The following is a 228,731-nucleotide window of genomic DNA, read 5'->3' on the forward strand; positions in this document are numbered from 1 at the left end:
GAGCCAGATGATGAAGTGATGATTGATTATCAGATATAAAGCAAAATCCTGCTTAGAGCCTATTCCATTAGGACTATTTTGCTTGCCATTTCGAACCCTGGCAGTGCTCAGAATCCTCACGTACTACGTGTACGCTCCGGTTCTTCCGCGCTTGAGTCAGTAAAATCAGCCCGGGTAATTTGGAATTGATTAAGTAATAATGTTCTATGGAATAAGACAACAGTTGGTTTTATGGAAAAAACACACTCTGACTCGCCTGTCACAAAGTGCAAGATTATCGCGACAGGAATTGCCTTACCGTCAACGTGCGTCACCTCTGCCGAACTGGATAGCAGATTCGGCAAAGCGGTGGGTTATGTGGAAAAACGTTGTGGTATTGTTCATCGTTATCACGCCTCTTTGCACGACAGCCAGGCGGGACTGGCGGCACAGGCGCTACATCAGGCGCTAAAAGCGGGTAGCCTCGCCCCCTCTTCAATTGATTTGTTGATTTGCGCCTCTGCGGTAGCTGTACAGGCGTTACCGTGCAGCGCCATTCATATTCTGAAAGCCGCAGGCATGCCGTCCGGCGTGGCAGGCTTTGATATTAACAGTAGCTGCGTTAGCTTTATCTCGGCGCTGGAAGTGGCCGCTGGACTGCTGAACAGTGGCGCTTACCGACGTATCGCCATTGTTTCTGCCGATCTGGCGTCGCGCGGCATCGACTGGAATCACGAAGAATCTTCACTTATTTTCGGCGATGGCGCGGCATGTGCGATTGTCGAACGTGGCAACGGGCGCAGCGGTATTGTCGCCAGTCTGATTGAGATGTACCCCGATGGCAGCGAGTTATGTGAAATTCGCGCGGGTGGCACACGCTGTAATCCGCGTGCAGGTATGGCTGAAAACGATTTCTTGTTTCATATGCAGGGCTATTCCTTGTTTCGTTACGCCTCTTCGCTAATTGAAGACTATTTCGCCCGGCTGTTGCAAAAAAGCGGCCTGACGCTGGCAGATATTGCGACTGTAGTGCCGCATCAGGCGAGCCATCTTTCCCTTGAACATATGCGCAAACGTCTGCATGTCCCGGCCGCGACAATGGTAGATATTTATCGTCATTATGGTAACCAGGTTGCCGCTTCGATCCCAACGGCGCTGCATGAAGCCGTTAACAGCGGTCGGTTTACGCCTGGCAACCCGGTGATGCTGATAGGCACAGCAGCCGGTCTGACGCTGGCTGGTATGGTATTACTGCCATGAAAGTTCTGGTGACTGGCGCAACCAGCGGCCTCGGACGCAACGCGGCGCAATATTTGCTGGAAAACGGCCATCAGGTCGTGGCGACGGGACGTAATCAACGGGTGGGCGAACAACTGGCGCAGGCCGGCGCGCATTTTATCCCGCTGGATCTGACGCAAGCCCATCAAAATGACTGTATTCGGTTAATGACCGGCTGTGACGCGGTGTGGCACTGCGCCGCCAAATCCTCGCCCTGGGGCAAACAGGCGGAATTTTTCCTCGCCAATGTGCTGGCAACCCGCGTGTTGGCGCAGGCCGCCGGACGTGCCCAGATACCGCGCTTTATCCATATTTCGACCCCTGCCGTCTACTTTGATTTTCAGCATCATTACGTTCTGCCGGAAAGCTACCGTGCGCGCGCTTTTTCCAGCCATTACGCCAACAGCAAATTTCAGGCGGAGCAGGAAATTAGCGGCGCCGTCACCCGTTTCCCCGCCACCACTTTTGTGCTACTGCGACCTCGTGGTTTGTTTGGTCCGCACGATAACACCATCGTTCCACGCATATTGCAGCAACTGCAGCGCGGTGGTGGGGTGTTGCGTTTGCCGCGTGGCGGCGAGACGCTACTGGATTTAACCTTTGTTCTAAACGTGGTCCACGCGATGGAACTGGCGACACGTATACCGTCACTGCCTTCCGGCAGTGTGTATAACGTGACGAACCATCAGCCACAGCGACTGGTCGCTATGCTGGAGACGCTACTGCGTCAGCAACTGCAACTGAGTTATCGCGTTAAAGCGGTGCCCTGGCCGCTGCTGTCACTGGTTGCGCGCGGCATGGAACTGGCAGGGAAATGCCTCGACAGGGAACCTCCTGTCACCCGCTACAGTGCGGGAACCCTGAGTTTTGATATGACGTTGAGCGCGGAAAAAGCAATTAATGAGCTGGGATATCGACCCCGGTTTTCGATAGCGGAAGGGATCGCATTAACCGGTGAGTGGCTGAGGGAACATGGCAAAAATCAGCGAATTTGAAGTAGGTTACTGCACGCACATTGGCTGTATGGCGGTAAAAGGTGCTGGGTTTCGGGTGTGTAAATTTCCGGCGCGCGCCTGGCTGCTGGAAGTCGGCGATCGCTGCTGGTTATGGGATACAGGATATTCCTCATGGTTTGAACACTTCACCCGTTCTGGAATTTTCCGCGTCTACCGCCACCTTACACCGGTCTATTTCGACGAGAAACAATCGCTGGTGAATCAACTGGATGCGCACGGGCTGGCTGGCAAGGATATCGACGGCATTATTCTTTCGCATTTTCATGCCGATCATATTGCCGGACTGCGTGATTTCCCTGATGTTGCCTGTATCTGTTCCGGGGAAGGGTGGCAACATGTGCGCACACTGCGTGGGCTGGCGGCGTTACGCGAAGCGTTTATTCCGGGATTGATCCCCTCTGGTTTTGAATCCTCATTACGCTTTATTGAAAGCTTCGACACCCTGACGCTCCCCACCGCGTTGGCGCCGTTTGCACGGGGCTATTTGCTGCCCGACAGCGACGGGCAAATCATATTGGTCGATCTTCCCGGGCATGCGGCGGGCCATATCGGTGCGTTTGTGCTGACGGATGAGGGCTGGGTGTTACTGGCAGGCGATGCTGCGTGGGCCCCTGCTAACTATCAGGAATTGCGCGGTCCATCGCGTCTGGCCAATCTGGTATTGACCGATTCTGTCGCTTACTGGCGCACCCTTGAGAAAATGAACCAGTTGTGGCGAGCGGGTGATGTGGCGATTCGATTATGTCACGAGGGGGATTTGTGACCCCGCTGATGACGTTGTGGCGATACTTTCGTGTTCGCCAGCTACGCTTTACCGAACGCGAAAAACTGCATGCGTGGCAGGAAAAAAAACTGCGCATGTTTCGGCGTAAGGTGTTGAGCAACAGCCCGTGGTTCCGGCGCTGGGTTTCTCTGCCGTTTGAGCAATGGCCGCTGATGGATAAAGCGCTGATGATGACCCATTTTGATGAGATGAACACTGCGGGGTTGCGCCAACAGGAGCTGATGGCGTGCGCGCTGAGCAGCGAGCGCAGCCGTGATTTTAAGCCGAAGGTCGGCCGGTTCAGCGTTGGGTTGTCGTCGGGCAGTTCCGGCAGACGTGGGTTGTTTGTTGTCAGTCCACGGGAGCAACAAATTTGGGCGGCTGGCGTGCTGGCGAAAGCGCTGCCAGAGGGGCTGTTTGCCGGCGAGCGCGTCGCGCTATTTCTGCGGGCAGATAACCATCTCTATCATAGCGTCAACAACCGCTGGTTGAGCCTGGCATTCTACGATCTGTTTGCACCGTTTCGACAGCAGTTGCCGCGCCTTGAGCAGCAATCACCCACGCTGATTGTGGCTCCGGCTCAGGTGTTGCGCGCGTTGGCGCTGGCGGTGATGGCGGGGGAATTGTCGCTGAATGTTAAAAAGGTGATTTCAGTGGCGGAAGTGCTGGACGCGCAGGATCGCGCCCTGTTACAGCAGGTGTTTGGCGACGTAGGTGAAATCTATCAGGCCACTGAAGGTTTTCTTGCAGCAACCTGTCGCTGCGGCACGTTGCATCTGAATGAAGAGTTTCTTTATATCGAGCCAGAGTGGCTGGACGAGCGGCGTTTTGTACCGATTATTACCGATTTCACCCGCACCACTCAGCCGATTGTACGTTACCGGCTGGACGATGTGTTGGTCTCCAGCGACAAGCCCTGTGCTTGTGGCAGTGCGACGCGCGCGCTTGAACGGATTGAAGGGCGTCAAGATGACCAACTGTTACTGCCGGGCTGCGATGGCACTGCGCAGACAGTGTTTGCCGACCCCTGTAGCCGCGTGCTGGCGCAGATGTTGCCCTTGACGGCGGATTATCGGCTGATGCAAATCGCGGCTGGGGATCTCGAATTGATAGCAGACTGCAACCAAACGGTACTGGAACAGTGCCGGGTTGCGCTGGAACGGTTGTTTACCTGTCAGGGCATCGACACTTCACGTCTTGCCTGGTCGCTGGTGTCGCAAACGCCGCCGACGCAGTTTGACAGTAAACGTCGGCGAATTATTTGCCAGTGGAGAAGGGAATGACGTTAATTCTACTGTGTTCGCCCGGCTGCGGTGAGACGCGGTTGCCCACGACAGGAACATTAGGGTGAAAATTTTGCTGACCGGCGCATCGGGATTTATCGGCAGCGCGTTTTTGCGCCGCTTTGCTGACTGTGCCGATCTTGAACTTTGCGGCGTCGGAAGGCGGCCAGGGCAAGATTTTCCGCCGACGTTGCGCTATCACGCGCTGTCGCTGGAGAGGCTGGCGCAACTCAACTTTATACCTGATGTGGTCATCCACGCGGCGGGCAGAACGTCCCCCTGGGGAACGCCGCAGGAATATGAACGCGACAATGTAGAAACGACCCGGCAGGTGATCGACTTTTGCAATCAACATGGTTTTCCCCGCTTGATCTTGCTGTCGAGCGCTGCGGTTTACTATCGCTTTGCCCATCAATTCAACTTGCGTGAGAGCGAGGTCTCCGGGGCGAATTTTACCAGTGAATATGGCCGTAGTAAGTATCAGGCAGAAGCGTTGGTGAACGCCTATCGTGGCGAGAAAACGATTTTTCGCTCTTGCGCGGTGTTCGGCGCGGGCGACCGGTTACTGTTCCCACCGTTGCTGAACGCGGCGAGAAAAAGACAACTGGTCAGGTTGCGAAGCGACATCACGCCAGCGCAGGCCGAGATTATGCCAGTTGGAATGCTGTGTGATTATCTGCTGCGGGCGGCTCGCCATCCTCAACTAAGACGCTGCTATAACATTTCGGCGGGGCAACCCGTGGAGACGGCGGCATTTCTGGACGATGTGCTGCGGCAGTTGGGTCTGCCGTTGCCGGTGAAAACGGTGCATCCTGACACGGCGTTGCACGTCGCGGGTGCGCTGGAGTGGCTATGGCGTTGGTTTCCGCTGGCGGGTGAGCCGCCGATCACCCGTTTTGGTGTTGCGGTGTTTAGTTATTCTGCCACGCTGAATATCACGGCGATGTGCGAGGATTTTGGCGCGCCAAACGAGGATCTTCACCACTGCGTGCAGGATTTTTTACAACATTATCGGACGGTGAATGGATGCTGCTGATTGCTCTCCTCTGGCTGTTTATTCTGCTGTTTAAGCTCTTTTTTGCGCTCAAGATGTTGCGCGCTGCGCATCGCCATTGTGGCGGTGATCTGCATACGGTCATGGTCATGCAGCCCATCCTCAGCGGCGATCCTGCACTGGAAAGTGTACTGGCCTCGACGGTGGGGCAGTTGCGTGGTGCGGCATTTCTTTGGCTGATTGACGATGACGATGCGGAAGCTGCGCGGGTCACGCAGCGTTTGCAAGTACGCTATCCCCAGCAGCATATTACTGTTCTCTCCTTTCCTCAGGCGCCAGAGGGCGTTAATCCCAAGCTGTTTAAGCTGGAACAGGCGAGGGCGCAGGTAACGCGTGATGTGATTCTGGTGCTGGACGATGATGCAGTATTGAGCGCGGAGTCATTGTGCAACATGCTGGATGCGCTGACGGAGAGCACGCTGGTGACCGCGCTTCCCTGGTATCATGCGGCGGATAACCTGCCTTCCCGTTTGCTGGCGCAGTTTGTTAACGACAACTCAGCCCTGACCTATTTGCCGCTGTTACCGTTTTCGCCGCCACTGACGCTGAACGGTATGTGTTACGCCATTCACGGTAAAACGCTGGCGAGTGCTGGTGGTTTTGCGCCGGTGTTACGTCATCTGACGGACGATCTGGCGATGGCGACACTGTTAACTCGCCATGGCGTGCGTATTGTGCAGTCTGCTGCGGCGGTGCGCGTGCAGACCAGCGTTGCCGATGCTAAACGCTATTTCCGTCAAATGCATCGCTGGTTCCTGTTTGCCACACTACTGATGCATGAAAAAAGTGCGGCAATCAATCTGGCTATTTTTCTGTTGCAGGGGCTACACCCTCTGTTGCTGTGGACACTGGTGATTCTGGCCTTTGGCGGTGCGACCCAAACGGCTCTGCTACTGGGGGTATTAGCAATACGCCATCTGGCGCTACGTTACGTTCAGCGTGCGGTTGCGGCGGAGATCCCCTCGCATCCATTGTTGTCGTTGCTCTCTGAGTTACTTCAGCCTTTCCATTTGCTGAATGCGCTGGTGAATCGGACTATTTACTGGCGCTCGCGGCGCTACCGTGTTTTCAGCAATGATTGGTTTACGTCGCTATGATAAAGCCGGATTTGCAGATTGCCTTTATTACTGGCCGTAGCCGTGCGGATAACTGCTCGCTCAGTCCCGCACAGGCAACGTTTATACAGCAGGTCGTCGGCCACCATCAGCACGTGGATGTGAATTTTCCGTGGACCGCACATTCCGTGCCATGGCTGGCAACCGGCCTGCTGCGCGCCAGTGTCAACAATGCACGGGAATACCTTGGCGCACAGCACGTCAGCTTTGCCCTGCGCTACCGACAACAGGCGCTGGAGATGCTGGCGTCAGCAAGCCATACGTTGTTGCTTTCCGGCAGTTGCGGACTGGAACTGTTTAACCAACTGCACTTACCGCCAGAGTGGTTGGCGCGCGTCAGTGTTTTTGCTTTTGGACCGGTGGCGGGCCGCCGACCGGACTGCCATCACTTGCTGGTACAAGGCGATCAGGACTGGATTTCTCGTTGCTGGTTTCGCCAGGCAGACCAACGCATTGCCTGCAGCCATATGAATTATCTTGAACAGCCGCAACTGGCGGCGCTGTGTCGGCGGTTTATTGCTGATACAGGCAAGCAGGGAGCGTAGATGCAGCGTTTATTTGATCTGATCCCCGCGGGTGTCACCCGCATTGATTTGCTGGCACCGCCGTTTTCCGGTCATTTACATCCGGTGCTGGCGATAGGGCGGGCGCTGTCTGAACGCTATCAGGTGCGGATTATTAGCACGCACGGCGTGGCTACTTCTGTTGCGGCGGCGGGGCTGATGGGGCTGTCTTTGCATGGTGATTACGATACACCGCTGTTGGAAGTGGTGAATCCGAAATATGCGGTAGGCTCCCATCCGCTGCGGCTGTATCGGCAGTTTCGCCACGTGGTGGGGTTATTGAAAAATTTTGCCGATGAACTGGAACATCTGTGGCTGCGCGAAGGTACGCCGGATCTGGCGATAGCGGACTTTACACTGCCCATTGTCGGCGAAGTTTGTCGCAGGTTGGATATCCCCTGGTGGAGTAGTCTGCCGTCACCTTGTGTGCTGGAAACCTCCGATGGCGCTCCTGCGTATTGCGGCGGGTTAATGCCCGCGCAGAACGCGATTCAGCATGGGTGGCACGCTCTCCAGCGTAAAAAAGTGCGACTGTTCAAACTGGCCGTGTTCTGGCTATTTCGCGACGTTATTCGCCAGATCGGTATCACGCGCCTGTATCGGCAGGATGGCAGCGAAAGTGCTTACTCGCCGCTGCGTATACTGGCACTAAGCGAAGAAACATTCGAATTCCCGCGTCGCTGGCCCGCAGCGGTTAGTTTTATCGGCCCGGCACTCTACACGCCGCCATCGCAAGGTGTTGCACCGCCCTTTGAAGCAAATAAACACCATGTGCTGGTGACGCTCGGTACGCATCTGGACTGGCATAAAGATGCGGTAATGCAAGCCGTTATCGCGCTGGCAAGTACGTTGCCCGAGTGGGTTTTTCATTTCACTGATGGGCATCATTGTGCTGCGGAATCGCAGCGGCAGGACAATGTCTACCGTGTATCCTGGGTGAACTACGATGACTGGCTAACGCACTATGATGCGGTCATTCACCATGGTGGTGCAGGAATAATGTGGCATTGCTTGCAAAAGAATATTCCGGCGCTGGTGTATCCGGTGGACTATGACCAGTTTGATCATGCTGCGCGGTTGGCCTGGAGTGGGAAAGGGGTCTGGATTAAGGATGGATTAAAAGGACTGGAAAAGGCGAGACCGTTGTTAATGGCGTTGGTTGATGCGCGTGATTCAGAATCGCGACAATAAATTCAACGAAATTGGCCTGAATTACGATTGACTAAAGTGTGTGAACGTCTGCGATTATTAGCCCCTGATAAGGAATTTTATGCTGAACTGGATTTTTAAGGATAGTAAACTCACGCTACGGAAAATTTGCTTAGACAGCAAACTATCCACCTCTAAAAAAATACAAAAAATTGAGACGTACCTTGCTAATGGAGGGGATATCAATTTTATTGATCCCGATATTTCCCCTTGTAACGTCCTGGTTCCTCTCTCACGCAGTCCCGAGTCAGATATATCCCTGGTACAATACCTGTTCGATAAAGGGGCGAAAATTGAGTGCAATGGTTTTAGCGCCTTTCATTCAGCTATTGAGTTTAATAATACGGCGTTGGTGAAGCTTTACCTCACTTTAGGTGCCGATCTTTATTATCAAAATCGCTACAATAATTGTTGGCTTAATTACCTTTATCACCCCGAGCCACAGTATACCTACCAGGATTATCAACGCAGAGACATGATTGACCTTCTGCTTGACGCTCATTTAGACATCAATAAGCCTGTGAGTTTTTGGACCAATGGTGAACTTAATCTACCACTGGAAATATTATATTCTGAAAGAAGTAAAGACCTTTTTATACATATCATAAATAAAGATATTGCGCTGGATATCGAAGCGTCTGCGCTGATCGAAAATATTATTTTTGCGAGTGAGTTTTGGGGGCTTGAAACCTTTGCGCCGTTGGTGAAAAGGTTTCCTGACTTTAAAAAAGAACGCTACATTATGGCCAATGATAGCAGTTTTTGGGATGACGCCAATTTGTTGGAATTGTGCGTTTATGCCAACGCACAGGACTTCTGCGAATATTTACTCGACAATTTGCCACAACTGAAAGCCGATTCACGCGCCAAAAGTCTGGTCTATGCGGCACTGAAATCTAAGTTTGATTTGAGAATTGTCGAGAAACTGCTTAAGGTGACTGTCGATATCAATCGCATCTATAAGATGACGCCACCAGATTCTTACCAGGCACCGTTGATCAGTCAGTACCTAGACAATGAAAAATATACTGACCCCGATCAACGTGACTACATCTATCAGGCACTTGAGCTGTTACTTAAATATGGCGCTGACCCCAATAGTGAATTTGTCAATACAGGTGAATCCTATGAGATGTTGATTTGGTCAAATTTACGATTACTGGTCTTCCCCATGGTAAAAAATAGAACGTTTTTACCCCAGTTTCTCGATCTCTTTTTACAGTATGGTCTCGATATCAATAAGAAATTTGGTGCCGTGGAAGAACCGACCTTACTGACCATCACCCAGCGTGGTTCATGGAAAGAAGATCAAGAAACGATCATTCAGGTGATGGAGTATTTGCTCCCTAAGGGACTCGATTTAAACCTGACCAATATTTACGATACTAACTTTGTCTCAGCCGCGGCTATTTCTTGCCGCAGTCAACTCCTTGAATGGCTGATTAACCAAGGGGGCGATATTCATACCCATTGTGGTTTCGATAACTCGCCGATATTACATAAAGCGATTTCTACTTACTCTATAGACGCAATAACCGGCCCAATACGGCGTCAAACCGTTCAGTTGCTGTTACAACATGGCGCAAAACTCGAAGAGTTTTCAGTCGATGAACGATTTACACCGTTGATGTGCGCCTGTTACTACGGTGCCCAATCCTGTGTCGAACTGCTCCTGGAGCAAGGGGCAAACCCGCATGTGAAGAATGGTGAGGGTTTCACACCTGCCCTGTGCGCCGTCACCGGCGGTGTCTCAAATGAATTTCCCCGTTTTGAATCCACGGCTGTGCGGATCCTGAAGTTATTACAGCAGTATGGTGCTGACCTGGCCGTAGAGAATTGCCGTGGTAACAGTCCACTCGTGGCGGCAATCGAATTGGATCATAAAGAGATATTTGAAGCACTTCTCCAGATGGTGCCGTATAGCCAGGCCCAACGTGAACACGCGCTTGTCTTTGCAGAGCCGGAGAGCTATTTCCACCGTCGTCTACGCCAACATATCAACGGCGAAACGGCGCAAGAGGTTACGCCACTCCCAACTGAAGAAGAAAGCGAAGTAGTCGAACCAGCCTTACTCCATACCGAAGTTAAAGCTGGCGTCGGGGCAGGAGAACCACAACCGTTCGTAACAAAAACCGGACCAGAGGCCAGCAGTGCGGCATCGGATAAACTTCATCTTCCGACGATTATCGAACTTAAGGCCAAAGTGCAGAGCTTTTTTACACTGATCGCCCGTGATCCTGATGTCACGCCTGCGCAGTTAAACGGTATTGAAGAACAACTCGATCTGTTAATTGAAAAACTGGATACCTTCAGCTTTTTTCGCAATCAAGCGACCAAAGAGGAATTTGAAGAGAGTATTCAGGAATATCTTGATGAATCCGTCGAGCAGATCAACACCATTATTAATGATGATTATCCGGCGTTGACCGAGGCGTTGGTCGATGCCGTGTGGGTGATTTTGCAGTTCTACCGCGTTGATATCGAGATTGAAACCGCACTCAGAAAACGTTTCTGGTAACGTTTCATTTTCGAATAGAGCTATCTGGCTATGGCTGGGTCTGCTTGTTAAATCACGTGAGAGACTGCCGAAAAGCGGTCCGGCGATTGTGAGCACCGATCACAATCGCCGCATGGATCTCTTAGCACTGCTTTTTCTCTTTTCACTTTGCCGTCACTACGATACTTGAGATACCAGTGACGTGAGTCGGCCCGGTTTAATCAGAAGATACAGATCGTGAGAGTCAGAGATCTTAAAGGGGTTATCAGATGATTGAGACTGCGGATTTGGAATCAGTGAGAGACGCATGGGGGCATTCAATAATCGAACTAACCTGACCCCAGATTTGACCACTAATTTTTTTCCCGATGCGGAGGGTAAAATCAAAATGCATCGGGAAGAATTTTCACGCTAAGCTGTTGAACCAAAATCTCAAGGTTCAATTTATCCGCTGAATTAAATATTAGGAATTAAAATGAGTAATAATATTAGTGAAATTCTGAATAATTTAAAAAGCAAAATGACCAATTGGAATTATCCAATAGAAGAGCCTATCATAGACCAATACATAGAAAGTATAACTAAGCGAAAATCAAATTCTAGCTTAAGCCCAATACTTGAAAAGCTAGGTGATGAAGTTTGTCTATTATTCGTAAATCAGCCTGATTATGTTGCTTTCCTAGAAACAATGGATGGATTTGAATTTGATGGACTGATCTTGTTTAGCCTTTCCATACCAGAGCCATTAGTAAGAAACTTGTTTGTGATGAATGATTTTTACAGAGATAATGATGATTACATCAATCCTGATTTAAGTGAGCGATTAGTTATTGGGAATGACAGCATTTCTATATTTACCTACGATAGCAAAACAAATCTGTTTGAAATTAGAGATAATGTCGGTACTGAAAATGTCTTTGGATCATTTTCTAACTTTACAGATTTCTTATCAGAAATATTAGATACAGTAGCTTAAATTTCAGAGGGGCAATAGTGCCCCTTCTACTTATTAATTTTGCAGCTAAGGAGTCATTTTGTTAATCACAAAAAATGAACTAGATGAGTTCGGTACGTTAGCAGATCAATTCATCATAAACAGCGACCATGAGTCGTTAGCTGCACTCGTTGAGAGGTTTACTAAACACGATTTCGAATTTCCACATCCAATATACGAAGCACATTATCTATATTGTTTAGGTAACTGTTATTCCGAACTCTACAGATATCGCAGTACAGAATGGTACTCAGATGATTTAATGAATGCCATCATTTTTTATAGGAAAGCATTACATACAATTCCCAAAACCGATTGGAAAGGTCACGAGAAAAACATTGAAGCTTATAACAATCTTAGGTCAATGGTTGAAACTAATTTAGCTAGTTGCCTTTCCTCACAAGGGCGAGTATTATGCTGCATTCCACATTATGATAAAGCAATCTCAATAGATAATAATCCTGTGGCAATTTTAGCCAAAGCTGACAATGAGTTATTTCTTGGTCAGTCACTTTATGATAATGGCCATTCTGAATATCATTTTTTGATGGCTTATGAACTTATCAATAGGGGCATGGAAAAAATTAATGAATTATATCCTGATCAAAGAATACCCCTTGAAGAAGGTGGGCGCCTATTCAATTTTAAAAAATGGTTTGAAGGCACTTTTGAAATTTCATCTTTTGAATACTTCAAAGAATACAATGAATAATTCACATTAAGAAAGCATAAATAGTATTTAGAGTGGTGTGCTAAAAATAGACTTTTTCTTAATGATTTAAATGATGTCTGTGAGTATCCAATAGCTTACCAAGATGTTTTCTCATTGCCATCTTTTATTCAATCTCTAAATAGCTCTCTTACAATGCATGAAGAATTAGCTTATCACGGGAATTATGATGAGTTAAAAAACGATTACTGTTATGCCCGATATTTGTTTTTCTCTTCAAAAGATATACCAAATAAAACCTCCCACATGTACAATTCGACATTTCAACATGTCGATGATATGTCACACTCAATAAATAACTTGAAAGTGGCTCAATTGAAATCAGCATTCAGAGTTGTATATTAAATCTTCGATAAAGTCGCATATCTTATTAGCCGTTTCTTCGATTTAAATGATCTAAAGCATGACAAAAAAATCAGCATTGACAATTTATTTCGAGATTTCACAGGTAAAAATAATGGTGAATGGAAGCCACATAAAAAACTAAAAGATAGCGATAATCATTTTATACATGCCTTATTCTATATTTTGAAGGACATTCGTAAAGTTGGTAACTCAGATACTGTAACAAAGTGCTTAGACCCTAACGCCGTATCATTTGCAGATATTAGAAATGCTATGGAACATCGTTCATTAAAAATTGCAGATGATTTCGGTTACGAGCTTGCTGCATCCTATAATAGCTATCACAATGATGAGTTTAACAAACAACAGGAATTAGTACATGCCCTATTAAATGAAATCAATCAAATTGGATTACAACTTAAACAAGCTAAAAAAGATAACAACACTGAATTGTTAGATCAACTTCAGAATCAAATTGAGAAATTAAACACGCAACTCGAAAAAGTAAAATCGAATATTGATGAGAAAGAGAGATTATCCTCATACTCTCTTTCAATCCCAATAAGCCAGTTTGAATCTAGACTTATGCAACTCATTACGCTAGCACGGAATTCAATTATGTATTTATCTCTTGCAATACACTTTGAAGAGCGTAAACGCCCAAAAGACGGCCTTTATATGCCTAGATAAGTACCTTTAAAGCAGAATCTAGAATAGATTTATCAAGATTTACATTAATGAGGGGGATTATGGATTCCCCTTATCACCCTTCTATCACATCTCCTATTACAACTATTTTAACGGCTTTGTATGGCTTATATTATATCCCTAAGTTATTAGTGTGAAATGCCTGTTTTAATGACCTTACCCTGCATTAGTGGAACGCGACTAAGTGAGTAAACTCTTAATCAGAGGTGACTCATGACCTGATCCCTCATTCCATACACTTGCGCTACATATCGCCCACGCCCGTCACCATGTCCCAGATCCATCGCCACCATTGCCAGCGTCTCTTTCTTGCTGAATCCCTGAGCCAGATAATGATGTATCACATCCTGCGCCCACGCATAACGCAGCGAATGCGGAGAATATGCGCCAGTCAGGCCTATTCGTTTTGCCTGATTGTGCCAGTAGTCCATTGCGCTTTTCAGATCGGGCTTGTCGATCAGCCGGTAATTACGGCTTCTGCAACAGCTAACGCATTATCCAGCGCTTTTTTGACGGCACCAGCATCCAGAATCACCGTTTCGCGGGGCCGTCCGCCTTTGGTGCCGAAAACTACTGTCAGTCGCGTGTCGCCACGTTCAACGGCCTGTTTCCACGTTTTCAGTGACTGCACGCTTTGTACCGCTTCCTGTGAACGTAATCCCATCAGCCGCGCCAGCTCAAGAGTTGCCGCCAGCCCTGGATCTTTCATACGTGCAGTTTCCAGCGTATGACGATAATGCTCCTGCGTGATTGCCTGCCGCGTACCGCTGAGGGCTGCGCCAGAGAGCCCCAGAGATTTATTGGTCAGTCGCTCATGCTCTGCGATCTGCTTACGCCCGGCCTGTTGCAGCACCGCACGTAGCGAGGCCATTTCGTTTTGCAGCGTGCGTTTGCCGATCCCCTGCGCCAGCCTTTCATGGAATGTAGCTTTCAATGTGGCGAACCTTGATCTGTGCCACCCGCTGGATCTGGATGTTCAGCGCCCGTAAATGGTGGTCGAAACGTTGCACAATATGGATACGATCATTCACCGTCTTATGGCTGCCGCCACAGTGTTTTGCCAGCGCTTTCATTTCACCGCCTAATCTGCCCATACACTTCCCCCATGATTTGAGAACACAAACTTTCTCCGGCATCTGCTTTTTGGCTGCACCAGAACGATACCTTTACGCCGGAGTGGCTGTCTGTTGAGGTATAGGGAGTTTCAGCCTGTACGCGGTACGGACTGCCTGCCAGAGCAGGAATTCTCCGGGGCATCATGCCCCCCTCGGTATCGATCTTTTTCTCCTCTTTTTTGCTGACAGCGGCCCAAAAAGGACGTATCAGATTAGGGAATATGCGCAGAAGCCCTGAAAACAGTGGTACGGCGCGGTATGGTAGTTGTGCGTCACTTTGTCGCTTTGCGCGACGAAAGTGACGCACTGGTCGGGTCTAGTGCGCGAAAGATCGCGGATTCTGGTGCAGTTTTACGGTCACGCGGCAGCAAAGCCTTGCATGACAGGGAAAATGGAATGGAGTGTCAATATACCAATGAACTTACCCCGGACATTTCGGCAGGTAACGTCTTTAAGGACAGGAGAACAGACTAATGGGAGCGATGGGGTTTTACCTGCGGGTAAGGGATCCGACTACCTGCGGGGGAAAGATACTGACCGGGGATGAAACACTAAGTTGGTATGGTGTAGCGGGAGCACGGGAAGGTGACTCCGTGTCGTGCGGTCAGCATCCGGGAACATATAGAATTCTGGGTGGCACATCTGATACATGGGACGAAGGCAGAAGGCTCGCAGGAACGCTGGACAGTGTAAGTTCCTGTCCGTGTCGTGCACGGTTTATACAGACTATCCCGGATTGCTATATCAAGGATGATACGCCGGAAGAGCAGGCAGAAAAGGCGCGATTGCTTGCTCTTGCCACTCTGCGGGAAAAACAAGAACAGCAGGAGGCCGAGGAAAAACAACTGGTAGAAGAACGTGATCGTAATCGTGTGTTTGCCAAATCCTGCCTTCGGGGTGAAGGTTGTAATGATGCCGGGGAAGAGCAGGAACCTCATACTAATTTTGCGGCAATGGCATTTTATCAGGCAGTTCCACCTGCTGATCCAGCTTCCGATACTGATGTTCCCCAACATGCTCAGACCGCCAAGAAAAAGAAACCTGTAGACGATATACCGAAACCGAAAAAGCGAAGTGCCCTGTATAAATGGCTGAACGGTGATCACGAAGAAATCGAATATCAGCGGGCAACGGCTGCAGCTACAAGTGCTGCTAATGCTCAAATGGCTGTTGAAGGTGCCAGCGTTCTTGGGTTGGTAGGCGGAAATGCCATTACGTCAGGAACGTGGGCAGTAAAACTTGGTGAGATGGCTACAGGAATTGGAAGGATTGCTGCCAGTGGCCCCGGTGCCCCCATCGCAGCAGTCGTGTTGGGAATGATGCCCGGCAGGCTCAATGACGGTGAACAGGATTTTATTGACCGCATGAGACTTGAGCAAATGCGTGAAGCACCAAGCCGTGTGCGTTATACGTGGGAACAGGATGATAAAGGTAATCCTGTTCCTCATGGCTGGCATACGCCACCCGGTAAAGATATGGTGCGTGTGCGCAAAATGGAGTGGGACAGCAGCCGAAAAGCGTATACGTTCACCACAGAGGAAGATCCGCGTATCACCATCATCTGGACGCCCGACAGTTCAGGTGTCAATGTTCCTTCAAATACAGGCAACCAGAACCCGGTACGGATACCTAATCCGGTAGTTGTTGATCCGTTGCCGGAAGATACCAGTATTGAGGCTACAACCACTCCGGCCCCAGAAGAAAAGAATTTTGCGGATTATATTCTTATTCTGCCGTTGCCGAATATTCCACCGATTTATGTATACCTGAGCAAGCCACCTGTTGAGTTTTTAGAAGTTGATTTATATAGTAATCTCGAAGGGCGCTCTCGTGAAGGTAAATATCATGCTGATCATATACCGTCAAAGGCAGCAGTAAAAGAATATTATCGAAACTTAGATCCATTATTGGATAAAGATGATATTAATGATTTGGCAAATGAGGTCGCGGCAATTATTGTTCCAATAGATGCTCACCGAAAAATCAGCGAAACCTATGGACGTAGGAATAGTGAAACTCAGATTAAATTAGATGCTTCTAATTTGCGTGCAGCAGTGGACAGAAACCTTGATGCAATAAAACCAGCATTGAAAGAGCATGGTGCTACAGAAGCACAAATAGAAGCAGCAAGGATTAAAATGCATAAATTTAATTCATCAGTGGGATTATATAAATGACAATAAATATTGAGGCATTGATCCGTTGCTTAGGTCAAACGTATCACGAAATAGTTGCTCAGGACATTATACCGTACAAAACGAAACCTTCTGGGGAATATGGAGATCCTGACCTTAATCTTGATATGGTCAAAGAGGGAGTATTTCTTTCTTTCAAACGAGATGGAATAATTCTTCAGGAAATAACGTTACGAATTCAGCGGGATGGTATAAAAGGGTGGGTTTTCCCCAATGATTTACCTACGCCACTCAAAGCAGAAATGTCACGACAATGGGTGCATGATACCTTCGGGGAACCAGACAAAGCTGCTCCTCCACGTCAGGTAGCAAACAAATCCTTTGGATGGACTGAACGTTATGCCATAGAGGATTTTCATATGCCTATAGCAATGCAAGTCAGTTACGATCTGGACGAAATGGTAAAAAAAATAACTTTTCTCCCAACTTCAGCCCTTCGTTGGTAGATTTCATCTTTCTTCACAAAGCAGCACGATATGTCGGTAGTGCTGCTTCATTCCTTGTCCCTTCGAACATCCAGCAAAGGCTCGCCAACAGTGGCGTTCCATCGCTGACCACCACCATCAGTTAATGGATATAAAAGATCGATAATTTGTTATTGATAGTTTTAGGCGATTGTTGGTAAAAGGGAAATCGAACCAGCATTTTTACCATCAAAATGATATGGCTTCGAGTGGTTTTTAGTGAACGAGGGTGAACGACTGAAGAGGGATAACCAATTGATAGAAATGCAGAAAGCAGACGTTAGTGAACGTCTGCTTTCCTTAAATTGGCTCCTCTGACTGGACTCGAACCAGTGACATACGGATTAACAGTCCGCCGTTCTACCGACTGAACTACAGAGGAATCGTTGTGGAGGCTTATCTTAGCGGCGAAAAAATTTTTGTCAAACCCCATTTCCCTCAATCCGTTTCAATTGGTGCTTCTCTCGACGTTTTGTTGCATTTACAGACATTTTATACAGAAAAAACTTTGCAGCTTTTTTGATTCTCCCTCATCATTTGAAATGAGGTTTCAACTTTCTTCATTAAGGTCCACTTTGAACGTCTCCGCTGCCTTACGCCAGGCCGTTTCCCGCACGCCATGGTATGCCAAACGCAAGAGTTATAAAGTCCTCTTTTGGCGTGAAATCACCCCACTTGCCGTGCCCATTTTTCTGGAAAACACCTGTGTGCTCTTAATGGGGGTACTGAGTACTTTCCTGGTAAGCTGGTTGGGAAAAGAAGCAATGGCAGGTGTCGGTCTCGCCGACAGCTTCAATATGGTCATCATGGCGTTTTTTGCCGCTATCGATCTAGGTACTACGGTGGTGGTGGCCTTTAGTCTGGGAAAACGCGATCGCCGTCGGGCCCGGGCCGCGGCCAGGCAGTCTCTGGTGATCATGACAATTTTTGCCATCGTGCTGGCAGCGGTCATTCACTATTTTGGCGAACAGATCATTAATGTTGTTGCCGGAGAAGCAACACCAGAGGTCAAAGCACTCGCGCTAACGTATCTGGAATTGACAGTGCTTAGTTATCCTGCGGCAGCCATTGCGTTGATCGGCAGTGGGGCACTGCGTGGTGCCGGAAACACCAAGATACCGCTGCTGATTAACGGCGGTATGAACATACTGAATATCATCATCAGCAGTATCCTGATCTACGGTATTTTTTCCTGGCAAGGCTTGGGGTTCGAAGGCGCTGGACTCGGGCTGACAATTTCCCGTTACATCGGCGCGGTCGCTATTATCTGGGTATTGATGATTGGTTTTAATCCAGCACTGCGCATTCCCCTGAAGAGTTATTTTAAACCGTTGAATCTGGCCATTATCTGGGAAGTGATGGGTATCGGCATTCCTGCGAGTATTGAATCGGTGCTGTTTAACGGCGGTAAGTTGTTAACACAGATGTTTGTCTCAGGGATGGGGACCAGCGTTATTGCCGGTAACTTTATCGCTTTTTCTATTGCGGCTCTGATTAACCTGCCCGGTAATGCGCTGGGTTCTGCCTCCACCATCATCACCGGTCGACGTCTGGGAAATGGACAGATTGCCCAGGCCGAAATCCAGTTACGGCACGTATTCTGGTTATCCACAATCGGTTTAACCGCCATCGCCTGGCTTACGGCCCCTTTTGCTGGCGTGATGGCCTCGTTTTATACCCATGATCAGGATGTAAAAGAGGTCATAGTCATTCTGATTTGGCTCAATGCGGCATTTATGCCGATATGGGCGGCATCCTGGGTTCTTCCAGCAGGGTTTAAGGGCGCACGCGATGTGCGTTTCGCTATGTGGGTATCCATGCTGGGCATGTGGGGTTGTCGCGTGGTGGCAGGTTACATCCTCGGGATCGTACTAGGTTGGGGAGTCGTCGGCGTCTGGATGGGAATGTTCTTCGATTGGGCAGTCCGCGCTGCGCTGTTTTACTGGCGAATGATCACAGGCCGATGGTTATGGAAGTACCCGCGACCTGAACATGAAAAGTGTATAAAACAACCCGTTGCGCCTGAATAAGCGACGAAATGAAGAAAAATTCAGCAAACGATCGTTTTTTTTCATTCCGCCTTTGACAACACTGACGGGCATCGCTAATATTCGCCTCGTTCAAACGATTCCTCTGTAGTTCAGTCGGTAGAACGGCGGACTGTTAATCCGTATGTCACTGGTTCGAGTCCAGTCAGAGGAGCCAAATTTAAAAAGCCCGCTTAGGAAACTAAGCGGGCTTTTTGTTTTCTCTGTCCAGTGCATCCACCTGACGTGCAGGTGGAGCGTGATGTGTTCCGAATCAGAACTGATAGCTGGCTGTGAGGCTGACGTTACGCGGTTCACCATAGACGATAGAGCCGTCAATATTGGTGTCGTAGGTCTTATCGAACAGATTATTGAGATTGCCCTGCAGAGAGAAATTTTTCGTCACCTGGTAACGGGTGAATAAATCAACCAGTGCGTAGCTACCTTGTTCGGCGCGGAAAGTTCCGTACGGCGTCACGGTATCGCTGTAAACGCTATTTTGCCAGTTAACACCTCCGCCAACGGTCAGTTCCGGCATAGCTGGCAGACGATAGCGAGTGAATAGTTTCACCGTGGTGCGTGGCAGGTTTGGATTCACCGCATTGCCTTCGTTATCTTCGGCAACGTAACGCGTCGCGCCGAACGTCATCTGCCAGTTATCGGTGATCGCGCCGTTAACTTCGAATTCAACCCCTTTGCTGACCGTGCCGTTTGTCGACTTATAGGCCGTTTCGCCATTGCTGCCAGCGATTGGCGTACCGGTGGACTGCGCCAGATTATCCTGCTCGATACGGAACACCGCAAGAGTGGTGGTCAGGCGACTGTTCATCCAGTCTGACTTTAACCCTATCTCATAGTTGTTACCTGTGATCGGGGAGAGATATTTACCCGAACTGTCACGCTTGTTCTGTGGCTGGAAGATTGAGGTATAGCTGGCATACGTCGACCAGTTATCATCAATGTCATATACCAGCCCGGCATACGGCGTGGTGTGATTTTTTTCCATACTGTAGGTCAGGGTGTCGATACGCCAGTTGGTGTAGCGGGCACCGAGAATCAAATGCAACGGATCGGCCAGCGAAATACGCGTTGCGCCGTAGAGCGATTTCATGTGCGTGGTATCATCCTGGGCCAGCGACTGCGGACTCCAGTTGGTTTCCGAGAAATTACCATCGAAGGTATAGAAGCTGCCGATTTCGTTGGGGAAGACGTTCGCCCATGAGCTTTCGTAACGGTTATTTTGCTTACTGTAGCTGCCGCCCAGCATCAGATTATGCTGACGACCAAACAAGTCGTAGCCGCCGTCGGCGAAGAGATCGACGGCGTCCACCTTACGCTTGCCGCTGTTCCAGCCGGTTCCGCCCACGTAGTCATAACCCGGACCGTAGCTTCCATACGGGCCCACCAACGTGCCATCGGCTTTATTGACGTATGCATCGATATACATCATTTTGCTGTCGAATTTGACCTCGGAATGGGTGGCGTTCATCGTCGCCTGCCATGTATCGGCAAAACGCTGCTTGAGCGTGACAAAGACTTTATTGATGTCTTTGTCATTGTAAGCCCAGTCCGGGGCCGTGCTGTGCGAACGGTCATAGCTGTTTTTGCTGCCATCGGTATTCCAGCGCGGCAACCCGCCCCAGGTTGGGCTATTAATATCAATGCGCTGGTATTCGTAACCGGCAGACAGGCTGGTGGTGTCGCCAAGATCCGCATCAACAATCCCGGAGAAGAACATTTTTTCGTTGTTGTAGCGGTCAAGCCAGGAGTCATTATTCTGGTATCCGGCGACGATACGCCCGCGCACATTGCCATCCTCGGTCAACGGGCTCTGTAAATCCGTCACATAGCGCTGCTTATTCCAGCTGCCGTATTCTGCAGATACGTTACCGGTGAACTCGCGGCTGGTGGCGTGTTTGCGGATCATGTTAATGGAGGCAGAAGGGTTGCCTGTTCCAGTCATCAAACCATTCGCCCCGCGAACCACTTCCACACGCTCAAATAAGGCTGTGTCGGAAAGCGCATCGCCGAGGTTCCAGCGGGATTCAAAATAGGTCGGAATACCATCGACCATATAGTTGTCAATTTCAAAACCGCGGGAAAAGTAGCTGTTACGATCCGAATCCGCCTGGCTTTTGCTGATGCCGAGCGTATTGTCCATCACATCACCGAGAGTCTGTAGTTGCTGATCCTCCATACGCTGTTGGCTCACAATACTGACCGATTGCGGTATATCGCGCTGCGTCATCTGCATTTTGGTACCCGCCGTCGTCGACTTAACGCTGTAATCCTGCTTATCGCCGGATGTCGAGGTGGAGGTGGCTGAACCGTCAACGATCACCGTATCTTCGCTGGCAGCGAAGCCTGAGGCGGGAATAAAAGCCATGGCTATACTGACGGCCAGCAAGGAGGGCGTCACTGCAGATTGACGCTGAAAATCCCGGTTGTGTGTTGTGAAAGACATCAGAAAGTCCTTGATAATTATTAAAATTAAGTTCGAATCACCGTTGTGGGTGATGAACCCTTTTGTTGTTAACTATTAAATCTGTATTTGAATGCGAATGCGAAATATACGCATTCATATTCAATGTGTAAACAGATGCTACATAAATAAATGAAATGTCGTTTCAGTACTCTGCAGGAGTCATAGCGTGGGTAAATGGTTATAAGAACAGCGTTAAGAAGGTTTTTTGCTTGAAAAATCGAGGGTTAAAGTTGAAAGAGCGTGAGTAACTCGCTCATACTCTATACTCGCAGAGTTGCCCGGCGTAGCATGGCACAACGCATGGGCTCTTAATGAAAAAGGAAAACGTCGTGGCAGAAGAAACTATATTCAGCAAAATCATTCGTCGTGAAATTCCCTCAGACATCGTGTATCAGGATGAACTGGTCACCGCGTTTCGTGATATTTCACCTCAGGCACCAACGCATATCCTGATCATTCCTAACATCCTGATCCCAACCGTTAACGATGTGACGGCAGAGCATGAGCAGGCGCTGGGCCGAATGATTACGGTTGCCGCGAAAATTGCCGAGCAGGAAGGTATTGCCGAAGATGGATACCGTTTGATCATGAATACCAACCGCCACGGTGGGCAGGAGGTGTATCACATACATATGCATCTTCTGGGTGGTCGTGCGCTGGGCCCAATGCTTGCCCATAAAGGTCTATGATAATGACCAGAGGATGCATCGCACTCACTCTGGGCTTGCTGTTGCTGGCTGGCTGTCGTTCGCACCCTGAAATACCGGTGAGTGATGAACAGTCACTGGTGATGGAATCGACGATACTGGCCGCAGGCATAACAGCAGAACAACCTGTGTTAACCACGTCTGATATTCAGCCCTCGGCATCCTCACGACTCTATAACGAAAGACAAGAACCCGTCACCATTCATTATCGGTTTTACTGGTATGACGCCAGAGGGTTGGAAATGCACCCTCTGGAAGCGCCACGCAGCATTACCGTCCCGGCTCGCTCGTCGGTGACGCTGTATGGCAGCGCCAATTTTCTGGGGGCGCACAAGGTTAGACTTTATCTTTATTTGTAAGAGGTGAATCTTGATGATCAAAATGAATCGCTACGCATTGGTTGCCGCGCTGGCGATATTTCTCTCTGGCTGTGTGGCGCAACGTGAGCCTGCACCGGTAGATGAAGTAAAACCGGTACCGGAACAGCCTGCGCAGCCGCAACAGCCTGTGCCGGTAGTACCAACGGTGCCAACCATACCGCAACAGCCTGGTCCGATTGAGCATGAGGATCAAACGGCGCAGCCAGCCCCACGAGTACGTCATTATGACTGGAACGGTGCGATGCAGCCGATGGTGGGTAAAATGCTGCAGGCGGATGGTGTAAAAGCAGGGGGCGTTCTGCTGGTCGATAGTGTAAACAACCGTACCAACGGTTCTCTTAACGCGGGGGAAGCCACCGAGACGCTGCACAATGCGCTGGCGAATAACGGTAAATTTACCCTGGTTTCTGCGCAGCAGTTGGCTGTCGCCAAGCAGCAGTTGGGTTTGTCGCCGAACGATAGCCTGGGGACGCGTAGCAAAGCGATTGGTATAGCCCGTAATGTTGGCGCGCAGTATGTGCTGTATTCCAGCGCATCCGGCAATGTCAATTCACCTGCACTGCAAATGCAATTAATGCTGGTACAAACTGGCGAGATAATCTGGTCAGGTAAAGGTGCCGTTCAGCAACAATAAGCCACTGACGCGCGACGAGGTATTGTCGCGCTATTTCCCGCAGTATCGTCCCGTCGCAGCCGGTAAGCCTGGCTTGAGCGGCGGGAGCTGCGTCATTGAACATCATTCCCACCGCATTGTGCTGCGCCGTCATCACGATCCTGACGCGCCAGAGTCGCACTTTTTGCGTCAATATCATGCGCTAAAACGCCTGCCAGACAACCTTGTTCCTAAACCCCGTTTTTATACCCGAGGGTGGATGGCTGTAGACTATTTTCACGGTAAGGTAGATTCCGGATTACCGGAAGCCGACGAACTCGCGAGCTTACTGTATCATCTTCATCAACAACCCCGTCTGGGCTGGCGAATTAGCTTGTTACCGTTGCTGGAACAGTACTGGCAATGTTGTGACCCGGCGCGTCGAACGTCGCGGTGGTTACGTGTGCTAAAGCGGCTCAGAAAACGACGGGAACCTCGTCCCTTGCGTCTGGGGCCATTGCATATGGATGTCCACGGCGACAACATTGTGCGTACAGTGTCAGGCCTGCGTTTGATCGACTGGGAGTATGCGGGGGATGGGGATATCGCCCTGGAACTGGCTGCGGTTTGGGTCGCCGATGAGCTACAACATCGGCAGTTGATCAAGGCCTATGCCTGGTATGCCCATATTGATACAGACGATTTGTGGCGACAGGTCAGGCTGTGGCAACCCTGGATACTGATGCTGAAGGCGGGGTGGTTTGAGTATCGCTGGCAACAAACAGGCGATCGACAATTTATCAGGCTGGCCGATGAAACCTGGCGGCAGCTAATCATTAAAGGATAAGGAGAGCAGTGTGGGTCCAGTAATGTTGGATGTTGAAGGGTATGAGCTGGACGCGGAAGAGCGTGAGATTCTGGCGCACCCGCTGGTGGGTGGGTTGATCCTCTTTACCCGCAATTACCACGACCCGGAACAGTTGCGTGAATTAGTGCGTCAGATCCGTGCGGCGTCACGTAATCATCTGGTGGTGGCCGTGGATCAGGAAGGCGGACGCGTGCAGCGTTTTCGCGAAGGTTTTACCCGCCTGCCTGCGGCACAATCTTTTGCCGCACTGCACGGTCTGGAGGAGGGCGGAAAACTGGCTAAGGATGCCGGATGGTTAATGGCCAGCGAGATGATTGCGATGGACATTGACATCAGCTTTGCGCCCGTTTTGGATGTGGGTCACATCAGCGCCGCGATTGGCGAGCGCTCTTACCATGCCGATCCGGCAAAAGCGTTGGCTATGGCGACCTGTTTTATTGACGGTATGCATGCGGCCGGCATGAAAACAACCGGTAAGCACTTTCCTGGACATGGGGCGGTGACCGCGGATTCACACAAAGAAACCCCGACAGATCCACGATCCGAAGCCGAGATTCGCGCGAAAGATATGTCGGTGTTCCAGACGCTGATTACGGAAAATAAACTCGACGCTATTATGCCTGCGCATGTCATTTACAGCGAAGTGGATACGCGTCCGGCGAGTGGTTCACCGCACTGGCTGAAAACAGTACTGCGTCAGGAGCTTGGCTTTGACGGCGTAATTTTCTCTGACGATCTGTCGATGGAGGGTGCGGCAATCATGGGGAGTTACGCGGAACGTGGGCAGGCATCGCTGGATGCAGGTTGCGATATGATCCTGGTCTGCAATAATCGTAAGGGAGCGGTCAGTGTGTTAGATAATCTGTCGCCGATCAATGCAGAGCGTGTTACACGTTTGTATCATAAAGGTTCATTTTCGCGTCAGGAACTGATGGACTCGGATCGCTGGAAAACAATCAGCGCCCAGCTCAACCAGCTTCATGAACGCTGGCAGGAAGAGAAAGCAGGTCATTAACGCAAGTTTGCGAGGATGCGATGATTATCTATTTACACGGTTTTGACTCTAACAGTCCGGGCAACCACGAGAAAGTGCTGCAATTACAGTTTATTGACCCGGATGTCAGGCTGATTAGCTACAGTACACGGCATCCTAAACATGATATGCAGCATCTGCTAAAAGAAGTAGATAAAATGTTGCAGCTTAATGTCGACGACCGACCGCTGATTTGCGGTGTGGGTCTGGGGGGGTACTGGGCGGAACGGATTGGTTTCTTGTGTGATATTCGCCAGGTGGTGTTTAATCCTAACCTGTTTCCGTATGAGAACATGGAAGGGAAAATCGACAGGCCGGAAGAGTACGCTGACATCGCCACAAAATGCGTGACCAATTTCCGTGAAAAGAACCGCGATCGGTGTCTGGTCATTTTGTCACGCCATGATGAAGCGCTGAACAGTCAGCGATCTTCCGAAGAGCTGCATCACTATTATGAAATTGTCTGGGACGAAGAGCAGACCCATAAATTCAAAAATATCTCCCCGCATTTGCAGCGAATCAAAGCCTTTAAAACATTAGGTTAGTCACCTACTCGCGTTTAACAAAACCAGCCTGCGGGCTGGTTTTTTTATCTAAAAAGTTCAAGTTGTCTATCTTTTCAGCATCAAAACTTGATACACATCAAATTTGGTATGACCAATGCACCGTTCGTGTTATTCTCAGTCTCGAAGAACATTTTCATTATCGTAACGTGTTGTTAATTAAAGGCTATGCCTATAACTTTTAATTAACAATTGGTTGATAAAATTTAAGGGGGTCACGTTGACTATACCATTGAAAAGGATCGTGATTGTCGGCGGCGGTGCTGGCGGACTGGAAATGGCGACGCAGCTCGGTAAAAAACTGGGGCGCAAGAAGAAGGCCAAAATCACGCTGGTAGACAGAAATCACAGCCATCTGTGGAAACCTTTGCTGCATGAAGTAGCAACCGGATCGCTGGATGAAGGTGTTGATGCACTGAGCTATCTGGCGCATGCCCGTAACCACGGTTTTGAATTCCAACTGGGTTCGGTAATGGATATCGATCGCGAAGCGAAGACCATTACTATTGCTGAACTGCGCGATGAAAAAGGCGAATTGTTGGTTCCTGAGCGTAAAGTGGCGTATGACACGCTGGTGATGGCATTGGGCAGTACGTCTAATGATTTCAACACGCCGGGTGTTAAAGATCATTGTATTTTCCTCGATAACCCGCACCAGGCGCGCCGTTTCCACCAGGAAATGCTGAACCTGTTCCTGAAATATTCTGCGAATCTGGGCGTCAACGGCAAAGTGAATATCGCCATTGTCGGCGGTGGCGCAACGGGCGTGGAGCTTTCAGCCGAACTGCATAACGCAGTGAAACAGCTACACAGCTACGGCTACAAAGGGCTAACCAACGAAGCGTTGAATGTGACGCTGGTAGAAGCCGGTGAACGTATTCTGCCTGCGTTGCCGCCGCGTATTTCCAGCGCGGCCCATAATGAGCTGACCAAGCTGGGCGTGCGTGTGCTGACCCAGACGATGGTAACCAGCGCTGATGAAGGCGGTCTGCACACCAAAGACGGCGAGTATATTGAGGCCGATCTGATGGTCTGGGCGGCAGGTATCAAAGCGCCGGACTTTATGAAGGATATTGGCGGTCTGGAAACGAATCGCATTAACCAACTGGTGGTTGAACCAACCCTGCAAACTTCTCGCGACCCTGACGTGTACGCGATTGGTGACTGCGCGTCCTGCGCACGTCCGGAAGGTGGCTTTGTCCCACCGCGCGCTCAGGCTGCGCACCAGATGGCATCGTGCGCAATGAGTAACATTCTGGCGCAGATGAACGGCAAGCCGCTGAAGGTGTATCAGTATAAAGATCACGGCTCGCTGGTTTCGCTGTCCAATTTCTCTACCGTCGGTAGCCTGATGGGCAACCTGACGCGTGGTTCAATGATGGTGGAAGGGCGTATTGCGCGCTTCGTCTACATCTCGCTGTACCGTATGCACCAGATTGCGTTGCACGGTTATTTCAAAACCGGTCTGATGATGTTGGTTGGCAGTATCAACCGAGTGATTCGCCCGCGCCTGAAACTGCACTAATACGAGTGATGCCGGATGACGTTATTCATCCGGCTCCTTCCGTCAGAGTTATCTGAATCCTGCTGCTTTACCTCCTCGTTCCGCTATTTTCATCCGTAATCTGATTGGCATTCTTCATCTCCTGTTGCAAAGTTGTTGCTAATAGCAAAAAAGGAGGAAGTCCCGTGAATAAATCAATGTTGGCGGGTATAGGGATTGGCGTAGCTGCTGCGCTGGGTGTGGCAGCGGTGGCCAGTCTTAACGTGTTTGAGCGTGGCCCACAATATGCGCATGTTGTCTCTGCGACACCAATTAAAGAAACGGTAAAAACGCCGCGTCAGGAATGCCGCAACGTGACGGTCACGCACCGTAAACCGGTGCAGGATGAAAACCGTATCGCGGGCTCTGTGCTGGGTGCCGTTGCTGGCGGGGTTATCGGCCATCAGTTTGGTGGTGGACGTGGCAAAGATATCGCCACCGTAGCGGGTGCATTAGGTGGCGGTTATGCCGGTAACCAGATCCAGGGCTCGATGCAGGAAAACGATACCTACACCAGTACTCAGCAGCGTTGTAAAACGGTGTATGACAAAGCGGAAAAAATGCTGGGTTACGACGTCACGTACAAAATTGGCGATCAGCAGGGCAAAATCCGTATGGATAAAGACCCTGGCTCGCAAATCCCACTGGATAATAACGGCCAGTTGGTGCTGAATAACAAAGCGTAAAAAATAGTTTTATTCTGTACATCAATTAGCCCCCCATTCGCTCAGGCTGGGGGGCTTTTTTTGTCAGAAGGTCAATGCGTAGTTCAGACCAAAGGTGCGACCACGTCCTTTGTACTCATACAGCGACGGGCTGCCATAGGTAGGGCTGTAAAGCAGTGGTGCACGTTGTCCCCACAGCGTGGTGTACTCTTCATCCAGCAGGTTTTCCACGCTGAAGGTCAGTTTACCCAGCGGAAGTTGATAGCTGCCAATAAAGTCCATGGTGTTGTATCCGTCCAGCTTGTTGCCGCTGGCATCGCTCAGGTCGAAGGTTTGCTGACTCTGCACACGTAGCGACCAGGGCTCAGGCGCCCAGCCAACCCAGGCGGTCGCTTTTGACGGTGAGGCCAGCGTGACATCCCATTTCTGCCATTTTCCGTTTTGCTTCACTTCTGATTTTATAATGTTGAAGTTGCTTCCCACACTCCAGTCGGTATCAGCGATGAAGTAATCTACCGCACCTTCGAGACCATAAATCCGGCGATCGTCGGGTTGTACGTTAATGGTCATATCGCTGCGGTTAATGACGATCGATTTATCTGAGGTTGAGTAATAGGCCGCCAGTTGTGTGCGCAGGCTATCACCGGTATAGCGCCATCCCAGTTCGAAGGAGTTAACTTTAATACCTTCCAGTCGTGAATCTGCAACGTTAACGCTGCGCTGGAGCTGGTAACGATCTCCGACCAGTGCATAAGTGCCATTACCGTAGTATTTGCCCGGATCGGGGAGTTCCACCCCCTGAGAAAAGTTAAACCACGTCTGCTGACGGTCGGTCAGGTGGGCGAGGATCCCGGCATTAAACAGGAGGTTATCGTAATCGGTTTTCCCGCCCGGGATCGCATCGGCGGAGTTTGCCAGTCCGTTAGCAATCCCTTGTTGCTGTGCGTAACCGACGAAGTCATCAACCCGATTTTCAGTCCATTGATAGCGAATCCCGGCGCTAAGCGTGAAGATGTCATTGATGTCATAACTGTTTTGCAAGAAAGGTGCGAAGTTGGTGATGCTGTATCCAGGGTAGCGCCCGGTGGTGTAAGCGGTGCGGTTATCCATGCCACCAGAAGGCAGGGAATAGGCCAGATCAAAGAATTTCTGATTGGAATCGAAGGTTTCGTGATCGGCATCGATGCCCCAGGTGAGCTCCCAGTTATCCATCAACTGACTGTTGAGGGTAATTTTGGCACCAAACTGATCGGTGTCTTGCTGTGATGCAGAAAAACTGGTGACCTTGCCTTTGCTCAGAGTAGGGAAGGGGTAAAAGGTCAGCGATTCATCACGGTAATATATCTGGCTGACTAAATTCTGGCCGAAGAAATTCGCATCCGAATATTGTAGGCTAATAAGATGACGTTCTGTACCGGGAATACGATCTGAATTCAGACCGTTGCTGGTATACGCTTTACCCGTTCCCGTAACGGCCGACATATTCTCGCCCAGATCTAATCCGTAATCCTCATCGCCCTGACTTTTATAGTACTGGGTCACCAGCTGCAGTTGACGGTTGTCATCAAGCTCAATCGTCCCGGTGCCCATGACGTCCAGACGGTCAGAGTGCTGCAGGCCAGTTTGAGTGTTATCCAGCATTAAGGCATCGTTGTTGCCATCGTACCAGCCCCCAAATCGTTGATAAGCAACAGACATACGCCCGGATGCGCGATCGGTTCCTCCGCTGACGGCTACGGCAACCCGTTCATCATGATCGTTGCTGTTGTTGAACCCGCTTTTACTGCCCAGTTCAAGTTCAACTTCACGTTCAGGTTGGCCTTTTTTGGTGACGATATTAATTAACCCACCGGTACTCCCGCCGCCATACAGCGAGGTTGCGCCTGAGATAACCTCGATGTGCGCAATATTAAACGGGTCAATGGAATCCAGCTGGCGGCTGTCGGTACGCGAGGAGTTGAGACGCACGCCGTCGATCAGCACAACGATCGCGCGACCGCGCATGTTCATTCCATAGTTGGTGCGTCCCTGGCTGCTGACATCAATACCGGGGATCAACTGAGCCAGTACGTCCTTAAACTCTTTACCGCCCTGAACCTGCTGCTCAATCTCCGTGCCTTCAATAACCCAGGTAGTTTGTGCCATTTCTGCCACGGTGCGCTGGCTGCGGTTGGCACTGACGATAAGATCGTCTTCCTCTGCCGCCATTGCCGGAAGGGTTAAGGACAATAAGAGGGGATTGAGCACCCAAAGACGCTTATTCATTCGCATTCCTTTTAAAAAGAGTCGGTCTGTTTTTGTTATTACGGCGCAGAAACCGAGTGTTACATTGGGAAACAGATGTTAAAACAAACGCGAATATTGCTGATAACGATTGTGATTATCAATTGTTTTTACAAAAATGCAGCATTAAGCTCATGAAAACAATGATGAATGTAGGGGCATTCTGAGGGGATCGGGAGCGCGATAAACTCCCGATAATAGAAGTGATGAAAGGTTGTAACGGTAACGCGTTACTCTTTGAGCAGTTCAGGCCACAGACGCAGCGTGGTGCGGGTTATCCGCATCAGTTTCTCGAACGTAGCCCCTTCGCGGGCGCTGATCGACATTCCTTGCAAAATACAGCTCAGAAATTCGGCCAGTTTCTGCGGATCGCAATGAGCTGGAATTTCACCATGTTCCTGGCGTTGGCGAAGAAACTGGGTCAGCGTTTGTTCCTGCATGGCATGACGGGATTTCACCGTGTGCGCAATATCACGAGAAGAGGCGGCAAGCGTTGCGGAGGTATTAATCATAAAACATCCCGCTGGCGTGTCCTTGCTAGTGAAGCAGGTTGCGATTGCTGTGAAATAGTCTTCCAGTGCGGAGAGGAGACTTTTTTCTTCGCAAAAAAGTTGGGCTTCGTGTTTTGCGGCGAAGCGGCTGATGTAGCGATCCAGCACGGCACGAAATAAACCTTCCTTATTGGTGAATTCCGCATACAGCGTTGGCGCTTTAGCGCCGGTCGCCTCCACGAGATCGGCGAGCGATGTCGCTTCATATCCGTGTTGCCAGAAGAGTGTCATGGCCTTATCAAGCGCGGCTTCCCTGTCGAACACTTTTGGTCGGCCACGGCTTTTTTTTGCACAACCTGTCGTTTCAGTTGTCATGGTGCCGTCGTACCTGGTTGGGTTTATTGAACAATCATTATAAAAATATTCTCCCTTACTCTCCAGTGTAATCACGATAAAAATAATTTATTGCTATTGATATGAAAAATAAGACCTTTGTATTTTATATAATGATCGTTATAAAAAAATATTGACGTGTGACCTGGATCACATCTATCATTTACCTATCGATCGTTAAGTTAATCTTTTCGACACACATTCATCTGCACAAGGTCACTATTATGAAAAACGTAAAAACGCTGCTGCTTGCTACTGTTCTGAGTTCACTTTCATTTGCCAGCTTTGCTGCTGTAGAAGTTCAGGCAACGCCTGCGGGCCAACAGAAGGTGGGGATTATCTCTGCGAATGCGGGGACTAACTTAGGTTCTCTGGAAGAACAGTTGGCCCAGAAAGCGGATGAAATGGGGGCGAAGTCGTTCCGTATTACCTCTGTAACTGGTCCTAATACCCTCCATGGGACAGCAGTCATCTACAAATAAGTTTTAACCCATCGCAATGCCACTGCGAGTTAAATAAAAACCCCCGCTAGAAAAAATCTAGCGGGGTTTTTTTATGGTATGACTTTTACAGTGACTGCTGGCTGACGTCGTGATGACGCGTCACATCTACGGGCATCCCGGAGCGCATTTCCATCGCGTGTTCCATGACGGAGACATCCGTTTGCGCGGCATTTTTAAACGTCTGCATTGACGCGTTGAGTACGATCGGCAGCACCTGCGGATCGTCATCAATATTTTCTGACAGCGGCTGGTGCACTTCTACCAGCCGCACGCCGTTGGGTTCAACAGAGGCTTTGATTGGCGTGTTGATAATATTAACTCTGGTGCCTGGCGTGACCTGGCGGAATAAGGTCTCAATGTCACTGTCGCGCAGGCGAATACAGCCAGAACTGACGCGCATTCCAATGCCAAAATCAGCATTAGTTCCGTGCAGCAGGTACACGCCGCCGTAAGCCGCTAAGCGAATGGCATGATGACCCATCGGATTTTCCGGTCCAGCAGGCACTACGGCTGGCAGGTCTATACCATTGGCTTTATAACGGGCGCGGATGTTGGCCGTTGGCGTCCATGTCGGGTTGGCGCGTTTATCAGAGATAGTGGTTACCATGGTGGGTGTCAGAGTATCTCCACCCAGTTGACCAATCCCAATTGGATACACGGTCACCGAATTTTTTCCCGGGTGATAGTAGTACAGACGCAGTTCGGCGAGGTTAATCACAATCCCTTCACGCGGTGCATCCGGCAGCAGGGTTTGCAGCGGAATGGTTAACACGCTGCCCGCTCTTGGCACGAAAGGGTCGACGCCGGGGTTAGCCTGTAGCAGTGCTAGAAAACCCACATTGTATTTTTTCGCAATGGCTTCCAGTGAACCACCGTTGTCTTCGACAACGTGAACGGTATTTTCACCTACCAACCTGCTTCCTGGCGGAGGTAGCGGCCAGGTGTTTGCCTGGGCCGGTAGCGCCAGAGCAAGAGACGCGGCAAGCGTAAAGAACGACAGCCAGCGAGAGAGTTGTTTATTGTTTAACATCACCATAAATCCATTGTTTTTACATGGTTTTTATCATGTGAAAGTAAACGGGAATTATGGCGGTTTGCTGTGTCGGGAAGTGCAGGGAAGTGCAAAGAGTTTGTAAATTCATCAGCCGGGTGAGTATTACCCTCACCCGGCTTGATGGTTATGCCACGGCGTTTTCTTCCAGCTGGCGCATAAACTGACGCACCCACTCTATACGCTTTTTACGATCGGCCAGATCCTGGATGAACTTCAGGCGAGTTGGACCGTCCAGGCGGAAGCGCTGCGGTTGTTTTTGTAGCAAACCAATCAGCCATACCGGGTTGACGTGGTTTTTCTCAGCAAACTCAACGGTACCGCCTTTCTCATTGCCTTCGAGTTTCCTGATCCCCAGTTTCTGCGCCTGCTGGCGCAAACGAGCAATATCCAGCAGCGTACGGGCCGGATCGGGGAGCAGGCCAAAGCGGTCGATCAGCTCGACTTTGATCTCTTCCAGTTCGTTTTCGCCCTTCGCACTGGCAATACGTTTATAGAACGACAGCCGCGTGTTCACATCGGGAATGAAATCATCCGGCAGTAGTGAGGGCATGCGTAGTTCCACTTCGGTTTGTTGACTGGTGAGATCTTCCAGCGACGGTTCACGCCCTTCCTTGAGTGCGTCCACCGCGTTCTCCAGCAGCTCCATATACAGCGAGAAGCCGATAGTTTCCATTGAACCGCTCTGGTCTTCTCCCAGCAACTCGCCCGCACCGCGAATCTCGAGGTCGTGGGTTGCCAGCGCGAAGCCCGCGCCCAAATCTTCCAGCGAAGCGATGGCTTCGAGGCGTTTTTGCGCATCGGTGGTCATGGCTTTCGGGTGCGGCGTCAGCAGCCAGGCGTAGGCCTGGTGATGCGAGCGTCCCACGCGACCGCGCAGCTGGTGTAGCTGTGCCAGACCGAAATGGTCTGCACGTTCGATGATAATCGTGTTAGCGGTCGGGATGTCGATCCCGGTTTCGATAATGGTGGTACACACCAGCACGTTAAAACGCTGATGGTGGAAATCGTTCATCACGCGTTCCAGTTCGCGCTCGCGCATCTGGCCGTGTCCGATGGCAATACGCGCTTCCGGCACCAGTTCCGCTAATCTGTCAGCGGTTTTCTGGATGTTCTCAACGTCGTTGAACAGGTAATAGACCTGACCACCACGCAACACTTCACGCAGGATCGCCTCACGCACCACCAGATTGTCGTATTCGCGCACAAAGGTTTTAACCGCGAGACGACGGGCGGGCGGAGTCGCGATGATCGACAGATCGCGCATACCGCTCATTGCCATATTCAGCGTACGTGGAATTGGCGTTGCTGTCAGCGTCAGAATATCGACGTCAGCGCGCATCGCCTTGATACGCTCTTTATGGCGTACGCCGAAGCGGTGCTCTTCATCGACAATCAGCAGACCGAGATCTTTAAGCTTCACATCGCTTTGCAGTAGCTTGTGGGTACCGATAAGAATATCGATTTTACCTTCGGCGACCTGCTCCAGGATCTGCGCTTGCTCTTTGGCGCTCCGAAAACGAGATAACATCTCAATGCGTACTGGCCAGTTGGCAAAGCGGTCGCGGAAATTGTCGAAGTGCTGCTGAGCGAGCAGAGTGGTCGGTACCAGTACGGCGACCTGCTTGTGGTTCTCGACGGCGAGGAAGGCGGCGCGCATAGCCACTTCGGTTTTACCGAAGCCAACGTCGCCGCAAACCAGCCGGTCCATCGCCAGCGGCTGACACATATCGCTGAGCACCGCGTTAATAGCCTGCGCCTGATCGGGCGTGGTTTCAAACGGGAAGCTGTCGCAAAACAGCTGGTACTGCTCGCGATCGTGCTTAAAGGCAAACCCTTCTTTCGCCGCGCGCTGGGCGTAGATATCCAGCAGTTCTGCTGCTACATCGCGCACTTTTTCGGCCGCTTTTTGCCGCGCGCGCGACCAAGCATCACCGCCGAGTTTATGCAGTGGCGCGTTTTCTTCTGCACCACCAGCGTAGCGGCTGATCAAATGTAATGACGACACCGGCACATACAGTTTGGCGTCGTTGGCATAGGTGAGCATCAGGTATTCGCCCGTAATGCCACCGGCCTCCAGTGTGGTCATGCCAGCGTAGCGACCTACGCCGTGCTCAAGATGTACGACCGGCTGACCGGGATGCAGCTCCGCCAAGTTGCGGATTAAGGTATCCGGATTGATGGTGCGGCGCGAGTCCTGACGACGGCGCGCCACGCGCTCACCGAGCAGATCGCTTTCGCAGATCAGCGCCAGATTCCGTTTGCTATCTATGAACCCGTGTTCCGCCGAACCAATCATCAGATAACGCCCGGTATCGACTGCTTCGTCGAGGCGTAAAATGCGCTTCGGTGCAATCTTGATCCGGGCAAGAAGCTCACCGAGCGCTTCGCGGCGACCTTCACTTTCTACCGAGAAAATCACCGGGCCGGTGAAGGCTTCCAGGAATTTACGTAATGCATCCAACGGTGCTTTTTGCTGTGCCTGTACAGCGAGGTCCGGCAGCTTCTGGAAGCCCAGGTTGGTATTCGCCGCTTTTTTCGGCAGACTCTCGGTTTTAAGCTGAACGCGCGGCCAGCGTTTAAGTTCAGAGAACAGCTCATCCACCCGCAGCCACAGTGATTCCGGTGGCAGAAGTGGACGCATTGGGTCAACGCCACGATTTTCGAAGCGTGACAGCGTATCGGTCTGAAAGCGCTCGGCGCTGGTCTCTAAATCGCCGGTATTCACCAGCAACGTATTGGCCGGGAAGTAGCTGAACAGCGGCGGCAGCGGTTCGCTGAAAAACAGCGGCTGCCAGTATTCGATCCCGGCAGGCAACGTACCTTTACTGACCTGCTGATAAATATGTTCAGCGTCGCGTTTCACCTCAAAGGTATCGCGCCACTGGCTGCGGAACAGTTCGATAGCCGTTTTATCGGTGGGGAATTCGTGCGCAGGCAGCAGATTAATGGCGTCGACTTCTTCCAGCGTGCGTTGGGTATCGGTGTCAAACAAACGCAAACTGTCGATTTCATCATCAAAGAAATCAAGACGGTAGGGCAGTTCGCTGCCCATCGGGAACAGGTCCAGCAGCGCGCCGCGCGTGGCATATTCACCGTGTTCCATGACCTGATCAACGTGGCGATAACCGGCACTTTCCAGTTGCTCACGCAGCGCGTCACGTGATAAACGCTGACCTTTTTTCATCACCAGCGCGTGACCGTGCAGATAGCTGTGTGGACACACACGCTGCATCAGCGTGTTGACCGGTACGATCAGCACGCCACGCTGCATGGACGGCAGTTGATACAACGTGGAGAGCCGTGAGGAGATGATTTCCTGATGCGGAGAAAAACTGTCGTAAGGGAGCGTTTCCCAGTCCGCGAGGCTCATCACCATCTGGTCGGTAAACTGACGAATTTCGTCATGCAGGCGCAGGGCGTTTTGCATGTCCGGCGCGATGAGTACTACGGGCCCCGCGTGGTGTTCGGCAATGTCTGCAACCAGCGTGGCGCAGGCGGCGCCGGTAAGTTCACCTAGCTGGCGCTGATCGCCAGCCTTTGCCGGGAGCGTATAACGATGTTGTTCAGGCATTCGGTTGTCAGGATCTCGTTTAGATATACGTCTGATAAGCAATGAACCGTATTATCCGCAATCGTTTCTCATAAGCAAATTGAATCGCCCCCAACGGGGGGCAAAAAGCGCGTTTGGCCTAGCGGGAAGCGACCAGCGGTGGTGGGGAAAAGAGCAGGTCGGCAACGGCACGTTGGGAAAACTTTCGCACTAACAGTCCGGCGAGAGTACACAACAGCAAACAGGCGAAGGGATAAATCAGCAGCAGGGTCAGTTCTGCCTGTGCAGACCATTCGGCATGGTTGATTACGGGAATCAGCGTTAAGCTGAACAGTTCGACCAAAATTCGGTGGGTGGTGTAAATGGCGATAGTGTTAGCGCCAATCACGCTTAATGGACTGGCAGCACACATGCCGAAACGCTGCTCAAACTGATAAAACACCTTCATTATCAGCACAATAGAGACCAGAGAAAGCAGCAGCGAAACGTTGATCAACCACGCGATGACCGCCAGAATCACGGTAAACGAGAAAATGATCGGGTGGCGGCGCAGCGGGACCTGTTTAATCTTTGCCATCAGCGTTGTGCCAAACCAGGCCCCGAGACTGTAATAGGCCAGATTACGAATCACGCTGTTCATTCCCCACCACGGCGTCGGGAAAAAATTGACCGCTACGCTTAGCAATACGAATAGTGCCAACAGCGGCAGCGCCCAGCGGCTGAACAGTTTGCACAGAATGAAGTAGACAATCAGCGCGTACAGATACCACAGACTGGTGCTGGCGGTCAGCATCCCGTAGGAAAAGCCGCCGACGGAATCGGCATACGCGGCGTTAGCTGCCTGGCTCAGATCGCGTTCTGGTGCAAGCCAGCGATTGAGCATGATTAATGCCAGCCATTGCACCATACCCCACAGCACCAGTACCCAGACGATATTCCAGATCCGTTTATCCACGCAGGTCGTCCAGCCCACGCTGTCGATATATCGGCGGATCAGATATCCAGAGATAAAGAAAAACACCGGCATGCGAAACGGTGCCAGGTAGAGGTTGAGGTAAATCCAGCACTTAGTCAGTAGTTCTGACAGCGGATGCTGAAAGGCTGTGATATGGGGATAAAAGGTAATAACTGAATGGTAAATGACCACCAAGCAAATGCATAACCCTTTGATTTGGTTGATCCATAGCTCTTTTTTATTCATTACGTCGACGTATCCGTAGTGTGAAACATAGCCTGCTATCCTGCGGATACCTGACGTCGCTGTAATGCGTAACCGTCTGCATTTTTGTTTTTTAAGATAAAGATCAGGTACAAAGGCTGATGAGTCGAGGGTTAACTTTAGCGGGTTGATTTGTTTATACTTTTAGGAATAGTGCTGACGAACACTTACGGTTCAGTCATTTACCCATTCCGCTTTCGCTTATATACTCGTGACTTTGCTAACAGCAACCAGACGGATTTCATGTATCAACCTGTCGCTCTATTCATCGGCCTGCGTTACATGCGCGGGCGTGCAGCAGATCGCTTCGGTCGTTTTGTTTCCTGGCTTTCCACCATTGGCATTACTCTTGGGGTAATGGCGCTGGTCACGGTATTGTCGGTGATGAACGGTTTCGAGCGTGAGCTGCAAAATAATATTCTTGGCCTGATGCCTCAAGCCATTCTCTCGTCAGAGCAGGGTTCCCTGAACCCGCAACAGCTGCCGGAAAACGCGGTGAAGCTGAATGGCGTCAATCGCATTGCTCCCCTGACAACCGGTGATGTGGTCCTGCAAAGTGCTCGCAGCGTGGCGGTCGGTGTCATGCTGGGCATCGATCCGGCGCAAAAAGATCCGCTGACGCCGTATTTGGTCAATGTGAAGCAAACCGATCTCGAGCCGGGTAAGTATAATGTCATCCTCGGCGAGCAGCTGGCCGGTCAGTTGGGCGTGAATCGTGGCGATCAAATCCGTGTGATGGTGCCGTCAGCCAGCCAGTTCACCCCGATGGGACGTCTGCCAAGCCAGCGTCTGTTTACAGTAATTGGCACCTTTGCCGCCAACAGCGAAGTCGATGGCTATCAGATGTTGACCAATATTCAGGATGCGTCACGCCTGATGCGCTACCCGGCAGGCAATATCACCGGTTGGCGCTTGTGGCTGAATGAGCCGCTGAAGGTCGATACGCTGAGCCAGCAAACGCTGCCGCAAGGCACCAAATGGCAGGACTGGCGAGAGCGCAAAGGTGAATTGTTCCAGGCGGTGCGGATGGAAAAAAACATGATGGGGCTGCTGTTGAGCCTGATCGTGGCGGTCGCAGCGTTTAATATTATTACCTCGCTGGGGCTGATGGTGATGGAGAAGCAGGGCGAAGTGGCGATTTTACAAACCCAGGGACTCACGCCGCGGCAAATAATGATGGTGTTTATGGTGCAGGGGGCCAGCGCCGGGATTATTGGCGCGCTGCTGGGTGCCGTGCTGGGGGCATTACTTGCCAGTCAGTTGAACAACCTGATGCCGATTATTGGGGCGCTGCTGGATGGCGCCGCGCTGCCGGTTGCTATTGAGCCGTTACAGGTTGTCGTCATTGCGCTGGTGGCCATGGCTATCGCGCTGCTGTCTACGCTTTATCCTTCCTGGCGCGCTGCCGCCACTCAACCCGCTGAGGCTTTACGTTATGAATAAGATCCTGTTGCAATGCGACAACCTGTGCAAACGCTATCAGGAAGGCACCGTGCAAACTGATGTGCTGCACGATGTTAGTTTTAGCGTCGGCGAGGGTGAAACGGTGGCAATTGTCGGCAGCTCTGGCTCGGGTAAGAGTACGTTGCTGCATCTGCTGGGTGGGCTGGATACGCCGACCTCGGGTGACGTCATTTTTAGCGGTCAGCCGATGAGTAAGCTCTCTTCTACGGCAAAAGCGGAACTGCGTAATCAAAAGCTCGGCTTTATTTACCAGTTCCACCATTTGCTGCCAGATTTCACCGCGCTGGAAAACGTGGCGATGCCGCTGCTGATCGGAAAGAAAAAACCGGCAGAAATTACCGAACGGGCACGCAATATGCTGAAAGCGGTAGGGTTGGATCATCGTGCCAGCCACCGCCCATCTGAACTGTCGGGCGGCGAGCGCCAGCGTGTAGCGATTGCCCGTGCGCTGGTGAATAACCCGCGTCTGGTGCTGGCAGATGAGCCAACCGGTAACCTTGATGCACGTAACGCGGACAGCATTTTCGAGCTTCTGGGTGAGTTGAACCGTTCTCAGGGCACGGCATTTCTGGTGGTGACCCACGATCTACAGCTGGCGAAGCGCATGAGCCGTCAGCTTGAAATGCGCGATGGTCGCCTGACGGCTGAACTGAGCCTGATGGGAGCTGAGTAATGGCTGCGCCTTTATCATTATTGATTGGCTTGCGCTTTAGCCGTGGTCGGCGGCGTGGGGGCATGGTCTCGCTGATTTCTGTAATTTCTACCATTGGCATCGCGTTGGGTGTGGCGGTATTGATTGTTGGCTTGAGTGCAATGAACGGGTTTGAGCGCGAGCTGAACAACCGTATTCTTGCAGTCGTGCCGCACGGTGAGATTGAAGCGGTCAACCAGCCGTGGAATAACTGGCAGGAAGCACTGGATAAAGTGCAGAAGGTACCGGGCATTGCCGCAGCGGCACCTTATATCAACTTCACTGGGCTAGTGGAGAGTGGGGCGAATTTACGCGCGGTGCAGGTGAAAGGCGTCGATCCTAAACAGGAACAACGTTTGAGCGCGCTGCCCACATTCGTACAAAACCATGCCTGGGATAATTTCAAAGCCGGTGAGCAGCAGATAATCATTGGCAAGGGGATTGCGGATGCGCTGAAGGTAAAACAGGGTGACTGGGTGTCTATCATGATCCCTAACGCCAGTGCCGATCACAAGTTGATGCAACCCAAGCGTGTGCGTTTGCACGTCATCGGTATTCTGCAACTGAGCGGCCAGCTCGACCACAGCTTTGCCATGATCCCAATGGAAGATGCGCAGCAGTATCTGGATATGGGGTCCAGCGTGTCCGGAATCGCACTGAAAGTTAACGACGTCTTCAATGCCAATAAGCTGGTCAGAGATGCGGGTGAAGTGACCAATAACTACGTTTACATTAAAAGCTGGATTGGCACCTATGGCTATATGTATCGTGATATTCAGATGATCCGCGCCATTATGTATCTGGCGATGGTGCTGGTGATTGGCGTGGCCTGTTTTAATATCGTTTCAACGTTAGTGATGGCGGTAAAAGACAAGAGCGGCGATATTGCGGTATTAAGAACGTTGGGCGCGAAAGATGGGCTGATCCGTGCCATTTTTGTCTGGTATGGCTTGCTGGCGGGTCTGTTTGGTAGCCTGATAGGCGTTGTTATTGGCGTGGTCGTTTCGTTGCAGTTAACGCCGATTATTAATGGTATCGAGGCGCTTATCGGCCATCAGTTCCTGTCCGGCGATATCTACTTCATTGACTTCCTGCCATCCGAATTACACTGGCTGGATGTTATTTATGTGCTGGTAACAGCATTAGTGCTGAGTCTTTTGGCAAGTTGGTATCCGGCGCGTCGCGCCAGCAATATTGATCCTGCGAGAGTACTGAGCGGCCAATAACAACAATATATACACTAAAGCATTCATGCTGCATCAAGGAGCGGTGATGTATTACGGATTTGACATCGGTGGGACTAAAATTGCGTTAGGCGTATTCGATAATCAACGTCGTTTGCAATGGGAAACGCGCGTCCCTACGCCGCGTGACAGTTATGACGCTTTCCTTGATGCGGTTTGCAATTTGGTGAAAGACGCAGACCAGCGGTTTGGCGTTAAAGGTTCGGTGGGCATTGGTATTCCCGGCATGCCAGAAACCGAAGACGGTACGCTGTATGCAGCCAACGTTCCCGCTGCCAGTGGTAAACCTCTGCGTGCTGACCTCAGCGCGCGACTGGACCGTGATGTACGCCTGGACAACGACGCCAACTGTTTTGCCCTCTCTGAAGCCTGGGACGACGAATTTACTCAGTACCCGCTAGTGATGGGGTTAATCCTCGGGACGGGGGTTGGCGGTGGTCTGGTGCTTAACGGGAAATCCATCACCGGGCGCAGTTACATTACCGGTGAGTTTGGTCATATTCGTCTGCCGGTAGATGCGCTGACGTTGATGGGATTTGACTTCCCGCTTCGTCGCTGCGGATGCGGCCAGTTAGGATGCATCGAGAGCTACCTTTCCGGTGGCGGATTTGCATGGCTGTACCAGCATTACTACCATCAATCCCTGGATGCCCGTGAAATTATTGCGCTCTGGGAGCAGGGTGATGAACGTGCGCATGCTCACGTCGAACGCTATCTCGATTTGCTGGCGGTTTGCCTCGGGAATATTCTGACTATCGTTGATCCGGATTTAGTGGTTATTGGCGGTGGTTTGTCGAATTTTACCGCGATAACGGCGCAACTGGCGGGCCGTCTGCCACGCCATTTACTGCCGGTTGCCCGTGTGCCGCGTATTGAGCGGGCACGACACGGTGATGCGGGTGGAATGCGTGGAGCCGCTTTCCTACATCTTACCGATTAATACAAAGAGGTTGTTATGCTGTCGCGTCGGGGTCATCGGTTAAGCCGTTTTCGTAAAAATAAACGCCATATGCGCGATCGCCTGCGTCAACGGATCTTCTTCAGAGACAGAGTGGTGCCTGAATTGATGGAAAAACCAAGAGTATTAGTCCTGACGGGGGCGGGGATCTCCGCCGAGTCAGGTATTCGTACCTTCCGCGCTGCGGATGGCCTCTGGGAAGAACATCGGGTGGAAGACGTTGCGACCCCGGAAGGGTTCTCGCGTAATCCGGGGCTTGTCCAGTCGTTCTATAATGCGCGTCGTCACCAGCTACAGCAGTCTGAGATCCAACCCAACGCGGCGCATATCGCGCTGGCAAAACTCGAGGCGGAGTTGGGCGACCATTTTTTACTGGTCACGCAGAATATTGATAACCTGCATGAACGCGCGGGTAACCAGAACGTAATCCATATGCATGGCGAGCTGCTCAAAGTTCGCTGTTCGCAAAGTGGGCAGATTCTGGACTGGACGGGGGATGTCACCCCGGAAGATAAATGCCATTGCTGCCAGTTTCCGGCACCGTTACGCCCACACGTCGTGTGGTTTGGCGAGATGCCGCTGGGTATGGATGAAATCTATATGGCGCTGGCGATGGCGGATGTGTTCATTGCCATTGGTACATCCGGTCATGTTTATCCGGCGGCTGGCTTTGTGCACGAAGCGCGACTGCACGGGGCGCATACGGTGGAGCTTAACCTTGAGCCGAGCCAGGTAGGCAGTGAGTTCGAAGAGAAGTATTACGGTCCGGCAAGCCAGGTGGTGCCTGAGTTTGTTGAGAAGTTATTGAAAGGGCTGTGATGGGTTTTTTGTTGCCGGGTAAGACGAAAGCGCCACCCGGCAACATGCTGATTAGCGCCCTGCTTTCAGCTTCTGATAGTACTCTTCATAAATCTCGCTGGCAGACCCGACGTCGTTCTGCCACTCGCCTTTCTTAATGGTATCGGCGTCAGGATACAACGTTTTATCATTTGCCACTTCCGGGCTGAGCAGTTTACGTGCGGCCAGGTTTGGCGTCGGATAACCAATGGTTTCGGCCACTTCTTTCGCTACATCGGGGCGCAGCAGGAAGTTAATCAGCTTCAGCGCGCCTTCTTTGTTTTTGGCATTCGCCGGAATAGACAGGCTGTCCATCCAGAAAATCCCGCCTTCTTTCGGCCACACGACTTCCAGCGGCGTGCCCGCCTGACGTGCGACAAACGCAGATCCGTTCCACACCATACCGAGGTTGACTTCACCTTCCATGTACGGGTTTGCCGGGTTGTCGGAGTTAAACGCCGCAACGTTAGGCATCAGCTTCTTCAGCTCGTTATAAGCGGCTTCAATCTCTTTTGGGTCGGTGGTGTTACCGGAATAGCCCAGTTTGCGCAGCGCCACCTGGAACACTTCACGGGCGTCATCGGTTAACAGCAGGCTGCTTTTATATTCCGGTTTCCACAGATCGGCCCAGCTGGTCACGGTTTTAGGGTCAATGGCATCGCTGTTGACGCCAATGGCCGTTGCACCCCAGATATACGGGATTGAGTAGTCATTATTCGGGTCAAACGGCTTGTTGAGCATTTCCGGATCGAGATTGTTGAAGTGGGTAAGCTTCGTCTTATCAATCTTCTGGATCATGCCCTCTTTGCGCATTTTATCTACGTAATAGGTGGAGGGAACCACCAGATCGTAGGCACCGTCTTTGTAGGTTTTGAGCTTGGCATACATGGTTTCGTTAGACTCGTAGGTCGAATAGATAACCTTAATGCCGGTCTCTTTGGTGAACTGTTCCAGCAGTCCTGGCGGAACGTACTCGGTCCAGTTATAGAAATAGAGCGTGTTGTTATCATTTGCGTGAGCGGCGCTCATGCCCAGTGCCAGAGCACCCGCCGCGAGCAGGTGGCGTGACCATTTTTTCATCATTTAACGTCCCCTGAATGAAGGGCCCTTAACGGCCCTTGGTTTTATCACGTGCAATAAGCTGGCTGGCGATGACCATAACCAGCGACAGAACCAACAAAATGGTGGCCAGTGCATTCACCTCTGGTGAAACGCCGACTTTGACCATTGAGTAGATTTTTAATGGCAATATTTCATAACCCGGTCCGGTGACGAACGATGAAACGACAACGTCATCCATCGACAAGGTAAAGCTCAGTAACCAGCCCGCAGCGACGGCCGGCATCGCCAGCGGCAGAATGATTTTGCGCAGAATGGTGACTTCGCTGGCGCCCAGATCTTTCGCGGCTTCCAGCATACGGACATCGAATCCTTTCAGGCGTGAGTAAACCGTCACCACCACAAAAGGCAGACAGAAGGTGATATGCGAAAACAACAGTGACCAGAACCCCAGTTGAATACCAATCAGCATAAACAGCACTAGCAGAGAAATCGCCATCACGATATCCGGCGACATCATCACCACGAACAGCATGCCGCTGACAAACGGTTTGCCGCGAAAACGGTAGCGATAGAGCGCAACCGCCGTCAGCGAGCCAATTAGTGTGGCAAACGTTGCTGATAATACCGCCATGGTCAGCGAGTGCTGAGCCGCCTGCAGCAGACTGTCGTTATTCATCAGCAGGCCGTACCATTTGGTGGTAAAGCCTTGCCAGTTAATGCCAAAGCGCGAGCTGTTAAAGGAGTTCACAATCAAAATGATGATTGGAATGTACAGATACGCGTAGATAGCGGTCATAAAACCGCCGCGGAGCAGTCGACCGATCATTCGAGTTCCACCTTTTTGTTCAACAAGCGAGAAGCACGCCAGTAAACCAGCAGCATCAGGCCCATGACGATGGTCAGCGTTATGCTGGTGGCGGCACCAAACGGCCAGTCGCGAATGTTCAGGAACTGAACTTTAATCACGTTACCAATCAGCAGGTTTTTCGCTCCGCCCATCAGGTCGGACACGTAAAACAGCCCCATGGCGGGCAGCATCACCAGCAGGCAGCCGGCGATAATTCCCGGCATCGTCAGCGGAATAATGATGCGGGTAAAGGTCTGAAGTTTGCTGGCGCCCAGATCGCGCGCGGCTTCCAGCAATGGCTTGTCCAACTTCTCAATGCTGGAATAAAGCGGCATCACCATAAACGGCAGCAGAATGTAAACGAGGCCAATAATGACTGCGCTGGGGGTGAACATGATGCGAATGGGGGTATCAATGACCCCGAGCCACAGCAGAAACTCGTTGAGATAGCCTTTGGTACTGAGGAAAAGTTTGAGTCCGTAGATGCGAATAAGTGAGTTGGTCCAGAACGGAACAATCAGCAGGAAAAGCAGCAGCGGACGCACCTTCTCCGGTAGTTTTACCAAAAACCAGGCAAATGGATAGCCGAGTACCAGGCAAGCGAGCGTAGCAATCAGCGCCATATTGAGGGAGTGAATCAGCACCTCAAAATAGAGCGGATCGAGCAGGCGAGCGTAGTTTTCCAGCGTAAAGACCATTTTGACGAAACTCGCATCGTCACGGGTCAAAAAGCTGGTGCCAATGATCATCAGGTTGGGCAGAAAAACAAATAACACAAGCCAACCGACAATGGTGACGATCACCACACTCTGGAATTTACTTGTGTTCTTCATCAGCCAGTACGACCTCCCAGCTTTCTACCCAGTTGATGGCCATTTTCTGGTCCAGAGAGTGATCGAAGTCAGGATCGTCTTCGTTGAAGAATTCGCTGACCATCACCATCTTGCCATTTTCCAGTTCAACAACCGACTCCAGCGTCATGCCTTTGTAGTTGCGCTCACGCACGTAGCCGATTAGCCCTTCGACGTGGTTATCATCGTTGATCTCATCCACGCGCAGATCTTCCGGACGCAACAGAACATGCAGTTTTTGTCCCGGCTCAACCGCGAAATTAACGTAGATGTTGCACTCGCGGCCTTCAACGTTAGCACGAACGCGCTGTTCGTCCAGACGCTCAATCACCGTCGCGTTAAACATATTGATCTCACCGATGAACCCGGCGACGAACAGATTTTTTGGCTCTTCGTAAATTTCTCGCGGCGTGCCGTCTTGCTCAATCTTGCCGTCACGCATCACCACGATACGGTCTGACATGGTTAGCGCTTCTTCCTGATCGTGAGTGACAAAGACAAAGGTGATACCAAGCTTACGCTGCAGCGCTTTCAGTTCGTTTTGCATCTGCTTGCGCAGTTTGTAGTCCAGCGCAGAGAGCGATTCATCTAACAATAGTAAACGAGGTTTGTTGACCACCGCCCGGGCAATTGCCACGCGCTGCTGCTGTCCACCGGAAAGTTGATGGGGTTTACGCTGGGCAAACTCTTCCAGTTGCACCATGCGCAAAGCTTCGGTGACGCGAGGTTGAATATCGGCTGCGGGAGTTTTTTGCATGCGTAAGCCAAAAGCCACATTTTCGAAAACGGTCATGTGGGGGAATAACGCATAGCTTTGGAATACTGTGTTCACGTAGCGGTTTTCCGCAGGTACGTGAGTGATGTCCTGGTTGTCCAGCATAATATGACCGGAATCAACTGTTTCCAGACCCGCAATCAGGCGTAGAACGGTTGTTTTACCGCAGCCAGAGGGGCCGAGCAGCGTGAGAAATTCGCCATTGTTGATGGTCAAATCCAGGCTAGAAATCACCTCTTTGCCATCGAAACTTTTGCGAATTCCCGCTAATTGCACCAGTGGAGAAAGCGAACGCGGTTGTTTATTCAATTTTTTACTCTGTCCCATGTAAACGCAACGGATGGCTGACCGCTGCGGGGTTTGTGGTTAACCACCTTGATGACTCTTAATGAGGGCCGTTATTCTACGGCAAACCATTGTAATCGCCAATCCTTGTTGCGAATTACTAACTTAGCCTTATAGTCAGAAGGGGCGTCAGAGAGAAATATTCTCACTTGCGGGGATAAAAGTGACCTGACGCAATATTTGTCTTTTGTTGCTTATTGATAATGTTGTCACGAAAAGTGAGGGTGACTGCATGGATAAACTACTTGAGCGTTTTTTACACTACGTGTCGCTGGACACTCAGTCCAAATCGGGTGTGCGGCAGGTACCCAGCACCGAGGGACAGTGGAAGTTATTACAGCTGCTCAAACAACAGCTTGAAGAAATGGGGCTGGTTAACGTTTCGCTAAGTGAGAAGGGTACGCTGATGGCAACGTTGCCCGCGAATGTTGCTGGTGATATTCCCGCGATTGGCTTCATTTCTCATGTCGATACCTCACCGGATTTCAGTGGCAAAAACGTCAATCCGCAAATTGTTGAAAACTACCGTGGGGGCGATATTGCGTTAGGCATTGGTGATGAGATTTTGTCGCCGGTGATGTTCCCTGTGTTACATCAACTTTTGGGACAAACGCTGATCACCACCGACGGTAAAACGCTGCTGGGCGCAGACGACAAAGCCGGGGTAGCGGAGATCATGACCGCGTTGGCAGTGTTGAAGCATAAAAACATTCCCCATGGTGATATTCGCGTGGCCTTTACCCCAGACGAAGAGGTCGGGAAAGGGGCGAAACACTTCGACGTTGCGGCATTTGATGCGAAGTGGGCCTACACCGTTGATGGAGGGGGCGTGGGTGAGTTGGAGTTTGAAAACTTCAACGCAGCGTCGGTTAATATCAAAATCGTTGGCAACAATGTGCATCCTGGTACCGCAAAGGGCGTGATGGTGAATGCGCTGTCGCTGGCTGCCCGTATCCACGCTGAGGTTCCGGCAGATGAAAGCCCGGAAGCCACCGAAGGTTACGATGGTTTTTACCACCTGGCGAGTATGAAAGGCACCGTTGACCGGGCGGATATGCACTACATCATCCGTGATTTTGATCGCAAACAGTTTGAAGCGCGCAAACGTAAAATTATGGAGATCGCCAAAAAAGTCGGCAAAGGGTTACACCCGGACTGCTACATCGAACTGGTGATCGAAGACAGCTATTACAACATGCGCGAGAAAGTGATCGAGCATCCGCATGTGCTGGATATCGCCCAGCAAGCGATGCGCGACTGCGACATTGAGCCTATGCTGAAACCCATTCGCGGCGGTACCGACGGTGCGCAGCTGTCGTTTATGGGATTACCGTGCCCGAATCTGTTCACCGGCGGCTACAACTACCATGGTAAACATGAGTTTGTGACGCTGGAAGGGATGGAAAAAGCGGTGCAGGTGATTGTGCGTATTGCCGAGTTGACGGCGAAACAGCAGTAATAAGCCTGGCGTTAGATGCCGGATGCACGAAGCGTCATCCGGCATAACGACAATAATTACCCTTCGAAGAACCAGTACCCACTGTTGACCAGTGCGGCCAGCATGGCGAGGAAGGATGGATCTTCCAGCGCATCCTCAAAGTTCTCGGCTGTAAGCACGATATGGCTGGCCAGCGCCTCGAGGGCAGGGCGATGCGGAGAGTTAATCTTTTCACCGTTGACATAAACCTCGTCTCCGACGCGGATGACGCGTAATCCACCCAGACGTACCAGTACATCCCCTTGTTTCAGGGCATCGTAGATTTCGTCAGGCTGATAAGGCGGCTCCGGCGGGGCCACATCAAGTTCATGACGTGACTGGGAAATAAACTCACCAAACCACTGTTTGAAATGTTCAGGCTGATTAATCAGCCCCAGCATCATTTCACGCAGTTTATCCAATTCCTGTGGCAGAACATCCGCCGGATGGTCGCGCGGCGGCAGATCCGGATCGCTGTAATAGGTGCTACCCAGCTCACGTTGCAGAACGTAATCGGCAAATCCGCTGATCAGCTCCCGCGTGTTTGGGGCACGGAAACCCACTGAATAGTTCATCGCGTTTTCCAGCGCGTAACCTTCGTGCGGGAATCCCGGTGGGATATACAGAATATCACCCGGCTCCAGTTCTTCATCAATAATGGCTTCGAACGGATCAACCTGCAGCAGGTCAGGGTGCGGGCAATGCTGCTTCAACTGGAGTTTTTCGCCTACGCGCCAGCGGCGTCGACCGGTGCCCTGAATGATAAATACATCGTATTGATCCAAGTGCGGGCCAACGCCGCCGCCGGGTACGGAAAATGAGATCATCAGGTCATCGATACGCCAGTCCGGCAATTCGCGAAACGGACGCATCAGCGCGGCGGTAGGCTCGTGCCAGTGATTAACGGCCTGGACCAGCAGCGACCAGTTATTTTCGCCGAGATGATCATAGCTCTCGAAAGGACCGTGGCTCACCTGCCATTTGCCGTCCTGGTGGCTGACCAGTCGGCTGTCGACTTCACTTTCCATCGCCAGTCCGGCCAGTTCATCAGGAGAAAGCGGATCGATAAAGTTATTAAAACCACGCTTTAAGACCACCGGGCGCTTTTGCCAGTGGCGTTCAAGAAAGTCGGGCCAGTTGAGGTTTAATTGGTATTCCATAATGAGCATCCGCAGGCTGTTGGTTGCTCCGATTATAACGGATGCTTAACCGGATAAGTGATGTCGGCACATAAATATTACAAACAGCTTACTCGTCTTTATGTCCCGGTTGCTGGCGACCAAAAATGACCTCCATGCGTGCACCGCCTAACAAGCTGTCGCCAGCGATAATCTGCCCGTCATACTGCTCGGTAATTTCTCGTGCTACTGCCAGCCCTACGCCTTGTCCGGGTCGTAAGGTATCCACTCGTTGACCACGATCAAAAACGACCTCGCGCTTGGTTTGTGGAATACCAGGTCCGTCATCTTCAACCAGAATATGCAGACTATCGTCGGATAGCTGAGCGGAAATCTCGACAAACTCCAGACAGTATTTACAGGCGTTGTCCAGCACGTTACCCATGACCTCGACAAAATCATTTTGCTCACCCACAAAGCTGATTTCGGGCGAGATATCGAGACTGATGGTGACACCTTTGCGCTGATATACCTTATTGAGGGCGGAGGTCAGCTTATCTAGCAAAGGGGCAACCGGGTGTAGTTCTCGACTCAGCAGGGCGTTACCGCCGCGCATGCTGGCTCGATGAAGGTAATAGCCAATTTGCTGGGAAATGCGGCTGATTTGCTCCAGCATGACGGGTTCTGCATCACTTACACTCATCTTTTCATTGCGCATTGAGCGCAGTGTGCTTTGCAATACGGCCAGCGGTGTTTTCAGGCTGTGAGTGAGATCGGTTAAGGTGGTACGGTATTTATCGTAACGCTCACGTTCACTTTTCAGTAGCCGGTTGAGATTGCGTACCAGGCTGGTCAGCTCGCGCGTGGTGGTGGGGTTGAGCATCTCGCGGTGATGTTCCTCGAGCTCACGGACTTCACGCGCCAGTGATTCAATAGGCCGTAAGCTCCACCAGGCAGCGACCCATAGCAGCGGGATGACTAACAACAGATTGGCTACTAAAACATAGACAAACCAACTCCAGACCATATACGAGCGCTTCAGCTCAATGGGGATAGTGTCGACAACGACAATAGTTAGCTGAGGCATGCGTGCGGTTGCAGGGTAGATGTTCACCGCTACGGAGTGGGTCATTTCGGCGTCGTTATCATCTTCTCTGACTTCTTTAAGCTGCTGCTGTGCGGAATGATCCTCGCGCAGTAACGTGCTGGTGGCATCGACATCGGCTTCTATTTCATGGAAACCATTTGTTTTTAGCCAGTCAGGCTGAATACTTTGCGTTAGCCAGGGGATATCGCGTTGTACCCACAGCAGTTTGCCATTTTCATCATAAATGAGCGACATAGTGGGACTTTGCATATCGAGATGTTCAGGCAGCTCGACCTGTAGCTTGCCGTCTTCCCATTTCGCGAGGGTGTAAAACAGGTTACTTTCACCGCGCAGCAGACGAAACGTTGTCTTGTCAAAGCTTACGCTGTAACCCACTAGCGCAACCATGCCATAGGCCAGTGAAAGCACCAATACAACACCTGCGGTCGCCAGCAAAAAGCGTAGCCGCAGCGATAACGGGAAAAAATGGCGCAATAATTTGTTCATCAGCGCAGTTCGAAAAGGTAACCCTGGCCACGCACGGTGGTGATCACGTCATCCGGATACTGTGCCTGAATTTTTTTGCGTAGACGTCCCATCAGCACATCAATAGTGTGGCTTTCACGCAGTTCGGCGTCCGGATAAAGTTGCAGCATCAGCGAATCTTTGCTGACCACTTTGCCGTTATTGCGGATCAGCGTTTCCATGATGGTGTATTCAAAAGCGGTGAGTTTGATGACCTCGTCATTCACGGATAATTCGCGGCGGGAAAGGTCAACCTGAAAAGGCGGCAGCGAAATAATCTGCGAGGCAAGGCCACTGTTGCGGCGCATCAGTGCCTGCATTCGGGCGACCACCTCTTCAATGTGGAAAGGTTTTGTCACGTAGTCATCTGCACCGGCGCTAAGCACTTCCACTTTGTCCTGCCAGCCTTCGCGGGCGGTTAAGACCAGAATGGGGAGAGAGACTTCATTGCTGCGCCAGCGGCGGATCAGCGACAAGCCATCTTCATCAGGGAGTCCTAAGTCGACGATCGCAATATCTGGCAGATGTTCGTTAAGGTAATAATCTGCTTCCTTTGCATCCTCTGCATCATCAACCTGGTGACCAGCATCCTGTAACTGAACCTTCAGGTGGTGACGTAATAAGGCATTATCCTCAACAACCAGTACGCGCATCTTCGTTTCTCCCTCAATAACGGTATGAATAGTTTAACGCTGATTATGTGGCTGTGGGGATAAACATTTAATAAACCGAGGGGAAGGGACATTACCGTGGGCGATAAAAAAGCCGGGTTGCGCTGATGACGCTTACCCGGCTTATGTTTACCATCTAGTTGGTCGCTGATTACTTCAGTTCATCAACCATGGTGATAGCACGACCAATATAGTTAGCCGGCGTCATCGCTTTCAGACGCGTTTTCTCTTCTTCCGGCAGCGCCAGTCCGTCGATAAACTGCTTCATACCTTCGGCATCAACACGCTTGCCACGGGTCAGTTCTTTCAGCTTCTCGTACGGTTTTTCAATGCCATAGCGACGCATCACGGTCTGGATCGGTTCAGCCAGAACTTCCCAGTTATGATCCAGTTCGTCCAGCAGATGATCGCGGTTCACTTCCAGTTTACTCACGCCTTTCAGCGTGGACTGATAGGCGATCAGTGCATAGCCGATGCCCACGCCCAGGTTGCGCAGAACGGTCGAATCCGTCAGGTCACGCTGCCAGCGGGAGACCGGTAGTTTGCTTGCCAGATGCTGCAGTACCGCGTTAGACAGACCCAGGTTGCCTTCGGAGTTTTCGAAGTCGATTGGGTTAACTTTATGCGGCATGGTGGAAGAACCAATTTCACCGGCGATGGTTTTCTGTTTGAAGTGGTTCAGCGCCACATAACCCCAGACGTCGCGGTCAAAATCGATCAGAATGGTGTTGAAACGCGCAACGCAATCGAACAGCTCGGCAATGTAGTCGTGCGGTTCTATCTGCGTGGTGTACGGGTTCCACTGGATACCCAGTGAAGTCACAAACTCTTCGCTGAACTGATGCCAGTCAACTTCCGGGTAAGCGGCGATGTGGGCGTTATAGTTACCAACGGCACCGTTGATTTTACCGAGAATTTCGACCTGGTTGAGCTGGCGGTACTGACGTTCCATACGGTACGCCACGTTAGCCATTTCTTTACCGAGTGTAGACGGCGTGGCGGGCTGACCGTGGGTACGGGACAGCAGGGGAATATCGCGATACTGTACGGACAGGTCTTTCACTGCGTCAATCAGCTTGCGCCAGTACGGCAGGATAACTTCGTCGCGTGCGGTTTTCAGCATTAGCGCGTGAGACAGGTTGTTGATGTCTTCTGAGGTACACGCGAAGTGAATAAACTCGGAAACGGCATGCAGTTCCGGGATATCAGCCACTTTTTCTTTCAGAAAATATTCAACGGCCTTCACATCATGGTTGGTCGTCCGCTCAATGGTTTTGATGCGTGCGGCATCTTCTTCATTGAAGTTAGCGACTATCGCATCAAGGAAACCGATTGCGTCGGCAGCAAAAGCAGGAACTTCCTTGATCGCTGCGTGCGCGGCCATTTTTTGCAGCCAGCGTACTTCAACCTGTACACGGAATTTCAGCAAACCATATTCGCTGAAAATCCCGCGCAGCGCGCTGACTTTATCGCCGTAGCGTCCATCGACAGGGGAAACGGCGGTCAGTGAGGATAATTCCATAGATCACAACTCCGGGGTTAAATGAGCAAGAATTTGTTTTGCCTGAGTGGTCAGGCGATTACGAGAAAACATGAGTTGCAGACGACCGCCACCCACCTGATGCCAGAGTACGGCAGCGCGAATGCCAGCCAGAAGCGAAGCACGTACTTTAGCCTGAACTTGTGGGCTCTGAAGGATGGCCGGGGAACCCGTGACCTGAATACGCGGGCCGAGTGGGCTGATGACGTCAACATAAATACCCGCCATCGCACTCATCAATGTTTCTGACTGCAAATCAAAATGGTCCAGTTGGCGCTGCAAGCCGTTGATACGGTCTCCCAGCGTGTCCATCGCGCCTTTGGCGGCTGACAGCTTACGCTCCAGCACCATCAGACTTAACGTGTAGCGGGTGAGTTCCGCGTTTAGCCCCTGACGACTGCTGGCGTTAAGTACGCCAAGTAGCGTTTCAAGACCAAGACGCAGATTAGCCTCGCTACCGCCAAATACGCCCAGCGTTGAGCTGGGGTTCATGTCGATGACACTGTTCAGTGAAACGTGTAATGCATCGGCATCACAATGCCCCTGGTGCGCCAGTTCTTGCACCAAGCGTGCCGACTGACAAATGCCTGCCAGGGCGAGGGTGATGTCATAATAATTCTTTGCCACGTTCACTGCTTCCTTGTATTAAATGTGTAAGTAATTATACCGGCAGAGGCAATCGTTGTTCGATAATACCGCCGCCAAGGCACACTTCGCCATTGTAAAAGACGGCCGACTGACCTGGCGTTACCGCTGCAACCGGCTCGTCAAAAATCACTTCAATACGCTCGTCATCCAGTGCCTTAACGGTGCACGGGATATCGGTCTGGCGATAGCGGGTTTTCACCGTGCAGCGCATTGTGCCGATGAACGGTTCGCGATCGACCCAATGCAGTTGTTGCGCGATCAGGCCAACGGACATCAGGCGCGGATGATCATGCCCCTGAGCAACAACCAGAATGTTGTTCTCAACGTCTTTATCGACCACATACCATGGATCTTCGGTTCCTTCTTTAGTTCCGCCGATCCCCAGGCCTTTACGTTGGCCCAGCGTGTGGTACATCAGTCCCTGGTGCTGACCAATCTCTTCGCCATCTACGGTGATGATTTTTCCTGGCTGTGCCGGCAGATAACGGCCGAGGAACTCGCGGAATTTACGCTCGCCAATAAAGCAGATGCCGGTGGAGTCTTTTTTCTTCGCAGTAATCAGACCCAGATCTTCGGCAATTTTACGCACCTGTGGCTTTTCCAGTTCACCGACCGGGAACAGGCTTTGGGCGATCTGCTCGTGGCCGAGCGTGTAGAGGAAATAGCTCTGGTCTTTATTGCCGTCGAGTCCACGCAGCAGGCGGCTTTTGCCGTCGACATCCGCACGGCGCACGTAATGACCGGTGGCGATGTAATCGGCACCTAAATCTTCAGCGGCAAATTCGAGGAAGGCTTTAAACTTAATTTCTTTGTTGCACAGAATATCCGGGTTTGGCGTACGGCCCGCTTTGTACTCTTCAAGGAACAGTTCAAAGACGTTGTCCCAGTATTCTGCTGCAAAGTTGACGGTATGCAGTTCAATGCCGAGTTTGTCACAGACGGCTTGCGCATCCGCAAGATCGGCGGCAGCGGTACAGTATTCCTCACCGTCGTCCTCTTCCCAGTTCTTCATGAACAGGCCTTCTACCTGATAACCCTGTTGTTGCAACAGCCAGGCAGAAACGGAGGAATCGACACCGCCGGACATGCCGACGATCACTTTTTTTGGGCTTTCAGACATAGGAATACTCACGACATTGAACTTCAAGGCGGCATATTCTATCACGCAGCCCTTTACTTGACACCCTCTGTAAACGGCCAGTTAAATTCTCCGATCATGGCCAACGGATACCGTTGCCCGCTCTGATAACAGCGAATGCTCTCGGCAACCAGCGGCGAACGCAGATTTGGCGCTGAGATAATCTCTTCTGCACTCACCCAGCGACAGCAGTCTATATCGCTGTCATGCGGTTCAGTAGCGCACATATTGGCAAGCTCGATAGAAAACAGAAAACGTAAAAAGGGCGTTCTGTCCGGTGCGATCCATTGATGCAGACGAATGAAGTGCTGTGGTTGCGCGGTGATGCCGGTTTCTTCCCACAGTTCGCGCGCGGCGGCTTGCGCCAGAGTTTCATCCGCTTCCAGGTGCCCGGCGGGTTGATTCCACAAGGCTTTGCCATTGATAGTTTCTTCAACGACTAAAAATTTATCTTCGGCATGCACAATGCAGGCGACGGTAACGTGCGGTTTGAACATGGTTCACCTCTTATTCTTCTTTAAAGCCTTCAGCCACATCTGGCCAGCTAATCTTGCCAGTAGTCTTATCGATACTGATGTAGGCCACGGGAGGGGAGGTTTGTGGATCGGCCCCTCCACGGCACAACGCTGTCTGGTGATCTTCGCGCACGATAATCTCAATGGCCGTTTTTGCATTCCAGCTTTCATAAAAAATACATTGATAGTCGTGACGCAAATCAAGGCTGGCGACCCGTGTTGCTTTATCTGTAGAGACTGGATTGATGTCGTCGCGATAGCGATCGCCGCTGTTTAAGGGCTGTAGCTGTGATTTTTTTAACCAGCCGCGCACAATATGGCGATCTGCAGTGTAATAGACCACGTCAATAAAATCGTCTTTAGACTCTTCCTGCGCTGAAACTACGTCGCCGGGTACCAGGAACACGGAACTGCTGCGGCACTGCTCATTCGGCATTGAATAGAACCCTGCGCGTGTACTGCCAGTGACCTGATAATGGTTACTGGCGGTGGAGGGCGTCTTCTCGCGTTGCGACATCGTTTTATTGGCCCAAGTTTGGCATGCGTGGCTAACGGGAAGCGGATTAGCTAACGGTGTGAGTCCGTCTGTTTTAATCCAACCGGTGGCGAAAGTGCCATTTGCGCCCCGATAACGGACGTAACGAAAAGGTTCGTCTTTGGACAACATGCCAGTGCTTTCATAACGCTGCGAACTCCGGAGTACCTCTACAGTGTCGCTATTGACCAAAAAAGCAGAAAGCTGGCATTCGGTGGCCGGTGCGGAATAGAAATGCAGACGGGAGTCGGTTTTCACTTTGGCAGAGTCATAAAGGTAGTTAGCCTCTCCTGCAGCGATCCCGGCAATCGACTCACAGTCCTGTTCTGCTGAACAAAACGGTGACGCGCCGAGCAGGACGAATGTCGCAATAAGCCGTTTATCCATGTTGTTTTCTCTTCCTTGTTAATGGTTGCGTTAAAAGTGAACGCTACGGCTATATTTCCCGCCATTCGCCGTTGGCGAGGTTTTCCAGCGTGTAATCACCCATGGCATAACGGATTAAACGCAGCGTGGGGAAACCCACGTGCGCCGTCATGCGTCTCACCTGGCGGTTACGGCCCTCATATAAAGTCACTTTCAGCCAGCTGGTGGGAATGTTTTTGCGCTCACGAATCGGGGGATTTCGCGGCCACAGCCAGTCAGGTTCTGCAACAACCTCAATGCCTGCTGGCAAAGTAGGGCCGTCATTGAGCGTCACTCCGTGACGCAGAGCGTCCAGCGCGTCTGGCGTCGGATCACCTTCAACCTGGACGTAATAAATTTTCCCGGTACGTTTACCCGGTTGCGTCAGTCGAGCCTGTAATGCCCCGTCATTTGTCAGTACCAGCAGGCCTTCACTGTCCCGATCCAGGCGGCCCGCAGCATAGACGCCCTGTACGGGAATAAAATCTTTTAACGTGCTGCGGCCCGCTTCGTCAGTAAATTGTGGCAAAACATCGTAGGGTTTATTGAACAAAACCACGCGTTTTGGCTGGTTTTCTTTACGCTGCTTAGTGACTTGTCGTGAGCTGAATCGCTCAACCCGGTGATTTCTAAAAGAAGTTTTTTGCATGGTATTTTCAGATTATATCAATTGCCGCATTATAGCCTAAGAACGAGTGTCTTTCATGGCGGCGAACAATAGGGTAGTATTGACACGCTCATTACAAATCATTAACAAAAAGTTGCTCTAACGCATCCGTGTAGCAGGACGCAAATGCACATGCAGCGTGATGACAGACGAGCAGAACCAGAAGCGCTCGAAGGAGAGGTGAATGGAAAGCAAAGTAGTTGTTCCGGCGGAAGGTAAGAAGATCACCCTGCAAAACGGCAAACTCAACGTTCCTGAAAATCCGATTATCCCGTTCATTGAAGGCGACGGTATCGGCGTTGATGTAACCCCACCGATGATCAAAGTTGTCGATGCTGCTGTCGAGAAAGCCTATAAAGGCGAGCGTAAAATCTCCTGGATGGAAATCTACACCGGCGAGAAATCCACCCAGGTTTATGGCCAGGACGTCTGGCTGCCTGCTGAAACCCTTGATCTGATTCGTGACTACCGTGTTGCCATCAAAGGCCCACTGACTACTCCAGTTGGCGGCGGTATTCGCTCACTGAACGTTGCGCTGCGCCAGGAACTTGACCTGTACGTGTGCCTGCGTCCGGTACGTTACTACCAGGGCACGCCAAGCCCGGTTAAACATCCTGAACTGACCGATATGGTCATCTTCCGTGAAAACTCTGAAGACATCTACGCGGGTATCGAGTGGAAAGCTGACTCTGCTGATGCAGAGAAAGTGATTAAATTCCTGCGCGAAGAGATGGGCGTGAAGAAAATTCGCTTCCCGGAACATTGTGGCATTGGTATCAAACCGTGCTCCGAAGAAGGGACCAAGCGTTTGGTGCGTGCGGCGATTGAATACGCCATCGCCAACGATCGTGATTCTGTTACTCTGGTACACAAAGGTAACATCATGAAATTCACCGAAGGCGCGTTCAAAGACTGGGGTTACCAGTTAGCGCGTGAAGAATTCGGTGGAGAACTGATCGACGGCGGCCCGTGGGTGAAAATCAAAAACCCGAAAACCGGTAAAGAGATCATTGTTAAAGACGTTATCGCCGATGCGTTCCTGCAGCAGATCCTGCTGCGCCCGGCAGAGTATGACGTCATCGCCTGTATGAACCTGAACGGTGACTATATCTCTGATGCTCTGGCAGCGCAGGTTGGCGGGATTGGTATCGCACCGGGTGCAAACATCGGTGACGAATGTGCACTGTTCGAAGCGACCCACGGTACAGCACCGAAGTATGCGGGTCAGGATAAAGTGAACCCAGGTTCCATCATCCTGTCAGCTGAAATGATGCTCCGCCACATGGGTTGGGTTGAAGCGGCTGATTTAATTGTTAAAGGTATGAGTGGTGCGATCAACGCGAAAACCGTGACCTATGACTTCGAACGTCTGATGGACGGCGCTAAACTGCTGAAATGTAGCGAGTTTGGCGACGCAATTATCGAAAACATGTAATGCGGTAATTTGTTAAATTCATTAACGGGAGCGTAACGCTCCCGTTTTTTTTTGTTAGGCTGCTAACGGTTATCAAAATTTTATCAAAACAAGTTATCAAAACTCCTTGGTAGTTTGGGGTTGGCTGGTCGGTCAGCTGGCAGTTCTATTGCCAGGTTCCCATTAGGCATTCCTCAGCATTTTATTATTGCTGGTGGACGCTCGTTAATATTTAGGTCCGTTCTGTGCCAGAAGCGGAGGTTGTCTCTTTCGGCCAATTTAATTGTTCAGCCTCAAAACTGTTTTGATAAATCGTTTGGATACTTACATGCAAACCTCCCAAAAACTGAAAAAGCCTCGCAGCTATCCTGATTTTTTTAACATTTATATGAGATTAATCTCAGTGCGTGTTCTTTGAAAACTATAACCTTTCATTAATTGTGGGTTATTCAAGTTTTGCGGGAGCAGGGTAATAGCATGGCAGATATAACATTAAATATTGAGCGTGCCCCAGATTACGCATCAAAGATGGTCAGTAAGAAAACACATCGCACACTAGCGATGGTCAAGCTTTCTTGTCAGGCGCAGTTTGCTATAGCCTTCTACTTATTTGCAGGCGGCGTAATCGGGGCTATCTCATTGGCGCTCTATTTAATGATGCAGGAAGGTGTCTTCCTGTATTAACCCGGTTATAAGTAAGACTGGTTGTCTGTAGCAGCTCGCGCCCATCGCTATCGATAAGCGCATTCAGCTGAGGCTTGAACATCCTCACCATCAGCTGGTGGCCACCTTTAAACCGCAAGTATTCGGAATTGCTGGAGGAATACAAAACCCTTCGGCGCTGCTTCTCTGTTTCCGCCCAGGTTCCGTATACCGACGTATGGACACATAAGCCCGTTCACTTTTATCCAGGCAAACATCCAAGCGAAAAACCTGCCGATATGCTGAAGCAGATCATTAGCGCCAGCAGCAGGTCAGGGGATATCGTAGTCGATTTCTTTATGGGCTGTGGTTCAACTGTGAAAGCTGCAATAGAACTTGGCCGTCGGGCGATCGGCGTAGAACTGGAAGCAGACAGGTTTTTTGAAACTGTCAGAGAAGTTGAGGAGATGGATCGAACATTGATATCACTATGCTACCGTTTCGTTTTTTTCATTATAGGTAAAATGGTAGCGGCAGGTTCATCTGATGTGCTGGATATATGTTTTTGCATCCTGGCTAATGCCTCTTTGACCATCTGTGCTGCTTTATGCCTGGTACAACGTAGCAACTCCTCTTTTCGGAATTTGGTTCCACAGTCATTGCATTCTACCGGGCAAAAGTCCTGTGAATTGTAGATATCTTCAACGCATGGTAACTCGGTTAAGTGGCCACACTTGGGGCACTTGTATTTAACGCTGAACACTGTGAGGTTTCTCTTTTGCAAAAACATAATGTTATTTTAATGTAGATAAATGTTTCATGGATTTACATGTTATAACCAAAAAATTGCGAGGGATGTTGCACTTCATGCGCGTGGATGATGATGTTTTATCCATTCGCAACAAATAGTTACACGTCGAAATTAAATCTTCCACACTGCAATAAACCAGCCATTTATCTGTATGGTTCAGTGAATCATTTACGACTTTTTTTGTTGAATAATTCAATCTCTGAATCGTGAACCCACTTCCCCTCATTTCCGAGAGGATTCATATCAATCAAGAGGGGGCTAAATGTCCGATCCTGTTTCTGGCACTACGGTACAGGAAGAAGTCTGCACTGTTATTGAACAGTCCGGGTTAACGTTGAATAAAGCACAGCACGATCAGTTGTATAAAGCCATAATGCAACTAATCACCAATCAGATCCCGGCTGCGTTACTAAAGAAAAACAATCTGTCTGATTTGATTGATAAAGCTTTAGCCCGCGCAAATCTTGAACTGAAATCGGCGGCGATTCGTGATGTTACTGCGTCAAATTTCGACACTACTCCGGGTAGATTGATGCAGGTTGGTGACTTTGGTATCGGTGGCACTACGATTTCAATTCCCAATGGCTCAGATGTCCACGCTTATTTTATTGGGAAACCTACGGGTAAATATCGGGCGGGATCCGAAGTAACCGGGGCGGCTTATCCAGGCCAATCATGGCACGAATTTGACTGGATGAACTACGGCGCAAATTATGGATTTCTGATTGAGTACACCACTGACGGACGTTCGGCCAAGCATGTGCTCGTGAATGGCGCATGGATCGGAGTTTATGAATTTCTGACGTCAGCTGGCGGGAGCTTTAACTCTACGTTTAAATTTGGGCGGGTTGAAACTCTGCCGCAGGAGCAAAACCCGACGGTATTATTCAGTCGAACTGGTCCCGATGGCACTATCGTTTCTGGTGTAGAGCTTAACTGGTATGCCAATAAAGTTATTATTGGGATTGCCAGAAACGGCAGTGATGGAGTTCAGGGACTCTCTATTACCATGAACGGTAATAATCTGGTGTCCATCGACCCGTCAGGAAATGTCTGGGCTGTGGGTAATATATCCTCTCATAGCGGGGTCAATGCAATGAGTGATGTACGCTCTGAACGTAATATCAGCAGCGCGGGTATTATTCGGGCTGGGGCTGGATTATTCGACACGCCGGTGTTCGGGTTTATTAGCCTAATAATCCACAGCCAATAAATTTATCACCTTACGCAACAATGGATTGGTCAAACAGTCGATTCCTGTAGGGGAGCGATTTGGCGCTGCAGGACATGCGGAAAATGGTGACGTTGATGCCAGCTCGTTACAAAACCCAATAGGTCTTTCGGTTGCGGAAGTAGATTTACAGGAGGTTCCTGCCGATTTCTCTGAACGCTTTCGTGATGGAATATGGCAGTACGAAAACGGGAAAATTATTCCGTGTCCGGTACGGCAGTTAGCAATTGCAATGCGTATGCGTGAGGAGGAAATGATAGAGCTTTCCAGCCGCATTACCACGTTAGCAAAGGCACAGGACGACGGTGATATTTCTGGGGATGAACTGGCAGAGTTGACGGCGCTACGGGCTAAGCGTAGTGCGTTACGTCGTCTTAATTTGACCTCTGCAAGTCATGATAATCCGGTCTTAACCTAATGAAAAGCCCTCAAACATCGGTGTGAGGGCTTGTAATAGTTAATTGTTGTATTTTCCCAAAAATACTATGGCAGTGTTATCCGAAATAAATAATGAGTAATACTGATTAGAGGTTACTGGTTTGATTCCTTTATTAACCATTTCAGTAAGCTGGTTTTTGTTTTCTTGCGCATCACCATAGCCATGCCGTGTTTGTGGTAATCCTTTGTTGAACAATTGAAAGGAGGCTAAAAACTCGGTTGCTGGATAAACGAAATAACCTATCAATGGTTTGTTGTTGATTAATAATTCTGCTCTTTCATTTGCGTTTAATTGACCTACAGTTCCAATAGAAGTGATGTTTTTATGATTGGAGATGTCCTGTGCAATCATGTTAAAAACAAAGTCTTCATATTCTTTCTGTGCCTTCATGGTGTTACTTAGTTGAGCGCTAAAAGCAAGTGAAGCAATGACAGGAATTAGTGCAATATATTTAAATCGAGGAGCAAAATGCATAACTGGTATAGCAATTATTACCAGTATGACAGAAAAAGAAACTAGGGTACGGGGAAGAACCGGTGCATCCTGTAGTAATGCGGTTGGCCCCATAAGTGAGATAATGAATATTAAAAAAGATAGAACCCCATAGAGAACAAACGAGACGATATTTCTTGAGCGTGTGCGGTAAGTAATAAGCATAAACACACAACTAATTAATATCGGTATTGCGAAGTAAATGTAAACCGGATGATAAAAATATGAAAAAACCAATGATTTTAATGAAATCAATGTTCCTGTTAGATGTTCTACCCCACCTTTATCTAAATGTATTAACTCTGAGCGAGAGTTATGCTTTGGGGAAAAGAAAAACATGTAGATAAGATAAAAAGATACAAATAAAATTGTTTTTTTAATTAGGAATAACACAGATTCTTTGATTTTCGCATGTTCTTTTATTGCTATGATTATTACGTCGATCGCAAGTAAACCAATGAAAATATTTGCACATGGTTGATATAACGTTAAGGATGTTACTCCTGCTAATAGTTTTACTGCAATTTCTATATTAAGGTTTTTATTTTTATACGTATATGCCATTACTGCAAAGAAAAAAGCAATGGACATTCCAAGACTATCGTATCTGTAAGCTATATTCTGCAGTATAAAAGGATTGAAAATTAAAAGTGCGGCAACCATGCTAGCATTAGGTACATCTGATTTCATCAGGTGTTTACTAAGTGCAAGTGAAGAAGCACCTAAAAAGATACAGGATGCGATCATTGTATACGGGAATAGATCAAGGTTATAGTGGCCACTTGCAGAAAAAAATCTTGTCAAAATATCTGCAAAAGGGCGGCCTAAACCGCGCCAGCCATAATAGCCAGTAATAGACCTATCTAAATCATCCCTGTAATGTATCCCCGCTTGAATTAAAGGGTAAATGAATAACAGGACTAGTCCTGAGTATATGAATAATGCTTTTTTATCAATTTTAGAAAACATTTTAAAGTCCATATTATTTTTTTACTATGTAGCGTGGTCGTTGTTTAGTTTCGATATATATTCTTCCTATGTACTCGCCAAGCACACCGATTCCAATTAACTGAACGCCGCCAAGGAATAGAATTGAAACAATAATAGATGGATATCCTGCTACCGGGTTTCCCAAAAATATTTTGTCTGCAATCATCCATGCTCCGTATAAGAAGGATAAAGCAGCGACAAAGAAACCAATGTAAGTCCATATTCGGAGTGGAAACGTCGAAAAACTGGTAATGCCTTCCAGTGCAAGATTCCACAATTTCCAACCGTTAAACTTAGTGTTACCTGCAATACGTCTGGCTCGAGTGTACTCAATAACATCAGTACAGCCACCAACCCAACTTAGGACACCTTTCATAAAGAGGTTACGTTCCGGCATAAGTTTGATGTTTTCGACTACATCACGGGACATGAGTCTAAAGTCGCCAACGTTCTCTTCGATTTTCGGGTCGCTTATTTTATTGTGCAATTTATAAAACCATTCAGCAGTTTTCCGCTTTAGTTTCCCATCTGTAGAACGGTCAGAACGCTTTGCCAGCACAATATCAGCACCCGACAGCCATTTCTCTATCATGACCGGAATTACTTCAATTGGGTCCTGCAGATCAACATCGATCGGAATGACTGCTTCACCGGTTGAATAGTCAAGCCCGGCGCATATGGCTGGTTCTTTGCCAAAATTTCGAGTGAAGGACACAGGAACGACGAGCTTATCAGATACCGCAAGAGCATTGATGATTGATTCTGTGGCATCTTTGCTACCATCGTTGATAAAGACAATTTCAACGTCATACTTTTTTAGTTCTTCGAATTCGCGCACTACCTTGTAAAAAATGGGAATCGTAGCTTCTTCATTGAAGACTGGCACAATAAGAGAAATTTTCATTTCGGATCCCTAAAAACAATGAACCTAGAGTACATGAAGCCACATACCAAGCTGATAGAGGAGAACTCAATCAGCGTTATGAGAGGGGAAATGTTGTAATGATCGGATACTTGACCAGAGACAAAGCTCAATATCCCCATGAAACCAACAAATAGTATGTACCCTCTGCTGGTGGCTTTTGCACTAAATGTATATTTTGCGTTAGCAAAAAATGAAAATGTCACGGCTATTAAAAATGCCACCACATTGCTCGAAGCCTGGTCACATTTTATGATGTACACCATGAAGCCGAACACTGCCCAGTGTAATGCAGTGTTCACGATACCTACGGAAATGTAACGTGATAGTAGTTTTATCATTGTGAAAACAGGCTGAATAAGAAGGGAGTGAGTTTAACATTGATACATAACCAGATCGACATTTTGGGGGGCCACTACGGGAGGCCCTTGGAGTGGCTCGATAATGACTGATGTTTGTATCGCGGAGGAGGGCCCGCAGCTATGCGATATGCAAGAACAGGCAGCGGCAGACTGCCTTTAATCGATGGTGTGAGTATTTAACAAACCCTACCCATAGTGGATTTTAGATTATTGGTCAGCCAGTAACCACATATCAGCCTCTTCAAACATTTCCTGAACAGTACGGCTTATCTGTTCCTTCTCATGCTTGCTGGCGTCAGTGTTGATCGCCGGCAGTGTCATCATCGGTTTAACCCGAACATCAGCATCGGGGAAAATCCGGTGAACCCTCTTACTCAATTCGCCCAGAATGATATCTTTTGCACCGGGCAGACCATCAAAATTCCTTTTGTCATAAACGAGTTCCACGAACATTGCTTATTACCTTTTTGCTGGATGTATATACAGTATTTATACTGTGTTTTTATCCGGTATTCAAGTGAGGGTGAAGTGATGCCACGACGTAGCGATATTGAAATGACTTGGTATGCTTCTATACAGCAAGAACCGAATGGCAGGAAGACTGTCACCACACAGCGGTTTGTCCTTGAACTGGGCAAGGTTAACTGGTACTGGACGATGAAGCAGGCCAACGAATGGGTCGAATGGTATGTGACGACCTTCCGCGATGTCTCAACGCAGGAAGGTGAGAACCGTACATTTCAGCTGTTCAATCCAAACGGAGGACTATAGCCATGGGATTTCCGTCACCAGCATCTGATTATGTTGAGCATCGCATCTCTCTCGATCAACAGCTTATCAGCAAGCCATCAACGACTTATTTCATGCGGGCATCGTGTTCACATTTCAGGGAGGGGATACTGCAGGAGGTGCTGCTTGTTGTGGATGCATCGCTTTCAGCCTGTGATGGCTCGCTGCTGATATGTGCAATAGACGGGGAATTCATGATCAAGCGATATCGAATTCACCCGGAACCACATCTGATCAATCTGGATAACGGGAGAAGAGCGGAACTGCCCGTAGACGCGGATGGCTATAGTTCTTCACACACAGTATTCGGGGTGATCACTTGCATCATTAATGATGCCAGGAACGCGGAGTTTGATGACTGTCCGGTTATGTAGATAGAAACACATCAATGGAAAAGGATAATTATGCTTATTTGGTGGTTATTTAACCACTCATGATATTGGTAATATTTTAGTTAAAGATATTAGATATCAATCACAAAGATTTAATGACAGCCGTCGTTGTAATGACTATAAATCTACCCACTCGCTACGGATATAGCGTATCCAATATGCACTGCTGTGTGATTACGGGTATCTGTGGATGTCAGCAGGCACCCGGTTTTTCATCATCGACTACTCACAGTTACTGTACTGCCTGTAGTTATAGCGGCGTTTCTCCCCAGTAATTCCCCGAAGCTTCCCCGTTCAGAAAACAAGCATAAAAAAACAGCCGTAACAGGCTGGTTCTTACAGGATTTTTTAGTCGGCACGAGAGGATTTGAACCCCGACCCCCGACACCCCATGACGGCGAGCTACCGTCTTAAGGGCTGCTATGTGCCAGAAGCAGACATTCATAGCACATAGTCTTGTTAACAACTAGAATAAGCTTAGGAATAGTCAGCATATATCTATTAAATATACAATTATTCAAATAAATGAGACATTTTCGGCATACTGGGAACAGTAATTAAAAAAGGTGCAAGTCAATTAATGTTTACTAATTAACTTTTAAACCATAAATCATCTCGGTTGAGTAGACTAATTTTCGTTGCATCTTTTGATGCTAGAGTCGTACACTCTCCTTTATCAAACTCATCCAGGATCACGAATGTGAATTCATTACCATTTTTTTCTTTCGGAAACACCATGAAGACTACTTCGAAAGTACAATCACTATTCGCGTTTTTTAAGAATTGCTGGAGTGCTCGATACTTTCCTATTTCACAATCAGTAAGTGTAAAGGAGGTACACCTATCTGTTGAGTGATACTTCGCATCTAAAAGAATATAAGAGGAGTGATCAGCGTCAATAATGAAATCTGGGCGTTTCCCCCCATATGATTTCAAGTTTGCAGATAAGGTGTTTGTTCCTTGCTCAACACATTCAAATTTCCACTTGGATTTTTCCAGCCATTCACTAGCATACTTCTCACCATCTTGGCCTGCTGTTATAGAGTTTTGTTTCCTTAATGCGCTGCGCATTTCGTCTAAATTTAGCATATGTTCCATGTTCCTTTTTTTAGTGTAATTACTAATATCGACAGCACTTAACAATTCTTTAAGTATAAATTTCATGATCTTGTCAATTATATCTGTAAGCATTACTATCAAGCATATCAGAGACTTCTGCAATTCGCTCAGAACGGACCTGACAACCTGTTGGTCTGTTTGCTCCGTGCCAAAGATGGGCCTAGAAAACTCTGTAATGCATTGATTATTAGGGAATGACTCTGCCCTGACGCGGATTCAACCTTTGTTAAATTCATTAATGTGAACGAGGTTTTTTGACAGGTTTATATTTGAATGCTATGCATTGTTCTGAACGAGTATTTACTGATCTCACAAGAGAATTTTTCGTGTATTTGAAAGGTAATTAAAATAAGGAATAGTTTTTATGTCTTCATCACAAAGTAATTCCGGTCAAAATTCTGGCGCTTTAATCGGTGTGGCTGGGACTATTATTGGCGCAATGTTAGCTGCTAGTGCCGTTATTTTTTCTTCATGGCTTTCTAATGAACAAGCAGACAAGAGCTCTGAGAGAACGTCGGCACTTCAACAAAAGAACATTTGTTTGGAAAGGTTTAACTTAAAGGAAGAAAACTTGCGAAACCATGCATCTGCATTTCTTGGTGGCATTGGTGCTTACTATAACGTAGTGACTCAATTTGGATTTTATGGCCAGGATAATAACCTCTTAGTGAAAAACTTAAGCTTGGTTTCACTTGAAGGGATGAAAACAATAGCATATTCGAGTAATGAACTCACAAAAATAACTTTTGACATAACTGATTTAACTAGATCAATATTCTCCTCAGAGGACAATAAATCTAAGTCGGAAGATTCAGTTCTAAAAAAATTGGATGCATTAAAAAGAGACTGGGTTGTTCAGTATCAAAAAGATATTTCAAAAATAAGTGATGACAGGAAAGCCTGCGCACAACCAATTAACTAAACTTGGCAGAATTCAGTTTCTTCTATTTTCTTAGGGTTGGGTCGAGATGCTATCACTATCAATGATAGAGATTGTAAACTTTGGCGTGGTTCCTGCGCCTTGTTGAAGAATTTCGATAAAATATCCGCTGTTCGCTCATAGCAGACGCTTACATCAGTTATGGCTAAAAAGCAGGAATTATGGTGAAAAAAAAGTGGGCTGCTGTTTGTGGTCGCATTGAGCGTGGCGAATGAGGCAAAAGAGCAAAAGCAAAAAAGCCCGCATAAGCGGGCTTTCATGTCACTCGGGAGCCGCGGCTCCTTTGCGTATCCTTTTTTGTCCCCTCACCGTCTGGTCGGTGTCCTGCTGAGACTGCTAACTTACTGTTTTTGTTAGTGCTGTCCTGGCACTGTCCAATCATGATTGGCTGGCGGGAGTTGAACCCACGGTGATTTTCCCGAGGTGTGAGAACAATTAATCCAATTCTTCACGCAGTTCTTTGGCGACTGCAGCAATTTGGCTTCTCTGTTTTGAGTTTTCAGGCAGAGAAGGGAGCTGCGTTTCAGGAGTCAACCACTGGTCCGCCTCATCTTCGTCCCCGGGAATGCAAACGCCAATATCATTCTGATATTCTTCTCGTAAATCTAATGCTTTTTTAACAGCATCAATTGCTGAACTACGGTCTATGCCATTGACAATCACGAAAGTGGCAGCTGTTTCAGCTATGAAATCTTTTCTTTGTTCTTCAATTTCTTCCATCTGCTGCTCAAGAATGTAGTCGGCGGCCATTATATATCCTTAATTTTCAGCATAAAAAAGGTGCTGTGCACAAAGTAGTATACGGTGGTTAGGGTATGGGATATCAATCAGAGGTCACAAAAATTCCAATGTTCAAAGTTAAAAAACCATTGACCCTTGCGTAATTGAAGGCCAGAAATTGGTTATCAAAACTCAAAAATGATCTAGCTAATTCAGACATTTAGACTCAAGTCAATAAGGCGAGTCTAGGATTGTTGAACGTATATTTCATTCTACTTATCAATTGGTAAAGTGTAATCCCGTAAGATGCTGCTCCGCCACATGGGTTGGGTCGAAGCGGCTGACTTAATTGTTAAAGGTATGAGTGGTCCGATCAACGCGAAAACCGTAACCTATGACTTCGAACGTCTGATGGACGGCGCTAAACTGCTGAAATGTTCAGAGTTTGGTGACGCGATCATAGAAAACATGTAATCTAGATTATGGGTTGTATGAGAGCGGGAGCCAGGTGGTTCCCGTTTTTTTGTACCTGTAAAATTCTTTCCCCAAAACAATCCCCTAAAAACTAAGACTTTCCACCCTGTTTTTACATCGACTATTATCCGTGGCAATTCAGTTACGTGCCAAAAGCAGACGTTGAGAGTATTATCGACAGGCTCTTCATCGAAGGAGAGACTCATCCTGAGAAATCCTAAACGCATTGAATACTTACTGAGAAAAGTCACCATGAATAAACCGGCCTTTTTACTGCTCATCATTGCTGGGTCAGCTTCTGCAGCTCCATCAATTGAGGTGGGTTTTTCTCCGGAGGGCAGTGCACAAAGGCTGGTTTTGGATACCATCAATGAAGCGCATTCTTCTATACAGATGGTTGCATACGCATTCCAGGCTAAAGATATTGTTGCCGCACTAGATGCGGCTCAACAGCGAGGTGTTCGAGTACAAGTTGTTATCGATAAACGTCGAAATAAAGGAACTACATCACTGGCTGCAATGCGCGACATTACCCGCCATGGAGTGGAGCTTCGCATTGATGGGCATTACCATATTCAGCACGATAAGATGATGATTGTTGATGGTTCAACTTTAGAGACGGGTTCCTTTAATTACGCAAAATCAGCGGAGTATGACAATAGCGAGAATGTTATCGTAATTAAAAAGATGCCTGAAGTCGTGTCTCAATATCAGAAGCATTTTGCTTCTCGATGGGCGATATCTGAACCCTTTGAACTTAAAAAGCAGAGTTAGCCGCTCTTTACGCTAACGGCTTTGAACGTTCTACTTGTCGCTCAGAACAGATCTTTAGCTCAGTTATCTGGTCCGCTTCGAGCTGAGAATTCATTATGAGAAGCGGGTTAAATTTTTTTCATTAACACTGTTGGATCCCAAGGTAACCGATTTCCCTTGGAGCCGCAAAGTGATTTTAAACCGCTTCTTAGTGGCATCGTCAGTATGATTTGGGCAAAAAAATAACGTAAAATCATCACTTACGCTCGGGGTACTTGCTCCGCTTATGCTGATAAAGCAACTCATCGGCTTTCAGCATCGCCACTTCCAGTGTGTCTCCTGGCAGCAACTGATATGCCCCCCAGGAAAATGCCACCAGTTTATCCGTGTCAATCGCGAGTAATTGTTCCTGCGCACGGGTAATAACATCACGGGATTTATTCAGAGAATAATCGATAAGAACCAGACAGAACTCATCGCCCCCAAGCCGGATACCGTAGTCACTTTTACGAATGGTATTGCCCAGCGCCATCCCCAGCATCTGTATCACTTTATCGCCCATATGGTGGCCGAGAGAGTCATTTATTCTTTTGAGTCCATCACTGTCAATGGCGATGACCGTGACGGGGATAACTCTGTCAACGAGTGAGCGGATTTTATGTTCCAGCTCCGGTGTAATAACTTTTCTGTTATACAGCCCGGTCATCGCGTCCGTCACGTTATCCCTGGAAAGCAACGTTTGCCTGATTAATTGTTTATGGGCATACCGGCATAATGCCCAGGTTCCGAGGAGATAAAGCAGTAACAGCCATAAATTTGCAATAATGACGTAGATAGCATCCAGTTTCACATGCAGGGTGTAATACTGGGTGAGCGAGTCTTCATAACTGATCAAAGCATAAGATTTGATATATGGTTTATGGAAAACAATATGGCTGCCGGTTCCATTATCGGTGACATACAAAGAAAGGAATTGCCACAACAACGGACGGTCGACAGTATTAAACGAAACCACCAGATCGTCAATGTTGATGTCTGTAATCAGAATACCTTTTACTTTATCACCCAGAAATACCGGGGTAAGCATGCTGATAATATTATTGCGGGTATAGCCATCCTGATAAATATGAGACAGCGTGGTTTCCCCCGTCAGCAGATCTGTCAGGGCATTATCATCAATCGAAATCGTGTGTGTGCTGCGAGCGATATTGATGCTGCCATTATTACCCACGAGCCAGTTACTGAAGGTATAGTTTTGAGTGTTAACTGGCTGATTGATATAAATATAGTTGTGAGTAAGATCGATATAGTATCTGATATTTCTGAACCTATAGCCGGTATAATTTGAAAAGCTGTACTTCGACTGAGCCGCGCGCTCAGCGGTGTGAATAACCGATAGCGCGCCAATGTCTCCCCCCCACTCGTTACACGATCTATTGCGGGTTTGCAGGGTGCCGTCGAGGTTATTCCTGTTTTTCTTCAACAGATTGAATCCGTAAATACCCCCCTCGGTTTCAAGGTGCTGACATATTGCTGCCCGTTCAGTATCGTCGGGGGGCGCATCGGCTATTCGGCGATAAAATTCCCGCGAAAGGCGGGTGGCAATATTCTGGTTAATAGACTCTTCATGGAAAAGCGCCGACTTCCCATTTTCAGCGACATACCCCATATAGTTCTGTAAATCGTGTGCTTCACGAACAGCCAGCGTGGCAAACAGTGAGGTTGTGCAAACCAAGATCAGGATAATCGCACTGATATATTTTTGTCTGGACAAGATGGCTAATTCCCTGTTGTACCACCTGAAAATAATAGCAAGTGTAGCACCAAACAACGGCATTTTAGCAGGTGATGCCTCCAGGGACAAAGCTTCCGCCTCTTCTCGCAAAACAGCCTGGACGTTATTGCGCGGTCTGTACTGCGAGAAGAGGCGGGCATCATTTCTGCAGCACGCTAGGAGAGTAACCTGTTCGTTTGCGTCCCCTACATCGTCAACACAATTTTCCGGTGTTTAGGCCATCTTCAATACGCTGGGGAGTTTTACTGGCGTCTGCCAGCGTAAATACGCTGTCAATCACCGGGCTCAGCCCGTCTTTACCAGCGCTACTTTAAACCGATGGGACATCTCATGATTTACGTCCTGCGAACACGATTTCATTACTGTGCCAATAATCTGCAGATGACGTTACAGCACCCGAACCAGCGGGATTTTCGCGTTTTCAATGCCCCCCCATAACGCCAATCTGTACCAGACGACCACCAAAATTGAGTGCGTTCACGTTTCGTTCAAAAGAAGGTGCGCCAATGAAATCGAAAATCATATCAACACCCTTGTTATCTTAGATGCTGGCGGCAACCGCGGTAAAATCCTCAACAACAGGTACTGGTTCACTCTCATCAGGGCAGTCGTTCCTGAAATCACACGGTCTGGAAGTCTGCATGAGTCGTCGCGGTAACTGACACGACAACGTGGTTGCGGAAAGCTTTTTCCAGCTACTGAAACGCGAACGGATAAAGAAAAAGTTCTATGGAACGCGGGAAGAAGCCCGCAGCGATATTTTTGATTACATCGAAATGTTTTATAACTGTAGACGTCGGCATAGTCCGAGCAATCAGATGCCACCGACAGAATACGAAAACCAATATTATCAACGGCTCGGAAGTGTCTAGATTATCTGCGGCGATTTATTTCTAAAGTGTGTCCCATACCTTTATGCTGGTGTCATAATCTTAGTATGTTCACCCAACAACAACTTTTACTTTGGGTTTTGACAACAGAATCATTATCAGTTCTGTGAAAGCGACTGGCTTATAGAAATAGTATCCTTGCAGGAACGTGATATTATTTTTATTCAGATAGTCGAGTTGTTCTTTTGTTTCGACACCCTCTGCAACAATGCTCAACGAAAGTTTGCGTGCCAGCTCCAGTACACAATCTAAAATTCTGGTTGAATCTGGATCTGCATTAACTCGACCGATAAAACTCTGGTCAATCTTAATATAATCAATATGTAAATCATGGAGATATGACAGTCCTGAGTAACCTGTGCCAAAATCATCAAGTGCTATAACAAAGCCGTTCTCATGCAGTGTATTTAGCCTACGGACAAGATTTTCATCGACATGTAAGGGTTCTCGTTCGGTGACTTCAATGACTAAATGTAAATCGCTACGGTTGAAGCTATCCCGGTATTTCAGACATTCCTCCACAAAGGTGGGGGATGTAATATGGGTTGCACTATAGTTAATCCCAATATGAAATCCTTCCGGTAACTTGTTGGAAATGGTATTCATATGCTTCACAACTTGTATCATCAGGTTTCGGGTTAGCGGTATGATAAGACCTGACTTCTCGGCAACAGGAATAAAGGATGCGGGGGAAATATATCCTACCTTCGGGTGCTTCCACCTTGCCAATACTTCAACGCCACGTAGTGTCCCATCACTGCCATTTACAATTATTTGGTAAAAGGGAACGATTTCGCCAGCTATAATTGCTCTACGCAGGGTTTCTTCAGGTGTGTCATTTTTTTTGAAATATATTTCAAGAAAGTAGGCGGTTACACAAGATATTAGCAGGATGAAAATCAGTATGCCCGGACCTTTAGTGACAATTCTGAGTAGGCTAAACAACGGCGGCTGGTTGTAGATTATACTGTAATGATATTTTGTAGACTCAATCCTTCCGGCAAGTTGTTTGCTGGTATTTACTGTCGTCACATCACCAGACGTGCCGATGACACTCTTACCGACTAGTAAAGAATAATCTACCCCTTTCAACGGAACATTTAATGCATCCCGGATGTGCTGATCGCTAATGGTGACTAAAATGCGGCTTGCCACAAAATTTGTCTGGTATAACAGTATTGGCAGTTCATTTACGGTGTCTTTTGCTGGCACAAGAAGCAAGTTTGTATCAGACATACTGGGAATGTGAGTCAACAACACGCGATTACCCGGTAGCGATGAACACCATACCGCGCCTCTCTTGATGATGAGAATAGTCCGCAGATGAGGCTTCAGGGCGGCTTCAGTACCGAGCTGATATTGTTCTTCCAGATTGCATCCTTCAATCACGATATCCATAGCCGTTCGAGTCGCCATTGCAGCCTCATCAAGGATCCGATTTATATTTTTTTCTGCATACTTAGCCCCGGCAAGGCTGTCGGCGTTTGATGAATACCATAGCTGTAGGCTCAGAATAGAAACGCCGGCAAGAGAAAGGCACACAGCAACGATTATTGGAAGAAATGTACTGCGCATGATTGTGTCCTGTGGCGAAAAGAGTGAGAATTTCTTGGCCAATTCACCTTATACAGAGAGCATGGTAGACAGCGCTGGAAATAGCTATGACCAGAGCGCTATTTTGTCTGTATGCCGATCGTTGTCTTGAGAATCGGGTACTGAATGATGTTATCGAAAATGTTCCTGCTTGCTTGATGGATGCGAGGTGACTGTGCGCTGGTGTTATACCAGTGGACTCCAGCGCCATTTGTATTGCGTATAATGCGCTTTTATTCACTCTGAAAATTGTTGTGGCTAATGATATGAATCTCAATCGCTGTTGTTATTTGTTACTGATCGTAGCGGCGATCGGCAGCTATTTTACGTTGCATCCCCTGGTGGTATGGTTCTTGAGTGCTAACGTGCTGACGCTGGTGATATATGGCGTAGATAAAATAGCGGCGCGTAAGGTCTGGCGCAGAGTGCCGGAATCCACTTTGCTGGTGTTTGGGGTTGTGGGGGGATGGGCTGGTGCGATTGCGGGTCAACAACTCTTTCGACATAAAACACAAAAACAGCCATTCAAAACCTATTTTATCATCAGTGTGATATTGAGTGTCTCGGCTATGGCGGCGGTATATCAGCTCTACCCACGCTAAAAGGCAACGCTGCTCATTAATCATCTTACTGGCAGGGACATGGAATACGTTACAGCATTTCTATGGCGGCAATATCCGCAGTGACCGTAATTCTCTCACAGCAGAATGAGGCTTGCATCGGCCACAGATGAGGGAGGAATAGTGGCGACCATTATCATCCTCTATTTGGCATAAAGATGTGAAAGGCTCGCCTGATGTTGGACTGTCATACAGCTGTGCATCTTCAACTGCCGGGTCGAAGTCGAGCGTAATCCTGACACCGTTGACCCAGGATTTTGGCAGCTTCTGTATCATCATCAGATCGGTCAGGACAGACGTGTAATGTTGTGTAATATGATCTATTAGTGGGACACTGGCATTAGACCTATGCGCGGACAATGAAAATTCTATGGTAGTAAGCCGGTGTTCGATAGCAAAGCGTTTTAGCTGACCGATAGCCCAGTATCCGCCGAATTCGTTGTTTCGACTGACAAAGCTGCTATTCAGCGAATTTGCTATCCCTCTAAGTTCTGTTCTTCGTGCCATTGCTTTTTCCTGACAGTAGGTCTAATTGGTACGCCTTTATTCTTTTGACGAAACATGCCGGGCTATCAGTCATAGCCCGGCTAGCAGAAGTAAAGAAAATTTAGAACTGGTAGTTTAATGAAACCCAGTAGTTGCGACCCGGGTTTACGTATCCTGTTGTGGATTGTGCGGTCTGGTAATAGTCACCTGCGTAGGTGCTGTTGCGGCCTACCTGATACAGTGTGACGTCGCTAAAGTCTTTATCCAACACGTTATTGACGGCTGTATTCAGGGTCAGTTCTTTGGTCAACTTATAGGACATTCCCATATCCAGAACGGTCCAGGCTTTTAAATTTGCCCCTTTATCATCATACACAGCCTTTTGTACTGCGCTGAGGTTGTCATAATTTTCGGTAAAGCGCGGGGCTTTACCGCGGTAGCGTGCGCTTAACCATGCGTTCATATCCTCGGTTGCCTGCCAGTTCAAACGGGCGTTAGCCATATGTTTGGGGGTGTAGCTCAACGGCGCGCCTTTGTTCTCGCCATCCTTTTGCTTGCTCTGTGTGTAGGTGTAGTTGAGGGATAAACTCAGCACGTCGGACCAAAGAGGGAAGGTGCTGGCGAATTCAACACCGTCCGTTCTTGCTTTGCCGCTGTTGGTATAGCTGTTGGTATTGTCATCGATAGAATATGAGACAATTTTATTTTTGTATTCGGTATAGAAACCAGTCACGTTTGCGTTCAGCCCTGCATCATTCTCATAATACAGCCCGGTTTCATAGCTGGTGCTTTCTTCTGGTTTAAGATCAGGATTGCCGACCGTATTGACGGTTCCCTGGGCGGTAACACCGCTGATGCCGTTGTGTAATTGGCTGAGTGACGGGGCTTTGTATCCGGTTGTCACACCGCCTTTCAGGGTCCACTCTTCGGAGACGTCCCAGACCATGTAGGCACGTGGGCTGAGGTGTCCGCCAAAGACATCATTATGCTCATAGCGTGTACCTGCGGTTAATGCCAGCGAATCGAGAATGTGCCATTCATCTTCCGCGTAGGTCGCCCATGTTTTCTGGTGGAATGTCTCACCGGTATTAGCCAATACCACGCCGTCTTTCATGCGGGCATCCCAGTATTCTCCCCCGAGGGTAAACAAATGCGAATCGCCCAACGGTGTCAGCAGCATCGAATCCAGAATGACGTTGGTATTTTTCAGTTCACGAGCGTCACCAGCCCTGCCTGCGTTTTCCGGCGTAAGGGCAGAAGAGACCAACTGGCGGCCTTTGTTCTCGGTTTCATTCCAGCCCACGGATGATTTCCAGGTGCCGAATGTTAATGCGGTATCGTGACCCAGAGTGACCTTGTTGCGCTCATAGCGCAGGGTTTTATCGTAACCCCCGGTCAGGTTGCCAAGTTGCCCGTCATCATTGTCGTAGCGCTGCCTGGCGGAATCGAGATCCAACCACAGCGTATTGCTTTCACCGGTTTTCCAGTCCAGACGGGTACCGATGTTGTAGTTTTCCGATTCCGTTGGATAAGGCACGCGCGTCGACGTGGTGTCGCTCAGGGAAGTGACGCTGGAGCCTTGTCGCTGTGTCGTGCTTCCGCGCACCTGCATGTCCAGCACGCCGGCGATTAAAGGACCGCTTGACCAAAAGTTAGCGACCGTGCTGTTACCCCATTTATTGCTTTCCTGTAGGTTAACACCGGTATTGATGGATGTGCTCCATTTATCCGTACTTCTTTTGGTGATGATGTTAACGACACCGCCAATAGCATCTGAACCGTATAGTGTCGACATGGGGCCGCGGATCACTTCAATATGATCGATGGCTGCCAGTGGAGGCATAAAACTGGTGTTCATGGCAGAGAAGCCGTTTGGTGTCACATCACTGCTGCCATTTTGACGAATACCGTCTATCAGAATTAGGGTATAGCTGGCGGGCATGCCGCGAATGCTGACCTCCAGACCGCCGGTTTTACCGGTGCTGCTTTCAACATCCACCCCTTCTACAGAGCGCAGGGCTTCCCCCAGATCATTATATTTATTGGTTTGTAATTCTTGTTGAGAGATAACTGAAACGCTAGCTGCGGCGTTGGTGATCTTTTTTTCGTAACCAGAAGCGGTCACGACCATCACGTCATCGGCGAAGGCATAAGTACAGCTGAATCCAAGACAGGACAGAACGACAGAGGCAACAGGTTTTAAACGCATAGTCAAACTTCCTTTGTTAAAAATTCAAAGGCAGTAAGATAATTGATGGAAATGATAATACAAATAATTATCATTACAAATTTACACAACTTGTCACTATGAGTATATTTCTTGAATAAACATACATAAATTGTCATAAATTTCAGATAAGGATTAACGACAGAATGCGTGGGTAGTTATCACTGCGATTATTAACTTTCATTTAATATGCAATTGAATAAATAGAGGGGGAAACAAAAATCACGGTGGTGAATCAATGCACATTAATAATTAAGAATTCGAGAGTCGTATGATGTTTTTTTAAAATCGTCATACTTTTCTGCGCTGTATCATTTTTTTCGTCAATGTGGTCCGCCATAATCCCTTCCCCAGGAGACCGTACAACGCATGCTTGTCGTTGTGTGGCATAAAAATAACGCAAAAGCGGGATAAGGTAATGATTAAAGGCAAGCTGGCACGGCTGACGTGTGCATTGACACTGGCATTTTCTTCCTCTCTTTTGGCTGCACAACCTGCGGCGGAAGGGCAGACGTTAAAGTTGGCTATTGGGCCAGAACCCACGGAAGGGTTTGACCCGATGCTGGGCTGGAGTCACGGCAGCTATCTGCTACTGCATGCGCCTTTATTAAAGCAAAATGCGGATATGAGTTGGGGAAACCTGCTGACGGAAAAGGTAGCGACCAGTGCAGATGGTAAAACCTGGACGTTAACGTTAAAACCCGACCTCAAATTCTCTGATGGATCCTCGCTCACGGCTGAAGATGTGGTGTTCACCTTCAACAAAGCCGCGACAAGCGGTGGGAAAATCGACATGGGGAATTTCACCCATGCGCGCCTGATAGATAGTCGCACGGTAGAAATGACGCTGCGCAGCCCGCAGAGTACGTTTGTGAACGTGCTGGGTTCGTTAGGTATTGTTCCGGCAAAACAATACGATGAAAAAACGTTTGCCAGAAATCCGATTGGCGCAGGCCCTTATCGACTGGTGAGTTTTCAACCGGGCCAACAGCTGATTGTAGAAGCTAACCCGTGGTATGCCGGTAAGAAAAATGATTTTAACCGGCTGGTGTTTGTCTTCCTGGACGAAGATAACGCTTACGCTGCCGCACGCAGTGGTCAACTGGGTCTGGTACGTATTGCGCCGTCCATGGCCGTTGCCCGTCAGCAAAACAATTTGAAACTGTGGGTTCGAAACAGCGTAGAGAATCGGGGGATCGTCTTCCCGATGGTACCGGCTGGCAAGAAAGATGCTAACGGTTATCCGGTAGGTAACGATATTACGGCCGATGTCGCCATCAGACGGGCCATTAACTACGCCATCGATCGTAAGCAACTTGCTGAGCAGGTTATGGAAGGTCACGCTATCCCTGCGTACAGCGCGGTTCAGGGGTTGCCATGGCAGGGGCCATCGGTTGCATTTAAAGATGGCGACGCTGAAAAAGCACGTACTCTTCTGGAGCAGGCTGGCTGGAAAGTCGGCCCGGATGGTGTGCGTGTAAAAGACGGCAAAGCGGCCCGCCTGACCTTATGGTATGCGAGCGGCGACAGCACACGTCGGGATTTAGCCGAAGCTGTGCGTGCAATGCTGGAACCTGTAGGCATTGCGGTATCACTGCAATCAGGAAGCTGGGAAACCGTTGAGCGCCATATGCATGCAAACCCAACACTGTTTGGTTGGGGGAGTTTAGATCCGATGGAGCTTTTCCATCACTACAGCGGGCAGGCAGCGGGCGTTGAGTATTACAACCCCGGTTATTACAGCAACCCTGTGATTGAACAACATCTGAAACATGCCGTTGATGCTGCGGACTGGCAAAAAGCGGTGCCTTTCTGGCAACAGGTTGAGTGGGATGGCAAGCAGGGTGCTGGTGTCCAGGGGGATGCAGCGTGGGCATGGTTGCTGAATATCCAGCACACCTATCTGGCCAATCCGTGCATTAATTTGGGTAAAGGTGCGCCGGAAATTCACGGCAGCTGGTCTCTGCTCAATAATCTTGATGAATGGACCTGGACCTGCCGTTGATGAAGTCTGTTTTGGGTCATTTTTTGCGGCTGATCGTGTTGTTAGTGCTGGTTGCGGCTGGCACTTTTATCTTGCTCAGTTTTTCGCCGGTCGATCCGATCCGTGCCTATATAGGCAACGATCTTCTGCATGTGCCACCGGAACAATATGCGCGCATCGCTGCCCGTTGGGGATTGGATCAGCCGCTGTGGGAACGTTTCGGACACTGGTTTGTACGCGTCTTGCAGGGCGATCTTGGGTATTCGATGCTGTTTAATGCGCCGGTTGCCAGCGTGATCAAAGAGCGTTTTGCTACCTCGTTCGCGCTGCTGAGTGGCGCATGGTTGCTATCGGGTTTGCTGGGCACGGCAATGGGGTTTGTTGCCGGGCGCTTTCTGAACCGCTGGCCGGATAAAATGATCTGCCGACTTAGCTATCTGCTCTCATCATTGCCGACCTTCTGGATTGGTATGCTGCTGCTGGCTGTGTTTGCGGTGCGCTGGCCGTTGCTGCCCGTCTGTTGTGCGTGGGAACCGGGTAATAGTGGTGATATGGCCACCTTCGTTGAGCGTCTGCGCCATCTGGTTCTCCCAGTATGTGCCCTCAGTTTATTGGGATTAGGGCAAATTACGCTCCATACCCGAGAAAGCATCGCCAGCGTGATGAAAAGCGAATTCGTCCGTTTTGCTCGCTCTCAGGGGGACAAGGGATGGTCATTGTTGCGCCACCAGGTCCTGCGTCATGCCATCACTCCGGCGTTGTGCCTGCAGTTCGCTTCACTTGGCGAACTGTTTGGTGGCGCATTGCTGGCGGAAAAAGTCTTTGCTTATCCCGGACTGGGGCAGGCCACTATCGATGCTGGATTGCGCGGCGATGTGCCATTACTGATGGGCATCGTCCTGTTCAGTACCGTGCTGGTGTTTATGGGCAACTCGCTCTCCTCCTGGTTAGTCCATGTTCTGAATCGAGCGGTGGAGCGTCCTGATGCTCTATAACCCAACCCCAACGTTAATTCGCCTGCTGCTGTCTGCGGGCGGTCTACTCTTCATCGCCCTATATGGTTCTGCCACGCTGGATAATGCGCTGAGCGTTAATCTGCTGGCCCGCCATCTGCCACCGGATGCGCAGCACTGGTTTGGTACGGATAACCTCGGACGCGATTTATGGGTCCGATGCTTTCAGGGGGCGTTAACCAGCCTGCAGATTGGTATCGGTGCGGCATTGTGTAGCGGGTTGATTGCCTTATTGATGGCGGCGGTTTCGCGTTTACATCCGCGTATGGATGTCCTGATGCGACTGGTCACCGACGCCATGCTGTCGATGCCGCATCTGCTGCTGCTTATTTTGATCTGTTTTACCCTTGGCGGCGGCAAAAGTGGGGTCGTGCTGGCGGTTGCGCTGACCCACTGGCCGCGTCTGGCCTTAATCCTGCGCGCTGAGGCGGAACGCGTCGCACACAGTGACTACCTGATGCTGACCCGACGGCTGGGACACGGTCATTTTTACTGCTGGCGCCATCACTATTTACCTGCGCTTTTGCCGCAATGGCTAACCGGTACGCTGTTGATGTTTCCGCACGCGGTGTTGCATAGCGCGGCGCTAAGTTTTCTTGGATTCGGGCTGGCGCAGCATGAACCGTCGCTAGGGCTGTTGCTGGCGGATGCGTTGCGATTTATCAGCCACGGTAACTGGTGGCTGGTGCTGTTTCCGGGGTTAATGCTGTTCAGCCTGGTAATGTTATTTGATCAGTTTGCCAGGGCGGTACATCGTTTGTGGTTGAGAGGTGATGCATGTTGAGTTTAAAGCAGGTCTCGCTGGACGTGGCGCGTTATCGCTGGTACGGCGCGAGAAAATGGTCATCGCTGCTACAGGATATATCTTTTGATATTGCGCCCGGTCAGATGGTGGCGTTAGTCGGCGGCAGCGGGGAAGGTAAGAGCCTGTTGTTGCAGTGCCTGCTCGACCTGTTACCTGAAAATCTGCGCGTTAAGGGCACGATAACTCTCGATGGAAAAACGATGGATCGCAATGACATCTGTGAATGTCGCGGCAATACCTTTAGTTATGTACCACAGGGCGTACAGGCGCTTAATCCACTGCTGACCATTGAAAAGCATTTAAAAAGAGCGAGCCAGCTCTCAGGTAAGCCCTGGGACGCAGGGGAAATGACACAACTGCTCCAGCGTAGCCAGCTGGATGCCAGCGTATTAGATGCCTTCCCGCGCCAGCTTTCCGGTGGGATGGCTAAACGTGTACTGGCGTGTCATGCGTCGCTCAGTCAGGCGCAGTATATCCTTGCCGACGAAATAACAGCCTGGCTTGATGCGCCATTGGCTAATCAGTTACTTGGGCATTTGCGCGGGCTTTGCGAGCAGGGACGCGGCGTGTTGTGGGTGACGCACGATCTCACGCTGGCTGCACGCCATGCGGATCGTATTGTCGCCCTGCATCAGGGACGGGTATCGGATAACGTGAGTCGTGAACAGTTGCTGCGTGGAGAAATCAGCGAACAGCTGCAGCGGCAATGGTGGGCGCTACCTGAAAGAAATCAACTTTTTGGAGAGCTAAATGCTGTGCTGTCGTGATGTTGTTATTCGCCAGGGCGGCAAGGTGCTGTGGCAAAATCTGACGTTATCGCTGGCTATCGGGGAACGTATGGGGATTTGCGCACCCAGCGGGACCGGGAAAACCACGCTGGGACGCGTGCTTGCCGGTTGGCAAAAGCCAACTTCCGGTGAAATTTTAGTCGATGATAAACCGTTACCGGTCGGGCAATATTGCCCGGTACAGCTGGTGCCGCAGCACCCTGAACTGACGTTCAACCCCTGGCGGACTACCGGTGATGCGGTGCGGGACGCCTGGCGGCCGGACGCAACAACGCTCTCCCGTTTGCATATCAACCCGGAATGGCTAACTCGCCGACCCGGACAGCTTTCCGGTGGTGAACTGGCGCGTATTGCACTGCTTCGTGCGCTTGACCCTCGCACGCGTTTTCTTATTGCCGATGAAATTACTGCCCAGCTTGACCCTTCTATTCAACTAGATATATGGGCTCTGCTGCTTGAAGAATGCCAGCGTCGCCCATTGGGGATGCTCATCATCAGCCATCAGCAGGCATTGCTTGATCAGATATGTTCGCGAATGCTGCCCTGTCCATAATTGTCCTTTCTCTGTGTTAATGGCTTATCGACGCGGTTGAATGTTGCATAACCGCGTTGATTAATTGGTTATGTTATATTATAACATTTAACTCGCAAACATATTGAGGATGGAATTTTGGCTATTCGTTTGGAAAAACTAGCAGTAGTTCTGGGGATGCTGTTCATCAGTAGTCAGGCGTTGGCTCATGGGCACCATTCCCACGGCGCGCCGATGACCGAAATTGAGCAAAAAGCGTCAGAGGGGGTTTTTGATAATAACAATGTAAAGGACAGGGCGCTGACCGACTGGGATGGAATGTGGCAGTCTGTCTACCCTTATCTGCTGAGCGGCGAACTGGATCCGGTATTTAAGAAAAAAGCCGAGAAGGATAAAAGTAAAACGGCGGAGGAGATTAAAGCTTATTACCGCAAAGGCTACGCCACTAATGTGGACACTATAGGCATCGAGAACGGTGTGATGGAGTTTCATACCGGCAATCAGGTTGCGTCGTGCAAATATGACTATGCAGGGTACAAAATATTGACCTACACGTCAGGCAAAAAGGGTGTGCGTTATCTGTTTGAGTGCAAAGAGGCAAACAGCAAAGCGCCGAAATATGTTCAATTTAGCGATCATATTATTGCGCCACGCAAATCGAGCCATTTTCACATCTTTATGGGAAATACGTCGCAGGCGGCTCTGCTTGAAGAGATGTATAACTGGCCAACCTATTATCCGTATCAGCTTAAGGCGGCAGCGGTTATTGACGAGATGCTGCATCATTAATTCATACCAGGCTGTATTAAACCCGCCGATAACGGCGGGTTACAGAACTCGCGGAAATTATTTTCCGGCAGCCAGCGTACTGTAACTGGTCATCAGGTTGCGGTAGTCAGGAATATGGTTAGAGAACAGAGTGCCCAATCCTTCAACGTCATTACGCCAGTCGCGGTGTAACTCGCAGGCCAGACCGAACCAGGTCATCAACTGTACGCCAGCAGACGACATACGGTTCCAGGCGGAGTCACGGGTCAGTGGGTTAAATGTACCGGAAGCATCGGTGACCACGAAAACGTCGAACCCAGCTTCAATGGCCGACAGCGCAGGGAACGCGACGCACACTTCGGTGACGACCCCAGCGATGATCAGCTGTTTCTTACCCGTCGCTTTAATCGCGTTGACAAAATCTTCGTTGTCCCAGGCGTTAATCTGCCCTGGACGTGCGATGTAGGGCGCGTCAGGAAACAGTGCTTTCAGCTCGGGTACCAGCGGGCCATTAGGACCAGTTTCAAAGCTGGTGGTCAAAATAGTTGGTAATTTGAAGTACTTCGCCAGATCGGCCAGCGCCAGCACGTTATTTTTAAACTTGTCGGGATCAATGTCACGAACCAGCGACAGCAAACCCGCCTGGTGATCGACCAACAGTACGGCTGCCTGATCTTTATCAACACGTTTATAAGCAATAGTCATTTTTCTTTCTCCAGGTGATGAGAGGGTGTCTTGAGGGTTAAATCTATTGATAAACAGTAGTGGCAATCCGGGATATTGGGTAGTCGCAAAAATGAGTTTCATCGTTGCAAATCTGGAACGAAAATTATTTATGGCGTGCAGTTTGGCGCTATAAAGAGTGAAAGTGCTTCCTGGCCTTATTTCCCTTTCCATCAGACGATGCATTCGTTAGCATATTGTCTCGCAGCAAGTGCATGTGTTTTATCAGGAAGAGGTTAACGTGTTCGCAGAGTATGGAGTTCTGAATTACTGGACGTATTTGGTGGGGGCTATTTTTATTGTGCTGGTACCGGGGCCAAATACGATATTTGTGCTGAAGAACAGCGTCGGGCGAGGGGTGAAGGGCGGTTATCTTGCCGCATGCGGCGTGTTTATCGGCGATGCTGTGCTGATGTTTTTGGCCTACGCAGGCGTTGCCGCATTGATCAAAACAACGCCAGTACTGTTCAATATTGTGCGTTATCTTGGTGCTTTTTATCTGCTGTATCTCGGTGCGAAAATCCTTTATGCAACATTGAAATCGAAAGCAAGCGATGCTGCCGCAGAGGAAGTTCCGTTTGGCGCAATTTTTAAACGTGCGTTAATTTTGAGCCTGACCAACCCGAAAGCCATCCTGTTTTATGTGTCATTTTTCGTTCAATTTATTGATGTCAATGCAGCACACTCAGGACTGTCGTTCTTTATTTTGGCCATTACGCTTGAAGTGGTGAGCTTTTTCTACCTGAGCTTCCTTATTTTCTCAGGTGCTTTTGTTACGCAGTATATCCGCACGAAGAAGAAACTGGCGAAGGTGGGCAATTCCCTTATCGGTTTAATTTTTGTTGGTTTTGCTGCTCGTCTGGCGACGCTTCAGTCGTAACGCCACTGGCCCGCTCATGGCGGCGGGTCTTCAGTTTTTCCCGATTCTTTTCATTGTCAGTCTGTAAGAACAATAACCAATAAATGGTATTTTAAATGTATATTTTGAGGCGTACCCTGTTCACAGCAGCGGTTCAATAAGACTCGCTGGTTGTCGACTGGAAAAGGGAAGAAAGATGCTTCAAATTCCACAAAATCACATTCATACACGCTCAACTCCGTTCTGGAACAAAGAAACTGCGCCTGCCGGAATTTTCGAACGCCACCTTGATAAAGGAACCCGTGCCGGGGTTTATCCTCGACTTTCGGTTATGCAGGGGGCGGTCAAATATCTCGGATTCGCAGATGAACACAGCCCGGAGCCTGAAGAGGTGATGATTATTGAAGCCGGTCAGTTTGGCGTTTTTCCACCGGAAAAATGGCATAACATTGAAGTGATGACCGATGACACCTACTTTAATATCGATTTTTTCGTTGCGCCTGAAGTCCTGATGGAGAGTGCTAATCAACGAAAAGTCGTGCGTACCGGCAAGGAGTAAATCATGGGTAAAGCAACCTATACTGTTACCGTGACCAATAACAGCAATGGCGTTTCAGTTGATTATGAAACTGAAGCACCAATGACGCTGCTGATCCCCGACGTGGCAGCCGAAGTGGTCAAAGATCTGGTGAATACTGTACGTTCCTACGATACCGAAAATGAGCATGAAGTCTGCGGCTGGTAACACCATGTTCACTTTTATTCTTTGAATTTATTAGATTTTCAATGCAAGCCGCATTGCGTTACGACAGCGCAATGCGGCTTTTTTATTGGCTGAACGTGTAGGTTTTGTTGTGCGCAAAGTCCGGAAAAAGAATTCTTAAGAATACCTTAAGAACATCGCATTCATTGCTAATAGCCAACCATTCACAGGGGTTATGATCGCAGCACAGTAACAATACAGAACATCGCGCTTATGAAATTGAATACCCAACTTACATTACCAACACTCATTCTTGGACTGGTCATCGTGGCGATCCCGTTCACCGCGAACTGGAATCTTCCTCTGCTAAACGGTACCGTCGTCAGATGGATTGAAAATGGGCAGGCGCTCTGGCTGCTATTCGGGGCAGTGTTCACCTTCTGTTATATTCGACCTTTATCACGTCCTGAAGGCGAGAAACAATTTTGGCTTTGGGCGGCAGTTTGGTGGCTGGTATTACTGGGCAGAAGCACCAGTTGGGGCCGTGATTATTTCCCTGAGCAGCCTAAAATTCTGTTCAGATCCATCTCAGTCGTGTTAATTGCCATGATTATTCTGCCGGTGTTACTGTCGAAACGCTTGCGGCAGGATATTGCACGTCGCGTACGCAATGAGCCGCTACCACTCTGGTTGCTGGCGATCACTGCCGGCGCATTTTTGATTTCTGACACCGTCGAGCATCACCGTCTGTTGGCGCCACTGTTTCTGCATAATGCCCATTATGGCGATCTTATTGAAGAGTTGTATGAACTGCCGTTTATGGCGGGATTGTTTCTGATAAACCTTGGTTTTATGCAGCGGGACAAGCAGGAAGAGTATTCGACTGTTCACGTCGGCGAACCGCAGTTGGCCGATTGAGATAAAACGCAGCCTGAGTCCGCGATACAAGACTCAGGCTGCGGTGGTTGTTGCTTACGCAATGGCCTCACATAAACGTGATTTCATCTCGCTGTACGATTGTGCAGCATACTTCTCCGCCCAGCCTTGATCGGTAATGTGTTCGATATTCACCGCGCAATACTTTGTTTCCGGTGTTTTCGATATCGGATCGAGGTTATCCTGGGTGAGCTCGTTACATGCGCCAATCCACCACTGATAGGTCATATATACCGTTCCGCTATTGATACGCTCGGAGACATCGGCACGGCTGATCACTTTCCCGCGACGCGAACTCACCCATACCAGATCGCGATGACGGATCCCCAGTTTGGCTGCATCCTGAGTATTGATCTGCACATAGCCCGGTTCATCTGCCAGCGCCTGCAGCGCCGCACAGTTGCCGGTCATGGAACGACAGGAGTAATGCCCCACTTCGCGCACGGTACAGAGCACCATCGGATATTCTTCATCAGGTATTTCCGCAGGCGCACGCCATTGCGCGGCAAACAGTTTGCCTTTGCCGTTGGCAGTATCAAACTGGCTGTGGGCATAAAGATACGGTGTGCCTGGGTGATCGAGATCCGGACAAGGCCACTGAATATGGCCCATATCGCCCATTTTTTCGTAGGTTACGCCGTAGAACAGCGGGCACAACTCGCGCATTTCATCCCAGATTTGCTGGTTGTTTTGATACTGCATCGGATAGCCCATTTCGGTTGCCAGCAGGCTGATAATCTCCCAGTCGCGTTTCACATCCCCGGTGGGGTCGATCGCTTTCTCAAAACGCTGGAAACCGCGATCGGCGCAGGTAAAGACACCGCCGTGTTCACCCCATGAGGTCGCTGGCAGGATAACGTCGGCCATTTCTGCGGTCTTGGTCATGAAGATATCCTGCACCACGATAAAATCGAGCGCGTTGAACCCCTCACGAACCAGACCCAAATCGGCTTCGGTCTGCAGCGGATCTTCTCCCATGATGTAGTAGGCTTTAACTTTGCCTTCTATGGCCAGATGGGGAACTTCTGTGATGCGCGTGCCGACCTTGTCATCCATCAGGTTGACATCAATCCCCCAGGCTTTGGCAAATTTCTCCCGAACCGCAGGGTCGGTGACGTCCTGATAACCCGGAAACTGATTGGGGAGAACGCCCATGTCGCATGCGCCCTGCACATTATTCTGTCCGCGTACTGGACCTACGCCGACGTTAGGTCGCCCCAAATTCCCGGTCAGTAGGGCAAGGCTCGATAAACCACGCACGACGTCGACAGCCTGTCCAAACTGCGTCACGCCCATTCCCCACATTACCGTGGCGGAAGGTGCGGCGGCAAAGGTGCGCATTGCCTGTCGCACCTGCTGAGCGGTAACCCCGGTAAGATGTTCAACGGCTTCTGGCGCATAGTCCTTTACGGTTTCCCAGTAGGTTTCCAGGCCTTCGACGTGTTTTTGCACATATTCACGATCGTAGAGTTGCTCTTCAATTAGCACGTGGCCAAAGGCGTTGACCAGCGCCATATTACAGCCATTTTTTAATTGCAGATGCTGGTCAGCAATGCGCGCTGTTTCAATGCGGCGGGGATCGCAGACAATGATTTTAGCGCCATTTTGGCGAGCCTTGATGACCCGGCGGGCGACAATCGGATGAGAGTCCGCGCAGTTATAGCCAAAGATAAGCAGGCATTTGGAGTTTTCAATGTCGCTGATGGAGTTACTCATTGCGCCATTGCCTAAGGTTTCCTGCAAGCCAGCAACGGAAGGGCCGTGACATACGCGGGCACAGCAATCAACATTGTTGGTGTTGAGTACACCACGCGCAAATTTTTGCATCACGTAGTTGGTCTCATTCCCTGTTCCACGGGAAGAGCCTGTCGTCATGATGGCCCGAGGACCAAAGGTGTTTTTGATGTCGGATAAGCGTTTTGCGGTGTAACGAATGGCCTCATCCCAACTGACGGGTGTGAATTTCCCCCCTTTTTCATAACGGATCAGCGGGCGAGTCAGACGGGGCGTCAGGAGCCTCGTGTCGTTAAGAAAATCCCAACCATAGTAGCCTTTCAGGCATAACTGATTTTGGTTCGTTACACCCTCTGCGGCTTCGGCGCGGATGATTTTGTTATTTTCAACAACAAGCTTGAGCTTGCACCCAGCCCCACAGTACGGGCATACACTGGTGATTTTTTTCATCAATAACAGACCTGTTAAATGCTGAAATAGCGCGAATTGTAGACGCAGCCACGTGAACATGTCATGGGCTACGATGTGTCGTAGTGACGGGCGGTTAAAGCATAAAGTGTGCCAGAAGTGAAAACGCAGTTACGGCAGGGTTTGGCGATAAAATTGATCGCATAGTGACTGACGAAACGACATTAATGACGATAAACGTCAGAAAAAATCGCCTTTTGGGGAGGATTAATCCCATGAAACATCAGAAAAAGATGAAAATACAAAGTGATGGTGATCACAAATTTTAATTTTTCAGGTCTATGCTATGCTTTTACACAGCGAGTAAATCGTTCACGTAAAAACATAAGTGAGGAAACAAATGGGCATACTTTCATGGATTATTTTCGGTCTTATCGCAGGGATTTTGGCAAAATGGATTATGCCAGGTAAAGATGGCGGCGGATTCTTTATGACCATTATTTTAGGGGTTATCGGTGCTGTCGTTGGTGGCTGGATCAGTACATTGTTTGGCTTTGGTAAAGTTGATGGTTTCAACTTTGGCAGTTTTGTCGTGGCGATTATCGGTGCGATCGTTGTTCTGTTTATCTACAGAAAAGTCAAAAGCTAGATAAAAACGTATGCTGAATAGAGGCCACTTTGCGTGGCCTTCATTTTTTTGTTACCACCAACCCAATTCGGTTCCCAGCACCACAATGATGGCGACACCAATCATAATGAGCGTTGTTTTTTTCATTCTTATGCTCCCGGCGCGGCATAGCCGCCAATAAAGAACCAGGATAAGAAAACAACAGCGGAAATGAAGATAATGACAGGAAAAATAATACCAATCCGCATGGTTTCACCAGCCAACGTTATTTAAAGATAAACCAGAATAACAGGGCTTAATGTGTGACAAAAGTGGTTTTGTCCTGACGCTTTTTATCCCGATACATCGCGCTGTCCGCATCATGAAGCGCACAGTGTAAATCCGTTTCTCGCGGATCGACTTCAATAACGCCCAGGCTGGCACCAGGATAAAACAGACAGATTGCGCCTAGCTGATAGTCCCCGCATATTTGCTGTTGCAACTGCTTTTTCACGCTCTGCAGGCGCGCGTGCCGATCGGTTTCGCTCGGTTGCGACAGGCCAGCAACCAAAAATTCGTCGCCGCCCAGACGTCCGAGAATATCATTTTCACGACATCCACGGCGTAAACGTTGACCCACCTGGATCAGGAACTGATCGCCAACTTTATGGCCAAAACGGTCATTGATCAGCTTGAAATCATCTAAATCGATATAGGCGAGGATGATCTTTTGTTGCACATGTCGGGCAAGAGAGAAGAGTGTTTCCATATTTTCAAAAATTGCCCGACGATTCGGTAATCCGGTAAGTGCGTCAGTGTAGGAATGTGCAATCAACGCAGCATTCGCTTGACGTAATTGCGCAACCAGAGACTCTTTTTGAATAGACTGCGCGATCAGACCTGCAAACAGATGCAGGACCTGTTCTCCTCGCTGGCTCAACGCCTGCTGCTGTCGACTGGTAGCACAAAGTGTGCCGTAGAACGTACCATCAGGCAGATGAACCGGCGTGCTTAAAAAAGTGGTAATTTCCAGTGCGCGTGCGGCGGTGCAGTCTGGCCAGCGGGCGGGGACATTATCACTGTACAGGCAGTTTTCTTCGATTGCGCGTTTGCACAATGTCTCATCCCACGGTACCGAGAGCCCTTCAGGGATCTGCATCTGCCGACTGTTACGGGCATACAGAATATGCTGCAGGCGGGCATCTAAATCGACTTTGGTTAAATAAGTCGACTCCATGTCAGTTACCACCTCCAGCATCTCCAGAAGTTGCCGAACCAGACTTTCAACAGACTGATCGGTGGCTAATGATTGTGAGACTCTGGCGAGGATCATGTCTGGCATGAGATGTAAATACTCCTGAGTGGTAACAATAGCGGTGATGTCAGCATGATAAAACATCACTGTGAAAGATGAAACACGCCGTGTTGCTCAAAATGTAAACGTGAAATAAAAACACATTAGTAAAACATGGAGATACGCGGGCAGTCGGGGTAATCTGCCGTAATAACATTATTAGCAGGAGTGGTCATGAAATCTGTGTTTATTGTGTTGTCAGGCATACTAATGCTGGCGGGATGTTCGACGCAACCTGATGCGCCAATGCCACCGAAAGTGGGGATGGCGAATCCGGCATCCGTCTATTGTCAGCAAAAGGGGGGATCGTTGATTGCGGTGCAAACGCCGCAAGGCGTACGTTCTGACTGCAAACTCCCTGGTGGGGAAGTGATTGACGAATGGACGCTGTGGCGCAGAGATCACCCGGCTAAAGGCCAGTGATTACCTGTCACCATTGACGTAACCACTCAGCCAGCACGAGGGCGTGGTTTTGCTGCGTATTTTTTGCTGCATACAGCAGCGTAACGGTCTGCTGACGTGCGATGTCAGCAAGCCGTTTCCCTTCCTGCTGCTGCTGCGAGAGTTCTGCGCGGTATTGCTCTGAGAAATTTTTGAAATCAATGAGTTCAGCGTGGAATGCTTTACGTAGTTCGGATGAGGGCGTGAGGGCTTTGTTCCACTCATCGACATTCAGATCGGTTTTTTTTACCCCGCGAGGCCACAGTCTGTCGACCAGAACGCGATAACCATCACTTTGTTCCGCCGGGTCATACACGCGTTTACACTGAATATTCATGTCTCAATCCGCTCCATTAGGTCACCGAACGGAGACTCGTCAACGTCTTCATTGCGGCTAAATAAGTTTGCAAAACGTGGCCATTGTAGCATTTTACCTGTACTGACTCCCAATTTAAGGGATTGTGAAAACAACAAAATATCGGTAGGGTGAGGCTCCTTATGTTGTCCCTTATTGTCTGGACACAAGGATACTCTCATGGATATTTCCCCTGTAAAAAATACGCTTCGCATTGCGCTGGTCGGCGATTATAACCCCGACATTGTCGCGCACCAGGCGATTCCTCTTGCCATCGATGACGCTGCTGCCGTGCTGGAATTAATGGCGGATTATGACTGGCTAACCACACCAGATATTAGCAGCGGTGAGGACCTGGTTGGCTATGATGCTGTCTGGGTGGTGCCCGGCAGTCCGTATCAACATACTGAAGGTGCGCTGACGGCGATTCGTTATGCCCGTGAAAATAGTATTCCCTTCCTCGGCACCTGCGGTGGTTTTCAGCATGCCATCCTCGAATATGCCCGCAACGTGATGGGCTGGCACGATGCCGCACACGCAGAAACGGATACAGAAGGCCGCATGGTGATTGCGTCGTTGAGCTGCTCGCTGGTAGAAAAAACGGACGATATCGAACTGCGGGCGAATACGCTGATCGCCAAAGCTTACGGGCAGGAGGTGATATCTGAAGGCTATCACTGCAACTACGGCGTGTCGGCAGCCTTTGCCACCGAACTTGAACGCGGTGATTTACGCGTGACGGGCTGGGATGAAGCGGGGGATATTCGCGCCATTGAACTGGTGACGCATCCTTTTTATGTTGCCACGCTTTTTCAGCATGAGCGCGCGGCACTGGCGGGAAAACCCGCTCCGCTTGTTCAGGCGATGTTGCGCGCGGCGCGCGGATAAAAAACGGGCAGGTTTATACTATGCCTGCCCGCTAGCTTATGGCGTGGTTATCTCACGGTTACGTCCGGCATAAAGGCCGAATACGGCCATCAGCGTGGCTAACAGGGCGACGGCAGTCAACGGTATCTGCCAGCTTCCGTTGAGGTCATGAATCTTGCCCATTAACGGAGGTCCACACGCCGCCAGTAAATATCCTACCGACTGCGCCATACCTGACAGCGCGGCAGCCTGGTGTGCAGAGTTGGCGCGAAGCCCGATGAACGTCAGTCCAAGGATCATCGTCGCACCTGAGCCAAAGCCAAACAAAATCGTCCACAGCACGGCCTGGTTGGGCAACAGCCAGAAGCCTGCGGCTGCAATTGCACACATCATCGAGACCAGTGCAGCGATGGCGCGCTGATCCTTAAATTTAAACAAGATTAAGGGGATCAATAAGCCAGGTATGGCAGTAGCGAGTTGCAGTAAACCGTGCAGCGATCCGGCCTGCGCCTCGCTGTAGCCATGACTAATTAAAATGGCGGGCAGCCAGCCGATAATCACGTAATAAACGAGTGAGTTGATCCCCAAAAACAGCGTCACCTGCCAGGCGAGGCTGGAGCGCCAAATTGCGCGGGAATGCAGAGCGCGCGAGTTACTTATCGTGGCATGGGCCGTATGGCGGTACTGCGGTAGCCAGATAAACAGCGCCAGCAGTGGAAAAACTATCAACATCATCAACGCACCGCGCCAGCCAAATCCGTTTAGCGCCAGTGGTACCACGATCGCTGAACCAATGGCGGCCGCTGCCCCCATCGTCAGCGAGTACGCCCCGGTGAGTTTTGCCACATGCTGCGAAAAATCGCGCTTAATCAACCCTGGGAGCAGCACGTTGCCTAATGCTATCCCACAGCCAATGACGGTAGTTCCAGCAAACAGGAACAGCGGTGAGGGTAACGATCGTATGGCGATACCGGCGCAAATCAGCAGCATGGCAGCAAACAGGCTGCGTTCAATACCCCATCGGCGGGCAACGCCTGCCGCGAGGGGGGAAACTAACGCGAAGGCCAGCAACGGCAGGGTGGTCAGAAGTCCTGTCTGGGCGGTTGTCAGTGCGTAATCCGCGCGAATCGCATCCAGTAGTGGTGCTGCACCCGTAAAAGTGACGCGTAGTGTAGTGGCGATCATAAGGATACCCGCAATCAGCAAAGCACCTTGTTTGCCGCGGGGGGAAGGGGAATATGTCATCTTTTTCTCTTATCGTCAGGCGAGGCGATACCTTACCGTTTTTACACTATGGATGAATCAAGCTAAAATGACAGATTATCGCTAAAATCGGACAACGTTATGCTGGGACTGAGGCTGGATGGGTATGAGCCGGATCGTTATCACGATGCTGCTGTGGCTTTTTGCATTCAGGCCCGGGAAGATGAACTCTTCAGCCCGCTGCATCAGCACCGTAAAGGGCAGCTGATTCTTGCGCTGCATGGCGCTATTACCTGTGAAGTTGAGCACGCCATGTGGATGGTGCCGCCGGAGTACGCAGTTTGGATCCCCGGTGAAATTCCCCACAGTAATCACGTCACCGTTGGCGCTGAGCTGTGTTTTTTGTTTATTGAACCGCAGGCGGTGGTGATGCCCGAGCGTTGCTGCACGCTGAAAATATCGCCACTATGCCGGGAGCTTATTCTTTCACTGGCGACAAGAACGGATGCCCAACGGCTGGAGCCACCGACACAGCGGCTGACGCAGGTGTTGTTTGATGAGCTCCCGCAACAGCCGCAGGAGCAGATGCAGTTGCCGGTTTCCGATCATCCCAAAATTCGCAAGATGGTCGCAACGATGGCGCAGGAGCCCGCGCAATGGCAGACCTTAGGTCAGTGGGCCAGCGTGTTTGCGATGAGTGAACGTAATCTTGCCCGGCTGGTGGTGAAAGAGACCGGGCTGAGTTTTCGCCGCTGGCGTCATCAGCTGCAGCTGATTCTGGCGCTACAGGCGCTGGTGGATGGCCGCAATGTACAACAGGTGGCCCATATGCTGGGTTACGATTCGACGACCGCATTTATCACCATGTTCAAAAAAGGCCTGGGGCAGACGCCAGGCCGTTATCTGGCTACTGCTTCCCAACAATCAGCGAGACCAGACCCGCAGCAATGAGCGGCCCCACAGGAACACCGCGAAACAGCGCGACACCCAACACCGTACCGACCAGCAAACCAGCGACCAACTGCGGCTGACTGCCCATCAGCGTGACACCGCGTCCGCCCAGCCAGGAGACGACAACACCGACAGCAATGGCGACCAGCGACTTCCAGTTCACGAAGGAGTGAATGAGCGTGGAGGGCGGTAGGGTTCCGCTGGCGATTGGTGCCATCACACCAATGGTCAGGATAATAATCCCGACGGTCAGACCCTGTTTTTCAATCCACGGGAAAAAAGTATTCAGTGGGGTGACACGGACAATGATCAGCACCAGAATTGAAACAGCGACAGTGGTGTTGTGGCTGACAAAGCCCAGAGCTGCCAGTCCGAGCAGGATCAGCAGAGTGACATCAAACATCGTAGTTTCCTTGCCAAAAAAAGATAAGCCTGCTTACTGTACGCGTAAACGCGTGGTGGAACAGGCTTTTTTTAATGATAAAGACGTTTTTTGGGCGAACGCATAATGCTGCGTTTCTGTGCTGGTAAGGGGCGGTTATGGCTGTGTTACTGCGCGCGGCGAAACGCGACTAACTCAGGTTGCGCAATGCGTAGATAATCCTGGGTATCCATAATGACCGACTTTTCCAGCATCCCAGCGTTAAAAGCGATCTCATCGAAGCGATCAAACAACAGCGGGTCGGCGACCAGCTTGAGTTGAGGATGGAAACTGAAAGGAGGAATGGCGCCAAAGACGCATCCTGTCAGTTCATCCACTTCCGCCGGGCTGGCGAGCGATGCCCTTAAACCGCCAAGATGACTGGCAAGCTGGCTCAGGTCGGCCTGCTGATCGGCAGACAGAATGGCAAGCACATGTTGATTGACGCCATTGCCTTTCACTTTACATACCAGGGCTTTTGCTCCCTGACCTAGTGCCGTGCCACGGATCTCTGATACTGCTTCGCATTTGCCGACGGCTTCATGGCTGACCACGCGGTATGTTGCGCCGTGTTCCGACAACAACGAGATCAAACGTTGATGAGTTGTATTCCCTTTGTTTACTTCAGTCATTTCTTACTCCTGGTACCACAATAGATATCCTGCACACAACAATATCATGAGCGATGATGCTTTTTCTGTTTGTTGAGGTAGAGCTGGGCGTCCGAGGCTTTATAGGCATCATCAATAGTGTCATTAGGTTGCATATTATAAATCCCTGCGGAAAAGCTGATTGATGTATCCGGTGCAATAATCTGTAAGTTATTGCGAATACGTTCCAGCAAGCGAGGTGTGAGATCAACGGCATAATCGATAAGAATAATACAGAACTCGTCTCCGCCGAGGCGAATAGCATAGTCACTTTTGCGAATAGAGGCCTGAATAGCTTTAGCCAGAATGGTGATTATGCGATCGCCTTCCTGATGACCCAGCGTGTCATTAATTTTTTTCAGTTTGTCACAATCAATGGCGACAAAGGTTACCAACGATCCCGAATTGACCAGTTGCTGCAAACGCTGTTCGAGCGTTGGCGTTAAAATCTTACGGTTGTAGAGTCCGGTCATGGCATCACTGATATTTTCACGCGTGACGTTGTGATACAAACGAAAATGCGTCCTGACCATATTCAGAAGTAGTGCTGTGGCTAACAGGAAGAAGACAAAAATCTTCCACGATGAGACAATAAAGTACGTGAAATCAAGTGATAGTGTGATGCGTAACCCGCCGGGTATGTCATTAATGTAATGAACATACTGAAACAAGTCTGTCTCGCTTTGGTGGATAACGATTTTTTTACCTGAGTGGATGTCAGATAAGGTCACGTTAAGGTAACGCCATACAAGGGGACGGTCGTTGGTATAAAAAATATGCTTTAAATTCTCTTTATTAATATCCACCATGACGACGCCTTTTAGCTTGCCGGAAAAATAGACCGGTGTTAAAAAGCTCATCACTTTTTCTTGCGTGAGGTCATCTTCGTAAATACTGGAGATGACCGTTCGGCCAGTAAAAATATCGTCAATATCATTCTGGTTAATTCCCAGCGTGCCTTTTTGTAAAAAAGACCAATGATTCATGGTGAACTGGTAAGAGTTGACCAGATTGTAGAAATAGATGTAGTTGTTTTTTAGATCAATGTAATAACGGAATTTGTATTCCAGCGTACCTAATCCATGACCGTAATCGACCAACTCACGATTCACGTTTACCGCCTGGTCGAAGGCGGGTAACAGGAAAATGTCATCAAGTTGGTCGATACAGTTTGAAGAGTGGGTCTGTAAAGTACCGCGCAATGGAAGATAGCGATGACGGGTAAGATTCAGCCCATGTGCGCCGTTAACGCTCTCGAAGGCGTTGCAAAGCGCTTTCCGTTGCTCAAGTGAAACGGGATCTTTGGGCGATGAAAATTTGCGCATCAGATGGGCTGCGATGCTCTGATTGGTGTACTTGTCATACAAAAAAGAGGAGTCGGCTTTCTCAATGATATAACGCATATACGCGTTCATTGCCTTGTTGCTGGCAATCAGTTCGTAAATCAGAAAAGAGGATGTCAATACAATAACGCTGACGGAGATAAAGTGCCTGAGCGCTTTATGATGCAACTTCATAATGAATTACAGCCCATAGGTTAGAGGGGCGAGTTTACCATATGTACAACATTCGCTCTAACGGAGCGACAGGATAAACCATTGCAAAATGTCAATATCCCGATGAAGCGTAATATAATCAGCCGGAGCACAGGCCCCGGCTGAGATTGTCGCTTAATTACTACTAGTGGTGCTTTGCTTATGAAACAGTTCCCGGAACACCGGATAGATATCATCCTGATCACGGATATGCTGCATAGCAAAGTTCTCAAAGGTTGATTGCAGATGCTCGTACTCACGCCATAAGGTCTGGTGCGCACGGCGGGTGATTTCGATATAGCTATAATATCGCACCACCGGAAGCAGTTTTTTCGCCAGAATTTCATGGCACAGTGGCGAGTCATCCGCCCAGTTATCACCGTCCGATGCCTGTGCCGCATAGATATTCCACTGTGCAGGATCGTAGCGATCTTTCACCACTTCATCCATCAACTTCAGTGCGCTGGAGACAATGGTTCCCCCAGTTTCCTGAGAGTAGAAGAACTCATGCTCGTCCACCTCTTTTGCCTGGGTATGGTGGCGAATATAAACCACTTCGACGTTCTTGTAGGTGCGGCTTAAGAACAGATACAGCAGAATATAAAACCGCTTGGCCATATCTTTGGTCGACTGATCCATCGAGCCGGAAACGTCCATCAGACAGAACATCACCGCCTGGCTGGAAGGGTCGGGCCGTTTTTCATAATTCTTGTAGCGCAAATCAAAGGTGTCGATAAACGGGACGCGTTCGATTTTTGCCCGTAGTTCGGCAATCTCTTTGCGTAATCGTTCTTCCTCCAGCAACTGTGCAGGTTCACTTTTGGCGATGGTTTCCAGGTCGGCTTCAAGCGCATGCAGCTCCCGACGTTTACCCGCCGTCATCGCCGTGCGGCGCGCCAGCGAATTTTGTAGCGATCGCACCACGCTAATATTGGCAGGCACACCGTTGGAGGTAAATCCTGCCCGGTGCGTTTTGTACTCCGTTAACTGGCGTTGCTGATTTTGCTTCAGATTCGGGAGCGCCAAATCCTCAAACAGCAGATCCAAATACTCATCTTTTGAAATCTGAAAGACGAACTCATCCTGGCCTTCTCCATCCTGGCTGGCCTGGCCTTGTCCGCTTCCAGAACCTCCGCCGCCTCCCTGAGGGCGTTCAATACGGTCGTTCTGCACAAAATGGTCGTTACCCGGATGTACGCGATGGCGCAGACCCCCGCGCCCCTGATGAAACATCGGTTCGCTAATATCATCGGTCGGGATAGAGACAGACTCGCCGCTATCGACATCAGTCACCGAACGCTTGTTAATGGCCTCGGAGATCGACTGTTTAATTTGCGATTTATAACGGCGTAAGAAGCGCTGACGGTTTACCGTGCTCTTGTTTTTGCCGTTAAGACGTCGGTCTATGAACCAGGTCATATGCCCCCCGTACTGCCAACTGTTCGCAGATTCTGTAGATGCCGGATGGCGTAAAGCTTATCCGGCCTACAGAGTATCGTTATAAGCCCGGCAACACCGGGCATGAAAGTTAAGACGATTTACGTACGCGCAAATACCATTCGCACAGTAAACGCACCTGTTTACGCGTGTAGCCTTTTTCCATCATCCGATCGACAAAGTCGTCGTGTTTTTTCTGCTCGTCAGTCGAGGTTTTGGCGTTAAACGAAATGACCGGCAACAACTCTTCGGTATTCGAGAACATTTTCTTCTCAATAACCGTGCGCAGTTTTTCGTAACTGGTCCAGTTTGGATTACGACCGCTGTTATTCGCTCTGGCGCGCAGAACAAAGTTGACGATCTCGTTACGGAAATCTTTCGGGTTGCTGATACCCGCCGGTTTTTCAATTTTTTCCAGCTCCGAATTCAGCGACTCGCGATCGAACAGTTGACCAGTATCCGGATCGCGATATTCCTGATCCTGGATCCAGAAATCCGCATAGGTGACATAACGGTCAAAAATGTTCTGTCCGTATTCGGAGTAGGATTCCAGATAGGCGGTCTGGATCTCTTTGCCAATAAATTCAGCATATTTCGGGATCAGATAGCCTTTCAGGAACTCAAGGTAGCGTTCAGCCTGCTCCTGTGGGAACTGCTCACGCTCGATTTGCTGCTCCAGAACATAGAACAGGTGCACTGGGTTTGCCGCCACTTCCACATGATCAAAGTTAAACACGCGGGAGAGGATCTTAAACGCAAAGCGCGTCGACAGGCCGTTCATCCCTTCATCAACCCCGGCGTAATCCCGATACTCCTGGTAAGATTTCGCTTTCGGATCGGTATCCTTCAGGCTTTCGCCATCGTAAACGCGCATCTTCGAGTAGATGCTCGAGTTTTCTGGCTCTTTCAGACGCGAAAGAATCGTGAAGCGAGAAAGCGTTTCCAGCGTACCGGGTGCGCAAGGCGCGTGAGTCAATTCACTGTGGTTAAGCAATTTCTCGTAGATCTTGATCTCTTCGGAGATGCGTAAGCAATACGGAACCTTCACGATGTAGACGCGGTCGAGGAAAGCTTCGTTGTTTTTGTTGTTACGGAACGTCACCCATTCGGATTCGTTCGAGTGAGCAAGAATAATGCCGTTGAACGGCAGGGCAGAAATGCCTTCTGTCCCGTTGTAGTTGCCTTCCTGCGTTGCAGTCAGCAGAGGATGTAGCACTTTAATCGGTGCTTTAAACATCTCCACAAACTCCATGATCCCCTGATTAGCCCGGCACAGTGCGCCGGAATAGCCGTAGGCATCCGGATCGTTCTGGGCGTGGTGTTCGAGTTTGCGAATATCCACTTTCCCGACCAGAGCAGAGATATCCTGGTTGTTCTCATCGCCCGGTTCCGTTTTGGCGATAGCAATTTGTTCCAGAATAGACGGCCAGACTTTGACCACGCGGAATTTGGTAATATCGCCACCGAAATCATGCAGACGCTTCGCGGCCCATGGCGACATAATCGTGCCAAGATAGCGGCGAGGGATCCCGTACTCTTTCTCCAGGATCTGCGCATCTTCCTGAGGGTTGAACAGGCATAACGGATGATCGTTAACCGGGCTGCGTTCACCGTTGGCGCTCAGGACATAAATCGGTACTCTTTGCATCAGCGATTTCAGTCGCTCAGCGAGAGATGATTTTCCTCCCCCTACAGGCCCCAGCAGATACAGGATCTGCTTCTTCTCTTCCAGCCCCTGAGCCGCGTGTTTCAGATAAGAGACAATCTGTTCAATCGCGTCTTCCATGCCATAAAACTCTTCAAATGCGGGATAACGAGCAATTACCCGGTTTGAAAAAAGTCGAGAAAGTCGAGGTTCATGGGCAGTATCGACCATGACAGGCTCACCAATAGCCATTAATAGCCGCTCTGCCGCGTTGGCATAAGCACTGCGATCTTGCCGACAAGTGGTAAGAAACTCCTGCAGCGTGAACTCTTCGTCCTTGGCCGCTTCATAACGCTGGCGATAGTGATCGAATATATTCATGGTATGCCGTCCTTTCGTTTTTTAGCACATGTTAAGAGCCGTTCATATGAATAGTAGAGGCCCCTGAAGAGGTAAACTGAACGACGTCGCTGCTGAAGAAATAAGCAACTCTCATGCCATTTCGATGGTCAGGAGATCAACGTATTCGGTGATACACCTTCTAAAATTAAGCGTAGATGGCATTTGCAAAACTTGCCTGCGTGCGCAAATGAATTTCAATGGCATATCAATAACTCATCGGCAAAAAATAGACATCTTATGTAAAGAAATGGGGAGGGATTCATGCATTGTTCATCAGGATGCAAGCAAAATGTCATCACTCGCTGAGAAATTAGTGGGTTACATTATGGAGCGAATACGTAAAATAGTTGGGCTATCACGCAATGACGGTTACACTTTGAGTGCTTTACATTTGAATAAGGAATTATGGATTGTGACCAAACTCAAACTTCTGGCACTTGGCGTGCTTATTGCCACCTCTTCCAGCGTAGCACAAGCAGAAAGCAACCTGACGCTGGGCGCTGGCGTTGGTGTGGTTGAGAACGCTTATAAACAATACGATAATGACGTTTATCCGGTACCTGTTGTGACCTATGACAGCGAGAACTTCTGGTTCCGTGGTCTGGGTGGCGGTTACTATCTGTGGAATGACAACACCGATAAACTGTCTGTCATGGCCTACTGGTCTCCGATGTATTTTAAACCGGGCGACAGCGATAACAGCCAACTGCGTCGTCTTGATAAACGTAAGAGCACCATGATGGCCGGTCTGTCTTACGTCCACAATACGCAATACGGCTTCTTGCGTACCAGCCTTGCCGGAGACGCGCTGGACAACAGCAATGGCATTGTCTGGGATCTGGCGTGGTTGTACCGCTACACCAACGGTGGCCTGACATTGACGCCGGGGATCGGCGTAGAGTGGAACAGCGAAAACCAAAACGAATACTACTATGGTGTATCGCACCACGAGTCTTCTCGCAGCGGTCTGCGCAGCTACGATCCAAATAGCAGCTGGAGCCCGTACCTTGAACTTAGCGCAAACTACAACTTCCTTGGTGACTGGAGTGTGTACGCGACCGCACGTTATACCCACCTGTCTGATGAAGTAACCGACAGCCCGATGGTGGACAAATCCTGGACGGGTCTGCTTTCTACGGGTATTACCTATAAGTTCTGATTTCGCTAAACGATGAACAGATAATTACATTAGTCCCGCAGAAATGCGGGCTTTTTATTTTTTTATCTTATATACGGCATCCTTCAACCTGCCTTGGTGCTGGCTACGTTCACTCACCCGAATCACTTACCAGAGTAAGCTCATAGGCATTCACTTTCGTGCCGCCTTGATGCAATTTGAATGATTTAGTGTATATACCTGGTTTTGATAACGTGTTTTTCTATTTTATTTAACGATGAAAGTTAACTTTTATTCGAAAGTGACTTAATAAATTTATTTTAGATTTTTAGGTAATTATCTGAAAAATAGAATTGACATTAAATATTGAATTGCAGATATTACTCAACTCTTAAAATACAGCGAAGAAAATTATTCGCATCGGATATTTAATGAAAAAGTTAATTATGATAGCTCTAATGGGCGGGCTCCTGGCCGGGTGCTCCACGGAAGCCTCCCGCATGAATGACTGCCAAAACAAGGGGATTAGCCGCGACGCGTGCTATATCGCGGAACAAAACCGCCAGGCAACCATCAACGCCTCAGCGGAAAAGCAGGCTATGGAAAACGCACAAAGCCTGTATAACACTGATGACGGTAACACCCACCATCACAAAAAGCATAACAACGATTAAGGTCTTGCCGATGAAAAAATACATCATTATCGCCGTATTGGTAGCATCATCTGCTGCGCCTGCTTATGCCATCAGCGAGGCTTACCGCCAGCAGCTAGAACATGAACATAAAACGATGGTCAGCGAAGCCAGTGCGCCCGTTCATGCCAGCAGCGCTAAATCTGTACATGTGAAAAAAATGGGTATTGATTTCAAACGTGGTGCTGATGGAATTGCATATATTAATGGCAAACCTGCATCAAATGATGAGAATACCGCTACTGCACAAACTTATAGTGCGGGTTTAATTACTGTTATTATGTATAAAAATGGTAAAATTGAAGCAATGCAAGAGGGTAAATATTTAGGTCGCTTAAAATAATCCCAATACTGATGATAGGTTATGTTTTATTTAAGCCCGAAGACATCCTATCTTCGGGATTTTTATTTAGTATTTTCAATGTCTTTTAATTATTTACGTCCCTCTTCATATTCCAGTTCAATATCTGCAAGACAGAGATGGTGCATTTTGTGCACCGTCATGGAGCGATGCCCGTTTCTTTGCGCTATTGTGGTGCGTAAAGACAGGAGGGGACGATGACAGACAAGCAGGTGGTTTTTGCAAAACAGGTAATGCTCCCGGCTATCGGGCAGGGAACGTGGTACATGGGCGAGAATGCCAGTCGCCGTCATGATGAAGTGGCCGCGCTGCAGGCGGGGTTGGATCTTGGTTTACGACTTATTGATACCGCAGAAATGTACGCTGATGGTGCAGCGGAAGAGATCGTTGGCGAGGCGTTGTTGGGACGTCGCGATGACGCTTTTCTGGTGTCAAAAGTTTATCCCTGGAATGCCGGAGGCCAGAAAGCTATCGCGGCCTGCGAAGCGAGTCTGCGGCGACTGAAAACCGATTATCTGGATCTCTACTTGTTGCACTGGTCGGGTAATTACTCGTTTGCAGAAACGGTTGAGGCGATGGAAACGCTGATCGGCCAGGGGAAAATCCGTCACTGGGGGGTATCTAACCTCGACTACGATGATATGCAGGCACTATGGCAGGTGGCGGGGGGCCAACAGTGTGCAACTAACCAGGTGCTCTATCATTTGGCATCACGCGGCATTGAATATGATTTACTGCCATGGTGTCAGCAGCAACAGATGCCAGTCATGGCCTACAGTCCACTGGCCCAGGCTGGACGTTTATGCAGTGATTTGCTTAGCAATGCGCTGGTGAGTGAGATCGCGCTTGCGCACAATGCCAGCGCCGCACAGATTTTGCTGGCGTGGGCCATTCGCCAACCGGGGGTAATAGCCATTCCGAAGGCGGCAAGCATCGTACACGTTGAGCAGAACGCTGCTGCGTTGGATATCACGCTCTCGTTCAGCGAGCTGGAACAGCTAGATAAGGCTTTTCCCGCCCCGCAGAGTAAAACGATGCTGGATATGGCGTGATGTTACGTATTTTATCAGGCTTACGAAATGTGCCTGTAGGCCTGATAAAACACCCGTCGCCATCAGGCAACGGGCAAAATCTTAACGCTTAGCAACACGAATCGTTTGCGCCAGGCGAGAAGGTTTCTCTTCAGTGGTTTTCTGCGGCACGGTCGCGTAAGCGGTTTCTACGCACACAAACGTTTTGTACCCATCATCCGGCATGTCGCCCATGCTGACAGACAGAGCCGGGCCTGGGTTCCAGCCAACAACATTCAGATGATGATGGTGCACGACGTCGATATTGCGATTCAGCGAACCGTCATGGATGACGCTGCACGCTTCCGGGTTCAGATACACGCGGTCGGTACGATCCGGGAAGGTCTGGATACCGTCGGCCAGGACATCCTCTTTCGCATCGTTAACTTTATCGATCAGACGGTCGCCAAGACCACTCACTTTCACTGCCGCGATGTCACCGACGTTAAAATAGGTATGCAGCGCAGAGGTGGTTTCGAATTCACCGTGGGCTTCCAGTTCGATTTCGCAGGTAGCGCCCACTTTGAAGCGCGCTAGCAGCGTAAACTCATGCGGCCAAAGCTGACGCGTTTCAGCATTACTCAGCAGTTCAAACGTCAGCACCACACCGTTGTCGTCTTCGTTGTGCGCTTTCAGCTTCCACGGCAGGTTACGGGCAAATCCGTGAGACGGCAGGCCTGGCTGAGCGGCAGGGCCAAACCACGGCCAGCAAATCGGTACGCCGCCGCGCAGCGCCACACCCGTTTTAAACGGCGTATTGTTACTTAACCACAGGACTTCTTCTTCGCCGGTGGGTTTCCAGGAAAGAAGATGTGCGCCCTGTAGTGCAAAAGAGGCTTTAACCTGCGGGTGATCAACAACCACAATCTCAAGCTCATCAAGCTGACGGCGGGAGAGGACAGGGGTAATGTGTTCGATTGTCGGAAGTGCAAAAATTTTATTAATCATTACGCAATCCTTTATTTTGAGCAAAAAAAAGAGCGACCGAAGTCGCTCTTACAGATTACTGTTTCATCTCAACTTATTTGGAGATGTGAGCAATCAGATCCAGAACTTTGTTTGAGTAGCCGGTTTCGTTGTCGTACCAGGATACCAGTTTCACGAAGTTGTCGTTCAGTGCGATACCTGCTTTAGCATCGAACACGGAAGTGCAAACTTCACCGTTGAAATCGGTAGATACAACGTCGTCTTCGGTGTAACCCAGAACGCCTTTCATCGGGCCTTCGGAAGCAGCTTTGATTGCTTTCTTAATTTCTTCGTAAGAAGCAGCTTTTTCCAGACGAACGGTCAGGTCAACAACGGATACGTTCGGAGTAGGAACACGGAACGCCATACCAGTCAGTTTGCCATTCAGTTCTGGCAGTACTTTACCTACAGCTTTAGCAGCACCGGTAGAGGACGGGATGATGTTCTGCGCTGCGCCACGACCGCCACGCCAGTCTTTGTGAGACGGGCCATCAACGGTTTTCTGAGTTGCGGTGGTCGCGTGAACGGTAGTCATCAGACCTTCGATAATACCGAAGTTGTCGTTGATAACTTTAGCCAGCGGAGCCAGGCAGTTAGTGGTGCAAGATGCGTTAGAAACGATGTCCTGACCTTCGTATTTGTCAAAGTTAGCGCCTTTAACAAACATCGGGGTGTCATCTTTGGACGGACCAGTCAGAACCACTTTTTTCGCGCCAGCAGTGATGTGCTTACGAGCGGTTTCGTCTGTCAGGAACAGGCCAGTAGCTTCAGCAACTACGTCAACACCAACTTCGTCCCATTTCAGGTTAGCCGGATCACGTTCAGCGGTAACACGGATTTTTTTACCGTTTACGATCAGATGACCGTCTTTCACTTCAACGGTACCGTTGAAACGGCCGTGAGTGGAGTCATATTTCAGCATGTAAGCCATGTAGTCAGCGTCTAACAGGTCGTTGATTGCAACGATCTCGATGTCAGAGCGTTCTTGAGCAGCACGGAAAACAATGCGACCGATACGGCCAAAACCGTTGATACCTACTTTGATAGTCATATATTCCACCAGCTATTTGTTAGTGAATAAAAGGTTGCCTGTAAAATTACAAAAACCTTACGCAGCGTCAAGCGGAATCGTGTCAATCATTGCGACAAATCAATCTGCTGCCTAAGCTTTGCGCAACTGACTCGCCTCACTCTTCCTTTGGGCTTGAAACCACATGGGGGCGGCGGCCCGAATTTTAAAGAGCAATCAAGATAAAAACGTGATTGCTGTCACGATTTATAGGCTGCCATTTCGCAATTATCAAGTTTAGAACAAAAGTTCGCCCTGTGGTGTTAATGTTTTGTTAGAATCTGTCTCGCGATGTGAGTTTAGATAAAGCGAGATGTGAGCAAATGGCTAATCAACCCTCTCCAGAAGAACTAAAGAAAAATTTATCCGAAATGCAGTTCTACGTGACGCAGAATCATGGGACCGAACCGCCGTTTACCGGGCGTTTGCTGCATAACAAACGTGATGGTGTTTACCATTGCTTGATCTGTGACAAACCGCTGTTTCGTTCTGATACAAAATACGATTCTGGCTGCGGATGGCCCAGTTTCTACGAGCCTGTCAGCGAAGAGGCTATTCGTTACATTAAAGATACGTCACACGGGATGCAGCGTATCGAAATCCGGTGTGGCAATTGTGATGCGCACCTGGGACATGTCTTCCCGGATGGTCCAAAACCTACCGGTGAACGTTACTGTGTAAATTCAGCGTCTTTGAATTTCACCGATGATGAAAACGGCGATCAAATTAAAGGTTGAGGAAACGATTCAGCCAATTATTCTACGGGAGTGGATTTTAGATGAATCTTGATGAGATGATTAACAGCATGACACCGGAAGTTTATCAGCGCTTGTCTACTGCCGTTGAGCTGGGAAAATGGCCGGATGGCGTTGCGCTAACGACGGAACAAAAAGAGAACAGTATGCAACTGGTGATGTTATGGCAGGCGCGTAACAATATCGATGCGCAGCATATGACTATCGACACTAACGGTGAGATGGTGATGAAGAGCAAGCAGCAACTGAAGGTTGAATTTGGTATTACGCCTGAGCCGATTGCGACGTTCAAATCCTGACTGCGGCGAACGGTGTGACTTCGCAGGTCCGGCAAGATGATAATGGCGGACCTGCAATAAAATTATTTCTTGTTCATCATGGCCTTAAGATCGGCAAACGGATTGTATTTCGCCTCGCCGACGTCTTTCTGCGCATCTTCCCCCGCCACTACGGTGGAACCATACTGATCCACCTCAGTATATTTCGAGTGCTCATGATCGTGGCAATACAGGCATAACATCTCCCAGTTGCTACCGTCTTCCGGGTTATTGGAGTGATCGTGATCGATATGGTGTACCGTTAGCTCGCGCAGATTGGAATACACGAACTCACGAGAACAGCGGCCGCAGACCCAGGGGAACAGTTTAAGCGCCTTTTCCCGGTATCCGACTTCCAGACGGGCGTAATTTTTAGGGATAAAAGCCATAAAATGTCGTGCTCCTGTAGAAGATGGAAAGCTGCGCCAACGTCAGGCGCAGCGAATGGCGATAATCATAACCTATTGTGCAAGCGGTGACACAATGCAGATCAGTGTTTGATCCCTAACGACTCGGTCAACTGCTTAGTATCGTCCCAATGCTGATTAAAGTGCTTGTGCCGATGGTTGATGAACTTTGCCACGATATTGTTGTGCTTACAGAGGTATCTTTGCTCAGATCGGCACCCTGCGATTTGAACAACTCAATTAGCCTTGAGTTTCCAGCCAGTCCGCCAGCGTATACAGCGTCGCACCTGCAGCTGCCATTTCCATAAATGCCTGCGTGCTGTCTTGCGGCTGAATATTCACACCCCGACAGCCGTCGGTAATCACATTGACGGTATAGCCCAGATCCAGCGCATCGAGGACGGTAAATTTGACGCAATAGTCGGTTGCCAGCCCCATGATGATGAGGTCGGAAATATGATTTTGCTGAAGCCACGCATTCAGCTCAGTAGCCTGACGGCGACCGTTATCAAAAAACGCACTGTAACTGTCAACCTGCGGGTTTTCGCCTTTATAGAACGTCTTATCAATGGCACGTTGCTCAAGCAGAGGGTGCAGGGCAGCGCCTTCGCTGTTCTGCACGCAGTGATCGGGCCAAAACGTTTGCGCCAGGCCGTCGAGTTGCCCCTGACTGTAGGGGGCAACCTGATGCTGGCTGGCGAAGCTGCCGTGATTAATCGGGTGCCAGTCCAGACTGGCGACTATGACGTCGCCGCGCGTGGCACACCAGTCAATCAGGCGGTTGGCAATATCGATTGTGCTGTCACCTTGCGGGACGGCAAGTGCGCCACCGGCACAAAAATCATTTTGTAAATCGACCAGCAATAATGCTCGGACCATTGTCATCGACTCCTTTACTCGTCCGGCGTGAGCTCGCCACGCAAGTTTTGCGTCATCGCCGTGCGAATGGCCTGTGTATCCAGCCCCTGGCTTAGCAGATAATGCAGCTTGGTCAGCGTCGCTTCGACGGTCATATCTGCGCCGCCAATCACACCCGCATGTGCCAGCGCATTCCCCGTTGCATAACCGCCCATGTTTACCTTACCGGACATACACTGCGTGAGGTTAACCACTACAATGCCCCGCGAGCTCGCATCTTCAAGTTCTTTGAGGAACTCTTTATTTTGTGGCGCATTGCCCACGCCGTAGGAGCGCAGTATTAACGCTTTGACCGGCTGGCGCAGGAAGTTACGCACCACGTCAGCGGAAATCCCCGGATAAATGGTGACCACGCCAATCGGCTGCGGGGTAATAGGGTGCACAATCAACTCGCCCGCACCGTGTGGCGCTGGCGGCGTTCCAAGACGGCGGATGTGGATCCCCGCTTCGAGTAAGGGCGCAAGGTTGGGAGACGCGAATGCGTCAAAACCGTCGGCGTGCGCCTTGGTAGTGCGGTTACCGCGATACAAGCGATTGTTGAAAAACAGGGTGACTTCATTGATTGGGTAATTGGCTGCTACGTATAACGCATTCAGCAAATTGATTTGTCCGTCCGAGCGTAGCTCTGCCAGCGGAATTTGTGACCCTGTCACAATAACCGGCTTACCCAAATTCTCCAACATGAACGAGAGCGCCGAGGCGGTGAACGCCATGGTGTCGGTGCCGTGCAGAATAACAAAACCATCGTATTCGTCATAGTGTGCTTTTATATCTTCCGCAATATGCTGCCAGTCTTCTGGCGTCATATCGGAGGAATCCATCAGCGGGACGTATTCGTGAATGGTGAAGTCTGGCATCTCGGGGCGGTGGAATTCAGGCATCAATGCCAGCTGGCGCTGAAGATGGCCGGAAACGGGAATGTAACCTTGTGCTGAGCGCTGCATACCGATGGTACCGCCGGTATAGGCAACGTAAATCGATTTCTTCTGCATGACGTTTCTTCTGTCTCAAAGAAAAACCCCTCTTCATCCCGAAGAGGGGTCAATTGTTAGCGAACGTTGGCGCAGGTCAGGCAGAACGCGTAACGGTTCTGCGGGTCGTTAAACGCGGCCAGCTTATCACTTTCGGTTTTTACCACGCTTGCCGCAGAGGCTAACGGCGCGGGGAGCATGGCCTGAATCGCTTCTGGCAGCATGGCGCGAACGGAACCTGACATGCTGTCCATTACCATATCAACGAACGTCGGCTCGTCCTGATAATATTCAATGTGCCATTGTTTCAGTTTGGCCAGTTCGGCTGCTTTTGCCACGGCGTCGTCGAAGTCACCGAGACTGTCGACCAGTCCGTTAGCTTTCGCATCCAGACCTGTCCAGACGTGGCCCTGCGCGATTTTATCAATCTGCTCAGGCGTTGTCTTACGTGCATCTGCCACCAGCGTGATGAAGCGCTTATAGCCGTTCTCGATGCTGAGTTGCATCATCTGCTGCACTTCCGGCGGTAATGCTTTAGTGACGGAAATATCGGCCAGCGGTGAGGTTGCCACGCCGTCGGTATGCACACCAATAGAATCCAGGCTGTTCTCAACGGTGTTGATCACGCCAAAGATGCCGATTGAACCGGTCAGGGTACTCGGGTTCGCCACAATATAGCTTGCCGGGGTTGAGATCCAATACCCACCGGATGCCGCCATGCCACCCATGGAAACGACAACCGGTTTGCCTGCCGCTTTTGCTGCAGCCAGCTCAGAGCGGATCACTTCGGAGGCGCTGACGCTGCCGCCTGGACTGTTCACGCGCAGGACAATGGCTTTCACCTTCGGATCGAGGCGCGCTTCGCGGATCTGTGCGGCAGTGGTGTCACCTCCGACATTACCTGGCGTTTCTTCACCGTCCATAATCGCGCCATTGGCGAAGACCACGCCAATGCTGTCGCCGGTGTCAGCCGGGGTTTTCAGAGTGTAATCGTAATAGCTTACGGCACGGTAGTTCTTCTCTGTTTTGCTCCAGCCAAACTGTTTGGTCAGTAGTTTTTCCACTTCGGCGCTGGAGGCGAGGGTATCCACCAGTTTGTTATCGAGGGCGTACTTCGCGGTATCGCCATCCACTTTTTTCAGACCGTCAAGCATCGCCTGTGCGCCCGGGAACACCTGCTGAGCCGGGATCTGACGGTTAGCAGCAACGGTGTCGAGATAGTTCTGCCACAGCTCGCCAATCCAGCGACTGTCGGCTTCACGCGCAGCCGGAGACATATCGTCGCGAATAAACGGTTCGACGGCGGACTTATAGGTGCCGACGCGGAACACGTGGGTTGAGACTTTCAGCTTATCGAGCAGGGACTTGTAGTACAGACCGTTGGTGGCAAAGCCGTGCAGATCAACGGAACCCTGTGGAGAGAGATAAATTTTGTTAGCAAAACTGGCCAGATAATACTGTCCCTGGCTGAAGTTATCGCCCACGGCAAAGACCGGTTTGCCGCTGTCGCGGAATTCCCGTAGCGCTTTGCCGATATACTGCATGGACGGCTGGTCGGCCCCGGCAAAGTTTTTCAAATCCATCACGATGCCTGTGATGTTGCGGTCATCTTTTGCCTGACGAATAGTATTGACGATATCGAACAGCGAGTTTTCCTGCAGGCGATCTGAACTGGCACCAAACAGTTGACGGCCAATAACGCTTAGGCGGCTGGTACTTGAAGGCTTATCGACAATGACGCCTGAGATATCCAGCAGCAGCGCGCCTCGCTCGGCGTGTTCACTGGTATTGCTGCTGCTGACCTGCATCCAGATACCCACACCCACTAGTACCAGAAAGATGAAGAACAGATTCAGTACACATTCACGGACGAAATTCAGTATTCGCCACGTCCATTTAAAAATTCCGGCAATAAAACGCCACAGGGTTCGCATGTATTCTCCCTACCGATGAACAACACGCCTCCCCGTTCTACCGGAGAAAGGCGTTAAGATGTGGCTATCGTAATGACCCGGCAGGCACTTGTCAGCAGGAATCACTACCGGTGCTGTAACAAAATCCGCTCACGTGTTAATTTTGTGAACAAATTTCATTGTTGGAGTTAAGCAAATGGATGCACTCGAATTACTTATGACCCGTCGTAGCGCCTCTCGTCTTGTTGAACCTGCACCGACGGGCGAGCAACTGCAAAACATCCTGCGGGCGGGGATGCGCGCACCGGATCACAAAACGTTACAGCCGTGGCAATTTTTTGTCATTGAAGGCGAAGGGCGCGAACGTTTTAGCACGGTGCTCGAAAAAGGCGCAATTGCCGCCGGGAGCGATGAAAAAGCTCAGGAAAAGGCACGTACTGCGCCTTTTCGTGCCCCGCTGATTATTGCGGTGGTAGCGAAGTGCGAAGAAAGCGACAAGGTTCCGTTGTGGGAACAGGAAATGTCGGCAGGTTGCGCGGTAATGGCTATGCAGATGGCCGCGATTGCGCAAGGTTTTGGCGGTATCTGGCGCAGCGGCGCATTAACGGAAAGTGCGGTAGTGCGCGAGTCGTTTGAGTGTCGCGCTCAGGATAAAATCGTCGGTTTCCTCTATCTGGGGACACCACAGCTCAAAGCCTCCACCTCAATTAGCCTTGCTGATCCGAGCGCATTCGTTCGTTATTTCTGATATCAACGGCAAAACTGTCTGGATTATGAGCAAAGACACCCGAATTCAGACAGTCACTCTTACCACATCATGGAATGAGCGCTACCATATCCGGATTGCAATGACAGGAGATGTCCATGAGCGAGCAAGCTATTCGTTTAACGCAATACAGCCACGGAGCCGGTTGCGGTTGTAAAATTTCACCCAAAGTGCTGGAAACCATCCTGCACAGCGAGCAGGCGAAGTTCGTTGATCCTAATTTACTTGTGGGAAATGAAACCCGCGATGATGCGGCGGTGTACGATCTGGGTAATGGCACCAGTGTTATTAGCACCACCGATTTCTTTATGCCGATTGTCGATAATCCGTTTGATTTTGGCCGCATCGCCGCGACCAACGCCATCAGCGATATTTTCGCCATGGGCGGCAAACCGATTATGGCTATCGCAATTCTGGGCTGGCCTCTCGATAAGCTGGCACCGGAAATCGCCCGCGAAGTGACCGAAGGCGGACGTTTCGCCTGTCGCCAGGCCGGCATTGCGCTGGCGGGCGGTCACTCGATTGATGCACCGGAACCGATTTTTGGTCTGGCCGTGACGGGCGTGGTCCCGACCGAGCGTGTGAAGAAAAACAGCACCGCCGTCGCGGGATGCAAGCTGTTCCTCACCAAGCCGTTGGGTATTGGTGTGTTGACCACCGCAGAGAAAAAATCGCTGCTCAAACCTGAACATATTGGGCTAGCGACGGAAGTCATGTGCCGCATGAACGTTGCTGGTGCGGCATTTGCGGATATAGACGGCGTGAAAGCCATGACCGATGTCACCGGTTTCGGTCTGCTGGGGCACCTGAGCGAGATGTGCCAGGGGGCGGGGATCCAGGCGCAGGTGGTTTACCAGGATATTCCAAAACTGCCTGGTGTTGAAGAGTACATCTCGCAGGGCGCAGTACCGGGCGGCACGCAGCGCAACTATGCCAGCTACGGGCATCTGATGGGCGAGATGCCGCAGGCGGTACGCGATTTGCTGTGCGATCCGCAAACCTCCGGCGGCCTGTTGCTGGCAGTGACCCCGGAATCTGAAGCCGAAGTCAAAGCGGTTGCCGCGCAGTTTGGTATCGATCTCACCGCCATTGGTGAGCTGGTGGAAGCCCGTGGTGGTCGCGCCATGGTTGAGATCCGTTAATTCGATGCGGTTGTTTATTGCCGAAAAACCGAGTCTGGCGCGCGCCATTGCCGATGTGCTCCCTAAGCCGCATCGTAAAGGTGATGGTTTTATAGAATGCGGAAATGGACAAGTGGTGACCTGGTGTATCGGTCACCTGCTTGAACAGGCGCAGCCAGACGCCTACGACAGTCGTTATGCTCGCTGGAGTCTGGTCGATCTGCCGATTGTTCCGGAAAAGTGGCAACTGCAGCCGCGCCCCTCTGTCACCAAACAGCTCAACGTTATAAAGCGCTTTCTGCATGAAGCCAGTGAAGTCATTCACGCGGGAGACCCCGATCGTGAAGGGCAGTTGCTGGTTGATGAAGTGCTGGACTACTTGCAACTGGCGCCGGAAAAGCGCCAGCAGGTCCAACGTTGCCTGATTAACGACCTTAACCCACAGGCGGTGGAGCGGGCGATTTCTCGTCTGCGCGCCAACAGTGAGTTTATTCCGCTGTGTGTCTCGGCGCTGGCGCGTGCGCGTGCTGACTGGCTGTACGGCATCAATATGACGCGTGCCTACACCATTCTTGGACGCAACGCGGGCTATCAGGGGGTACTTTCCGTCGGACGCGTGCAGACGCCGGTTCTCGGCCTGGTGGTGCGTCGTGATGAAGAAATTGAAAACTTCGTCGCCAAAGATTTCTTTGAAGTGAAAGCGCATATCGTCACGCCTGCCGACGAGCGTTTTACTGCTATCTGGCAGCCCAGCGAGGCGTGTGAGCCGTATCAGGATGAAGAAGGGCGCTTGCTGAACCGTACGTTGGCAGAGCACGTGGTGAACCGCATCAACGGTCAGCCGGCGATAGTCACCAGCTATAACGATAAACGGGAATCAGAATCCGCGCCGCTGCCGTTTTCACTGTCGGCATTGCAGATTGAAGCCGCTAAACGCTTCGGGCTGAGCGCGCAAAACGTACTCGATATCTGCCAGAAGCTGTATGAAACCCATAAACTAATTACCTACCCGCGTTCAGATAGCCGCTATCTGCCGGAGGAACACTTTGCCGGACGCCATGCGGTGATGAACGCGATCGCGGTCCATGCACCTGATTTATTACCGCAGCCGGCGGTCAATCCCGATACGCGTAACCGCTGCTGGGACGATAAAAAAGTCGATGCGCACCACGCGATTATTCCCACCGCGCGCAGTTCATCCATCAACCTGAATGACAATGAAGCGAAGGTGTATAACCTGATTGCGCGCCAGTATCTGATGCAGTTCTGCCCGGATGCGGTATTCCGTAAGTGCGTCATTGAGCTGGATATTGCCAAAGGCAAGTTTGTCGCCAAAGCTCGTTTCCTTGCGGAAGCCGGGTGGCGCACGCTGCTTGGCAACAAAGAGCGCGATGAAGAGAACGACGGTACGCCACTGCCGGTCGTGGCGAAGGATGACGAACTACTGTGCGAAAAGGGCGAAGTGGTGGAACGTCAGACCCAGCCGCCGCGCCATTTTACCGATGCAACGCTGTTGTCGGCGATGACAGGGATTGCGCGGTTTGTGCAGGATAAAGATTTGAAAAAGATCCTGCGCGCCACCGATGGACTGGGAACGGAAGCCACGCGCGCGGGGATTATCGAGCTGCTGTTTAAGCGTGGATTCCTGGTGAAAAAAGGCCGCTATATCCACTCGACTGATCCCGGAAAAGCGCTGTTTCACTCGCTGCCAGAAATGGCGACGCGCCCGGATATGACCGCGCACTGGGAATCGATCCTGACGCAAATTAGTGAAAAACAGTGTCGCTATCAGGACTTTATGCAGCCGCTGGTGGACACACTGTATCAGCTTATCGATCAGGCCAAACGCACGCCGGTGCGCCGATTCAGGGGCATTACGGCACCCGCTGGCGCTGAGAAGAAAAAGAGCGCACCGCGTAAACGCACGGCAAAAAAAAGCCCACCATCTGATGAGGTGAGCCTGTAATACGTTTGTAGGCCGGATAAGGCACGTGTGCTCCGGCCCACAGAGACAAAATTAAATCACACCCTGGCCCAGCATCGCGTCGGCAACCTTCACGAAGCCCGCGATGTTGGCGCCACGTACATAGTTGGTCTGCTTGCTCTCGCCACCGTACTCGACGCAGGCATGATGAATATCCAGCATGATGTGGTGCAGACGTGCATCCACTTTCTCTGCTTTCCAGCCCAGACGCGCAGCGTTCTGCGCCATTTCCAGACCGGATGTGGCTACGCCACCGGCGTTGGCGGCTTTACCCGGCGCAAACAGTACGCCTGCTTCGAGGAACAGGTCGGTGGCTTCGATGGTGGTCGGCATGTTCGCACCTTCAGCCACGGCCTTGACGCCGTTGGCGATAAGCATTTGCGCGGCTTCCACATCCAGTTCGTTCTGCGTGGCGCACGGCAGGGCGATGTCGACCGGCACTGACCACGGCTGTTTGCCTTCCAGATAGGTCAGGCCAAACTCACGGGCATAATCCGCCACACGGCCATCACGGCTGTCTTTGATCGCGCACAGGCGCGCCAGTTTTTCTTTGGTAAATCCACTTTCGTCAACCACGGTACCGCTGGAATCAGAGGCGGTCACCACACGCGCGCCAAACTCCATCGCTTTCTCAATGGCGAATTGTGCCACGTTACCGGAACCGGAAACGGCAACACGCATGCCTTCAAAGCCCAGACCATGGCGTTTGAGCATCGCTTCGGTGAAGTACACCAGACCGTAGCCGGTCGCTTCCGGGCGGATCAAACTGCCGCCAAACGACAGACCTTTTCCTGTAAAGACGCAGGCGCTGTTGTTGGACAGTTTTTTCATCATCCCGGCCATAAAGCCGACTTCACGACCGCCCACGCCGATATCGCCCGCCGGGACGTCAGTGTCTGGCCCTAAGTGGCGGAACAGTTCTGTCATCAGTGACTGGCAAAAACGCATCACTTCGCCTTCGCTTTTACCTTTCGGATCGAAATCGCTACCGCCTTTACCCCCGCCCATCGGCAGCGTGGTGAGGGCGTTTTTGAAGGTCTGCTCAAAGCCAAGGAATTTCAGGATTGACAGGTTTACCGACGGATGGAAGCGCATGCCGCCTTTGTACGGGCCAATCGCAGAGCTAAATTGTACGCGCCACGCACGGTTAACCTGCACCTGATTACGGTCGTCCAGCCAGACCACGCGGAACTGGATTACGCGCTCAGGTTCAACCAGGCGTTCCAGCAGCGACATTTGACGATAACGCGGGTTTTGTTCGAGGAATGGCCACAGTGTTGTCATTACCTCACGAACGGCTTGCGCGAACTCGGTTTGATTCGGGTCGCGCTTTTGCACATGGTTGAGAAATGACTCCAGAGTACATGTCTGATCCATAGATATAAAAACCTCTTATGTGTTGATATGGTTATATTTTTGATGTTTATGTTAAGTGTTGTGCAGTTTTTGACTATAACATCAGCACTGTGACGGGACGCAAGAAAAAAATTAACCCCGCTAAGGAAATTAATAGTGCGGCGTGGGTCATAACCAAAAACGATGAAGGAAGGGACTAAAGTTTCTGTCGGTTTATACCGTTATACTGTGCATAGATGTCAGTTTAAAAGGAAAGAATATGCGCCGTTTTATGATGGCAGGTGCGCTGGTTTTGCTATCCAGTACGGCACTGGCAAATCAGCTTTATCGCCCGGATGTGCAGGTTAACGTGCCGCCGGAAGTGTTCAGTTCCAGCGGTCAGCGTGCACAGCCGTGTAGTCAGTGCTGTGTTTATCAGGATCAAAACTATTCGGAAGGTGCGGTGATCAAGGCAGATGGCGTGCTGTTGCAATGCCAGCGCGATGATAAAACGATTAGCACTAATCCGCTGGTCTGGCGTCGCGTAAAAGAATAAACGCCTGCAAGAGCGGGATGTCGGCAGGTGCCAGCGGATACTCCAGCGCCTCTTCAGGTGAGCACCACACCAATTGCTGATGCTCATGCGCGTTCAATTCGCCCTGATAAGTTGGCACGTGCCAGGCATGCAGGTGAATCATCCGGCCTGACACTTCGCGTTGATGGCTGGCAACGTATTGCCCAACGACCGCCTCAATACCGATTTCCTCACGCAGTTCACGCATCAGTGCCTGCGGCTGGCTTTCGTCAGGCTCAACCTTGCCGCCGGCAAGCTCCCACATACCCGGCTGATCCGTATGCGCCGGGCGCTGAGCAAGTAAAATTTTGCCATCACGTTCAAGGATAGCGGCGACCACGTCGAGAGTTTTCATCATATTCATCAAGATCTAAAACCAGAAAGTGACATACTATATTTATCTTTGTTTTATCTAAAGTATTCAGGAGCAACCGTTGAACGATCCTCAGTCGTGGGTAAAACCGTTGACGCGTATCCCTTCCAGTTTGACACCGCTTGTCGCGACGCAGAAAAAACACTATGGCGATGTACTGCACCCCACGTTCTGGTGGGGACGAGTGCCGTTTCTGTTCTGGCTGGTGGCGCTGTTTGTCGGGTTTATGGAACGTAAGCGGGCGCGCTTAACGCCGGTGATGCGGGCTCTGTTGATGACGCGCGTTTCGCAGATGTGCCATTGCGCTTTTTGTGTGGATGCTAACAGTTTGCGTCTTGCCGAACGTTGCGGGGCACTGGATAAAGTGCTGCAGGTAGCTAACTGGCAAGAGTCTACGCTGTTTAGCGAAGAAGAGCGCGTAGCGCTGGCCTATGCAGATGCGGTAACTGCTACACCACCGCAGGTTGATGATGTGCTGAAGGCGCAAATGAAGCAGCATTTTACCGATGACGTGATTACCGAAATGACCGCGCTGATTGCTTTTCAAAATCTCTCGGCGCGCTTTAACGCCGCGCTGGATATTCCTTCTCAGGGACTGTGTGACACTTTCAAAGGACGCCCGCATGCTTGACAGGCATCTTCATCCGCGATTAAAACCGCTGTTACATCAATGCGCGCGCGTTATCGATAAATCCGGTATTTCGCCGGATGGTCTGACGCTAATCGGCTTTGCCATTGGCGTGTTGGCCTTGCCATTTCTGGCACTCGGCTGGTATCCGGCGGCGCTGGTGGCCATTGTGCTCAATCGGTTTTTTGACGGGCTGGACGGTGCGCTGGCGCGGCGCAGAGGGCTTACCGATGCCGGGGGATTTCTCGATATTTCACTCGATTTTCTGTTTTACGCGCTGGTGCCGTTTGGCTTTATTCTGGCGGCACCCGAGCAGAATGCACTGGCGGGCAGTTGGCTATTGTTTGCGTTTATCGGCACTGGCAGCAGTTTCCTGGCCTTTGCCGCGCTGGCGGCGAAACACCAGATTGATAACCCCGGCTACGCGCATAAATCGTTTTATTATCTGGGCGGGTTGACCGAAGGAACCGAGACGATATTGCTGTTTGTGCTGGCCTGCATGTTTCCTGATTACTTTGCCGTGATGGCGTGGATATTTGGCGCGCTGTGCTGGATGACGACGTTTACGCGGATCTGGAGTGGGTATCTGACGCTGAAAGCGGTCCAGCGTCAGGAATAATCAGAGATTACTTGCTGCTGTCCGGGCCGCGCTCACCGCTGGCAACCGGGTTCTTCGAATTGCTGCTCCATTCGTACCAGCCGCCGTCATATACTGACACGTTTTTCCAGCCCATCGCGCGGGCATACATAAACGTCTCTGAGGCGCGCCAGCCGGTGCCGCAGTAGAAGGAAACCTGCTGCTCCGGCAGGATATTCCATTGCTTCCACATGGCGGTGATATCGTCCGCGCTGCGCATGGTGCCGTCCGGATTATGGAAATCTTCCATATGCGTGGAGTCGCTGCCTGCGTGACCCCAACGTGCGCCTGCGATCTCACCTTTTGGCTTAATGTAGCTATATCCGCTGGTGGTGCCGACAAATTCCGGCCATGAGCGAATGCTCACCAAAGACGCATCCTGGCGATGCAGCAGGCCGCGCGCCTGTTCCATATCCAGCATCAGTTGCGGCTGGGCTGGGATCTTCACGCCAAAATCTGGCTCGGGTTTTACTGTAGGCGCCGTGCCGCGTTCGACCGGTAACCCTGCGTCGGACCACGTCTGCCAGCCCCCGTCGAGTAGGCGAACATCTTTCACGCCCGCATACAGCATGATCTGTGCGACACGCGCCGCCGCATACACATCACGGCCATACAAAACCACCGTGGTGTCGTGGCGGATGCCGTGTTTTGCCAGCATCGATTTGAGCTGCGCGTCGGAGACTTTGTTCCACAGTGGTTCGCTTTCGACTTCGTTGGTATCAATGTATCCGGCACCCGGAATATGGCTGAGCAGATAGAGTTTCGGTGCCCCCCAGCCAGCTTCAACTACCTTCCAGTCACCCGCCGGTTTAGCGGTCACGTCTTTTCCCTGCTGAAGGTCGTGCAGCCACTGCGGATAGACCAACTGTTCGAAGTGCGGCAGGCGCTGCAGGCGCGCGTGATCCTGTAGCGCGTCGCTGAGCGTAGAGAGTTGGCTAAAACCGACTTTCTGCAGACGGGCTTTGACAGCCTGCATGTCGCTTTCACGGCCATACAGCGCCACAGGTGTATTGGTTTTTAACTGATGCTGTTTAACCCAGGCGGAGAGTTGCTCATCGTTCATGTTGTCGAGCCAGGAGGCAGACAAGTTGAGAGCAGCAGGTTCATGTCCGGAAGGGCCATTGAGCGATTGCGGCCAGCCGTTATAAAACGCGCTCTGGCGGGTATCGATAGCCTTGCCGTGTTGCTGCTGTAACTGGTTGAGGGTGAGCGTCTGTGCTGTTTCAGTAGCCCAGGAAGAAGCGCAAGCGAGCCCTAAAGCCAGTGCCAGCGCGGTCATTTGAGAAACACGTTTCATCGAATAGCCCGACGTTGAAAAAAAGAAGACGACATTCTGTGCCGCCAGCCTGGTAAAATCCTTGCGTTAACGCAGCATATCGCCACATTCACGTCCAGTTCGCCATCTGCAAAACGCGGCCTGCGGACGGAACGTCCTGCGCGTCATGGGTAACTTGTACCACGGGGATACCCAGCTTGCGCACCTCGGCAAATACCCACTGGCGAAAGGTATCGCGCAGTGAGGTATCCAGTCGGCTGAAGGGTTCATCCAGCAGCAGCGCCTGCGGTTGTGCCAGCAGTGCGCGCAGCAGGGCGATACGCGATCGTTGCCCACCGGAGAGCGAAGCCGGATCGCGAGGGTAAAACCCGACCAGCCCGGCACGTTCAAGGGCGCGCTCGACTTCATCGCGTCTGGCGGAGCCTTTCAGATTCGCCGGGAGCGCCAGCAGCAAATTCTGCCCAACGCTGAAATGGTCGAACAGCAGGGAGTCCTGGAACAAAATGCCAATTTGCCGCTGCGCCGTTGGCAACGTGTCGATGCGCCGACTGTTAAGCCACAGTTCACCAGATGCCTTAAACTGGGGAGAAAGCGCGCCAACCATCCACGAGAACAGCGAGGACTTGCCGCTGCCCGAGGGACCCATAATAGTGACAATGTCACCTTTGTTAACCTCGAAGTTGACCTCTTTGAGCAGGACGTCAGGTCCCTGGCGCAGTGAAACATTTTGCACGATGAGCATTAGCGGAGTCCTTGTCGTAAGCGGCCAACCCACGCGGAGAGTAACGCGGACAGTACGAAAACTAACAGCGGCAACAGCAGCTGCCACAGCGCCTGTGATGCCAGTAGTGCCGCGCTGCCGCCGCTGCTCAATGCCACTGCCTCGGTCGTGAGCGTGGGAAAGCGTCCAGCCCCTAACCACAGGGTCGGCATATACTGGGCGATACTGACGGAAAAGCCCACCGCGAAAGCAATCAACGCCGGGCGCGCTAGCTGCGGACATTTCACTTGCCAAAAGATGCGACCCCGCGTCCAGCCCAGCGTTTGCGCAATCAAAATCAGGCGCGGATCAATTCGTTGCCACGCGGGTTTGAGCACGAACAGCATCCACGGTGTGACCCATAGCAGATGTCCCCAGATAACTGTCATTAATTGGCCATCCAGGTCTGCGTACAGCGACAGCGTATATTGTCCGGTGACCAGCGGTAGCGCAGGCAGAATAATCGGCAGCCAGACCCAATGATGCCCGCGTTGTGGTCCCCATTCCAGCCATAGCAACAGCGTGACTAATGCCAGTGCGCTGGCAAGCAGACCCAGTTGCAGACTGGTGAACAGCGTCTGGCGATCGACTGATGAATACTGTGCAATCAGCGCCAGCACCAGCAGACAGAGCACGCCACTCACGGGCACCAGTTGTGCCAGTGAGCGCCCAAGGGGGTATGATGAAAAACTCAGACGGTCGCCGCTCACCGCCGGAATGGTGCGCTGCCAGCCGCGCCACAACAGATAGCCAACCAGCGCATACACGCACAGCAGCAGCACCAGCAACAGGCTGGCGAGAGAGCCTTTTATCTGCTGGTCCGAATCGCCCTGAGTAAGCCATTGCCAGCTCAACACTGCAAGCGTTGGCGGATTACCGGGACCGAGGACGATCGCCACATCCACGACGGAGAGTGACCAGGCAACTACCGCCAACATGGCTTTGCTTAACGCTGGGCCGATAGAGGGCAGAACTAACCAGTTCAGACATTGTAGTCGGCTATAACCCAGCGAATCCAGCACGATGACCTGCTGTGAAAGGTGTTTTTCACTCAACAGGGCCGAGAGGAACCACAGCAAAAAAGCGCTCTCTTTGACGGCTAACGTCATGCCAAGGCCGATGCCGTAGCGGTCGGCCTGTGGGGTAAGAAAAGGCACCGCGCGGTACAGCAATCCGCCTTCGGCAAACAGCAGCAGGACGCTGGTGGCAAATGCGACGTGCGGAATCGCCAGCAGCCAGGGGAGTCGAGTACACAGTCGTACCCAGCCTGCACCGGGCCATACGGCGAGGATCGCCAGCAACGCAATGGCCAACGCGCCGAGGGTCGCCAGAGTAACGGAAACCAGCGTCGCCATCAGAGCTTGCGGCAACTGGGGATCGGCGAACAGCGCCTGCCAGTGAGTAAGGGAAAGCGCAGGCGCTACCAACGTGACGGCGGCAGGTAACAGCGGCAAATAGATGACCGCCATGACGCCCCATAGCAACAGGATTAATGCGTACCGTAACGGCGTAGCCATTCTTGTTCCAATGCGTTTACCCAGGCCGCATGCGGTTCAGGAAGTACAGCGGGGAGTCCTTTTGGGATCCGCGCCTGCAACGCTTCACGCTGAGCGGCGGGTAATTTTTGCGGTTCGAGAACCGAAGGGTCACCCCAGTAAGTGGGGTCTGCTTTCCGCAGTTGCGCCTCAGGAGAAAGCAAGAAATTAGCGACGACTTTTGCCCCAGCCTTGGCGCTGGCGTTCGCCGGAATAGTGACAAAATGCACATTGCCAATCATTCCTTGCGAAAAACCAAAGCTGTAGCTGTTTTTGGGTAATTCACTGTGGGCCACTTTTTGTTGGGCATGCGCGGGGTTAAAGGTCAGCGATAAACGCAGCACGCCGTTATTCAGCAGCGCGTCCATTCGCGCGGGTGTGGGGGGGAAATCTTTCCCTTCACGCCATAAAAAAGGATGCAGCGCGTCCAGATACTGCCACAGCGGGGCGGTAACTTCAGCGAACGTCGCGCTATCGGGCGCTATTTTCAGCGCTTGCGGCTGCGTGGTGAGCGTAATCAGTAACTGCTCGAGAAAAGCCGTTCCGGTAAAGTCAGGCGGGCGCGGGTAGGTCACCGTACCGGGATGTGTTTTAGCAAACGCCAGCAATGCCTGCGGGGTTTGCGGCGGTTGTTCGGTAATATTACGTTCGGCGATAAAAGTTAGCTGCGCGCCGCCCCACGGTGACTCGGCACCCTCCGTTGGGATGGAGAAGTCTTCGCTGACAGGCTGCAGGGTATCAACATAGCGCCAGTTGGGTAGCGTTTGCGCCCACTGGGTTTGCAGCAGGTTTGCTTCTTTTAGCGTACGGAAATTTTCGCCATTCACCCACAGTAAATCGACGGAGCCGCCGGTTTTACGCCCAGAAGTTGCCTCCGTTTGAATACGCTTTACCGCGTCGGCGGCATCGGCCAGACGCACAATTTTCAGGTTAATGGCGTAATGCGTTTTCATCTCGCTGCTCACCCAGTCGAGATACTGGTTCACTGCATTATCACCCCCCCAGGCGTTGAACCACACCGTCTGACCATGGGCTTCATTTTTGACTTGCTGCCAGCTGTCGTCCTGCGCGAAGGTCGTCAGCGGAGAAAACAGCAAACCCAGGCACAATAAGCAGTAACGCATACTCACTCCAATCGTTAATGGTGGCTTCAGGAGTGTTTCCCGTGCCGCTCAAGATAAAGACTTCTCACCACGGAAATCACTACCGTCAGTGCAAACAGCACAAACAACCCGGTCACGAACCAGAACGTTCCTCCGGTTAGCAGGCTTCCGGCCCAGGAATAGACGATGGTTGCGGGCAACTGACCCATGCCGGTGGCGAGGAAAAAATGACGAAAGCGGATCGAGGTCAGACCGGCGGCATAGCTTACCGGGTCAAAGGGAACGAAAGGTAACAGGCGACAGACCAGAATTGTGTGTTTGCCGTAGCGCTCAAAAAAGGCGTCCATGCTGTTCAGCACAGTTTTCCCGGTCAGTTTTTCCACCGTGCTACGGCCAAAGATACGGGCGATAAAAAAACATAACGCCGCGCCTGCCATCGCGCTGCTCCAGGAGAGAACGCCCCCCCAAAATGCGCCGAACAATGACGCATTGGCAAAAGTGATCACAAACGCCGGGAGCGGGGCAATAATGGCCTGTAAGACCATCAAGCAAAACGACACCACCGCAGCCTGAGCACCGTATGATCGAATAAGATTTTCAATGGCGTGTGGGTCAACTGTTGCGAATGCCGCCAGGCTGTGAGCGATAAAATCACTGACGCCAGGCACCCATGCCCAGGACATCAGCGCCAGTAGTAGCAGGATAACCAGCCCGGCCCGGCAATATCGTACGACGTGCGTTTTATTCAGCTTCATGATTTATCAGCTAACTCACCGTTGGTAGAGGGAACGATGCGCTTCACGCGGGCCCAGGCTTTTACCGCCTGTACCAGGGCGAATAAAATGAAGCCAGCAATACTGAGTTTAACCATAAATGTCAGGGTGATGCCTTCGCTGGCGAGCTCATGCGACATCAGCGTATAGATAAACAGACCGGGTAAGGTAGTGACCGCAGAAATGACAGTAAACGACCAGAATGAGATGGTAGTTAACCCATAGGCATAATTTTGAATGTTGTATGGGAACAACGGCACCAGTCGGGTGAAAATCAGAAAATCGATCCCGCTTTGGGCAATGCCTTTTTCGATGGCCTGAAAGATTGTCGTATGTCCGACATATTTCAGCAGCAGATCGCGACCCAGCCAGCGGGCCAGCAGAAATGACAGCGCCGAGGCAACGGTGGCTGCAAACAGGGAAACAAGGGTTCCCATCACCGGGCCAAACAGGATGCCGCCGACAATCACCAGAACGCTGCCGGGGATCAAACACAGCGCCGCAACGATAAACAGCAGAATGTACAGCGCGTAACCGAACATGCCGCTCTGGCGGATGAGGTCTTGTAAATGTTGGAAATGGGTTATCAGGCCGCTCAGGCCGGAATAATGGAAAACGCCCACCAGAACACAGAGGAGTAGCGCAACGATCAGCAGTCTGTATTCTGCTTTATGCGAACTTCTTTTTCATGGGGGTCTCCTGTAAAACCGGGGAAATAAAGCGTTTTCGTCAGCGAAAAGTGCGCGCGAAGATATAATAAAATCCCGGCCGTAACAATGTATTACCGTCGCTTTATTGATTTTGCACCGAATAAACAGACTCTCCAGGCAAGGCCCGGAGAGTGGCAACGTTCAGCAGATCAGACGCGGAATTTAGCCCATACCGGCGCGTGGTCGGACGGTTTTTCCATGCTGCGGATTTCATAGTCGATACCGGTTTCTTCGCAGCGTTCTGCCAGCGGGTTGCTCGCCAGCAGCAGATCGATACGCAGGCCACGGTTATCGTCAAAGCCTTTCGAACGGTAATCAAACCATGAGAACTGGTCGTTTTTTTCAGGATATGCGTGACGGTATGTATCCACCAGGCCCCAGCCTAGCAGGCGTTCCATCCACTCGCGTTCTTCTGGCAGGAAGGAACATTTACCGGTACGCAGCCAGCGTTTGCGGTTCTCTTCGCCAATGCCGATATCCAGATCGGTGGGGCTGATATTCATATCACCCATGATTAGCACTGGATTATCGCGCTTCAGTTCAGTCTCGAGGTAGTTCTGTAAGTTCTGATAAAACGCGGCTTTGGCCGGGAATTTGGTTTCATGGTCACGGCTTTCACCTTGCGGGAAATAACCGTTGATTACGGTAATGCTGCCCAGGGGGGACGGAATTTCCGCCATGATGATACGACGCTGCGCTTCTTCACCATCACCAGGGAAGCCACGGCGCACCGAGATCGGCGTTTCTTTCGTCAGTAGCGCGACGCCGTAATGGCCTTTCTGACCGTGATAGAAAACGTTGTAACCCAGCTTCGCCACCTCTTCGAGAGGGAACATGTCGTCGTGAACTTTTGTCTCCTGTAAGCCAATCACATCCGGTTGATGTTTTTCGACAATGGCTGCCAGTTGATGAGGACGGGCACGCAGGCCGTTGATATTAAAAGAGACAAATTTCATAGTCGCTGCCACTTTGCAAGATGAATAGTGCAAGGATGGTAGCAGAATTTCCGTTGGCTGACTGCTTCTTGTCACCTGATTCCAACAATGATTGCTAATGGTGTTAACGATGGAGCAAAAACTGCACTGTTTTGGCGCGGTACGCGTCAGAATGGGGCAATAATTTCCGAAAAATTTCGTATACGATCACAATTCCAGAATTATATTTGGCGACTGAATAAAATTGCGTTTTTTCCTCTAATTACTCACCCGATAGGCGAACGTATTCACTTTATATGCACTCAGAGTGAATATCGCTGGGTTATAACTTGTTGATATTCCGTTACCTCATCGCGTTTATGCATATTTTTTGCTGGCTGGCACGAACCCTGCACTCTACATTTACACCGCAAACACTATATTTATTAACATATAAATAACTTTTTATTTACCGTAGAGGTCGCTATGTCTCTGTCAGTTACGCGTGAAAATTTTGATGAATGGATGATGCCCGTATACGCTCCGGCTCCTTTTGTTCCGGTTCGCGGCGAAGGTTCACGTCTGTGGGATCAGCAGGGTAAAGAGTATATCGATTTCGCGGGAGGCATTGCGGTTAACGCGCTGGGTCATGCACACCCGGCTTTGCGGGAAGCATTAAACGACCAGGCAGGTAAATTTTGGCATACAGGAAATGGCTACACCAACGAGCCGGTGCTGCGTTTGGCGAAAAAGCTGATTGATGCCACCTTTGCCGAGCGCGTCTTCTTCTGTAACTCCGGGGCAGAGGCCAACGAAGCGGCATTAAAACTGGCTCGTAAGTACGCCCACGATCGTTTTGGCACGCAGAAAAGCGGCATCGTTGCGTTTAAAAATGCCTTCCATGGCCGCACGCTGTTTACCGTCACCGCCGGTGGTCAACCCGCGTATTCGCAGGATTTTGCGCCATTGCCGCCGGATATCCACCATGCGGTATATAACGATCTCGACTCTGCCAGCCAGCTGATTGATGACACTACCTGTGCGGTGATTGTTGAGCCTGTTCAGGGCGAGGGCGGCGTAGTGCCTGCAACAAAAGCCTTTTTGCAGGGGCTGCGCGAATTATGCGATCGCCACAATGCGCTGCTGATTTTTGATGAAGTGCAGACCGGCGTGGGGCGTACCGGCGAACTGTATGCCTATATGCACTACGGCGTCACGCCGGATCTGCTGACCACCGCCAAAGCGCTGGGCGGCGGGTTTCCTATCGGTGCGCTGCTGGCGACCGAACATTGTGCGAGCGTCATGACGGTCGGTACACATGGCACGACTTACGGCGGTAACCCGCTGGCTTCTGCGGTGGCCGGGAAACTGCTGGATATCGTCAACACGCCGGAAATCCTCAATGGTGTAAAACAGCGTCACGACTGGTTTGTGGAGCGTATTAACGCCATTAACGAACGTTTTGGATTGTTTAGTGAAATTCGCGGACTCGGCCTGCTGATCGGCTGTGTGCTCAATACGGAGTTTGCCGGTAAAGCGAAGCTTATCTCGCAAGAGGCGGCTAGCGCTGGCGTGATGGTGCTGATTGCTGGTGGTAACGTGGTGCGTTTTGCCCCTGCGCTGAACGTCAGCGAAGAAGAGATTGCCACCGGACTGGATCGCTTTGCGCTGGCCTGCGAACGTATTAAAGCTGGAGGTTCATCATGATGGTGATCCGTCCCATTGAACGCGCCGATATCACGGCGTTGATGCAGTTGGCCAGTAAGACCGGCGGCGGGTTGACCTCGCTTCCGGCTAATGAAGCCACGCTGATGGCGCGCATTGAGCGTTCACTGCAAACCTGGCAGGGTGAGCTGCCCAAAAGTGAACAGGGCTACGTTTTTGTACTTGAGGACAGCGCCACCGGCACCGTTGCCGGGATCTGTGCAATTGAAGTGGCGGTCGGGCTCAACGATCCCTGGTACAACTATCGGGTCGGAACGCTAGTCCATGCCTCGAAAGAGCTGAACGTCTACAACGCGTTGCCGACGCTGTTTCTCAGTAATGATCACACTGGCAGCAGCGAGCTGTGCACTCTGTTTCTCGATCCGGAGTGGCGGAAAGAGGGCAACGGCTATTTGCTGTCAAAATCGCGCTTTATGTTTATGGCGGCCTTTCGCGATCGGTTTAATGAAAAAGTCGTGGCCGAAATGCGCGGCGTGATTGATGAACACGGTTACTCCCCATTCTGGCAGAGCCTCGGTAAACGCTTCTTTTCGATGGAGTTCAGCCGGGCGGATTTTCTCTGCGGCACCGGGCAGAAAGCATTTATCGCAGAACTGATGCCCAAGCATCCTATTTATACCCATTTCCTGTCGGATGAAGCGCAAAGCGTAATTGGCGAAGTGCATCCGCAAACGGCACCGGCTCGCGCGGTGCTGGAAAAAGAAGGCTTCCGCTATCGTAACTATGTCGATATTTTTGACGGCGGGCCAACGCTGGAGTGCGATATTGACCGGGTGCGGGCTATTCGTAAAAGCAGGCTGGTGGAGGTGGTTGAAGGCCAACCTGCGCCGGGCGAGTATCCGGCATGTCTGGTGGCAAATGAAAACTACCACAACTTCCGTGTCATGCTGGTACGCGCCGATCCGCATACCCAGCGTCTGGTGCTGACGGCGGCGCAGCTGGATGCTCTGAAGTGCCACGCGGGTGACCATGTCCGTTTCGTTCGTCTTTGTGCAGAGGAGAAAACAGCATGACATTATGGATAAACGGCGACTGGGTAACGGGTCTGGGCGAGCGTCGGGTGAAAACCAATCCGGTAAGCGGCGATATGCTGTGGCAAGGAAATGATGCCGATGCCGCACAGGTGTCGCAGGCGTGCCGAGCCGCACGCGCCGCATTTCCGGGCTGGGCAAAGCAACCTTTTGCCGCGCGTCAGGCGGTGGTGGAACAATTCGCGGCGTTGTTGGAGAGCAACAAAGCCGAGCTTACGGCAATTATCGCCCGGGAAACCGGCAAGCCACGTTGGGAAGCGGCTACCGAACTGACTGCGATGATCAATAAAATCGCCATTTCCGTGAAGGCCTACCACGCGCGCACCGGGGAACAACACAACGAACTACCGGATGGCGCGGCGACATTACGCCATCGTCCGCATGGCGTGTTAGCCGTTTTTGGCCCGTATAACTTCCCTGGTCATTTACCGAATGGACATATTGTTCCGGCGCTGCTGGCGGGTAATACGGTGATCTTTAAACCCAGCGAGCTGACGCCGTGGACCGGTGAGGCCGTCATTAAACTGTGGGAGCAGGCGGGACTCCCTGCGGGCGTGCTAAACCTGGTGCAAGGCGGGCGCGAAACCGGGCAGGCGCTGAGTGCGCTGGAAGACCTCGATGGTTTGCTGTTTACCGGCAGTGCAAATACGGGCTATCAGTTACATCGTCAGTTATCCGGGCAGCCGGAAAAAATCCTCGCACTGGAGATGGGGGGGAACAATCCGCTGATTATTGAGAACCCGGAAGATATCGATGCGACCGTCCATCTGACTATTCAGTCAGCGTTTGTTACCGCCGGACAGCGCTGCACCTGTGCCCGTCGTCTGCTGGTTAAAAAAGGCGCGTTGGGCGATGCGTTTCTGGCGCGTCTGGTGGAGGTCAGCCAGCGTTTACTTCCCGGTAACTGGGATGATGAGCCGCAGCCGTTTATCGGTGGGCTTATTTCCGAACAGGCCGCGCAGCATGTGTGTGATGCCTGGCAGCGCCTTGAGGCATTAGGTGGCCGTACGATGCTGGCGCCGCGACAGGTCAAAGACGGCACCTCCCTGCTGGCACCGGGCATTATTGAGCTGACCGGCGTGGCAGACGTGCCGGATGAAGAGGTCTTTGGCCCGCTGCTCGGCGTGTGGCGCTATGACAGCTTTGATGAGGCTATTCGCCTGGCGAACAACACTCGATTTGGCCTGTCGTGCGGGCTGGTCTCACCGGACCGTAATCAGTTTGACCAGTTGCTGCTGGAAGCGCGGGCAGGCATCGTCAACTGGAATAAACCTTTGACCGGGGCTGCGAGCACAGCGCCGTTCGGTGGGGTGGGCGCCTCAGGAAACCATCGCGCCAGCGCGTGGTATGCCGCAGATTACTGCGCCTGGCCGATGGCGAGCCTGGAGTCTCCGGTATTAACGTTGCCGGCGACGCTGAGCCCGGGTCTGGATTTTTCGCGTGAGGAAAAACGATGAAAGCGCGTGAGGTCAATTTCGACGGGCTGGTGGGGTTGACGCACCATTATGCGGGATTGTCGTTTGGCAATGAGGCCTCGACCCGACACCGTTTTCAGGTGTCGAATCCCCGTCTGGCGGCAAAGCAGGGCTTATTAAAGATGAAAGCGCTGGCGGATGCGGGATTTCCTCAGGCGGTGATTCCGCCGCATGAGCGTCCGTATATTCCGGTGTTACGCCAGCTTGGGTTCAGCGGTAGCGATGAGCAGATCCTGGAAAAGGTGGCGCGTCAGGCACCGCACTGGCTCTCCAGTGCCAGCTCCGCCTCGCCTATGTGGGTGGCGAATGCGGCAACGGTCTGTCCGTCTGCCGATTCACTGGATGGGAAAGTGCATCTGACGGTGGCGAACCTGAACAACAAATTCCACCGTTCACTGGAAGCGCCGACCACTGAAGCACTATTACGGGCGATATTCCGTGACGAGAATACCTTTGCGGTTCACAGCGCGCTGCCGCAGGTGGCACTGCTGGGGGATGAAGGGGCGGCCAACCACAACCGCCTCGGCGGGGATTACGGTGAGCCTGGTATGCAGTTGTTTGTTTACGGTCGTGAGGAGGGGAATACTTCGCAGCCGATGCGCTACCCGGCCAGGCAATCTCGTGAGGCCAGCGAAGCCGTGGCGCGACTGAACCAGGTTAACCCTCATCAGCTTATTTTTGCTCAGCAAAACCCGGACGTTATCGATCATGGCGTGTTCCATAATGACGTGATCGCGGTGTCGAATCGTCAGGTACTGTTTTGCCATGAACAGGCGTTTGCCCGGCAGCAGGCGCTGTTGAACCAGTTACGTACTCAGGTGGATGGTTTTACTGCACTGGAAGTCCCTGCCGCAGAAGTTTCGGTGTCGGATGCGGTGGCAACGTATCTGTTTAACAGTCAGTTGTTGAGCCGCGATGATGGTTCAATGATGCTGATTTTACCGCAAGAGTGTCGGGAGCACGCGGGCGTGTGGCGTTATTTGAACCGCCTGCTGGAAGAGGATAATCCGGTCGATGACCTGCGGGTATTCGATCTGCGTGAAAGTATGTCCAACGGCGGTGGCCCGGCGTGCCTGCGACTGAGGGTAGTGTTAACACCGAAGGAGCAACGGTCGTTGAATCCGGCGGTCATTATGAACGATGTGCTGTTCAATACGCTCAATAATTGGGTCGATCGTTACTATCGGGACAGGCTTACTGCCGCTGACCTTGCCGATCCGCAGCTGTTACGGGAAGGGCGTGAAGCGCTGGATTCATTGACTCAATTGCTCAATCTCGGTTCGGTTTATCCTTTCCAGCAGGAGTGTGCAAGCTATGGATAATTTTCTGGCCCTGACCCTCGCGGGAACCTTACCGGAGATCACCCACGGTGAGGCCCACGGATTTAGCTGGCGGTGGACAGGGCACGGGATGCTGGAACTGACGCCGGTCGCAGCGGTTGATCGTTCGCTGGTGATTTCGGCGGGTATTCATGGCAATGAAACCGCACCGGTTGAGATGCTGGATGCGCTGCTGTCAGGGCTCTTTCGCGGTGAGTTGACGCTGACATGGCGGTTACTGGTGATTCTGGGCAACCCACAGGCGTTGTCGCAGGGGAAACGCTATTGCCATAGCGACATGAACCGTATGTTTGGCGGGCGCTGGCAGATATTTGCTGAGAGTGGTGAAACGCGGCGCGCCCGTGAGCTTGAGCTGTGCCTGGAGGATTTTTATTCCCGTGGCAGGGAGTCTGTGCGCTGGCATCTGGATATGCATACCGCTATTCGCGGGTCGCATCACCTGCGCTTTGGCGTACTGCCGCAACGTAACGTGCCCTGGGACGAAGGGTTTCTGTCCTGGCTGGGGGGCGCCGGACTGGAAGCGCTGGTCTTCCATCAGACACCGGGCGGCACGTTTACCCACTTTAGCGGTGAGCATTTCGGTGCGCTGGCCTGTACGTTGGAACTGGGTAAGGCATTGCCGTTTGGACAAAACGATCTAACTCAATTTGCGCAGACAGCAGATGCGCTGGTCTGTTTACTGAAGGGGGAATGTCGTGGTGCAGAGGACACATTTCCGGTGCGCTATCGCGTGGTGTCGCAAATTACGCGGTGCAGCGATGATTTCATTCTCTATATGGACAACCAGACGCTGAATTTTACCCCCTTTAATGAGGGAACATTGCTGGCTGAGGACGGCGATGAGTGTTTTATCGTCACCCATGACGTTGAATACGTACTGTTTCCAAACCCGAATGTGGCCTGTGGTTTACGCGCAGGGTTGATGCTGGAAAGGCTATAACCGATATATTCCCCGCGAGTTTATCTCCGGGGGATTATTTTTACGTGCGGTATTTTTTATTACGGATTATTCCTGGTAAGTTGCTTTATTAATAACCTGGTTTCAGGTATAGTTCTTCACAATCCTTTCAAAATCATCTCGTTGTAATTTTTTATTTCAACTCTGCGCAATTTATTCTTTTTTTCTTCATAATTGGTGAAAGTTTGTTTTTTACACTTTCATTGTTTTACCGTTGCTCTGACTAATTGACGCTTCAACCGGTAAAGTTAATCTTGTCAACACGACATCCGATTGCATAAGCATCGTAAGAATGTCGTAAGAATAACTGAAAGGAAGGATAGAAATTATGCGTAAACTGACTGCTCTGTTTGTTGCCTCTACTTTGGCGCTTGGCGCTGCAAACTTGGCGCATGCCGCTGACACGACCGCAGCGGCTCCCGCTGATGCCAAACCGATGATGCACCACAACGCTAAGTTTGGCCCGCATCACGATATGATGTTTAAAGATCTGAATCTGACCGATGCGCAGAAACAGCAGATCCGCGACATTATGAAAGGCCAGCGCGATCAAATGAAACGTCCGCCGCTGGAAGAACGCCGTGCAATGCACGATATCATCGCCAGCGACAGCTTCGATAAAGCGAAAGCCGAAGCGCAGATTGCGAAGATGGAAGAACAGCGCAAAGCCAATATGCTGGCGCATATGGAAACCCAGAACAAGATTTACAACATCCTGACGCCGGAACAGAAAAAACAGTTTAATGCCAATTTTGAGAAGCGTCTGACAGAACGCGCGGCGCAGAAAGGTAAAATGCCAGAAGCTGCTGAGTAACCGATCAGCGTCTACACTAAATCATTCGCGCTGTGTCTGGGCAAGTCTCAGGACGGCGTGAATAAAAACTCAAGACCGCCGGTCTTGTCCACAACACGTTTAACGAGGTGGGCAGGATCGGCGGTTTTTTCTTTCCTGCCTATTGCGCCCTGCAACCGACACGCTATTCTCCTGAAGCCCGCGAAAATTCTACCTGGATCAGCGCGTTAATCTTTTTTTGTAAAACGCCAGGATCCTCGCTAAGGCAAATCAACTCTGCTGCCGATAACAATAATGTGCAGGGTGAACTTTATGGCTGTCTGGGTGCGTCACGCTGACGTACGGCGCCTTTCTGGAGGGATGATGGAATACTTTGATATCCGCAAAATGCCGGTCAATCTCTGGCGCAATGGTGCAGGAGAAACGCGAGAAATTTGTTGTTTTCCGCCGGCAACCCGCGATTTTCACTGGCGGGCGAGTATCGCTTCCATCGCGGCAAACGGTGAGTTTTCTCTTTTCCCTGGCGTCGAGCGCGTCATTACCTTGCTGGAAGGGGGAGAAGTGACCCTGGAAGGTGCCAATCCTTCCAGCCATACCCTGAAACAGCATCAACCGTTTACCTTTGCGGGGGACCGGGTGGTCAAAGCAAAGTTGACGGAAGGGCAGATGTCGATGGACTTTAATATTATGACCCGTCGTGATGTCTGCCAGGCCAAAGTCAGGGTGGCCGATCGTACCTTTACCACCTTTGGCTCACGCGGCGGCGTGGTGTTTGTGTTAAGCGGTGCCTGGCAGCTTGGTGATAAGTTGCTCACGGCAGATCAAGGTGCATGTTGGCACGACGGAAAGCACACGCTGAGATTGTTAAAAGCGGAAGGGAAACTGCTGTTTAGCGAGATTAACTGGAAGCCTGGCTATTCGCCCGATTCGGTGCAATAACATGAGATTTGGGCCGGAGGAGACGCTCTGCGCGGCAACCCGGCCCAGACGTTGATTACATTTTTTTCCAGAAATCGTCAAACACCGTAATGGGTGTGCGACGTTTGTGTTCTGTCTTCACATACCAGCTTTCAATTTTCTTCGCGATAGCATCATCCAGAGTTTTACCCTCCAGATAATCATCAATGTTGTCGTATGTTACGCCTAAAGCGGCTTCATCGGGCAGAGAAGGGCGATCGTCTTCGAGGTCGGCGGTAGGCGCTTTCTTATATAAATGCTCCGGACAGCCCAGTGCAGCCAGCAGTTGTTTTCCCTGACGCTTGTTGAGGCGGAATAACGGGTTAATGTCGGTTCCGCCATCGCCATATTTGGTGAAAAAGCCGGTAATCGCTTCTGCGGCGTGATCGGTACCCACCACTACGCCGCTGGTCATTCCGGCGATACTGTACTGTGCCTTCATTCGTTCACGGGCTTTTTCATTGCCGCGCACAAAATCGCTCAGCTCAATGCCTGCTTCACGTAACGCCTGCTCGCTGGCCAGTACCGCCGCCTTGATATTGACGGTTAACACGCGATCCGGCTGAATGAACGCGATGGCGTCCTGGCAGTCCTGCTCATCGGCCTGAACACCGTAAGGTAAGCGCACGGCAATAAATTGCAGCGCGTCGTTCCCGGTTTCTTCACGCAGCTCGGAAATGGCCATTTGACATAACTTTCCGGCGAGCGTTGAGTCCTGACCGCCGCTAATCCCTAATACCAGTGATTTCAGAAAAGGGTAGGTTTTCAGATATGATTTCAGAAAATCCACGCTACGGCGAATTTCCTCTTCGGCATTAATATGCGGTTGCGCGCCAAGTGCCTGGATTATCTCTTGCTGCTGAGTCATCTAACCCCTCCGAAAAATAAAATGACAAAAATTGTGATCTGTTAAAGCTAACGCGTTGACGCCCAAACGACAAGGGATGCAGCCTGATATCACAGCATTTTGTTTTAATAGATTTTTCCGAAATGGCTTGAGTATCGACAGTTTGCTTGAAAAATGAGTTGTTGTGCTCCAGGCTTATATAACACGCTGAAAAACAAGAGGACGAAAAAATGAACAAGAATCTAACAGGAATTCTGGGTGCAGCGGCGGTATTAACTATGCTGGCAGGGTGTACGGCTTACGATCGTACCAAAGACCAATTTGTTCAGCCCGTGGTGAAAGATGTGAAGAAGGGGATGAGCAGGGCGCAGGTTGCGCAGATCGCCGGCAAACCGTCTTCTGAAGTGACGATGGTCCATGCTCGCGGGACGTGCCAGACTTACATCCTGGGTCAACGAGATGGTAAAGCAGAGACCTATTTTGTTGCATTGGATGATACTGGCCACGTGATTAATTCTGGTTATCAGACCTGTGCCGAGTACGACACAGACCCGCAAGGGGCGAAGTAGTAACCTCTGTTTATTGCCTGAGCACCCAACAGAACCGGCCACTGCGCCGGTTTTTTTACATAAAGCAATCTTATTTATTGTCGCGAATTATTTACCCGAAATGTGAGGAGAGTCAAAACGTCAGGTCAATGAGAGACAATTTAGTTGGTCAAGGAAATACCATCCTCCTGTGCAATCCCGTATACTCATTTCAGCCACTTAAAAAAGTAATTTAGCTAACGCAAGTTACCCAGAGCATGGATGCAGGTGATGGCTTGCGGAGTGTCTGGTTGACAGATAATCGCATATGAGGATCGTTTTTATGGAAAAGAAACACATTTATCTGTTTTGTTCTGCGGGCATGTCGACTTCCTTGTTAGTTTCAAAGATGCGTGCGCAGGCTGAGAAATACGAAGTGCCGGTTATTATTGAAGCATTCCCTGAAACGTTGGCAGGGGAAAAAGGCCCTGTTGCTGACGTCGTTTTATTAGGCCCGCAAATAGCCTATATGTTACCCGAAATTCAGCGTTTGTTACCTAACAAGCCTGTAGAAGTGATTGACTCGCTGTTGTATGGCAAAGTCGATGGTTTAGGCGTGCTTAAGGCTGCAGTTGCAGCAATTAAAAAAGCCGCAGCAAATTAATTATATTTTTTAAATTTCCCGTCAAAGAGTTATTTCATTAACATTCACCGCAATATTATATTGCGGTATTTAAGGGTATTTTTCTATGAGTAACGCTATTGCTTCACTTGAAAAGGTACTCCTTCCTTTTGCTGTAAAAATTGGAAAGCAGCCACACGTTAATGCAATCAAAAACGGTTTTATTCGTTTAATGCCGTTAACCCTCGCAGGGGCCATGTTTGTATTAATCAATAACGTTTTCCTAAGCTTTGGGGAGGGGTCATTTTTTTATTCAATGGGCGTCCGACTTGATGCTTCTACTATTGAGAATCTCAATAGCTTAAAAGGCATCGGTGGGAACGTGTATAACGGTACGCTGGGTATAATGTCATTGATGGCGCCATTCTTTATTGGGATGGCGATGGCGGACGAACGCAAAGTTGATTCCCTGGCCGCTGGTTTGTTATCCGTGGCGGCATTTATGACCGTGACGCCTTACAGTGTAGGCGAAGCTTATGCCGTTGGTGCAAACTGGTTGGGTGGGGCGAACATTATTTCCGGTATTATTATCGGTCTTGCGGTCGCGGAAATGTTCACCTTTGTCGTGCGCCGTAATTGGGTTATTAAATTACCCGATAGCGTTCCGGCATCAGTTTCACGCTCGTTCTCAGCGTTGATTCCTGGCTTTATCATTCTCTCCATTATGGGAATTATTGGCTGGGCACTGGCAATCTGGGGCACTAACTTCCACCAGATCATCATGGACTCTATCTCGACTCCGCTGGCCTCACTGGGCAGTGTAGTGGGCTGGGCCTACGTGATTTTTGTTCCGCTGCTGTGGTTCTTTGGTATTCACGGTTCACTGGCGCTGACCGCGCTGGACAGCGGTATCATGACGCCATGGGCGCTGGAAAACATCTCTATTTACCAACAGTTTGGCTCTGTAGATGCTGCGCTGGAAGCTGGTAAGACATTCCACGTCTGGGCAAAACCGATGCTGGATTCCTATATCTTCCTCGGCGGTAGCGGTGCAACTCTGGGTCTGATTATTGCTATCTTCCTGGCATCTCGTCGTCCGGACTATCGTCAGGTGGCGAAACTGGCACTGCCGTCAGGCATCTTCCAGATTAACGAACCGATTCTGTTCGGTCTGCCGATTATCATGAACCCGGTAATGTTCATCCCGTTTATTCTGGTTCAGCCGATTCTGGCCGCGATTATGCTGGCAGCCTACTACACTGGCATTATTCCACCGATTACCAACATTGCACCGTGGACGATGCCAACCGGGTTGGGGGCGTTCTTTAACACCAACGGCAGCGTTGCTGCACTGCTGGTGGCACTGTTCAACCTTGGGGTTGCAACGCTGGTGTATCTGCCATTCGTTGTTGTCGCTAACAAAGCACAGAACGTTATTGATAAAGAAGAAAGCGAAGAAGATATCGCTAACGCATTGAAATTCTAAATTTAATCCGGCATGACCACCCGGTCATGCCGGACTGAACCAGAGGAAAAGAGTATGTTAGATATCGAGCACATTGTTGATTCATCGTCTGAAGCTGAAGAACTTGAAGAAGTGGTGATGGGGCTTATCATCAATTCGGGGCAGGCCCGTAGTCTGGCCTACGGTGCACTCAAGCTGGCCAAACAGGGCGATTTTGAGGCGGCGAAGGCAATGATGGAACAGTCTCGCGTGGCGCTGAACGAAGCGCACCTCGTTCAAACGAAACTGATTGAAGGCGATCAGGGTGAAGGTAAAATGAAAGTGAGCCTGGTTCTGGTTCACGCGCAGGATCACCTGATGACTTCAATGCTGGCACGTGAGCTGGTAACTGAACTGATTGAGCTTCACGAGAAGCTGAAATAGCGAGGAGTGCATGATGCAGCTACAGATTAACGCACCGGAAATCAAAACTGTTTACGAGCAGCAGCTGTTTAATGGCAAAAACTTCCATGTGTTTATCTATAACAAAACTGAGAGTATCAGTGGACTGCATCAGCACGACTACTATGAATTTACGTTGGTATTAACTGGCCGCTATTATCAGGAAATCAACGGTAAGCGTGTGTTGCTGGAGCGTGGCGACTTTGTTTTTATCCCACTGGGATCGCACCATCAAAGTTTCTACGATTTCGGTGCCACGCGGATCCTTAATGTCGGTATCAGTAAACGTTTTTTTGAACAGCACTATCACCCTTTATTGCCGTTTTGTTTTGTTGCATCACAGGTGTATCGGGCTAATAATTCCTTTCTCACCTATATCGAAACGGTCATTGCATCACTGAACTTTCGCGAGAGCGGGCTGGATGAGTTTGTCGAAGTGGTCACCTTCTACATTATTAATCGGCTACGTCATCATCGTGAAGAACAGGTGTTAGATGACACGCCACAATGGCTGAAAACCACCGTGGAAACGATGCACGACAAACGTCAGTTTAGCGAGAATGCGCTGGAAAATATGGTACAGCTGTCGGCAAAGTCTCAGGAGTATCTGACGCGCGCTACCCAGCGTTACTACAGTAAAACACCAATGCAGATTATTAATGAAATCCGCATTAATTTTGCTAAGAAACAGCTGGAAATGACCAACTATTCGGTCACAGATATTGCATATGAGTCTGGTTACAGCAGCCCAAGCCTGTTTATTAAAACATTTAAAAAACTGACGTCATTTACGCCCAATAGTTATCGTAAGAAATTAACTGAATTTAATCAGTAAATATTATTTACTAATAATCCACTTTTTATAGCTTGCCCAAAATAGCGTCGGGACTGCCACGCTATACCTGACAGACGGGTTGAGCGGAATACACGTCAGTGTTTTTACACTGAAGGGAGAAAGTATGAGCCAGAAATTAAAAGTCGTCACTATTGGTGGCGGGAGCAGCTACACCCCTGAGTTACTTGAAGGCTTTATTAAGCGTTATCATGAATTACCGGTGTCTGAATTATGGCTGGTTGATGTCGACGGTGGTAAAGAGAAACTAGATATTATTTTCGACCTGTGTCAGCGAATGATCGACAAAGCCGGCGTGCCGATGAAGCTGTTTAAAACGCTGGATCGTCGCGAAGCGCTGAAAGATGCTGACTTTGTGACCACACAGCTGCGCGTCGGGCAGTTGAAAGCCCGTGAGCAGGATGAGCGCATCCCGCTGAGCCACGGATATCTGGGTCAGGAGACGAACGGCGCGGGTGGCCTGTTTAAAGGCTTACGCACTATTCCGGTTATTTTTGACATTGTGAAAGATGTTGAAGAACTGTGCCCGAATGCGTGGGTGATTAACTTTACTAACCCGGCCGGGATGGTAACTGAGGCCGTCTATCGCCATACTAATTTCAAGAAATTCATCGGGGTGTGCAATATTCCGATTGGCATGAAAATGTTTATTAGCGATGTGTTAGCGTTAAAAGAGAGCGATGATTTATCTATCGATCTGTTTGGCCTGAACCACATGGTGTTTATTAAAGATGTGCTGGTGAACGGCGAGTCGCGTTTTGACGAACTGCTGGACGGCGTCGCGTCGGGTCAGTTGAAAGCGTCCACCGTGAAGAATATTTTCGACTTGCCGTTCAGTGAAGGACTGATCCGTTCGCTGAAACTGCTGCCGTGCTCGTATTTGCTTTACTACTTCAAGCCAAAAGAAATGTTGGCGATTGAAATGGGCGAATACTATAAGGGCGGCGCGCGCGCTCAGGTCGTGCAGAAAGTTGAGAAACAACTTTTTGAGCTTTATAAAAATCCTGAGCTGAATGTGAAGCCGAAGGAGCTTGAGCAGCGCGGCGGGGCGTACTACTCCGATGCAGCCTGTGAAGTAATCAACGCCATCTACAACGATAAGCAGACCGAGCATTATGTCAACGTTCCTCACCATGGTCATGTTGATAATATTCCTGCGGATTGGGCGGTTGAGATGACCTGTACGCTGGGGCGCAACGGCGCGACCCCGCATTCACGTATCACGCATTTTGACGAGAAAGTGCTTGGCCTTATCTATACCATTAAAGGTTTTGAAGTGGCGGCAAGTCACGCGGCGCTAAGCGGCGAGTTGAATGATGTACTGTTGGCGTTAAACCTGAGCCCGCTGGTGCATTCTGACACTGATGCCGAAATACTGGCGCGAGAGCTGATCCTGGCGCATGAGAAATGGTTGCCAAACTTTGCCGGGTGCATTGAGAAACTCAAAAGCGAACAACACTAATTGAGGTCAGCTATGGAACGCGTACTGATTGTAAATGCGGATGATTTTGGGCTGAGCAAAGGGCAAAACTACGGCATTGTTGAAGCCTGCCGCAATGGCGTTGTCACCTCGACAACGGCGCTGGTCAACGGCGAGGCCATTGATCATGCGGTGCAGCTGAGTCGCGAAATTCCTGACCTTGCTGTTGGCATGCACTTTGTCCTGACGCTGGGGAAACCGTTGACGGCGATGCCGGGGTTGACTCGCGACGGACTTCTGGGGAAATGGATCTGGCAGATGGCCGAGGAAGACACGCTGCCGCTGGATGAAATTTCGCAGGAGCTGGCCGCGCAGTATCAGCGTTTCATCGACCTGTTTGGCCGGGAGCCGACGCATCTGGATAGCCATCACCATGTGCATATGTTCCCGCAGTTTTTTCCTGTAGTGGCAGATTTTGCCGCGCAGCGCGGTATTGCATTACGTATCGATCGCCAGACGGTATTCGAGGCTTCTGACTTGCCGGTCTCATTGCGTACTTCTCAGGGATTTAGCAGCGAGTTTTACGGCGATACGATTTCGGAAGAACTGTTTTTGCAGGTACTCGACGCCTCTGCAGACAGGGGCGAATCCTCGCTGGAAGTGATGTGTCACCCGGCCTTTATCGATAACATTATTCGACAAAGTGCCTACTGTTACCCCCGCTTAACTGAACTTGATGTTCTGACGTCTCCGGCATTGAAATATGCCATCGCGGAGCGCGGTTATCGTCTCGGCAGTTTTCTGAACGTGTAATTCCTGAGTTTGCGGCGCGTAAATGCGCCGCGTTTTTTTGTCCGTATCATGGACTGTATCTGTAACCCCCACGATCTCCGTCATAGTCATTCACTTCACGAATACACTGTTTTTGCACCCTCCGAGGGAAAATCAGCTAAGATAGCGTTTTTCTGATTTTTAGAATTTGTCTTTAGTGAAGCAACTGATTATGAAACCTCTTCGCCAGCAAAATCGCAAGGTTATCAGCTACGTTCCGCGTGTGGAGCCCGCGCCACCAGAGCATGCGATAAAAATGGATGCGTTTCGTGATGTATGGATACTGCGTGGAAAATATGTCGCTTTTGTCCTGATGGGTGAGGCGTTTCAACGTTCGCCTGCGTTTACGGTTCCGGAGTCGGCACAGCGCTGGGCCAACCAGGTCCGTCAGGAAAATGAACTGAACAATTAGTGGGATATAAAAAAACCGCCGTTGCATGACGCTCCGGCGGTTTTTTACGTTCCAGGAAACAGGTTTAGCGATGCGCCAGTTCGGCGTTATCGTCACTGTCCAGAATTGTTTTGTCGGTTTGCTTCAGCCACTGGCTGGTAAGTGTACCGGCGGTCATGGAGCCGCTAACGTTCAACGCGGTACGACCCATATCGATCAACGGTTCCACGGAGATCAACAGGGCAACCAGTGTTACTGGCAGGCCCATAGCAGGCAGTACGATCAGTGCGGCAAACGTTGCCCCACCGCCCACGCCAGCCACACCGGCGGAACTGACGGTAACAATACCGACCAGCGTCGCAATCCACATCGGGTCCAGTGGGTTAATACCTACGGTCGGTGCGACCATCACCGCCAGCATCGCCGGGTATAGACCCGCACAACCGTTTTGGCCAATCGTGGCGCCAAAAGAGGCGGCAAAGCTGGCAATTGATTCCGGAACGCCCAGACGACGGGTTTGCGCTTCCACGTTCAGTGGAATAGAGGCAGCGCTGGAGCGGCTGGTGAAGGCAAACGTCAGCACCGGCCAGACTTTACGGAAGTATTTCAGCGGGCTAACGCCGTTAATACCCAGCAGAATACCGTGCACCACGAACATAATGCCCAGGCCGAGATACGAGGCCACGACGAAGCTACCCAGCTTAATGATGTCCTGCAGGTTAGAGCCGGCAACGACTTTGGTCATCAGCGCCAGAACACCGTATGGCGTCAGTTGCATCACCAGACGAACCAGCTTCATCACCCAGCTTTGCAGGGTATCGATAGCGGTTAATACGCGCTCGCCTTTCGGTGCATCATCTTTCAGCAGTTTCAGGGCTGCGACGCCGAGGAAGGCGGCGAAGATAACGACGCTGATAATTGAGGTCGGGTTAGCACCAGTTAGATCAGCAAACGGGTTTTTCGGGATAAACGACAGCACCAGTTGCGGAACGCTAAGATCGGCAACTTTGCCAACGTAATTGGTTTCAATGGCGTTCAGACGGGCTGTTTCAGCGCCACCCTGTACCAGCCCCTCTGCCGTCAGGCCGAACAGATTAGTGACAAGCACCCCGACCAGCGCGGCGATAAGCGTAGTAAACAGCAGCGTCCCGATGGTCAGAAAACTAATTTTTCCCAGCTGAGAGGCGTTGTGCAGACGCGCAACGGCGCTAAGGATAGAGGCAAATACCAGCGGCATGACGATCATTTGCAGCAACTGCACATAGCCGTTTCCGACAATGTTGAACCACTGTACGGAGTCTTTCAGTACCTGACTGTCAGAGCCGTAAATAGTGTGCAGGGCAAGGCCAAATACCACGCCCATGACCAGACCAACCAGTACTTTTTTGGCCAGACTCCACTGTTTGTGGCGGGCTTGCGCCAGCACGAACAGTAGTACAACGAACACGATAATGTTCGCGATTAATGGAAAGTTCATCCCCGTTCTCCTGATCTTTTTTTATCTATCACCGAACTACAGTGATTCTGTTGGCGCAAGATTAGCAGAACTGTGACTTGCCTCTTATATTCAAATGGAATTGTTTATACCAAAAACGACATTTTGGCCGATTTCTTAATCAGCCTGATGTTTTATAAAACGAGTAAACTGCATCTGCAGCGTATTAATCATCTGCGATGACCAGCGGACCGCGCTGTTCTCTTGTACAGTTTGCGGCATCCAAATAGCCCAGGCAAACAGTGCCATGCACAGGAATCGCTCCAATTGGTTGCCTTTTTGCGGCACCAGAATTGGCAAACGGAAGCGCCAGCGGCAGGGCCACAGCAGGGGTACGCCTGCGGGCGTGAGCATGTCGGCCAGAATGTGGCTGAGGTAGCCGAGTACCATGCCTTGTAATGCATCCGCCGGGATTATCCAGGTGTCCGGGACTTTCAGGTAAAACGTGGTCAGCAGAGCAAAGACCGCCAACAGGCTATGCGTAAATCCGCGATGACCAAATGCTCGTGCTATGGGTTTTGATATCCACTTCAGACGCTGCCCAAGCAAAGATTTAGGGTGATCAATGTCGGGCAGCAGACACGTTAAAATGGCTGAAGGAACAATATGCCACCAGTCACCCTGCGCGAGAACGGGCGTTAATTCGGCATTTTTGGCAAATACCGCACAGGCAATAGAAAAAAGCAGGTGGCCTTCCGCCGTCATGATAAAACCCAATAAACTGTCAATTCATACAGTATAGGGGTTTTATACAGTAGGCGGAAGAGGTGACGTTGTAACCCTTTGTCACAAATACGCGATTATCCGCGTAGATGCGTGACGGTGAGTTCGGTCAGCGAGGTCAGTTTAACGTCGGCGAGGACAAAGCGAGGATCGTCCTGATTCTCATGTGCAGGCACAACGATAGATCGCATGCGCGCCGCTTTAGAGGCAATCATACCGTTGACAGAGTCTTCCAGCGCCACGCAGGATAACGGATCCACGCCCAGTTTCGCCGCACAGTCGAGGTAGACCTGAGGGTGGGGTTTGCTGTAGGGCAATTTTTCCGCTGAGGCCAGCGCGTCGAAACTGTCGCGGAGATTGAACATCGTCAGCACTTTTTCCAGCATGTGCAGCGGCGAGGCTGATGCCAGACCTACCAGTATATTCTGTGATTTGCACAGCGCGACGGCTTCACGAACGCCTGGTAACAGAGGTTTCGTCTCTTCAACCAGGGTGATAGCCCGGGCGATAATGAGGTCGGTGACTTCCTGGCGAGAAGGGCCGCTCCACGGTTGGTGAGCGAACCACAGATCAACAACCATATCGATACGCAGCCCCAGCGTATCAGGCAGTTCATGGCGGCGGGTGATATCTACGCCTAAACTTGCGATCACGTCCAGTTCAGCCTGATCCCAGAGCGGTTCTGAATCGACCAGTAATCCATCCATATCGAAAATTGCAGCAAGAATTTGACGCGGGGTTGACATCACAACCTCTCCTTTGAACATGAAATAGCAGGGTTTAAGAACCTGGTTGAACCGGCTCTCAGCGTTCATTATGGTTAATCCTTGATTATACCGCCTTTAAAGATCAGGCGAAAATGGTTATCAACGGGTAAACTTAGGCCAAAATGACGCGTCTTTATCAAGGGGAACTCATGACGTATCAACAAGCTGGACGCATTGCTGTCTTGAAAAGGCTGGTGGGATGGGTGATTTTCATCCCGGCGCTGATTTCAACGCTGGTTTCAGTACTGAAGTTTATGTATGCGCACAGTGAAAAGCAGGAGGGGATTAACGCGGTCATGCTCGATTTTGCCCACGTGATGATTGACATGATGCGGGTGAACACGCCATTTCTTAACCTGTTTTGGTACAACTCACCGACGCCAGATTTTCAAAGTGGACTAAATTTGGTCTTTTGGCTGATTTTTATTCTTATTTTTATCGGTCTGGCGCTGCAGGATTCTGGCGCTCGCATGAGCCGTCAGGCACGTTTTTTACGTGAGGGCGTTGAAGATCAGCTGATTCTGGAACAGGCGAAGGGCAGTGAAGGTCTGTCGCGCGAGCAAATTGAGTCGCGTATTGTCGTGCCGCACCACACAATCTTCTTACAAATATTCCCGCTCTATATTTTGCCGGTGATTGTCATCGCGATCGGCTATTTCTTCTTTTCACTGCTGGGCTTTTTGTAAGTACTGTAATATCAGGCCCGCACAAATGCGGTGGGCCTGATAAGCAAAACACATCCGATATTGAAACGTTAAGCCGCCAGTATCCTGTCCATTGCTTTCTGCGCTATCACCAGATGTTGCCCTCCAAACAGAATCGCCCGATTAAGCAGCGTGTAAAGCTGATAGACAGGCTGCCTGTCGAGAAAATCCAGCGGGAGTGGCGAGACCGACTGATAACCGTCATAAATTTGCGGTGGTTGATCGGTATGTAACGGCAGCATCGCCAGGTCGCACTCTCTGTCACCCCAGTAGCAGGCGGGGTCGAAGATGTAGGGACCGTTCGGCCCGAGGGCACAGTTACCAGACCACAAATCGCCATGTAGCAGAGAGGGCTGCGGCTGGTGTGAAGAAAGACGCTGCTGAACATGCTCGACAATGGCGTCGATATTACCAAACGCGATCCCTTTTTCGGCGGCGAGTTCCAGTTGCCAGCCAATACGCTGTTCCGCAAAAAAAGTTGACCAGCGACGCTGCCAGGAATTGGGTTGTGGCGTGGTAGAGAGTGCATTATCGAAGTCGAGGCCGAATTGCGGTTGATCGCTCCATTCGTGAAGATGTGCAAGCTGTTGCCCGAGAATGAAGGCATTGTGGGCATCAAGTGGACGAGGAGGGAGGAAATCCATCACCAGAAAGCTGTAATCTCTGTCTGCTCCGACCGCCCAGACTTTGGGGACTGAAACGGTATTACTCCGGGAAAGCAATTCCAACTGGTCGGCTTCTGCCGTAAAGCCGGTTAACAGTTCCCTTTCATCACATTTGACGAAAAAATCTCGCCCCGCATAGCGTAAATGCCATGCGGCGTGGATCTCACCGCCGGGCAGTTCATTACGCAGTTCGATTTCGCCTTCACCGAGTTGCTCGCTTAAAAGACGACTGATAGCCTGCCACATGATGTCTCTCCCCATGTTATCTGCCAGATCATAAGGTTAGCGCAAGAATGCGGTAAAAAAACACGAACTGACGCACACCGTGGACGCGCCATCGCCGGAAAGGCACATAATGTTTGTCGCTATTCCACACCCCGCCCGGGTACTGCAATGTTGGGTTCACATGATCCACTTCTTTGTTATCACGTGATTTTTCAGCATAGCCGCATAATACGTATGTCGATAGTTTTGATGGTAAATCCCCCTGACGATAAGGCGGAGTGGATTTATCGCGAAAGATACGCGTATATTTTTTGCGTATCGTCCTTCGAGCACAAACGCGTACCCTGATTGAGTGTCGCCGCGCTACCTGCCGCTACGCCGAAACGAACAATATCTTCAAATGGCGCGTTTTGTGCCAGTTTAAGCGTCATCGCACCGACCATACTGTCACCCGCGCCGACGGTACTTTGGCTTTTCACCGGCGGTGGCACGACTTGTACGCAGGTTTCATTGTCAACGCCCAGCGCCCCTTGCGGTCCCAGCGAGACGACAACGCGCTGCGCTTTACCACTGTGTACAATTTCCTCAGCAGCTTTACGGACGTCATCAGGCTGCGTGAGTTCGCGGTTAACCAGCGCACTGAGTTCTTTGAGGTTGGGTTTAACCAATTCAATATTGCCGAGGGCTAATGCGGCAGCTAACGCGTCACCCGAACTATCAACAATGCAGCGAATACCCTGCGTTTGTGCCGTCGTAATGAGTTGGGTGAGTTTTTCAAGCTTCACGCCTGGCGGTAGGCTGCCACTGATCACCAGCAGTGCGCCAGATTCAATTTCCAGTACCTGATCCTGTAGTTGGTGGAACTCGTCATCCGTGAGTGCTGCCCCTGGCATGACAAATCGATACTGCTCGCCGCTGGACTCAACGTGAACATGAAGATTTTGCCGGGTCCAGTCTTTGGCTTCTATGGTTGCGACCGGGACATTTTCATCGGCAAGTAATGACACCAGATGTTCCCCGGTGGCACCGCCTGCCGGGAAGATAGCCGTTGCGTTGCCGCCAAGATGGGCAATGGCTCGCGCCACATTGATGCCGCCACCGCCAGGTTCAAATACCGGTGAGGTACAGCGAAGTTTACCTTCGGGGTAGATTTGTGGGGTGATTGTTGCGCTATCGAGAGAGGGCGCAAGTGTTAACGTATAGATACGTACCATCTTTACCTCCTGTTAGGCTGCCTTCAGTCTGGCACTTAATGTGGCGAAAGTGAAGTAATTAACAACATGATTTCTCGCATCTTTATTTAAAATTATCTCGGTAAAGATATATAAATAAAATTACAATTTGAGAGCGCTCTTATTCAAAAAATGAAATAGGAATTCATTGCTGTGTTATTCGAGTCTTTTTATAATTTGTTACCTTTCAGGGGGCTTTTGTCATTGATCCATATGAAAGTTTCCGAGACCGTAATGGTCTCTTTTTTTGTTGTACGGACTCTTTATAAATGAACATTGCAAGTTCTAAAAAACATTTCTTAAAGTCCGTCGCAATGCCATTTTGACGCGCTATAGTGGGAAAATTGTTTATAGAACGGGTTTTAAAAATGGCAAAGTTGGCTATTCCTTACCGCCGCTACCGGAAAGGATAAAAATCACTGTGCGCATTTTGACAGTGCGGCCAGACATTCTGAGCAAAAGGCGGTGTATTCATCATCGGTCAAGTGTGACGGTTTCGACAGAAACGGGTTACTACCCCGTATTCCATCGCTAAGGCTGTTGGTATTGGTCACAATCTGATCTGAATTATCGTTGCTTAATTTCAGTTAAGTGATAATAAAATCAGATTCTTATCATAAATTGCTCATTTGCCATCCACAATCAAACGTTTAGACTCACTTATGAATTTATCCATAAAATTTATGAGGGATCAGAAAAATGGCTATACCTGCTTACTTGTGGCTTAAAGATGATGGCGGTGCACTCATCAAAGGTTCTGTTGATGTGGCAAAGCGTGAAAACTCAATAGAAATTACATCGTTCAGTCACAATCTCTACATTCCAACCGATGGCAACACAGGGAAACTGACAGGTACTCGTGTACATGGTGCGCTCGTATTCGAAAAGGAATTTGATAGCTCATCACCGTATCTTTTCAAGGCTGTTGCCACTGGTCAAACTCTGAAATCAGCCGAATTTAAATGGTATCATATCAACGATGCAGGGCTGGAGGTGGAGTATTACAACATGCTGCTTGAAGGTGTGAAGATCGTCTCTGTTACCCCGATGATGCACGATACTAAAACGGTGATTAACGTAGGCCATCTTGAGCAGGTTCAGCTACGCTACGACAAAATCACCTGGCACTATCTGGACGGTAACATTCAGTTTGCTGATGCATGGAATGAACGTGTAACCGGATAGGTGGTAAACTGATGGATACAGTTGAAGAACTTAACGGAACGTATTTCTACAGGGGCTATTCTAACCTGTCTGCTGGTGAATTATTGTTCTGGATCTTCCTTGATGAAGCAAGCGATCAGTTCGGTGTGAAAGACTTCCTGACAGTTGGTCTGATCCTGTTAGGTCAGCCAGAAGTAGCAACGAGGGGTAAACCAATTGGCGCAACCCCAGGAACGTCTATTCTTAGTACACAGTTACGCCATTATCTGAACATCGAAACCAGACGTTTACCAACTCTGACCACTGGCAGTATCAAACGGTTAAAGTTTGCCTATGTAACAAATCTGGGCGCATTCGTTGGGCGATGGATTCCCATTCTTGGGATCGTCATAATTGCTGCTGATGTATCAACCATTGCTTATAAAGCAACCACGAAATACAACACCATAGCCAGAGGGAAAGATAAGTTATGGTGACCGATGATGATGTGATCGCCTGGTACAGTGAGCGGTTTAACAAACCTGGTTTATTCTCCGGTAAGCGCTGGCCTGTCACTATTGATACGAGTTTAACAACTGGTGATCATGTGTGGGCGAGCGAAACAGGCGCAGACATTATGAAAGAGTATTTCGAGCGATTCGACGTTGACCCCGCCAATTTTGATTTTTATAGATACTGGCCTGTTGAAACATTCTTTCTGTATGCGCTGTTTACCAGCGGAGGGGATGACGACGAACCAGAGCCGCTAACTCTCCGAATGCTTGCAGAATCAGCAAGGGCGGGGATTTGGTTGTATAACTAATCTGACCGCCTCGCAAGGGCGGTTTTTACTATCTAGTTAGTGACGCGACGTTCATTCTATAAATTGTTGTGGATGTTGCCACTCGTCAGAATTGATACAGCACTGCATGAGAAAAGGCTAAACGTGTTTCTATCTAGCCTCGTTGACATTATTCAGTTTTTGGCGTGGTGTTCTTTCAGCCTCTCTTCAAAAATCTTGTTACACGCAGGACAGAGCCACGATTCCATATCAGGTTGACGATCACCACATTTAGCGGTTGAGATTCCCCCAATTTTGACCCCACAACCAGCGGGTTGTAATTTTAGTTCGGTTTTTGTGTAGCTCGATAGATGGCCCATTCTATTAACTCTCCCGTCTCATGTGGTACCCGCGCCATAAGTAGCGGCATGAGAAGGGACAGCACAACCTGTGACCATTCCAACGAGAAAGGCGAGGGCAATTACTTTACGACGAGTTAACTTCATTTCTTGTAATCTCCAGATGGTTTAGAATGCGGTAGCACGATTTGTGCAAACCTTTTCCATGTATTTTAGAGATACAAAATGAAGCTTTTGAAGACAGTACCCGCAGCATTCGTGCTGATGGGGGGCATGTTTGCGTCAATGCATGCCGCCGCCGATGATTCCGTTTTTACTGTCATGGATGACCCCTCCAGCGCGAAAAAACCTTTTGAAGGTAACCTGAACGCGGGATACCTCGCCCAGTCAGGCAACACAAAAAGTTCTTCTTTAACCGCAGACACCACCATGACTTGGTACGGTGAAACCACGGCGTGGTCTCTGTGGGGTAATGCCAGCAATACCTCCTCGAATGATGAACGCTCTTCGGAGAAATACGCCGTAGGTGGCCGTAGTCGTTTCAATATGACCGATTATGATTATCTTTTCGGACAGGCAAGTTGGTTAACCGACCGTTACAACGGCTATCACGAGCGTGACGTACTGACTGCAGGTTATGGTCGTCAGTTCCTCAATGGGCCGGTGCACAGCTTCCGTTTCGAATTCGGTCCGGGTGTACGCTACGACGAGCACACCGATGGCACAACCGAAACGCAGCCGCTGGGTTATGCGTCTGGCGCTTATGCGTGGCAGATGACGGACACCACCAAATTCACGCAGGGGGTGTCGGTGTTCGGTGCTGAGGATACGACGCTTAACTCTGAAACGGCTTTAAATGTTGCTATCAACGAACATTTTGGCCTGAAGGTGGCTTATAACGTCACCTGGAACTCAGAACCACCGGCAACTGCGCCGGAACATACCGACCGTCGCACGACTGTTTCGCTCGGCTATCGTATGTAGTCTTAAACCGGGTCAAATAAATGGCCCGGTTGTTATTAATTAATGTGCTGTATTTTTATTATTCGACCTATATTTATTTAGCACTGAACTATCAATTCGTTTTTCAGATATATTTCATTTAATTGATAAATAAACTTACTTAAAAAGCGTCGGTGCTGTTGCCACAATAACAAAAGAGGCACTACCGACAGACTACGCCAGAACCGGCTTGACAGTTAACCCCAAATCATTGCCGCCCAACGTAGCATTAACATTGCCGCACAAATGACGAACAGTACCACAACCATCTTCCAGTGTTTTTTGGCAAAGCGATTTTTTGGCATGGTTCTTTCCTGTCCAGCGATGACGATTATTGCTAGTGTAACAAAGACGGCAGGGTGCCAGTGAATTGATTTACATCATAGATAGCGTGTTGATTGTCGCTTTGAACGACCCGCAATGCCGTGTACACTGTCAAACGGTGTTATCAAAAAGCGGGTGTAGGTTACGGTGTTACCAGTCAGGTAATGCGTGACATATTTCGCAGAGTGAAGCGGGAATCAGCCCACACCTTTTTGATAATTTTAAATATTGAAACTTTGTATGTGATCTTACGTGTGGGTCACCACTGCAAATAAGGATATAACATGCCTGTTATTACTCTTCCTGATGGCAGCCAACGCCATTACGACCACGCTGTAAGTCCCATGGATGTTGCGCTGGACATCGGTCCAGGTCTGGCGAAAGCCACTATTGCTGGCCGTGTAAACGGTGAGCTGGTTGATGCTTCCGATCTGATTGAACATGATGCAAAGCTCTCCATCATCACCACTAAAGATGATGAAGGTCTGGAGATCATTCGTCACTCCTGTGCGCACCTGTTAGGGCACGCGATCAAACAACTCTGGCCGCACACCAAAATGGCGATCGGACCGGTTGTTGATAACGGTTTTTACTACGATATCGATCTTGACCGTACGTTAACCCAGGAAGACGTCGACGCGCTCGAAAAGCGGATGCACGAGCTCGCTGAGAAAAACTACGATGTCATTAAGAAGAAAGTCAGCTGGTACGAAGCGCGTGAAACTTTCGTGAAGCGTGGCGAGACCTATAAAGTCTCTATTCTTGATGAAAACATTGCACATGATGACAAGCCAGGCTTGTACCATCATGAAGAATACGTCGATATGTGCCGTGGCCCGCACGTGCCTAACATGCGTTTCTGCCATCACTTCAAACTGATGAAGACCGCTGGGGCATACTGGCGCGGCGACAGCAATAACAAGATGCTGCAGCGTATTTATGGCACCGCATGGGCGGATAAAAAAGCCCTGAGCGCCTACCTGCAACGTCTGGAAGAAGCCGCTAAACGCGACCACCGTAAAATTGGGAAGCAGCTTGACCTGTATCATATGCAGGAAGAAGCGCCAGGTATGGTGTTCTGGCATAACGATGGCTGGACTATTTTCCGTGAACTGGAAGTTTTCGTTCGTTCAAAACTGAAAGAATACCAGTATCAGGAAGTAAAAGGCCCGTTTATGATGGACCGCGTGCTGTGGGAAAAAACAGGGCACTGGGACAACTACAAAGATGCGATGTTTACCACCTCGTCAGAGAACCGTGAATACTGCATCAAACCAATGAACTGCCCGGGCCACGTTCAGATCTTCAATCAGGGTCTGAAATCCTATCGCGACCTGCCGCTGCGCATGGCTGAGTTTGGTAGCTGTCACCGTAACGAACCATCAGGTGCGCTGCACGGACTGATGCGCGTGCGTGGCTTTACTCAGGATGATGCACATATCTTCTGTACCGAAGAGCAGATTCGTGATGAAGTTAACGCCTGCATTCGTATGGTCTACGATATGTATAGCACTTTTGGCTTCGAGAAAATCGTCGTCAAACTGTCCACTCGCCCCGAAAAACGTATCGGTAGCGATGAAATGTGGGACCGTGCTGAAGCGGACTTAGCGGTTGCGCTGGAAGAAAACAACATCCCGTTTGAGTTCCAACTGGGTGAAGGCGCATTCTACGGTCCGAAAATTGAATTTACCCTGTATGACTGCCTCGATCGTGCATGGCAGTGCGGTACTGTACAGCTGGACTTCTCTCTGCCGTCTCGTCTGAGCGCCTCTTATGTTGGCGAAAACAACGAGCGTCAGGTGCCGGTAATGATTCACCGCGCAATTCTTGGGTCAATGGAACGTTTCATTGGTATCCTGACTGAAGAGTTCGCTGGCTTCTTCCCGACTTGGCTTGCGCCGGTTCAGGTTGTGGTCATGAATATTACCGATTCGCAGTCTGAATACGTCAACGAATTAACGCAGAAACTACAAAATGCGGGTATTCGTGTAAAAGCAGACTTGAGAAATGAGAAGATAGGCTTTAAAATCCGCGAGCACACTTTACGTCGTGTCCCTTACATGTTGGTCTGTGGCGACAAAGAGGTAGAAGCAGGCAAAGTTGCCGTGCGTACCCGTCGTGGCAAAGACTTGGGCAGCCTGGACGTAAGTGAAGTGATCGAGAAGCTGCAACAAGAGATTCGCAGCCGCAGTCTTCAACAACTGGAGGAATAAGGTATTAAAGGCGGAAAACGAGTTCAAACGGCACGTCCGAATCGTATCAATGGCGAGATTCGCGCCCTGGAAGTTCGCTTAACAGGTCTGGAAGGCGAAGCTTTGGGTATTGTGAGTCTGAGAGAAGCTATCGAAAAAGCTGAAGAAGCTGGAGTAGATTTAGTTGAAATCAGCCCTAACGCCGAACCGCCAGTTTGTCGTATTATGGACTACGGCAAGTTCCTTTATGAAAAGAGTAAATCTTCTAAGGAACAGAAGAAAAAGCAAAAAGTTATCCAGGTTAAGGAAATTAAATTCCGTCCTGGCACCGACGATGGCGATTATCAGGTAAAACTCCGCAGCCTGGTACGCTTTCTGGAAGAGGGTGATAAAGCTAAGATCACGCTGCGTTTCCGCGGTCGTGAGATGGCTCACCAACAGATCGGTATGGAAGTGCTTACGCGCGTCCGTGACGATCTGAGTGAACTGGCAGTGGTCGAATCCTTCCCTACGAAGATCGAAGGCCGCCAGATGATCATGGTGCTCGCTCCTAAGAAGAAACAGTAAGGCCTTCAAGTAGCAATTCCTGTGGAGCCTACGGGCTTCGCAGGTTTTGTTCGCCTACGTTTCGTTTATTAACAATGCGAAGTGGAAGTTATTAAAATGCCAAAAATTAAGACCGTACGCGGTGCTGCTAAGCGTTTCAAAAAAACCGGTGGTGGTGGATTTAAGCGTAAGCACGCAAACCTGCGTCATATTCTGACCAAAAAATCTACTAAGCGTAAACGTCACCTGCGTCCAAAAGGCCTCGTTTCTAAAGGCGATCTGGGTCTGGTTATCGCGTGCCTGCCGTACGCATAAGCCGTTAACGTTTAATTAATTTTTTTACTAAGAATATAGATACAGGAGAGCACATATGGCTCGCGTAAAACGTGGTGTAGTTGCCCGTGCACGTCACAAGAAAATTTTGAAACAAGCTAAAGGCTACTACGGTGCGCGTTCTCGCGTATACCGCGTTGCCTTCCAGGCTGTTATCAAAGCTGGTCAGTACGCTTATCGTGACCGTCGTCAGAAAAAGCGTCAGTTCCGTCAACTGTGGATTGCGCGTATCAACGCAGCAGCACGTCAGAACGGTATTTCTTACAGCAAATTCATCAACGGCCTGAAAAAAGCCTCTGTTGAAATCGACCGTAAGATCCTGGCTGACATCGCAGTATTCGACAAAGTAGCGTTCTCCGCTCTGGTCGAAAAAGCGAAAGCAGCTCTGGCATAAGCCGGTGAAAAGAGGGAGCCTGGCTCCCTCTCTTTTATTTGTTGTTCAATCAATTAGTTGACAATTTACCCGTAAGCCTTTTCAATAAAGGTTGTCCGGTTTTTACCACACAAGGTAACGCAAGCATGAATGCTGCTATTTTCCGCTTCTTCTTTTACTTTAGCACCTGAACTCAGGAGGCTCGCGCGTGAAAGAAGAAACGGAAAACAGCGCCTAAAAGCCTCCCTGGTGGAGGCTTTTTTTATACGCTTTATCCTTCAAGTTGTCTCTGTGTTGGCTGCATTCGCTAACTTGCTGCCTTGATGCAACTTAAATGATTTTGTGTATATACGTGCGACTAGTGAATATCGCCACATAACGAGGAAAACCATGTCACATCTCGCAGAGCTGGTTGCCAGTGCAACGGCCGCCATTAACCAGGCTTCAGATGTTGCCGCGTTAGACAATGTCCGCGTCGAATATTTGGGTAAGAAAGGGCACCTGACCCTTCAAATGACTACCCTGCGCGAGCTGCCGCCTGAAGAGCGTCCGGCAGCAGGTGCGGTTATCAACGAAGCTAAAGAGCAGGTACAGCAGGCGCTGAACGCGCGTAAAGCCGATTTAGAAAATGCCGCGCTGAACGCGCGTCTGGCAGAAGAAACAATTGATATCTCCCTGCCGGGTCGTCGTATCGAAAACGGCGGGCTGCATCCGGTCACTCGTACAATCGACAGGATTGAAAGTTTCTTCGGTGAGCTCGGCTTTACCGTGGCGACCGGGCCGGAAATCGAAGATGACTATCATAACTTTGATGCCCTGAACATTCCTGGTCATCATCCGGCGCGTGCTGACCACGACACTTTCTGGTTTGACGCTACACGTCTGCTGCGTACGCAGACCTCCGGCGTGCAGATTCGCACCATGAAAGAAAAACAGCCGCCAATCCGCATTATCGCGCCGGGTCGTGTGTATCGTAACGACTACGATCAGACGCATACCCCGATGTTCCATCAGATGGAAGGGCTGATCGTTGATACCAATATCAACTTCACCAACCTGAAAGGCACGCTGCACGATTTCCTGCGTAACTTCTTTGAAGAGGACCTGCAGGTTCGCTTCCGTCCTTCCTACTTCCCGTTCACCGAACCTTCTGCGGAAGTTGACGTGATGGGTAAAAACGGCAAATGGCTGGAAGTGCTGGGCTGCGGGATGGTTCACCCGAACGTGCTGCGTAACGTCGGTATCGATCCAGAAATCTACTCCGGCTTTGCATTCGGTATGGGTATGGAGCGTCTGACCATGCTGCGTTACGGTGTAACCGATTTGCGTTCTTTCTTCGAAAACGATCTGCGTTTCCTCAAACAGTTTAAATAAAGGCAGGATAAAACAATGAAATTCAGTGAACTGTGGTTACGCGAATGGGTAAACCCGGCGATTGATAGCGATGCGCTGTCAAACCAGATCACCATGGCTGGCCTCGAAGTCGACGGTGTTGATGCCGTTGCCGGTAAATTTAACGGCGTAGTGGTAGGTGAGGTGGTTGAGTGCGGCCAACACCCGAACGCCGACAAACTGCGCGTGACTAAGGTGAATGTAGGCGGCGAGCGCCTGCTGGATATCGTCTGTGGCGCACCTAACTGTCGCCAGGGATTGAAAGTCGCGGTGGCTACTATTGGTGCCGTTTTGCCAGGCGATTTCAAAATTAAAGCCGCCAAGCTGCGCGGTGAGCCGTCAGAAGGTATGCTGTGCTCATTCTCTGAGCTGGGTATTTCCGATGACCATAACGGTATTATCGAACTGCCTGCGGATGCGCCAATTGGCACCGATATCCGCGAATATCTGAAGCTTGACGATAACACTATCGAAATCAGCGTTACGCCGAACCGCGCCGACTGCTTAGGCATCATTGGTGTCGCACGTGACGTTGCTGTACTGAACAAAGCTCCGTTGGTTGAGCCGGAAATCGCCCCTGTGGCGGCAACAATTAACGATGTGTTGCCAATTCAGGTTGAAGCCGTTGATGCGTGTCCGCGCTATCTGGGCCGCGTGGTGAAAGGTATCAACGTTAAAGCGCCAACACCGCTGTGGATGAAAGAGAAACTGCGTCGTTGCGGGATCCGTTCCATCGATGCCGTGGTTGACGTGACTAACTATGTGCTGCTCGAACTGGGTCAGCCGATGCACGCGTTCGACAAAGACCGCATCGAAGGCGGGATTGTTGTCCGTATGGCAAAAGAGGGCGAAACCCTGGTGCTGCTGGACGGCAACGAAGCAAAACTGAATGCGGATACGCTGGTGATTGCTGACCATAACAAAGCGCTGGCAATGGGCGGTATTTTCGGTGGTGAACACTCTGGTGTGAATGATGAGACGCAAAACGTTCTGCTGGAATGCGCATTCTTCAGCCCGCTGTCTATTACCGGCCGCGCGCGTCGTCACGGTCTGCACACCGATGCCTCTCACCGTTACGAGCGTGGTGTCGATCCGGCGCTGCAACACAAAGCCATGGAACGTGCAACGCGCCTGTTGATTGACATCTGCGGCGGTGAAGCGGGTCCAATCATCGATGTGACCAACGAAATGACGTTGCCAAAACGTGCAACCATTACGCTTCGCCGTAGCAAACTGGATCGTCTGATCGGGCATCATATTGCCGATGAGCAGGTGAGCGATATTCTGCGTCGTCTGGGTTGTGACGTCACGGAAGGCCAGGATGAGTGGAAAGCGGTAGCACCGAGCTGGCGTTTCGATATTTCAATCGAAGAAGACCTGGTCGAAGAAGTCGCCCGCGTCTATGGCTATGACAATATCCCGAATACGCCAATTCAGGCCGGTTTGATCATGGGGACGCATCGGGAAGCGGATTTATCGCTGAAGCGTGTCAAAACCATGCTCAATGACAAAGGCTACCAGGAAGTGATCACCTACAGCTTTGTCGACCCGAAAGTTCAGGCGCTGCTGCATCCGGGTGAAGATGCGCTGCTGCTGCCTAGCCCAATCTCAATTGACATGTCAGCAATGCGTCTGTCTCTGTTGACCGGCTTACTGTCGACGGTGGTGTATAACCAGAACCGTCAGCAGACCCGTGTGCGCATTTTCGAAACAGGTTTACGTTTTGTGCCGGATACCCAGGCTAACCTCGGGATCCGTCAGGATCTGATGCTGGCAGGTGCTATCTGCGGTAACCGTCATGATGAACACTGGAATCTGGCAAAAGAGACCGTTGATTTCTATGATCTGAAAGGCGATTTGGAAGCTGTTCTCGATCTGACCGGCAAACTGGCCGATATTCAGTTTAAAGCTGAAGCCAATCCGGCGCTGCATCCGGGGCAGTCTGCGGCGATTTATCTGAAAGGTGAACGTATTGGTTTCATTGGGGTTGTTCATCCTGAACTGGAACGTAAACTGGATCTGAACGGTCGCACTCTGGTGTTTGAACTGGAGTGGAACAAGCTCGCAGACCGCGTGGTGCCTCAGGCTCGTGAAGTTTCCCGCTTCCCGGCGAACCGTCGTGATATCGCCGTAGTGGTGGCAGAAAACGTTCCCGCTGCGGATATTTTATCCGAGTGTAAGAAAGTTGGCGTAAATCAGGTAGTTGGCGTAAACTTATTTGACGTGTACCGCGGTAAGGGTGTTGCGGAGGGTTATAAGAGCCTCGCTATCAGCCTGATCCTTCAGGATACCAGCCGTACACTTGAAGAAGAGGAGATTGCCGCTACCGTCGCCAAATGTGTAGAGGCATTAAAAGAGCGATTCCAGGCATCATTGAGGGATTGAACCTATGGCGCTTACAAAAGCTGAAATGTCAGAATATCTGTTTGATAAGCTTGGGCTTAGCAAGCGGGATGCCAAAGAACTGGTCGAGCTGTTTTTCGAAGAGATCCGTCGTGCTCTGGAAAATGGTGAGCAGGTAAAACTCTCTGGTTTTGGTAACTTCGATCTGCGTGATAAGAATCAACGTCCGGGCCGTAACCCGAAAACGGGCGAAGATATTCCCATTACAGCACGGCGCGTGGTGACCTTCAGACCCGGACAGAAGTTAAAAAGCCGGGTCGAAAACGCAACGCCCAAAGAAGAGTGATTTAAAGACATGTTAAATCTTTTGTGCCGCCAGCAAACAGGCGGCATAAAAGATGACGCGTATAACTAAAAAGGCCGCTCTGCGGCCTTTTTCCTTTTCACTACCGAATCAGCACCGTAGAATCGCTCCATCTCTTTTCAGCAGAATGGAAAACATGCTGACTTTCGCCCATCAACAACAGCGACGAAACGTGCGCTGGATACTGTCTCTGTCGGCGCTGATGCTGCTGGCAACGATTCTCAGCCTGTGCGCAGGAGAACAGTGGATTTCGCCCGGCGACTGGTTCAGCGCTCGTGGCGATCTGTTCGTCTGGCAAATTCGATTTCCCCGTACGCTTGCCGTACTGCTGGTCGGTGCCGCGCTGGCACTTTCCGGTGCCGTGATGCAGGCGCTGTTTGAAAACCCGCTGGCCGAGCCCGGCTTGCTGGGGGTGTCTAACGGCGCAGGGGTCGGACTCATCGCTGCGGTGCTGTTGGGGCAGGGCCAACTGCCCGGCTGGGCCCTAGGGCTGTGTGCGATTGCCGGGGCGCTCATAATTACACTTATCCTCCTGCGTTTTGCTCGTCGTCATCTGTCGACCAGCCGCCTGCTGCTGGCGGGCGTAGCGCTGGGTATTATCTGTAGCGCGCTGATGACATGGGCTATCTACTTCTCCACCTCTTTTGACTTGCGACAGCTCATGTACTGGATGATGGGCGGCTTTGGCGGCGTGGATTGGCAGCAGGCCTGGTTGATGGTCGCGCTGCTTCCCGTTTTGCTGTGGATTTGCTGTCAGTCGCAGCCAATGAATATGCTGGCGCTGGGGGAGACTTCTGCACGTCAGTTGGGACTGCCTCTATGGTTCTGGCGCAACCTGCTGGTGGTTGCCACTGGCTGGATGGTGGGCGTCAGCGTGGCGCTTGCCGGAGCTATTGGTTTTATCGGCCTGGTTATCCCGCATATTCTGCGACTGTGCGGATTAACCGATCATCGTGTATTGCTGCCTGGCTGTGCGCTGGCGGGAGCCATCGCGTTACTGTTAGCGGATGTCGTTGCGCGCCTGGTTCTGGCGTCGGCTGAGCTGCCTATCGGCGTGGTGACGGCAACCATGGGCGCACCGGTATTTATCTGGCTATTGTTAAAATCCGGGCGCTAGAAAGCGGCAGTTCGGACTATGATTAAACACGAAAATTGATCGCTGACTATCCACCTGGAGATGCTATGCAAGACACTATTCTCAATACAGAAGTGACAACTATCGACGGCGACGCCGTCTCGTTGCAGGCGTATGCCGGAAAAGTCCTGTTAATTATTAATGTTGCTTCGAAATGTGGATTAACGCCGCAATATGAGCAACTGGAGAATCTGCAGAAAGCATGGCACGAGCAGGGATTCACCGTGTTGGGGTTCCCCTGCAATCAATTTCTCGGCCAGGAACCGGGTAGCGAAGCCGAAATTAAAACATGGTGCAGTACCACCTGGGGCGTCACCTTCCCGATGTTCAGTAAGATTGACGTCAATGGTAAAGCGCGCCATCCGCTGTATCAGAAGCTGATTGACGCTGCACCGAACGCCATTGCACCGGCTGACAGCGGTTTTTTGGCACGTATGGCGAGCAAAGGTCGCGCGCCGCTCTACCCGGGCGATATTCTGTGGAATTTCGAGAAGTTTTTAGTGGGTCGGGATGGTCAGGTATTGCAACGATTTTCACCCGATATGACGCCTGAAGATCCCATCCTTGTTGAACATATCAACGCGGCGCTGGCAAAATAATGTCTCCTTTGATGCAGCTTCAGGATGTCGCGGAATCGACCCGGCTCGGCCCGCTTTCAGGCGAGATAAGGGCAGGGGAGATCCTGCACCTTGTGGGGCCTAACGGTGCCGGAAAGAGCACGTTGCTGGCGCGGATGGCGGGTTTAACGACCGGTGAGGGAACCGTCGTGTTGGGTGATATGCCGCTCGACGACTGGCCCGCCGCAAAATTGGCGCAACACCGCGCTTTTCTTGCGCAACAGCAAAACCCGCCGTTTGCAATGCCGGTCTGGCATTTTCTGACGCTGCATCAGCCTGATAAAGCGCGAACCGATCTGCTGCAAGAGGTGGCTGACGCGCTTGGATTGGGTGACAAACTCGGACGCGGGGTGAATCAGCTCTCCGGCGGCGAATGGCAGCGGGTACGTCTTGCTGCGGTGATACTGCAAATTTGCCCTCAGTCTAACCCGCACGGCCAGCTGTTGCTGTTAGACGAGCCGATGAACAGTCTGGATGTTGCACAACAAAATGCATTGGACAGGCTATTGAGCCAGCTGAGTCAGCAGGGGATAGCGATTGTCATGAGCAGCCATGACCTGAACCATACGCTGCGGCATGCACACGAGGCCTGGTTACTCAAGCGTGGAAAGCTGCTGGCCAGTGGTTCACGCGATGCGGTCCTGACGCCGGCTAATCTCTCTCAAGCCTATGGCGTAAACTTCCGGCGTCTGGATATCGAAGGCCACAGAATGCTCATATCAACCACTTAAGTTAAATGGGTTCTTGAAAACCACATAATTTCCACGCTAAATTGGCACAAAAATAAAAATCAGAGGATTCGTCCTGAATGCGCTTTTGGCTTCTTTTCATTACAGCATTGTTTTTGGCGGGGTGTAGCAGCCATCGTGCGCCTGCGCCCAATGCCCGGTTATCGGATTCTATCGCCGTGATCGCCGGTCTTAACGATCAGCTACAGAACTGGCGTGGTACACCCTATCGTTACGGTGGTATGAGCCGTAACGGCGTGGATTGTTCGGGATTTGTATTGATGACGATGCGCGATCAGTTTGATTTGCAACTGCCGCGCGATACGCGCACGCAATCAAAGATTGGTACTGAAATCGATAAAGACGAATTGCTGCCAGGCGATCTGGTTTTCTTTAAAACCGGATCAGGAGAAAGCGGCTTACACGTCGGTATTTACGATACCAATAATCAATTTATTCATGCGTCAACCAGTCGGGGAGTGATGCGTTCATCCCTTGATAATGTCTACTGGCGTAAAAATTTCTGGCAGGCGCGACGTATTTAATCTCATCAGATGATGGGGCTGGCTGTGAATGAAGCCCGTCTCATCATCGTCACTTGAACGTCAACTTTCATTTCTGCTGCTATGCTGACAATAACCTTGCGCATTAAAAGAGTATTTTGCTAAAAATATGATTTATGCCGAGTTATTAAAAAAGTACAAAGCTGGATATTAGCTTATAATCAGGATAAGCTAAAAAAAAGGATTCGATTTACTGGCTAAAAAGGGACAAATGAAAGGGCCTCTATTTGTATCTGATGTAACGTATTTTTCCATCCTTTGCTACAGGATGCCGGGTTACACCTATGCAGCGGGGCTGGCACAATGATAGTTTCACTGGATAATCTTTATCATTCTGAGTTCTCTTTTCTTCCTGCGAGAAGTGAAAAAGGTGACCTTGAGTTCGTAGAAATCCTCACCCACTTTGTCAGCTCAGATGGCGTTGTGCGCATGCCTACCGGGTTGGTCATGCCTCAGATGTCAGACGATGAGCAGTGTCGTTTATTTATCGAAAAACTTGAATTAATCGAAACATGCCAACATTTTTTTATTCAACGTAAGATTCCTGCCTGGATTAATTTAACCCCAGCAGTGGCTAATGCTTTATTATCAGAAGCGGAATATGCTTCACGCATTGAACGATTTCCATTTATTGAATTTACCATTAATGAAAGTTACCCCGAGTTAAACAAGGGTAAAGAAAATCCTACGCTGGCGGCATTAGCGGCGCGATTTCCATTAGTTCTGACTAACTTTGGCGCTGCGGGCATATCCACGCGCGCAATTTTTGATGGCCTTTTCAAACGTGTCGTAATGGATAAAAACTTTATTCAACAAAGGATTGCGCAAAACTCGTTTGAGCCTTTTATGCGCGCTATCCATGCGCAAATATCCCCAAGCTGTGAATCAATAATCATTAGCGGTATTGATACGCAGGAGATGCTCGAACGGGTATTGCCCCTGGGGTTCAGCGCCATGCAGGGGGCATTATGGCCAGCGGTTTCGCCTGCGCAGATAATCTCGTTGATACAGGGATAACCTTTGTATTTGCCGGTGTTTAACCAATCATTAACAGTCTACACTAGTGACAGGAGGCCCTATGACCCTGTCTTTTACTACCCGCTGGCGTGATGAGTTACCAGCAACCTATACAGCACTTTCGCCCACTCCCCTAAAAAATGCGCGCGTTATCTGGCATAACGAAGTTCTTGCTGAGCAATCAGGGATCCCTGCTGTGCTGTTTAACAGTGAACATGGCGCAGGCGTTTGGGGCGGTGAATCACTACTTCCCGGCATGTCACCGTTGGCCCAGGTTTATAGCGGGCATCAGTTTGGCGTCTGGGCTGGCCAGCTTGGTGACGGGCGCGGGATCTTGCTGGGCGAACAACTGCTCGCCGATGGCACGACGCTTGACTGGCATCTGAAAGGGGCCGGATTAACGCCATATTCCCGCATGGGTGATGGGCGTGCGGTACTGCGCTCGACGATTCGCGAAAGCCTGGCCAGCGAAGCCATGCATTACCTGGGGATCCCCACCACCCGGGCGCTGTCGGTTGTCACCAGCGATACGCAGGTCTACCGTGAAACGGCTGAAGCAGGGGCGATGCTTATCCGCGTGGCGCAAAGTCACATGCGCTTTGGTCACTTTGAACACTTCTACTATCGGCGTGAACCGGAAAAAGTACGCCAGCTGGCCGATTTTGCGATCCGCTATTATTGGCCGCACTGGCAGGATGAAGCGGATAAATATCAATTGTGGTTTCAGGACGTGGTCACGCGTACCGCGACGTTAATCGCCGACTGGCAGGCGGTAGGATTTGCGCACGGGGTGATGAATACTGACAACATGTCGATTCTGGGACTGACGATGGATTACGGTCCATTCGGTTTTCTGGATGATTATGTACCTGATTTTATCTGTAACCATTCGGATCACCAGGGACGGTACAGTTTCGATAATCAACCGGCTGCAGCGCTGTGGAATTTGCAGCGACTGGCGCAAACCCTGTCGCCTTTTATTGCCGTCGACGCGCTCAATGACGCACTGGATAGCTACCAGTTGGCGCTGTTGACCCGTTATGGACAACGGATGCGACAAAAGCTGGGGTTCTTTAGCGAGCAAAAAAACGATAACGAATTGCTCAGCGAACTGTTTAGCCTGATGGCGCGGGAAAGGAGCGACTTTACGCGAACATTTCGTATGTTGAGCGTGACGGAGCAGCACAGCAGGTCTTCACCGTTGCGCGATGAGTTTATCGACCGTGCGGCATTTGATGGCTGGTTTGCGCGCTATCGCTCACGTTTGCAGCAGGACAACGTGGCTGATGAAATAAGACAGGCGCAAATGAAAGCAGCGAACCCGGCAATGGTATTACGCAACTGGCTGGCGCAGCGGGCAATAAGCCAGGCAGAGCAGGGGGATTATGCCGAACTGCATCGATTACACATCGCGTTGCGTACACCGTATGCCGAGAGAGATGACGACTATGTCAGCCGTCCCCCCGACTGGGGTAAACGACTGGAAGTCAGTTGTTCAAGCTAGGGAGCGAGAAAAACCTGTGGCGACGCGTTGACCGGGTGCTGGCCAACGTGAAGCTGGGCACCGTACCAGCGCATCAGGTCATCGGCCTGTAACACGGCTTTCGGCGTCCCCTGGGACACAATACGTCCATCATGGAGCAGGACAATCCTGTCAGCCCACAGCGCTGCAAGATTGAGATCGTGAAGGACGATGCACACATGTAATTCCCCTCCAGCGGTTAGCGACGTTAACAATCGCAACAGATGCTGCTGGTGATAGAGATCTAACGCTGAAGTGGGTTCATCGAGGAATAGCCATCCGCGTGGTGCGCCGTTGCTCCACAATTGTGCCAGCGCACGGGCAAGCTGTACTCGCTGCTGCTCGCCGCCGGAAAGCGCGGCGTAGTGCCTGCCAGCCAGCGGAGTGCATCCGGTTAGCGCCATCACCTGAGCGATAAGCGCCGGTTCGGGCCGTTGGGTCCAGGGCGTGCGCCCCATGGCGATCACGGCCTCGACCTGCCAGTCAAAGCCCACCTGCGTTTGCTGACGCATGACCGCACGATGACGCGACAGCGCTTGTGTACTCCAGTTACCAAGTGATCTCCCGTCCAGTAAACAATGCCCGGCATCGGGTTTAAGAAAACCGGTCAGCAGTCGTAGCAAGGTCGATTTTCCTGCGCCGTTGGGTCCGATCAGAGCCACCAGTTCACCTTTTGTAAGCGACAGCGACACGTCGCGAATTACCGACCGGTCCGCCACGCGATAGTGCAGTGCTTCGGCAAGAAAATGTTCAGCCATTCGAACCTCGCTGACGAAAAATAAGCCACAAAAACCACGGTGCTCCCAGAATACTGGTTAACAAACCAACAGGCATCTCAGCGGGGGCAACGGCAGTTCGCGCGAGGGTATCGGCGATCAGCAGTAAAAACGCCCCCGCCAGGACAGATCCTGGGATCGCCGCCCGATGATCGGAGCCAAGCCACATGCGCATCAAATGCGGGATAACCAGGCCGATAAATCCAATCACGCCGCTAACCGCGACGGCGGCGGCAACTAACAGTGCGCTGCAAAGCAGTAAAATACGCTGCACCCATCGCACGTCAACGCCAAGATAGTGCGCTTCTTCCTCACCGAGCTGCAGCAGATTCAGCGCCGAGGCTAAACGCCAGACGATGAATACCGTGGGTAGCATCAGCGAAGTGACCGCCAGCAGAGTAGACCACTGCGCGGAGCCCAGGCTACCCATTCCCCATAGCGACAATTGGCGCAGTTGTGCATCATTGCTGATCCATGACAATACGCCGACCGCAGCCCCACAAAGTGCATTGATAGCAATGCCCACCAGCAACAGGCGCGAGAGTGAACCGTCGCGTTGTTGACTGAGGATAAAAATCACCACGGTAGCGGCGAGAGCGCCGAGAAACGCTGCCAGCATGGGGGCATACAACATCAGCAGTGCGGGTAAGGTGACAGGCAATACCACCCACAACGCGACGGCGCAGGCGGCACCGCTGCTGATCCCCAGCAGTCCCGGGTCGGCAAGCGGATTGCGGAACAACCCCTGCATCACACAACCCGCCAGCGCCAGAGAACCGCCAATCGCCAGTGCCAGCAGAACGCGTGGAAGACGAATGATGAACCAGATTTGACGCAGCGCGTCATCGCCATCGCGCCAGAACAGGCTTACCGGCAAACGCAATGCGCCAAAACCGGTGGCCACAACCGTCATCACGACCAGCGTAGCGGCCAGCATCCACAAAGAGCAGGTGATATTCCGGGACATCAGGGCAATTGCTCTGCTTTGGCACGCAGTTGCTGGATGGCCTGCGGCGTACGAACGCTAAAGCCGAGCAATGCCATGTCGTCAATTTGCAGCACCTGCTTATTGCGACCGGCAGGTGTTTGCGCAAGCCCAGGCAGCGCCCACAGATTCTCTTCACCGCCCATCGCCTTGACACCGTCTTGAGAAATCACAACCAGATCGGGTTGGCTGGCAATCACCCCTTCTTGAGATAAGGGCTGGTAGCGGTTAAAGCCCTGCATGGCGTTGCGCAAGCCGGCGGCACGAATGGCGGCATCGGCCCCGGTTTGCTGTCCGGCAGCCATGGCGGTCATTCCGCCATGATTGAGAATAAACAGCACGCGTTTGTTGAGTTTGGATGAGGGCAATGCGGTCAGCGCCTGGCGTAAGCTTTGGCGCAGCGCCTCGCCTTGTGCCTCACGGTGGGTCGCCTGCGCAATCACCCGGACTTTCTCATCAATCACGCTTAGCGCGTTACCTGCCGGTACCGTAACGACGCTGACCTTACTTTGCTCGACCTGTTTGAGCACCAATGAAGGCTGCGCCTGTGCGCTGGCCAGAACCAGCGTCGGGCGGGTGGCAAGGATCCCTTCTGCGTTGAGTTGGCGCAAATAGCCCACGTCCGGCAATGCGGTTGCCGCCTCCGGCCACTGGCTGGTGCTGTCGCGCGCCACAAGGGATGACTGCGCCCCCAGCGCATAGACAATCTCTGTCACATCACCGCCGAGGGCAATCACTCTTTCCTCGGGCGCTGCCTGCGCCATCAATGGCAGAAGCGCAATCAGTACCAGCAGTTTTTTCATGCGGCCAGCCCTTTCTGTGTTAACGCATCGATCTGCGCACGCCATTGCTTCTGTTCCTGCTCACCTTCCGTTCGTTGTCCATACAACTGGGCGATTTGCGTACCGTCTGCCGCAAACAGTTCCAGACTGGTCACATGCCCCTCGGCAGTTGGCTTACGTGTGACCCACGTTTCGGCGATGCTCTCTTCCAGCAGATGCAGCGTAAAGGTCGGATTGAAAATATTCAGCCAGCCTTTCATTGGCACCAGTTTTTCTACCACGCCGGTAAAAATCTGCACGCAGCCGCGGTTGCCGACAAATACCATAATTTCGTTGCCATCCTGACGCGCGGTTTCCAGCAGTTGTGCCACCGCGCCGTTAGCAACCTTACAGGCCAGATCGTCGCCTGCAAGGCTAAAAGCCTGCTGACGGGTAAGGTTGTGGCGTTTCAGCAGGCCGAAGAACTGATGTACATCGGTCATGGCGCGCCACTCTTTATCCACCGTCGCGGCGTCCACGTTAACGGTAGGAACGGCGATTTCGACGGTTTGCAGTGACAGTGGCGGGTTTTCTGCGAAGATGAAACGGGTCAGCAGTGTGCCCCATGCAGCAATATCGGTATTCTGCGTGGTGTACACCTTCAGTAATGCGTCGCCTTGATTATCAAAAAACTGGATGCTCTGGCGCTCGCCGTGAGCGGTAGTTTCACTGATATGAAATACGCTGGCCCATTGATTCAGGAACAAGCGCAGATCGAGGGCGCGCGGATTCAGCACCAGTCCGGCATGACCGTTCAGGTGTTGATTGGTAAACGCGCCGATTTGTTCATGCACCGCGTATTCGTTGCGACAGATACACTTGGTTTCGCCTACAGTCTCCAGTGCGCCGAGGATCTCACGCACCTCGCCGCGCAGGCGCCAGGCATCATGCCCAACGCGCGCAAAGGTGAGTTCAGCTTCGCTGATATTCAGCAAACCTGCGATGTCACGGGCGTATTTTCCAGGATGTTCTTTTTTCAGTTCCAGCCAGCGTGTGTAGTGATTCATTGCCTCTTCCTTCCTGATTACTGCCCCGGCATACCGGGGCAAAGTGATTACCACTGATAACTCACGAAAATTTTGCCGTTGCGCCCATCCTGCGGAATGCCTTGCGGCGACCAATACTCTTTGTCGAAGGCGTTGCCAAGCACCAGTGTGGTGGTCATGCCTTTCAGCGTCTGCTGGCCCTGGTAACTGACATAGAAGTCATTTACCGCATAACCGGGCTGTTTAGTGTAGCTGCTGCTGATATGGGTTGAACGATCGGCAAAGGTGCCGAGCCAGCCGACTGAGAAACCGCTGTGTGCGACCGGCACGTTCAGCTTGCTGGTGACGGTATCCGGGTTAATGCTGGAAATGTATTCACCAGTGTCGCTATCTTTGCCGCGCGTGCGGTTATAGGCCAGATCCAGGCTGAACAGATCGGTGGAGTAGGTTGTCATCACGTCCCAGCCCCAGATTTTGGCGTTAGGAACGTTATAGGACATGGTCGTTGCGGCGGCGAAATCGACGCTGGTGGAGATATAGTCTTTTGCTTTAGTGTCGAAATAGCTGGCTTTAAATTCAAGGGTATCGTTCGCCAGCAGCAGATCGTCAAAGCGTAGACCGAAGCCATACTCCTGAGTTTCGTTGGTTTCCGGACGCAGGTTTGGATTCGGCACCCAGTAGTTGGTGTAGAAGCGGCCGATGGAGAAGTGTTTTGCATCGTTGTACATTTCGCCCATGGTCGGTGCACGGAAAGCCTGAGCGTAAGATCCAAACAGCATCAGCCAGTTGGTTGGGGTTACGGTCATTCCTGCGCGGGAAGACCATTTATCCGCATCAACATCCTCGTAACCGTCGCTGCTACCGCGATAGGAGTCATAACGCGTGCCGCCCAGCAATGTCACCGGCAGGTCGCGCAGGGTGATTTCATCCTGTAGCCAGCCGGAGCTGAAATCAATTTTCGCCTGCGGGAAACCGGTGGTGGCACCAGCCGGTCGCTGTTCCTGACGATAATATTCGCCGCCATACGTCAGCAGATGCGCCGCAAAGGCGTCGCTAAACAGACGCGTGCGGTTGTCAATTTTCCCACCTTTGGTGGTTTGCTTACGAAACTCGCCGGTGGCATCCGGGTTTTGCGCATTAATGCGCGCCTCAGACCAGTAAATGCGAGCATCGGCATTCAGCCAGTCGTTATCTGCTGGGGCTACCGAGTAGGTCAGTTGGGCATCACGCTGGATCGTCGAGCGGTCAGTCATCGGGTTACTGCTATTTGCGTCGCTGGCCTGCGGGTTTTTTGGTTCCTGCGCATCGTTGTTGTAATAGCGCAGCGAACCGGCCAGCGTCTGGGCGTTGTCAATTTTCCAACTGCCTTTCGCCAGCATATTGTTGATTGCTTCGTCGTTCGGCGCGGTGGTGCCGTTGCTCTGACGTATGTCACCACGGTCACGACTGGACCAGGACAGCAGCCCGTCCAGCGTATCCGTGCGGCCATACGTGCTGGCACCCATACCGAGACTATGGTCACCCGTTGCGGCGGTGCCGAACACGCGATAACCGCTGTTTTTCCCCGATTCTAGTAGGTCTTTGGCATCCGCCGTCTCATAGGCAATGACGCCGCCCAGTGCGCCGCTGCCGTACAGCAGTGCCGACGGGCCACGCACCACTTCGATACGCTTGATGAGGGCGGGATCGAGGAACGTGCTGTTGAGGTGTCCGGTATCAGTGCCCTGACGAACTCCGTCAACCAGCACCAGCACGCCGCGTCGGTCGTAGCCGCGCAGATTGACGTCCTGACCGTTGGTACGACCGGTGCCGTCAAGGGTCAGACCTGGCACTTTGCGCAGCAGGTCAGCGGCCGAGCTGGCGGTTTGATTTTCCGGGGCCGTCGCGTCGATAACGCTGACCATCATCGGCGCTTCAAAGGCACTGCGGGCATTGCCGGTGGCGATAACGGTCATATCTTCAACCGCCGCATACGCGGCAGCTGGAAGACTGCCGACGATCGCCAGCGCCAGCAGCGATGGGCGCAAACTTGCGGTGTGCAGGTAAGGCATAGCAACTCTCCATAAGAAACTCGAAAAGCGCTGGCTGCCTGGGGATTACCTGGGTGGCTGGCGAAATGTGTTGGTTTATTTTGTTAAGATCAGTTTTCCGGCATGCGTCTGACGCAGCAAATAATGCTGCCCGTCATGCTCAATGATCACGCGTCCTTCGTCGCCCAATAAGCTTTTACTGTCAATTCGACGCTCAGCGGGGGTGGCAGAGGGTGGTGTATTCTTTTTTGCAGGCGTTGCCGTTGTGTTATCCATACGTGACATAGTGTTTAAAAATAACAATCAATGTAACAATGATAATCATTATCATCAAAGTAAAAATTGGCGGCAAGCCTTTTTGTGAAAAAATTGTGACGAGAGCAGTTTTTGCGCAGAAAACGAGGGAAAAACAAGAGATTGTCACCGGGCAACATCATGCTACCCGGCGAAAAGGTTAGAAGCGACTATCTACCGCAGCGGCCAGTTTTTCGACCAGCAGTTCAGTATCTTCCCAGTTCAGACACGGGTCAGTAATGGACTGACCGTAAACCAGCGGCTGACCGCCGACGATTTTTTGCGTACCTTCGCGCAGGAAACTCTCTGCCATAATTCCGGCGATGGCCGTCGAACCATTGCGAATTTGCTGACAGACGTCATCGCACACTTCCAACTGGCGACGATGCTGTTTCTGGCAATTGCCATGACTGAAATCGACCACCAGATGCTCGGGCAGCGAAAATTCGTGCAGCGTATCGCAGGCGGCGGCAATATCTTCCGCAAAGTAATTTGGTTTTTTACCGCCGCGCATGATGATGTGCCCGTACGGGTTGCCGCTGGTCTGATAGATGGTCATCTGACCGGTTTTATCCGGTGAGAGGAACATATGGCTGGCGCGGGAGGCGCGAATCGCATCGACGGCGATACGTGTATTACCATCGGTACCATTTTTAAATCCGACCGGGCAGGAGAGCGCGGAGGCCATTTCACGGTGGATCTGGCTTTCGGTGGTACGTGCGCCGATAGCGCCCCAACTGATCAGATCGGCAATAAACTGGCCGGTGACCATATCGAGAAATTCGGTAGCCGTGGGGACGCCCAGCTCGTTGACCTGTAGCAAAAGCTTACGCGCCAGCTCAATGCCGTGGTTAACGCGGTAGCTGCCGTTCAAATCTGGGTCGGAAATTAAACCTTTCCAGCCGACGACGGTGCGCGGTTTTTCAAAATAGGTACGCATCACGATTTCCAGGCGTGCCTGGTACCTGGTGCGCAGCGTCTGCAAGCGCGTGGCGTACTCCATGGCTGCATCAAGGTCGTGAATCGAGCAGGGGCCAACGATCACCAGTAAACGAGGATCTTCACCATTCAGTATTTTTTCTATCCGGCGTCGGGAATCCGTCACGTGATGGGCGACGGAGGACGAAACAGGATGCCGTTGCGCCAGCTCAGCGGGAGTGACCAGATTGTCAATACGCGCAGTACGGAGTTCATCAGTTCTGTTCATTACGTGTCTCAAAAATTTGTTGCTTCAACGGCAGGACTGCCGGGAAGTGATGTACATCACAATAACACAATCCATCCTGCCTACTGGCGAGCATGATAACAAAAAATTGAACTCATGCACTAGCATTCTAGTACATTCGGCGATTCAGCCCCATAATGTCGAGGATCTTGGTGGCAATCTCTTCTACCGAATAGTTGGTACTGTTAAGCCATGGGATCTTGTTTTTGCGATATAACGCTTCCACTTCGGCGACTTCCATCCGGCACTGGCGCAGCGAGGCGTAACGGCTGTTTTCTCTGCGCTCTTCGCGGATCGCCGTCAGGCGTTCCGGATCAATGGTCAGACCAAACAGTTTATGCTGTAGCGGTTTTAGCGACGCAGGCAGCACCAGGTTATCCATATCATCGGCAATAAAGGGGTAGTTCGCTGCCCGAATGCCAAACTGCATCGCCAGATACAGACTGGTCGGCGTTTTACCGCAGCGGGAGACGCCGAGCAGAATAACCTGTGCCTGATCGAGGTTGCGCAACGAAATACCGTCATCGTGAGCGAGGGTGTAATCAATGGCGGCAATACGCGCATCGTACTTATTGAGGTTGCCGGGATTCAGTCCGTGCGTACGATGGGCTATCGGCGTGGGGTCGAGTTTCATCTCATGTTGCAGCGGGGCGACCAGCGCCTGGACGATATCCTGGCAGAACCCTTCGCTTTGCAAAATGATGGAGCGAATCTCAGGCAACACGATGGAATAGAACACCAGCGGGCGTACGCCAGTTTGCTGGTAAATGGCGTCAATCTGGTCTTTCACCGCACGGGCGCGGCTCTCATTTTCAACAAACGGCAGCGTAATGCTGCTGATCGTGACCGGAAATTGCGACATCACCGCGTGGCCCAATACCTCTGCGGTGATGGCCGTACCATCAGAAATATAAAATACGTGACGATCAACAGCATTATCCATTTTGCTCATCCTGGGGCAGACATAATTCTCTGAAAGCATAAATTAAAATTCGGCAGAAGCGAATATTTCGGCAGCTATTTTATAAAATGAAACGCTATTTTTATATTTACTGAAAAGTACATTTCATTTTTCGGAACGAATGTTTATACCGACTGTTTTTGTGGTGATCCCGTGTCGTTCGCGGGTTTGCGCAAATGCGGAAACAATCTTAAAAAATAAAAAATAAAGTTGCTTGAACGATTCACCGTTTTTTTCGCCGCAGTAAATATGCCAAGATAATTACGCAAAATTGAGTTTCCTAACCTCGTTCATATATAAGGATTGTTCGATGTCCAACAATGGCTCGTCACCGCTGGTGCTTTGGTATAACCAACTCGGCATGAATGATGTAGACAGAGTTGGAGGCAAAAATGCCTCCCTGGGTGAAATGATCACTAACCTTTCAGGTATGGGTGTTTCCGTACCGAATGGTTTTGCAACGACCGCCGATGCGTTCAACCAGTTTCTGGACCAAAGCGGTGTAAACCAGCGCATTTATGAACTGCTGGATAAAACGGATATCGACGATGTCACCGAGCTTGCCAAAGCCGGGGCGCAGATCCGCCAGTGGATTATCGACACTCCTTTCCAGCCTGAGCTGGAAAATGCCGTCCGTGATGCCTACGCGCAGCTTTCCGCGGACGACGCCAATGCTTCTTTTGCCGTACGCTCCTCCGCTACTGCAGAAGATATGCCAGATGCCTCATTTGCGGGCCAGCAGGAAACTTTCCTCAACGTCCAGGGCTTTGATGCTGTGCTGGTGGCAATCAAGCACGTCTTTGCTTCGCTGTTTAACGACCGCGCAATCTCTTACCGTGTGCACCAGGGTTATGACCACCGTGGCGTGGCACTCTCTGCTGGCGTTCAGCGGATGGTACGCTCTGACCTGGCCTCTTCGGGCGTCATGTTCTCTATCGACACCGAGTCCGGCTTCGATCAGGTGGTGTTTATCACCTCCGCATGGGGGCTGGGCGAAATGGTGGTGCAGGGTGCGGTTAACCCGGATGAATTCTATGTGCACAAACCGACCCTGGCGGCTAACCGCCCGGCTATCGTGCGTCGCACCATGGGTTCGAAAAAAATTCGCATGATCTACGCGCCGACCCAGGAACACGGCAAACAGGTGACCATCGAAGATGTGCCGCAGGAACAGCGCGATGTTTTCTCACTGACGAACGAGGAAGTGCAGGAACTGGCGAAGCAAGCGGTGCAAATCGAGAAGCACTACGGTCGTCCGATGGATATCGAATGGGCGAAAGACGGTCACACCGGCAAGCTGTTCATTGTGCAGGCGCGTCCGGAAACCGTCCGCTCTCGCGGTCAGGTAATGGAGCGTTATACGCTGCATGCGCAGGGTAAAATCATTGCTGAAGGCCGTGCTATCGGCCACCGCATCGGCGCGGGCCCGGTGAAGGTCATTCATGACATCAGCGAAATGAACCGCATTGAACCTGGTGACGTACTGGTAACCGACATGACCGACCCGGACTGGGAACCGATCATGAAAAAAGCGTCGGCTATTGTCACCAACCGTGGCGGTCGTACCTGTCACGCTGCGATTATTGCTCGTGAATTGGGGATCCCGGCGGTGGTTGGTTGTGGCGATGCTACCGATCGCATCAAGGAAGGTGAGAAGGTCACCGTCTCCTGTGCCGAAGGTGACACCGGTTACGTGTATGCTGACATGCTCGACTTTAGCGTCAAAAGCTCCAGCGTCGAAACTATGCCGGATCTGCCGTTGAAGGTGATGATGAACGTCGGTAACCCGGACCGCGCTTTCGACTTCGCCTGCCTGCCAAACGAAGGTGTCGGGCTGGCGCGTCTTGAATTTATCATCAACCGTATGATTGGTGTGCACCCTCGCGCATTGCTGGAATTCGATGACCAGACGCCAGAGCTGCAAAACGAAATCCGCGCGATGATGAAAGGTTTCGATTCCCCGCGTGAATTCTACGTTGGCCGTCTGACCGAAGGGATCGCGACGCTGGGCGCGGCGTTTTATCCAAAACGCGTCATTGTCCGTATGTCGGACTTTAAGTCCAACGAATATGCCAACCTGGTCGGCGGCGAGCGTTATGAACCGCATGAAGAGAACCCGATGTTGGGCTTCCGTGGCGCGGGTCGTTATGTTTCAGATAGCTTCCGCGACTGTTTTGCCCTCGAATGTGACGCGGTGAAACGCGTGCGCAACGAAATGGGACTGACCAACGTTGAAGTGATGGTACCGTTCGTACGAACTGTGGCCCAGGCAAAAGCGGTGGTGGATGAGCTGGCGCGTCAGGGGCTGAAACGTGGCGAGAACGGGCTGAAGATCATCATGATGTGTGAGATCCCATCCAACGCCCTGCTGGCTGAGCAATTCCTTGAGCACTTCGACGGCTTCTCCATCGGTTCTAACGACATGACGCAGCTGGCGCTGGGTCTGGACCGTGATTCCGGTGTGGTTTCTGAACTGTTTGATGAGCGTAACGATGCGGTGAAAGCATTGCTGTCGATGGCGATTCGCGCGGCCAAGAAACAGGGTAAATACGTGGGTATTTGCGGTCAGGGTCCATCTGACCACGAAGACTTCGCGGCCTGGCTGATGGAAGAGGGGATCGACAGCCTGTCACTGAACCCTGACACCGTCGTACAGACCTGGCTGAGCCTGGCTGAACTGAACAAGTAACATCATGCCGGATGGCGTTACACCGCCATCCGGCACTTTACTCTGTAATACTCTCCACGTTCAAACGCTGAATAATGTCCTGGCGAAGCTGATACTTCTGGATTTTGCCGGAGGCTGTGCGCGGTAACGTCTCGACAATCACAAGATGTTCCGGATATTTGTACTTTGCTACCCGCTTGCGGCTAAAGAAGGCCACCACCGACTCCAGCGACAGCGAGTGATGCGGCGGTTTAAGCACCACGTATGCGCACGACCTTTCCCCTAAACGCTCGTCCGGCATCGCCACCACGCAGGCATCGTGAATACGTGGATGCTGCAATAAAATGTCTTCGACCTCGCGGCTGCTGATATTTTCTCCACCACGCACAATAATATCTTTCTTACGTCCTGTGATTTTAATGTAGCCCTCGTCGTCCATGCGGCATAAATCGCCGCTGTAGTACCAGCCGTCTTTATCCAGCGCGCGGGCGGTCATTTCTGGCTCATCAAGGTAGCCCATAAAGACGTTAGGTCCGCGTGAGGCTTCTTCGCCCTCAACGCCCGGCGGCAGCGTATTATGTGCTTCATCGACCACTTTAATTTCGACGCCCGCAGCGGCGTAGCCATCGGTATTCATCATGCGTGAAAGTGAATCATCAAGATTCACCACAGCATGCGGTGAGCTTTCAGTCGAACCGTAAACGCTTAACAGCTTAATGCCGCGCTGCTGGCAGTTTCGGGCAATTTTCTGCGGAATGGTGGTACCGCCACATAAAAAGAAACGTAGCGAGGTGAGGTCGTAAGGCTGCTTTTCCATGCAGCACAACATGTCATAGACGAAGGGTGTTGCGCCGAGAACACAGGTACAGCGCTGTTGCTCCAGCAGATCAAGACAGGCTGTCGGGGTAAATATATCCAGCAGCACGCTGCGCGCGCCAATTAAAAACGGGGCCGTGACGCCATGCAGAAAACCGGTGGCGTGCCCCAGCGGCGCAGGCATTAAAAAAACATCCTGCCAGTTGAGGTTAAGGCGGGCGCAGTAGGCGCGTTCGCTGGCAAGAATGTTGTTGTGGGTCAACATCACTCCCTTCGGCATTCCCTCGGTGCCGGAGGTGAACAGCACGGCGGCTAACGTGTCGGCGTGTACGCTAACAGCCTGGGTTAACGGCGGGGAGGTCAGTAGCTGGCTTAGCGCCAGTGAGGCCGTTGCCGGAGCCAGTTTATCCACCGCGACAATCTGTAACAGATGTGGCAACTGATTCTGTAAAGGCAGGATTAGATCCACCGGTCGGGTCTGTTTAAACAGGGTCGGCGCAAAAAAGAGCTTCGCTTTGCATTTGTTCAGTACCCACACCAGTTCCGCTTCGCGCCAGGCCGGAAGTAGCGGTACGGAGACGGCTCCGGTTTTCAGGCAGGCCAGATAAATCACCGTAAATTCACACCAGCCAGGAAGCTGGAAAGCAACTCGATCGCCGGGTTGAATCCCACTGGCTAAAAACCAGCTGGCCAGACTACTGGCGGCACGGTCGAGTGCGGCGTAGGTGTAGGAATCGCCGTGATTATCAACCACAGCGATTTTATCCGGTACGGCCCGGGCGGTGTGGCTCCAGTAATCGCCCAGTGAGGCATCTCCCCACAGGCCTTGCTGTCGCCAGGCGTTACGACGCTCGGCGTTAAACGTTAATGTGACACTCATTGGTTTGTCCCTGGATTACTGCGGCATACATCTTGCCGGATGGCGGCTGCGTCTTATCCGGCCTGCAACATGCAACATCCGTCACCCATAACGAAAATCGACGCCAAAGGTGCCGACCGGGTACTCCCATTGTTCGAGGATTGTTTCGCCACACAGCACCCGGCAGGTTCCGCACTCCAGACATCCGGCAGAATCAAAATGGATATTTCCGTCATCGTCCTGCTTGTACAGCCCGGCGGGGCAGGCATAAAGCAGTTTTCGAAACTCATTCAGGTCCGGGTGGGCGGCCAGAATAATGTGCGGATGCCCTTCATCGACGTTGAATTTATTGACGCCCAGCTTGACGTCAACGTTTACGGTGTTGTCCTGGCTCATAGCGCGGTCGCTCCCTTAATACCGTCCTTCAGTAAGTTTATTAATCCAATGCGTTTTACATGGGGCATGATCCTTTTGCGCATCGGCGGTGTCGGGCGTCCGTCCACGGTGAACATATCGCTCATGATATCCGCTACCATGCGTGGGTATTGGGTGAACAGACGTGGGTTTTCCATCAGCGCCGGGATCTTGCGGAAATGCTGTAAATCGCGCATTACGCAACCCTGCTCGAGGGCACGTTTGTAATCCATTAGGCTGTTGGCGGAGAAATCCTGGCGTTCTTTCGCAGCGATAGCCGTTTTAGCCGCCGCCTCTGCGGAGGCTATTGCCAGATCCATGCCGCGAATCGTATAACCCAGGTTCAGGCAGAAACCGGCAGCATCGCCGACGATCATCACACCGTCATCGACAAGTTTGGGCACCATCGCCAGACCGCCTTCCGGCACCATGTGCGCTGAGTATTCCAGCAACTCGCCCCCAGCAATCAGCGGACGAATTGTTGGATGCTGCTTAAAGTCTTCCAGCATTTGCGGAATGCTCTTTGTCGCATGAGCGATATCGCCCAGACCACAGACCAGTCCCAGAGAAATCGAATCCCGGTTGGTGTACAGGAAGCCACCGCCCATCATTCCGTTCGAAGGGGAACCGGCAAACAGCCAGGCCGCGCCATCATTGCCAGAAAGATTGAAGCGATCCGCAATGACAGCGGGCGGCAAGCCAATCAACTCTTTAACGCCAACGGCATAGTGGTGTGCTGAAGAGGGGGGAACCATGCCGAGCGAGCGGCCCAGTATGGAGTTAACGCCGTCGGCAAGGATGACGATATTGGCTTCCAGAACATCGTCACCGGCCTGAACGCCCGTCACTTTATTGCCTTCGCGGATTAATGCATCGACGCGGACGCCTGGAATAAACTGCGCGCCAGCCTGTTCGGCTTTATCCATGAGCCATGGGTCAAAACGGCTACGTAAAACCGTCCAGGAGTCCTGCGCCGGAACATCATCTTTTTCACGATGGAAGTCGAGGGTGACAGCGCTTTCCTCAGTGAGAAATGAGATTTTTTCACGCGTCACTTTGCGCTCGATGGGCGCTTCCTGAGCGAATCCTGGCATGATGCGCTCAAGACTGTGTGCATAGAGTCGCCCGCCGGTCATGTTTTTACTGCCCGCGCTGTTTCCGCGCTCAATGACCAGCACGTCCAGTCCGGCCTTAGCCATCACATAGCCTGCTACCGCTCCCGCCACGCCAGCACCGACCACAATGGCATCAAATTTTTCATCTGACATGCTTATGCTCCCTTCCCGCTGCGAGGGCAGCGGGATAGATGGTTAAATGATGAGGGTTAGTGGCTTAACTGTTCGATAAGGGCCGGCACAACTTTGTAGATATCGCCCACCAGGCCGTAATCGGCATAATTGAAAATGGGGGCTTTTTTATCTTTATTAATCGCAACGATGATTTTTGCGCCATTGCCGCCGACCATATGCTGAATTTGCCCTGAGATGCCCAGCGTCAGGTACAGGTCAGACTTCAGCAGTACGCCGGAAACGCCGATGTAACGCTCGCGCTCCATCCAGTTTTCGCCTTCGGCAATCGGTCGTGAACAACCCACCTCAGCACCCAGTACGGCCGCCAGTTTATGCACCATTTCCAGATCGTCTTGCGCCACCAGGCCACGGCCAACACCCACCACGCGCTTCGCTTTGCTGAGATCCACACTGCTCAGCGATTTGGCGCGACGTTCCTGACACATAATTTCATGGCGTGGGACGATATACGGCGCAGCGATCACCGGGCAGGTGTGTGCTGGGTTGGTCTCGACCGGCTCCAGCACCCCGGGAGCGAGCGTGATAATCGCTAGTGCGCTATTGAGCTTTTCTTTCCCGAATGCCAGTCCGCCATACATACGGTGTTCGGCGAACAATGCGCCAGCATCGAGGCTCACCGAGGTTGCGTCATTCACCATCGCTGCATTGAGTTGAATACTTAAGCGCGCACCAAGGGATTTCGCGCGCTTGGTGGCGGGCATCAGCAGTAAACCGTTGTGTTCTTGCAGCAGGGACGCGAGGGTTTCGGCATAGTTTTCAATGCGCTGTAGTCCAGAGGGTTGCTCGAGTACGATGATGGTATCGGCTCCCAGCGGCAGAACCTGGCTTGCCTGTTCGCTACCTTGCACAATGATATGGACCTGTTCACCCCACTGGCGCGCGCCGGTCATTAATTCTGCATAGCGTTCAGCGTTATCGCTAAATACCCAGACGTTGGCTAATTTACTCATAATGATATCTCTCCGTTGGGCTTAGTTCAGCGCTTTTTTCAGATGGTCGGCCAGTTCAGCGATCGCTTCTGCTGAGTCATTTTCCAGAATGATACGTTTACGCTCGGTTTGTGGTGGAACCGTTATTGCCACCAGTTCCGCTAACGGTGGCACTGGCGTCCAGCCAATATCGCTGGCTTGCCAGGGAGTGACGGTTTTTTTGCCGGCACCAAGAATGGCTTTCATTGACGGAATGCGCGGCGTGTTGATATCTGACGTGACGCAAAGCACGGCGGGGAGCGGGAGATCAAGCACTTCGATTTCGTCCTCAAGCGCACGCTCGACCAGAATGCGTTCGCCGTGGCGTTGAATCTTGCTCACCGCGTTGACGACGGGGAGCTGCAGGAGTTCGCCCACCAGCAAGCCCACCTGCTGGGCGTAGAGATCGCCCGACCCTTCACCGAATAACATCAGGTCAAATTCAATTTTCGTAGCAGCGCAGGCCAGCGCCTGGGCGGTGTCTCTGGGCAGTGAATGTTCCAGTTGCGCATCCTGTACCATAAACAGGCTGTTCGGGCCGCGGGATAGCACGTCTTTACGCACTTTGGAGTTTTGTAACAGCGAACCGCCAACCGTTAAGGCGACGATCTCGTCACCTTCTGCAGCCAGTTGCGCTGCGGCTTCGATGGCATTTAGGTCAAATTGACTGATTTTGGCTTCGGCTCTGTCAAGGTTAAGTGAGCGCTCCGGCGTAACAACAATGTCCTGTTCCTCAGGGACCAACTTAAAGCAGGTGACTATTTTCATGGCATCTCCGGTGAGTCGTGTTCAGATGATGACGGGGCGCGTCATTATCGACAGTAGGGAAAGTTGACTGAAATTAGTGTGCGGTAGGTGAGTGGTATTTTCGACGGGACAATCTGTTTTCGTTTCCAACAATCTTGCAAAAAAAAGTGTCGACAGGGCGCTTTGCTGATAAGCGTCGCTTAAATGTCATGAACGGCAGAAATAAATAGAAGAGGATCGCGGTGTGGAGTAATTGAGAAATGCATCATGTTTTTAAGCAATATCTGGTTGCTTATGTTTCTATTATGTAAATGACTAACGGGTGAATAATAACATTTATCATTTTTATGCTTTTTAAAATATAAATAGATTATGAAGATAACACCTTAATGCTGCGCGTATCATCTTGCAGATGGGACCAATAATTTTGTTTCGTTAGTATGAAATAACGTTGTATAACATGCTCAGTCGCTTTAATTTATCGCTATTGCTTATCCTAAAATTTCCGGTCTTAAGGTGGAGGTTGTCATGTATCAACGATGTTTTGATAATGCCATGGAAACCCTTTTTGAGCAGGGGAAAACCCCTAAGTTTTCACGATTCGTCATTAGTGACGATCCGAACTGGGCGTCTGGTCACCATGTTCATGACAATGAAACAGAGCTCATTTATGTCAAAAAGGGTGTTGCCAGATTCATTATCGACTCGTCACTGTATGTCGCTCATGCAGGCGATATTGTGGTGATAGAGCAAGGCCGACTGCACGCGGTCGCTTCTGACAGTAACGCACCAGCCACCACCTACACCTGCGCACTGGCAGGGTTTCGCTTTAATGGTTGGCAGGATAACCAACTGCTGCAGGCGCATTCATGCCCGGTGATCAGCGCCGGACAGGGGAAGGAGGTGATCAAAAGTATTTTTAACGAACTGAGTATTATGTTGCCACAGAGCAAAAATAATCTGACCTCGGCGGCATACGATGCTTTCGCGTATGCGTTAACCGTACTGTATTATGAAAATTTCAAAAATGCGTATCGTTCGGAGCAAGGGTACATTAAAAAAGACATCTTAATTAAAGATGTGCTGGTGTATTTAAATAACAATTTTCGTGAAAAAATAACGCTTGAACAGTTGTCGAAGAAATTTCGTGCCAGCGTCAGTTACATTTGCCATGAATTTACCAAAGAGTATCGAATTTCACCGATTAATTATGTTATCCAACGGCGAATGACGGAGGCAAAGTTTTCTCTGACTAATACCGAATCATCGTTGGCGGAAATTTCGTGGCGAGTGGGATATGAAAATGTCGATCACTTTGCCAAACTCTTTCAGCGACATGTAGGCTGTTCTCCCAGTGATTATCGCAAGCAGTTTAAAAACAATCTGCTTGAGCAGGAATGTCTGATGCCGGAGGTTTGATGACCGGTTTTCTGCGTGCCCGGTAAGCATTACGCCTACCGGGTAATTTACCCTTACTTGTTCTGATAATCCTTCAGGATCTGACGACCCGCAACGTAGATCATGATTTCATCCGTGCCGCCGCCAATACGTTCACAGCGTACATCGCGCCAGAAGCGGGAAACACGTGCTTCATCGGTATAACCCAGACCGCCCATAATCTGAATGGCGTCGTCAATGACTTCCATTGCCGTACGCGCGCAGTACAGTTTTGCCAGCGCAGCGCTGGTTCGCAGCGACTGTTTCTGATCGGCCTGCCAGGCAACCTTCAATACCATATTACGCATATTTTCGATTTTAACCGCCATCAGCGCCAGTTTTTCCTGGATCATCTGGTTATGGCCTATTGGCTTACCGAATGCAATACGCTGGTTAGCGTAACGCGCGGCATCTTCGAAGGCGCACTCGGCAAAGCCGGTGCTGCGCGCGGCGTTGATCAGACGCTCCATTTCAAAGTTGTACATCACGTTGAGGAAGCCCATGCCTTCTTCGCCGACCCTGTCGCTTTCGTCAACTTCAACGTCGTCGAGGTAGACTTCGCAGGTGCTTAGCATATGCCAGCCGATTTTGTGCAGCGGATTCACCTTAATGCCCGGTTTACTGGAGTCTACCCACCACAGCGTAAAGGCTTTTTTCGGATCTTTAGGCTCCGGATCGCGTGCCAGTACCAGCATGTACGGATACTCTTTAGCGCCGGTAATAAAGGTTTTTTGCCCGTTCAGATACACTTTCCCGTTTTTACGGGTGTAGCTGGTGGTGGCACTGTTGTTGTCAGATCCAGCGCCTGGTTCGGTTAAAGCCAGTGCATACGCCGGATCGCCGGTCTCCATGGTGCTTTCTGCCGTTTTACGCAACTGTTCGGCGGAACCAAAGCGGAGCATGCTGTGAATACATTGCCCGTTAGTGATTAAAAATGCCGGGGCGCCGCATTTTGACACTTCCATCAGCGCCAGCATCTGGGTGACATAATCTGCGGGTATGCCGCCAAACTCTTCCGGTACGCCCAGCATCGAAATACCGTTATCCGCAAGCGCACGCATAAACTCTTTCGGATAGGTAGCCGTCTGATCGCAGGTCCGGAAATATTCCTCCGGGAAATTGCTGGTGATCAGTTCGCGAATGCTGGCAAGCAGCAATTCTTGTTCTTCTGTTAAAGAAAAGTCCATTCGGATACTCCTTTTAATTGGCGGCGTTGGGTAAGATAAAACCCATTGAGGCATCGATAAATAATCTTTCATCCATTAGTTTTAGCTCAGGGGAAATAACCGGAGCGAAATCCATTTTGTCCAGAATGTCTTCTTGCAAAGAAACGCCTGGAGCAATCTCCACTAAATGGAGACCATCCTCTTTTAACGTAAAGACGGCGCGTTCGGTGATGTAGCGCACATCTAATCCGCGTTCGAGCGCAATTTTTCCACTGAAGGTTATTTCGGGTAATTCACTGACGAATTTCTTCACCCGACCTTCCTGGATAATATTTAACTTACCGTCAGCGACCTCTGTTTTCAGGCTTCCGGCAGTGAGTGTCCCACAGAAAATAATTTTCTTAGAGGTGGCGCTAATATCGATAAATCCACCGGTACCCATAATCTTGCCATTGAATTTATGCACGCCGACGTTGCCGTGCCTATCCACTTCGGCAAAACTCAAATAGCACACATCCAACCCGCCACCGTGATAGAAGTCGAATTGAGAGGTCATATCCATAATGGCTCGGGTGTTAACATTCGCACCGAATGCAATACCTTGTGAGGTGATTCCCCCCACGGGACCGGTTTCGACCGTCAGAATAAAGTCGTCGGCGCAGCCTTCTTCACGCGCGACAAGACCAATACCGTCGGCGATACCGACCCCCACATTGCCCACCGCACCTTTGCGCATTTCGAACAGGGCGCGTCTGGCAACCAGTTTACGCTGATTGAGAGGCAGGGCGATTTGCTGGCTGTCATCAACGACAAAGTCGCCAGAAATAAAGCGGTTAACCGGTGCTCCGCCGTACAGTTGAGTCTGGTCAGGATCAACCACCACGATATCCACCAGATAGCCCGGAATACGCACCGCTTTCGGATGCAGGGTGGCTTTCTTGACCATTTTTTGCACCTGCATCATGACAATGCCGCCGTTGTTATGCACGGCCTGGGCAATAACCAGCGCATCAAGGTACATCACTTCATCTTCAAACGTGGCATAGCCCTCACTGTCACAGGTCGTGGCGCGAATAAAGGCGATGGTTGGCGCGATGGCCTTGTAGTAGAGGTACTCTTTGTTGTCGATCTCCACCAGTTTGATCAGATCGTCGGTGGTGACGTCATTAAGTTTGCCGCCCTGCTGGCGGGGGTCAACAAACGTGCCAATACCGATATCACTCAGAATACCCGGCTGGTGAGCTGCTGACGCACGCAGTGTTTGGGTTAATACGCCCTGAGGATAGTTATAAGCGGTGATTTTATTTTGTTCGGCGAGTTCGGAGATCCGTGGCGATTGTCCCCAGTGTCCGCACAGCGCCCATTTTACTAAACCCTCCTGTGCCAACGGGCTAATTCCCCGGTCGGCGCGGTCCCCCAGTCCTGTTGGGCTAATAAGTGATAAATTGCGTGGTGATTGATTATTTTTATATTTATCAGCTAGTGCGCTAATTAACGTGGTGGCTTCCAGAATACCGCCGCCGGCACCTAATACGCAGAGTGTGGCTTCATCAGGGATATAATCAATTGCGTCGGCTGCCGATAATACGGGCACCCGACCGTCAATACGTTCAGGTCTGTTAAGCTTCATATAGACTCCAGATGACAGGCGAGTGCCTGCCTATCGTTTTATTCGATAAAAATAATATGCGTATTGCGAAAATATTAAGCCATCTGCCCGATATTCGTCATGACACGAATAACAGGGCAGGGGATTATTTAAAACAGTGCTGAAATATTATGTTATTAAGCTTGATGCAATATTGTCAGAACGGTACGCAGGTCGGAAACCGAAATTTGTCCGGGTGCCGAGGCTTTTTTCACTGCGCCAAAGGTTGCCGCAGAGCCAAAGACTTCACCCGCCAGTCGCGAAATTACGCCTGTTTTGGCCATCGACATGGTGATAATTGGGCGGTCAGCGTAGTGCTCCTGCATTTGAAGCGTTGCACTAAGCAGCGTCAGAACATCCGTTTTATTTTGCGGCATCAGCGCAATTTTTGGGATATCTGCTCCCAGATCCTGCATTTTACGCAAACGCTGGATAATGTCTTCCGCTGACGGTGTTTTATGGAAATCATGATTCGACATAATCACGAAAACATTCTTCGCGTGCGCATGCTCGACGGTGGCTTTGACCTGCTCATCGCCAGTGAACAGCTCCAGATCGATCATATCCACCAGTCCGCTATCCACTGCCGCACGGTTAAGCGCAATATAGTCTGCAACTGATAGCGCCTGTTCACCGCCTTCTTTGGCGCTGCGGAAAGTGAAAAGTAGCGGTTTTTCGCCCATCACCTCGCGAATCGCACGGGCAGCTTCCAGCATCGCGTCAATAGAAGAGACATCAGCAAAATGGTCAACACGCCATTCCAGAATGTCGAAGTCTGCTTCGCGATAGGCCAGCGCTTCGGTTCTTACCGTTGCGATGTCTTTACCCATTAACGAGACAATAATCTTCGGCGCACCCTCGCCAATCACGAGGTTTCTTACGGTTACGGTTTTCATTAATTACCCTTTAAAAATTTACAGATCGTTGCCCGTCAGGCGGAAAATCCCATAACCTGCTTAACGTATTCGAGCGGAAAATCTTTCCCGGTCCACAGTTTAAACTGCTCGGCCCCTTGCCATAACAACATGCCGTAACCATCAATCGTTTTGCAACCGGCACGTTGCGCTTGCTGCAGTAATTTGGTCATATGCGGGTTGTAGACGCACTCGGTCACCAGTAAATCCGGACGTAACAGTGATTCATCGCTCACAATGGATTCGTTTTCCAGTGGCTTCATACCGACTTTTGTGCCGTTGGTTAAAATGTCTGCGCTGGCCAGGGCTTCGGCAAAGGCCTGCTGGTCGGCCAGATCGATAACGGTCACCACGCAGTCGGTGTTTTCATTGACGCGTTTGGCGAATTCAAGCGCCTTGTTAAAGAAATCATCCTTACGGTTAAACAGCTTAATTTCTTTAATACCTTCGATGGCAGCCTGCGCGCCAATAGCAGTAGATGCACCGCCCGCACCCAACAGTACCATGGTTTTGCCTTTTATATCGAAGCCGCTTTCTTTAATGGCGCGAATATGGCCAGTACCATCGGTGTTGTAGCCGCGAAGATAGCCGTTGTCATTGACGATAGTATTGATGGCACCGACCAGTTTGGCGGCGGGGGTTAATTCATCAACATACTCGCATGCCAGTTGCTTATTGGGCATAGAGACGCCGGTACCGCGCATCTTTAACGCTTTCAACCCTTCAATAGCCCCGGCAAAGGTTGAGTTATCGACTTCAAATGCCATGTAGGTAAAAGGCAACCCGGCTTTTTCCAGCGCTTTATTTTGCATCTCTGGTGACAGACTGTGTCTGATTGGGTAGGCCATCAGGCCAATTAGTTCATATTTTGCAGTGACATCCATTTAAAACTCCTTGAGAACTATTTATTGAAAATAACGCTCGCCCAACCGCACATCGTTTTTCGGAATATCAAATACGCGGTAGTAACGGATAAAGACGATAATGGCCGTGATAAATGCCAGCAGGGCAAATACCATATCGAGCAAAATGATGTATTGCAGGCCAATATTAGACAGATATCCGGTGATCAGCGGGATAATAAAATTGGCGGCGCCGCCCATCATCATATAAACACTGGTGACTTTGGCTTTGCTCTTGGGAAAAAATTCCGACATCACCGACACGCCCAGTTGTAAAATACCGCCAGCCGCAGAGAATCCGATGAGAAATGCCCCTGCGTTACAGACCAGCGGCGAAGGGTAGAGATAGATAACCGCTGCCGTAATGGTTGCCAGTCCGGCGTTAAACACGTTGGCCCAGATTGGACGGACCAATATCTTCAGCAGCGCGGCGAAAATAAAGACGCAGACCAGTGAACCCATACTGTAGTAAGAGATTGTTTTCAGCGCGTCGGCTTCTGTCATTCCGGCAAACGCCATGGCGTATTTTGGCATCCAGACGACGATAACGTAAAAGGTCGAAAATGCGGCGACGCCGAACATAACCGACGCCACACCTTCCAGCCACACCAGCGGTTTGCTGTTCATCTGCGGCAGGTCTTTCGCTACACCCGCGTCCACCAGTTGGCTGGGGAAGCGACTCTTTAGCAGCATTAAGGTGATCACGACGAACAGAACGCCCGGGATAATCACCGCATAGCCGTACCAGATATGATTAAGCAGCATGGTACTGACAATCAGCGGGTAGATCATCTGACCAAAAGACACCATCGCCTTCACCAGAATAACCGCCGAACCAGACGCCTTGGGGAAACACTCCATTAATGCCGGATAGCCACCGGTATCCAGTGCGGAGTTCGCGACGCCAACGCAAACCGCCAGAATAAAGGCAATCATCAGGTTCGGGCTGGCGGGAATACCGAAGAAGAACAGCATATAAAGAATGACGCCTAGCAGGATAATGGCCCGCCGACCAAACTTATCGGAGAGTACGCCAAAGAATAAAATACTGACCATTCGCCCCAAACCGATGCCTGAAATTAAATAGGCGATCCCGGCATTATCGGTGGAGAACTTCTCTGCAAGGGATGTCATATTTTGCGCCAGCGTAATGACGCTAATGCCATGCAGAAAATAACTGAAGTAAATACAGATTATCGCCAGAAAAAATGGCGTATTAAAAGCCTTGTTCTGAGACATTTCGCTAAACTCCTTGCGGATTTTAAAATTGCTTTATTTTCATCGCGCTGAATTTAATTACGATGATGATGTTATTACTATACCGAGTGACGCGTGCAGAACCTACATAGCATGACGTTTAAGTGACCAGGTATATTGCATGCCAAAGTGTGAAACTTAAATCTCCCTGCTGCCGTTTTGTTGATGTTTTAAATATTTACGCAATTATGTTGCAGGCGAGGGGAACAATATTGCATCCACGTTATTCGGCAAGTGGCGCCAGTTTTAACGAATGTTTTGACGCCATGCGACTGCGATAACCAATAAACAATGCCAACAGGAAGCCGACAGCGGCAATGCCAGTATCAAACCACATAATATGGGCAATGCTAGTTTGTGAGAGCCTTGCCGTAATCAGGGGGATTGTGAAGGTCGCAATGCTGCCCGCACTGTAATAAATACCGGTGGCTTTGCCTTTGGCATGCGGGAAGCGTGCCGCCATCAGCGTTAATCCGATTTGTACCACGCCGCCGGCGGAGGAAAAACCGATGACAAAGGCGAAGGCGATCACCACTGCGGGGGTGGGATGCAGGCAGACCGTCAGCAGGGCGATAAGCGAAATGAACGTGTAAAGCATCAACAGGGACGGTGCGCGCTCGGCTTTCCGTACCAGCGGTGCGGTGATCAACACGCACAGCAGCGAACCGCAGGTGTAAACACTTAACAGTTTAATGGATAACGTATATGACATTCCGGCGACAAACTGACCGTACTGCGCCAGCCACTGGCTCACCAGGTAAAAGGTTGCCATTGAGATGTAGCCGTACAGGGTGTAGCTGCCAAGATCGAGCAGGGAACAACGATGCTTAGCCACCGTCGTTTCCTTTACGGTCTTGATAGCGGGTTGATTCCCCGGATGCGCTGGAAATCGGCAACGTAATAAAAATACGCCGTTGGCAAGCATCATCCCCGCCGCCAGCAGGAAGGACCAGCCAAACCAAAGTTCGGCCCACACCAGCAGGCTGATGACCATCGGCAACAGGAACTGCCCGCTGGAAACAAAAGCTTTTATCAGAATATTGGCGGTGCTGGGAGAGTGTGGAAACGCCTCCATCAGGCTGGGATAGGTTCCCGCATCGAGAAAACTGTTTGCCATCCCGGCTAAAAAACCAAACGCGTAGGCAATGTAAATACTGTGTGTATTGATAATGCCTACGAAGAAACACAGATAACAGATCATACCGAGCAGGATAAACGGCCTGCGGCCATAGCGATCGGAGAGTAAACCCGCCAGTAATAAGACGCTTAATCGGCCAATGCCGAGGGATGAGATAACAATCGACACGCCTGCCGCATTGGTTTGCCATTGCTGTTCTAATGAGGACATATTGAGGCTCATCAGAATGACCCCCATGCCGTGCACCAGGTAATTAAGGTACAGCCCTATCGCAGTGGAGAAATAGGTCTTTTTCATATTATGTTACTCAGCGAAGAGGATAAATGGATTGCGTGCTCTATTTCTGATAGGGCGTGTTGGTCATGGTAAAATGCAGACTTCGCTTGAGCGTGGGCATTATGTCAGGTACCAATACTGCAATGCTGTTCTGGGTCGGTATTTCCTAACACAAACGCTCGAGATCGTGAGCATAGAGTTCAACGGCCGTCGATTGATAAATTTTCCAGTCGAGAAAATGATCGCTGTGATACACCGCCTGAAAAGATGTCAGGTCGGGGAAAAAACGCATCGTATTATTACCAATACGATTATTTATTTTTTCGATGATTGCGTTAATTCGCAACTTGCGTTTTACTTTCATTTCGGTACAACGCAGCACGATATTCACCGGGATGTCGCGCTCGCCATTTTCCCATTGCTGCCAGGCACTAACATTACCATCCAGTGCGATATAAGTTGCACATTCCTCAACCGACAGAGCAAAAATATGGCGGAATGCCTGTAATTCGAATGCGTTCATCATTTCATAACCTAATAAAAACGGTGGAGTAGTAATAACATTACTGTGGATATTTCTGCTTGAAGAGAGTCACAGTATCTTGTGCAAAATTATTTGTTCTTCAGAAGAGGGGGCAGATGAAAAGACAAAAAAAAGCCCATCGTGGGAGATGGGCAAAGACTACACACAGCAATTCGTTGTTTCACTCAGGGGATTTCCATGCTTATAAATCAATGTGTTGATCTAAAGCCATGGGATAATAGTAGGCATGTCGATTTTTCCCGTCGATCGGATTCATCTCAATAGTTTAAAAACTGTAAAGAATTTGCGACACAAATGAGAATTTACAGCCGGAAAGCGCTGGATTCGTGTAATAGGCGGGAAGGTATCAATAAATAGCGTTAAACAATCAGGCGGCGATGCCGCCTGATGTCAGGGTTACTTGGTGTTTTCGCTTTCAGCGATTTCTTCGAGGATCGCGTCCGGGTCGTTGCCGGGTGCAGGGGCTTCGTTCACCCAAGCGGAGAACAGACGCCAGGAAACGGCCAGAACCACCGGGCCGATAAACAGGCCAATCATCCCGAAGGCAATTAGCCCACCGATGACCCCAGAAAGGATGAGGATCAGCGGTAAATCGGCACCCATTCGAATCAGCATCGGGCGGATCACGTTATCCAGCGTACCCACCACGGCACTCCACACCAGCAGCACCGTGCCCCAGGTTGAGTCACCCGTCCAGTAAAGCCAGATGATAGCCGGGATCAATACTGGCAAGGGACCCAACTGTACCAGACAGGACAGGATCATCAGCACCGCCAGCAGCGTGGCGTACGGCACGCCAGTGACCGCCAGACCAATACCGCCGAGGACGGCCTGCACCAAAGCAGTCACGACCACGCCCAACGCCACCGCACGGATTGCTTGCGCCGCCAGCAGAATGGCGGCATCGCCACGCTTAGAGGCCAGACGACAGGCGAAGTGGCGAATACCTAATGCAACCTGTTCGCCGCGCCAGTACAGCAGGGCGCTGAACAGCAGCATTAGACCACAGTGCATCATAAAGCGACCAATATGCGCGGCCTGACCAACAAACCAGGTGGTGGTGGTGCCGATATAAGGACGCACTTTGGCCATAATTGCCGTGCCGCCCATTTCCAGCAGGCTGTGCCATGCGCCATAAATTTTGGCGCCTACTAACGGAATACTGTTCAGCCACTCAAGATCCGGCAGCGTCATATCGCCAGCGGTTACGGCGTGGATCAGCGGGCCGCTGCCATCAACAATACTGTTGACCAATAGTGCGATAGGAATGATAAACAAAAGGACCAGCAGCAGGGTCATTACCAGCACGGCCAAAGAACGGCGTCCCCATAACAATTTCTGTATGCGCAGTAAGATGGGCCAGGTCGCAATAACCACGGTTCCAGCCCATGCAAAACCAAGGATAAAGGGCTGCACAATCCACAGACAGGCCACAATCAAGATGGCTAAAAACAGCACCGAGAGCAGCACTTGTGCGATATCCCTGGGCTGACGGAAATTTACCATAAATACTTTTTCACCTTTTCTGTACGTCAGGACGTTGACGCGACGTGAACGCTTAAACCACACCCTATAATGATGAGCAATTTCAGCGGTTTTTAACAGGCTGATTCTGCCTTTAAATCTGCTGGGTGTATTAGAAAAAAATGTGATACAACAAACAAAGCAACACGCAAACGATTAAGAGCCTATCCCATTAGGGCTATTTTGCTTGCCATTTCGAACCTGGGCAGTGCTCAGAATCCTCACGTACTACGTGTACGCTCCGGTTCTTCCGCGCTGGCCGTGTTCAAACTGTCTGCGCCAATAACGCCTACTGGGATAGGCTCTAAATTCACAACACAGACCGCAGGAAAGGGTCACTATAATGATTCCACAAATTTCTCAGGCACCTGGTGTCGTTCAACTGGTGCTCAATTTTTTGCAGGCGCTGGAGCAGCAAGGGTTTACGGGCGACACGGCAACGAGCTATGCCGATCGTCTGACAATGTCGACGGATAACAGCATCTATCAGCTTCTTCCTGATGCCGTGGTTTTTCCCCGTTCAACGGCGGACGTGGCGCTGATCGCCCGTCTGGCGGCTGAACCTCTCTTTTCCTCGTTAATTTTTACCCCGCGCGGTGGCGGCACGGGAACCAATGGTCAGGCGCTGAATCAGGGCATTATCGTCGATATGTCCCGTTATATGAGCCGCATTATTGAAATCAATCCGCAGGAAGGTTGGGTCCGGGTAGAAGCTGGGGTGATAAAAGATCAGCTCAACCAGTATCTGAAGCCGTATGGCTATTTCTTCGCGCCGGAATTATCTACCAGTAACCGGGCAACGCTTGGTGGGATGATCAACACCGATGCGTCCGGGCAGGGGTCGCTGGTTTACGGTAAAACCTCCGATCACGTACTGGGCGTGCGTGCGGTGCTAATGGGCGGCGATATCCTTGATACACAGCCGATGCCGGTGGAACTGGCCGAAATGCTCGGCAACACCAATACGACCATCGGGCGCATTTATAAGACCGTTTACCAGAGCTGCCGTGAAAACAGACAGCTGATCGTGGATAAATTTCCGAAGCTGAATCGCTTTTTAACCGGTTACGATTTACGCCACGTCTTTAATGATGAGATGACCGAGTTTGATTTAACCCGCATTCTCACCGGTTCCGAAGGTACGCTGGCGTTTATTACAGAGGCTCGTCTCGATATCACGCCGTTGCCGAAGGTGCGACGGCTGGTCAATGTCAAATACGACTCTTTTGACTCCGCTCTGCGCAATGCCCCAGTGATGGTGGAAGCGCGCGCGCTGTCGGTAGAAACCGTCGACTCCAAAGTACTTAATCTGGCGCGCGAAGACATTGTCTGGCATTCCGTTAGCGAACTGATTACCGATGTGCCAGATAAAGAAATGCTGGGTTTGAATATCGTCGAGTTCGCTGGTGACGACGAGGCATTAATTGATACACAGGTGAGCGCGCTGTGTGAACGCCTGGACGGCTTAATTTCCCGCCAGGAAGCTGGCGTCATTGGCTGGCAGTTGTGTACTGAACTGGCGGGTGTTGAACGCATTTACGCGATGCGGAAAAAAGCCGTCGGCCTGCTGGGCAATGCAAAAGGCGCTGCAAAACCGATTCCGTTCGCGGAGGATACCTGCGTACCGCCAGAACATCTGGCGGACTATATCGCGGAATTCCGCGCTCTGCTCGACGGTCATGGCCTGAGCTATGGCATGTTTGGTCACGTGGACGCCGGGGTGCTACACGTCAGACCGGCGCTTGATATGTGCGATCCGCAGCAGGAAGTGCTGATGAAACGCATTTCTGATGACGTCGTGGCATTGACGGCAAAATACGGCGGTCTGCTGTGGGGCGAACACGGCAAAGGATTTCGTGCGGAGTACAGTCCGGCGTTCTTCGGCGATGAGCTGTACAGTGAATTACGCAAAGTGAAGTCGGCGTTTGACCCGCAAAACCGTCTGAACCCTGGCAAAATCTGCCCACCGGAAGGCGTCGATGCGCCGATGATGAAAGTCGATGCGGTTAAGCGTGGGACATACGATCGCCAGATCCCACTAGCTGTAAGGCAAGAATGGCGCGGGGCGCTGGAATGTAACGGTAACGGATTGTGTTTTAACTTCGATGCCAACAGCCCAATGTGCCCCTCGATGAAAATTAGCCTCAATCGCATTCACTCGCCAAAAGGGCGGGCAACGCTGGTGCGGGAATGGTTACGCCTGCTGGCTGACCGAGGCATTGATCCGGTTCATCTGGAAAAAGAATTACCGGAAAAACGCGCCAGCTTGCGCACGTTAATTGCCCGCACTCGCAATAGCTGGCATGCGCGCAAGGGCGAGTACGATTTCTCGCACGAAGTAAAAGAGGCAATGTCCGGCTGTCTGGCGTGTAAAGCCTGTTCTACACAATGTCCGATTAAAATTGACGTCCCGGAGTTCCGTTCTCGTTTCCTGCAACTGTACCACACGCGTTATTTACGTCCGTTGCGCGATCACATGGTGGCAACCGTTGAGAGCTATGCGCCGTTAATGGCGCGCGCGCCGAAAACGTTCAACTTCTTCATTAACCAACCGCTGGTGCGTAATCTTGCCAAAAAGCATATCGGCATGGTGGATTTGCCGCTGCTGTCCGCACCGTCGTTACAACGTCAACTGGTGGGACACCGTTCTGCCAATATGACGCTGGAACAGCTCGAGCTATTGAGTCCCGAACAGAAGGCCCGTACGGTACTGGTGGTACAAGATCCATTCACCAGCTATTACGACGCACAGGTGGTCGCCGATTTTATCCGCCTGGTGGAAAAGCTTGGTTTACAGCCGGTGCTGCTGCCGTTCTCGCCCAATGGTAAAGCGCAGCACATTAAGGGCTTTTTGAATCGTTTTGCCAAAACGGCGAAAAAGACCTCTGAGTTTCTCAATCGGGTGGCGAAGTTGGACATCCCGATGGTTGGCGTCGATCCGGCACTAGTGCTGTGCTATCGCGATGAATACAAGCTGGCGCTGGGTGAGCAACGGGGAGGATTCCACGTGCTGTTGGTTAACGAGTGGCTATCGACCGTTCTGGCTTCTCAGGAACCTGCCGCTATCGCGGGTGAACCGTGGTATTTCTTTGGGCATTGCACTGAAGTAACGGCCCTGCCGGGTGCGCCTGCGCAGTGGGCGGCTATTTTTGCCAAATTTGGCGCGAAGCTGGAAAACGTTAGCGTCGGGTGCTGTGGTATGGCGGGCACCTATGGTCACGAAGTGAAGAATCACCAGAACTCGCTGGGCATCTATGAGTTATCATGGCATCAGGCGATGCAGCGATTACCGCGTAACCGGTGTCTGGCTGCCGGGTATTCTTGCCGCAGCCAGGTAAAACGCGTGGAAGGCACGGGTGTTCGCCACCCATTACAGGCTCTGCTGGAGATGATTGGATGATCTGGAAACGTGAAGTTTCACTCGAGGCGCTCAATGCCATGGGTGAGGGAAATATGGTGGGTTTGCTGGATATCCGTTTTGAGCACATCGGCGATAATACGCTAGAAGCCACGATGCCTGTGGATCACCGGACCAAACAGCCTTTTGGCCTGTTACACGGCGGTGCTTCGGTGGTGCTGGCGGAAAGCATAGGGTCGGTGGCAGGCTACCTGTGTACCCAGGGCGACCAAAAAGTGGTGGGTCTTGAGGTGAACGCTAACCATATCCGTTCCGCGCGGGAAGGGCGTGTCAGAGGGGTGTGTAGCGCGCTGCATACTGGCTCTCGTCACCAGGTCTGGCAAATCGAAATCTTCGATGAGCAGGGACGGCTGTGCTGCACCTCGCGTCTGACGACCGCTATTTTGTGACGCATGTTGAATTTGGTCATTATCTGCGCAGGGAAAGGTGCTATACTGTGCAGGTTTTGAACACAAGCGAGGATGATATGTCTACCCAATTTGACCCGGCCCAACTGGCATTAGAATTTTTACGTCGTGATAAAAGCGATCTTTCACCGGCTCAGTATCTGAAAAGACTGAAACAATTAGAGCTGGAGTTTGCTGATTTACTGACGCTCTCTTCGATTGAACTCAAAGAAGAGATCTATTTTGCCTGGCGCCATGGTGTTCATTGATTCTGGCATGCTTATCGTGATGAAAACCCCGACATGTGTTCGGGGTTATTTTTTGCTTTAAATCTTGTTTACCACTTCATCTCACCGGTATTGACCTTCGCGCTTAGCTCCAGCGAGCTTTCATCTGCAAGCCCCGGCCACGCGGCCTTCATCGTCTTAATCACATACGCCGACCCTTGTTTAGCGTCCAGCGCCTGCTCAAACGACTGTAAATAGTCCTGGGTAAAGCGGATCGCTTTATCACCTGCCGGTCGTTCGCCAATAGAATGACCGGGGATCACTTCGGTTGGACGTAAAGTTTGCATTTCGCTGAGTACGTTGCGCCATGCGCTGCGCTGTTCAGGAGATTGTGTGTCCGCAGTCCAGACATGAATACCGGAAGCCACGCCGGTACCGCCGAGGATGGCGCGGTTAGCCGGGATCCAGACATATGCCGCATAATCATTAGGGTGGCGCAGTTCCAGCGTTTCACCATCAATCGTAAAACGAGTTTGCGTGGTAGCCTGCGGTACGATGAGCGTCGTTGGTGCGCCATCTTTCATCTGTGGGCCCCAAAACTTCAGCTTGGCCTCTTTAGTGGCAAGAATGTGCTCCACCACGTGCGGTGTTGCCAGCACGTTGACTTCAGGGAAGGCTTTAACAATCGGCTGCAGCCCAAAATAAAAATCCGGATCGCCAGAGGTAATCACGATGGCCTTCAACGATTTGCCGCTGTCGCGGATCATCTGTACCAGCTTTTCACCGTCTTTAATGCTGAATTGTGCATCAAATAAAATGGCCTCTTTCGGACCGGATACCAACGTTGAGGAAACCGGGAAGATAGCTTTATCCTGCGGATTGTAGACGTCAAGTTGGAGCGGCGCGGCGAAAACCGGCGAAGCCAGCAGGGGTAACAGCAGGGCCAGGGTGTTAACTTTCATGGTGGATAACCTTTTGCAGATGAAGATGTCTTTTTCTTGTTCCTTATTTTACGGAAATTCGGATCTGTTAGAATTCCTCTATCAGGACATGCTGAGTTTCATAAAACGATCGGATGGGATGCGATGGACAGAGTGATGGCGGCAACTGTATTTAACCATATCTGCGATTTGGGTAGCCTGAGCGCCGCTGCGCGAGCGCTGGGGCTTTCCAGACCGATGGTCAGTCGTTATCTCGACGAGATGGAAAAATGGGCGGGCGTGAGGTTGATCCACCGTTCATCGCGTCGATTGACCATTACTCCCGCTGGGGAAGAAGCGTTAACTAAGACGCGGTCGCTGGCGCAACTGTCGCTGGATATCAGCGCCGCCAGCGCGGCGGAGGTGCCATCCGGTACGTTACGTGTGGCCTGCGCTCATTTTACCGCCATGCATATTCTTGCACCGGTGTTGCCCGGTTTTTTGGCGCGTTTTCCTGAACTGCGTATTGAGGTTGAAATTAACAATCAGCCGGTGAGTCTGGTCGGCGAGCGCATTGATGTAGCGATCCGCATAACGGATAGCCCTGAACCCGGTACCATCGCCCGTCGTCTTGGTGATTGTGAGTCGGTGTTGTGCGCATCGGTGGACTATCTGCGTCAGCATGGTACTCCGCAAAACTTTGACGAACTCGCTCAGCATAATTGTCTCTACTACAGCGGCTTTGCCGGAAAATCCTGGCACTTTCGAGATGAGCAGGGCGACGCCGTTTCGGTGGCGATCAAGGGAAATCTCAGTGCGGGCATCTCTGCTCTGTTATGTGAATCGGCGCTGGCCGGTATGGGCATTGCTCTGGTGCCTGAAAAAGAGGCGCGTGAAGGGCTGGAGCAGGGCCAGTTGATGCGGCTTTTGCCTCAGTTCCAGCCGCGTCGCCTGCCAATTTACGGTTTATATCTGTCGCGTGAGCATCAACCGGCAGGTCTGCGTCTGCTGTTGGATGCTTTACATGAGACCTTGGTCTGAATGTGGGAGCTGCGTCTGCCTGCAAAATAGACAAACCGCAGTTTGTGTTAAAAAAGCGGCTTCAGGATATGAGACGATTCTTATCGCCCCTTCAAGAGCTAAGCCATTGTGAGTGCCGGAGATAAGCGCCGGATGGGGCCGGAACCCTTAAGCCTGCTAAAGTAGACTTAAGGGTTTTTTATTGCCTGTCTGCGCGCTGTTGAACCGTGTTATCTCCATTTCCCGTCTTTTTCCTATCTCTTAAATAGACATTATCTATACATCTTTTCGCGTTTTACCTTGCCGAACGATTAGTTATTCGTAACCCATTATTTATCAAAGCATTGAACAAAATAATCCATCTCTGTGAACCCTCGTCGCAGGGTCTATGCTTAATAAAAGTAGTCAAAAAGGGCGGTTAACCCGAATGCCCCTGCTGATGAGGGGTTGAAGTGATAATCATTATCACTAACATGGTGTTGTAGCGTGCAGGCTAATGACTCGAGGTAACCCTATGGAATTGCATTCAGGAACATTTAATCCGCACGATTTTGCATGGCGCGGGTTGACGTTAACGCCAGCCGCCGCGGCGCATATTCGTGAGTTGGTGGCAAAACAGCCCGATATGCTGGGCGTGCGGTTAGGTGTGAAGCAAACGGGATGTGCGGGGTTTGGCTATGTGCTGGATACCGTCAGCAAACCGGAAAAAGACGATCTACTGTTTGAGACGGATGGCGCCAGGCTGTATGTACCGTTACAGGCGATGCCGTTTATCGATGGCACTGAGGTCGATTTTGTTCGTGAAGGATTAAATCAGTTATTTAAATTTCATAACCCAAAAGCCCAGAACGAATGCGGCTGTGGCGAAAGTTTTGGGGTATAGGCGGTACTATGTCGCGTAACACTGAAGCAACTGACGATGTCAACACTTGGGCTGGCGGACACCTCAATTATAAAGAGGGGTTCTTCACCCAACTAAAAACAGATGAACTGGCGAAAGGCATCAATGAAGAGGTCGTGCGGGCAATTTCCGCGAAACGCAACGAACCGGAATGGATGCTGGAGTTTCGCCTGAATGCGTTCAGGGCGTGGCTGACAATGGAGGAGCCGCACTGGCTAAAAGCGCATTACGATAAGCTGAATTATCAGGATTACAGCTATTACTCCGCACCTTCCTGCGGCAACTGCGATGAAACCTGTGCCTCTGAGCCGGGAGCGGTACAACAAACGGGTGCGAATGCGTTTTTAAGTAAAGAGGTTGAGGACGCTTTCGAACAGCTTGGCGTGCCGGTGCGTGAAGGTAAAGAGGTGGCGGTCGATGCCATTTTTGACTCGGTGTCGGTGGCGACTACCTATCGTGCAAAGCTGGCAGAACAGGGGATTATTTTCTGTTCGTTCGGTGAGGCCATTCACGATCACCCGGAACTGGTGAGGCAATATCTCGGCACCGTGGTACCAGGCAACGACAATTTTTTTGCCGCGTTAAATGCGGCGGTTGCTTCAGACGGTACGTTTATCTACGTGCCAAAAGGTGTGCGCTGCCCGATGGAGCTTTCTACCTATTTCCGTATTAATGCGGAAAAAACGGGTCAGTTCGAGCGCACCATTCTGGTGGCGGATGAAGGCAGCTACGTCAGCTACATTGAGGGCTGTTCGGCACCGGTGCGTGACAGTTATCAACTACATGCGGCGGTGGTAGAAGTGATCATCCACAAAGATGCCGAAGTGAAATACTCGACGGTGCAAAACTGGTTCCCCGGCGATGGTAATACCGGCGGTATTCTGAACTTCGTCACCAAACGCGCATTGTGTGAAGGCGAAAATAGCAAAATGTCGTGGACCCAGTCGGAAACCGGTTCGGCCATTACCTGGAAATACCCGAGCTGTATTTTGCGCGGCGACAACTCTATTGGCGAATTTTATTCCGTTGCGCTGACCAGCGGTCATCAGCAGGCGGATACCGGTACCAAGATGATCCATATCGGCAAGAACACCAAATCAACCATTATCTCTAAAGGGATCTCCGCTGGGCGCAGTCAGAACAGTTATCGAGGTCTGGTAAAAATCATGCCGACGGCCACTAACGCCCGCAACTATACCCAATGCGACTCGATGCTGATTGGCGCGGACTGTGGGGCGCACACCTTCCCATATGTGGAGTGTCGCAACAACAGCGCCCAGCTTGAACACGAAGCTACGACTTCACGTATTGGTGAAGATCAGCTGTTCTATTGCCTGCAACGTGGAATCAGCGAAGAGGATGCTATCTCGATGATCGTCAACGGGTTCTGTAAAGACGTGTTCTCCGAACTGCCGCTGGAGTTCGCCGTGGAAGCGCAAAAACTGCTTGCCATCAGTCTTGAACACAGCGTCGGTTAAAATTTAAGGAAAGCACATGTTAAGCATTAAAGATTTACAGGTCAGTGTGGAAGATAAGGCGATCCTGCGCGGGCTCAGTCTTGAAATTCGCCCCGGAGAAGTCCACGCCATTATGGGACCGAACGGTTCCGGGAAAAGTACGCTGTCTGCAACGCTCGCTGGACGTGATGACTACGAAGTCACCGGCGGGACGGTAGAGTTCAATGGTAAGGATTTACTGGAACTGTCGCCGGAAGACCGGGCCGGTGAAGGCATCTTTATGGCGTTTCAGTACCCGGTGGAAATCCCCGGTGTCAGCAATCAGTTTTTCCTGCAAACCGCGCTCAATGCGGTACGCAGTTACCGTGACGAAGAGGCCCTGGACCGATTCGACTTCCAGGATTTGATGGAAGAGAAAATAGCGCTGCTGAAGATGCCGGAAGATTTGCTCACCCGCTCGGTGAACGTTGGATTCTCCGGCGGTGAGAAAAAGCGCAATGATATTTTGCAGATGGCGGTGCTGGAGCCTCAGCTGTGCATTCTCGACGAGTCTGACTCGGGGCTGGACATCGACGCGCTAAAAATTGTCGCCGATGGCGTGAATTCGTTGCGCGACGGTAAGCGCGCATTCATTATCGTCACTCACTACCAGCGCATCCTCGACTATATCAAACCCGATTACGTCCATGTTTTGTATCAGGGACGCATTGTTAAGTCCGGCGATTTCACGCTGGTTAAACAGCTGGAGGAGCAAGGATATGGCTGGCTTAGTGAACAACAGTAACGTGCTGCAGCAGTGGCACCGTCTGTTTGAGTCGCAGGGCGAAACCCGCTCACAGCATGCGCAGCAGCACATGCAGCAAATGCTGCGTCTGGGGCTGCCCACGCGTAAGCACGAAGACTGGAAATACACACCGCTGGAAGGACTCGCCAACGGTCAGTTTGTCAGTCGTTTTGCCGCGATAAGCCCGGCGCAGTGCAATGCGCTGGCGGCTGGTATTGATGCCGTGCGTCTGGTGTTTGTCGACGGGCAATTTTGCGAAGCGCTTAGCGACAGTGTGGACGGCAGCGGTTTTGATATTACCATCGATGATGCACACTTGCCGCTACCGGCACCGATTCAGCCAGAAGTCTTTCTGCACCTGACGGAAAGCCTGTCGCGCAGCGTGACGCGCATTCAGGTGAAGCGTAATCAGCGCCCAGCGAAGCCGCTGTTGCTGATGCACATCACCCAGGGGTTGGCGGGAGATGACGTCAATACCGCGCATTATCGCCACCATCTTGAACTGGCGGAAGGCGCGGAAGCTACCCTCATCGAACACTATGTCAGCCTCAACGAGCTGAAGCATTTTACCGGTGCGCGCGTAACGATGAACGTGGCGGCAAATGCCCACTTGCACCATATCAAACTGGCGTTTGAGAATCCGGTCAGTCATCACTTCGCCCATAACGACATTCAGCTGGGCGCAGATGCCACGGCGATCAGCCACAGCTTTTTACTCGGTGATGCAGTATTGCGCCATAACACCAGTACCCAACTGAACGGCGAAAACACCACGCTGCGGATTAACAGCCTGGCGATGCCGGTGAAAAACGAAGTCTGTGACACCCGCACCTGGCTTGAGCATAACAAAGGCTATTGCAATAGTCGGCAACTGCATAAAACCATCGTCAGCGATAAAGGTCGGGCGGTATTCAATGGCCTGATCAACGTGGCACAGCACGCGATTAAAACCGACGGGCAAATGACGAATAATAATTTGCTGCTCGGTAAGCTGTCGGAAGTGGACACCAAGCCGCAGTTGGAAATCTACGCCGATGATGTGAAATGCAGCCACGGTGCGACGGTGGGGCGGATTGACGATGAACAGATGTTCTATTTGCGTTCGCGCGGGATCGGCCAGCAGGATGCTCAACAGATGATTCTCTATGCGTTTGCCGCTGAGCTGACGGAAGCCCTGCGCGATGAAACGCTTAAACAACAGGTTCTGGCGCGGATCGCTCAACGCCTGCCGGGAGGCGTAGCATGACATTTCCAATTGAAAAAGTGCGGGCCGACTTTCCTGTCCTGACGCGTGAAGTGAACGGCCTGCCGCTGGCTTATCTGGACAGCGCCGCCAGTGCGCAAAAACCGAATCAGGTGATTGATGCTGAAGCTGAGTTTTACCGCCATGGCTATGCGGCGGTTCACCGCGGCATTCATACCTTAAGCGCTCAGGCGACGGAAAAAATGGAGAATGTGCGTAAGCTGGTGTCGCTGTTTATTCACGCCCGCTCCGCTGAAGAGTTGGTATTTGTGCGCGGTACGACCGAAGGCATTAACCTGGTGGCCAACAGTTGGGGTACCAGCAATGTGCGGGCGGGGGATAACATCATCATTAGCGAGATGGAGCACCATGCCAATATCGTCCCATGGCAGATGCTGTGCGCCCGCGTGGGCGCGGAGCTACGCGTCATCCCGCTGAATGACGATGGTACCTTGCAACTGGATATCCTGCCGACGCTGTTTGACGAACGCACTCAACTGCTGGCTATTACCCATGTATCTAACGTGCTGGGCACCGAAAATCCGTTAGCTGAGATGATCGAGCTGGCGCACCAGCACGGCGCAAAAGTGCTGGTCGATGGTGCGCAGGCGGTGATGCATCACAAGGTGGACGTGCAGGCGCTGGATTGCGACTTTTATGTCTTCTCGGGACATAAACTCTATGGCCCCACCGGTATCGGCGTGCTGTATGCCCGCGAGTCGCTACTACAGGAGATGCCGCCCTGGGAAGGTGGAGGGTCGATGATAGCGACGGTCAGCCTGAGTCAGGGAACGACCTGGGCCAAAGCCCCCTGGCGTTTTGAGGCAGGAACGCCTAACACCGGTGGCATTATTGGCCTGGGTGCCGCCATTGAGTATGTGAGTGCGCTAGGGCTTGATGAAATCAGCGAGTATGAGCAGTTCATAATGCGTTATGCGCTAGAACAACTGGCGGAAGTGCCAGATTTGACGCTATACGGGCCGGATAACCGTCTGGGAGTGATTTCGTTTAACCTCGGCAAACACCACGCTTATGACGTCGGCAGTTTTCTTGATAACTACGGCATCGCCGTGCGCACAGGACATCACTGCGCCATGCCACTGATGGCGCGTTATAACGTCCCTGCGATGTGTCGGGCATCTCTGGCAATGTATAACACCCATGAAGAGGTGGATCGCCTGGTCACAGGTCTCGTACGAATTCACCGCCTGCTGGGATAACAGGGAGGCGTTATGGCTGCTCTACCGGATAAAGAAAAGTTATTGCGCAATTTTTTGCGTTGTGCGAATTGGGAAGAGAAGTATCTGTATATTATTGAATTAGGTCAGCGTTTACCGGAGTTAAATGCTGATGATCGCTGTGAGAAAAATAGTATTCAGGGCTGTCAAAGCCAAGTATGGATCATTATGCGTCAGAATGCTGACGGTATTATTGAATTGCAGGGTGACAGTGATGCGGCGATTGTGAAAGGACTCATTGCTGTGGTATTCATTTTGTATGACCGAATGACCGCCAAGGATATTGTGAATTTTGATGTGCGTCCATGGTTTGAAAAAATGGCGCTGGCGCAGCATCTCACGCCATCGCGTTCACAAGGTCTGGAAGCGATGATTCGCGCTATTCGTACGCAAGCGGCAACTCTTAGCTAAACTGATAAAATATATTATCCGGCAAGCCTTGCTGGATAATGTTGAGCAGATTAATGCAATGACTCGTATGCCGGATAACGCAGTCGCCGCTATCCGGCAAAAACGCCAGGGGGGTGAGTGAGTATGAAACGCGCGTCTATTATTACTCTAATGCTGATTGGCGCTTATAGCGCTATACAGGCCGCTTGGGCGGTCGATTATCCTTTGCCCCCGGCGAACAGCCGCCTTGTTGGGCAGAATCAAACCTACACTGTTCAGGAAGGCGATAAGAACTTGCAGGCGATAGCCCGCCGGTTTGATACCGCCGCGATGCTGATCCTCGAAGCTAATAACACCATTGCCCCGGTCCCAAGTACTGGAACTCTTGTCACTATTCCCTCGCAACTGCTGCTACCGGATGCTCCGCGTGAAGGCATTATTGTGAATCTGGCGGAACTGCGTCTGTATTACTTCCCGCCGGGAGAGAACATTGTTCAGGTATTCCCTATTGGTATTGGCTTGCAGGGGCTGGAGACTCCGGTGATGGAAACCCGGGTGGGGCAGAAAATTCCCAACCCAACATGGACACCCACGCCAGGCATCCGTAAGCGTTCTCTGGAGCGCGGCATTACGTTACCGCCTGTGGTGCCTGCCGGGCCTAATAACCCGTTAGGGCGCTTTGCACTGCGTCTGGCGCATGGCAACGGTGAATACCTTATCCATGGCACCAGCGCACCCGACAGCGTAGGCCTGCGCGTGAGTTCTGGCTGTATTCGCATGAACGCGCCGGACATCAAAGCCCTGTTTACCCAGGTCAGAACCGGCACGCCAGTCAGAGTGATTAACGAGCCGATAAAATATTCAATTGAGCCAAACGGCATGCGTTATGTCGAAGTGCACCGTCCATTGTCTCCGGAGGAAGAACAAAACGTACAGACCATGCCGTATGTGCTACCAGCAGGTTTTAGCCAGTTTAAAGACAGTAAAGCTGTTGATCATAGTCTGGTGGACAGGGCGCTGTATCGCCGGGCGGGTTATCCGGTTACCGTAACGGCCGGGCAGACGCCGATTGCGGCCAATGGGCCAGAGGTAAAGTCGGTACAGAATGGATTACCGGCAGGGGTGGAAGAAACACGGACGACGCAGTAGCAGAGAAGGCGAGAAATTAAGGACAAAAAAAATGGCGCACAAAGTGCGCCATTTCTATTACACAGATACTATTACTTACGGTATTTAGTAGCTGCGTTATCCAGACGCTGGTTAGCGCGTGCTGCGTCATCTTTAGCAGCCTGAACGTCGGAACGCATTGCGTTCACGTCGTTGCTCAGCTGGTCAACTTTAGCGTTCAGAGTCTGAACGTCAGAAGACAGCTGATCGATTTTAGCATTGCTGGAGCAACCTGCCAGCAGAGTAGAACCCAGGATTACCGCGCCCAGTACCAGTTTAGTACGATTCATTATTAATACCCTCTAGATTGAGTTAATCTCCATGTAGCGTTACAAGTATTACACAAAGCTTTTTAGGTTGAGAATATTTTTTTGATGCGAATGCACTTATTTTTGATCGTTCGCTCAAAGAAGCATCGAATTGTGCAAAAACGGCGAAAAACCCGAGTGAAAACAGAAAGCTTCCATCGGATTCATCTTAGATAATCTCTAATTAGATAGTGAAATCCGATTTGATTTTTTATTAATAGTGGCTATCACAGAAATAAAAAAAGCGCCGCAAGGGCGCTTTTTAGGCAAATTAATTCCCGATGGAATTATTACAGCACGTGAACAGATGCTGTGTTGGTGGTGCCGCTCGGTACCAGTGCACCGGAAACCATCACCACAACGTCGCCTTTCTGTGCCAGGCCGCGTTCAACAAGCTGCAGTGCAACTTCTTTACCCAGACGGTAGAAATCATCAGTAGAGGCAATTTCTTTTACCAGGTGCGGAATTACGCCTTTGCTGAGAACCAACTGACGTGCAGTCACTTCGTTGGTGGTCAGCGCCAGAATGGTCGCGTTCGGGAAGTACTTACGTACAGCTTTAGCAGATTTACCGCCCTGGGTTGCCACGACGATCAGCGGAGCTTCCAGTTTTTCAGCAGTTTCTACAGCACCACGGCAAACGGCTTCGGTGATACGCAGTTTGCGGTTGTCATGGCTGTTGTCCAGACGGCTGGTCATCACGCGGTCGGTACGTTCGCAGATGGTCGCCATGATAGTAACGGCTTCCAGCGGGTATTTACCCTTAGCGGATTCACCAGACAGCATGACCGCATCGGTACCGTCGAGGATGGCGTTTGCCACGTCACCGGCTTCAGCGCGGGTCGGACGTGGGTTTTTGATCATGGAGTCCAGCATCTGGGTCGCGGTGATAACCACTTTACGAGCGCGCACGCATTTTTCGATCATCATCTTCTGCGCGAAGATAACTTCTTCAACCGGGATTTCTACGCCCAGATCGCCACGTGCAACCATGATGCCGTCAGACGCTTCGAGGATTTCGTCGAAGTTGTTCAGGCCTTCCTGGTTTTCGATTTTGGAGATGATCTGAATGTTTTCGCCGCCGTGGGCTTTCAGGTGCTCACGAATTTCAACGACGTCAGAACGTTTACGGATGAAGGATGCCGCAACGAAGTCAACGCCTTGTTCGCAGCCAAAGATCAGGTCTTGCTTGTCTTTTTCAGCCAGAGCAGGCAGCGCGATAGAAACGCCCGGCAGGTTAACGCCTTTGTTTTCACCGAGGTCGCCGTTGTTCAGCACTTTACAGATAACTTTGTTACCTTCGATAGCGGTAACTTCCATGCCGATCAGGCCATCGTCAACCAGCACGGTGTTGCCTACGGACAGATCACTGGTGAAGCCTTCATAGGTAACAGCAACGATTTCGTTGTTACCCACGACAGATTTGTCGGTGGTGAAAGTGAAGGTCTGGCCTGCTTTCAGAGAAACGTCGTTGCCGCCTTCCAGTTTAATGGTGCGGATTTCCGGACCTTTAGTGTCAAGCAGGATGGCGGCTTTCTTGCCGGTCTTGCTCATCACGTTGCGCAAGTTCTTAATGCGCTGACCATGTTCTGCGTAGTCGCCGTGGGAGAAGTTCAGACGCATGACGTTCATGCCCGCGTCCAGCATTTTGGTTAACATCTCTTCGGATTCGGTTTTCGGACCGATGGTGCAAACAATTTTCGTCTTTTTCATGACAGTCTTAGTCTTTAAGTTGAGAAGGATATGGAAATCTGGCTTCCGTCGCGCACGAATGGGAAGCTAAACCTGAGTTACGAAAGTTGTGATGCCTCGCTCTAAGGATAGGTGACATCGAATGAGCGTGCAGAGGAATGTGTGCTTGCGTTTCAGCCCAACGGGAAGGAGAGTTTTGTAGTCGTTGAGTTTTACAGGTCAATGTGCTGAAACCATTCAAGAGACAATTGGCGCGCATTATACGCTGAAAATTATCCAAAAGGAAAATGGAAACGGTGTTTCAAAAGCGTTCTGTGCAGTTTCACAAAAAATATTCACTAATTTGTTCATCACTATGGACAAAGAGGTTGCCTGGACCGGCCGTTTGTTGCGCAACAGCGTCGATTTCTCTTCATTTTCGATCAAGAGAGACGTTGAAAAAGAAGTATTCCTAATAGTTATATCAAATTCTTTTTAATTCATATCAAAAGCCCATTTCCCTGATTACACTCGTTTGGACATCCATACTGCTAAATAACAAACAACATTAGCAGGATAACGATAAGCAGCAGCGGATACCCAAACGACATGATTGTCCTGAAAAATATTTCGAAAGTGTTTACGCCAGGCAGGCTTGCTATTACCGCTGTCGATAACGTCAACCTGACGGTTGAACAGGGACAGATTTACGGAATTATTGGCTACAGCGGTGCTGGTAAGAGCACCCTGATTCGCCTGCTTAACGGCCTCGAACAGCCAACATCCGGCAGCGTGACCATCAATGGTCACGATATCTCTGCGGCGCGCGGGGAATCGTTGCGTCAGGCCCGGCTGAAAATCAGCATGGTGTTTCAGCACTTTAACTTGCTGTGGTCACGGACCGTCAGCGAAAACATAGCTTTCTCAATGCAAATTGCTGGTGCGTCAAAAGCAAGAATTAAGGCTCGCGTGGCCGAACTGGTTGCGTTGGTGGGGCTAGAGGGGCGAGAAAACGCTTATCCGTCGCAACTCAGCGGCGGGCAAAAACAGCGCGTAGGGATTGCCCGCGCGCTGGCGAACAATCCGGACGTGCTGTTGTGCGACGAAGCGACCTCCGCGTTGGATCCGCAAACCACCGATCAGATCCTGGATTTGCTGCTCGATATTAACCGTCGTTTCAAATTAACCATTGTGCTGATTACCCATGAGATGCACGTGGTGCGCAAAATTTGCGATCGCGTGGCGGTGATGGAAAACGGCAAGGTGGTTGAAGAGGGCGATGTGCTCAGCGTGTTTACCCATCCGCAGCAGGTGATCACCCGTCAATTTGTCCGTCAGGTGAGTCAGTATGCCGAGGAAGATGAGTTTAACCCGCAGCTGGCAAGCGAGTTTGGCGGCGTGGTGATCAAGTTAACGTTTACCGGGCAGCGTACACATCGACCGGTGGTTGGAGAACTGACCCTGCGTTACGGCCTGCCGTTTAACATTCTGCACGGCAAGATGACGCAAACCGCCCACGGTGCGTTTGGTCAACTGTGGGTACACGTGGTGGCCACTGAAGAACAACTCAACAATATTCTGGCCGATCTGCGCCACAGCGACATTGACGGCGAGGTGATCCAACATGGCTGATTCCCTGTTCCCTCATCTGAAATGGGACCAACTGTTTGCTGCAACGCAGGAGACGCTCTACATGACGGCGCTTTCCGGCGTGGCGACCTTTATACTGGGTATTGCGCTCGGACTGGCGTTATTTCTGACCGCGCGCGGCGGCCTGTTTCAGAACCGCACGTTGTACAGTGCCATCTCGCTGCTCGTGAATATTTTCCGCTCGATCCCATTCATTATTTTGATCGTGTTACTGATCCCGTTTACCAAAGCGCTTGTCGGCACCATTCTCGGCGCCAACGCCGCACTGCCCGCGCTGATTGTGGGGGCAGCACCGTTCTATGCCCGGCTGGTCGAAATCGCCCTGCGTGAAGTAGATAAAGGTGTTATTGAAGCGAGCCGCTCAATGGGCGCGCGGCTGAGTACGCTTATTTTTCGGGTTTTACTGCCGGAATCATCACCCGCTCTGGTGTCCGGGATCACCGTAACGCTGATTGCACTGGTTAGCTACAGCGCAATGGCGGGCGTGATTGGTGCCGGTGGTTTAGGGAATTTGGCTTACCTTGAAGGCTTTCAACGCAACCACAGCGACGTCACGCTGGTGGCGACGGTGACTATTCTTGTCATTGTTTTCATCATCCAGTTTTGCGGCGATGTGATCACCTCTCTGTTAGATAAACGCTAATAAAATACGGAAACCATTCTCATGAAAAAAACACTGACATTACTCGCCGCAGCGACCTTAAGCGCCCTGAGCTTTTCCTCCTGGGCTGATACGTTGACTGTTGGTGCGTCCAATGTGCCGCACGCTGAAATTCTCGAACAGGCGAAACCGATTCTGGCGAAGCAGGGGATCGAGTTGGAGATCAAACCATTCCAGGACTACATTCTGCCCAACACCGCGCTGGCGGGGCGTGAGATTGACGCCAACTACTTCCAGCATATTCCGTACCTGAACAGCGTGCTGAAAGATCATGCGGGTGACAAAACCTATGATTTCGTCAGCGCCGGGGCGATTCATATTGAGCCGATTGGTATCTATTCAAAAAAGGTGAAATCGCTGAAGGACTTGCCGGAGGGCGGAAAGGTCATCATGCGTGACGCGGTTTCAGAAGAGGGGCGCATTTTGTCAATTTTCGAAAAAGAGGGTGTGATTAAGCTCAAGCCTGGCGTTGATAAAGTCACCGCGCGTATCAGCGACATCGTGGATAACCCGAAGAAGCTGAAGTTCCTGCCTAACGTTGAAGCGGCGCTGTTGCCGCAGATGTATAACAACGATGAAGGCGATGCGGTGGTGATTAACGCCAACTACGCCATTGATGCCGGGCTGGATCCGGTGAAAGATCCGATTGCTGTTGAAAGTGGTGAAAACAACCCGTATGCCAACATCATTACCGTGCATCGCGGCGATGAGAAGAAAAAGGATATTGTGGCGCTGGTTGATGCGTTGCACTCAAAAGAAATCCAGGACTGGATCCGCACCAAGTATAAAGGCGCGGTGATCCCGGTAAATAACTGATAATCAAGGTGCCGGGTAAGGTGAAGCTGTTACCCGGCACAAGGGTTAGACTCGTTCAATTTTCGCCGGAAGCCCCTGGCGCACAGATGCGCCCGACACCCAGTCCAGCCAGGTATTGGCTACCAGACGTGTTGGGTCGGCAAAACCCAGATCGTTAATATTAATTCCCGATTTTATCTTTTCATCAAACGGCATCGGCTCCCCGTCGAGCGTGTGCTGTGCCGCACCCATTTCTTTATGTCCGTAGCCATGTTCAATCGCAATGACGCCCGGCATTACGCCGTTAAGCAGGCTGACCTGCGCTTGGGCTTGTCCACCCGGCGTAATGATGCGTATCGTATCGCCGTGGGACACGCCATAACGCTCGCCGTCCTGCGGATTGAGCGCCACCAGGTTCACCGGTTTGAGATGGTGTAAACGCGGGATCACCGCTGATGCGCTGGACATGGTATTGGACTTAAAGGAGATCATCTTCAGCGGCCACTCCTGTAGCGGGAATAATTCGTCCACAGAGCGCCCGTCAGAGAGGCGTGAAGGATACCAGGCCGGACAGCCGCTGTAGCGTTCGCCGGTAATCGCATGGCGGTGCGCGGCGACGTCCGCGTTCCAGATTTGTAGCGGTTTCTCCCACGCATTACCGACTCGGTTATCGAGCCGCCCGCTGTTGTCCGGCGCAAAGCGACCTCCGCGCGAGAAAACGAACGCCACGCGACGGATTTCGTCGGCTTTCAGCGTTTGAGTGATGACTGGCAGGATCCGTGTCATACCGGTCAGCGAGATATCTTCCGGTGCGGCTTCGGCAACCGGTGCTTTACCCATAAACGCAATGTTAGCGGCGATCCTAAGGTAGTAATCTTCTGCGCGGTTCAGCGGATAGTGATTACCTTGCGGGTCGGTTATGGCGTTGTCGCCAAAGCCCGGCAGTCCGATGCGTTTTGCCACTGCGATGCAGAACGACTCCATGGATACCGGTTGACCGTCGGCGGTCCTGCTGGTGGCGGGCGCAACGACAGGCCAGCGAGCGGTAGTGGCTTTGCTGGCGACGCCTGCCCACGGTGCGCTGAACCCCCAGCTTTCGAAGTTATGGGTATCCGGAACAATATAATCCGCCAGTGCAGTGGTTTCGTTCATAAAAGCGTCAATGGCGATAAACAGTGGGAGACGCGCCGGATCCTTGAGCTTTTCTTCCGCCACGCCGCGCAACCCTGCAATTCCGTAGAACGGGTTGGTCATGTTGGAGATCCAGGCTTTTAACGGGTAAGGGTAGCCTTCGAGCGCTGAGACGAGGAGTTCGGTCAGTTGCCCTGCGACAAACGGATACCACGGGGCTTTTGCCGGGAAGGGCGATTGTCCGGCGGCCACTTTATTACGGTACTCTTCAGAGGATTCATAGGCGGTTTTGCTGCGCGCGATGCTTAAGCCTTTAGGTTTCACCTTTCCGGCGAAGCTGTCCATATTGTAGCGCGGCCCATCGGTGGCACCGTTGAACTTACCGCCGCCAACAAACACGCCGCCTTCAAGACTAAGGTTGCCAATCAGCGCATTCAGCATCATCACAGCCCAGGCGTTGTAAAATCCATTGCCCGCCATCATCCCGCCGTGGGTGATTACCGCAGCTTTACGTCCGTGGCGGGTGAATGCGTCCGCCAGTGCGCCTATTTTGGCCTCCGACACGCCGCACTGCTGACTATATTGCGCCAGCGAAAGCTTTTCGGAGGACTCTTTCAGACGCTGGAATCCGCTTTTGACCGTCACGGTTTGCCCGTCAGCCAGCGTCACTTCGCGTGTCACCAACAGTTGTGCGCGTTGACAGTTGCTGGCAGCCACCATTTCGCCAGCCTCGTTAATGACCAGTGGTTCACTGGCCGCGCCGGTGTTCAGATGTGCGAGCGTGAGATGCTGCCCGGCAAGCGTTGGGATCTCATCGGTAATCACCAGATGCGTGGCGTTGGTCCAGCTTTTTTCTCCGGCCTGCTGCATGGCCTGTACGCTTGGGATGGCAAGGTAATCGACGTTGTAACACTGCTTTTCGATTATCCAGCGGATCATCCCCATCGCCAGCGCGGAATCGCTTCCCGGGTTCACGGGTTGCCAGTGCCCACGATCGTCTGCCAGCACTGTGGTTAACGGCAGGGCGGGCGCGACGACGACATACTGGAAATCATTACGCAAACGGGCGCTGGCGAGCTGGCGAGCCTGACGCTTAAACGGGTTACCTGACTGTGCCGGGGAGGTACCCATGAACAACGCAAACTCAACGTTGTCCCAGTCCGGTTTAACGTGGGTGTTTTTATCCAGATCCCCCATTAATGCACCGGAGCCAGCTCGATATGCCAGCCCACAATACGCGCCGTGCGCGCCGAAGTTTTTACTGCCGAAACTGTTCAACGCGAAGCGGCGTATAAACGTATCGCGTCCCTCGTCGCTGGTATTGGTGACCAGTAACTGATTGGATTTCGGGCCAAAGCCGGGATGTTTGGCATCTATCGGGGTCGTGGGAGCGTGGATGGCCCGCAGGCCGTCAACGTGACCCTCGCCAAACAGATCACCACCTTCCACCACCTCTTTGATCAGTTGCTCAAAGCTGATGCGCTGCCATTTTCCTTCGCCACGCTTACCGACACGCTTCATCGGTTCCAGAATACGCAGCGGACTGTACAGGCCTTCGAGCAGAGTTGCGCCCCTGGCGCAGGCGGTGGAACGCGCATCAAGACCGCTTTCGCCCGCCAGTTGTTCCATTGCCGTGGCAAACGGAACAGCAGAGTCAATGTGATGTTCATGTGACAACGGATGATACGGGTTGCCCGCAATGCGTAGCACTTTGCCCTCTTTGCTGTCGACGCGTACCCGAACACCGCACTGGGTCCAGCAGCCGAAACACTGGGTCATGGAGATCACCTGCTGCGGGTTCTGCTGCCAGCGCGGCTGGGCGTTGGCTTCGGGGATCAACGCATTACCGAAGATGCGATCGCGGGTGATTTTTCCTGAGGAGCCATCCAGTAAACCGTCAATCGCGCGCTTTGCAACATCTCGATAACTCAGGCCAAAGGTCACCATCCCGCCAACGGCGAGACCGACTTTCAGCCACTGACGACGGGTTAAATTAGCCATGTTGTATTCTCCTTGCGATGGCGTTCAGGGCTTCACGAACAATAATGATTAGCGCAATCCACAGGCCAAAGGTGCCCACAATGGCTAGCCAGCCATCGGTGCCGCCGGGCAGGGTGTAAGGGTTAAATTGCGCGTTAAATTTCGGGAGGGTCTGCACCTGAATTAGTATCGTCCAGCGCATCAGCCAGCACAGCGCCATGGCGCTGAAGGCCAGCGTAATACGCAGCGGTAATGACGATGGGTGACGTATTGCCCACCCGCAAAGGCCCAGAGAGATAACCCACAGCACCACCCAACCGGTGGCGTAGTGCCGTGCAGAAGCGGCGACATCCAGCCATTGGCGGATAGCTGAGCCAGAAAGCGTATCGCCGCTTACCCACACCGCCATCACGATTGCCAATAGGATCAACGTTGTAATCTGCCCCCACGCCAGTTTGCGTGGCAGTGTGCTTTCGCTGTTTACGCTGGCGATAAGCAGGGCGAAGAAGGTTTGCAGCGCGCTGAGGAACATCGCCAGCGGGAAGGCGTAGCTGAACCAGATGGGGCGCGCCTGTACCACTGAGACTTCGCGACTGGTATACACCAGTAGTCCGATGGCTGAGAGCGCGCTGCCCACGGCTAACCATTTAGTGACGCTGTAACTTTTTTGCGTAAAATGTTTGATCTGCTGAGCCAGGAACCACAGCCCAAGAAACCCGGTGAACAGCGGTAAAAACAGTGCGCCCCACGGCATCCATGACCACGGTGTCGGATATGCGTAAAAATGCCAGACACGTGCGGTCTGGTGCAGGTCCGCCGTCAGTGCCAGCGGAGCGGTAATGGCACAGGTCAGGGCGATCAGCAGCGTCAGGTTTTCTAGCTGCGGTTGCGTGTTTTTACGCCAGTGCAGTACGCAGGCGAACAGCGCCGCGCAGGCGGCAATGCCGATGAAAAAGAAATACTGTACCGCCCAGGGCAGCCAGCTTACCTCCTGCGGATGGGCCAGCACCTCTTCGATAATCAATGAATGGGTCATTTAAACCTCCTGCCACAGAGCGGGTTGAGCACGTCCCATCAGCGGGGTGACAAAGGCGTCATCCAGCCCCAGATAGAACACATGAGGTGAGGTGCCGCTTTCCGGTTTCAGGACTTTGATGGCGTCATGATGATCGTGCAGCATCTGCGAAATCCGACTGTGTGGATCTTTTAAATCGCCAATGATGCGCGCGCCGCCAACGCAGGACTCCACGCAGGCAGGAAGTAGCCCGGCTTCCAGTCGGTGCACGCAGAATGTGCATTTATCGGCGGTCTGTGTTTCATGGTTAATAAACCGTGCATCGTACGGACAGGCTTGCACGCAGTAGGCGCAGCCCACGCAGCGCGTATTGTCGACCACGACAATGCCATCTTCACGCTGGAAGGTGGCCTGCACCGGACATACGGGGACACAGGGCGGGTTATCGCAATGGTTGCACAGGCGCGGTAGCAGAACGTTGGTGACGCTTTGCTGGCCCTTAAGCTGTACCTGATATTGGTTGACGTTGGTACGAAACGCTCCCTGAGGAGTCTGGTTTTCAATGGCGCAGCTGACGGTACAGGCCTGACAGCCGATACACCGTCTCAGATCAATCAGCATGCCATAGCGATGCTGACGCGAACCTTCATGGCGTTCGGGCGAGTAGGGAAATTGGGCCTGAGCCAGGGGAACTAGGGATGCGCCCGCGGTCAGAACGCCCAGTTGCTGGAGAAACTGCCGTTTACTACTGTCCATATTTTCTCCCGTCACGATGCAACAACGAAACATTGGTCACGCCGTTGGTTTGCGTGTGATGAATAAAGAATCTTGATGATTTACAGTGTAAAAATCGTGGCGGGGGCAGCTCTATTGTGGTTAACCACATACCCGGCTTGTTGTTGATCTAAAACAACATAAATAACAGGGATAATTGCGTGGGATGTAAAGTAGTAAGATGCCTGACGGTGCTGGCATCGTTGTGGATGATGAGCACAACGGCCTGGTCGCAAACCTGGAACATTGGCGTTTTGGCCATGCGTGGGGAGGTCTCGACACGCAGCCACTGGCAGCCGTTGGAAACACTGCTGAATCAGCAAATCTCCGGTGAGCAGTTTCATATTCAACCGCTGGATCTGCACCAGATGCAGGATGCCGTGAACCGGGGAACGGTGCAGTTTGTGGTGACCAATCCCGCGCAATTTGTGCAGTTAAACAATCGTGCTGCGCTACGCTGGCTGGCATCTTTACGCTCCACCCGGGGCGGCAAAGCGACCAGCAATGTGATTGGCAGTACGATCCTGGTCAGGCGTGATAGCGGAATTACGTCTGCACACGATCTGATCGGTAAAACGGTGGGGGCGATCGATGCCCAGGCATTTGGCGGTTATTTGCTGGGTTATAAAGCACTCAGCGATGCGGGGTTACGCCCCGAGCGCGATCTGCGCCTGAGATTTACTGGCTTTCCCGCCGATGCATTAGTGTATTTATTACGTGAGAAAGCCGTTCAGGCAGTGATTGTGCCGGCGTGTCTGCTGGAAAAAATGGATGAAGAAGGGCTCATCCATAAAGCAGATTTTATGGCGGTACTCAACCACCCAACGTCGATTCCCTGCCTGACCAGCACGCCGCTCTATCCTGACTGGTCCTTCGCTGCGCTGCCCTCGGTTAGCGATGAACTTGCCGATCGCGTCACCCGGGTCCTGTTTAACGCACCGCAAAACGCACCTTTCCGCTGGGGGGCTCCCGCCTCGACTCGCGAGGTAGAAACGTTGCTACGCGACGTTCGCCAACATCCGCAGCAGCGTCAACTGTGGCTGGATATCAAAAGCTGGTTTATCCAGCATCAGTTGGCAATGGGGGCCGCCGCGGTGGTTCTGCTTTTGCTCATGCTCAACTACATCTGGGTGATGCTGTTGGTACGTCGTCGCGGCAGGCTGCTGGAGCGTAACAGTGTGTTGTTGCGTAAACAGGAGCAGGCGCTGGAAACCGCGCGCCAAATGAGTGTCCTCGGTGAGATGACGTCCGGGTTTGCCCATGAACTCAATCAGCCGCTCTCGGCTATTCGTCACTATGCGCAAGGCTGTCTGATTCGCCTGCGCGGCCAGGATCAACAGCATCCGCTGTTACCCGCGCTTGAACAGATTGACGCCCAGGCGCAGCGCGGGGCCGATACGCTGCGCAATCTGCGTTTGTGGGTCAGTCAGGCACAGGGCAATCCGGTGATGATGGATGACTGGCAGGCGATCAACGTACGTGATGCTGTCCACCACGTCTGGCAATTATTACGCATGACGCAGCAATTTCCTGACGTCACGCTGCAAACCACGATCAGCAGCAGCTTAACGCTAACGCTGCCCACCGTTCTGCTGGAGCAGGTACTGGCGAATCTGGTGCTGAACGCCGCCCAGGCGGGGGCCAGCACGGTATGGTTCACGGCGCAATGTGATGATACTGGCGTCAATATCGTGGTACAGGATAATGCCGGAGGTATTGATGAAACCCAGATTTATCAGGCCTTTCAACCCTTTATGACCACCCGCAAAGAAGGGATGGGACTGGGGCTGGTCATTTGTCAGCGCCTGGTTCGCTACGCCGGTGGGGAGATTAGCATCAACAATCAGTTGGCCCCGGATGGTCGGGCGGGCGTCGCGGTACGATTACATTTTAAGCCGACATCGAAAGGAGACCGTTGTGGCGATCATTCATCTGCTGGATGACGACGTTGCCGTCACCCAGGCCTGTGCATTTCTACTGGAAAGTTTGGGATACGAGGTCCGGTGCTGGGAGCAGGGGGAAACCTTCCTTGCCGAGGTCAATCTGCATCAGGTCGGGGTGTTATTGCTGGATATGCGTATGCCGGTGCTGGACGGACAAAGCGTACATGAGGAGATGCGACGACGCGGCAGCACGCTGGCGGTGGTATTTCTCACCGGACATGGCGATGTTCCGATGGCGGTAGAGCAAATGAAACGCGGGGCGGTCGATTTTCTGCAAAAGCCGGTTTCTGCCGGGCCGCTTCAGGCCGCGCTGGAGCGTGCGCGGCAGGCTTCCATTGTGGCATTTTCGCGTCACGAGATTGTTGCCTGTTACCAACAGCTCACCCCAAAGGAACGCCAACTGGCAGGCCTGGTGGCACAAGGATTGATGAACCGGGAAATCGCAGACGCAATGAATATTGCGGTCCGTACCGTTGAGGTCCACCGGGCAAGAGTGATGGAAAAGATGCAGGCGGGGAGCCTGGCTGAGCTGGTTAACCGGCTTCAGCAGGTTCTGTAGATTGATGACATTTATTTGATTTTCATTGATTTTTTGTCTAATAAGCCATACTGATATATGCTGTTGTTTTGAGTCAATGACGAGCAGGCAATTATGGGCAATCAGACCAAAGACGACGAACTGTACCGCGAGATGTGCAGAGTCGTCGGTAAAGTAGTACTGGAAATGCGCGATCTGGGACAAGAACCTAAGCATATCGTCATTGCCGGTGTACTGAGAACCACCCTCGCAAATCAGCGTGTGCAACGCAGTGAGTTAGAAAAACAAGCCATGGAAACGGTGATTAAAGCGCTAGCCGGTTAATCCCAAAAAGGGCGGTGGTGTGTTTCTGCCGCCCTTTAATTCTGCAACGGTATTTTATCAATATGGATAATTCAGCGGAGAAAATAAAATTCCACAGTAAAGTACATTTATCAATATGTAATTAATTATATAGCGGTTGATGTGTACGGTTATATTTGGAAGTACAATCACAAATATTTGCAATGTAGATGAAATTCTATTTTGACCTGTCTTAATGATAATAAATATCACTCCGCATTAATTATTCCTCTTCCAAATTTTAATTGATAACGATCAAGGTTATAGGCTGTAAATAACCACATTATTTATCCGCCTAACCCTAAAGGATTAGATTCATTCAGTTTAACCACCGTCATTTATACGATCCGGTTAGGGCAAATAATCACGTGTTGTCGGCAACATTCATGGCCCGATTTGGCCTGCCCGGCGCGCAATAAAATACGCACTGGATGTGTTGCTGCTACAGCGTTTGCGAAGAGGATGCGAAATAAATGAACCAGGTTGATCGTCCATTATTAGATTGTGGTTTAACGCGACTTGAATTTCTGCGGATATCAGGAAAGGGCCTTGCAGGTTTAACCATTGCCCCCGCGCTGTTATCACTTTTTGGTTGCAAGCAGGAAGATGTCGACAGTGGCACCGTCGGGCTGATTAACACGCCGAAAGGGGTGCTGGTGACCCAACGAGCACGCTGCACAGGATGTCACCGCTGCGAAATATCCTGTACGAATTATAACGATGGTGCCGTTGGCACCTTCTTTTCCCGTATCAAAATCCATCGCAATTTCTTCTTTGGCGACAACGGCGTCGGTTCCGGTGGCGGCCTGTATGGCGATTTAAATTATACCGCCGACACCTGCCGTCAGTGCAAAGATCCGCAATGTATGAATGTCTGCCCGATCGGTGCCATTACCTGGAAACAGGAAGACGGCTGTATTGCGGTGGATCATAAGCGCTGTATCGGCTGTAGCGCGTGCACCACGGCTTGTCCATGGATGATGGCGACCGTTAATACCGAAACCAAAAAATCCTCAAAATGTATTTTGTGTGGGGAATGCGCCAATGCTTGTCCGACTGGAGCATTAAAAATTATCGAGTGGAAAGAGATTACCGTTTGATGGATCGCAGGCTTGCCTGATACGCGTCATTAATTGCCAAAAATATCGCAGTTTTGCAGAGAAATGCTGCCAGCAAAATGACGGGTATATCTATTAAACCTTCTTGCAAAGGAAAAAATGATGGCTAACGGTTGGACAGGTAATATTTTACGGGTCAATCTCACTACGGGTAATATCACCCTGGAAGATTCCAGTAAATTTAAAAAATTTGTCGGTGGAATGGGCTTTGGTTATAAAATCATGTACGACGAAGTCCCGCCAGGCACCAAACCTTTTGATGAAGGTAATAAACTGGTATTCGCCACTGGCCCCCTCACTGGTTCGGGCGCTCCCTGCAGTTCACGCGTCAATATCACCTCATTATCGACCTTTACCAAAGGTAATTTAGTGGTTGATGCCCACATGGGCGGCTTTTTTGCGGCGCAAATGAAATTTGCCGGCTACGACGCCATTGTGATTGAAGGTAAAGCGGCATCGCCTGTGTGGATCAAAATCAAAGATGACCAGGTGAGTATTGAAAAAGCAGATTTCCTGTGGGGCAAGGGTACGCGTGCCACGACCGAAGAAATTTGCCGCATCACCAGCCCGGAAACCTGCGTCACGGCCATTGGTCAGGCGGGAGAAAATTTGGTACCGCTCTCTTGTATGATCAACAGCCGTAACCACAGCGGCGGTGCTGGTACCGGTGCCGTGATGGGCTCGAAGAACCTGAAGGCGATTGCGGTCGAAGGGACTAAAGGGGTCAACATCGCTGACCGCAAAGAGATGAAGCGGCTGAACGACTACATGATGACTGAGCTTATCGGGGCTAACAACAACCACGTTGTACCAAGTACGCCACAGGCGTGGGCCGAATATTCATCCCCGAACTCACGTTGGACGGCGCGTAAAGGACTGTTCTGGGGCGCGGCGGAAGGTGGCCCGATTGAAACGGGGGAAATCCCGCCAGGCAACCAGAATACCGTTGGCTTCCGTACCTACAAATCAGTGTTCGATCTCGGACCGGCTGCTGAAAAATACACGGTCAAAATGAGCGGTTGCCATTCATGCCCGATTCGCTGCATGACACAACTCAATGTTCCGCGCGTTAAAGACTTTGGCGTACCGAGTACCGGTGGTAATACCTGCGTGGCGAACTTTGTACACACCACCATTTTCCCTAATGGGCCGAAAGATTTTGATGAAAAAGACGACGGGCGCGTGGTGGGTAATCTGGTTGGCCTGAACCTGTTCGACGACTACGGCATTTGGTGTAACTACGGGCAACTGCACCGTGATTTTACCTACTGCTACGCCAAAGGAGTCTTTAAGCGCGTGCTGCCTGCTGAGGAGTATGCCGAGATCCGTTGGGATCAGCTGGAGGCGGGCGATCCTAACTTTATTAAAGATTTCTACTACCGTCTGGCGCATCGCGTCGGAGAACTCAGCCACCTTGCGGATGGTTCATACGCCATTGCCGAACGCTGGGATTTAGGCGATGAGTACTGGGGCTATGCCAAGAACAAACTGTGGTCGCCGTTTGGTTTTCCGGTTCACCATGCCAACGAAGCCTCTGCACAGGTGGGGGCGATCACCAACTGCATGTTCAACCGTGACTGTATGGCGCATACCCACATCAACTTCATTGGCTCTGGTTTGCCGCTGAAATTACAGCGCGAGGTGGCGGGTGAGTTGTTTGGCTCACAGGATGCCTATGACGAAACCAAAAACTACACCCCGATCAACGCCGCCAAAATCAAGTATGCCAAATGGACACTGCTGAAAGTCTGTCTGCATAACGCCGTCACACTGTGCAACTGGGTCTGGCCGATGACGGTTTCGCCGCTGAAGAGCCGAAACTATCGCGGGGATTTGGATCTGGAAGCAAAATTCTTCCAGGCCGTGACAGGTGACGAAACGACGCAGGCAAGCCTGGATCTGGCCGCCGAGCGCATCTTTACGCTGCATCGCGCCTACACAGTAAAACTGATGCAAACCAAAGACATGCGTAATGAACACGATCTTATCTGCTCATGGGTCTTTGACAAAGATCCTAAGATCCCGGTGTTTACCGAAGGGACCGACAAAATGGATCGGGAAGATATGCGTCAGTCACTCACGATGTTCTATCAGGAAATGGGCTGGGACCCGGAATTCGGCTGCCCAACGCGTGAAACCCTGAATCGCCTCGGTCTTGAGGATGTGGCAGCCGATCTGGCTGCGCAGAATCTGCTGCCAGCGTAAGGAACGCGAGATGACTAACGTGAGCAACGTTCTGGTCGCCAATGAGGAAGAGAGTACTGCTCTTCCTGATGAGGTTGATAGCCAAAAAAGACAATGGCTACAGGCGTTAAATCCGGCCACTGCGAGCAGCAACGCGCCACAGGTCGAAGAGCCCGTCACTGCGGAATCAATAATGGCGGATTTTGTCCGCCAGCATTCCGCGTCGGGCAAGCTGGTGGCGCGCAGTGTGTTTCTACAACCGCCTTATTCGATGCCTGAAACCGACCTTACACTGCTGTTGGACGCGATGCGTGAGCAGGCGTGCGGGGCGGATATTACCTGCGTGCAGGGCGCTGAAGATGCGTATTTCTACTCGACGCAGACCATGACGGCCAATTACGCCGACATGTGCGTGCAGGTTGTGGAAAACGATATCTGCCGGGCGATTGCCGAGGCGGTGCGCTTTGACTGCCGGACGTATCCTCGGCCTTATAAGGTCGCCATGCTCGGGCAGCCGCCGTATCACTTTGAACCTCAGCAGATAACCGCGGCGCTTACGGCAATGGAAACGCACCCGGATTACGCAGATATACGCGTAGTGGAAGCGTCGAATGCGGAACCTTATCTGTTTAGTGAGCGCTTTATGAGCTACGGCAAAGCGTACGGCTTGTGTGAATGGCTTGAGGTTGAGCAGTACCAGAATCCCTGAATTTTTCAGGTCAATGTCATGGAACGTGTGGACGATCACTGTCACAGCATTAGAGGATAACCCGATGTCCTTCACCCGACGAAAATTTGTCATTGGCATGGGGACGGTGATTTTTTTCACCGGCCCAGGTCAAAATTTGTTAGCAAGTACCAAAAATACGAAAGCAGTTCGTTATGTCATGATTCACGATGAGTCATTGTGCAACGGCTGTAATATTTGCGCCCGTGCGTGCAGGAAAACCAACCATGTTCCTGCCCAGGGTAGTCGTTTGTCTATTGCCCATATTCCGGTCTCAGATAACGACGACGAAACGCTGTATCACTATTTCCGCCAGTCTTGCCAGCATTGTGACGATGCACCTTGCATCGAGGTTTGTCCGACCGGTGCTTCCTGGCGTGATGAGAACGGGATTGTGCGGGTTGACGCCTCGCGTTGCATTGGCTGCAGTTACTGCATAGGTGCCTGTCCATATCAGGTTCGCTATCTGAATCCGCAAACCAAAGTGGCCGACAAATGTGACTTCTGCGCCGAATCACGTCTGGCGAAAGGATTCCCGCCTATCTGTGTGAACGCTTGTCCGGAACACGCGCTGATTTTTGGGCGTGAAGACAGCCCACAGGTTCAGAGCTGGCTGCGGGAAAACAATTTTTATGAGTATCAGCTTGCAGGCGCCGGGAAACCTCATCTGTATCGTCGGTTCGGTCAACATTTGATTAAAAAGGATAATGTATGAACGCGTCGCAGAATGCCGAACAGTTTCACGCACAGCTCGCGCAGTTCGTTCCCCTCTTTAAGCCCGACTACTGGCCCGTCTGGCTGGTGATTGCCGGGTTAATGCTGGTGGGTATGTGGCTGGTGCTGGCGCTACACGCCATGTTGCGCTTTCGTTCTGCCAATAAAGCGTCTGCCGGTCACGGTGAGAAGGTCTATCTGTATTCGAAGGCGGTTCGCCTGTGGCACTGGTCGAATGCGTTATTGTTTTTGCTGCTGCTGGCCAGTGGCCTGGTAAATCATTTTTCTGCCGTCAGCGCACCGGTAATGAAAAACCTGCTTGCTGTGCATGAAATCTGCGGCTTCTTGCTGCTGGCGTGCTGGATTGGCTTTGTGCTGATTAACCTGATCGGTGGCAACGGGCATCATTACATTATCAAACGTCAGGGCTGGGTTGGACGGGCGCTACGGCAGACGCGGTTTTATCTGTTTGGCATTATGCAGGGTGAAGCACACCCGTTTCCGGCATCTACGCGGTCAAAATTCAACCCGTTACAGCAGGCAGCCTATGTCGGCGTGATGTACGGTTTGTTGCCGCTGTTGCTGATTTCCGGTTTGCTTTCGCTTTACCCGCAGGTGGTGGGTGATCTGTTCCCGGGCGTGCGTTACTGGTTGCTACAGGCGCACTTTGCGCTGGCGATTGTGAGTCTGTTTTTCATTTTTGGACATCTTTATCTCTGCACCACGGGACGCACACCGGGCGAAACCTTCAGGTGCATGGTGGATGGCTATCACCGGCATTAAGCGATGATAATTACCTGTAGTGATTTACGGGCCTGGCGCGTCGGGCCCGTAATGTACCGCTGGTTTCTGCGCACATTTCCCGACGGCGGCAGCTATGCGGATGTCCACCGTGCGCTTGAGCGAGAGGGTTTTGGTGATTGGGCGGACAGCCTCGTGGAATATGGCTGGTCTAAATGGCTGGAGGAATCGCGCTTTGTGCAGCAGGATATTTGCACCATGGCGCGTCTGGCCTGCCCGCAAACGGCAGATGATAACGGCAGACAACTGGCAAGTGCAACGGATAGCGACAGTCTCGGTAGCGCGGGTGATAACGTCAAAATCGCCAGTGCCGGGTATGCCGCACAGATTGCCAGTGCGGGGTACAGCGCACGTATTGGCAGCGTGGGATACAATACGCATGTTGGCAGTTCCGGTAATCGCAGCAGAATAGCGGTTGCGGGAAACTCCACACGCATCAGCAGCGTGGGAGACGGGACGCGTATCGCCAGTACCGGCATGCGCGTGCGTATCAGTTCATTGGGCGATAGAAATCGTATCGCCAGTAGTGGCGATCTCACGCAGATTGCCAGCTTTGGCGCAGAGTCGAAAATTGCCAATTGTGCTGACAACGTCCACATTATTGCCAGCGGAGAAAATGCGGTCGTTGCCAGTACCGGCGAGATCGACTCGGTCATTCTCGGCCCCGGTGGGTGTGCCGCTCTTGCCTATCACGACGGGCAGAGAATGCGGTTTGCCGTTGCCATCGAGGGGGAAAACAATATCCGCGCCGGAGTGAAATACCGGCTCAACGACGACCACCAGTTTGTGGCCTGTTGAGCGGTGACGTTATTTTAGCGCGAACTGACGTCGGGCGGCTTTCTCCAGACCAAAACACAGCAGGTAGTAGACCAACCCGGTAAAGACAAAAATCGCCGCCGGGTATACTTGTACGCGACTGTTTACCTGACCGGCAACCGTCGTCAGTTCAGGGACGTTAACGATAAACGCCAGCGACGTATCCTTCAGTAAGCCAATAAAGATCCCCGTGAGTGATGGCAGGATGTTACGCAGTACCTGCGGCAGTAAAATCAGCCATAGCGCCTGAAACGGACGAAATCCCTGAACCACCGTCGCCTCATACTGGCCGCCGGGCAGCGAGTTTAAGCCAGAATACACGGAGTGCATCACCGAGGCCGCGGTAAACCAGGCCAGCGCCAGCGTGACGGTCACCGCGCCCGGTAAATCGCTGCCTGTCAGCATGGGCAGCAGATACCACATCCAGAAAATGACAAAAATGAGCGGAATGCCGCGAATAAACTCTGCCCAGATAAAGAGCCCTTTGCGCACCACGCCCGAGAATCGCCAGGCGCAGCAGGCGAGTATTATCCCGGCGGGTAGCGCCAGAACCGCCGCACCTATAGCCATCAGCAACGTGAGCAGAACGCCACCCGGCTGACCCTCAGCTACGCGCCCCCACAAGAGATAGTCCAGATTGTCGGTTATGACCGATATATTAGCGATCATGCTGTGGACTCCTGATGTTGAAGCCACGGGGTTTCACCGCGACTCGCTTTGCGGATACGGGCCTTGGACCAAGTCGCGTAAGCAGCATCCCCAGTACAATACCGGTCAACAGATAGAGCGCGGTTCCGACGGCAAATGCTTCCAGCGCGTGGGCGTTATAGCTCTCGATTTGCCGCACCTGATAGGTCAGTTCAGCGAAGCCGATACCGCTGGCAAGCGAAGAGAGCTTCATCAAATTGAGATACTGCCCAACTATCGGTTGCCAGGCGTTCAGCAGCCCCTGAGGGAGCAGAATATGGCGTAAGGTTGCCCAGGATGAAAACCCTTGCGCCACGGCTGCTTCCCGCTGTCCGTTGGACACCGCCTGTAAACCGGAGGCGATTTCCTCAACCAAAAACGCAGAAGTGAAAACCCCAAGTCCCCAGGACGAACAGAGAAACTCCGGCGTTAGCCACCAGACATCTCCCGGCAGAATGGACCACGGATGCTCCGCATTAACGAAGGTAATAAAATCCCTGGGAAGCAGGTTCCACGCGGCAAAATACCAGAACATCAGTTGCACCAGCAGCGGTGTGTTGCGAAAAACAGACACCCACGTGCTGACCACGCCACTGGCGACGCGATTACTCGAAAGACGCAGGCCGAGCAGTAAGATGGCCAGCGCAGTGGCGAGAAAACTCCCCGCCAGCGTTACCCATAGCGTGGTCAGAAAACCTGACATTATCCATTGCAGGGGTTGCCCGCTCAGCACTCCCTGCCAGTCCATTGCATGCATTATAACGATGACTCCTGGTGTAACGGGTCGAGCACTTTTTTCAGGAAATGCCGGGTTCTTGGGTGCTGTGGATGAGTGAAGAATGTCTCGGGTGGCGCCACTTCGAGAATGTCACCGCCATCAATGAAAACCACCCGATCAGCAATCTCGCGGGCGAAATGCATTTCATGGGTGACGACAATCATGGTGATGCCGCTATGGGCGAGGTTTTTCATCACTTGCAACACTTCGCCGATCATTTCTGGATCCAGCGCGGAGGTCGGTTCATCAAACAGGATGATTTGCGGGGAGGAGGCCAGGGCGCGGGCGATGGCGACGCGCTGCTGCTGCCCGCCGGAAAGCTGCGCGGCGTAGGCCCCGGCTTTCTCACTCAGTCCGACTTGATCCAGCAGCTCAAGTGCGCGCCGTTTCGCATCCGTTTTATTCCAGCCGTGAACCTGCTCTAGCGCTAACGAGATATTCTGCTGTGCCGACAGATGCGCGTAAAGATTGAACTGCTGAAACACAAAGCCAATACGACTGCGTAACTGACGCAAGGCTGCGCCGCGCAGCTGGCCAATCGGTTTGTCATCAATGAAAATATCGCCTCCGCTGAGTGACTCAAGCTGATTGATGAGGCGAATAAGCGTGGATTTCCCTGAGCCGGAAGGGCCAAGTATAGTGACCACTTCTCCAGGCTCTACCAACAGGCTGACGTCGTTTAACACCGTGTGTGCGTCATAGCTTTTATGGACATGACGCAGCTCGACCCGCGCCTGACGCAGCTGCTTAAAGTCCGCAGCGGGTGCTGCGGATCGCGGAAACAGACCGGAGAGCATATTACTTCGCTTCTATTTTAAAGGCGCGGGGCTGCGGGTTTTTGGTTTCAGGTCCAAACCACACATCATAGATTTTGGCTGCCTGACCGGTCGATTCAAGCCTGAGCAACTCGTTATTAACCGCGTTCAACAGCGCTGTTTCGCCTTTTTTCACCCCCACGCCGATCTCTTCTTTGCTCAGCAGGTCAGGCAAAATTTTAAAATCCGCTTTATCCGGTGCGCCGCCTAACAGGCCCGCCAGAATGGTACTGTCCTGGGTGATGGCCTGAACATTGCCGTTACGTAGCGCAGTCAGTGCCAGCGGAATATCGTCATAGGCCAGCACGCGTGACTGTGGGAAGCGCTGATGCAGTGCCTGCTCACCGGTGGTGCCTTTCACCGCGCCGATACGTGCCTTACTGTAATCATCAAGTTTGTTCGGGGATTTGACAGGCACCAGGAACTGTTGTCCGGTGACAAAGTAGGGGGCTGAGAAATCAATGACCTGCGCCCGCTCCGGCGTAATCGTGATATCCGCGACGATCAAATCGGCTTTACCGGATTGCAACAGCGGAATGCGGTTAGCCGGATTGGTCGCCACCAGCTCCAGTTTTACCCCGAGGGATTTTGCCAGCGCTTCGGCAAAATCAACGTCGTACCCGACAATTTGGTGCGTTTTCGCATCGATGGAGCCAAACGGTGGGTTAGCGTCGAACGTCGCGACTTTCACTACGCCTGCGGCTTTGATATCAGCCAACTGATCGGCCTGAGCCTGCGACGCAATTATGCCCGAAGCGAACAGTACGCTCAGTGCCAGTAATGTTTTTTTAGCGCGGTAAATTTTCGTTGCCATCATTAAATGAAATCCCTGTAGTTATTGGTTTGTGCTTTTTACGCTCCCATAACTTATGGACGACTCAAAATAAGAAAAAATTCTTATCTATTTACAAAATGTTATTAGTGAAAGAGGTGTTAACAATGGGTAAACGCGATGGGATATGTAGATACGTGGGGGAGGCATAGCCAGGAGGTAAAAAAACCGGCATTACGCCGGTTCAGAGATTAGATTTTGCAGGCGTCGCCGCAGTCATTATCCGCAATAATTTCTTGCGCTTTTTTGTCTGCATCTTCCAGACGTTCTGCGTTACGTTCTTGTGCTTCCTCGAGTCCATCAAAGACCAGATTATCGAGATCAATTTCCATCAGGCACCTGTTCAGGTTCAGTGTTTAACATCACACCAGTATATTGCAAAAATGTTGCTGAACAGCAGCGATTCTTGCTCTTAAATGCGTTTCTCCGCCTCAATGCCGGTTCACGGCGCAGCGTGATTTAACTCAAAATTAAAGAAAAACTCCATCGCTTTTAACAATATCATGACAAAATCACTATACATATAACTTAATATCTTTTATACATTAATCGTTCACCCCTGTGACTATTCCACATAAGAGAAAGAGATATGGAACAGATACCTGAAAATAAAAACGATAATTTTCAAAAAGATGGCAAAGAACAGTTCAACCGATCGATCGGACTTATCTCTAACTTCGCGCTGGGTTTTACCTACCTGTCGCCGCTAACCGCCGTATATTCGCTGTTTGCGCTAGCTGTGACGCTGGCAGGGCCGCCAGCGGTGTGGTGGATATTAATCGTCGCGTGCGGGCAGCTTCTGGTGGCGCTGGTGTTTGGTGAAGTGGCTTCTCAGTATCCGATTACCGGGGGGCTTTATCCCTGGGCCAGACGGTTGTGGGGGAAAAAATATGCGTGGATCGCCGCCTGGATTTACCTGTGGGCGCTGGTGGTGACCATCACCTCGATCGCGGAATACACCTCAACTTTCGTCGAGTCGCTGTTCCATTATGGTCAGACGCCCGCCACCATGCTGCTAACGTCCGTGGTGCTGCTGCTTTTGATGATGGCGGTGAATATGTCCGGGACGAAGAATCTTGCCAGAGTCGCCAAAATTGGTTTCTGGTGTGAGATTGTCAGCGTGATTGCGCTGGGGATTTATCTGCTGATTTTCCACCGTTCGCAGCCATTCTCGGTAATTTTTGATTCAATGGGCGTGCTGGCCCAGGACGGAAGCTACTCCACCGCCTTTATGTCCGCCGCGCTGATGGGCTTATTTATGTTCTTTGGTTTTGAAGCCTGCGGTAACGTTGCGGAAGAGGTGAAGAATCCGAGTAAAAAAATCCCGGTCGCGATGATCCTGAGCATTGTGTTCGGTGCTATTTCGGCCATCATTTCGGTGATGGGATATCTGCTGGCTTCGCCGAATCTGGTCAGTATTGTGAACGGTAAAACGGCCGATCCGATCCCGGCTATTCTCAACGAGGCTCTGGGGGAAACCGGTGCGACTGTCTTTATCATCGTCGCGATTATCGCCATGCTGTCCTGTATCCTGTCTCTTCAGGCTGCGCTGAGCCGCCTGATCTTCTCCTTCTCCCGAGACAGAATGCTGCCGGGAAGCGAGTGGATGTCCAAAATCTCTAAAAATGGCGTTCCGGATAATGCCATGGTGGTCAGTTGCTTACTGCCGGTGATCATTTGTGTCTGGGTCTATTTCCAGCCCGACAATCTGTCGCGCATTACCGCGTTTGCCGTTATCGGTATCTACATCTCGTTCCAGATGGTGGTGCTTGCTGCGCTGCGCCAGCGTCTGAAAGGCTGGAAACCGGCAGGTGAGTGGACCATTGGCGGCTGGGGGACAATCGTCAACGTGCTGGCGTTAGCCTATGGGCTGTGCGGGATTTGGCTGCTGGCCCAGCCCGCCGACAGCAGTGATTTCATCGACCGCTGGACGGTGCTGTTTGGCCTGGCGATTGTCGTGGGATCGGGGCTTATCTACATGTTCCTGACGCGTCCGTTTGGTCGCTCTGCGGCACCGGAGAATGATGCTATAGCCTACGCAAACAAGCTGAATATGGGGCAGGATAATTAAAACAAGGGCCTTCGGGCCCTTAGCTTTGATAGTGGTAGAGGATAAAGTAGTCGCTCTGATACACAATGCGGGTATTCGCGGGCGACAGTAATTCCCCCACTCGATAGCGCGGCCAACTGGAGAAGATAATCCGGTTTTCCAGATTAGTCAGAATGACATAATCAGGCTGGGGGCAGGAGAGCAGCTCTGACTCTATCTGGCTAACCAACAGGTCGACGGCAGCGACGCCAAGGAACTGCCCGTTGTAGTAAACGGGGACCGCCGAGGTCAGGGTGTACGAAATGTTGCAGATATAGTCGACATACGGTCCGTGAATATAGGCTTCGCCTGCGGGCGGTGAATGTTTAAACCATTCGAAGGTTCTGAAATCCAACCGCTGCTGGGTGGCCTGATCTAAATCCAGATGTGCCTGACTCAGTCCGTTATCTTTCTTATACCACCACTCCAGAAGCCAATACTCTTTACTGGTCGGCGTATTCTCAATATGGCTGGCGAATCCGGCTCCCGAGCAATAATGATTGTGATTCAGCGTGTGCTTGATGTGCTGCTGAACGGTAGATCTCACAGATGGATCGAGGACGACCTCTGCTGAAGCTTTTTGCACCCAGGCAATTGCCTCGTGGATGCTCCTCGCCAGCGCAACGGTAGACTCTACGGTAGAGACAGTAATATCATCAATTTTACGGATTAATGCGCTTAGGGATGTCGAAGAGCTCATGGGTCTGTCCTACCTTCACTGATTGTCAGTTCGAGTTATATTTCAGCTTTTTTTCAATAAGATAATAGGTAAACGTGTCGATAATCTGGGTGGCAAACTGCACCGATTCTGCCTCATTATGCGCGGCCAGCGCGTCGGCTAACGCAGAATAGAGCGCGATAATCTCGGCATGAATATTGCCCGAGCGATAGAGGATAGCCACCAGCGAGGCCCATTCCGCCTGCACTTGTAGCTCCTGGTTTGCCAGCCGTGCCGAATGCGAACTGGCAGCAATTGCCAGCAGGCAACGCATAT

General features: G+C 51.1%; 225 protein-coding genes, 3 tRNA genes, 1 other RNA gene, 7 pseudogenes and 1 other annotated feature (2 of these 237 running past the window's edge). Of the genes and pseudogenes, 132 read left to right on the forward strand and 104 right to left on the reverse strand.

Annotation, left to right across the window (positions count from 1 at the left end; translation table 11 throughout):
- The 10 genes from cbl to E4Z61_RS03080 form a co-directional block, all read left to right on the forward strand.
- Window positions 1-39: the 3' end of an HTH-type transcriptional regulator Cbl gene (gene cbl, locus E4Z61_RS03035; protein WP_135321477.1), read on the forward strand. Its footprint begins 915 nt before the window's first position; the window shows 39 of its 954 coding nt (coding positions 916-954); its start codon lies beyond the left edge, outside the window; it ends in the stop codon at window positions 37-39.
- Window positions 40-231: 192 nt separating this feature from the next.
- The gene (locus E4Z61_RS03040; protein ID WP_135321478.1) at window positions 232-1,239 is read left to right on the forward strand and encodes a 3-oxoacyl-[acyl-carrier-protein] synthase III C-terminal domain-containing protein; all 1,008 of its coding nucleotides are present in this window, start codon (window positions 232-234) and stop codon (window positions 1,237-1,239) included.
- A complete protein-coding gene (locus E4Z61_RS03045; protein WP_135321479.1) occupies window positions 1,236-2,252 on the forward strand; it encodes an NAD-dependent epimerase/dehydratase family protein in 1,017 nt (338 codons plus the stop codon). Before E4Z61_RS03040 ends, E4Z61_RS03045 begins: the two co-directional genes overlap by 4 nt.
- Window positions 2,230-3,036 (forward strand): MBL fold metallo-hydrolase, encoded by an 807-nt coding sequence (locus E4Z61_RS03050; protein ID WP_135321480.1) that lies wholly within the window; start codon window positions 2,230-2,232, stop codon window positions 3,034-3,036. The genes E4Z61_RS03045 and E4Z61_RS03050 overlap by 23 nt, the downstream gene beginning before the upstream one ends.
- The gene (locus E4Z61_RS03055) at window positions 3,033-4,319 is read left to right on the forward strand and encodes a F390 synthetase-related protein (protein ID WP_135321481.1); all 1,287 of its coding nucleotides are present in this window, start codon (window positions 3,033-3,035) and stop codon (window positions 4,317-4,319) included. Before E4Z61_RS03050 ends, E4Z61_RS03055 begins: the two co-directional genes overlap by 4 nt.
- A gap of 64 nt (window positions 4,320-4,383) precedes the next feature.
- Complete coding sequence (locus E4Z61_RS03060; protein ID WP_135321482.1) at window positions 4,384-5,355, forward strand: NAD-dependent epimerase/dehydratase family protein; 972 nt, start codon at window positions 4,384-4,386, stop codon at window positions 5,353-5,355.
- Entirely contained in the window at window positions 5,346-6,470 is a 1,125-nt protein-coding gene (locus E4Z61_RS03065; RefSeq protein WP_135321483.1) for a glycosyltransferase, read from the forward strand. Before E4Z61_RS03060 ends, E4Z61_RS03065 begins: the two co-directional genes overlap by 10 nt.
- Window positions 6,467-7,033, forward strand: a complete 567-nt coding sequence (locus E4Z61_RS03070; RefSeq protein WP_135321484.1) for a hypothetical protein — start codon at window positions 6,467-6,469, stop codon at window positions 7,031-7,033. Before E4Z61_RS03065 ends, E4Z61_RS03070 begins: the two co-directional genes overlap by 4 nt.
- Entirely contained in the window at window positions 7,034-8,242 is a 1,209-nt protein-coding gene (locus E4Z61_RS03075) for a glycosyltransferase (protein ID WP_135321485.1), read from the forward strand.
- Between the two features lie 79 nt (window positions 8,243-8,321).
- Window positions 8,322-10,778, forward strand: coding sequence for an ankyrin repeat domain-containing protein (locus tag E4Z61_RS03080; RefSeq protein ID WP_135321486.1), 2,457 nt, complete (start codon window positions 8,322-8,324; stop codon window positions 10,776-10,778).
- Between the two features lie 137 nt (window positions 10,779-10,915).
- Here E4Z61_RS03080 and E4Z61_RS24010 read toward each other — a convergent pair.
- A pseudogene (locus E4Z61_RS24010) lies at window positions 10,916-11,079 on the reverse strand (Arm DNA-binding domain-containing protein); the annotation flags it as partial.
- Between the two features lie 153 nt (window positions 11,080-11,232).
- Here E4Z61_RS24010 and E4Z61_RS03095 point away from each other — a divergent pair.
- From E4Z61_RS03095 to E4Z61_RS24025, 5 genes and pseudogenes are all read left to right on the forward strand, one after another.
- Window positions 11,233-11,733 (forward strand): YrhA family protein, encoded by a 501-nt coding sequence (locus E4Z61_RS03095; protein ID WP_135321487.1) that lies wholly within the window; start codon window positions 11,233-11,235, stop codon window positions 11,731-11,733.
- Window positions 11,734-11,791: 58 nt separating this feature from the next.
- Window positions 11,792-12,463, forward strand: a complete 672-nt coding sequence (locus E4Z61_RS24015; protein WP_240703844.1) for a hypothetical protein — start codon at window positions 11,792-11,794, stop codon at window positions 12,461-12,463.
- A 153-nt stretch (window positions 12,464-12,616) separates the two neighbouring features.
- Window positions 12,617-12,826 (forward strand): LA2681 family HEPN domain-containing protein, encoded by a 210-nt coding sequence (locus E4Z61_RS24275; RefSeq protein ID WP_332600974.1) that lies wholly within the window; start codon window positions 12,617-12,619, stop codon window positions 12,824-12,826.
- Between the two features lie 24 nt (window positions 12,827-12,850).
- Window positions 12,851-12,907, forward strand: a pseudogene (locus E4Z61_RS24280) (hypothetical protein); the annotation flags it as partial.
- 192 nt (window positions 12,908-13,099) lie between these two features.
- Window positions 13,100-13,516 carry an LA2681 family HEPN domain-containing protein gene (locus E4Z61_RS24025; RefSeq protein WP_240703873.1) on the forward strand — a complete coding sequence of 139 codons (417 nt, stop codon included), beginning with the start codon at window positions 13,100-13,102 and terminating at the stop codon, window positions 13,514-13,516.
- Window positions 13,517-13,734: 218 nt separating this feature from the next.
- On the opposite strand, the pseudogene E4Z61_RS03105 reads toward E4Z61_RS24025, so the two are convergent.
- Window positions 13,735-14,628, reverse strand: a pseudogene (locus E4Z61_RS03105) (integrase domain-containing protein).
- 503 nt (window positions 14,629-15,131) lie between these two features.
- Here E4Z61_RS03105 and E4Z61_RS03115 point away from each other — a divergent pair.
- The gene (locus E4Z61_RS03115) at window positions 15,132-16,826 is read left to right on the forward strand and encodes an S-type pyocin domain-containing protein (RefSeq protein ID WP_240703845.1); all 1,695 of its coding nucleotides are present in this window, start codon (window positions 15,132-15,134) and stop codon (window positions 16,824-16,826) included.
- Window positions 16,823-17,290: a DUF6392 family protein gene (locus E4Z61_RS03120; protein ID WP_135321490.1), complete on the forward strand. Its 468-nt coding sequence runs from the start codon at window positions 16,823-16,825 to the stop codon at window positions 17,288-17,290. The genes E4Z61_RS03115 and E4Z61_RS03120 overlap by 4 nt, the downstream gene beginning before the upstream one ends.
- Before the next feature lie 324 nt (window positions 17,291-17,614).
- Here the strand turns inward: E4Z61_RS03120 and E4Z61_RS03125 are convergent.
- Window positions 17,615-17,690, reverse strand: a tRNA-Asn gene (locus E4Z61_RS03125).
- A gap of 6 nt (window positions 17,691-17,696) precedes the next feature.
- Here E4Z61_RS03125 and E4Z61_RS24310 point away from each other — a divergent pair.
- The 3 genes from E4Z61_RS24310 to E4Z61_RS03135 all read left to right on the forward strand — a co-directional run bounded on the left by E4Z61_RS24310 (window position 17,697) and on the right by E4Z61_RS03135 (window position 19,513).
- Window positions 17,697-17,831, forward strand: a complete 135-nt coding sequence (locus E4Z61_RS24310) for a DUF5951 family protein (RefSeq protein WP_420808693.1) — start codon at window positions 17,697-17,699, stop codon at window positions 17,829-17,831.
- 19 nt (window positions 17,832-17,850) lie between these two features.
- Window positions 17,851-19,338, forward strand: coding sequence for an EmmdR/YeeO family multidrug/toxin efflux MATE transporter (locus E4Z61_RS03130; RefSeq protein WP_332601215.1), 1,488 nt, complete (start codon window positions 17,851-17,853; stop codon window positions 19,336-19,338).
- 99 nt (window positions 19,339-19,437) lie between these two features.
- Window positions 19,438-19,513: transfer RNA gene (locus E4Z61_RS03135), tRNA-Asn, on the forward strand.
- A 96-nt stretch (window positions 19,514-19,609) separates the two neighbouring features.
- Here E4Z61_RS03135 and fhuE read toward each other — a convergent pair.
- On the reverse strand, window positions 19,610-21,799 hold the full coding sequence (gene fhuE / locus E4Z61_RS03140; protein ID WP_135321492.1) for a ferric-rhodotorulic acid/ferric-coprogen receptor FhuE: 2,190 nt from the start codon (window positions 21,797-21,799) through the stop codon (window positions 19,610-19,612).
- A gap of 350 nt (window positions 21,800-22,149) precedes the next feature.
- On the opposite strand from fhuE, the gene hinT reads away from it, so the two are divergent.
- The 8 genes from hinT (at window position 22,150) to E4Z61_RS03180 (ending at window position 28,192) form a co-directional block, all read left to right on the forward strand.
- Window positions 22,150-22,509: a purine nucleoside phosphoramidase gene (hinT, locus tag E4Z61_RS03145; protein ID WP_135324862.1), complete on the forward strand. Its 360-nt coding sequence runs from the start codon at window positions 22,150-22,152 to the stop codon at window positions 22,507-22,509.
- A 2-nt stretch (window positions 22,510-22,511) separates the two neighbouring features.
- Window positions 22,512-22,886, forward strand: a complete 375-nt coding sequence (locus E4Z61_RS03150; protein ID WP_135321493.1) for a YcfL family putative periplasmic lipoprotein — start codon at window positions 22,512-22,514, stop codon at window positions 22,884-22,886.
- A 13-nt stretch (window positions 22,887-22,899) separates the two neighbouring features.
- Window positions 22,900-23,541: a penicillin-binding protein activator LpoB gene (gene lpoB / locus E4Z61_RS03155; protein ID WP_135321494.1), complete on the forward strand. Its 642-nt coding sequence runs from the start codon at window positions 22,900-22,902 to the stop codon at window positions 23,539-23,541.
- Window positions 23,522-24,346: a thiamine kinase gene (thiK, locus tag E4Z61_RS03160; RefSeq protein ID WP_135321495.1), complete on the forward strand. Its 825-nt coding sequence runs from the start codon at window positions 23,522-23,524 to the stop codon at window positions 24,344-24,346. Before lpoB ends, thiK begins: the two co-directional genes overlap by 20 nt.
- Window positions 24,347-24,356: 10 nt before the next feature.
- Window positions 24,357-25,382, forward strand: coding sequence for a beta-N-acetylhexosaminidase (nagZ, locus tag E4Z61_RS03165; RefSeq protein WP_135321496.1), 1,026 nt, complete (start codon window positions 24,357-24,359; stop codon window positions 25,380-25,382).
- Between the two features lie 20 nt (window positions 25,383-25,402).
- Window positions 25,403-25,945: an alpha/beta hydrolase YcfP gene (gene ycfP, locus E4Z61_RS03170; RefSeq protein WP_061067733.1), complete on the forward strand. Its 543-nt coding sequence runs from the start codon at window positions 25,403-25,405 to the stop codon at window positions 25,943-25,945.
- Window positions 25,946-26,183: 238 nt separating this feature from the next.
- Entirely contained in the window at window positions 26,184-27,488 is a 1,305-nt protein-coding gene (gene ndh, locus E4Z61_RS03175; RefSeq protein WP_135321497.1) for an NADH-quinone dehydrogenase, read from the forward strand.
- A 164-nt stretch (window positions 27,489-27,652) separates the two neighbouring features.
- Window positions 27,653-28,192 (forward strand): glycine zipper 2TM domain-containing protein, encoded by a 540-nt coding sequence (locus E4Z61_RS03180; RefSeq protein WP_135321498.1) that lies wholly within the window; start codon window positions 27,653-27,655, stop codon window positions 28,190-28,192.
- A 63-nt stretch (window positions 28,193-28,255) separates the two neighbouring features.
- On the opposite strand, the gene E4Z61_RS03185 is transcribed toward E4Z61_RS03180, so the two are convergent.
- Complete coding sequence (locus tag E4Z61_RS03185) at window positions 28,256-30,436, reverse strand: TonB-dependent siderophore receptor (protein WP_135321499.1); 2,181 nt, start codon at window positions 30,434-30,436, stop codon at window positions 28,256-28,258.
- A 248-nt stretch (window positions 30,437-30,684) separates the two neighbouring features.
- Window positions 30,685-31,320 (reverse strand): TetR family copper-responsive transcriptional repressor ComR, encoded by a 636-nt coding sequence (comR, locus tag E4Z61_RS03190; RefSeq protein ID WP_135321500.1) that lies wholly within the window; start codon window positions 31,318-31,320, stop codon window positions 30,685-30,687.
- Window positions 31,321-31,562: 242 nt separating this feature from the next.
- Here comR and bhsA point away from each other — a divergent pair, with 242 nt between their 5' ends.
- Complete coding sequence (bhsA, locus tag E4Z61_RS03195; protein ID WP_135321501.1) at window positions 31,563-31,820, forward strand: multiple stress resistance protein BhsA; 258 nt, start codon at window positions 31,563-31,565, stop codon at window positions 31,818-31,820.
- An 85-nt stretch (window positions 31,821-31,905) separates the two neighbouring features.
- Here bhsA and ldtC read toward each other — a convergent pair whose 3' ends face one another.
- The 3 genes from ldtC to E4Z61_RS03215 all read right to left on the reverse strand — a co-directional run bounded on the left by ldtC (window position 31,906) and on the right by E4Z61_RS03215 (window position 37,646).
- A complete protein-coding gene (gene ldtC, locus E4Z61_RS03200) occupies window positions 31,906-32,871 on the reverse strand; it encodes a L,D-transpeptidase LdtC (protein ID WP_135321502.1) in 966 nt (321 codons plus the stop codon).
- A gap of 148 nt (window positions 32,872-33,019) precedes the next feature.
- A complete protein-coding gene (mfd, locus tag E4Z61_RS03210) occupies window positions 33,020-36,466 on the reverse strand; it encodes a transcription-repair coupling factor (RefSeq protein ID WP_135321504.1) in 3,447 nt (1,148 codons plus the stop codon).
- A gap of 118 nt (window positions 36,467-36,584) precedes the next feature.
- On the reverse strand, window positions 36,585-37,646 hold the full coding sequence (locus E4Z61_RS03215) for an acyltransferase family protein (protein ID WP_135321505.1): 1,062 nt from the start codon (window positions 37,644-37,646) through the stop codon (window positions 36,585-36,587).
- 261 nt (window positions 37,647-37,907) lie between these two features.
- Between E4Z61_RS03215 and lolC the strand changes: the two genes are divergently transcribed.
- The 5 genes from lolC to cobB are packed head-to-tail and all read left to right on the forward strand — an operon-like array spanning window position 37,908 to window position 42,840.
- Window positions 37,908-39,107, forward strand: a complete 1,200-nt coding sequence (lolC, locus tag E4Z61_RS03220; protein WP_135324863.1) for a lipoprotein-releasing ABC transporter permease subunit LolC — start codon at window positions 37,908-37,910, stop codon at window positions 39,105-39,107.
- Window positions 39,100-39,801 carry a lipoprotein-releasing ABC transporter ATP-binding protein LolD gene (gene lolD / locus E4Z61_RS03225; RefSeq protein ID WP_115258741.1) on the forward strand — a complete coding sequence of 234 codons (702 nt, stop codon included), beginning with the start codon at window positions 39,100-39,102 and terminating at the stop codon, window positions 39,799-39,801. Before lolC ends, lolD begins: the two co-directional genes overlap by 8 nt.
- Window positions 39,801-41,045, forward strand: a complete 1,245-nt coding sequence (gene lolE / locus E4Z61_RS03230) for a lipoprotein-releasing ABC transporter permease subunit LolE (RefSeq protein WP_135321506.1) — start codon at window positions 39,801-39,803, stop codon at window positions 41,043-41,045. Before lolD ends, lolE begins: the two co-directional genes overlap by 1 nt.
- A gap of 46 nt (window positions 41,046-41,091) precedes the next feature.
- Window positions 41,092-42,003 (forward strand): N-acetylglucosamine kinase, encoded by a 912-nt coding sequence (gene nagK / locus E4Z61_RS03235; protein ID WP_135321507.1) that lies wholly within the window; start codon window positions 41,092-41,094, stop codon window positions 42,001-42,003.
- Between the two features lie 15 nt (window positions 42,004-42,018).
- Window positions 42,019-42,840, forward strand: coding sequence for a Sir2 family NAD+-dependent deacetylase (gene cobB / locus E4Z61_RS03240; protein WP_135321508.1), 822 nt, complete (start codon window positions 42,019-42,021; stop codon window positions 42,838-42,840).
- A 51-nt stretch (window positions 42,841-42,891) separates the two neighbouring features.
- On the opposite strand, the gene potD is transcribed toward cobB, so the two are convergent.
- The 4 genes from potD to potA are packed head-to-tail and all read right to left on the reverse strand — an operon-like array spanning window position 42,892 to window position 46,720.
- Window positions 42,892-43,938, reverse strand: coding sequence for a spermidine/putrescine ABC transporter substrate-binding protein PotD (gene potD, locus E4Z61_RS03245; protein WP_135324864.1), 1,047 nt, complete (start codon window positions 43,936-43,938; stop codon window positions 42,892-42,894).
- A gap of 28 nt (window positions 43,939-43,966) precedes the next feature.
- Window positions 43,967-44,746, reverse strand: a complete 780-nt coding sequence (gene potC / locus E4Z61_RS03250; RefSeq protein ID WP_003030794.1) for a spermidine/putrescine ABC transporter permease PotC — start codon at window positions 44,744-44,746, stop codon at window positions 43,967-43,969.
- Window positions 44,743-45,600 carry a spermidine/putrescine ABC transporter permease PotB gene (gene potB, locus E4Z61_RS03255; RefSeq protein WP_135321509.1) on the reverse strand — a complete coding sequence of 286 codons (858 nt, stop codon included), beginning with the start codon at window positions 45,598-45,600 and terminating at the stop codon, window positions 44,743-44,745. Before potB ends, potC begins: the two co-directional genes overlap by 4 nt.
- Window positions 45,584-46,720, reverse strand: coding sequence for a spermidine/putrescine ABC transporter ATP-binding protein PotA (potA, locus tag E4Z61_RS03260; RefSeq protein WP_135321510.1), 1,137 nt, complete (start codon window positions 46,718-46,720; stop codon window positions 45,584-45,586). Before potA ends, potB begins: the two co-directional genes overlap by 17 nt.
- A gap of 250 nt (window positions 46,721-46,970) precedes the next feature.
- Between potA and pepT the strand changes: the two genes are divergently transcribed.
- Window positions 46,971-48,197: a peptidase T gene (gene pepT, locus E4Z61_RS03265; RefSeq protein WP_135321511.1), complete on the forward strand. Its 1,227-nt coding sequence runs from the start codon at window positions 46,971-46,973 to the stop codon at window positions 48,195-48,197.
- Window positions 48,198-48,253: 56 nt separating this feature from the next.
- Here the strand turns inward: pepT and roxA are convergent, their stop codons facing one another.
- The 9 genes from roxA to rluE form a co-directional block, all read right to left on the reverse strand.
- Window positions 48,254-49,375: a [50S ribosomal protein L16]-arginine 3-hydroxylase gene (gene roxA, locus E4Z61_RS03270; RefSeq protein ID WP_135321512.1), complete on the reverse strand. Its 1,122-nt coding sequence runs from the start codon at window positions 49,373-49,375 to the stop codon at window positions 48,254-48,256.
- An 88-nt stretch (window positions 49,376-49,463) separates the two neighbouring features.
- Window positions 49,464-50,927 carry a two-component system sensor histidine kinase PhoQ gene (phoQ, locus tag E4Z61_RS03275; RefSeq protein WP_135321513.1) on the reverse strand — a complete coding sequence of 488 codons (1,464 nt, stop codon included), beginning with the start codon at window positions 50,925-50,927 and terminating at the stop codon, window positions 49,464-49,466.
- Window positions 50,927-51,598: a two-component system response regulator PhoP gene (gene phoP / locus E4Z61_RS03280; protein WP_135321514.1), complete on the reverse strand. Its 672-nt coding sequence runs from the start codon at window positions 51,596-51,598 to the stop codon at window positions 50,927-50,929. Before phoP ends, phoQ begins: the two co-directional genes overlap by 1 nt.
- A gap of 169 nt (window positions 51,599-51,767) precedes the next feature.
- Window positions 51,768-53,138 (reverse strand): adenylosuccinate lyase, encoded by a 1,371-nt coding sequence (gene purB, locus E4Z61_RS03285; RefSeq protein ID WP_135321515.1) that lies wholly within the window; start codon window positions 53,136-53,138, stop codon window positions 51,768-51,770.
- 3 nt (window positions 53,139-53,141) lie between these two features.
- On the reverse strand, window positions 53,142-53,783 hold the full coding sequence (gene hflD, locus E4Z61_RS03290) for a high frequency lysogenization protein HflD (protein WP_005120991.1): 642 nt from the start codon (window positions 53,781-53,783) through the stop codon (window positions 53,142-53,144).
- 34 nt (window positions 53,784-53,817) lie between these two features.
- Window positions 53,818-54,924 carry a tRNA 2-thiouridine(34) synthase MnmA gene (gene mnmA / locus E4Z61_RS03295; RefSeq protein ID WP_135321516.1) on the reverse strand — a complete coding sequence of 369 codons (1,107 nt, stop codon included), beginning with the start codon at window positions 54,922-54,924 and terminating at the stop codon, window positions 53,818-53,820.
- 53 nt (window positions 54,925-54,977) lie between these two features.
- A complete protein-coding gene (locus E4Z61_RS03300; RefSeq protein WP_135321517.1) occupies window positions 54,978-55,439 on the reverse strand; it encodes an NUDIX hydrolase in 462 nt (153 codons plus the stop codon).
- Window positions 55,440-55,449: 10 nt separating this feature from the next.
- Window positions 55,450-56,379 carry a hypothetical protein gene (locus tag E4Z61_RS03305; RefSeq protein ID WP_135321518.1) on the reverse strand — a complete coding sequence of 310 codons (930 nt, stop codon included), beginning with the start codon at window positions 56,377-56,379 and terminating at the stop codon, window positions 55,450-55,452.
- Window positions 56,380-56,428: 49 nt separating this feature from the next.
- A complete protein-coding gene (gene rluE / locus E4Z61_RS03310; protein ID WP_135321519.1) occupies window positions 56,429-57,046 on the reverse strand; it encodes a 23S rRNA pseudouridine(2457) synthase RluE in 618 nt (205 codons plus the stop codon).
- Between the two features lie 202 nt (window positions 57,047-57,248).
- Between rluE and icd the strand changes: the two genes are divergently transcribed.
- The 3 genes and pseudogenes from icd to E4Z61_RS03325 form a co-directional block, all read left to right on the forward strand.
- Complete coding sequence (gene icd, locus E4Z61_RS03315) at window positions 57,249-58,499, forward strand: NADP-dependent isocitrate dehydrogenase (RefSeq protein ID WP_135321520.1); 1,251 nt, start codon at window positions 57,249-57,251, stop codon at window positions 58,497-58,499.
- A gap of 456 nt (window positions 58,500-58,955) precedes the next feature.
- The gene (locus E4Z61_RS03320) at window positions 58,956-59,162 is read left to right on the forward strand and encodes a hypothetical protein (RefSeq protein WP_135321521.1); all 207 of its coding nucleotides are present in this window, start codon (window positions 58,956-58,958) and stop codon (window positions 59,160-59,162) included.
- A gap of 43 nt (window positions 59,163-59,205) precedes the next feature.
- A pseudogene (locus tag E4Z61_RS03325) lies at window positions 59,206-59,590 on the forward strand (DNA methyltransferase); the annotation flags it as partial.
- A gap of 23 nt (window positions 59,591-59,613) precedes the next feature.
- Here the strand turns inward: E4Z61_RS03325 and E4Z61_RS24315 are convergent.
- Window positions 59,614-59,910: an ECs_2282 family putative zinc-binding protein gene (locus E4Z61_RS24315; RefSeq protein WP_420808694.1), complete on the reverse strand. Its 297-nt coding sequence runs from the start codon at window positions 59,908-59,910 to the stop codon at window positions 59,614-59,616.
- Between the two features lie 283 nt (window positions 59,911-60,193).
- On the opposite strand from E4Z61_RS24315, the gene E4Z61_RS03330 reads away from it, so the two are divergent.
- Window positions 60,194-61,144, forward strand: coding sequence for a hypothetical protein (locus tag E4Z61_RS03330; protein WP_135321522.1), 951 nt, complete (start codon window positions 60,194-60,196; stop codon window positions 61,142-61,144).
- 25 nt (window positions 61,145-61,169) lie between these two features.
- A complete protein-coding gene (locus E4Z61_RS03335) occupies window positions 61,170-61,580 on the forward strand; it encodes a tail fiber assembly protein (RefSeq protein ID WP_167817514.1) in 411 nt (136 codons plus the stop codon).
- Window positions 61,581-61,619: 39 nt separating this feature from the next.
- Here E4Z61_RS03335 and E4Z61_RS03340 read toward each other — a convergent pair whose 3' ends face one another.
- The 5 genes and pseudogenes from E4Z61_RS03340 to E4Z61_RS24030 all read right to left on the reverse strand — a co-directional run.
- Complete coding sequence (locus E4Z61_RS03340; RefSeq protein ID WP_135321524.1) at window positions 61,620-63,062, reverse strand: glucosyltransferase domain-containing protein; 1,443 nt, start codon at window positions 63,060-63,062, stop codon at window positions 61,620-61,622.
- Window positions 63,063-63,075: 13 nt separating this feature from the next.
- Entirely contained in the window at window positions 63,076-63,987 is a 912-nt protein-coding gene (locus tag E4Z61_RS03345) for a glycosyltransferase family 2 protein (protein WP_135321525.1), read from the reverse strand.
- Entirely contained in the window at window positions 63,984-64,346 is a 363-nt protein-coding gene (locus E4Z61_RS03350; RefSeq protein ID WP_135321526.1) for a GtrA family protein, read from the reverse strand. Before E4Z61_RS03350 ends, E4Z61_RS03345 begins: the two co-directional genes overlap by 4 nt.
- Before the next feature lie 228 nt (window positions 64,347-64,574).
- On the reverse strand, window positions 64,575-64,820 hold the full coding sequence (locus tag E4Z61_RS03355; RefSeq protein WP_135321527.1) for a DinI family protein: 246 nt from the start codon (window positions 64,818-64,820) through the stop codon (window positions 64,575-64,577).
- A 96-nt stretch (window positions 64,821-64,916) separates the two neighbouring features.
- A pseudogene (locus tag E4Z61_RS24030) lies at window positions 64,917-65,033 on the reverse strand (hypothetical protein); the annotation flags it as partial.
- 107 nt (window positions 65,034-65,140) lie between these two features.
- On the opposite strand from E4Z61_RS24030, the gene E4Z61_RS03365 reads away from it, so the two are divergent.
- Window positions 65,141-65,530 (forward strand): HumD family translesion DNA polymerase, encoded by a 390-nt coding sequence (locus E4Z61_RS03365; RefSeq protein WP_135321529.1) that lies wholly within the window; start codon window positions 65,141-65,143, stop codon window positions 65,528-65,530.
- Window positions 65,531-65,900: 370 nt separating this feature from the next.
- On the opposite strand, the gene E4Z61_RS23800 is transcribed toward E4Z61_RS03365, so the two are convergent.
- Together E4Z61_RS23800 and E4Z61_RS03370 are read right to left on the reverse strand one after the other, a co-directional pair.
- Window positions 65,901-65,978: transfer RNA gene (locus E4Z61_RS23800), tRNA-Pro, on the reverse strand.
- 161 nt (window positions 65,979-66,139) lie between these two features.
- Window positions 66,140-66,712, reverse strand: coding sequence for a hypothetical protein (locus E4Z61_RS03370; protein ID WP_240703846.1), 573 nt, complete (start codon window positions 66,710-66,712; stop codon window positions 66,140-66,142).
- Between the two features lie 319 nt (window positions 66,713-67,031).
- On the opposite strand from E4Z61_RS03370, the gene E4Z61_RS03375 reads away from it, so the two are divergent.
- Window positions 67,032-67,589 carry a hypothetical protein gene (locus tag E4Z61_RS03375; RefSeq protein WP_135321530.1) on the forward strand — a complete coding sequence of 186 codons (558 nt, stop codon included), beginning with the start codon at window positions 67,032-67,034 and terminating at the stop codon, window positions 67,587-67,589.
- 453 nt (window positions 67,590-68,042) lie between these two features.
- Here the strand turns inward: E4Z61_RS03375 and E4Z61_RS03380 are convergent, their stop codons facing one another.
- Window positions 68,043-68,357, reverse strand: a complete 315-nt coding sequence (locus tag E4Z61_RS03380) for a hypothetical protein (RefSeq protein ID WP_135321531.1) — start codon at window positions 68,355-68,357, stop codon at window positions 68,043-68,045.
- A 267-nt stretch (window positions 68,358-68,624) separates the two neighbouring features.
- Here E4Z61_RS03380 and E4Z61_RS03385 point away from each other — a divergent pair.
- Both E4Z61_RS03385 and E4Z61_RS03390 read left to right on the forward strand, forming a co-directional pair.
- Window positions 68,625-68,801: pseudogene (locus E4Z61_RS03385) on the forward strand (isocitrate/isopropylmalate family dehydrogenase); the annotation flags it as partial.
- Between the two features lie 252 nt (window positions 68,802-69,053).
- On the forward strand, window positions 69,054-69,575 hold the full coding sequence (locus tag E4Z61_RS03390) for a phospholipase D family nuclease (protein WP_135321533.1): 522 nt from the start codon (window positions 69,054-69,056) through the stop codon (window positions 69,573-69,575).
- A gap of 235 nt (window positions 69,576-69,810) precedes the next feature.
- Here E4Z61_RS03390 and dgcJ (E4Z61_RS03395) read toward each other — a convergent pair whose 3' ends face one another.
- On the reverse strand, window positions 69,811-71,328 hold the full coding sequence (dgcJ, locus tag E4Z61_RS03395) for a diguanylate cyclase DgcJ (RefSeq protein WP_240703847.1): 1,518 nt from the start codon (window positions 71,326-71,328) through the stop codon (window positions 69,811-69,813).
- 626 nt (window positions 71,329-71,954) lie between these two features.
- Between dgcJ (E4Z61_RS03395) and E4Z61_RS23930 the strand changes: the two are divergent.
- Window positions 71,955-72,221, forward strand: a pseudogene (locus tag E4Z61_RS23930) (IS3 family transposase); the annotation flags it as partial.
- A 69-nt stretch (window positions 72,222-72,290) separates the two neighbouring features.
- On the opposite strand, the gene E4Z61_RS03405 reads toward E4Z61_RS23930, so the two are convergent.
- The gene (locus E4Z61_RS03405; RefSeq protein WP_135321534.1) at window positions 72,291-73,814 is read right to left on the reverse strand and encodes an EAL domain-containing protein; all 1,524 of its coding nucleotides are present in this window, start codon (window positions 73,812-73,814) and stop codon (window positions 72,291-72,293) included.
- A gap of 284 nt (window positions 73,815-74,098) precedes the next feature.
- Between E4Z61_RS03405 and E4Z61_RS03410 the strand changes: the two genes are divergently transcribed.
- On the forward strand, window positions 74,099-74,434 hold the full coding sequence (locus tag E4Z61_RS03410) for a DUF1294 domain-containing protein (RefSeq protein ID WP_135321535.1): 336 nt from the start codon (window positions 74,099-74,101) through the stop codon (window positions 74,432-74,434).
- A 625-nt stretch (window positions 74,435-75,059) separates the two neighbouring features.
- Here the strand turns inward: E4Z61_RS03410 and E4Z61_RS03415 are convergent.
- Complete coding sequence (locus tag E4Z61_RS03415) at window positions 75,060-77,147, reverse strand: TonB-dependent receptor (RefSeq protein WP_135321536.1); 2,088 nt, start codon at window positions 77,145-77,147, stop codon at window positions 75,060-75,062.
- 436 nt (window positions 77,148-77,583) lie between these two features.
- On the opposite strand from E4Z61_RS03415, the gene E4Z61_RS03420 reads away from it, so the two are divergent.
- The 6 genes from E4Z61_RS03420 to zinT all read left to right on the forward strand — a co-directional run bounded on the left by E4Z61_RS03420 (window position 77,584) and on the right by zinT (window position 83,076).
- The gene (locus tag E4Z61_RS03420; protein WP_135321537.1) at window positions 77,584-79,170 is read left to right on the forward strand and encodes an ABC transporter substrate-binding protein; all 1,587 of its coding nucleotides are present in this window, start codon (window positions 77,584-77,586) and stop codon (window positions 79,168-79,170) included.
- Window positions 79,170-80,144 (forward strand): ABC transporter permease, encoded by a 975-nt coding sequence (locus E4Z61_RS03425; RefSeq protein ID WP_135321538.1) that lies wholly within the window; start codon window positions 79,170-79,172, stop codon window positions 80,142-80,144. The genes E4Z61_RS03420 and E4Z61_RS03425 overlap by 1 nt, the downstream gene beginning before the upstream one ends.
- A complete protein-coding gene (locus tag E4Z61_RS03430) occupies window positions 80,134-80,946 on the forward strand; it encodes an ABC transporter permease (protein ID WP_135321539.1) in 813 nt (270 codons plus the stop codon). The genes E4Z61_RS03425 and E4Z61_RS03430 overlap by 11 nt, the downstream gene beginning before the upstream one ends.
- On the forward strand, window positions 80,940-81,734 hold the full coding sequence (locus E4Z61_RS03435; RefSeq protein WP_135321540.1) for an ATP-binding cassette domain-containing protein: 795 nt from the start codon (window positions 80,940-80,942) through the stop codon (window positions 81,732-81,734). Before E4Z61_RS03430 ends, E4Z61_RS03435 begins: the two co-directional genes overlap by 7 nt.
- A complete protein-coding gene (locus tag E4Z61_RS03440) occupies window positions 81,718-82,308 on the forward strand; it encodes an ATP-binding cassette domain-containing protein (protein WP_135321541.1) in 591 nt (196 codons plus the stop codon). Before E4Z61_RS03435 ends, E4Z61_RS03440 begins: the two co-directional genes overlap by 17 nt.
- A gap of 156 nt (window positions 82,309-82,464) precedes the next feature.
- Window positions 82,465-83,076, forward strand: coding sequence for a metal-binding protein ZinT (gene zinT / locus E4Z61_RS03445; RefSeq protein WP_240703874.1), 612 nt, complete (start codon window positions 82,465-82,467; stop codon window positions 83,074-83,076).
- A 57-nt stretch (window positions 83,077-83,133) separates the two neighbouring features.
- On the opposite strand, the gene ycaC is transcribed toward zinT, so the two are convergent.
- Window positions 83,134-83,760, reverse strand: a complete 627-nt coding sequence (ycaC, locus tag E4Z61_RS03450; RefSeq protein ID WP_135321543.1) for an isochorismate family cysteine hydrolase YcaC — start codon at window positions 83,758-83,760, stop codon at window positions 83,134-83,136.
- Window positions 83,761-84,019: 259 nt separating this feature from the next.
- On the opposite strand from ycaC, the gene leuE reads away from it, so the two are divergent.
- The 4 genes from leuE to E4Z61_RS03470 all read left to right on the forward strand — a co-directional run bounded on the left by leuE (window position 84,020) and on the right by E4Z61_RS03470 (window position 86,258).
- Window positions 84,020-84,658 carry a leucine efflux protein LeuE gene (gene leuE / locus E4Z61_RS03455; protein WP_135321544.1) on the forward strand — a complete coding sequence of 213 codons (639 nt, stop codon included), beginning with the start codon at window positions 84,020-84,022 and terminating at the stop codon, window positions 84,656-84,658.
- A gap of 175 nt (window positions 84,659-84,833) precedes the next feature.
- Complete coding sequence (gene yeaR, locus E4Z61_RS03460) at window positions 84,834-85,196, forward strand: DUF1971 domain-containing protein YeaR (protein WP_045441926.1); 363 nt, start codon at window positions 84,834-84,836, stop codon at window positions 85,194-85,196.
- 3 nt (window positions 85,197-85,199) lie between these two features.
- Complete coding sequence (locus E4Z61_RS03465; RefSeq protein WP_003030733.1) at window positions 85,200-85,382, forward strand: DUF1869 domain-containing protein; 183 nt, start codon at window positions 85,200-85,202, stop codon at window positions 85,380-85,382.
- A gap of 231 nt (window positions 85,383-85,613) precedes the next feature.
- Window positions 85,614-86,258, forward strand: a complete 645-nt coding sequence (locus E4Z61_RS03470) for a hypothetical protein (RefSeq protein WP_135321545.1) — start codon at window positions 85,614-85,616, stop codon at window positions 86,256-86,258.
- 54 nt (window positions 86,259-86,312) lie between these two features.
- Here E4Z61_RS03470 and fdhF read toward each other — a convergent pair whose 3' ends face one another.
- A complete protein-coding gene (fdhF, locus tag E4Z61_RS03475; protein ID WP_135321546.1) occupies window positions 86,313-88,460 on the reverse strand; it encodes a formate dehydrogenase subunit alpha in 2,148 nt (715 codons plus the stop codon).
- A gap of 358 nt (window positions 88,461-88,818) precedes the next feature.
- Between fdhF and E4Z61_RS03480 the strand changes: the two genes are divergently transcribed.
- Entirely contained in the window at window positions 88,819-89,067 is a 249-nt protein-coding gene (locus E4Z61_RS03480) for a GlsB/YeaQ/YmgE family stress response membrane protein (protein ID WP_135321547.1), read from the forward strand.
- A 51-nt stretch (window positions 89,068-89,118) separates the two neighbouring features.
- Here E4Z61_RS03480 and yoaJ read toward each other — a convergent pair whose 3' ends face one another.
- From yoaJ to E4Z61_RS03495, 3 genes are read right to left on the reverse strand one after another with little or no spacing between them, the layout of a single operon-like run.
- Window positions 89,119-89,193, reverse strand: coding sequence for a protein YoaJ (gene yoaJ / locus E4Z61_RS03485; protein WP_099530266.1), 75 nt, complete (start codon window positions 89,191-89,193; stop codon window positions 89,119-89,121).
- 2 nt (window positions 89,194-89,195) lie between these two features.
- Complete coding sequence (locus E4Z61_RS03490; RefSeq protein WP_096757327.1) at window positions 89,196-89,294, reverse strand: YoaK family small membrane protein; 99 nt, start codon at window positions 89,292-89,294, stop codon at window positions 89,196-89,198.
- A gap of 47 nt (window positions 89,295-89,341) precedes the next feature.
- Entirely contained in the window at window positions 89,342-90,367 is a 1,026-nt protein-coding gene (locus E4Z61_RS03495) for a sensor domain-containing diguanylate cyclase (RefSeq protein WP_135321548.1), read from the reverse strand.
- Window positions 90,368-90,553: 186 nt separating this feature from the next.
- On the opposite strand from E4Z61_RS03495, the gene E4Z61_RS03500 reads away from it, so the two are divergent.
- Entirely contained in the window at window positions 90,554-90,802 is a 249-nt protein-coding gene (locus E4Z61_RS03500) for a putative hemolysin (protein WP_135321549.1), read from the forward strand.
- A gap of 7 nt (window positions 90,803-90,809) precedes the next feature.
- On the opposite strand, the gene E4Z61_RS03505 is transcribed toward E4Z61_RS03500, so the two are convergent.
- Window positions 90,810-91,157 (reverse strand): DUF488 domain-containing protein, encoded by a 348-nt coding sequence (locus E4Z61_RS03505; RefSeq protein ID WP_135321550.1) that lies wholly within the window; start codon window positions 91,155-91,157, stop codon window positions 90,810-90,812.
- Window positions 91,158-91,355: 198 nt separating this feature from the next.
- Between E4Z61_RS03505 and E4Z61_RS03510 the strand changes: the two genes are divergently transcribed.
- Complete coding sequence (locus E4Z61_RS03510; RefSeq protein ID WP_135321551.1) at window positions 91,356-92,063, forward strand: CTP synthase C-terminal region-related (seleno)protein; 708 nt, start codon at window positions 91,356-91,358, stop codon at window positions 92,061-92,063.
- Window positions 92,064-92,099: 36 nt separating this feature from the next.
- Here the strand turns inward: E4Z61_RS03510 and E4Z61_RS03515 are convergent, their stop codons facing one another.
- Window positions 92,100-93,287 (reverse strand): CynX/NimT family MFS transporter, encoded by a 1,188-nt coding sequence (locus E4Z61_RS03515; protein ID WP_135321552.1) that lies wholly within the window; start codon window positions 93,285-93,287, stop codon window positions 92,100-92,102.
- A gap of 99 nt (window positions 93,288-93,386) precedes the next feature.
- Here E4Z61_RS03515 and E4Z61_RS03520 point away from each other — a divergent pair, with 99 nt between their 5' ends.
- On the forward strand, window positions 93,387-94,196 hold the full coding sequence (locus E4Z61_RS03520) for an AraC family transcriptional regulator (RefSeq protein WP_135321553.1): 810 nt from the start codon (window positions 93,387-93,389) through the stop codon (window positions 94,194-94,196).
- On the opposite strand, the gene E4Z61_RS03525 is transcribed toward E4Z61_RS03520, so the two are convergent.
- From E4Z61_RS03525 to yeaG, 5 genes are all read right to left on the reverse strand, one after another.
- Window positions 94,153-94,599 carry a DUF441 domain-containing protein gene (locus tag E4Z61_RS03525; RefSeq protein ID WP_042308914.1) on the reverse strand — a complete coding sequence of 149 codons (447 nt, stop codon included), beginning with the start codon at window positions 94,597-94,599 and terminating at the stop codon, window positions 94,153-94,155. The two genes, E4Z61_RS03520 and E4Z61_RS03525, sit on opposite strands and share 44 nt — an antisense overlap.
- 146 nt (window positions 94,600-94,745) lie before the next feature.
- The gene (locus E4Z61_RS03530) at window positions 94,746-95,249 is read right to left on the reverse strand and encodes a YbaK/prolyl-tRNA synthetase associated domain-containing protein (RefSeq protein WP_135321554.1); all 504 of its coding nucleotides are present in this window, start codon (window positions 95,247-95,249) and stop codon (window positions 94,746-94,748) included.
- Window positions 95,250-95,293: 44 nt separating this feature from the next.
- Complete coding sequence (gene dgcJ, locus E4Z61_RS03535; RefSeq protein WP_135321555.1) at window positions 95,294-96,784, reverse strand: diguanylate cyclase DgcJ; 1,491 nt, start codon at window positions 96,782-96,784, stop codon at window positions 95,294-95,296.
- 153 nt (window positions 96,785-96,937) lie between these two features.
- Complete coding sequence (locus tag E4Z61_RS03540) at window positions 96,938-98,221, reverse strand: YeaH/YhbH family protein (RefSeq protein ID WP_135321556.1); 1,284 nt, start codon at window positions 98,219-98,221, stop codon at window positions 96,938-96,940.
- Window positions 98,222-98,330: 109 nt separating this feature from the next.
- Complete coding sequence (gene yeaG, locus E4Z61_RS03545; protein WP_135321557.1) at window positions 98,331-100,265, reverse strand: protein kinase YeaG; 1,935 nt, start codon at window positions 100,263-100,265, stop codon at window positions 98,331-98,333.
- A gap of 433 nt (window positions 100,266-100,698) precedes the next feature.
- Between yeaG and E4Z61_RS03550 the strand changes: the two genes are divergently transcribed.
- The 4 genes from E4Z61_RS03550 (at window position 100,699) to E4Z61_RS03560 (ending at window position 103,508) form a co-directional block, all read left to right on the forward strand.
- Window positions 100,699-101,445 carry a MipA/OmpV family protein gene (locus E4Z61_RS03550; RefSeq protein ID WP_135321558.1) on the forward strand — a complete coding sequence of 249 codons (747 nt, stop codon included), beginning with the start codon at window positions 100,699-100,701 and terminating at the stop codon, window positions 101,443-101,445.
- A 458-nt stretch (window positions 101,446-101,903) separates the two neighbouring features.
- Window positions 101,904-102,077 (forward strand): hypothetical protein, encoded by a 174-nt coding sequence (locus E4Z61_RS23815; RefSeq protein ID WP_167817516.1) that lies wholly within the window; start codon window positions 101,904-101,906, stop codon window positions 102,075-102,077.
- Between the two features lie 10 nt (window positions 102,078-102,087).
- On the forward strand, window positions 102,088-102,438 hold the full coding sequence (locus E4Z61_RS03555) for a hypothetical protein (protein ID WP_135321559.1): 351 nt from the start codon (window positions 102,088-102,090) through the stop codon (window positions 102,436-102,438).
- A 215-nt stretch (window positions 102,439-102,653) separates the two neighbouring features.
- Complete coding sequence (locus E4Z61_RS03560; RefSeq protein ID WP_135321560.1) at window positions 102,654-103,508, forward strand: aldo/keto reductase; 855 nt, start codon at window positions 102,654-102,656, stop codon at window positions 103,506-103,508.
- 81 nt (window positions 103,509-103,589) lie between these two features.
- Here E4Z61_RS03560 and E4Z61_RS03565 read toward each other — a convergent pair whose 3' ends face one another.
- Both E4Z61_RS03565 and gapA read right to left on the reverse strand, forming a co-directional pair.
- Window positions 103,590-104,474 (reverse strand): D-hexose-6-phosphate mutarotase, encoded by an 885-nt coding sequence (locus E4Z61_RS03565; protein ID WP_135321561.1) that lies wholly within the window; start codon window positions 104,472-104,474, stop codon window positions 103,590-103,592.
- Between the two features lie 73 nt (window positions 104,475-104,547).
- On the reverse strand, window positions 104,548-105,543 hold the full coding sequence (gene gapA, locus E4Z61_RS03570) for a glyceraldehyde-3-phosphate dehydrogenase (RefSeq protein WP_135321562.1): 996 nt from the start codon (window positions 105,541-105,543) through the stop codon (window positions 104,548-104,550).
- A gap of 341 nt (window positions 105,544-105,884) precedes the next feature.
- Here gapA and msrB point away from each other — a divergent pair, with 341 nt between their 5' ends.
- Together msrB and E4Z61_RS03580 are read left to right on the forward strand one after the other, a co-directional pair.
- Complete coding sequence (gene msrB, locus E4Z61_RS03575) at window positions 105,885-106,298, forward strand: peptide-methionine (R)-S-oxide reductase MsrB (protein ID WP_167817517.1); 414 nt, start codon at window positions 105,885-105,887, stop codon at window positions 106,296-106,298.
- Window positions 106,299-106,339: 41 nt separating this feature from the next.
- Window positions 106,340-106,615, forward strand: a complete 276-nt coding sequence (locus E4Z61_RS03580) for a YeaC family protein (protein WP_135321564.1) — start codon at window positions 106,340-106,342, stop codon at window positions 106,613-106,615.
- A gap of 62 nt (window positions 106,616-106,677) precedes the next feature.
- Here E4Z61_RS03580 and yajD read toward each other — a convergent pair whose 3' ends face one another.
- The 4 genes from yajD to sppA all read right to left on the reverse strand — a co-directional run bounded on the left by yajD (window position 106,678) and on the right by sppA (window position 110,863).
- On the reverse strand, window positions 106,678-107,022 hold the full coding sequence (yajD, locus tag E4Z61_RS03585) for an HNH nuclease YajD (protein ID WP_003030690.1): 345 nt from the start codon (window positions 107,020-107,022) through the stop codon (window positions 106,678-106,680).
- Between the two features lie 258 nt (window positions 107,023-107,280).
- A complete protein-coding gene (gene pncA / locus E4Z61_RS03595; RefSeq protein ID WP_135321565.1) occupies window positions 107,281-107,919 on the reverse strand; it encodes a bifunctional nicotinamidase/pyrazinamidase in 639 nt (212 codons plus the stop codon).
- Between the two features lie 14 nt (window positions 107,920-107,933).
- Window positions 107,934-108,950, reverse strand: a complete 1,017-nt coding sequence (ansA, locus tag E4Z61_RS03600) for an asparaginase (RefSeq protein WP_135321566.1) — start codon at window positions 108,948-108,950, stop codon at window positions 107,934-107,936.
- Window positions 108,951-109,006: 56 nt separating this feature from the next.
- Window positions 109,007-110,863 (reverse strand): signal peptide peptidase SppA, encoded by a 1,857-nt coding sequence (sppA, locus tag E4Z61_RS03605; protein ID WP_135321567.1) that lies wholly within the window; start codon window positions 110,861-110,863, stop codon window positions 109,007-109,009.
- Window positions 110,864-111,038: 175 nt separating this feature from the next.
- Between sppA and E4Z61_RS03610 the strand changes: the two genes are divergently transcribed.
- The 3 genes from E4Z61_RS03610 to topB all read left to right on the forward strand — a co-directional run bounded on the left by E4Z61_RS03610 (window position 111,039) and on the right by topB (window position 114,695).
- Complete coding sequence (locus E4Z61_RS03610) at window positions 111,039-111,590, forward strand: NAD(P)H nitroreductase (protein ID WP_135321568.1); 552 nt, start codon at window positions 111,039-111,041, stop codon at window positions 111,588-111,590.
- Window positions 111,591-111,706: 116 nt separating this feature from the next.
- Window positions 111,707-112,750, forward strand: coding sequence for a selenide, water dikinase SelD (gene selD, locus E4Z61_RS03615; RefSeq protein ID WP_135321569.1), 1,044 nt, complete (start codon window positions 111,707-111,709; stop codon window positions 112,748-112,750).
- 4 nt (window positions 112,751-112,754) lie between these two features.
- A complete protein-coding gene (gene topB / locus E4Z61_RS03620; RefSeq protein WP_135321570.1) occupies window positions 112,755-114,695 on the forward strand; it encodes a DNA topoisomerase III in 1,941 nt (646 codons plus the stop codon).
- Window positions 114,696-114,746: 51 nt separating this feature from the next.
- Here the strand turns inward: topB and gdhA are convergent, their stop codons facing one another.
- A complete protein-coding gene (gene gdhA / locus E4Z61_RS03625; RefSeq protein WP_135321571.1) occupies window positions 114,747-116,090 on the reverse strand; it encodes an NADP-specific glutamate dehydrogenase in 1,344 nt (447 codons plus the stop codon).
- Between the two features lie 250 nt (window positions 116,091-116,340).
- On the opposite strand from gdhA, the gene E4Z61_RS03630 reads away from it, so the two are divergent.
- A complete protein-coding gene (locus E4Z61_RS03630) occupies window positions 116,341-116,604 on the forward strand; it encodes a YnjH family protein (protein ID WP_420808703.1) in 264 nt (87 codons plus the stop codon).
- Here E4Z61_RS03630 and E4Z61_RS03635 read toward each other — a convergent pair.
- A complete protein-coding gene (locus E4Z61_RS03635; RefSeq protein WP_135324867.1) occupies window positions 116,570-116,977 on the reverse strand; it encodes a pyrimidine (deoxy)nucleoside triphosphate diphosphatase in 408 nt (135 codons plus the stop codon). The two genes, E4Z61_RS03630 and E4Z61_RS03635, sit on opposite strands and share 35 nt — an antisense overlap.
- 79 nt (window positions 116,978-117,056) lie before the next feature.
- Between E4Z61_RS03635 and E4Z61_RS03640 the strand changes: the two genes are divergently transcribed.
- Window positions 117,057-117,626, forward strand: a complete 570-nt coding sequence (locus tag E4Z61_RS03640; RefSeq protein ID WP_135321573.1) for a carboxymuconolactone decarboxylase family protein — start codon at window positions 117,057-117,059, stop codon at window positions 117,624-117,626.
- Window positions 117,619-118,242 (forward strand): CDP-alcohol phosphatidyltransferase family protein, encoded by a 624-nt coding sequence (locus E4Z61_RS03645; RefSeq protein ID WP_135321574.1) that lies wholly within the window; start codon window positions 117,619-117,621, stop codon window positions 118,240-118,242. The genes E4Z61_RS03640 and E4Z61_RS03645 overlap by 8 nt, the downstream gene beginning before the upstream one ends.
- Before the next feature lie 7 nt (window positions 118,243-118,249).
- On the opposite strand, the gene E4Z61_RS03650 is transcribed toward E4Z61_RS03645, so the two are convergent.
- From E4Z61_RS03650 to xthA, 7 genes are all read right to left on the reverse strand, one after another.
- Window positions 118,250-119,557 carry a sulfurtransferase gene (locus E4Z61_RS03650; protein WP_135321575.1) on the reverse strand — a complete coding sequence of 436 codons (1,308 nt, stop codon included), beginning with the start codon at window positions 119,555-119,557 and terminating at the stop codon, window positions 118,250-118,252.
- 88 nt (window positions 119,558-119,645) lie between these two features.
- Window positions 119,646-120,278 (reverse strand): ATP-binding cassette domain-containing protein, encoded by a 633-nt coding sequence (locus tag E4Z61_RS03655; RefSeq protein ID WP_135321576.1) that lies wholly within the window; start codon window positions 120,276-120,278, stop codon window positions 119,646-119,648.
- Window positions 120,278-121,813: an ABC transporter permease family protein gene (locus tag E4Z61_RS03660; protein ID WP_135321577.1), complete on the reverse strand. Its 1,536-nt coding sequence runs from the start codon at window positions 121,811-121,813 to the stop codon at window positions 120,278-120,280. Before E4Z61_RS03660 ends, E4Z61_RS03655 begins: the two co-directional genes overlap by 1 nt.
- Window positions 121,786-122,955, reverse strand: coding sequence for an ABC transporter substrate-binding protein (locus E4Z61_RS03665; protein ID WP_135321578.1), 1,170 nt, complete (start codon window positions 122,953-122,955; stop codon window positions 121,786-121,788). The genes E4Z61_RS03660 and E4Z61_RS03665 overlap by 28 nt, the downstream gene beginning before the upstream one ends.
- A 26-nt stretch (window positions 122,956-122,981) precedes the next feature.
- Entirely contained in the window at window positions 122,982-123,689 is a 708-nt protein-coding gene (locus E4Z61_RS03670) for a TVP38/TMEM64 family protein (RefSeq protein WP_135321579.1), read from the reverse strand.
- On the reverse strand, window positions 123,686-124,330 hold the full coding sequence (locus E4Z61_RS03675) for a TVP38/TMEM64 family protein (protein ID WP_420808695.1): 645 nt from the start codon (window positions 124,328-124,330) through the stop codon (window positions 123,686-123,688). Before E4Z61_RS03675 ends, E4Z61_RS03670 begins: the two co-directional genes overlap by 4 nt.
- Before the next feature lie 236 nt (window positions 124,331-124,566).
- Complete coding sequence (gene xthA, locus E4Z61_RS03680) at window positions 124,567-125,373, reverse strand: exodeoxyribonuclease III (RefSeq protein WP_135321580.1); 807 nt, start codon at window positions 125,371-125,373, stop codon at window positions 124,567-124,569.
- Window positions 125,374-125,817: 444 nt separating this feature from the next.
- Between xthA and astC the strand changes: the two genes are divergently transcribed.
- From astC to ves, 7 genes are all read left to right on the forward strand, one after another.
- Complete coding sequence (astC, locus tag E4Z61_RS03690) at window positions 125,818-127,038, forward strand: succinylornithine/acetylornithine transaminase (RefSeq protein WP_135321582.1); 1,221 nt, start codon at window positions 125,818-125,820, stop codon at window positions 127,036-127,038.
- Window positions 127,035-128,069: an arginine N-succinyltransferase gene (astA, locus tag E4Z61_RS03695; RefSeq protein WP_135321583.1), complete on the forward strand. Its 1,035-nt coding sequence runs from the start codon at window positions 127,035-127,037 to the stop codon at window positions 128,067-128,069. The genes astC and astA overlap by 4 nt, the downstream gene beginning before the upstream one ends.
- The gene (gene astD / locus E4Z61_RS03700) at window positions 128,066-129,544 is read left to right on the forward strand and encodes a succinylglutamate-semialdehyde dehydrogenase (RefSeq protein WP_135321584.1); all 1,479 of its coding nucleotides are present in this window, start codon (window positions 128,066-128,068) and stop codon (window positions 129,542-129,544) included. The genes astA and astD overlap by 4 nt, the downstream gene beginning before the upstream one ends.
- Window positions 129,541-130,884 carry an N-succinylarginine dihydrolase gene (gene astB, locus E4Z61_RS03705; RefSeq protein ID WP_135321585.1) on the forward strand — a complete coding sequence of 448 codons (1,344 nt, stop codon included), beginning with the start codon at window positions 129,541-129,543 and terminating at the stop codon, window positions 130,882-130,884. Before astD ends, astB begins: the two co-directional genes overlap by 4 nt.
- Window positions 130,877-131,842 (forward strand): succinylglutamate desuccinylase, encoded by a 966-nt coding sequence (gene astE, locus E4Z61_RS03710; RefSeq protein WP_135321586.1) that lies wholly within the window; start codon window positions 130,877-130,879, stop codon window positions 131,840-131,842. Before astB ends, astE begins: the two co-directional genes overlap by 8 nt.
- 346 nt (window positions 131,843-132,188) lie before the next feature.
- Window positions 132,189-132,674 (forward strand): ATP-independent periplasmic protein-refolding chaperone Spy, encoded by a 486-nt coding sequence (gene spy, locus E4Z61_RS03715; RefSeq protein ID WP_135321587.1) that lies wholly within the window; start codon window positions 132,189-132,191, stop codon window positions 132,672-132,674.
- A gap of 342 nt (window positions 132,675-133,016) precedes the next feature.
- A complete protein-coding gene (gene ves / locus E4Z61_RS03720; RefSeq protein WP_135324869.1) occupies window positions 133,017-133,592 on the forward strand; it encodes an environmental stress-induced protein Ves in 576 nt (191 codons plus the stop codon).
- Between the two features lie 55 nt (window positions 133,593-133,647).
- On the opposite strand, the gene nadE is transcribed toward ves, so the two are convergent.
- Window positions 133,648-134,478 (reverse strand): ammonia-dependent NAD(+) synthetase, encoded by an 831-nt coding sequence (gene nadE / locus E4Z61_RS03725; protein WP_135321588.1) that lies wholly within the window; start codon window positions 134,476-134,478, stop codon window positions 133,648-133,650.
- A 209-nt stretch (window positions 134,479-134,687) separates the two neighbouring features.
- Here nadE and osmE point away from each other — a divergent pair, with 209 nt between their 5' ends.
- From osmE to cedA, 8 genes are all read left to right on the forward strand, one after another.
- Entirely contained in the window at window positions 134,688-135,026 is a 339-nt protein-coding gene (gene osmE, locus E4Z61_RS03730; protein WP_135321589.1) for an osmotically-inducible lipoprotein OsmE, read from the forward strand.
- Window positions 135,027-135,327: 301 nt separating this feature from the next.
- A complete protein-coding gene (gene chbB / locus E4Z61_RS03735; RefSeq protein ID WP_003832547.1) occupies window positions 135,328-135,648 on the forward strand; it encodes a PTS N,N'-diacetylchitobiose transporter subunit IIB in 321 nt (106 codons plus the stop codon).
- A gap of 85 nt (window positions 135,649-135,733) precedes the next feature.
- A complete protein-coding gene (gene chbC / locus E4Z61_RS03740) occupies window positions 135,734-137,092 on the forward strand; it encodes a PTS N,N'-diacetylchitobiose transporter subunit IIC (RefSeq protein ID WP_135321590.1) in 1,359 nt (452 codons plus the stop codon).
- 54 nt (window positions 137,093-137,146) lie between these two features.
- Window positions 137,147-137,494 (forward strand): PTS N,N'-diacetylchitobiose transporter subunit IIA, encoded by a 348-nt coding sequence (gene chbA, locus E4Z61_RS03745; RefSeq protein WP_135321591.1) that lies wholly within the window; start codon window positions 137,147-137,149, stop codon window positions 137,492-137,494.
- Between the two features lie 10 nt (window positions 137,495-137,504).
- A complete protein-coding gene (gene chbR / locus E4Z61_RS03750; protein WP_135321592.1) occupies window positions 137,505-138,347 on the forward strand; it encodes a transcriptional regulator ChbR in 843 nt (280 codons plus the stop codon).
- Window positions 138,348-138,471: 124 nt separating this feature from the next.
- Window positions 138,472-139,827 (forward strand): 6-phospho-beta-glucosidase, encoded by a 1,356-nt coding sequence (locus E4Z61_RS03755; RefSeq protein ID WP_135321593.1) that lies wholly within the window; start codon window positions 138,472-138,474, stop codon window positions 139,825-139,827.
- A gap of 12 nt (window positions 139,828-139,839) precedes the next feature.
- Entirely contained in the window at window positions 139,840-140,598 is a 759-nt protein-coding gene (gene chbG / locus E4Z61_RS03760) for a chitin disaccharide deacetylase (protein ID WP_135321594.1), read from the forward strand.
- A 166-nt stretch (window positions 140,599-140,764) separates the two neighbouring features.
- Entirely contained in the window at window positions 140,765-141,028 is a 264-nt protein-coding gene (cedA, locus tag E4Z61_RS03765) for a cell division activator CedA (protein ID WP_135321595.1), read from the forward strand.
- A 64-nt stretch (window positions 141,029-141,092) separates the two neighbouring features.
- On the opposite strand, the gene tcyP is transcribed toward cedA, so the two are convergent.
- From tcyP to hxpB, 3 genes are all read right to left on the reverse strand, one after another.
- Window positions 141,093-142,484, reverse strand: coding sequence for a cystine/sulfocysteine:cation symporter (gene tcyP, locus E4Z61_RS03770; protein ID WP_135321596.1), 1,392 nt, complete (start codon window positions 142,482-142,484; stop codon window positions 141,093-141,095).
- A 135-nt stretch (window positions 142,485-142,619) separates the two neighbouring features.
- Window positions 142,620-143,219 (reverse strand): metal-dependent hydrolase, encoded by a 600-nt coding sequence (locus tag E4Z61_RS03775; protein WP_135321597.1) that lies wholly within the window; start codon window positions 143,217-143,219, stop codon window positions 142,620-142,622.
- An 83-nt stretch (window positions 143,220-143,302) separates the two neighbouring features.
- Complete coding sequence (gene hxpB / locus E4Z61_RS03780) at window positions 143,303-143,971, reverse strand: hexitol phosphatase HxpB (protein ID WP_135321598.1); 669 nt, start codon at window positions 143,969-143,971, stop codon at window positions 143,303-143,305.
- A gap of 170 nt (window positions 143,972-144,141) precedes the next feature.
- Here hxpB and E4Z61_RS03785 point away from each other — a divergent pair, with 170 nt between their 5' ends.
- Window positions 144,142-144,678: a YniB family protein gene (locus E4Z61_RS03785; protein ID WP_135321599.1), complete on the forward strand. Its 537-nt coding sequence runs from the start codon at window positions 144,142-144,144 to the stop codon at window positions 144,676-144,678.
- A 68-nt stretch (window positions 144,679-144,746) separates the two neighbouring features.
- Here the strand turns inward: E4Z61_RS03785 and E4Z61_RS03790 are convergent, their stop codons facing one another.
- Together E4Z61_RS03790 and pfkB are read right to left on the reverse strand one after the other, a co-directional pair.
- Entirely contained in the window at window positions 144,747-145,607 is an 861-nt protein-coding gene (locus tag E4Z61_RS03790) for a fructosamine kinase family protein (RefSeq protein ID WP_135321600.1), read from the reverse strand.
- 263 nt (window positions 145,608-145,870) lie between these two features.
- Entirely contained in the window at window positions 145,871-146,800 is a 930-nt protein-coding gene (gene pfkB / locus E4Z61_RS03795) for a 6-phosphofructokinase II (protein WP_135321601.1), read from the reverse strand.
- Window positions 146,801-147,517: 717 nt separating this feature from the next.
- Between pfkB and E4Z61_RS03800 the strand changes: the two genes are divergently transcribed.
- The 4 genes from E4Z61_RS03800 to E4Z61_RS03815 all read left to right on the forward strand — a co-directional run bounded on the left by E4Z61_RS03800 (window position 147,518) and on the right by E4Z61_RS03815 (window position 150,085).
- Entirely contained in the window at window positions 147,518-148,003 is a 486-nt protein-coding gene (locus E4Z61_RS03800) for an Hcp family type VI secretion system effector (RefSeq protein ID WP_135321602.1), read from the forward strand.
- Between the two features lie 11 nt (window positions 148,004-148,014).
- Entirely contained in the window at window positions 148,015-148,458 is a 444-nt protein-coding gene (locus E4Z61_RS03805) for an STM2901 family protein (protein ID WP_135321603.1), read from the forward strand.
- Window positions 148,452-148,784 carry a DUF1493 family protein gene (locus E4Z61_RS03810; RefSeq protein ID WP_135321604.1) on the forward strand — a complete coding sequence of 111 codons (333 nt, stop codon included), beginning with the start codon at window positions 148,452-148,454 and terminating at the stop codon, window positions 148,782-148,784. Before E4Z61_RS03805 ends, E4Z61_RS03810 begins: the two co-directional genes overlap by 7 nt.
- Window positions 148,785-149,326: 542 nt before the next feature.
- A complete protein-coding gene (locus tag E4Z61_RS03815; RefSeq protein WP_135321605.1) occupies window positions 149,327-150,085 on the forward strand; it encodes a DUF481 domain-containing protein in 759 nt (252 codons plus the stop codon).
- Window positions 150,086-150,300: 215 nt separating this feature from the next.
- Here the strand turns inward: E4Z61_RS03815 and yniD are convergent, their stop codons facing one another.
- A complete protein-coding gene (gene yniD / locus E4Z61_RS03820) occupies window positions 150,301-150,408 on the reverse strand; it encodes a small membrane protein YniD (protein WP_135321606.1) in 108 nt (35 codons plus the stop codon).
- A gap of 303 nt (window positions 150,409-150,711) precedes the next feature.
- On the opposite strand from yniD, the gene thrS reads away from it, so the two are divergent.
- The 14 genes from thrS to selO all read left to right on the forward strand — a co-directional run bounded on the left by thrS (window position 150,712) and on the right by selO (window position 163,534).
- A complete protein-coding gene (gene thrS, locus E4Z61_RS03825; RefSeq protein WP_135321607.1) occupies window positions 150,712-152,640 on the forward strand; it encodes a threonine--tRNA ligase in 1,929 nt (642 codons plus the stop codon).
- A 3-nt stretch (window positions 152,641-152,643) separates the two neighbouring features.
- On the forward strand, window positions 152,644-153,186 hold the full coding sequence (infC, locus tag E4Z61_RS03830; RefSeq protein WP_071830666.1) for a translation initiation factor IF-3: 543 nt from the start codon (window positions 152,644-152,646) through the stop codon (window positions 153,184-153,186).
- A 96-nt stretch (window positions 153,187-153,282) separates the two neighbouring features.
- The gene (gene rpmI, locus E4Z61_RS03835) at window positions 153,283-153,480 is read left to right on the forward strand and encodes a 50S ribosomal protein L35 (protein WP_003030583.1); all 198 of its coding nucleotides are present in this window, start codon (window positions 153,283-153,285) and stop codon (window positions 153,478-153,480) included.
- Between the two features lie 55 nt (window positions 153,481-153,535).
- Window positions 153,536-153,892, forward strand: coding sequence for a 50S ribosomal protein L20 (gene rplT, locus E4Z61_RS03840; RefSeq protein ID WP_045442118.1), 357 nt, complete (start codon window positions 153,536-153,538; stop codon window positions 153,890-153,892).
- A 120-nt stretch (window positions 153,893-154,012) separates the two neighbouring features.
- Window positions 154,013-154,137, forward strand: a sequence feature (Phe leader region).
- The gene (gene pheM, locus E4Z61_RS23935) at window positions 154,018-154,062 is read left to right on the forward strand and encodes a pheST operon leader peptide PheM (RefSeq protein ID WP_001386830.1); all 45 of its coding nucleotides are present in this window, start codon (window positions 154,018-154,020) and stop codon (window positions 154,060-154,062) included. Its footprint overlaps the feature before it by 45 nt.
- A 124-nt stretch (window positions 154,138-154,261) precedes the next feature.
- Window positions 154,262-155,245: a phenylalanine--tRNA ligase subunit alpha gene (gene pheS, locus E4Z61_RS03850; protein ID WP_045442121.1), complete on the forward strand. Its 984-nt coding sequence runs from the start codon at window positions 154,262-154,264 to the stop codon at window positions 155,243-155,245.
- 15 nt (window positions 155,246-155,260) lie between these two features.
- Window positions 155,261-157,648: a phenylalanine--tRNA ligase subunit beta gene (gene pheT / locus E4Z61_RS03855; protein WP_135321608.1), complete on the forward strand. Its 2,388-nt coding sequence runs from the start codon at window positions 155,261-155,263 to the stop codon at window positions 157,646-157,648.
- A 4-nt stretch (window positions 157,649-157,652) separates the two neighbouring features.
- Window positions 157,653-157,952: an integration host factor subunit alpha gene (ihfA, locus tag E4Z61_RS03860; RefSeq protein WP_003030571.1), complete on the forward strand. Its 300-nt coding sequence runs from the start codon at window positions 157,653-157,655 to the stop codon at window positions 157,950-157,952.
- Window positions 157,953-158,106: 154 nt separating this feature from the next.
- The gene (btuC, locus tag E4Z61_RS03865) at window positions 158,107-159,087 is read left to right on the forward strand and encodes a vitamin B12 ABC transporter permease BtuC (RefSeq protein ID WP_135321609.1); all 981 of its coding nucleotides are present in this window, start codon (window positions 158,107-158,109) and stop codon (window positions 159,085-159,087) included.
- A 65-nt stretch (window positions 159,088-159,152) separates the two neighbouring features.
- The gene (locus E4Z61_RS03870; RefSeq protein WP_135321610.1) at window positions 159,153-159,704 is read left to right on the forward strand and encodes a glutathione peroxidase; all 552 of its coding nucleotides are present in this window, start codon (window positions 159,153-159,155) and stop codon (window positions 159,702-159,704) included.
- Window positions 159,704-160,453 (forward strand): vitamin B12 ABC transporter ATP-binding protein BtuD, encoded by a 750-nt coding sequence (gene btuD, locus E4Z61_RS03875; RefSeq protein ID WP_135321611.1) that lies wholly within the window; start codon window positions 159,704-159,706, stop codon window positions 160,451-160,453. The genes E4Z61_RS03870 and btuD overlap by 1 nt, the downstream gene beginning before the upstream one ends.
- Before the next feature lie 77 nt (window positions 160,454-160,530).
- Complete coding sequence (locus tag E4Z61_RS03880) at window positions 160,531-160,995, forward strand: NlpC/P60 family protein (protein WP_135321612.1); 465 nt, start codon at window positions 160,531-160,533, stop codon at window positions 160,993-160,995.
- A 321-nt stretch (window positions 160,996-161,316) separates the two neighbouring features.
- Complete coding sequence (locus E4Z61_RS03885; protein ID WP_135321613.1) at window positions 161,317-162,030, forward strand: EAL domain-containing protein; 714 nt, start codon at window positions 161,317-161,319, stop codon at window positions 162,028-162,030.
- 61 nt (window positions 162,031-162,091) lie between these two features.
- Window positions 162,092-163,534 carry a protein adenylyltransferase SelO gene (gene selO, locus E4Z61_RS03890; RefSeq protein ID WP_135321614.1) on the forward strand — a complete coding sequence of 481 codons (1,443 nt, stop codon included), beginning with the start codon at window positions 162,092-162,094 and terminating at the stop codon, window positions 163,532-163,534.
- On the opposite strand, the gene E4Z61_RS03895 is transcribed toward selO, so the two are convergent.
- From E4Z61_RS03895 to ppsR, 8 genes are all read right to left on the reverse strand, one after another.
- Window positions 163,531-164,310: a heme ABC transporter ATP-binding protein gene (locus tag E4Z61_RS03895; RefSeq protein ID WP_135321615.1), complete on the reverse strand. Its 780-nt coding sequence runs from the start codon at window positions 164,308-164,310 to the stop codon at window positions 163,531-163,533. The genes selO and E4Z61_RS03895 overlap by 4 nt on opposite strands.
- A complete protein-coding gene (locus E4Z61_RS03900) occupies window positions 164,303-165,295 on the reverse strand; it encodes a FecCD family ABC transporter permease (RefSeq protein WP_135321616.1) in 993 nt (330 codons plus the stop codon). Before E4Z61_RS03900 ends, E4Z61_RS03895 begins: the two co-directional genes overlap by 8 nt.
- A complete protein-coding gene (locus tag E4Z61_RS03905) occupies window positions 165,295-166,116 on the reverse strand; it encodes a heme/hemin ABC transporter substrate-binding protein (RefSeq protein ID WP_135321617.1) in 822 nt (273 codons plus the stop codon). Before E4Z61_RS03905 ends, E4Z61_RS03900 begins: the two co-directional genes overlap by 1 nt.
- A complete protein-coding gene (gene chuS, locus E4Z61_RS03910; protein WP_135321618.1) occupies window positions 166,113-167,141 on the reverse strand; it encodes a hematinate-forming heme oxygenase ChuS in 1,029 nt (342 codons plus the stop codon). The genes E4Z61_RS03905 and chuS overlap by 4 nt, the downstream gene beginning before the upstream one ends.
- A 47-nt stretch (window positions 167,142-167,188) precedes the next feature.
- Window positions 167,189-169,171 carry a TonB-dependent hemoglobin/transferrin/lactoferrin family receptor gene (locus E4Z61_RS03915; RefSeq protein WP_135321619.1) on the reverse strand — a complete coding sequence of 661 codons (1,983 nt, stop codon included), beginning with the start codon at window positions 169,169-169,171 and terminating at the stop codon, window positions 167,189-167,191.
- A gap of 75 nt (window positions 169,172-169,246) precedes the next feature.
- On the reverse strand, window positions 169,247-169,435 hold the full coding sequence (gene hemP, locus E4Z61_RS03920) for a hemin uptake protein HemP (protein ID WP_135321620.1): 189 nt from the start codon (window positions 169,433-169,435) through the stop codon (window positions 169,247-169,249).
- A 169-nt stretch (window positions 169,436-169,604) separates the two neighbouring features.
- A complete protein-coding gene (gene aroH, locus E4Z61_RS03925; protein WP_135321621.1) occupies window positions 169,605-170,651 on the reverse strand; it encodes a 3-deoxy-7-phosphoheptulonate synthase AroH in 1,047 nt (348 codons plus the stop codon).
- Window positions 170,652-170,778: 127 nt separating this feature from the next.
- On the reverse strand, window positions 170,779-171,612 hold the full coding sequence (ppsR, locus tag E4Z61_RS03930) for a posphoenolpyruvate synthetase regulatory kinase/phosphorylase PpsR (protein WP_135321622.1): 834 nt from the start codon (window positions 171,610-171,612) through the stop codon (window positions 170,779-170,781).
- A 328-nt stretch (window positions 171,613-171,940) separates the two neighbouring features.
- On the opposite strand from ppsR, the gene ppsA reads away from it, so the two are divergent.
- Window positions 171,941-174,319, forward strand: coding sequence for a phosphoenolpyruvate synthase (gene ppsA / locus E4Z61_RS03935; RefSeq protein WP_135321623.1), 2,379 nt, complete (start codon window positions 171,941-171,943; stop codon window positions 174,317-174,319).
- 37 nt (window positions 174,320-174,356) lie between these two features.
- On the opposite strand, the gene fadK is transcribed toward ppsA, so the two are convergent.
- From fadK to E4Z61_RS03960, 5 genes are all read right to left on the reverse strand, one after another.
- Window positions 174,357-175,994: a medium-chain fatty-acid--CoA ligase gene (gene fadK / locus E4Z61_RS03940; RefSeq protein WP_135321624.1), complete on the reverse strand. Its 1,638-nt coding sequence runs from the start codon at window positions 175,992-175,994 to the stop codon at window positions 174,357-174,359.
- Window positions 175,995-176,075: 81 nt separating this feature from the next.
- Complete coding sequence (locus tag E4Z61_RS03945) at window positions 176,076-176,369, reverse strand: ferredoxin family protein (protein ID WP_135321625.1); 294 nt, start codon at window positions 176,367-176,369, stop codon at window positions 176,076-176,078.
- Window positions 176,366-177,655, reverse strand: coding sequence for an FAD-dependent oxidoreductase (locus E4Z61_RS03950; protein ID WP_135321626.1), 1,290 nt, complete (start codon window positions 177,653-177,655; stop codon window positions 176,366-176,368). The genes E4Z61_RS03945 and E4Z61_RS03950 overlap by 4 nt, the downstream gene beginning before the upstream one ends.
- Window positions 177,656-177,711: 56 nt before the next feature.
- A complete protein-coding gene (locus tag E4Z61_RS03955) occupies window positions 177,712-178,647 on the reverse strand; it encodes an electron transfer flavoprotein subunit alpha (protein ID WP_135321627.1) in 936 nt (311 codons plus the stop codon).
- A 21-nt stretch (window positions 178,648-178,668) separates the two neighbouring features.
- Window positions 178,669-179,433: an electron transfer flavoprotein gene (locus E4Z61_RS03960; protein WP_135321628.1), complete on the reverse strand. Its 765-nt coding sequence runs from the start codon at window positions 179,431-179,433 to the stop codon at window positions 178,669-178,671.
- A 507-nt stretch (window positions 179,434-179,940) separates the two neighbouring features.
- On the opposite strand from E4Z61_RS03960, the gene E4Z61_RS03965 reads away from it, so the two are divergent.
- The gene (locus E4Z61_RS03965) at window positions 179,941-180,831 is read left to right on the forward strand and encodes an AraC family transcriptional regulator (RefSeq protein WP_135321629.1); all 891 of its coding nucleotides are present in this window, start codon (window positions 179,941-179,943) and stop codon (window positions 180,829-180,831) included.
- Window positions 180,832-180,884: 53 nt separating this feature from the next.
- Here the strand turns inward: E4Z61_RS03965 and E4Z61_RS03970 are convergent, their stop codons facing one another.
- The 9 genes from E4Z61_RS03970 to ydiK form a co-directional block, all read right to left on the reverse strand.
- Window positions 180,885-182,036: an acyl-CoA dehydrogenase gene (locus tag E4Z61_RS03970; protein WP_135321630.1), complete on the reverse strand. Its 1,152-nt coding sequence runs from the start codon at window positions 182,034-182,036 to the stop codon at window positions 180,885-180,887.
- A 13-nt stretch (window positions 182,037-182,049) separates the two neighbouring features.
- A complete protein-coding gene (locus tag E4Z61_RS03975; RefSeq protein ID WP_135321631.1) occupies window positions 182,050-183,645 on the reverse strand; it encodes an acyl CoA:acetate/3-ketoacid CoA transferase in 1,596 nt (531 codons plus the stop codon).
- A 155-nt stretch (window positions 183,646-183,800) separates the two neighbouring features.
- Entirely contained in the window at window positions 183,801-184,559 is a 759-nt protein-coding gene (gene aroD, locus E4Z61_RS03980) for a type I 3-dehydroquinate dehydratase (protein ID WP_135321632.1), read from the reverse strand.
- A 35-nt stretch (window positions 184,560-184,594) separates the two neighbouring features.
- Window positions 184,595-185,461: a quinate/shikimate dehydrogenase gene (ydiB, locus tag E4Z61_RS03985; RefSeq protein WP_135321633.1), complete on the reverse strand. Its 867-nt coding sequence runs from the start codon at window positions 185,459-185,461 to the stop codon at window positions 184,595-184,597.
- Between the two features lie 21 nt (window positions 185,462-185,482).
- Window positions 185,483-186,718 (reverse strand): MFS transporter, encoded by a 1,236-nt coding sequence (locus E4Z61_RS03990; protein WP_135321634.1) that lies wholly within the window; start codon window positions 186,716-186,718, stop codon window positions 185,483-185,485.
- A 241-nt stretch (window positions 186,719-186,959) separates the two neighbouring features.
- Complete coding sequence (locus E4Z61_RS03995) at window positions 186,960-188,171, reverse strand: MFS transporter (RefSeq protein WP_135321635.1); 1,212 nt, start codon at window positions 188,169-188,171, stop codon at window positions 186,960-186,962.
- A 145-nt stretch (window positions 188,172-188,316) separates the two neighbouring features.
- Complete coding sequence (locus E4Z61_RS04000; protein WP_135324870.1) at window positions 188,317-188,673, reverse strand: YdiL family protein; 357 nt, start codon at window positions 188,671-188,673, stop codon at window positions 188,317-188,319.
- Window positions 188,674-188,797: 124 nt separating this feature from the next.
- An RNA gene (gene rprA / locus E4Z61_RS04005) (antisense sRNA RprA) lies at window positions 188,798-188,905 on the reverse strand.
- 185 nt (window positions 188,906-189,090) lie between these two features.
- Window positions 189,091-190,200 carry an AI-2E family transporter YdiK gene (gene ydiK / locus E4Z61_RS04010; RefSeq protein ID WP_135321636.1) on the reverse strand — a complete coding sequence of 370 codons (1,110 nt, stop codon included), beginning with the start codon at window positions 190,198-190,200 and terminating at the stop codon, window positions 189,091-189,093.
- Between the two features lie 361 nt (window positions 190,201-190,561).
- Here ydiK and ydiJ point away from each other — a divergent pair, with 361 nt between their 5' ends.
- The 3 genes from ydiJ (at window position 190,562) to E4Z61_RS04025 (ending at window position 194,291) form a co-directional block, all read left to right on the forward strand.
- Window positions 190,562-193,618: a D-2-hydroxyglutarate dehydrogenase YdiJ gene (ydiJ, locus tag E4Z61_RS04015; protein WP_135321637.1), complete on the forward strand. Its 3,057-nt coding sequence runs from the start codon at window positions 190,562-190,564 to the stop codon at window positions 193,616-193,618.
- Window positions 193,615-194,025, forward strand: a complete 411-nt coding sequence (gene menI / locus E4Z61_RS04020; RefSeq protein ID WP_115258634.1) for a 1,4-dihydroxy-2-naphthoyl-CoA hydrolase — start codon at window positions 193,615-193,617, stop codon at window positions 194,023-194,025. Before ydiJ ends, menI begins: the two co-directional genes overlap by 4 nt.
- A 77-nt stretch (window positions 194,026-194,102) precedes the next feature.
- Complete coding sequence (locus E4Z61_RS04025; RefSeq protein WP_135321638.1) at window positions 194,103-194,291, forward strand: YdiH family protein; 189 nt, start codon at window positions 194,103-194,105, stop codon at window positions 194,289-194,291.
- A gap of 68 nt (window positions 194,292-194,359) precedes the next feature.
- Here E4Z61_RS04025 and E4Z61_RS04030 read toward each other — a convergent pair whose 3' ends face one another.
- On the reverse strand, window positions 194,360-195,211 hold the full coding sequence (locus E4Z61_RS04030) for a Vmh family MBL fold metallo-hydrolase (RefSeq protein ID WP_135321639.1): 852 nt from the start codon (window positions 195,209-195,211) through the stop codon (window positions 194,360-194,362).
- A gap of 123 nt (window positions 195,212-195,334) precedes the next feature.
- Here E4Z61_RS04030 and E4Z61_RS04035 point away from each other — a divergent pair, with 123 nt between their 5' ends.
- From E4Z61_RS04035 to ldtE, 8 genes are all read left to right on the forward strand, one after another.
- A complete protein-coding gene (locus E4Z61_RS04035; protein ID WP_135321640.1) occupies window positions 195,335-196,210 on the forward strand; it encodes a LysR family transcriptional regulator in 876 nt (291 codons plus the stop codon).
- A gap of 493 nt (window positions 196,211-196,703) precedes the next feature.
- The gene (sufA, locus tag E4Z61_RS04040; protein ID WP_135321641.1) at window positions 196,704-197,072 is read left to right on the forward strand and encodes a Fe-S cluster assembly scaffold SufA; all 369 of its coding nucleotides are present in this window, start codon (window positions 196,704-196,706) and stop codon (window positions 197,070-197,072) included.
- Between the two features lie 8 nt (window positions 197,073-197,080).
- The gene (sufB, locus tag E4Z61_RS04045) at window positions 197,081-198,568 is read left to right on the forward strand and encodes a Fe-S cluster assembly protein SufB (RefSeq protein WP_135321642.1); all 1,488 of its coding nucleotides are present in this window, start codon (window positions 197,081-197,083) and stop codon (window positions 198,566-198,568) included.
- Window positions 198,569-198,584: 16 nt separating this feature from the next.
- On the forward strand, window positions 198,585-199,331 hold the full coding sequence (gene sufC, locus E4Z61_RS04050) for a Fe-S cluster assembly ATPase SufC (RefSeq protein ID WP_135321643.1): 747 nt from the start codon (window positions 198,585-198,587) through the stop codon (window positions 199,329-199,331).
- On the forward strand, window positions 199,306-200,577 hold the full coding sequence (gene sufD, locus E4Z61_RS04055) for a Fe-S cluster assembly protein SufD (protein ID WP_135321644.1): 1,272 nt from the start codon (window positions 199,306-199,308) through the stop codon (window positions 200,575-200,577). The genes sufC and sufD overlap by 26 nt, the downstream gene beginning before the upstream one ends.
- Entirely contained in the window at window positions 200,574-201,794 is a 1,221-nt protein-coding gene (gene sufS / locus E4Z61_RS04060) for a cysteine desulfurase SufS (RefSeq protein WP_135321645.1), read from the forward strand. Before sufD ends, sufS begins: the two co-directional genes overlap by 4 nt.
- Window positions 201,795-201,806: 12 nt before the next feature.
- Window positions 201,807-202,223: a cysteine desulfuration protein SufE gene (gene sufE, locus E4Z61_RS04065; protein WP_135321646.1), complete on the forward strand. Its 417-nt coding sequence runs from the start codon at window positions 201,807-201,809 to the stop codon at window positions 202,221-202,223.
- Window positions 202,224-202,346: 123 nt separating this feature from the next.
- Window positions 202,347-203,351, forward strand: a complete 1,005-nt coding sequence (gene ldtE, locus E4Z61_RS04070; protein WP_135324871.1) for a L,D-transpeptidase LdtE — start codon at window positions 202,347-202,349, stop codon at window positions 203,349-203,351.
- Window positions 203,352-203,422: 71 nt separating this feature from the next.
- Here ldtE and lpp read toward each other — a convergent pair whose 3' ends face one another.
- The 3 genes from lpp to ynhH form a co-directional block, all read right to left on the reverse strand.
- The gene (lpp, locus tag E4Z61_RS04075) at window positions 203,423-203,659 is read right to left on the reverse strand and encodes a murein lipoprotein Lpp (protein WP_003029373.1); all 237 of its coding nucleotides are present in this window, start codon (window positions 203,657-203,659) and stop codon (window positions 203,423-203,425) included.
- A gap of 308 nt (window positions 203,660-203,967) precedes the next feature.
- Complete coding sequence (gene pykF / locus E4Z61_RS04080; protein ID WP_135321647.1) at window positions 203,968-205,389, reverse strand: pyruvate kinase PykF; 1,422 nt, start codon at window positions 205,387-205,389, stop codon at window positions 203,968-203,970.
- 7 nt (window positions 205,390-205,396) lie between these two features.
- Window positions 205,397-205,627 (reverse strand): protein YnhH, encoded by a 231-nt coding sequence (ynhH, locus tag E4Z61_RS24320; protein WP_420808696.1) that lies wholly within the window; start codon window positions 205,625-205,627, stop codon window positions 205,397-205,399.
- A 329-nt stretch (window positions 205,628-205,956) separates the two neighbouring features.
- Between ynhH and E4Z61_RS04085 the strand changes: the two genes are divergently transcribed.
- The 3 genes from E4Z61_RS04085 to E4Z61_RS04095 are packed head-to-tail and all read left to right on the forward strand — an operon-like array spanning window position 205,957 to window position 208,474.
- On the forward strand, window positions 205,957-206,979 hold the full coding sequence (locus E4Z61_RS04085; protein ID WP_135321648.1) for a methionine ABC transporter ATP-binding protein: 1,023 nt from the start codon (window positions 205,957-205,959) through the stop codon (window positions 206,977-206,979).
- Window positions 206,972-207,640 (forward strand): methionine ABC transporter permease, encoded by a 669-nt coding sequence (locus E4Z61_RS04090; RefSeq protein ID WP_135321649.1) that lies wholly within the window; start codon window positions 206,972-206,974, stop codon window positions 207,638-207,640. Before E4Z61_RS04085 ends, E4Z61_RS04090 begins: the two co-directional genes overlap by 8 nt.
- Window positions 207,641-207,661: 21 nt before the next feature.
- Window positions 207,662-208,474 carry a MetQ/NlpA family ABC transporter substrate-binding protein gene (locus E4Z61_RS04095; protein ID WP_135321650.1) on the forward strand — a complete coding sequence of 271 codons (813 nt, stop codon included), beginning with the start codon at window positions 207,662-207,664 and terminating at the stop codon, window positions 208,472-208,474.
- A 45-nt stretch (window positions 208,475-208,519) separates the two neighbouring features.
- Here E4Z61_RS04095 and ttrA read toward each other — a convergent pair whose 3' ends face one another.
- From ttrA to ttrB, 3 genes are read right to left on the reverse strand one after another with little or no spacing between them, the layout of a single operon-like run.
- A complete protein-coding gene (ttrA, locus tag E4Z61_RS04100; RefSeq protein ID WP_135321651.1) occupies window positions 208,520-211,585 on the reverse strand; it encodes a tetrathionate reductase subunit TtrA in 3,066 nt (1,021 codons plus the stop codon).
- Window positions 211,578-212,600, reverse strand: a complete 1,023-nt coding sequence (gene ttrC, locus E4Z61_RS04105) for a tetrathionate reductase subunit TtrC (RefSeq protein WP_135321652.1) — start codon at window positions 212,598-212,600, stop codon at window positions 211,578-211,580. Before ttrC ends, ttrA begins: the two co-directional genes overlap by 8 nt.
- Window positions 212,601-213,335 carry a tetrathionate reductase subunit TtrB gene (gene ttrB / locus E4Z61_RS04110; RefSeq protein ID WP_167817520.1) on the reverse strand — a complete coding sequence of 245 codons (735 nt, stop codon included), beginning with the start codon at window positions 213,333-213,335 and terminating at the stop codon, window positions 212,601-212,603.
- Between the two features lie 227 nt (window positions 213,336-213,562).
- Between ttrB and ttrS the strand changes: the two genes are divergently transcribed.
- From ttrS to ydhT, 9 genes are all read left to right on the forward strand, one after another.
- Window positions 213,563-215,296, forward strand: coding sequence for a tetrathionate respiration histidine kinase TtrS (ttrS, locus tag E4Z61_RS04115; protein ID WP_420808704.1), 1,734 nt, complete (start codon window positions 213,563-213,565; stop codon window positions 215,294-215,296).
- Window positions 215,271-215,855: a tetrathionate respiration response regulator TtrR gene (gene ttrR, locus E4Z61_RS04120; RefSeq protein ID WP_135321654.1), complete on the forward strand. Its 585-nt coding sequence runs from the start codon at window positions 215,271-215,273 to the stop codon at window positions 215,853-215,855. The genes ttrS and ttrR overlap by 26 nt, the downstream gene beginning before the upstream one ends.
- A 93-nt stretch (window positions 215,856-215,948) precedes the next feature.
- Window positions 215,949-216,158: a fumarate hydratase FumD gene (fumD, locus tag E4Z61_RS04125; protein ID WP_096757203.1), complete on the forward strand. Its 210-nt coding sequence runs from the start codon at window positions 215,949-215,951 to the stop codon at window positions 216,156-216,158.
- A gap of 491 nt (window positions 216,159-216,649) precedes the next feature.
- Entirely contained in the window at window positions 216,650-217,276 is a 627-nt protein-coding gene (locus E4Z61_RS04130; protein ID WP_135321655.1) for a ferredoxin-like protein, read from the forward strand.
- A gap of 120 nt (window positions 217,277-217,396) precedes the next feature.
- The gene (locus E4Z61_RS04135; protein WP_135321656.1) at window positions 217,397-219,499 is read left to right on the forward strand and encodes an aldehyde ferredoxin oxidoreductase; all 2,103 of its coding nucleotides are present in this window, start codon (window positions 217,397-217,399) and stop codon (window positions 219,497-219,499) included.
- 10 nt (window positions 219,500-219,509) lie between these two features.
- Window positions 219,510-220,187 carry a YdhW family putative oxidoreductase system protein gene (locus tag E4Z61_RS04140; protein ID WP_135321657.1) on the forward strand — a complete coding sequence of 226 codons (678 nt, stop codon included), beginning with the start codon at window positions 219,510-219,512 and terminating at the stop codon, window positions 220,185-220,187.
- Window positions 220,188-220,251: 64 nt separating this feature from the next.
- Window positions 220,252-220,920: a 4Fe-4S dicluster domain-containing protein gene (locus E4Z61_RS04145; protein WP_135321658.1), complete on the forward strand. Its 669-nt coding sequence runs from the start codon at window positions 220,252-220,254 to the stop codon at window positions 220,918-220,920.
- A complete protein-coding gene (gene phsC / locus E4Z61_RS04150) occupies window positions 220,917-221,702 on the forward strand; it encodes a thiosulfate reductase cytochrome B subunit (RefSeq protein WP_135321659.1) in 786 nt (261 codons plus the stop codon). Before E4Z61_RS04145 ends, phsC begins: the two co-directional genes overlap by 4 nt.
- A gap of 3 nt (window positions 221,703-221,705) precedes the next feature.
- Window positions 221,706-222,518 carry a protein YdhT gene (gene ydhT, locus E4Z61_RS04155; RefSeq protein WP_135321660.1) on the forward strand — a complete coding sequence of 271 codons (813 nt, stop codon included), beginning with the start codon at window positions 221,706-221,708 and terminating at the stop codon, window positions 222,516-222,518.
- A 9-nt stretch (window positions 222,519-222,527) separates the two neighbouring features.
- Here ydhT and E4Z61_RS04160 read toward each other — a convergent pair whose 3' ends face one another.
- From E4Z61_RS04160 to E4Z61_RS04180, 5 genes are all read right to left on the reverse strand, one after another.
- The gene (locus E4Z61_RS04160) at window positions 222,528-223,205 is read right to left on the reverse strand and encodes an amino acid ABC transporter permease (RefSeq protein ID WP_135321661.1); all 678 of its coding nucleotides are present in this window, start codon (window positions 223,203-223,205) and stop codon (window positions 222,528-222,530) included.
- Window positions 223,195-223,980 (reverse strand): amino acid ABC transporter permease, encoded by a 786-nt coding sequence (locus tag E4Z61_RS04165; protein WP_135321662.1) that lies wholly within the window; start codon window positions 223,978-223,980, stop codon window positions 223,195-223,197. Before E4Z61_RS04165 ends, E4Z61_RS04160 begins: the two co-directional genes overlap by 11 nt.
- Complete coding sequence (locus tag E4Z61_RS04170) at window positions 223,980-224,798, reverse strand: amino acid ABC transporter ATP-binding protein (protein ID WP_135321663.1); 819 nt, start codon at window positions 224,796-224,798, stop codon at window positions 223,980-223,982. The genes E4Z61_RS04165 and E4Z61_RS04170 overlap by 1 nt, the downstream gene beginning before the upstream one ends.
- Before the next feature lies 1 nt (window position 224,799).
- Window positions 224,800-225,633 (reverse strand): ABC transporter substrate-binding protein, encoded by an 834-nt coding sequence (locus E4Z61_RS04175; RefSeq protein ID WP_135321664.1) that lies wholly within the window; start codon window positions 225,631-225,633, stop codon window positions 224,800-224,802.
- A gap of 206 nt (window positions 225,634-225,839) precedes the next feature.
- Window positions 225,840-225,980, reverse strand: a complete 141-nt coding sequence (locus E4Z61_RS04180; protein WP_003832695.1) for a hypothetical protein — start codon at window positions 225,978-225,980, stop codon at window positions 225,840-225,842.
- Between the two features lie 257 nt (window positions 225,981-226,237).
- Between E4Z61_RS04180 and E4Z61_RS04185 the strand changes: the two genes are divergently transcribed.
- Window positions 226,238-227,719, forward strand: coding sequence for an APC family permease (locus tag E4Z61_RS04185; RefSeq protein ID WP_135321665.1), 1,482 nt, complete (start codon window positions 226,238-226,240; stop codon window positions 227,717-227,719).
- Window positions 227,720-227,738: 19 nt separating this feature from the next.
- Here the strand turns inward: E4Z61_RS04185 and E4Z61_RS04190 are convergent, their stop codons facing one another.
- Window positions 227,739-228,437, reverse strand: a complete 699-nt coding sequence (locus tag E4Z61_RS04190) for a cache domain-containing protein (protein WP_135321666.1) — start codon at window positions 228,435-228,437, stop codon at window positions 227,739-227,741.
- Window positions 228,438-228,462: 25 nt separating this feature from the next.
- A protein-coding gene (locus tag E4Z61_RS04195) for a FadR/GntR family transcriptional regulator (protein WP_135321667.1) crosses the window boundary here: on the reverse strand, window positions 228,463-228,731 show its final stretch. Its footprint extends 457 nt past the window's final position; the window shows 269 of its 726 coding nt (coding positions 458-726); its start codon lies off the right edge, out of view — the gene reads right to left on this strand; the stop codon is at window positions 228,463-228,465.

Source organism: Citrobacter tructae (assembly GCF_004684345.1).
Lineage (GTDB): Bacteria > Pseudomonadota > Gammaproteobacteria > Enterobacterales > Enterobacteriaceae > Citrobacter > Citrobacter tructae.

Excerpts from the sequence above, each read along its gene's own strand:
- E4Z61_RS03040 (WP_135321478.1), top strand. The coding sequence starts at position 232 with ATGGAAAAAACACACTCTGACTCGCCTGTCACAAAGTGCAAGATTATC.
- E4Z61_RS03045 (WP_135321479.1), top strand. The coding sequence starts at position 1,236 with ATGAAAGTTCTGGTGACTGGCGCAACCAGCGGCCTCGGACGCAACGCG.
- E4Z61_RS03050 (WP_135321480.1), top strand. The coding sequence starts at position 2,230 with ATGGCAAAAATCAGCGAATTTGAAGTAGGTTACTGCACGCACATTGGC.
- E4Z61_RS03065 (WP_135321483.1), top strand. The coding sequence starts at position 5,346 with ATGCTGCTGATTGCTCTCCTCTGGCTGTTTATTCTGCTGTTTAAGCTC.
- E4Z61_RS03070 (WP_135321484.1), top strand. The coding sequence starts at position 6,467 with ATGATAAAGCCGGATTTGCAGATTGCCTTTATTACTGGCCGTAGCCGT.
- E4Z61_RS03075 (WP_135321485.1), top strand. The coding sequence starts at position 7,034 with ATGCAGCGTTTATTTGATCTGATCCCCGCGGGTGTCACCCGCATTGAT.
- E4Z61_RS03080 (WP_135321486.1), top strand. The coding sequence starts at position 8,322 with ATGCTGAACTGGATTTTTAAGGATAGTAAACTCACGCTACGGAAAATT.
- E4Z61_RS03095 (WP_135321487.1), top strand. The coding sequence starts at position 11,233 with ATGAGTAATAATATTAGTGAAATTCTGAATAATTTAAAAAGCAAAATG.
- E4Z61_RS24275 (WP_332600974.1), top strand. The coding sequence starts at position 12,617 with ATGCATGAAGAATTAGCTTATCACGGGAATTATGATGAGTTAAAAAAC.
- E4Z61_RS24025 (WP_240703873.1), top strand. The coding sequence starts at position 13,100 with ATGGAACATCGTTCATTAAAAATTGCAGATGATTTCGGTTACGAGCTT.
- E4Z61_RS03115 (WP_240703845.1), top strand. The coding sequence starts at position 15,132 with ATGGGGTTTTACCTGCGGGTAAGGGATCCGACTACCTGCGGGGGAAAG.
- E4Z61_RS03120 (WP_135321490.1), top strand. The coding sequence starts at position 16,823 with ATGACAATAAATATTGAGGCATTGATCCGTTGCTTAGGTCAAACGTAT.
- E4Z61_RS03130 (WP_332601215.1), top strand. The coding sequence starts at position 17,851 with ATGAGGTTTCAACTTTCTTCATTAAGGTCCACTTTGAACGTCTCCGCT.
- fhuE (WP_135321492.1), bottom strand. The coding sequence starts at position 21,799 with ATGTCTTTCACAACACACAACCGGGATTTTCAGCGTCAATCTGCAGTG.
- E4Z61_RS03150 (WP_135321493.1), top strand. The coding sequence starts at position 22,512 with ATGACCAGAGGATGCATCGCACTCACTCTGGGCTTGCTGTTGCTGGCT.
- lpoB (WP_135321494.1), top strand. The coding sequence starts at position 22,900 with ATGATCAAAATGAATCGCTACGCATTGGTTGCCGCGCTGGCGATATTT.
- ycfP (WP_061067733.1), top strand. The coding sequence starts at position 25,403 with ATGATTATCTATTTACACGGTTTTGACTCTAACAGTCCGGGCAACCAC.
- E4Z61_RS03185 (WP_135321499.1), bottom strand. The coding sequence starts at position 30,436 with ATGAATAAGCGTCTTTGGGTGCTCAATCCCCTCTTATTGTCCTTAACC.
- comR (WP_135321500.1), bottom strand. The coding sequence starts at position 31,320 with ATGACAACTGAAACGACAGGTTGTGCAAAAAAAAGCCGTGGCCGACCA.
- bhsA (WP_135321501.1), top strand. The coding sequence starts at position 31,563 with ATGAAAAACGTAAAAACGCTGCTGCTTGCTACTGTTCTGAGTTCACTT.
- ldtC (WP_135321502.1), bottom strand. The coding sequence starts at position 32,871 with ATGTTAAACAATAAACAACTCTCTCGCTGGCTGTCGTTCTTTACGCTT.
- mfd (WP_135321504.1), bottom strand. The coding sequence starts at position 36,466 with ATGCCTGAACAACATCGTTATACGCTCCCGGCAAAGGCTGGCGATCAG.
- E4Z61_RS03215 (WP_135321505.1), bottom strand. The coding sequence starts at position 37,646 with ATGAATAAAAAAGAGCTATGGATCAACCAAATCAAAGGGTTATGCATT.
- lolC (WP_135324863.1), top strand. The coding sequence starts at position 37,908 with ATGTATCAACCTGTCGCTCTATTCATCGGCCTGCGTTACATGCGCGGG.
- lolD (WP_115258741.1), top strand. The coding sequence starts at position 39,100 with ATGAATAAGATCCTGTTGCAATGCGACAACCTGTGCAAACGCTATCAG.
- lolE (WP_135321506.1), top strand. The coding sequence starts at position 39,801 with ATGGCTGCGCCTTTATCATTATTGATTGGCTTGCGCTTTAGCCGTGGT.
- nagK (WP_135321507.1), top strand. The coding sequence starts at position 41,092 with ATGTATTACGGATTTGACATCGGTGGGACTAAAATTGCGTTAGGCGTA.
- cobB (WP_135321508.1), top strand. The coding sequence starts at position 42,019 with ATGCTGTCGCGTCGGGGTCATCGGTTAAGCCGTTTTCGTAAAAATAAA.
- potD (WP_135324864.1), bottom strand. The coding sequence starts at position 43,938 with ATGAAAAAATGGTCACGCCACCTGCTCGCGGCGGGTGCTCTGGCACTG.
- potC (WP_003030794.1), bottom strand. The coding sequence starts at position 44,746 with ATGATCGGTCGACTGCTCCGCGGCGGTTTTATGACCGCTATCTACGCG.
- potB (WP_135321509.1), bottom strand. The coding sequence starts at position 45,600 with ATGAAGAACACAAGTAAATTCCAGAGTGTGGTGATCGTCACCATTGTC.
- potA (WP_135321510.1), bottom strand. The coding sequence starts at position 46,720 with ATGGGACAGAGTAAAAAATTGAATAAACAACCGCGTTCGCTTTCTCCA.
- pepT (WP_135321511.1), top strand. The coding sequence starts at position 46,971 with ATGGATAAACTACTTGAGCGTTTTTTACACTACGTGTCGCTGGACACT.
- roxA (WP_135321512.1), bottom strand. The coding sequence starts at position 49,375 with ATGGAATACCAATTAAACCTCAACTGGCCCGACTTTCTTGAACGCCAC.
- phoQ (WP_135321513.1), bottom strand. The coding sequence starts at position 50,927 with ATGAACAAATTATTGCGCCATTTTTTCCCGTTATCGCTGCGGCTACGC.
- phoP (WP_135321514.1), bottom strand. The coding sequence starts at position 51,598 with ATGCGCGTACTGGTTGTTGAGGATAATGCCTTATTACGTCACCACCTG.
- purB (WP_135321515.1), bottom strand. The coding sequence starts at position 53,138 with ATGGAATTATCCTCACTGACCGCCGTTTCCCCTGTCGATGGACGCTAC.
- mnmA (WP_135321516.1), bottom strand. The coding sequence starts at position 54,924 with ATGTCTGAAAGCCCAAAAAAAGTGATCGTCGGCATGTCCGGCGGTGTC.
- E4Z61_RS03300 (WP_135321517.1), bottom strand. The coding sequence starts at position 55,439 with ATGTTCAAACCGCACGTTACCGTCGCCTGCATTGTGCATGCCGAAGAT.
- E4Z61_RS03305 (WP_135321518.1), bottom strand. The coding sequence starts at position 56,379 with ATGGATAAACGGCTTATTGCGACATTCGTCCTGCTCGGCGCGTCACCG.
- rluE (WP_135321519.1), bottom strand. The coding sequence starts at position 57,046 with ATGCAAAAAACTTCTTTTAGAAATCACCGGGTTGAGCGATTCAGCTCA.
- icd (WP_135321520.1), top strand. The coding sequence starts at position 57,249 with ATGGAAAGCAAAGTAGTTGTTCCGGCGGAAGGTAAGAAGATCACCCTG.
- E4Z61_RS03320 (WP_135321521.1), top strand. The coding sequence starts at position 58,956 with ATGGCAGATATAACATTAAATATTGAGCGTGCCCCAGATTACGCATCA.
- E4Z61_RS24315 (WP_420808694.1), bottom strand. The coding sequence starts at position 59,910 with ATGTTTTTGCAAAAGAGAAACCTCACAGTGTTCAGCGTTAAATACAAG.
- E4Z61_RS03330 (WP_135321522.1), top strand. The coding sequence starts at position 60,194 with ATGTCCGATCCTGTTTCTGGCACTACGGTACAGGAAGAAGTCTGCACT.
- E4Z61_RS03340 (WP_135321524.1), bottom strand. The coding sequence starts at position 63,062 with ATGTTTTCTAAAATTGATAAAAAAGCATTATTCATATACTCAGGACTA.
- E4Z61_RS03345 (WP_135321525.1), bottom strand. The coding sequence starts at position 63,987 with ATGAAAATTTCTCTTATTGTGCCAGTCTTCAATGAAGAAGCTACGATT.
- E4Z61_RS03350 (WP_135321526.1), bottom strand. The coding sequence starts at position 64,346 with ATGATAAAACTACTATCACGTTACATTTCCGTAGGTATCGTGAACACT.
- E4Z61_RS03355 (WP_135321527.1), bottom strand. The coding sequence starts at position 64,820 with ATGTTCGTGGAACTCGTTTATGACAAAAGGAATTTTGATGGTCTGCCC.
- E4Z61_RS03365 (WP_135321529.1), top strand. The coding sequence starts at position 65,141 with ATGGGATTTCCGTCACCAGCATCTGATTATGTTGAGCATCGCATCTCT.
- E4Z61_RS03370 (WP_240703846.1), bottom strand. The coding sequence starts at position 66,712 with ATGAAATTTATACTTAAAGAATTGTTAAGTGCTGTCGATATTAGTAAT.
- E4Z61_RS03375 (WP_135321530.1), top strand. The coding sequence starts at position 67,032 with ATGTCTTCATCACAAAGTAATTCCGGTCAAAATTCTGGCGCTTTAATC.
- E4Z61_RS03380 (WP_135321531.1), bottom strand. The coding sequence starts at position 68,357 with ATGGCCGCCGACTACATTCTTGAGCAGCAGATGGAAGAAATTGAAGAA.
- E4Z61_RS03390 (WP_135321533.1), top strand. The coding sequence starts at position 69,054 with ATGAATAAACCGGCCTTTTTACTGCTCATCATTGCTGGGTCAGCTTCT.
- E4Z61_RS03405 (WP_135321534.1), bottom strand. The coding sequence starts at position 73,814 with ATGCGCAGTACATTTCTTCCAATAATCGTTGCTGTGTGCCTTTCTCTT.
- E4Z61_RS03410 (WP_135321535.1), top strand. The coding sequence starts at position 74,099 with ATGAATCTCAATCGCTGTTGTTATTTGTTACTGATCGTAGCGGCGATC.
- E4Z61_RS03415 (WP_135321536.1), bottom strand. The coding sequence starts at position 77,147 with ATGCGTTTAAAACCTGTTGCCTCTGTCGTTCTGTCCTGTCTTGGATTC.
- E4Z61_RS03420 (WP_135321537.1), top strand. The coding sequence starts at position 77,584 with ATGATTAAAGGCAAGCTGGCACGGCTGACGTGTGCATTGACACTGGCA.
- E4Z61_RS03425 (WP_135321538.1), top strand. The coding sequence starts at position 79,170 with ATGAAGTCTGTTTTGGGTCATTTTTTGCGGCTGATCGTGTTGTTAGTG.
- E4Z61_RS03430 (WP_135321539.1), top strand. The coding sequence starts at position 80,134 with ATGCTCTATAACCCAACCCCAACGTTAATTCGCCTGCTGCTGTCTGCG.
- E4Z61_RS03435 (WP_135321540.1), top strand. The coding sequence starts at position 80,940 with ATGTTGAGTTTAAAGCAGGTCTCGCTGGACGTGGCGCGTTATCGCTGG.
- E4Z61_RS03440 (WP_135321541.1), top strand. The coding sequence starts at position 81,718 with ATGCTGTGCTGTCGTGATGTTGTTATTCGCCAGGGCGGCAAGGTGCTG.
- zinT (WP_240703874.1), top strand. The coding sequence starts at position 82,465 with ATGCTGTTCATCAGTAGTCAGGCGTTGGCTCATGGGCACCATTCCCAC.
- ycaC (WP_135321543.1), bottom strand. The coding sequence starts at position 83,760 with ATGACTATTGCTTATAAACGTGTTGATAAAGATCAGGCAGCCGTACTG.
- yeaR (WP_045441926.1), top strand. The coding sequence starts at position 84,834 with ATGCTTCAAATTCCACAAAATCACATTCATACACGCTCAACTCCGTTC.
- E4Z61_RS03465 (WP_003030733.1), top strand. The coding sequence starts at position 85,200 with ATGGGTAAAGCAACCTATACTGTTACCGTGACCAATAACAGCAATGGC.
- E4Z61_RS03470 (WP_135321545.1), top strand. The coding sequence starts at position 85,614 with ATGAAATTGAATACCCAACTTACATTACCAACACTCATTCTTGGACTG.
- fdhF (WP_135321546.1), bottom strand. The coding sequence starts at position 88,460 with ATGAAAAAAATCACCAGTGTATGCCCGTACTGTGGGGCTGGGTGCAAG.
- E4Z61_RS03480 (WP_135321547.1), top strand. The coding sequence starts at position 88,819 with ATGGGCATACTTTCATGGATTATTTTCGGTCTTATCGCAGGGATTTTG.
- E4Z61_RS03490 (WP_096757327.1), bottom strand. The coding sequence starts at position 89,294 with ATGCGGATTGGTATTATTTTTCCTGTCATTATCTTCATTTCCGCTGTT.
- E4Z61_RS03495 (WP_135321548.1), bottom strand. The coding sequence starts at position 90,367 with ATGCCAGACATGATCCTCGCCAGAGTCTCACAATCATTAGCCACCGAT.
- E4Z61_RS03500 (WP_135321549.1), top strand. The coding sequence starts at position 90,554 with ATGAAATCTGTGTTTATTGTGTTGTCAGGCATACTAATGCTGGCGGGA.
- E4Z61_RS03505 (WP_135321550.1), bottom strand. The coding sequence starts at position 91,157 with ATGAATATTCAGTGTAAACGCGTGTATGACCCGGCGGAACAAAGTGAT.
- E4Z61_RS03510 (WP_135321551.1), top strand. The coding sequence starts at position 91,356 with ATGGATATTTCCCCTGTAAAAAATACGCTTCGCATTGCGCTGGTCGGC.
- E4Z61_RS03515 (WP_135321552.1), bottom strand. The coding sequence starts at position 93,287 with ATGACATATTCCCCTTCCCCCCGCGGCAAACAAGGTGCTTTGCTGATT.
- E4Z61_RS03520 (WP_135321553.1), top strand. The coding sequence starts at position 93,387 with ATGCTGGGACTGAGGCTGGATGGGTATGAGCCGGATCGTTATCACGAT.
- E4Z61_RS03525 (WP_042308914.1), bottom strand. The coding sequence starts at position 94,599 with ATGTTTGATGTCACTCTGCTGATCCTGCTCGGACTGGCAGCTCTGGGC.
- E4Z61_RS03530 (WP_135321554.1), bottom strand. The coding sequence starts at position 95,249 with ATGACTGAAGTAAACAAAGGGAATACAACTCATCAACGTTTGATCTCG.
- dgcJ (WP_135321555.1), bottom strand. The coding sequence starts at position 96,784 with ATGAAGTTGCATCATAAAGCGCTCAGGCACTTTATCTCCGTCAGCGTT.
- E4Z61_RS03540 (WP_135321556.1), bottom strand. The coding sequence starts at position 98,221 with ATGACCTGGTTCATAGACCGACGTCTTAACGGCAAAAACAAGAGCACG.
- yeaG (WP_135321557.1), bottom strand. The coding sequence starts at position 100,265 with ATGAATATATTCGATCACTATCGCCAGCGTTATGAAGCGGCCAAGGAC.
- E4Z61_RS23815 (WP_167817516.1), top strand. The coding sequence starts at position 101,904 with ATGAATGACTGCCAAAACAAGGGGATTAGCCGCGACGCGTGCTATATC.
- E4Z61_RS03555 (WP_135321559.1), top strand. The coding sequence starts at position 102,088 with ATGAAAAAATACATCATTATCGCCGTATTGGTAGCATCATCTGCTGCG.
- E4Z61_RS03560 (WP_135321560.1), top strand. The coding sequence starts at position 102,654 with ATGACAGACAAGCAGGTGGTTTTTGCAAAACAGGTAATGCTCCCGGCT.
- E4Z61_RS03565 (WP_135321561.1), bottom strand. The coding sequence starts at position 104,474 with ATGATTAATAAAATTTTTGCACTTCCGACAATCGAACACATTACCCCT.
- gapA (WP_135321562.1), bottom strand. The coding sequence starts at position 105,543 with ATGACTATCAAAGTAGGTATCAACGGTTTTGGCCGTATCGGTCGCATT.
- msrB (WP_167817517.1), top strand. The coding sequence starts at position 105,885 with ATGGCTAATCAACCCTCTCCAGAAGAACTAAAGAAAAATTTATCCGAA.
- E4Z61_RS03580 (WP_135321564.1), top strand. The coding sequence starts at position 106,340 with ATGAATCTTGATGAGATGATTAACAGCATGACACCGGAAGTTTATCAG.
- yajD (WP_003030690.1), bottom strand. The coding sequence starts at position 107,022 with ATGGCTTTTATCCCTAAAAATTACGCCCGTCTGGAAGTCGGATACCGG.
- pncA (WP_135321565.1), bottom strand. The coding sequence starts at position 107,919 with ATGGTCCGAGCATTATTGCTGGTCGATTTACAAAATGATTTTTGTGCC.
- ansA (WP_135321566.1), bottom strand. The coding sequence starts at position 108,950 with ATGCAGAAGAAATCGATTTACGTTGCCTATACCGGCGGTACCATCGGT.
- sppA (WP_135321567.1), bottom strand. The coding sequence starts at position 110,863 with ATGCGAACCCTGTGGCGTTTTATTGCCGGAATTTTTAAATGGACGTGG.
- E4Z61_RS03610 (WP_135321568.1), top strand. The coding sequence starts at position 111,039 with ATGGATGCACTCGAATTACTTATGACCCGTCGTAGCGCCTCTCGTCTT.
- selD (WP_135321569.1), top strand. The coding sequence starts at position 111,707 with ATGAGCGAGCAAGCTATTCGTTTAACGCAATACAGCCACGGAGCCGGT.
- topB (WP_135321570.1), top strand. The coding sequence starts at position 112,755 with ATGCGGTTGTTTATTGCCGAAAAACCGAGTCTGGCGCGCGCCATTGCC.
- gdhA (WP_135321571.1), bottom strand. The coding sequence starts at position 116,090 with ATGGATCAGACATGTACTCTGGAGTCATTTCTCAACCATGTGCAAAAG.
- E4Z61_RS03630 (WP_420808703.1), top strand. The coding sequence starts at position 116,341 with ATGATGGCAGGTGCGCTGGTTTTGCTATCCAGTACGGCACTGGCAAAT.
- E4Z61_RS03635 (WP_135324867.1), bottom strand. The coding sequence starts at position 116,977 with ATGAAAACTCTCGACGTGGTCGCCGCTATCCTTGAACGTGATGGCAAA.
- E4Z61_RS03645 (WP_135321574.1), top strand. The coding sequence starts at position 117,619 with ATGCTTGACAGGCATCTTCATCCGCGATTAAAACCGCTGTTACATCAA.
- E4Z61_RS03650 (WP_135321575.1), bottom strand. The coding sequence starts at position 119,557 with ATGAAACGTGTTTCTCAAATGACCGCGCTGGCACTGGCTTTAGGGCTC.
- E4Z61_RS03655 (WP_135321576.1), bottom strand. The coding sequence starts at position 120,278 with ATGCTCATCGTGCAAAATGTTTCACTGCGCCAGGGACCTGACGTCCTG.
- E4Z61_RS03660 (WP_135321577.1), bottom strand. The coding sequence starts at position 121,813 with ATGGCTACGCCGTTACGGTACGCATTAATCCTGTTGCTATGGGGCGTC.
- E4Z61_RS03665 (WP_135321578.1), bottom strand. The coding sequence starts at position 122,955 with ATGCGTTACTGCTTATTGTGCCTGGGTTTGCTGTTTTCTCCGCTGACG.
- E4Z61_RS03670 (WP_135321579.1), bottom strand. The coding sequence starts at position 123,689 with ATGAAGCTGAATAAAACGCACGTCGTACGATATTGCCGGGCCGGGCTG.
- xthA (WP_135321580.1), bottom strand. The coding sequence starts at position 125,373 with ATGAAATTTGTCTCTTTTAATATCAACGGCCTGCGTGCCCGTCCTCAT.
- astC (WP_135321582.1), top strand. The coding sequence starts at position 125,818 with ATGTCTCTGTCAGTTACGCGTGAAAATTTTGATGAATGGATGATGCCC.
- astA (WP_135321583.1), top strand. The coding sequence starts at position 127,035 with ATGATGGTGATCCGTCCCATTGAACGCGCCGATATCACGGCGTTGATG.
- astD (WP_135321584.1), top strand. The coding sequence starts at position 128,066 with ATGACATTATGGATAAACGGCGACTGGGTAACGGGTCTGGGCGAGCGT.
- astB (WP_135321585.1), top strand. The coding sequence starts at position 129,541 with ATGAAAGCGCGTGAGGTCAATTTCGACGGGCTGGTGGGGTTGACGCAC.
- astE (WP_135321586.1), top strand. The coding sequence starts at position 130,877 with ATGGATAATTTTCTGGCCCTGACCCTCGCGGGAACCTTACCGGAGATC.
- spy (WP_135321587.1), top strand. The coding sequence starts at position 132,189 with ATGCGTAAACTGACTGCTCTGTTTGTTGCCTCTACTTTGGCGCTTGGC.
- ves (WP_135324869.1), top strand. The coding sequence starts at position 133,017 with ATGGAATACTTTGATATCCGCAAAATGCCGGTCAATCTCTGGCGCAAT.
- nadE (WP_135321588.1), bottom strand. The coding sequence starts at position 134,478 with ATGACTCAGCAGCAAGAGATAATCCAGGCACTTGGCGCGCAACCGCAT.
- osmE (WP_135321589.1), top strand. The coding sequence starts at position 134,688 with ATGAACAAGAATCTAACAGGAATTCTGGGTGCAGCGGCGGTATTAACT.
- chbB (WP_003832547.1), top strand. The coding sequence starts at position 135,328 with ATGGAAAAGAAACACATTTATCTGTTTTGTTCTGCGGGCATGTCGACT.
- chbC (WP_135321590.1), top strand. The coding sequence starts at position 135,734 with ATGAGTAACGCTATTGCTTCACTTGAAAAGGTACTCCTTCCTTTTGCT.
- chbA (WP_135321591.1), top strand. The coding sequence starts at position 137,147 with ATGTTAGATATCGAGCACATTGTTGATTCATCGTCTGAAGCTGAAGAA.
- chbR (WP_135321592.1), top strand. The coding sequence starts at position 137,505 with ATGATGCAGCTACAGATTAACGCACCGGAAATCAAAACTGTTTACGAG.
- E4Z61_RS03755 (WP_135321593.1), top strand. The coding sequence starts at position 138,472 with ATGAGCCAGAAATTAAAAGTCGTCACTATTGGTGGCGGGAGCAGCTAC.
- chbG (WP_135321594.1), top strand. The coding sequence starts at position 139,840 with ATGGAACGCGTACTGATTGTAAATGCGGATGATTTTGGGCTGAGCAAA.
- tcyP (WP_135321596.1), bottom strand. The coding sequence starts at position 142,484 with ATGAACTTTCCATTAATCGCGAACATTATCGTGTTCGTTGTACTACTG.
- hxpB (WP_135321598.1), bottom strand. The coding sequence starts at position 143,971 with ATGTCAACCCCGCGTCAAATTCTTGCTGCAATTTTCGATATGGATGGA.
- E4Z61_RS03785 (WP_135321599.1), top strand. The coding sequence starts at position 144,142 with ATGACGTATCAACAAGCTGGACGCATTGCTGTCTTGAAAAGGCTGGTG.
- E4Z61_RS03790 (WP_135321600.1), bottom strand. The coding sequence starts at position 145,607 with ATGTGGCAGGCTATCAGTCGTCTTTTAAGCGAGCAACTCGGTGAAGGC.
- pfkB (WP_135321601.1), bottom strand. The coding sequence starts at position 146,800 with ATGGTACGTATCTATACGTTAACACTTGCGCCCTCTCTCGATAGCGCA.
- E4Z61_RS03800 (WP_135321602.1), top strand. The coding sequence starts at position 147,518 with ATGGCTATACCTGCTTACTTGTGGCTTAAAGATGATGGCGGTGCACTC.
- E4Z61_RS03805 (WP_135321603.1), top strand. The coding sequence starts at position 148,015 with ATGGATACAGTTGAAGAACTTAACGGAACGTATTTCTACAGGGGCTAT.
- E4Z61_RS03810 (WP_135321604.1), top strand. The coding sequence starts at position 148,452 with ATGGTGACCGATGATGATGTGATCGCCTGGTACAGTGAGCGGTTTAAC.
- E4Z61_RS03815 (WP_135321605.1), top strand. The coding sequence starts at position 149,327 with ATGAAGCTTTTGAAGACAGTACCCGCAGCATTCGTGCTGATGGGGGGC.
- yniD (WP_135321606.1), bottom strand. The coding sequence starts at position 150,408 with ATGCCAAAAAATCGCTTTGCCAAAAAACACTGGAAGATGGTTGTGGTA.
- thrS (WP_135321607.1), top strand. The coding sequence starts at position 150,712 with ATGCCTGTTATTACTCTTCCTGATGGCAGCCAACGCCATTACGACCAC.
- rpmI (WP_003030583.1), top strand. The coding sequence starts at position 153,283 with ATGCCAAAAATTAAGACCGTACGCGGTGCTGCTAAGCGTTTCAAAAAA.
- rplT (WP_045442118.1), top strand. The coding sequence starts at position 153,536 with ATGGCTCGCGTAAAACGTGGTGTAGTTGCCCGTGCACGTCACAAGAAA.
- pheS (WP_045442121.1), top strand. The coding sequence starts at position 154,262 with ATGTCACATCTCGCAGAGCTGGTTGCCAGTGCAACGGCCGCCATTAAC.
- pheT (WP_135321608.1), top strand. The coding sequence starts at position 155,261 with ATGAAATTCAGTGAACTGTGGTTACGCGAATGGGTAAACCCGGCGATT.
- ihfA (WP_003030571.1), top strand. The coding sequence starts at position 157,653 with ATGGCGCTTACAAAAGCTGAAATGTCAGAATATCTGTTTGATAAGCTT.
- btuC (WP_135321609.1), top strand. The coding sequence starts at position 158,107 with ATGCTGACTTTCGCCCATCAACAACAGCGACGAAACGTGCGCTGGATA.
- E4Z61_RS03870 (WP_135321610.1), top strand. The coding sequence starts at position 159,153 with ATGCAAGACACTATTCTCAATACAGAAGTGACAACTATCGACGGCGAC.
- btuD (WP_135321611.1), top strand. The coding sequence starts at position 159,704 with ATGTCTCCTTTGATGCAGCTTCAGGATGTCGCGGAATCGACCCGGCTC.
- E4Z61_RS03880 (WP_135321612.1), top strand. The coding sequence starts at position 160,531 with ATGCGCTTTTGGCTTCTTTTCATTACAGCATTGTTTTTGGCGGGGTGT.
- E4Z61_RS03885 (WP_135321613.1), top strand. The coding sequence starts at position 161,317 with ATGATAGTTTCACTGGATAATCTTTATCATTCTGAGTTCTCTTTTCTT.
- selO (WP_135321614.1), top strand. The coding sequence starts at position 162,092 with ATGACCCTGTCTTTTACTACCCGCTGGCGTGATGAGTTACCAGCAACC.
- E4Z61_RS03895 (WP_135321615.1), bottom strand. The coding sequence starts at position 164,310 with ATGGCTGAACATTTTCTTGCCGAAGCACTGCACTATCGCGTGGCGGAC.
- E4Z61_RS03900 (WP_135321616.1), bottom strand. The coding sequence starts at position 165,295 with ATGTCCCGGAATATCACCTGCTCTTTGTGGATGCTGGCCGCTACGCTG.
- E4Z61_RS03905 (WP_135321617.1), bottom strand. The coding sequence starts at position 166,116 with ATGAAAAAACTGCTGGTACTGATTGCGCTTCTGCCATTGATGGCGCAG.
- chuS (WP_135321618.1), bottom strand. The coding sequence starts at position 167,141 with ATGAATCACTACACACGCTGGCTGGAACTGAAAAAAGAACATCCTGGA.
- E4Z61_RS03915 (WP_135321619.1), bottom strand. The coding sequence starts at position 169,171 with ATGCCTTACCTGCACACCGCAAGTTTGCGCCCATCGCTGCTGGCGCTG.
- hemP (WP_135321620.1), bottom strand. The coding sequence starts at position 169,435 with ATGTCACGTATGGATAACACAACGGCAACGCCTGCAAAAAAGAATACA.
- aroH (WP_135321621.1), bottom strand. The coding sequence starts at position 170,651 with ATGAACAGAACTGATGAACTCCGTACTGCGCGTATTGACAATCTGGTC.
- ppsR (WP_135321622.1), bottom strand. The coding sequence starts at position 171,612 with ATGGATAATGCTGTTGATCGTCACGTATTTTATATTTCTGATGGTACG.
- ppsA (WP_135321623.1), top strand. The coding sequence starts at position 171,941 with ATGTCCAACAATGGCTCGTCACCGCTGGTGCTTTGGTATAACCAACTC.
- fadK (WP_135321624.1), bottom strand. The coding sequence starts at position 175,994 with ATGAGTGTCACATTAACGTTTAACGCCGAGCGTCGTAACGCCTGGCGA.
- E4Z61_RS03945 (WP_135321625.1), bottom strand. The coding sequence starts at position 176,369 with ATGAGCCAGGACAACACCGTAAACGTTGACGTCAAGCTGGGCGTCAAT.
- E4Z61_RS03950 (WP_135321626.1), bottom strand. The coding sequence starts at position 177,655 with ATGTCAGATGAAAAATTTGATGCCATTGTGGTCGGTGCTGGCGTGGCG.
- E4Z61_RS03955 (WP_135321627.1), bottom strand. The coding sequence starts at position 178,647 with ATGAGTAAATTAGCCAACGTCTGGGTATTTAGCGATAACGCTGAACGC.
- E4Z61_RS03960 (WP_135321628.1), bottom strand. The coding sequence starts at position 179,433 with ATGAAAATAGTCACCTGCTTTAAGTTGGTCCCTGAGGAACAGGACATT.
- E4Z61_RS03965 (WP_135321629.1), top strand. The coding sequence starts at position 179,941 with ATGTATCAACGATGTTTTGATAATGCCATGGAAACCCTTTTTGAGCAG.
- E4Z61_RS03970 (WP_135321630.1), bottom strand. The coding sequence starts at position 182,036 with ATGGACTTTTCTTTAACAGAAGAACAAGAATTGCTGCTTGCCAGCATT.
- E4Z61_RS03975 (WP_135321631.1), bottom strand. The coding sequence starts at position 183,645 with ATGAAGCTTAACAGACCTGAACGTATTGACGGTCGGGTGCCCGTATTA.
- aroD (WP_135321632.1), bottom strand. The coding sequence starts at position 184,559 with ATGAAAACCGTAACCGTAAGAAACCTCGTGATTGGCGAGGGTGCGCCG.
- ydiB (WP_135321633.1), bottom strand. The coding sequence starts at position 185,461 with ATGGATGTCACTGCAAAATATGAACTAATTGGCCTGATGGCCTACCCA.
- E4Z61_RS03990 (WP_135321634.1), bottom strand. The coding sequence starts at position 186,718 with ATGTCTCAGAACAAGGCTTTTAATACGCCATTTTTTCTGGCGATAATC.
- E4Z61_RS03995 (WP_135321635.1), bottom strand. The coding sequence starts at position 188,171 with ATGAAAAAGACCTATTTCTCCACTGCGATAGGGCTGTACCTTAATTAC.
- E4Z61_RS04000 (WP_135324870.1), bottom strand. The coding sequence starts at position 188,673 with ATGAACGCATTCGAATTACAGGCATTCCGCCATATTTTTGCTCTGTCG.
- ydiK (WP_135321636.1), bottom strand. The coding sequence starts at position 190,200 with ATGGTAAATTTCCGTCAGCCCAGGGATATCGCACAAGTGCTGCTCTCG.
- ydiJ (WP_135321637.1), top strand. The coding sequence starts at position 190,562 with ATGATTCCACAAATTTCTCAGGCACCTGGTGTCGTTCAACTGGTGCTC.
- menI (WP_115258634.1), top strand. The coding sequence starts at position 193,615 with ATGATCTGGAAACGTGAAGTTTCACTCGAGGCGCTCAATGCCATGGGT.
- E4Z61_RS04025 (WP_135321638.1), top strand. The coding sequence starts at position 194,103 with ATGTCTACCCAATTTGACCCGGCCCAACTGGCATTAGAATTTTTACGT.
- E4Z61_RS04030 (WP_135321639.1), bottom strand. The coding sequence starts at position 195,211 with ATGAAAGTTAACACCCTGGCCCTGCTGTTACCCCTGCTGGCTTCGCCG.
- E4Z61_RS04035 (WP_135321640.1), top strand. The coding sequence starts at position 195,335 with ATGGACAGAGTGATGGCGGCAACTGTATTTAACCATATCTGCGATTTG.
- sufA (WP_135321641.1), top strand. The coding sequence starts at position 196,704 with ATGGAATTGCATTCAGGAACATTTAATCCGCACGATTTTGCATGGCGC.
- sufB (WP_135321642.1), top strand. The coding sequence starts at position 197,081 with ATGTCGCGTAACACTGAAGCAACTGACGATGTCAACACTTGGGCTGGC.
- sufC (WP_135321643.1), top strand. The coding sequence starts at position 198,585 with ATGTTAAGCATTAAAGATTTACAGGTCAGTGTGGAAGATAAGGCGATC.
- sufD (WP_135321644.1), top strand. The coding sequence starts at position 199,306 with ATGGCTGGCTTAGTGAACAACAGTAACGTGCTGCAGCAGTGGCACCGT.
- sufS (WP_135321645.1), top strand. The coding sequence starts at position 200,574 with ATGACATTTCCAATTGAAAAAGTGCGGGCCGACTTTCCTGTCCTGACG.
- sufE (WP_135321646.1), top strand. The coding sequence starts at position 201,807 with ATGGCTGCTCTACCGGATAAAGAAAAGTTATTGCGCAATTTTTTGCGT.
- ldtE (WP_135324871.1), top strand. The coding sequence starts at position 202,347 with ATGAAACGCGCGTCTATTATTACTCTAATGCTGATTGGCGCTTATAGC.
- lpp (WP_003029373.1), bottom strand. The coding sequence starts at position 203,659 with ATGAATCGTACTAAACTGGTACTGGGCGCGGTAATCCTGGGTTCTACT.
- pykF (WP_135321647.1), bottom strand. The coding sequence starts at position 205,389 with ATGAAAAAGACGAAAATTGTTTGCACCATCGGTCCGAAAACCGAATCC.
- ynhH (WP_420808696.1), bottom strand. The coding sequence starts at position 205,627 with ATGCGCGCCAATTGTCTCTTGAATGGTTTCAGCACATTGACCTGTAAA.
- E4Z61_RS04085 (WP_135321648.1), top strand. The coding sequence starts at position 205,957 with ATGATTGTCCTGAAAAATATTTCGAAAGTGTTTACGCCAGGCAGGCTT.
- E4Z61_RS04090 (WP_135321649.1), top strand. The coding sequence starts at position 206,972 with ATGGCTGATTCCCTGTTCCCTCATCTGAAATGGGACCAACTGTTTGCT.
- E4Z61_RS04095 (WP_135321650.1), top strand. The coding sequence starts at position 207,662 with ATGAAAAAAACACTGACATTACTCGCCGCAGCGACCTTAAGCGCCCTG.
- ttrA (WP_135321651.1), bottom strand. The coding sequence starts at position 211,585 with ATGGCTAATTTAACCCGTCGTCAGTGGCTGAAAGTCGGTCTCGCCGTT.
- ttrC (WP_135321652.1), bottom strand. The coding sequence starts at position 212,600 with ATGACCCATTCATTGATTATCGAAGAGGTGCTGGCCCATCCGCAGGAG.
- ttrB (WP_167817520.1), bottom strand. The coding sequence starts at position 213,335 with ATGGACAGTAGTAAACGGCAGTTTCTCCAGCAACTGGGCGTTCTGACC.
- ttrS (WP_420808704.1), top strand. The coding sequence starts at position 213,563 with ATGATGAGCACAACGGCCTGGTCGCAAACCTGGAACATTGGCGTTTTG.
- fumD (WP_096757203.1), top strand. The coding sequence starts at position 215,949 with ATGGGCAATCAGACCAAAGACGACGAACTGTACCGCGAGATGTGCAGA.
- E4Z61_RS04130 (WP_135321655.1), top strand. The coding sequence starts at position 216,650 with ATGAACCAGGTTGATCGTCCATTATTAGATTGTGGTTTAACGCGACTT.
- E4Z61_RS04135 (WP_135321656.1), top strand. The coding sequence starts at position 217,397 with ATGGCTAACGGTTGGACAGGTAATATTTTACGGGTCAATCTCACTACG.
- E4Z61_RS04140 (WP_135321657.1), top strand. The coding sequence starts at position 219,510 with ATGACTAACGTGAGCAACGTTCTGGTCGCCAATGAGGAAGAGAGTACT.
- E4Z61_RS04145 (WP_135321658.1), top strand. The coding sequence starts at position 220,252 with ATGTCCTTCACCCGACGAAAATTTGTCATTGGCATGGGGACGGTGATT.
- phsC (WP_135321659.1), top strand. The coding sequence starts at position 220,917 with ATGAACGCGTCGCAGAATGCCGAACAGTTTCACGCACAGCTCGCGCAG.
- ydhT (WP_135321660.1), top strand. The coding sequence starts at position 221,706 with ATGATAATTACCTGTAGTGATTTACGGGCCTGGCGCGTCGGGCCCGTA.
- E4Z61_RS04160 (WP_135321661.1), bottom strand. The coding sequence starts at position 223,205 with ATGATCGCTAATATATCGGTCATAACCGACAATCTGGACTATCTCTTG.
- E4Z61_RS04165 (WP_135321662.1), bottom strand. The coding sequence starts at position 223,980 with ATGCATGCAATGGACTGGCAGGGAGTGCTGAGCGGGCAACCCCTGCAA.
- E4Z61_RS04170 (WP_135321663.1), bottom strand. The coding sequence starts at position 224,798 with ATGCTCTCCGGTCTGTTTCCGCGATCCGCAGCACCCGCTGCGGACTTT.
- E4Z61_RS04175 (WP_135321664.1), bottom strand. The coding sequence starts at position 225,633 with ATGATGGCAACGAAAATTTACCGCGCTAAAAAAACATTACTGGCACTG.
- E4Z61_RS04180 (WP_003832695.1), bottom strand. The coding sequence starts at position 225,980 with ATGGAAATTGATCTCGATAATCTGGTCTTTGATGGACTCGAGGAAGCA.
- E4Z61_RS04185 (WP_135321665.1), top strand. The coding sequence starts at position 226,238 with ATGGAACAGATACCTGAAAATAAAAACGATAATTTTCAAAAAGATGGC.
- E4Z61_RS04190 (WP_135321666.1), bottom strand. The coding sequence starts at position 228,437 with ATGAGCTCTTCGACATCCCTAAGCGCATTAATCCGTAAAATTGATGAT.